We start from the raw sequence: 230,686 nt of genomic DNA, 5'->3' as shown, positions 1-230,686 counted from the left end.
TAAGCTGCCCATGATTGGTATACATAAGCTGCCTGACAAACGAGGCATTAAAATTATTACACCAGATTTTGAAAGTGCTAGAGCATTGGTAGAAGCGGGGGCTGACATCATCGCTATTGACGCAACCAATCAAGGTCGACCAGATGAAAGTGAGCTAGAGCGGCTGATTCAAGAGATCAAAACTAAATTAAAGGTACCCGTTATGGCTGACATTTCTAATGTAGAGGAGGCTGTTCGTGCCGAACGGTTTGGAGCAGACCTTGTGGGTACAACCATGTCTGGTTACACTTCCTATACAGAGAAGACAGAAGGACCTAATTTAGCATTAATTGAAAACTTGAAACGAACGGTTCGAGTTCCAGTTGTTGGAGAAGGCCGATTTTCACAGCCTCATGAAGTGAAAGAAGCCTTGAATCAAGGTGCACATTGTATAGTGATAGGAACAGCAATAACAGCACCATGGGAAATAGCAGCTAGGTTTGTGCGTGCGATCCAATAATGTTGGAGATGATTCTTGATGATGTTTCTTGGTATAGATGGAGGGCAAACCTCAACAAAAGTCTGCTTTTTTGATCTCAATACCCGTGAAATTGTTATTGAAAAGGGTCTCCCCATCGACCATATGTTAACAACAGACGGACAAGAAATTGCTAGAAAAGGAATACAAGAATCTATTCAATCCTTGCTAGATAAATTGAACCGTGACGTTCACGTAGACGTAGCTGTAATAAGCATTAGCGGCTTGCGAGTAGAACATACGGAGCTGATCAAAAGTTGGGTTTCTGCCTGTATGGAGGTTCGTTCATTTATTATAGTAGGCGATGTAATTGCGAATATAAGCGGTGCTTCTGCTGGTGAAAATGACGGCATTCTCGTCATTGCAGGAGGGGGGAGTATTGCCTATTACGCTCATAACGCAATTGATTATACAGCTGGTGGATTTGGACATATTCTCGGAGATGAAGGAAGCGCTTACAGGATTGGTCTTGATGCTCTCCAAGCCGGTATACGCTGCTGGGAAAATAGAGGAGCGTTCACGGTATTGTATCAACAACTATTAGACCATTTTGAGCGAAGTAATTATTGGGATATAAAAACGATGCTGCATGGGGATCAAATCAAACGTAATGATATTGCCAATTTGGCAGTTATCGTGAACGAGGCTGCAACACAAGGAGATACGGTATCGCAGCATATTCTGCATAAGGCAGGTGTGGATCTCGGTGAGCTAGCTATTTCGGTCATAGAAAGTTTAGAACGAGCTAATATCTCGAGTGTGAGTAAGATTTATCCAACCGGTGGGGTATTTAGTTCTGAAGCTTGGGTAATTCCAGCTTTTGAACAAACGATTCATAAGAGATTTCCTGCGTATAGGATCACCAAGCCGGTTTTTTCACCGCTATTGGGTACGTTGATCATAGCAGCAGAAAGTGTAGGGATGAAACAAAAATTACTAGATAAATTGGAGGAATGACATGACTATCGGCGCAAATTTAGTCATCGATACGATTCTAGACATCGTTCAAACATTTAGAAGCACACAGATGGAGCCCCTGCAGAAAGCCTCTAAGCTTCTTAGTAAAAGCTTGTTGGATGGCGGCGTGATCCATGTATTTGGTGCAGGCCATTCACGTACCTTTGGTATGGAAATGTGCGGTCGTGCAGGCGGTTTGGTGCCTTTAAATCTAATAGGGCTTGAAGATATCTCACGAATCGATAATCGAATAGGAATTAACCTTGTAGATTTAGAACGGGAACCGAAAACGGCACATGATTTATTGGATTTGCATGATGTTAGAAAAGAAGATTCGATTATCATCGTCTCTAATTCAGGGCGTAACGGTGCTCCCAATGAGCTCGCTATAGAAAGTAAGCGAAGAGGTCTCTCCGTAATAGCGGTCACTTCATTATTGCATTCCACTCATTCGGATAGTCGTCATCCAAGCGGTAAAAAACTGTTTGAATTAGCCGACATTGTTATTGATAACTGCTGCCCTTATGGAGATGTTCTTCTCGAGATTCCTGGAATTAGCGAAAAAACAGGTTCTGCTTCCACGGTAGTTGGGATTTTTATCGCCCAAGCGCTTACTGTCGAGATTATAGCTGAATATGTACAAGAAGAAATTATACCGCCAGTGTATATCAGTGCAAACGTTGATGGCGGGGATGAGCACAACCGCAAGCTGCAACAAAAGTATGAGCACCGCAATATTACCTACTAAGAATATGGAGGGCTAAGTCCATGAATGTATTCACTGGTAAAGAATTGAAATGGGGATCTCTTACGCTTGTTGGTTTGATGGCTACTACACTGCTTGCAGGATGTAGCTCGAAAGTCGAACCTACCAAAGAAGTTGCTTCTACACAAGCACCGGTGGCAACAGCAGCAGCAACCGCAACCCCAGAAGTAAAGAAAGATCCAGTTAAAATCGTGTTCTGGCATTATTTAACGGATCGCAAGGATATATTGACAGAGATGTCGAAGGAGTTCACGGCTCAAACCGGTATTCAGGTCGATATCCAATTGTTTGGTGGAGACGGTTTTAAAGAGAAAACCATTGCAGCTGCTCAAACGAATTCATTACCTGATATTTTAACATTGGCTGGTGGACCTGGTGATCTGGCTAAATTTATCGAAACGAAAAGCGTCATGGAGTTAGGTAAAGAATCAACGGACATAGTAGGTAAATTTCCAGAAAATATTCTTAAAACGTATTCCTATAAAGAAGGTAATACGTATAAAGTGAAAGATTTTGGTACATATGCACTTCCGATGGATACGAATAATATGCAGTTTATGTACAATAAAGACTTATTTGCTAAAGCTGGAATCACCGCACCTCCAAAAACATGGACTGAATTCTTAGCCGCTGTAGATAAGCTGAATGCGCAAGGTATCGCACCATTTGCCACCGGACTTGGATCATGGGTGGGTACATCCATGACAGAGCCATTTATGTATGCGCTGCTTGGTGAAGAAAAATTAAAAGCAACAAAGCAAGGATTAGAGCCAATGGTCGGCTCCGCTTGGGAAAAAGTACTTGGCATCTATGCCGATTTAGCCAAGCATAAAGCGTTTGCACCTGGTATTTCGACCATGGATCTGCCAAAAGCAGAGCAATTGTTTGCTAATGGTCAAGTTGCGATGATATTTGATGGATCATGGGCTATCGGTGCTTTCAATCAAACCAATGCTGCATTCAAAAATTATGATGCTTTCTTGCCACCTAAACTAGATGGCGCTGTAGGTGACATTAAAATTCCTGGTGGTGTCGGAGTACCTCTCGTGGTAAGCCAAGGAACGAAACACAAAGAAGAAACCTTGAAATTCATGAAGTTTCTATTGGCCAAAGAGCAGCAGCAGAAGTATTCAGCAAGCAGCTTCAATCTGCCTGCTAACAAAGAAGCTACAGCTGCAGGCGGTAATCTTCCTGATGCATTAGTCCACTTTGCACAAGGAATGACAAGTGTCTATGATTCGCCGATTGGTTTTCTAGGCGATACGGAGACTGTCATGCAGAAAGGGATTCAGCTAATTGTATTAGGGCAATCAACACCGGAGAAAGTTGTGAAGCAAATGGAAGATGCAACGAAAAAAGGTAAGGCAGCAGTTAAATAAATAGGATTGTATGCAAGGCTTAAGGGAATCGACTTAAGCCTTGCCTATTTATAAAGTAAATGGATGCTCACGAAAAGGAGGGTACCATGCACCATGCGTAATCCAATCACAAACAACAGAGCAATGACGAAATGGGCGAACCTTTTTTACGTGGCTCCTGCGGTTGCTTTGTTTTTATTATTCTCATTATTTCCGCTGTTTCGGACCTTTCAGTATAGCTTTACCGATGCAAATGGTGTCAATCCCAACGTAAATTATATTGGATTTACGAATTACATTAACGCAATCACAGATCCTGTGTGGTGGCATGCGATTGGTAATGGGTTGTTTTTTGCAGGGATGGCGCTTGTCTTCATGAATTCAATTGCTTTGCTCTTATCCGTAGCTGTTCATTCTGGCATACGAGGCAATAAGATCTATCGCGTACTTTTTTATATCCCGCCTATCTTGTCAGGCATTGTTGTGGGTTATGTATGGAAATGGATTTATGAACCGACAGGGCTTCTGAATAGTCTATTAACTTCTATTGGTCTGGAAAGCTGGACGCATAGCTGGATTGCAGAAACCGGAACAGCGCTTACCGCAGTATCGGTCACTTCCATGTGGCAGGGGGTCGGCGGTTCGTTTATCTTATTTTTAGCTGGATTACAGGGTGTGCCCAAGGATTTGTATGAGGCAGCAGATTTAGATGGTGCAAGCAGATTACAGAAGCTGATACATATTACCATCCCTTCATTAAGAAGGGTGTATACGATGGTTAATATCCTAACTATTCTTGGAGCGATGGAAATTTTCAACCAAGTCTTTGCCATGACATTAGGAGGTCCGGGCTATACAACGGAAGTGCCCGCTATTCGAATTTATAGAGAAGCTTTTAAAAACTCCAATTTTGGCTTGGCCAGCGCATTTTCAGTCATATTTGGAGCTATGCTTTTTATTATTTCATACATCCAGCTCAAGCTATCGCAAAGAAAAGAATAATCGATGAGGATCGGAGTGAATGCAATGGAAATCAGAGCTGCGCAAACGAATAAACAAAGCGTGGGAGCGAAAATGATCATCCACCTTTTACTATTGGTCTGGTCGGTTATTTCTTTATTTCCGATCATCTGGATGTTATCAACGTCATTAAAAGAAAAGAATGAAATCTATACGAATGCAAGCCTTATTCCTCGTAATGCCTTTAACTTTAAAAATTATATTGAAGCTTGGAATTATGGCGGGTTTAAACTCTATGTTCTAAACAGCTTGTTTTATACAACGGTTGTCGTTGTTGGTGTAGTTCTAATTGCTTCGCTTGCAGCCTATGCGATATCCAGATTGGAAATGGTAGGAAAAAAGCCGATTTATTTCGTTTTTATGGGGACTATGATGATTCCTGTTCCAGGAGCCTTTATTTCCTTATTTATTGTCGTTAGTAACCTAGGACTTGCGAATACGCGATTGGGATATATGTTGCCTTTAATAGCGATAAGTTTACCGATCTCGATTTTTATTCTCAAATCCTTCTTTGATGAATTGCCCAAAGAAATTGAAGAATCGGCCATTATCGATGGGGCTAGAAGCTTTCAAATTTATTATAAAATTATGATCCCACTTGCCCGGCCGGCCATTGCAACCATTGTCATCCTGAATATGCTTTCCGTCTGGAATGAGTTTTTACTTGCGTTGGTTATGTTCTCTAACAATAAATTAATGCCTATTCAAATGGGGTTATCGGTGTTCGTGGGGCAATATACCACACAATATGAGCTGCTTATGGCGGCAATGTCCATTATGGTCATACCCGTTATTCTGGTCTATGTATTGATGCAAAAGCAGTTTATTCAAGGGATTACATCAGGTGCAATCAAAGGATAAATAAGGTAAATTATCGAAGATGAGGGGGGATTTTTTATGAGAAAAGTCATACTTCTGTTTGCGCTCGCCTTTTTTGGGGTTGTGGGATGGTCGGCTGTTTGTGAGGCTGAGGTCAATTATTCAGAAATCATAGAGATTGAATCAAATTGGATTGCTTCCTTACAGGAGCCTTCTGGAGCGATTGTCATGACTCGGGATAAAACATTCCAGTATCAAGGCGTGGAATCCTACAAGGTGGAACCGTACTTTGCTAATTTGTCAGTTATCGGAATGCTGGATCATGCAACGGATGCTAATTTAAAGGTCAGTCAAAAATGGATCGAGTGGTATTTCAATCATTTGAATTCACCGGATTATAATGGGCTGAACGGTACGATTTATGTGTATTACGTTGATAAAGCTACAAGAAAACAATATACAAGCTCAAACTACTATGATTCTACGGATTCTTATGCGGGTACTTTCCTTACGTTATTGGAGAAATATATGCGTGAAGGCGGAGATAAAAAAGTTCTGACATCGAACAAAGCAAAAATTAAACAAATTGCAGATGCCATGCTGGCAACGATGGATCTGAATGGGCTAACGCTGGCAAAGCCGGACTATGCAATTAAATATTTGATGGATAACTCTGAAGTCTATGAAGGGCTGCGAAGTGCGGCATGGCTTACGAGACATATATTAAATGATGAGACTTTGGCACAAGCTTATGAAGCTAAGCAACTTGCTAACTTCAATGGAGTGGGGACACTCTGGGATCGTGTTGCGAACAATTATAAGGCTTACGAGGGTGCAGGTACGACAAATTGGAATATTTTTTATCCAGATGCTACGGCGCAAATGTTTCCGATATGGAATGGCATTCTCTCTCCGTCAAACCAAAGAGCCTTAGATATTTATGCCGGATTAAATCAATATCACCCTGGTTGGCCGTATTTGATTAAATCGGATGATTTCCCTTGGAGTATCCTTGCTTACACAGCCGCATTAATGGGAGATAAGGATAGAGTTGATACGTTCTTGCAGAAGATTAAAACCGACTATATCGATCAAAATCACAAGTGGGTTTGGTATAACATGGAGGCTGGATTTACAATTCGAGCTGCGAAGACGATGCGGGATCAAACGAATCTGGCAATAAACAAACCCGTAAGTGATTCAGGGAATCTCAAGAAATTCTCACCTTCCCCTGTGAATGATGTTAATTTAACGACAAGCTGGAAGGGATCTAAGAAACCGGACGCTCTGATCATAGATTTAGGGAGTACTCAATTAATTAACCATGTGGCATTGAATTGGGGGTCAACTTTTGCAGATCAATACAAGATCTTGGTTTCATTGAATACCAATGCATTCTCTACTGTGTATGAAACGGCTGACGGAAATGGGAAGACAGATGATATTCGCTTTGCAGATGTGCAGGCGAGATATGTAAAAATTGAATTGGCCCATTCTGAAGACAAAACTGCGCTGAATGAAGTGGAAATTTATCATGAGATCTACCATGCGCCGCCTAATCCCAAACTTAATTTAGCCTTGAACAAAACGGCGACAGCATCATCTGACATTGAAAACGCATCTAAGTCTATTGATGGAAATGCTGCAACAAGATGGTCAAGCAACGCAGCCGACAATGAATGGTATAAGCTTGATCTCGGAGAAATCAAGGCCGTCAATAAAGTTACCATAGATTGGGAAGCAGCCTATGACAAGGCATATACCATAGAAACATCCACAGATAATGTAAATTTCAGCGTGGCTTATACAACGACAGCGGGAGATGGCGGTACGGACGTGCTTCGATTTGCCACAAGAGAGGCTAGGTATATTCGGGTGGTCTGTACGACTCGAGCCACACCTTATGGCAGCTCATTTTGGGAGCTTGGCGTTTACAACGATACGTCCAATCCATCTGAACTCACCAATTTGGCTTTGATGAAGAATACAACAGCGTCAACGCAAGCGGAATTCAGCAACTGGTCTGTAGATGGGAATTTAAGCAGTCGTTGGGCTAGTGATCCTCTGGATCATCAATGGTATCAAATCGATCTAGGTTCTGTCCAAAGCATGAATCAAGTAAAGATTGATTGGGAGGCAGCGTATGCTTCTGCCTATAGCATTGAAGTGTCAAAGGATGGGGTCACCTATACAACTGTGTACTCGACAGTGGCAGGGACGGGCGGATCCAATCTCATTGTTTTTCCTCTAGTCGATGCGAGATATGTGCGAATTGTATGCACAACGCGTGCAACTCCTTATGGCAGTTCGTTTTGGGAGGCGAGTGTATATAAGGATGTATCCAATCTGTTTATGTCACCTAATTTAGCCTTGAATAAATCAGCTACTGCTTCAACAAACTCTGAAATTGCCTATCGATCCATTGATGGAGATCCGAATAGCCGATGGGGAAGCGACGCTCTGGACGATCAGTGGTACACAATTGATTTAGGTTCCGAGCAAACGATGAATCGGGTTACGTTAGACTGGGAAGTAGCTTACGCTTCCGGTTATGCGATTCAAGTATCGGCAGATGATGTGAATTACAGCACTGTTTATTCAACAACTACAGGTGATGGTGGCATTGACACAGTCACGTTCGATACAACTCACGCAAGATATGTGAAAATATTATGTACGACACGCGGAACACCTTGGGGAAGTTCTTTCTGGGAGATTGGCGTCTTTAACGATAATTAATAGTTTGCAATAATCATGAATTAAGGGAGAGTGTTCTTTGATGTTTAAAAAGACAATCGCTTTTTTAATGGTATTGCTTCTTAGTGTTAGTGCATCTTCCATTTCCTTCGCTCAAGTAGATTATTCAGGTATGATTGAAAGTGAATCCAATTGGATAGCTGGTTTGCAGCAACCTTCGGGAGCTATTGTCGTTTCCAAAACAAATACGTTTCCTTGGCCGCTGCCATCTGGGCCCGCTAGCTATAAAATAGAGCCTTATTTTGCCAACTTAGCTGTAATCGGTATGCTGGAAAACCCTTCAGCCGCAAATATCCTGGTAGCGAAAAACTGGATTAATTGGTATTTTAACCATCTGAACCAACCAGATTATAACGGAATCAATGGTTCGATCTATGTCTATTATGCAAATGCGAGTACAGGTGTTGAAACTTCCTCAGGAGGATATGATTCTACAGATTCTTACGGGACTACTTTTGCAACTTTGTTGAAGAAATATGTTGAGGTAAGCGGAGATAGTACATTACTTATTAACAATAAAGCTAAGATTGAGATGGCAGTGGATGGATCTATAGCGACTTTCCAAGCCGATGGATTGACCTATTCAAAGCCCGACTATCAAATTAAGTTTTTAATGGATAATGTCGAGGTGAATGAAGGATTAGCTAGTATGGCATGGCTGGAAAATAACGTGTTAGGGGATCTGGCGAAAGGAACTTACTATTCTGGGAAGAAAAGTTCAAATACGACCGGAATCGAATCCTTATGGAATACGGGAAATAATAATTATAACAGTTCAGCGGGTCAGCCTTCGAACTGGGGTGTGTTCTATGCAGATGCAACAGCGCAGGTTTTTCCGATTTGGACGGGAGTTATTCTACCAACCAGTGCACGAGCGATCAGTCTATATGGGAGCTTGAACAGTAATTACCCAGGCTGGCCAAATCTAAGTACACCTGATGCATTTCCATGGGCTATCTTGGCTTATTCAGGAAGTTTGATGTCAGACTCCACACGGGTTAATACCTTTCTTAACAGTATCAGGGATTCCTATATTACGACTGGTCATCAGTGGCCTTACTACAACATGGAAGCTGGATTTTCCATTCGGGCTGCCAAAAAAATCAGAGATAAAGATAACTTAGCGCTCTCACAAACAATCACAGCTTCTTCGAGCTCAGGCACTGCGCCCAATGCCAATAACGGAAATTTAAATGATAGCTGGACAGGAGCTACCACGAATAATGAATGGATTCAAGCTAATCTTGGAACAAGCAAGGCGATGAATCGAATGGTGATCAAATGGGGGAATACCTATGCAACGCAGTATAAGATCCAAGTTTCGGACGACGGAACCACGTACACGGATGCTTATACGGAAACAGCGGGCAATGGCGGAACAGATGACATCTCGTTTACAGCTGTGACAAAAAAATATGTGAAGTTGTTATTCACTGCAAAAAGTGCAGCAAGTGGTGTAAATATGAAAGAGTTTGAACTATACAATGCAGCAGCCGAAGCACCTATCAATCTAGCATTAAATCGAACAGCAACCGCCTCCAGCTTTCCAGCAGATGTGCAGAAGTCTGTGGATGGCAACTTAAGTACACGTTGGGGTAGTGCATCCTTGAACAATGAATGGTATCAAATTGATCTCGGAGCTGCAAAGACCATTGATAAGGTTGTTGTCAATTGGGAGGCTGCTTACGACACGGCATATACCATTCAAACCTCAACGGATAATGTCAATTTCACATCCCAGTTTACAACAACTGCCGGTGATGGTGGTATTGACACCATAACATTTTCCCCTACGACTGCTAGATACGTGAAGATCCTGCTAACGACTCGAGCAACACCATATGGAAGCTCCTTCTGGGAATTTGAAGTTTACAACACGGGGGGTGGTACACCACCACCAACACCACTTGTAGATAATCTTACGGATTGGTCCAGTTCATTTTCTCATAGTGCGAACATGATATTAGACTCTACGAGTCCAGAGTATTTTGAAGGCGATACTTCACGAGCTTCTCGGAATACAACAGGCACAGGAACGATTGTTTATAACAAAACGGGTCTAACATCGTTCAGTGCAAAAATTTATGAGTTTGGTGCAGATTTGACCAAGGTGAAGTTTTATTCTTCTCCGGATGCCACGACATGGACGTTGATCAGCTCGACGCACGATACGTTGGTTGCCACTCAAAGTAATTGGTATAGAACGAATTTCACGAATACTGGAACGATTCCTGTCGGTACGAATTATTTAAAGGTTGAGTTAACAAGTACATTTGCTCCGTATGATACAGAGCTTTCACAGATTACGATCAATTAAGGGTATTATTGTACCTACCGATTATTGATGATATTATTTTTCTTATGCATATTTATACAAAAATAAATGTGTGCACAATTTGCTATTCTAAAGAATTCTGGAACAATCCATCATTTTCGCCGTTGAGTACTTCAAATTCTATCGAATTATGAAACAAAATAAACGGAGCGCCGCGGGTTTGCGGGCTCCGTTTTCTAATTAATTATGGAATATCACATCTCTTCTTCTTCTTCTTCTTCTTTTTTTCTTTTTATTATTATTATTTTTAGATAAATCCTCAAAAATGTTGAGAAATCTATATTTATGAACTAACATACAGGAAGTGTTCGGAAATAAAGGGAAGTAACGGTGGAAGCCCTTTACAATTGTTCAGTGCCATAGTTTATTCTAGTAAGGCTAATCTACTTCTTAGGAGTTGACTGACGGATCATGATTAAGAAAGAAATCGCACATATTCGCAAGCAATTTAAATTGGATCACGAAATGCTTACTATTTCCGAGATTTTAAATGTGTATATCATGAAGCAAAGCAACGAGATCTACCATTACGAGCGTCAACCGTTCGTCCTATTGGACAGGGAGAAGCAGGAATTATATATGGCCAATTTCAAAAAACTGTTGACCGGCGAATTAGATCAGAAGATGTTCGAGTTAAAGTTTCAGGAGGAAGCGGAGCAACCTACACAGGTGCTTCTCCATCAAGGTTTGGTGACGGGTGATTCGGAAGAATGGCAAGATCTGATGCTCTTGTTAGTGGAGAAAATGTTGGTAGATACTAACTACGAACAGGATACGGTGATTACTTTCGTCCGCGGACAATATTCCCGACCAACCAAGGCGAGGAACGAAGAAGCCGAGGTGAGCGAGAAGGATGAAATGTTCGCGAATCTGTTCATTTTGTGCAGCGTGAATTCCACGGAACAACAGCGGAAAACGCTCATGTTTGATTATGTTGAGAGGGAATTTAAGTATAATGTCTTCGTAGATCCGATCATCAAATTGAACTTACCGGAGCAAGGTTTTTTCTATCCTAGCGTGACGGACAACTATTCTAACATGAATCGCATTTTGTATTGCGCGGGGAAAGCGAATGAACCGAATCTGCATTTCATCGAGCAAGTCTTAAATGCCGAGAAGACCGTGACGGCGCTGGAAGAGAGAGCCATTTTTGATGACATCGTGAAGGAAGTGGCAGGCGAACAACTTGATGCCGCTACGATCGCACATGTGTACGAGGAAATTCATCGGATCATCGAGTCCAACGAGGAGGAAGAGCCCCCGAAGCTGGATTATAAAGATGTGGAACGTATGCTGACGGTGAGCGGCGTGGAGGACGTGACGAAGGAAAAGGTGGAACGAGCGTTCCAAACAGTCATCGACGACAAAAACTATGAAATTAAAGCGAGCAGCGTCATTCCGAAGTTCACTTCGAAATCGATTAAGATTGATACAAAAGTAGCCACGATTTCGGTCAGTCCGCAAGATTTAAAGTTCGTGAGACAGGTGAATTATCATGGAAAACGATGTATCTTGATCGAGGTTGACGAAGACGTCATTATCGAAGGATTTACGCTCAGTACGGAGACGTTGTAGCGTATAGTTTTATTCGTTTGGAATTCATGTATATTTATGCATGCCCGGTTAAAAAGTCAACATATTTTTTCTATCGAATTCTGCAACAAACACTCATTTTAGCCGATGGCTAGTTTAGAATCTAATCAATTCTGAAACAACAAAAACGGAGCCACGCGGGTTTGCGGGCTCCGTTTTCTAATTAATTATGGAATATCATACTCTCTTCTTTTTTTCTTTTTTTGAGCGTAAATTTTAGAATTGTTCCATAATTCCTTAGACGAGTTGTTACAGAAATCCTTAGAAAATAATTTTCGAATTAAGGATAAAAAGATCAGCTTTTTTTATTTATTACAGTAGTACTAATATAGCTTCATAAACCTGATAATTAATATTATTATTAAGCTATATTTTTAATTGAATACATTTGCTTTTACTAACGGCAGGATCGAAAAGAATGAGGTGCATGTAATGCTCAAAACCATTATCGTCGATGATGAAAAGCTTGTTCGAAAAGGAATCATTTCTATTTTTCCATGGGAGCAATATGAAATTGAAATTATAGGCGAAGCGGGGAACGGAGAACTCGCTCTTGAAATGCTGCAGGAACATGCAGTAGATCTTATTTTTGTTGATTTGACAATGCCTATTATGGGTGGTCTTGAATTGATGAAAAAGGTTGGAGAGCGTTTTCCCGATACTTGGATGGTTGTGCTTACCTGCCATCAGGACTTTACCTATATTCAGGAAGCCCTGCGACTTGGTGCCATTGATTATATAATCAAGACACAGCTTGACGATGAAAAGATTGAAGATGCTCTCGAACGAATTACCAGCCGAATCATCAAGGAAAAGTATAGTCGAATTCCCTCGCAAAGCAGCGTAAGTAATGAAAATGAAATTTGCGGTCATGTGCTCGTTGGCGAGGACAAATCCGAACAGTTCCCTTTAGAATGTATAGAACCTGAATTGGTAAACAAGATAGACAACGGTATGTGGTTCATCACTTCCATGAAACATGGCGACGCATTCGTTCAAGCCCAATCTTGTATATCTTGGCAAAATAAATCGATCTGGCTAGATGTTGAGGGAAGAAATCCGCAATCGATTCCATTTTTTTATGATCGACTTCGAGTGATAGTGCCATTAATTCAATTTTATCATTTCGAGCCCGGCCAAAAGATAGGAAAGCTTTCTTTGAACACGATAAATGAGTTTCGTTTGAATTCTGATGAAGAGTTGCGGTTGGTGGAAGATCAGTGGTTCGATATGCGCTGGATTAATGACGATGAACATTTTGACGCTGTGCTCAATAAAATGGTACAAGCTATGTACGAGCCAAATAGAGTACAGAACTTGATGAATAGATTAATGACCCCTTGGCTTGAAATCGTGCAGAACGAACCGTTTCAAAAGCACTTACAAACCAACAATCAATTTATACTTTGGACGGTTTGGGTAGATTGGTTGAAAGAGACTAGAACAGCCATCCGGAATGAAATGAAGCGACATTCGTATGGGGCGGAAATCGTTGTTAACCTGGTGAAAGCGATTCGCCATATCCAAGCTACAGACGACTACTCCTTTAGCCGGGATGAATTGGCAGCCAAGTATTTAATGAGTGGGAGCTACTTCAGTCAAATCTTTAAAGAAACGGTGAGGAAGCCCTATGGAGAATATTTGAAAGAAATACGACTGCGCAAAGCTGTCGATTATTTACTCGAAACGAATCTCCCTATTTATCAAATCGCCGATCAAACCGGTTTTCAGGATGAAAAATATTTCAGTAAAGTATTTCGTCATCAATATGGGATCAATCCAAACGATTATCGTAAACAACGGATCTCAATAAGTGAGGAAAAAGCATGAATCGATTTAGCCTCCTTACGCCTACCTATACCTTAAAATCACGTATGATCATCATCTTATTGTTAAGTACATTGATTCCCTTATTACTATTAGGTGCAGTTTCCGTTGTCTCCTTTAAAAAAAGTACCAACAAAAAAATCGAATCGGGTTTGTTTAATGTGTTGAAGCTGACAAGCTCTAGCCTGCAAAGCACGCTCAACAATATGGATTACGCTTCGTTACAGCTTACGAATGAAGGCAGCGTGGGGCAAAAGTTATTAACTTATTTGTCGATGGACAGCAGTTATCAAAAATTAGAGCTTAGTCAGGCCATACAAAGTAATCTGAACCTGGTAAACTTTACAAACCCTGATCTCGGTGTAATTTTGTACCGCTTGTCCAAAGAGAACGAAATTCCGTTTCAAAATTTGGTGATTCGCCCTGATGCTGATTTCTCGAATCTTCCTTTACTAGCGAAGTGGAAGGGCGGTGTTTTTTCAGGACCGCATCGCACACTTTATCGATATGGGGATAACCAGGTTTTTTCGTTGCTGAGGCCGGTCTATAATCCGAACAATTTTGATGAATCGAATCAAGCCTACATTTATATCGAGACGAATCTGAAATTGTTCGAGAATATTTTGAACAAGCAGCAGTATGGAATGCCCGCATCCAATGTTCTGATCAATGATGAAGGCATAATTGTTTACAGCGATGCAGCGGAATCCTTTAAACCCGGAATGCGTATTGAAGTTGAACAATCAACAGGTACGTTTAAGACCGTCAAAGCTAATACATATATTTTCGGACAACGTAATGAACAAGGCTGGAGTCTGCTCGCGGTCATCAATAAAAAGGATTATGAGAATGAGTTCTATGCATGGCTTGTAAGATTCGCTTTAATCGTGTGCACAAGTTTGTTATTCAGCTTAATGTTTGCTTACCTATTATGGGGTATGGTGTATCGTCCTTTAAAGAGAGTGGGCAAGCAAATCGACCTGCTGGCGGATGAGCGATTCGATTCTACAGTTGCTTATACGAACATCGCTGAATTTGATGCGCTGACGCGCAAATCATTTCAAATGAGAAATCGAATCCAAGAATTGATCACCGACGTTGAACACCGTGAAACGAATAAGCGTAAGCTGGAGGTTGAAAAACTGCTCTACCAGATTAATCCCCATTTCATTCACAATACACTGAATACGATTCAATGGCTGGCCAAAATGAACGGACAAACCGAAATCGACCGGCTTGTTTCCGTTTTCACCCGTGTACTTAATTACAACCTTGGGAAAAAGGGGGAAATCGTGCCGCTCAAGGTTGAACTTGAGGCCTTACAAGACTATGTAACTTTACAGAGGATTCGTTATGATTATGATTTTCAAGTTTTATCTGAGATTGATGAAGGATTGCAGGAAATCGAAATTCCACGATTTATTCTTCAACCCATTGTGGAGAATGCGATTTATCATGGTCTTCATGATGAAAACGGAAAGATCACAGTCAGCATCCGAAGGAACGACGAACATACCATGCACGTTGAGGTTAAGGATAATGGGAGAGGAATGACCACAGAAGAAATTTCAAGAGTGATTATGGAAGAAAAAAATCCATTAAAGGAATCAGGATTAGGCATCGGACTCGACTATGTCAAACGGATGATGCAAACGTATTACGGTGATCATAGTAGTTTTACTATTGAAAGCTCAAAAGGACATGGTACTGTTGTAACATTAACCATGCCACTACGAAAGCCAAAGTATGAAAATGGTCAGAACGAGTAAGAAAACGGTCTAAACGATTCCAGTGTTTTATTGAAAAGACGAATTTCCTCCTGAGAACACCGCAATTCTCTCACGGATCATTTCCGCTTACTGCTATGCTTAAGCTGTAGTTCAGATTTATTCAGGGGGGGCAAAAGTAAATGTCAAAGAGAAGGTCCGTATTAGTCTTGGCTTCATTAATGTTAATTGTTAGCGCTTGCAGCGAGACGAAGAGTGAGGTTGCGCCTTCTAGTTCAGCAGCGCCTAGCAAAGCTTCGACCGCGCCTAGTGGAGCTTCAGCAGGTCCATACGTCAAGTACGATCAGCCTGTTACCCTCAATCTCGCTAAAGCATATGTCACCAAAGATTTAAAGCTTCCTAATGGCGATACAGTAGGAAACAATGAGTATCTTCGTTACGTGGAGAAGAAACTTAATGTTAAGGTGAACTTAGCTTGGCAAGTAGAGACCCCAGAAGCCTATGATCAAAAGATAGGCGTGTCGATCGCAGGCCGTGATTTACCGGACGCATTTCTCGTAAACGAGTCGCAATTGAAGCAGCTTGTAGCGGCCAACCTCATTGAAGATCTTACAAATGTTTATAAAGACAATGCGAATGATTATATCAAAGGGCTATATAAATCCTATGATAACCGCGTTCTGGGACGGGCAACGTTTAATGGAAAGCTAATGGCGCTTCCTAATACTCAGATCGGCCAGCAATTTAACATAACCTGGATCCGCCAAGATTGGTTAGACAAATATGGATTGAAGGCGCCTCAATCGCTCGACGATTTGGTAAATATCGCGAAAACGTTCATTGATAAGAATGCAAGTGGTAAAGGGACAATTGGCTTTACAGGTATTCCGACGCTTGCGGGCTGGAATGCGACACACGGCTTCGACCCAATTTTTGGTGCGATGAATGCTTACAAGGGTCAATGGCTCAAGGATGCTTCCGGCAAGGTCGTATACAGCTCAACATTGCCTGAGATGAAAACGGCGTTAGGCAAGCTGCATGATCTTTATGCTCAGGGCATTATTGACAAGGAATTTGCACTGCGTAAAGATCCGAACGAACTAGTGGCCAACAACAAGGTAGGCATTGTTTTTGGTCCATGGTGGAGCCCGTATTGGCCGCTGCCGGATTCCTTGAAGAATGATCCCTCGGCGGAATGGAAGCCTTTCCTTGCACCGTTTGATGCTAAAGGTAAATTTAACACCCCGGATCAAGATCCAACCAGCAGTTTCCTTGTTGTACGCAAAGGATATGCGCATCCGGAAGCGGTTGTTAGGACGCTGAACGTGGAGTACGACGGAATTAGACAATTCGATCCGGGAGCGAAGGACATTTACAAGGATGTGCAGGGAGTCGGCGCTATGTGGGGATTGTGGCCGTTTACATTGCAAGTCGGTCCTGAAGATACGGTGTACCAATACGCTGCGGATATTACAAAGGCTATAGATTCCAAAAATCCGTCTTCTTTAAATGCGGAATTGAAATCTATGTATGACGATGTGATGAAAAATAAGGAAAACCCCAAAAAGGACCTAAATGTATGGAGTAATGCAATTGCAAGGACAGATGGCTCCATTTTGATGGGCTCCGATAAAATCAACATGGTCCGGAACGTATTTTTCGGAAAAACAAAATCCATGGATCAGAAGTGGGCGACTTTGTTAAAGCTTGAAAATGAAACCTTCCTAAAGATTATTATGGGTGAAGCACCGCTGGATAGCTTTGATTCTTTCGTCTCTCAATGGAACAGTATCGGCGGTAAGGATATCATTAATGAAGTTACACAAGAAATGAACCGCTAATACATGAAAGTCAGGGGAGCGCCAGCCTGCAGCTTGGCGCTTCTCCTATATTCAGAATCGATTGGAGGTTTGGGTATGAGGTCGAGCAAATGGCTCATCACCTATCACTTAATGCTGCTGCCGGGAATGGTCTTCCTCATCCTGTTCAGCCTGATCCCAATGTTTGGGGCTGTCATTGCGTTCCAAAATTTTATTCCAGGCATTCCGATATTCAAGCAAGAGTGGATCGGCCTCGATAATTTCAAGTTCATGCTTCAGATCCCGGACAGCCGAATTGTATTTCTAAACACCATTATTATAGCTTCCATGAAAATAATAGCAGGGCTCATTGTGCCAGTCACCTTCGCGCTGATCTTAAATGAGGTGCGAACTCGATGGTTTAAGCGATGGGTGCAAACGGTGGTATATTTGCCGCATTTTATTTCTTGGGTCATTTTGTCGGGGATTTTGACCACCATGCTTTCCTTGGACGGGATTATTAATCGTATATTTAGTCTGTTTGGTATGGATCCTATTCTTTTTTTGGCCAGCAACAGTTGGTTTCGTTACATTATCGTCGGGAGTGACGTTTGGAAGGAATTTGGCTTCAGCGCTATTGTGTATTTGGCGGCACTAGCGGGAATTAACCCCGCCTTGTATGAAGCGGCGGAAATCGATGGTGCCGGTAGGTTAAGCAAGCTTAGACACATAACGCTTCCTGGTATTATGTCAACGATCATTTTGTTATCTACGCTAAGCTTAGGAAATATCTTAAATGCTGGCTTCGACCAAGTGTTTAACTTATATAATCCGCTAGTGTACAGCTCCGGTGACATTATCGATACCTACGTTTACCGGGTGGGGCTCGTTAATTTCCAGTATGGCTTGGCGACTTCCGTCGGTTTATTGAAATCAGTCGTTGCCATCTTGTTGATCGCACTATCCTATAAGCTGGCGAGCAAATTTGCCAATTATCGAATCTTTTAGGAGGGCGGGGGAGGAAATTTATGGTTCAGTCTAAAACGTGGCTTAGCCGAAGCGCGGATTTAAGTAATTATTTGATATTGATACTCATTTTTTGTATGTCATTATTTCCACTTTGGTATACACTGGCGCTCTCCTTTAGCGATAAATCCGCTGCGAATGCGGGAATCGTGTCCGTATGGCCGGTAGGATTCAATTTGTCTTCTTATCAGATCATCTTGCAAGATCATAAATTTTTTCAAGCTTTTCTTGTGTCAGTGAAGCGAGTTGCGATCGGCGGAGCGATCAACTTTTTATTAACGGTCCTGATGGCGTATCCATTGTCAAAAGAATCGAATAGGTTTCCCGGGCGAAACATGTATATGTGGTTCCTGGTGTTTTGTATGCTTTTTTCAGGCGGACTCATCCCTCTTTATATAACCGTAGCAGAGCTGCATCTGCTGAATTCCATTTGGGCGCTAGTATTACCCGGGGCCGTTCCGATTTTTAACGTCATTCTGATCATGAATTTTTTCAGGAATTTGCCTAAAGAGCTTTCAGAGGCAGCCGTTGTAGATGGAGCAGGACCCATTAATACGCTCTTACGAATTTTTATTCCGATATCGCTTCCTGCCTTGGCAACAGTGACACTTTTCAGCATTGTCGGACACTGGAACTCCTTTTTTGACGGATTGATTTTTATGAATAAGCCGGAAAACTATCCGCTTCAGACGTATATTCAGCAGTTAGTGGTACGGATCGATCCGCAATTGCTAAGCACTTTAACCACCGAGGAATTAATAAAATTATTTAAAGCTTCGGATAAAACGCTCAATTCCGCCAAGCTTATTGTGACGATGCTCCCTTTGTTGGTGATCTATCCATTTTTGCAAAAATATTTTATTCACGGGATCGTGCTCGGTTCTGTAAAAGAATGAAGGAAGGTCAAATTTATGACTACCGTTAAAAAAGTACACGTTATTTTCAAAACGCATTTGGATATCGGGTTTACCGATCTTGCGGCTAATGTCGTTGACAAGTACATGAGTATGTTTATTCCGCAAGCCTTATCATTGTCTGAACAAATGGCACGAGAAGACGGACGGTCGAAATTTATTTGGACAGTTGGGTCTTGGTTGATCGAGGAATATATGCAATCCGCATCGGAAGAGCAGCGGATCCATATGGAGAATGCAATCAGCAGAGGAGAAATTGCCTGGCACGGTCTTCCTTTTACGACCCATACGGAATTGATGGATAAAACACTGCTTGAATATGGCCTGTCGATCTCCAGGAAGTTGGATCAACGATTTGGGAAAAAGACCATTGCCGCGAAAATGACGGATGTCCCTGGACATACGATCGGCATCGTGCCTATATTGGCAAGTTACGGAATTCGTTATTTGCATGTGGGAGTAAATCCTTCCAGCAAGCCTCCGTGCGTCCCGCAAGCGTTTGTTTGGAAGGCAAGCGACGGCTCCGAGCTGATCGTGAACTATGCCGGTGATTATGGTCAAGCTCTGGAAGTGGAGGGACTTGAGGATGTGCTCTATTTTGCCCACACAGGTGATAATAGCGGTCCTTCATCCATAGAAGAAATAGAGAGGCTGTACAGCCGATTGCAAACGGAATACCCAGGTGCGGAAATTGCCGCGTCAACACTGGATGCATTCGCCGAAAAGCTGCTGGCATGCAAGCATGTGCTTCCGGTCGTCAGTGAGGAAATCGGTGATTCGTGGATCCATGGCACGGCTTCCGATCCGCTTAAAGTGGCACGCTATCGGGAACTGCTTAGATTAAGGGATAAATGGGTGGGTTTGGGTTCACTAGATCCAAATGGCGAAAGTTACGGCAAGTTTTGCAATCGTCTCATGTTAATTCCTGAGCATACTTGGGGGTTGGACGAGAAAACCTATTTGGCGGATTACGTAAATTACTCTGCAGCGGACTTTTCGGCGGCAAGATCGAAGGATCAAATTAGGAATGAAGCGATTCAAGGTCCGTATGATGCGTTTAATCAAATTGGGCGAAGGGAGCGCAGCTATCGTCACTTTGAAAGCTCGTGGGAGGAGCAGCGCGCATATCTGGATCAGGCGGTGTCAGCGCTTAGTTCGGAGTTGCAAATCGAAGCAAAGAAAGTGTTAGACAGCCTGAACCCTGTACGTTCGTATCATTCGAATGACGCCGAAACCATTGCAAATCTTGAAATGAACCGATGCTATACTTTGGGAAAATTCCGCGTTAGCTTCGCTTCCGATGGTTCGATCGATCAACTGATTGATATAAATGGGAAAGAATGGGCAAATGATGAAAATAGGTTGGCTATCTACCGATATGAAACGTTTGGTAAAGAAAACTACGACCGCTATTTTAAGGAATATACGATAAACATGAAACAGCATTATTATTGGGCAATTCCCGATCACGGCAAGCCCGGTATTGAATATGCAGAGCCTGTTCCAGAACATAAGCAGTACTGTCCGATTCTAAGAAGCCTTCAATTGGAAAGGCAAGCGGACGCCGACAAAGTTTGGGCTCAATTGGTGATGCCTTCCGATGCTTGCAAGCATTATGGGGCACCACATCAGCTGGAGATCGTATACACGTTCCATCATAACGATTTTAACATCGATGTCGAGTTGAACTGGATGGATAAACCGGCATGCCGTTTGCCGGAAGCAAGCTGGTTCTCGTTTGTCCCTTGCGTTGATAGTACGAACATCTGGACGATGGATAAACTGGGTACACGGATTTCGCCGTTATCGGTAGTAAAGAGCGGCAACCGGAATATGCATGCTGTGAATACAGGACTTTATTATGAGGGCGCGGATGGGAGCCTCATAATCGAGACGTTGGATGCTCCTATCGTATGTCCAGGTGAAAGAAGATTGCTTCAATTCAACAATACGTTCGCTCCTCTTGAAGGTGGATTTCATTTTAATTTGCATAACAACGTATGGGGAACCAATTTTCGCATGTGGTTCGAGGAAGATATGAAATACCGCTTCCGATTACGGTTCAAGTCTCGCTAATGAAGAGCTAACATGCAACAAGCCGACTTGTTACCGTGGCTCCAAAAGAAAACAGTATCACAATCCCTAAGGTTGTGATACTGTTTTCGCTCTTTACTACTTTTGAATGCAGCCTAAACTGGCGCCTTTGGCAAAAAATCGCATGATGTTTTTTTCAACCGTTGGATCCGGTATTAATGCCGGTGCTTGGTGCGGTTTAATTCGCGCATCAAGCACAACATTATCGCAAGCCCAATGCTTATTCACATAAAAACTGTTCACGCCATATATATCATGGGAAGGATTGCTACGTGTGAATGTAGCCCAAACAAAGTTGTTAATGGTCTCACTCATAAAATGGCTGTCATCGCATACGATGATCAATGGACAAGCAGGTAGTGGGCCCTTTGCTCCAATAGCCTCGCATAAATCTTTCATCTCAACATGTGTATCGCCGTAACTTTTAAATTCAGAAAGTTGAATCGCGACGATTCCCGGCATTACCAAACGCGCATGTTGGACCCCCGGTATTTCATTGAAAACGCCAGGAACCTCTAGGCATAAATCCCTTTTTTTATCTCCAACTGCTGCGAATACAACCTTACTGCCGCTATTCAAACCTGTACCAGAGTAATCTAGGGTATCGATAGTCGTATTGGTATAAAAATGAAGGTCCCGATGAAGGTCTATTCGAGCCAAAATGTAAGTTAAGAAATGCTCTACATCATGAGAATCCAAAGGCTGGCTATCTTCTGCTGTGATGAATAAATACTTAGCTAAGCTAACTTGTCCCGTCCCTAAAATTCGATTAGCTATCGTGAGTAGCTCTGCCGGCTGCTTGACTTGTTGATAGGGCGTGTAACGTTCGCTGCCAATCGCAAAGAGCAAGGGGTGTACGCCCGCAGCATCTACGGCATGAACTTCTTTAACACCTGGAATTTCTTGCTTGATTGCATCGCCTGTGAGTTCATGAATTAATGCCCCGAACGCCGTATCCTCTTGAGGGGGCCTGCCCACGACAGTAAATGGAAAGATCGCATTCTTCTTGGCATATACTTTGTGGACTCTCATGAGAGGAAAAGGATGCGTAAGGCTGTAGTAGCCCAAATGATCGCCGAAAGGGCCCTCCGGCTTGGTTTCACCAGGATATATTTCTCCTGTGATAACAAAATCAGCATCATGACTAATACAATGGCCATCAATATAGCTGTAGCGGAAGCGGCGCCCTGAGAGCAAGCCCGCAAAGGTAATCTCACTCATGCCTTCCGGCAAGGGCATAACCGCTGATAACGTATGCGCCGGAGGCCCGCCAATAAAACAGCTTACTTTTAAAGGGGCTCCTTGCTTAGTTGCCTTTGCCTGGTGGACTCCGATGCCGCGATGAATCTGATAATGCAAGCCGACCTCTTTATTTAATTCATACTCGTTCCCGCTCAGTTGAATCCGATACATCCCCAGATTGGAATTCATAATTCCTGGTTTCTCCGGATCTTCCGAATACACTTGAGGCAGGGTGACGAATGCACCGCCATCCTCTGGCCAGTGCTTGATGAGTGGGAGGTCAGCAATGCTGATTTCCTCAAAAGCAGCCGGCAGACCACCGGTTATTTTGATCGGCAGTGCTTTCCAGGCAGCAAGCCCCGTACCGATATGTTTAAGTGGGCTTTTCATTGCCTTCATGGGATCACTTCGCAAAGAGATTACGTTTTTCACGCTATCCCAAGTATCTCGAAATATAAATTTGCTGCGCTCTACTGTACCGAAAAGGTTGGATACCGCCCGAAACTTCGAACCTTTAACATTCTCGAATAATAAGGCCCGGCCACCGGCTTCATGAACTTTCATATGAATGGCTGCCATTTCAAGCTCAGGATCAACTTCTTCATGAATGCGAACCAAATGTCCGTTCTTTTCTAAATCAACTAAGCATTCTTCTAAATTTCGATAGATCATTATTTTGCTCCAATCGGATAGCTATTCCCCAAAAGGTCTATGTAATATTGTCATTCTACAACAATTGCCAAAAATAAAAAACTCCTCACATCGATGGCATCCTTTTTTTCTGTAAAATTTCCTCAATGGAATAGAAAAAGCACACCAATTGTAGTAGGCGTGCTCACTATTGGTAATAAATTTAATTACTTACTGAGTAGGATTTAACTCAAGCTTAAAGGACCAGAACCGAAATAGAGAATCATTAATGATGCACCCATAAGAGAAAGGTTCTTAAAAAAATGAACTGACTGAATTTGTTTTTGATCATTTGGCAATCCCCAAAAACGGTGGACGATAAAAGTTGTCGGTATTAGAAAAATAATGAGAAGAATTGCACCGATTTTTGAATAAAAGCCAAGTGCAACACTCAAACCGCCAACAAGAGCAAAGAGACTCATAGCAGCAGCTGACAATTGGGGAAAAGGAGCTTTGGTTTTCTTCGCCATCTCTACTGTGTGAGTAAAACCTTTAATATGATTAAATCCTGCAGATATAAAAATAATTGAAAATAATATTCTTCCAATTAAAATTACAAAATCCATAACTATCATCCTTTCGTGTTTCCCTCATGTTTAGTTTATTACAGCAGTTTCTATCGCTTCCTTCATAATAAATCTAACTCCTGTTGCATATGGAACAGTAGTTGTATAAATTAGATTATAGACATTACTTCACCGCCACTCAACCAACATAATCTTAATATTGTTGTATAAGCCACATTTTATCTAAACTGTCTAAAAATTTTTTCTGGAATGGAGTTATCTTTGATGGAGGGCAATAAAGACCTACGTATAATTCGAACAAGGAAATTCATTGTTGATTCCTTTTTACAACTTTTGATGAAAAAGGGTTTCAACAGTATCAAAATCAGTGATATTACATCACAAGCTATGATTAATCGGGCAACCTTTTATCACCATTTCGTTGATAAATATGATTTGCTTGAAAAAGTGGTTAAAGAAGAATTATTGGTGAATGTTCTTCAGGAAATTTCAAATAATGAAGAGTTTAATGAAGAAATGCTTAAAAGTGTATTTTTATCCATAACTAAATTTCACTTGAGTTTATCTGAACGCTGTCAGCGGAGTTACGATGATATGAGTGTGAATGTAGAAGCCATAATAAAAAAAGAACTTGAACATATTATTTATCAATTACTGTTAAAAAAGGATCAGGGTGAAGATAACGAAAAGCTAAGAATTGTCGCAACCATGCTAAGTTGGATGATTTACGCAGCTGCAGTTGATTGGAAGCAGAACAGCAGTAAATCACCAGAGGATTATTTTGATTATGCAATCTTGTCTATTAGGCAATTATTAGGGAATGGAACAGCTTATCATTCGAATGCAAATGAAAAAAAAGGGCAGTTTGCTTAATGCAGCTGCCCTTTTTTAATACTATCTCCGAAGTCTGCTTCGTTACAGCACCGTGCATAGTCATTCCATTTGCTGGAAACAATAGGGTTACACGTTACTTGAAGGGGCAGGATTCATGGGCAATTTCGTTCAGGAAATGAAATCCACATTCGCCGAGCATGATGATTTTTTCATTCACGAAGAGCAATTTGATCATACGGTACTTTTTCTTATAGGATTTAATTCGCTCATCAATTTTTCCAAGTCCAATTTATACGTTCGGCAAATGGCGCAATTGTCTGATTCCGTTGATGAACTATTTACGAACCTCAGTGATCAGCTTGATGTTGATGCTAAACAAATCATAAAGGCCGTTCTAGAAGGCAAATTAGTCATCTTAACAGGAGACGATCAACGTAACGCCATTGTGGAACCCGTCCCCCAGAATCTGAGGAGAAGCATTGATGAGCCCAAAAATGAAAGCCCTGTTCAAGGTCCTTTGGACGCCTTTGGTGAGGATATCGATATTAACATAGGGCTGATCCGAATGAGACTGGGCACTGAGCGTCTGATCCATAGCTCATATCAAGTCGGAGAGCTGCCAAAGCGAAGAATATCCATGCTTTATCTTAAAGGAAAAGCTCCGGATGATCTTATTGAAAAAATAGACCAGAAGTTGAAACAAGCTCACTCAGATATTGAAACGATAAATGACCTGAATAATCTTTTTGGTGCCCACAAATTTGTACCTGTCAATCATTTCTCCATAACTGAACTTCCGGTGCAAGTCGTCTATTCGTTAAAACGGAACAGAGTCGTTCTCTTTTTGGACAATACTCCCTACGCCTTTGTTCTTCCGCATCTGTTCTGGGATATGTTGTCCACTGCAAACGATCGCAATTTCCATGTCAGTTTCACATATATGATTCGAACCCTCAGGGGATTGGGGATATTGTGCAATCTCATCCTTCCCGCTTTTTATGTTGCCATAACGTCAGTCAATCCTGAAATATTAAAAATAGACCTCCTCTTGTTTGTCGCAGAAAGCAGAGAAGGCATTCCGCTAACACCCTTATTTGAAACCCTTGCTATGGTCATATTAGTTGATTTAGTGACTGAAGCGATTATCAGACTCCCCAAAACCGTAGGACCGACCGTTACGATGGTTGGAGGAGTCATACTTGGCCAAGGGGTAGTTGAAGCGAAATTAGTCAGTAGTTTATTGGTCATTGTCATCACCGCAATGTTGATTTCAGGTTCAGCAATCGTTGGAGTTCAAAACGCGTTGTACATTCGTACGTTAAAATACTTTATTTTAATTACGGCATCCGTTTTCGGCATACTGGGTATATGTACCGGATTATTATTTGTATGCATAATTCTGGCAAGTTTAAAGACATGCGATATTCCGTATATGGCATTTCGGATAACGGAAAAGGGGGATGCCAAGTGAACCATAGGGTACAACTTGCATTATTGGTTTGTGTCGCGAGCGGGGGCTTCGTTTATTTGCTGTATCCCAATCTCGTATATTCGTCGACGGAAGGCGGTCATTGGGTAGTGATTCTTTGTGCAGGATTGCTGCAAATGGTTTTTATGCTGATCTACAAAAAAGGATTGGATTATTTTCCGAAAAAGGATCTTATTGATATATTTAGGCAAATGGGAAAGTGGGTTGCATTCATCATTCTTGTCCCTTATGCATTCATTCTGACATCGATGGTTGGATTCGCTCTTCGCGCCCATAGCGAAGAAATCATTGCGATTTTTTTGAATCGAACACCTTACTGGGCGGTATTGGCCCTGTTTGTTTTTATATCCGCTTTTGCAGCAATAAAAGGCTTGGAAACGATTCTGCGTGCTTCTGTAATTGTTTTCATCATCACTAGTTTATTGATCATGTTAAACACTTTTACTGTGATGGTAAACTTTGATTTTCACAACGCTTCGCCAGTTTGGCCTTCATCTCTCCGTTTCTTATGGAACACAAAGTTTTACTATTATCTTACGGGATTTTCACCGTTATTATTTTTAGGATTCGTGCCTTCCGAAAACAATATGAAATACGGCCACCTGTTCGGGGTATGGACCTATGTGACGCTCTTCATACTAGTATCTGTGTATGTTCCGCTTTTCATATTTGGACAAGAGACGATTATCACGCTTCGTTATAAGTTAGAAGAGGCGGCGGATACCGTTGACTTGAGATGGTTTATATTCAGCCGGCAAACGATGTTCATTGGTATTTCATTAATTGCGTTCACGATCTTTTTGAATGCCCTTACGCTATGGCAGGCCGGACAACTCATGCAGAAAACGTTCAATTGGCAAAGAACCAAACGTTCTTATTGGATCATCGCTTTCTCTCTAATCGCATTTCTTATGGGAGTATATGTCCCCAACCTGGACTTGGTTATAAAATTTATAGAGATGAATGCAGGTGTTCACGCTTTGTTAACCATAATCATTCCATTGACCATTTTAATCTATGGCATCTCTAGTCGAAGAAGGATGGCAGGTTATGAAAAGCAATAATCGTTTCAAACTTTTCATTGTACTTACGTCTTTAATCTTTCTTTGCGGTTGTTGGGATATTAAAGAAATCAATCTGCGTACCCCTCCTTTGCTCCTTGGCATAGCCAAGGGAAACGATGATGAATACAGAGTGACACTGTATGTTCCCGTAACGCAAAGAGGCAAAACAGAATCAAGAATTGTAACGGAAAAAGGCAATTCCATTTCCAATATTCTTCGACAAATGCGGACAAACTCTGATGATGCCCTTGATTACTCACAAGTACAATTACTTGTCATCCAAAACAACTTGGCAAAGAACGAAGAGGAATTTGGTAAACTTGTTCGACTTTCAATGGAGATGGAGCAACTGCCTTCCAAATCGTTGGTTGCCATTACAGATGACGATATTGAGAAAATGTTGTCGAATATTAAGAAAGTAGCGGGTGTTCATGCAACCTCTATCAATGACTTTTTTTATAAAGGGGAGTGGGCACCGGAGGTTTCGAGTACGCGCATTTGGGAATTGTATCGGGGTTTGAATTCCTATACGAATGATACAAACGTTCCGATCGTCTCTTCCGGCAAAGATACAGTATTACGCTTCGAGGGTGCCGCTATTTTGAAAAAAGGGAAAATAGTGGAGCGGATCAATCCGGAGGAAACTCTATTGGTGAATTTGTTTCATCACCGCAAAGCAATAGGCGAGATTAAGAGCCTGGGCTCTGCCGACATAATCGTAAAAAACAGCTCATTGCACATCAAGTCGTCAATGAAAAAGGATGAACCGTTGGTGTCATGCGATTTGAAATTAATAATACAAGTTAGGGAAAGAAAAGAGGGCGTGACGGATAAACAGATCCAAGAACAACTCGAAAAGCTGATCGAAAAGCAGTTTAATAAGATGTTTGAAAAAGCCCAAGAAAACAAATCAGATATTCTTGGGTTTGGCCAACATTTCCGCAATCGGATTCCATATCAGGAATTAAAAAACTGGAGAGAAGAATATTACCCAAAGCTAAAAGTGTATTTTCAGGTCCATGTAAGCCATTTGTAATTTTCAAAAGCGCCGCCTTATCATCATGAGAAGCGCCAATGAAACAATTGGTACGACGAAAAACTATCGTTGAAGTGCTGCCGCGAGGCAGCTCTTTATACACTTTTGGGAAGTAATCGACAATGGGAAGATAACGCTATAGCTATTTTTCTGCATCAAAAAAGCTATAAAATAGTTGAAATCGCCATAGTTTTATAAGTATCAATATATTAACATAATTATGTAAGCGCTTTCTTTTCTATACTGAATTAATCTGAATTTGAGGATAGGCATATCTAAAAGGGGGTATTTTATGATACTACTAAAGAGAAAAGCCACAGCCGGTTTACTGATTTTCTTTATGACTTCTATCATAGCCCATCCTCACGCAAGTCGTGCAGCAGATACTGTGATTGCTGTTCAAACCAAGCAGCTCAGTGACAGAATAGTTGACTATCAAATTAATGTGAGCTTGAATACGAACCAGAATTCGATTGAAGGCAATGAAAAGGTAACTTGGATAAACAAGGGCGAACTTGAGGTCTCTGATCTTTTTTTTCACTTATATCCAAATGCATTTAAATCGAAGAACAGCACCTATATGAAAGAACGAGAAATGGAACTCCCTTGGAAGAAGGAAAATCAAGGTCAAATGGATATTATATCCATAAAAGATGAGAGTACGGATGTACTCGTGGAGGATTATCAATTTGTTTCTCCCGATGATGGAAACGAAAAGGATCAAACGGTTCTGAAAGTTCATTTGAATCGTCCTATTTTACCGGGTGATCATATTACGCTGTCGATTGATTTTAAGGTTGAGCTCCCACTGATTCATCGGAGAATGGGACATATGGATAATTTTTATATGGCGGGGCAATGGTTTCCCAAACTTGCGGTGTATGAGCCCAGAGGGATGAGAGGAAATAGCATAGAAGGATGGAACGCTCATCAATATCATTGGACCTCTGAATTCTATGCTGATTTTGGTGCTTACGATGTGAAGATTGTTGTCCCCGACAATTATGTAGTCGCTGCTACCTCAACGAGCCAACCGGAAATAGCTGCCTTAAAAAACAAGAAGAAAGAATACCATTTCATTGCTAATGATGTACATGATTTTGCATGGGCTGCATCTCCAGACTTGGAGGAAAGTGATCTTGTTCTGGATGTTCCGAATTCTTCCCCCATTACCATTAAACTGTTTACAACTTCTGAAGCTTTGAAAAATAAACATCGCTATTTGTCAGCCGCGAGCAAGGCTCTCCTTAATTATAGTAACTGGTATGGCCCTTATCCTTATCCGTTATTTACTATAGTAGTACCACCATCTAACGCCCCTAGTGCAGGCTCCATGGAGTATCCAACCTTAATAACCGTTAAACAGAGCAGTCAGGATGATCGCAATTATCATCTTGAACATGTAGTCGCACATGAAACAGCCCACCAATATTGGTATGGTATGGTAGCTAACAATGAATTTGAGGAAGCTTGGCTGGATGAAGGGTTTGCTTCGTATTCCGAGAATAAGGTCATGAAGAAAGAGTATGGGATGACACTTCAATATACAATATCTCCGAGTTCTCCCATACATGCCTTGCAGCAATCTTGGAACTTCCGATCTATGAAAGAGTATGAGGATAATGTGTACTTCCGGGGTAAGGAGTTCTTGGATAAGGCTGAACGTAAACTGGGAGAAGCCAAAATGCTTGAGGTGATGAAAGCGTATTTTGATCTATGGAAGTTCAAACATCCGGGAACAGAAAGCTTTCAGCAAACATTAGAAAAGGTAACAGGTGAGAGCTGGGCATTGGCCATCAATCAGGAGTTGGGTGTTAAAATGAAAACGATTTCGCAGTCGGTATTTTTCACATATTTACTTAAAATAATGATCTTTTTAAAATGGTGATATATAAAAGTGCTTAAATCAAAATTGAAGATGTAACGAATCGGAGTAGGCCCATGCATTTGCGCATGGGTCTACTCGATTTTGGGGAATATGATTTTTCACTCACATGCTTTGAATGAGTCCTCTTCTTGAGGGCTTATTTATTTAGCGTATAATAGAGAAAAGTGCAAAATCCATGTATCGGAAGGGAACTTCATGGCAGTCAAATCAGATTACAAAAAGATGAGCCGTATTTTAAATGAAACCGCAGTTGAGTTGCGCGGAGAAGATTTAAGTTTTAAGGTGCAATATTGGGGGGCTATGCCGGAACACTTTGATAACCCATTACATCGACATTCCTTTTTTGAGGTTTGTTATGTTCTGGCAGGAGAGGGAAGCTATTTGGAGTCTGATGAAGAATATCCACTCAGTCCGGGAACATTATTCTGTTCAAGACCTGGTAAATGGCATCAAATAAAAAGCGAGGCAGGGATCGAACTCTATTATGTCGCGTTTGAAGTAGATAACTCTCGGTCATCGGAAGAGTCATTAAATCGTTATTTACAAATGATGGATATAAATAAAATTGTTATGCCCATGGCAGACGAAACGGTAGCCGCTCAAACTTGGCGGATGTTGTTCACGCTGTGCATGCAGGATCGTTCGATGACAAAAGAATTGATTCGCAGTTTTGCTTACACGCTACTTGTTTCTTTTTGTAGTGAATTTACAGAGGTTGTCGAAAGCGAAGAGTTGCCGGAACACCAACAAATTTCTTCCTATTATTTACAGCGGGCGAAGCTTTTCATCGAGGACAATTTAGCTTCTTCATTAAGTATTCCTCTGTTGTCAGCCTATCTAAATGTATCAGAGCGACATTTATCACGACTATTTGCCATGAAAGTCGGGCAAACGCTTTCGCATTATGTGCAAGAGAGAAGAGTTAGGAAGTCTATGGAGCTTCTTCTCGAGACGGATTGGACTATAAGCCGTATCGCCCAAGAAACTGGGTTTGAATCGGTACATTATTATACAAGAGTTTTTACCCGTAAAACAGGCGTGGCTCCAGGGAAGTTTCGCAAATCCCAATTGTCAGAAATACCCTTTAGTTAGTTTAGAATGTCCGTCTAGTGCAAAGTTATGTCCTGTTACTTCAAAGACAGTGGGTCCTTGAACCTTTATCATTAAGAAAGCGCTAACACATTGATAAACAAGGAGGCAAAACAGTGTCTAATGCATATACGAAAAGAGATTATTCTCTCACAGGACCAGAAAACAAACGAGCACAGGAAAAAGGCTTAGTAGCAGCTGATTGGTACTCGAGTCCGATTCCGCGTCAGCGTCTTAAAGAGCTCATGAAGCGTAAGGATGGTCCCGCAATCCGTGATACGATCATCATGTTTGCATGGCTCATAGGTACGGGTATGCTTGCCTATTATTCGTGGGGAACATGGTGGGCACTACCGGCTTTTGCTTTATATGGAATTAGTTATGCTTCTACTGCTGACTCAAGATGGCATGAATGCGGTCATGGCACAGCATTCAAGACAGCATGGATGAATGATGCCCTTTATCAAATTGCCTCTTTCATGGACTTAAGACCACCAACCCCTTGGCGTTGGAGTCATGCTCGTCATCACACGGACACTTATATTGTCGGCCGTGATCCGGAAATTGCCATGACGAGACCCCCTGTTTGGCGGATTATTTTTGGAGAAATCGTACATATTTATGGTGGCTCAAGAGATCTAAAAAGTATTATCATGCACTGCTTCGGGAAGTTGACGGATTCCGAAAAAGATTACGTTCCAAAGTCTGAATTCAAAAAAGCGGTTTGGATTTCACGTGTCTGGGTGTTGATCTTACTAGGCTTCATTATCTGGTCCGTTCAGATTGGGAGTATTCTACCGCTCATGTTTGTGGGTCTTCCGACCTTCTATGGCCCGATTCTCCTTTTATTAGTGGGTCTAGCCCAGCATTTAGGTCTGCATGAAGATGTGCTGGATCATCGCTTAAACACACGTACCATTTATTTGAATCCTTTCTTTAGATTCCTCTACTGGAATATGAATTATCACATAGAGCATCACATGTTTCCAATGGTTCCCTATCACGCATTACCTGCCTTGCACAAAGAATTGATGTTTGATTATCCAACACCAAGTCCTAGCCTATGGGCAGCTCTCAAAGAAGTTATTTCAGCACTCATTAAACAGAAGAATGATCCGCACTATGTGGTTGATCGCCCTCTGCCTAGTACAGCTAATCCGTATTATTATGGTGTACACGCTGAAAAGGCAGTGCCTTCGCAAGTGAGTAACGAGCCAAAAGCAATGATTAACTAAATCATGAGAGGAAGATGAGAACATGGCAGGAAACAAAGCAGTTGTCTACAGTAAACCCGGTAGCGTTGAGGTACGTAATACGGATTTTCCAGAATTGGTACTTCGAGATGGTCCAGGTGTCAATCCATTAAACGTAGGACGAAAATGCGAGCATGGTGTCATTCTGAAAGTAGTAACGACGAACATTTGCGGCAGCGATCAGCATATGGTTAGAGGTCGGACAACTGCGCCGTCAGGTCTCATCTTAGGACATGAAATAACGGGCGAAGTCATTGAAGTAGGACGCGATGTTGAATTTATTAAAAAGGGAGATTTGGTCTCCGTTCCCTTCAATATTGCTTGTGGCCGTTGCCGCAGCTGTAAAGAACGGAATACGAATGTATGCTTAAACGTTAATCCGGATCGTCCTGGATCCGCCTATGGTTATGTAGATATGGGTGGCTGGGTCGGGGGACAATCGGAATATGTGATGGTTCCCTACGCGGATTTTCAATTGCTGAAGTTCCCTGACAAAGAGAAAGCCATGGAAAAAATTCTTGATTTAACGATGCTTTCCGACATTTTCCCAACGGGTTATCATGGTGCCGTTAGTGCAGGCGTTCGTCCAGGTTCAACGGTATACGTCGCGGGTGCTGGTCCAGTTGGTCTTGCGGCAGCTCACTCTGCACAGCTGCTTGGTGCAGCGGTTGTTATCGTTGGTGATTTGAATGCAGAGCGACTAGCCCAAGCGAAAAGCTTTGGTTGCGAAACGGTTAATCTTCGTGAAAATAGCGATTTGGCGGGACAAATTGATCAAATTTTGGGTTCACCGGAAGTGGACTCTGCTATTGACTGCGTAGGCTTTGAAGCGCATGGTCATGGTAAAGCTCATGGCGAAGCGCCAGCTACGGTATTGAATTCAATTATGGAAGTTACCCGTGCAGGTGGCAGCTTGGGTATACCAGGTCTTTACGTAACTGGCGATCCAGGTGCTGTGGATGAAGATTCTAAAATTGGTACATTGAAGATTCGCTTCGGTCTTGGATGGGCGAAGTCGCATACCTTCGTAACGGGGCAAACGCCAGTCATGAAATACAATAGAGACTTAATGATGGCGATTCTCAGCGGTAGAGCTCAAATTGCCAAAGCGGTGAATGCTACACTCATTTCATTAGATGCTGCACCGCAAGCGTATCAAGATTTTGACCGCGGAGTTTCCAGGAAATTTGTTATTGATCCACACGGTCTTGTTAAATAAACCTACACTTACTTACTTGGAGGATCGTATGCAGCATTTAGAGGGTTGGGTTGAAGCTTGTGAAGTTGATGATATTGATGAGGAAGATGTCATACGATTCGATCATGGAGATCGCACCTTTGCTATTTATCGGACAGCGAAAAGCAAGTTTTATGCAACCGATGGGTATTGCACCCATGAGAAGTTTCACTTAGCAGAAGGGCTAGTGATGGGCAATACCATCGAGTGTCCCAAGCATAATGGTCGATTTGATTATACAACGGGTGAAGCGAAGCGTACGCCGGTATGCGAAGCTTTAAAGACTTATCCTGTAAAGATTGAAGAAGATAAGATCTTCATCAAGATAGACTGAGGAGAGAATAGAAGATGGCTGATTTAGGAATGGTTATTGTTGGTGCAGGTGAAGCCGGTGCGCGAGCAGCTGTGGAGCTCCGAACGGAAGGTTGGAGTGGGCCGATCACACTAATAGGAAAAGAAAAGCTGGCACCTTATGAACGACCGCCGCTTTCCAAAAGCTCATTGGTGAGTGAAGACGAGCCATCCCCAATGACTATTCTTGACGAAGCTAAGCAATCGCACCACAACATTCAGTTAATTACGGATAGCTCGGTTGTTAAGATTGATCGGGATCGACATTTAACAGAACTTAACAATGGTCAGCAAATAAGATACGAGAGGCTCTTGCTTGCTACAGGGGCTTCTCCTCGAAGTTTGAATATGGAAGGATCCGATACCACGGATTTATTATATCTCCGGACATTTGCAGACTCACTTGTACTCCGTACAAGATTTCAATCAGGAAAGCACATTGCTGTCATTGGGGCTGGCTTTATTGGACTTGAAGTAGCGGCAAGCGCAAGGGAAAAAGGTTGTAAGGTTACTGTTATTGAAGTTGGACCTCGTATTCTGATGCGAGGAGTTCCAGAGGAAATTGCGAACATTGTAGAGGCACGTCATCGTAAAGCAGGTGTCGAGTTTAAACTTGGGGTAGGCATGGAACGCATCGAAAAAAGCCAGGATGGACATTCGATTACGCTGGCCGATGGAACTGTCATCCATTGCGATACGGTTGTCGTAGGAATCGGTGCCATTCCTGAAACATCGTTAGCTGCACAAAGCGGACTTACGATTGAAAATGGCATATGGACGGATGAGAGACTCGCAACGAGTGACTCGGATATTTTTGCGGCAGGTGACTGCTGTTCGTTCCCGCATAGTCTATACGGAGGCAAACGAATTCGTCTTGAAGCTTGGCGTAATGCACAAGATCAGGGAACGCTTGCAGCGCATAACATGCTAGGTGCTTCTAAAGCTTATCTAGATATCCCATGGTTCTGGTCAGATCAATATGATCTTACCTTACAAGTCACTGGATTGCCGGATTGTGGTGTAAAGACCGTGGTCAGAAATTTGAGTGAGTCCGACAAGTTCTTCTTCCATCTGTCAGGCGAGGATCAATTGGTTGCGGCAAGTGCCGTGGGTCTAAACTCGAAAATTGCCAAGGATATTCGTCTTGCGGAAATGCTTATCCACAAACAAGCGGTACTCGATCCTAAAGCCTTAGAAAATCCAGAAGTAAAATTAAAGGGGCTATTGAAATGAGTCGTTGGAACCGAATTAATGATGGAACCCTAAATCCACCTAGACTAGATGTCCAACAAGCGATATGGGCAATGATAGGGCTGGGAGAGAACGGCAAGGAATGGTCATTGGAGCAAAAGTTCGAGAAAATCGCCGAGGCGGGATTTAAGGGTGTTAGTTATTTGATGCCTTCTCCAGAAGATATGGATACCTGGCACCGTTTACTTGACCGATACAATTTGAGTTTTAGTGCGATTGCGTTTCCCACCAAGCCACAAGATTTGATTGATATCATTAAGCAGGCAAAACAATTTGGCAGAGTTCAATATATCAACTCGCAGGTTATGGACTCCTTCGTCATTGATAAAGAAGCGATTCATTTACTTGATGGCTTGTTAAAAGTATCTGAGGAATCTCGGATACCACACTTTATTGAGACACATAGAGGGACTGTCACGCAAGATTTGATCCGTACTGCAGGATATATTGAGGCTCTACCTGAGCTCCGATTGATGATCGATTTATCGCATTATGTCGTTGCTGGTGAAATATTAGGCACAAGTGATAAAGTGGAAAGCTATTTCGATAAGGTTCTAGAACGTTCTGCAGGTATGCATGCTCGTGTCTCCAGTGGGGAACAAGTTCAGGTTGATGTAGGTGTGGATGGCGATCATCCTATGGTAGAGCATTTTACTCGATGGTGGCGTAAAGGGATGGTACATTGGCTTAGGCAAGCGAAACCTGGGGATTTGTTCCCATTTTGCACAGAGCTTGGGCCGCCGAAATATTACGGGATCACTCGCCGAGATGAGCATGGACAAGAACATGAAGTCTCGGATCGCTGGCAGCAAGCGTTACTATTTAAGCGAATTATCGAAGAGCAGTGGAAGAAGGCGCAAGACGAGCGCTGATATTTGTTAGATAGAAGGCTGCCAATCATTCGGCAGCTTCTCAGTATAGTGAATAAGCACATAAATTTCGCCGCGATGCTTTATTACGCGCCTTGTCCAATTCATGTCGGACTAGGCGTGTTTTATGATGTTGTCGTAACGAAACAAGCTCATCTAAAAGGCTTATCAAGAAGTATTTGTTTGCGGTGTAGAGCCGCGGCAGATCGAGATGGGCCGAATCGTACCGTGGAGATGCACTTTAGCCAGAGCGACTGGTTCATCGAAGTAGAAGAGGTAACGACGGTTTCTCATTATGGGGTAGAGAGTAAAAAGGGGTATTATAGTTACTCCGGCGGTTCAGGTTTGCCCGTGAGGCTGCAGATGCAGCCTGTTGGCGGCCTCAGAGGTGCAAGCGAGTGTTACGAAAAAAGCGGGGCATAACGCCCCGCTTTTTCATTTGGTGAAAAGGTCAGAGGAGATCACCCTCTGTTTATTCCGATACTCGGATGGTGTAACACCCGTTAATTTCTTAAACACTTTTGAAAAATGATTCTGATAGTCAAAGCCGACTGCGATGGCAATTTCATTGATCGACTTTTGAGAGTCAATCAACAGTCGCTTGCTTTCGGCTATGCGAATTTCATTCAAATTATCGCAAAAAGACATCCCTGTTTCCATTTTGATCTTATTCGATATATAGGAAGGATGCTTTCCGAATTTATCCGCCACGTCTTTTAATGTGATTTTTTCGAAAAAATGTAAATTCATATAGTGAATGATATCTCTTACTAATGCCGAGTACTGTGGATTTGCAAATTGTTTGACGGCAGCGGTAAATTGTAAAATCATCTCTTTCATGAGCAGTACAATTTCAGCTCTTGTACCAAGGTTCTCCGCTCGTGAGATAAATTTGTAGGCAAGCGTTCTAGCATATTCATTTTCTACGCCGCATTCTATCGCAATTTGGCAAACGATCGCACAGGTGGAAATGAAATGATTTTTGGCGGAACGAAGGACGTCGCCGCTCGCAAGCTCAAATCGTTTGACGCTCTCTTGGAAGCTGGTCAAGGTGTCAAGGTGATTTTGAACGATGAAGACGTCGCCAGTCTGCATTTTTTCTTTTAACCGTTTGTATTCCTCAAGCGTAATATGCAAAGCTTCTTGCTCGTAGTAGAGATTGACCAGAGAAACCTCAGGGCTTACATGGGGCGAAGGTGTATGTGTTATGCTGTACCTTTTTGGAAGCGGAATGCAATGTTCTTCATCTTTGACGAACAGCCAGTAGAATAATCGGCCCAGATATTCGAGCTCTTTTCTGTTTTTGGAAGGGATCAGCTTATCGAATGTACTCTCAGGGGATGCGAGTCCAATAGGCCCTAAAATGAGGATGAGCTTTTCGTTTTCAGTCAGAACCGATAGGGCATGAAACAAACACGAATCAGGTGTCCAAAACGTGAAGTATGGATGATCAACATTAGACATTTCCTCGACCATCTCTTTCATGATGAGCAGTGTCTTGGAAAGCAACTTTTGTCTTTCCGGGTGGATACATGCAAACAGAAGCTGCCCATCGTTATCGACTCCAAGGACATCAATCCCGTGCAAATAATGAAAGCATCTCGCTTTCTCCTCAGCGGATCTCATACGAACCCTCCACAAACTTAACTTTATATCTATAATATTAACATTCGCTCAATTTAAAAATTAATTATGCCAAAATATGTATTTTATTGTGCTTTGGCAAATTAAGGAGCGCCTTGTCCAATTAATGTCGGACTAGGCGTCTTTTATTTCAAAGAAAACTAATTATATTTCTATTTCTATAATCTTAATATTTCATCAATTTCGAAATTTAAATGGAGGTATAATTCACAGCAAATAAGATCTCAATGATCAAGAGGGGAGAAGCGCCTCGACGTTAAAGTAAAAATCTGAACGCGTGGATCGAGAGGAGTTCTTGCTCATATCCGTTAGATACGCAGTAAAGATCGTCGGGACGAAACACTGGGTCGGTATCCTGCCGGATGGCGCGATTGTCGAGCTTATGAAAAACCACAAACGTACATTATGGACGAAAGAATATCGGGGGGCGTAAATCATGATGAAACTTTATACTATCGAGTTTACTGTCGGAGGAGTTGTTCACGGCTTTACCGTGAGAGCTAGAAACAAGATCGAAGCGGTCGCCGCCGGGTTCTCCAAGCTGCGCGGCTGGCGCGAAAAGGACAGGGTCAACGAGATCCGGATCATGGAGGATAACGGAAATCCGGAAGCTACTGCAGAGGATTACAAATTCAATTACAATTAGACCAAAGTAAATTAGAGCAGGAACAAGTCAGGAAGCTAATCACGAAAGAATTCTGCAGGACGTTAATTAATGCGGAGCTGGGTGACGTTATACCTTGATTACCATATTATGAAAGCTATCATTAAATTGAAGAAAGGGCCCGATTATGAATAGTCATTACTTCTGCATACAATGTGAAAAAATACATCTAAAAGAGTTTTCTTCCGTAAAAGAAATTGTTTTCATTTCGGGCTACCATTTTTATAAAAACAATTTGTATAATGCAGGTTTTTGTAATAAACATCAATCCATACCTCTTAGATTAGGTCAAATTTCCAACTCAGAAGGATGTGGAAGTCACAATAAGTAGGCTAATGTACAGTCAAATGGTTATTCACCTACATATCCTGAAGTACGATTGAATTTAGAAAAATATATGCTTTAATAATGGAGCGTGTTTCAGTCATGTTTAGACCGCAAATGGATTTTGAAGGAACCTATAGACAACCACCACAATCTCCCCCGCCGGCAAGTGTTCCGCCAAAACCTGATGTTTCTTATGCCATTGATTGTATATTTGAATACACCTATTTTTGGCTAAGAAATGGAGAACAATTTTGGTTTTATCCGATTTATGTAGGGCATGAGGGAGTCGCAGGTTACAGATGGAGTGGAGCATTTTGGTATTTTTACGGAATCGATTCGAGATTCATTGATGCCGTTGCGTGTCCTCCGATTCCTACGCTTTACTGAACAAAGTTCCATTCTTTTCAAAGAAGCCGGGAGAGACCTGATCAAGGTGATTCTCCCGGCTTCTTTCCCTTACCCCAAAATCTCAACCTTTGCGTCGGAGATGTTTAATAGGAATAGGACCCTCTCGGCATTGGCATGCAAATAAAGGCATACCATCCGAACATATGGAAGTCTTTAAATTGGCGCAAAGACTATCCGCAAATGTCGATCGTTCCGCATTTCGACGTGCAGATCCTGAACGCGGATGCCGAATAACTTAGAGGGGGATTTCTTAGCGCCCGCCGTAAGAAAAATTGCATCGAAGATTAACTGATGTAGAAGCTGGGCCTGATGGTCCAGCTTTTTTGTATAATGAGAGTTTTGTGGAAATATTCGGCGGGTTACGTCAATTATGAAGGAGAGCTGCTAAGTCAGCTCTATTTTTCTATATGTGCTAACGATTTGTATATCGTCAAACCTAACGAAATGGTGATGATCTAATCATTTATCCATTGCGTGGAGAATAGGTGTCGTCTATGTTTGGTTACATGGCGGACGAATCAAGCAAAGTCATTTCCTATTCGGGAACTTTGCGATTAGCCTTATACCTGTTCTATCCGGGGCCTCGGTACAGGCGGACTAATAAAACAATATAAGGAGGGCGATTGCCTCATGAAGCAGACGGCATCAGTCAACATAACACATGAAGCGCGTCCCGGTACAAGCGGACAGAGAAGCTTTTTACGTGATTGTTGGCGTCATAAGTATTTGTACTTAATGGTGCTGCCAGGTTTTTTGATTGTGCTTGTATTTGCATATTTTCCAATGTATGGCGTGCTGATCGCATTCAAAGATTACAACGTGGCCAAAGGCATATGGGGAAGCGAGTGGGTCGGATTCAAATATTTCAAAGAATTTCTGAGCAATCCGATGGCGCTGCGAACCATCAAAAATACGCTATTGCTCGGGATTTACGGACTCGTATTCGGGTTTCCGGCACCGATCATCCTAGCGCTGTTGTTAAATGAAATTAGGGTGTTGGCTTTTAGAAAATTCTTGCAAACGGTTTCATACATCCCGCATTTCATCTCCACCGTTATCATCATCGGGATGATTAAGGAGTTTACGTCACTTGATGGCTTGTTTAATTCGATTACCGGGTTGTTTGGCATGGAGCCGATCAACTTTCTGACAGAGCCTTCTTATTTCCGGACGCTGTTCGTCGGTTCCGGCATTTGGCAGGGAATTGGCTGGGGGACGATTCTATACTTGGCTGCGCTCAGCAATGCCGATCCGACCTTGTACGATGTTGCATCGATCGACGGAGCGAACCGCTGGCAGAAGATTAAACACATTTCCATTCCGGTCATTATGCCGACGACAATTATTTTATTCATTTTGTCCGTAGGCAGCATCCTAGGCACCGATTTCATGAAGGTGTTGCTCATGTACAACCCCAGCACATACGAAAAAGCCGACGTCATCGGCACGTATGTTTACCGGATAGGTTTGGAAGGGGGACGTTTCGAGTACGCCGCTGCCGTTGGATTGATGCTTTCCGTGGTGTCGTTCTTGTTTGTCCTGACGACGAATCGCATGTCCCGTATATATTCGGAAACTAGCTTATGGTAGGGAGGTGAGACGTGTGCATTACAAACAAAAGTTTGGCTTGTTTGACGCAGCTAATTACAGTTTTATGATGCTGCTTGTGGTGGTTACGGTTTATCCGCTGCTCAATGTTATTGCGATTTCGTTCAGCAACGCGGATTTTATTTCGCTAGGGCAAGTTTCGTGGTACCCGAAAGGGTTCAATGTCAAAGGGTATGAGATCATTTTCGACAACCCGATGCTCTATATCAGTTACAAAAATACGGTGCTGTACGCTGTAATAGGCACTATATTGACGCTTTTCTTGACGTCGATGATGGCTTACCCGCTCACGGTTTCCGATTTTCGATTGAAAAAGGCCCTGACCATTTTTCTAGCCGTTACGATGTTTTTCAGCGGCGGGATGATCCCGACTTATTTGATCATGAAAGAGCTGCACTTGCTCAATACGTTCTGGGTCATGGTTGTTCCCGGCTGTATCAGCGCGTATAACGTCATCATTTTTCGAACGTTTTTTCAAAATATCCCGTCCGAGCTTCGAGAGTCTGCTTATATGGACGGTGCGACGGATTTGACCGTGCTTTTCCGCATCTATTTACCACTTTCCAAGGCGCTGCTCGCTACCTTCGCGCTATTTACAATCGTCGCACATTGGAATGAATGGTTTAATGCACTTATTTATTTGAAAGATGAGAACAAGTATCCTTTGCAAATGTTTTTGCGCAGCATCATTTTTACCCAACAAGAAGGACAGAGCGGGCATGTCAGGGATATGATTCAGAACCGTCAAATCAACCCGAAAAATATTCAGATGGCGGCGATCGTTGTTACAATGGCCCCGATTCTGTGCATGTATCCGTTCGTGCAAAAATATTTCATAAAGGGCGTTATGCTCGGCTCGATCAAAGGGTAACTGGTGGTCTTACAGGCATTTTTACGATCTCACGATCGTGAAAAGCCTTAAGTTATAGATCAATTTTCATCCAATCAAAGGGGGAAGACATGTGAAAAAATCAATGACAATGTTAGTATCGACAATCCTTGTAGTGACTTCTGTTTTGACTGGTTGTGTAAGCGATTCTGGTAAAGAGGGAACGACACCGTCACCTTCAACAAGCGATTCTGGCGGCAAGGCCGTCACTGATGCAAAGGAACTGAAGCTGAAGGTCGTTATCCCGCATTTTGGCGGTGATCCGACGGGGACGCTCGTGCAGCAGGAGTATGAGAAGGAAATCGAGAAGTACCTAGGAGCCAAAGCGACAATTGAGTGGACGCGTATTCCTTGGGGCGAGTACAAAGAGAAGACACAAGTGATGCTCACAAGCGGCGACATTCCGGATATCATGCTTGTTCGCAGTCAGGATAACATCATTAAATATGGCGAGCAGGGCTTGTTCTTGGATCTCTCCAAGTACATGGACAAAATGCCCAATTATAAGCAATTCATCACAGCGACGGACAATAACGAGCAATATTTGATGAACAAAAACAAGCAACTGTTTGCGTTCTACGATGGCTTCTCGAATCCGTCGAATATCGAGCCCAGTCAATACGCAGCGGCATATCGCCTTGATATTTTCGAGAAAAACAATATCAAGGTTCCGACTACGCTGGACGAAATGTACGATGCAGCCAAAAAGTTGAAAGCGCTCTACCCAGACTCCTATCCGGTTGCGCAAAGCGAACAATATTTAGGTTACGACGGCATTTTGAATGCGAATCATACGAACGGTGGTATTTACTGGAACGGCAAACAGTACGTATACGGACCGACGGAAGAAGCTTATAAGGAGGCATTGATTTTCCTGAATAAGCTGTATACGGAGAAGCTGCTCGATCCGGCATTCTGGTCGGATGAGATGGATCAGGCGAAACCGAAGGCGTCGACCGGCAAATCGTTTATTTACCCGCTCATCTGGTCCGGTTATGTGGCCGATTTGAATGCCAATAAAGAAGCCGGTGTAAAATGGGCTCTTTCAATGAACGCCGATAACTCGAAATACGGGAAATCATGGAAATACGGAAGCGACCCGAAAGGGAAAGGGCTGAATAATGGCTATGGCCTCGTTATTTCGGCAAAAGCCAAAAACCCGGAGCAGCTTGTGAAGCTTGTTGATTATCAATACAACGACAAAATGATCGATCTCTTAATGTGGGGTATTGAAGGCAAATCATACGAATTGAAGGATGGAAAGAAACAGTACTTGCCGGCATTGAAAAGCTCAGCAGACTTCGTAGGCGAACTGGCGAAAATGGGCGTATCAGCATCGATGCGCACGCGTCCAGGCATCGTGTTTACGCCACAGGAGCGGATTGCCGTTTATACCTCGGTTCCGGATGTGCTCTTCTATAACAACGGCAAAGCGCAGATGGAAAACTATTATATGGCGTCTGACAAATATGGCGGCAGAGAATCAATCGCTCCGATGGACCGCGAACCGAAGATCCTGCTGACGAAGGATGATAACGACCGCATCGCCAATACGATGACGCCAGTCACAACGTATGTCAATGAATCAGCCGTTAAATTCATTAAGGGCGAGACGAGCTTCGCTGACTGGGACAAATTCCAGGCGACGATCAAGAAAATGGGCGACTACGAGTCGATTCTGAAGCTGAAGAACGAAAAGGTCAAAAAATAATCGAAAGCTAAAGCAGGTCAACCTCCTTCCTCGCGTGAGAACGCTGGGAAGGAGTTGTCTGCATATTCGGGGAGGTAAATAGGATGAGCCAGCATGATTTGATCTTCAATCAGCCGATTGAAAGATGGGACGAGGCGCTGCCGTTAGGCAATGGATTGACGGGATGCCTGCTGTGGGGAAACGGGGAGCCGCTTCGATTCAGCTTGGACCGTGGGGATTTGTGGGATTTGCGACTGGCGCCGGAAGTGATGGACGCCGGGTTCACCTATGCGGAAATGATCGCATGCGTGCGACGTGGCGACCAGGAAGGGCTGCTCAGTCGCTTCGACAGCATCTATGAGAAATATCCGTACCCGACAAAGCTCCCGGCCGGTCGGCTGGAGCTGCGTTTCGGGAAGCCGGCGGATCGCGTGTTGAGCCGTCTCTCAATCCGTGAGGCATGCGCGCATGTTGTAATGGCTTTTGGTGATCGTACCGTTCACGTGGAAAGCTACCTGCATGCAGTGAACGGCCTCGGCTATATTAAAATTGGAGGCGCTCCTTTCGAGAATGAACGGCTGGACATCGTACCACCGGATTACGCAGGTACGCTGCTGGATGATACTGCAAATCCCGTTTTCCATACGAGTCTAACCCGGCTCGGCTATCCGGCCGCCACGGTGCACGAGGAAGGAGATGTACGCTGGTTTTATCAGCGGACATGCCAAGAACTCGAGTATGCCATCGTCGTCGCTGAACGACAAGCGGCAAGTGGCGAATGGGAAGCGGTCTATACGATCGCTGCTAACCATGACGGCGAGCAGTGGCTCGAGGATGCCAAACAGAAGGTTACCAATGCGCTGGATGCTGGATTTAACGTTGCATTCCTTGAACATTGCACCTGGTGGAAACGCTATTGGGGTAAGAGCAGGATCGCTTTGCCGGACGCGGAAGCGGAGAAGATGTGGTACTTGAACAATTACCTGTTCGCATCCTGCTCGCGCAAAGGTTCTCCACCGATGCCGCTGCAAGGGGTGTGGACGGCGGACGAAGGCCTGCTCCCCCCATGGAAAGGTGACTACCATCACGACTTGAATACGCAGCTCAGCTACTGGCACTATTTGAAAGCGAATCACCTGGAAGAAGGGGAAAGCTTCCTTGACTTCTTGTGGGATTTGCGGCCGGAGGCGAAGCGGTTCGCGCAAAGCTTCTTCGATGCTCCGGGTATCAATCTTCCATCTGTTATGACGCTCGCCGGCGGTGCGATGGGCGGATGGCCGATGTATAGTTTGAGCATAACGAACCACATTTGGGTGTGTCAGGCGTTCGACCATTACTGGCTGTATACGGGCGACGGCGATTTCTTGCGCGACAAAGCGTATGTGTACTTCAAGGAAACGGCGGACTGCGTGCAGCGCTGGCTGACGCTGGGAGAAGACGGTAAGCTGCGGCTGCCGGTATCGAGCTCGCCGGAGATTCACGACAATTCGCTCAAAGCATGGCTGGAGCCGATCAGCAACTACGACTTGGCGCTTCTTATTTATTTGTTCAGGCGTTTGCGCGATATGGCAGAAAGACTCGCTTACCCCGCAGAGGTAGAAAGATGGGCTGATGTGCTTGGCAAGCTCCCGGAGCTTGCCGTGAACGAGCGTAATGTGCTGATGGTCAATCCGGAAGAGTGCCTCATGGAAAGCCACCGGCATATGTCTCATATGATGGCCATTTATCCGTTGCAGCTGCTTGACCGACGTGGTTCTGAGCGGGATCGCAAGATTACCGATGCGACGATCGCTAACTTGGAGGTACTCGGCAAGGGCCAATGGGTCGGCTATTCGTTCGCTTGGGCGGCCGCCATGTACGCGCAGCAGGGCAACGGCGAAGCGGCGATTTATCATCTGCAGCAAATGTGGCACTACACGTGCTCACCGAACGGGTTTCATCTGAATGGCGATTATAAAAAAGCAGGCGTCTGCATGTTTCATTACCGACCGTTTACGCTCGAAGGCAACTTTGCCGCTATTTGTGCGCTCCAGGAAATGCTGCTGCATACGGATAGCGAGACGATCCGAGCGTTTCCGGCGATTCCCCATGAATGGGCGGCAAAGGACGTCGAGTTCCACGATTTTCGCGGGGAAATGGGCGTACTCGTCTCGGCGCGATTAAGTGCGAACCGGCTCGATTATATTGAACTGCATGCCGAACGCGACGGTTTCTTCCGTGTGCAGAACGATTTCGCGAGCGAAAGAGTACAAATTCGGATCCGCGAAAAGACGGAGGAGCGCGTTTGCGGAATGAAAGACATTTTGACAATCTCTATGCAAGCAGGGGAGACCTGCATGCTTACCGTGGTGTAAGATTTACTTCATGATGCGGGGCAATGTCGGCAAGTCTGAACATGACTTGCCGACATGCCTGCACTAATACAGCTTGACAATTCGAAATGGAATTAACTAACTTTTGGAAGATCATGTATTCATGTTATAATCGTTTCACCGAGAATATTGAATGCGCTTCCAAATTTTCGCGCTTTCATGTTTTCAGGACAGTTTTCGTTTCAGGAGGGAACATACATGAGACGACTGATAAAATCATTTCCGCGCAAGGGTACACCAGGTATGAATAAAAGGACGCTGATCACGATTTTTCTTCGTTTTTTCGTTCTGACCGTGCTGCTCATGGTATCGTCAATCATGATTGCAACTTATTCGAATTATAGGATGATCGACGATGCAAAGGAAGCGAACCACAATTATTTGCGTGTCGTTTCTTCTTCACTTGACAGCTTGTTCAACAAAATCAAAGACAAGGGGTACAGTATCTCTTCCGATTCCAACTACCTCAATTTGATATCGATGACCGACAAATCACAAAAAAATTACGCCTCTTCAACCTATGCCTTAAGCAGCAAGCTGTACGATCTTTACATAAGCGACGACACAGTGGACGATGCCTTCATTTATTTTCAAAACATTGATACGGTTTTGGCCGGATCCGGCTCCTACGAAACTGCTTTTTACCTTAACCAATATTACCGCTACAAGGGTTATTCACAGCCATTTTGGAACGACGAAATCGATAAGGGGATCGTGTCGACAATATTTCCCGCGACAGACGTTTACAGACAGACAGACGTGTCGGCCGAGAAAAAGTACAAAACAATCGTCCCGCTAGTCCTCAATATCGAAAGCATTGCTCATGCGCGAAGCTATATGATCGTTAATATAGATGAACTAAAAATTTATCAGATGATCGATAACATGAATATTACGAAGAAGGGCGACATCTACCTCGTCGATACGCTCCATAACCGACTAATCAGCGCGACCAATCGTAAAATGCTAGACGGAACGTTCAGCCTCGAGGAGCTTAGTTTGAATGTGAAAGATGTTAAAACCGATTCAGAAGCATCGATTGACGGAGACAACTATATGCTGTCGTTTCAGCCGTCGTCTTGGAACAATATCGGCTTCCTGATCGTAACACCGGAGAAAATGCTGACGGGTCCGATCAATAAGTTCCTTTACATGACGATCGGCCTTATCGCCTTGTTCATGTTGATAGGGACGATCGTTTCAGTAGTCTTCACGTTCGGTATTTACTCGCCACTCGCGGAGATGGTCAATTATGTGAAACGTTTCGCGAAGGCGCCTTGCGAGAACGGCAAGTCAGAATACGACTATATTAAAGAAAATATAACGACACTGCAGCAGTTTCAACAGGAAAGTCTGCCTTCGTTGTTGCAAATCTTTCTGTACCGCGCATTGAACCAGCAACTCAATCAGGAAGATATCGAAAGGCTTCAGCAAAAATACGATTTCTTCCGCGACGGGGGTTGCTTCGCGCTGGCTGTCGTCAGGGTAGGCTTCGCAGGAGAAAGCGAATTAGCGGTCGAAGAGTATAAACGATTGCTTGTCACCTTAAACAAGCCAGTACTTGATATGTCTGAGAACGAAAGCGTAATTTTTCTGCAGGAACAGGATGCTTGCGACTTGGATGCGTTGGTCGTGAAGCTTGAGGCGGTTTTAACGCAATATCAAGAGGATTATGGAGTCGAAGTAAGCCTGGCAGTCGGCGTTAGTCCGATTTTCGTGCAATTGGATCAAACGTGGAAAACGTACAAGGATGCGTGTACGATCCTCGATATGCGCAGCGTGAGCAGCGGTGGGATCGTCTTTGGGGAGGCGGACAGTAACCCGATAGGGACTGGCACTCTAATTACGGCTGACAAAAAGGAGACGCTGCGCAAATATTTGGAGAACGGCCATGTAGAGGGTGCCGCTCATTTATTGGATCAGCTCTTCGAAGGGGCAAAGAAGCAGCATATATCGTTTAAGTTATTCCGGCAATTGGTGAGCGACCTACTCTATTTTGCCGTGGAAACTGTGTATTCGCGTCGTATCGATGAAGAGTCAATCTTTAGCATGCCCGCCGGTGAACTGATCGCACGCGTGAATACGATGCAAAGTCCGCTGCCGATTGAAGCGCTCTGCCGCAACGTGTACGGAAAAGTGACAGTGCACGTGCAGACACTGCAACAGTCGTCACAGGCGCTGTCCGGGATGCTCGACTATATCGCTGCAAATCTAGCGGAAGTGAATTTGACGACAATCGCTGATCGTTTCGACCTAAATGCGAACTACGTTTCACAATATTTCAAGAAACATAAAGGCGTTACGTTTACCGATTACATTAACGGGCTGCGCATTGAAAAAGCAAAGGAGCTGCTGCTCGGTTCCGATTGCACGGCGAATGACATTGGAAAGCAGATCGGATTTAATAACGCGAACGCTTTTATCCGTATGTTCAAGAAGCTGGAAGGCACGACGCCGAACGAATATCGCAAGGGTGTCAAAGCGGGTAACGGCTGCGAGGCTGTAGGGGGGATAGGTCTTGCTGAATAAGAAGAAAAGAATGATGATCGTCATCTTCTCCATATGCGCGGCGATGGTCCTTTCTTCGACCTACGTTATATTCGGAAAGCGGGCAACGAGTACGACTTTCGAATCTCCAATTGTCATCAAAGCAGTCGTACCCTCATTCGATCGAGAACGGGATACGCTGATTGACCGCGAATTCGAACGACGAGTCCATATTAAGTTTGATTGGATTCAGTTTCCAGTTGCCGAGTATATGAAGCGGGTTAAGCAGTTGCTCACGACTTCAGGAGAAAAACCCGATATTTTCGTCATTAACAAAGAAATGGTTCAGCGGTTCGGTCCTCAGGGGCTGCTGCTCGATCTTCGTCCCTATTTGAATCAAATGCCGAATTTACAAGGCTGGATAAACAAATATCCACAAATCTACGACAGCATCGTCTCTGAGGATGACAAGCTATACGGTATCGACGGTCTAAATACGTATGGGCAAATGCCCATCGGCTATTTGCTGCGTGAAGACATTTTTTACCGGAATGGCATGCTGCTGCCCAAAACATTCGACGAGCTTTATGATTCGCTGAAACAACTTAAGCAAATTTATCCCGACTCAAAGCCGATTTCAAATCGTTGGGGGCCGGATCACTTGCTCGATAACTTTTTCATGGCATATCATACGCAAAGCGGCATTTATTTCAATAACGATGAAATGATGTTTAAGTTCGGGCCGATTGAGCCCAATTTCAAGAAAGCGGTCGAATTGGCTCACAAATTTTATGAAGCCAAATTGATCGATCCCGATTTTACAACCGATTCTGAAGCTCAATTTTTTGAAAACATTACGAAGGGCAAGACCTTCGCTTTATTCGGCGAATATTTTACAGAAATGGACGGGTGGATAGAGAAAGGGAAAAAACAGGATCCGTTATTTAGCTTGAAAGCTGTACAGCCACCCATCACTGAGAACGGTCTGCAGGCACTTCTACCGGTACAATATGCAAACTCGCAAGGAGATTGGGTGATCGCCATCAATGCGCATTCCAACCATATTGATGAACTCATTCGCCTGCTCGATTATCAATATTCCGATGAGATGATGGAGCTAACGAATTGGGGAATTGAAGGAGAGACGTTTAAATGGGTGAACGGGGAGCGTAAATATGCCGTAAAGCTGAAGACGAAGCTGAATTCGACGGGGACGGTAACCCCTGAACTGCTAGGCGTGGACGGACGTACGGGCATCTGGCCGCCTTATGACCAAGATGCGGAGTATGCGAGAAAGTGGGGGGCAGTCGGGCTTGAAGGGCAGCGCATGTATAACGATAACGCGAGTCGAATCGGGTTTTTCTCAGGACCGGCCGTCTCGTTCAATCAGGACGAAATGGTTGAGATAACGAAAGTCATGACTCCGCTCAATAAGTTTCGGACTGAGAAGTTGATTAAATTCGTGACCGGAGAGCTTACGATGGATACGGATTGGAATTATTTTCAGGAAGAATTAGAAAAGCTGGGGGTCAGTCGGGTGCTTGACTTATACCGTGCAAAGTATACCAAGCTGCCAGATGATCGGAAAAAGCTGAATACGGTGATTAAGTAATCGGATCCTGCATGAAATCAGGATTATGGTTTAACCACGTGTTATCGGCCGCATCAAACAGTTGAGAAGCAGTTGGTACAGGAAACTCCTGGATCGGCTGCTTTTTGTTTTTGTCATGTCACTATATAACTGTTGTCATAAACTGTACAGTTATGTTATGGTGTAACAAAAAACAGATAAGAGTTCCGGATATGGAATGAAGATTAGGAGAACCTCATACGATGACCAACAAGAACAATCAGTCTGCCGTTCGACTAGCGCTGCTGCTCGGTTTATTTTCGACACTCGGGCCTTTTACAATCGATATGTATTTACCTGCATTTCCTCAGATTGTAGTACAATTCGGTACGACAGCTTCCCTCGTCCAGCTCAGCCTAACCGCCTGCTTACTCGGACTGGGTATCGGCCAAGTGGTCATGGGTTCGCTCAGCGACGTCTATGGCAGGCGCAAGCCGCTGCTAATTTCCATGGCTCTATTTGTTGTGGCATCCATAGCTTGTGCGATCGCGCCGAGTATATGGCTTCTGATCTTTTCACGGCTCGTGCAGGGGTTTGTTGCGTCGGCGGGTATTGTTATTTCCCGGGCAATCGCACGCGATATGTTTAGCGGTCACGAGCTTACCAAATTTTTCTCGCTTCTCTTGCTAGTCGGAAACTTAGGTCCGCTTGTGGCGCCAGTGACGGGAAGCGGTGTTCTAGCGATCACGAGCTGGATCGGCGTCTTTATTGCTTTGGCACTACTAGGAACCTTCCTCCTTGCTATGACAAAATGGAGACTCCAAGAGACGCTGCCTGTCGAGCGCCGCAGTCCTAGCAATTTTGCTCAGCAACTGCGAAATTATGGATCGCTCTTGCGAGACCGCTCATTTGTGGGCTATATGTTCGCGCAAGGGATCATGATTGCGGGGGTCTTCGCTTACGTTTCCGGAACACCTTTTATTTATCAAAATATTTACGGGGTTTCCCCAACGGTATTTGCATTGTTGTTCGGCTCGAACGGCATCACCTTGATCATCGGCTCGCAATTGGTTGGTCGGATGTCTCACCGTGTTTCGGAGCACACCTTCATGCTGTTCGGTCTATTGCTTGCTGGCGCAGCCAGCATCGCCGTCTTAATGGTGGCTATTTTCCACGGGCCGTTGTACGCACTCGTTATTCCGCTCGTTTTCTTTGTAGCGGCCATCGGTATTACATCCACGGCAGCTTTTCCTCTTGCGATGGAGACCCAGGGGCACAGAGCGGGCAGTGCGGCTGCGCTGATGGGCGTCATTCCCTTTTTGCTCGGTGCGGTCGTTTCTCCGCTAGTCGGCATTGCCGGGGAAGACACGGCTGTTCCGCTGGGTGTCATTATTTTAACCACTAGCGCCGCAGCGATGCTGTCTTACTTCCTTTTAGTGAAAAAAGGTTTGAAAGAGGCGGCTTGACGAAAACCAAAACAAAAGGCTGCTTTTATCCAGACAATATTCCTTATCCAGGATCAAATTAGCTGTTAAATTAAAAAAAGCAAACTCCATAAGGAGTTTGCTTTTTTTAATCTAAAACAACTTGCCAACGAGATTCCAATACATCAAATATGGGGTGAAAAGAAGACCTGTAATCGTTGTAACCGCATATCCAGTTTTTACCCCACCGTTGATTGTTTCATTCTTGAGTAAGTTTACCCACATGAGAGCTGCATTTATATCCTAGCTTCTCTTCAGGTATAAGGTACATCCAAGTTCGAAATCCGTCAACGGTTCCGCCGTGCATGACAGCCCGATTGCTGCCGCGGAATGTCTTCCCATAGTCCGAAACCGATGCGGAAAACGGTATTCTTCGGATAGTACTCCCACCCTTTGATGTAAATTCATAATACCTATGTTAAGAAAAGTCACTATTCTAGATAAAAGGAAGAAGTGAATTTACATACACGAATGTAGAAATACTAGGGGACAAAAAAAGAAACGCTTACATTATAATGAATGCATACCATGAAAGATAAAAAACAGGCCTGTTGATTATCATCCTCTTGGATAAGAATACTAGATTTATAAATCTTGCACAATTGCTGTTCCATTGCAAGTAAAAGAGAGAAAACGTGGAAACGGAAGGAGAGAGGCCATGAATTCGTCAGCCGAGACAGTTCGACTGGCTACATCAGCTACAATGAAAACGAAGAGATTCAAAAAAAATGTGTTCATGGAAAATATATCGCTTAGTTTGTTAACCTTACCAGCTGTACTTGTTCTGTTCGTGTTTAACTATCTCCCTATGGGTGGATTAATTCTTGCTTTTAAGGATTTCAGATATAATTTGGGGATTCTCGGAAGCGAATGGATCGGACTCAAAAACTTTGATTTTTTCTTAAATTCATTGGATGCCTGGCGCATTACAAGAAACACGCTTGCTTATGGCTTCACTTTTATCATTCTGGGGATTTTATTTGCAGTTGTCATTTCGCTGATGTTGTTCGAAGTAAAGAACAAGAGCGCGATCAAGTTATTTCAGACTGCGATGACGATTCCCCGATTTCTTTCATGGATTATCGTTTCGTATATTACTTATATTTTTTTAAGCCCGACGCAAGGTGTTTTGAATCAGATGTTAGAGTTTGTCGGGATGGAGCCGGTGATGTGGTTCAATGAGATAAAGGCTTGGCCGATTATTCTGGTGGTGTGCAACTTATGGAAGCACATTGGGCTGGATTGCCTTATGTATTATGCAGTTCTCGTTGGGATTGATTCGGAGCAGTATGAAGCGGCTAAAATTGATGGTGCCAACCGCGTCCAGCAGGCTTTCTATATCTCACTTCCGGCTTTATGGCCATTGATAATCACACTAAGCATTTTGCAGCTTGCTAACATTTTCAGAGGGGATTTCGGATTGTTTTACCAGATTCCTAGAGATGTCGGACTTTTATATCCAGCCACCGACATTATCGATACGTATGTGTTTCGTGGACTTCGCGGGGGCGATTTGGGAGCTGCAACTGCTGTCGGCTTCTTCCAATCGGTTGTTGGACTCATAACGGTCGTGATTGCTAACTTCGTAGTCAAGAGGGTTTCGCCTCAGAATAGTCTCTATTAATCTAGTATAGAAAGGAGGCGAGAGAGATGCAGAGCACCCTTAAGGCAAGGAGAGTCAAGACAAGTTGGGTTGACATTCTGATCTATGCTTTTTTCACTCTATTTGCAGTCTTCGTATTCATAGTCCCTCTACTTTTTGTCGTATCCGTTTCGTTTACTAATGAGGACTCATTGATTAGAGACGGATTTAGCTTAATACCGAAGACATTCGATCTTACTGCCTACAAATATGTGTTTTCGAATCCAGGTTCTGTGAGTGACGCTTATATGGTTACTGCTTTTCAATCGTTATTGGGAACGTTTATTGGCGTTCTATTCATGGCCATGTGTGCTTATAGTTTGTCCCGGGGATACTTCAAGTTGCGTAAGCAGTTAAACTATTATCTGGTTTTTACGTTGATTTTTAGTGGGGGATTGATTCCGACCTATATTCTGAACACAAAGTACCTGCATCTTGGCGACACGATATGGATTTATATTTTTCAACCGTGGCTTGTGAATGCGTTCTTCATTTTCATTATCCGGTCTTTCTATCAGGGACTTCCTAAATCTCTTGTGGAGTCCGCTAAGGTAGATGGGGCTGGGGAAATACGCGTCTTGTTTCAAATTATCTTGCCGCTTTCCAAGCCAGTGCTCGCTACGATTGCGCTACTGACGCTGCTGGAACGCTGGAACAACTGGTATACGACTTTCTTGTACATTAATGACACCAAATTGTATACGCTTCAATTTTTGCTGCAAAAGATTTTAATGGATGCACAAGCCATTCAAGGGATGATGGAAAACGCGCCACCCGGCATGCCGTACGCCAAACTTCCAACCGATAGCTTAAGGTATGCGATGTGTGTGGTTGCCGCCGGGCCTATGCTCTTCGTGTTTCCATTCTTTCAGAAATATTTTACGCGTGGCTTGACCGTTGGAGCTGTTAAAGGATAGTTTTTGCAAAAGTTTATATGACAGTCTACAAATAACCTAATGAGGTGGATTCCGAATGAAAAAGAGGCAAACAATGGCTGGTGCTTTAGTTGCACTAAGCTTGGTAACTGTGGTAGGAATGACGGCATGCCAATCCAAGAGTGCACAAACGACAGACAGTTCTAAAGGATCTTCTGCACCCACTGCATCAAAGGATGTAAATCTGAAGGTCTTATACTCGGGCAATGGGCAGCAGGCAGATACCCAGAAGGTGATTGATGCCTTCAATAAACAGCTTGCTGTTGCGCTCCCGAATACAACCGCCAACATCAACATTGTGGGTCAAGAGCAATATGAGGAAAAGCTTCGCCTTCTCATTGCGGCTGGAGAGACTGTCGATGTGGCAGATCTGAGCAATGGCTCAGGCTCGGCTAAAAATGATCTGACTGTAGAAGCAAAAAAAGGCAGTATTATGCCGCTAGATGAGCTGCTTAATAAAGCGCCAAAGCTCAAGTCATTTATCCCGGAAATGATTTGGGAGAGAGCCAAGGTGGACGGTAAAATCTATGCCGTACCTCATTATGGAACGATTACGGATAAATTCGTCGGACTCAAGATGCAAAAAGAATTGGCAGACAAGTACCTAGATATTCCGAAGCTAAAGGCAACACTTGAAAATGACAATGGTCCAGTTAAAAAAGAAACATATGACATATTAAGTGATTATTTAAAAAAACTCAAAGATAATAACCAGATCCGTAGAGGTGTCAGTATAGAAACGATGGCATGGCTGCCGCAGAGGGCTTACTATGCGTTATACAACTGGTCTTTCGTAGCCAACAAAGAGGATAAAGGCGTTAAAATTCTCAATTACTTTGAACAGCCTGAGGTCAAGATGATGTACGATGTTCATGCCGACTGGTATCAAAAGGGATATATCGAGAAAGACATTTTGAGCATGCAGAACCGCAGACAGTATGAGAAAAAGCTCGATGGCAACGTGTTAGCGATGACAACGCAATATGTTAAAAATCCTGCGTACCCGGAAATCGATCAAGATAAGTTGGATACTATCGCTTACGGTTACCCGGTTTCAACCATAGCTTGGGCAAAAGATTTCTTTGTAGCTCCTGCAAACAATATTATTGGATTCGTCATTCCATCCACTAGCAAAAATCCGGAACGTGCCATTCAATATCTGGAGGCAGTCAATACACAATATGACCTTTATGAGACATTGGCTTACGGTATTGAAGGTGAGCACTTCACAAGATCAGAGAATGGTACGCCGGTTCCAATTATTAAAGATGCTGCGCAAGCCAAATATCAAATGCCTGGGCAAAATATAGGAACAAATTTTTCACCTACGGACAAAGTTAAAGATCCGTTTAAAGCTTATATCCGCGATTTCATGAATCCGAAAGCACTTCCAAACCCTCTAGGCAATTTTAAATTAAACATCGAGCCGATTAAGACGGAATTAACACAGTTTGATGCGGTAAGAAAAGAATACGAGTTGGCTCTTTACAGCGGAGCAGTTTCGAATCATGAAGATTTATATAAACAAATGATCGAGAAGATGAAAAAAGCAGGCTCGGATAAAATTATTGCTGAAATTCAGAACCAGGTTAATGCCTATATGAAGGCAAATCCAGCTAAATAAACACACACCAAGTGTGATGGTCGAATTAAATTAGGAGTAGTGAATATGGATCTCAAGATGTAAGATCGCTCCTATCAATTATGCCTGGATAAAATCATGAACTATATGCTTAAAATCGTGTCCGAACTGAGCCGGGACGCAGCGTGAAGGTGAGTGGTGGGCGTGGGCATATCCGCGTCCGCTTTCTTTCCCGTTGAAGGATCCTTTGGGAATCCCAATATTCTTAGGTTATTCGACCAATGAATTAACGCGTTAATATAATGGAGGCGCACAAAGTGAAATCGATTTTAATGGAAAATAAAGCGTATATTCTAGGCACATGGGATCGAATAGCTGCTAAAATCTCCAAGACCTCTAAACGCATCCAAGATGGTTTCCCGTACACGACCATTAATGGTGTGTATGACGATTGGCATTCTGAGCTTGGCTGGTGGACGAATTCGTTCTGGGCCGGGATTCTATGGCAGCTGTACAAAGGTACGAACATCGAAACCTATAAGGTATATGCACAAAGCATTGAACCAAAGATGGAAGCAGTCTTACATAGTTATGATGAATTGCATCACGATGTTGGCTTTATGTGGCTGTTAACCAGTGTGCTAAATCATGAGATCACAGGGGATAATGGAGCAAGACAGCGGGCAATGCTGGCTGCAAATGTGTTATCTGCCCGATACAATTTAGCTGGTGGCTATATCCGCGCATGGAACGGCATTGAAAATGAAGGCTTGGCGATCATCGATTGTATGATGAATATCCCTTTGCTTTTCTGGGCAAGTGAACAAAGCAAGGATGATCGATTCAAGCATATTGGCATCCAGCATGCGGACAAGACGTTGAAGGATTTCATACGGGAAGACGGATCTGTTAATCATATTGTTAGTTACGATAAAACTACAGGTGAAGTTATTGAAAAACCAATGGGTCAAGGCTATGAAATCGGCTCTTCATGGTCAAGAGGCCAGAGCTGGGCTATTTATGGCTTCGCTCAAACGTATAACTGGACGGGGAAAGCGGAGTATCTGCATGCAGCGAAACGGATTGCACATTATGTGTTAGCGTGCTTACCGCTCACAGGTTATGTACCACCGTGCGATTACAGACAGCCAGCTGATGCCACACTTCTCGATAGCAGCGCAGGTGCACTTACCGCTTGCGGCTTAATAGAAATTGCTAAAGCTGTGCCAGATGCAGAGAAAGACCTGTATATCCAATCTGCTCTCTTTATACTAAAGGCGCTTGACGAGAAATGTGCCATATGGGATTTTTCGGATGAATGCATCCTGACAAACGCGACAGGAGCTTTTCATACAGGGAATAACCAATTCACAAATGTTCAAAACGGCGCTTTGATTTACGGAGACTATTATTACATCGAGGCAATAGCAAAATTGAAAGAGTTATTATAAGGTATGGCCAATTATGAATAATGATGGTCCCAATCAGTGTGAAATGGGAGGTAATTAAACGTGACAGCGAATACAAAGGATACCGTTGAAGTTTATCAGGACAGGAAAAAGCGTACCGAATGGTTTATGGATGTACGGTTTGGCATGTTCATCCACTGGGGGATCTATGCAATTCCTGCCAGAGGGGAATGGGTACGATCATTTGAAAAAATTAGCGTGGAAGACTACCAGCCGTTTTTTGAAGAATTCAATCCAACCAACTATAATCCCAAGGAATGGGCCAAAGCTGCAAAAGCAGCCGGCATGAAATATGCCGTAATGACGGCTAAGCATCATGACGGTTTCTGCCTGTTTGACAGCAAGTTAACGGATTATAAGGCGACCAATACGCCTGCAGGACGCGATTTGATCAAGGAATATGTGGAAGCATTCAGGGCGGAAGGCCTGAAGGTAGGCTTGTATTATTCGTTGGTAGACTGGCATCACGAAGATTTCCCTGCCTATGGCGACCGCTGGCATCCGATGAACAACAACGAGGCGTTTAAAAATAAAAAGCATGATTTCCCAAGATATCTGGACTATCTTCATGGACAGGTTAAGGAATTGATGAGCAATTATGGCAAAATTGATCTCTTGTTTTTCGATTTCAGCTACGACGACATGCAAGGGGAGAAATGGGGAGCTACTGAGCTTGTTCGTATGGTTCGGTCATTACAGCCCCATATTATCATTAATAATAGGCTTTTAGATCAGCATTCAACCCTATATCGAACGATAGAATCAAGAAATCCGGAAGAATACGCCGGCGATTTGGCGACTCCGGAGCAGATCCTACCTGCCGGAGGCATGCAGAATGCAGATGGTCTTGATTTACCCTGGGAAGCCTGTATTACATTGAATAACAATTGGGGCTATTATGCTAAGGACTTCAACTACAAGACAGCTGAAACAGTAATACGAGGTCTTGTGGAGTCCACCAGCAAGGGTGGCAATCTCTTAATCAATGTGGGTCCCAATGCACTAGGGGAAATTCCTGAGGAGTCGCTGGCCATCCTTAACGAAGTTGGAAAATGGCTGAAGAAGAATGGAGAGAGCATCTATTCGTGCGGGATCTCACGACAGCCTAAACCAGAATGGGGACGTTTCACGCAGAATGGCAACATGCTTTATGCCCATATTCATGAGAAGGGGTTGGGGCCAACAATCCTTCAAGGTCTGAAAGGAACAATTAAAAAAGTCAGACTGCTTAACAATGGCGCAGAAATGAAATTGTATCTGCCTTTGCATCATGAAGCATTCCCCAATGATGCGTTTATTCATTTTGATACAGCTGAACTCCCCGATAAAATAAACACCGTCCTTGCCATTGAACTGCTAGAGGCATAGATTTGGATAATCGAAGGATTTTATCATTTAAATATGCTCATCCTACCGGGGTTAATTTAGGCAGATCTTTGATAGAAAGGGATCACTAAACGACAGAAGGAGTATTAGATCATGAACAATTTTAACGATGCAGCAGATTACGGATTCTTTCCTGAAGCGACGGGGATCGAGAATGCCCGAGCTTTACAAAAGGCTCTTGATGCAGGTGGAACGATCATGGTATCCCGTCCGGGAACCTATAAGCTTGCTAGGACCGTCTATATCGGAAGCTTTACATCATTGATCTTCGGCAATCAAGTATTCGTACAGAAGGAGGACGAGGAGGGGCCATTTTCTCACGTTCTGTTGAACAAGGGAGCACTGAGCAAAACCTATGATGCGAACATCTTGGTTGAAAACCTCCATATTATTGTCAATGGAATGGATATCCGCAAGTTTGATGAAGTGTTTGGTCTGCATGGCCAGCTCGCATTTTTCTATGTAAAAGACTTGAAAATTGAACGCTTTCGCTGTATGGATTTAGGGAAATGGCAGTACGGTATTCACATCTGCACCTTCGAGGATATCATCATCCAGGATGTAATTATTAAGGGAGATAAGGACGGTATTCATCTCGGAAGGGGCAAACGGTTTCACATTAGCAATGGCGTATTTGAAACCTATGACGATGCCATAGGACTTAATGCCCACGATTATGACGTTGGCAACCCGGAGCTGGGGTGGATCGAAGAGGGGCTCGTTGAAAACTGTTATGATCTTCCCCGTAACAAAGAAAATACCGATTCAGTGGGTTATTTTTGTCGCATTCTTGCTGGAGCTTGGAAGGACTGGCAGACTGGGATGGAAGTGCAAAAGTCGGATACGGTAGTATCGGGTGGGCGTCTGTATCGGGTTAAGGCTGATCCGGACTCCAAGGTCTACGTTTCACTTTCGCAGCCTCTTCATGAAAGCGGCACTCGGGTCATCGATGGTATTCATTGGACCATGGTTCAAACAGATGTTACCTACACCGCTGGAGTCCGGAATGTGACGTTCCGGAATATTTTCTTAAACAAAGCAAGAACCAGTTTTTCCGTGCATTTTGACATTGGCCGATACAGCCGCTCTTATTATCCGGGAGCTGAAATACCCCGTCAGGAGCATATCGTTTTCGATAATATCCGAGTGCTGCATGATAAGGCGGAGCCCTTAATCTCGATCAATACGCCACTGGATGTGGTGACTATTGCCAATTCCAGTATAAGGGCAAACGGCATTATATTCCACGGGGACAAGGCTATGCCGGATTATTTTACAACCAGGATCAATATGTTCGGCTGTGTTTTTAATGGGAAGGGCACCAAGTTTTTGGTAGAAAACCTTGTGGAAAACAAAAAAATTATATTGAAAATGGCAGCCAGTATGGTCATGGACGACTCCTTCTGTGTTAAGCTATTTCCGGGGCAGGGAATCATTGAGGCGGATTGTGATCTGAAAATCAAATAAAAAAAGTCCCTTGCTTGCCGCTTGAAGCGGAAGTAAGGGACTTTTCTCTACTTTTACAATTATACGCAACTTCCTGATCTCAAAAGACAGAAAAGCGATTAAGCTGTCAACGGAATACGGACTTCCACTATAGTTCCAGTGTTACGATCATGTGAAATAGAGATCCCGAATGGAATGCCAAATATGAGTTTAATGCGTTGGTTGACATTTTGCATGCCGATATGCTCTCCAAGCAGGGCCTGTTCGCTATTCATCCTTTGATTGATGGCTTCAGCCTGTTCCGGCAGCACGCCAATTCCGTTGTCTATGAACTGCAGACACACTTGGTGGCTATTTGAATCCACCCAACCCTTTATGAGAATCTGCCCTTTTGTTTTTTTTGGCTTAATGCCATGATAGATGGCATTTTCAATGAGCGGTTGGAAGGTGAGCTTTACAATTTTGCAGTTCAAGAGAGCAGGGTCAATATCCCAGACGACCTGAAACAAGTTTCCGTAGCGGTATTCCATGATTCTCAGATACAGCTTGGCATGATCGGTTTCGGTGGAAATCGGGACCAGGCGATTCTCCATGTCTAAACTAAGATTGAACAGATGCGACAGGTCGGTAATCATGGAGGAGACTTCGTTCTTACCGCCGGATAGTTCAATTGCTCCCCACTTGATCGCATCTAGCGTATTACTGAGGAAATGAGGATTAATTTGTGCTTGAAGCGCTGCGGCTTGAGCATTGTTCAAAAGGATTAGCCTCTTCTGCAGCTCTTCTTCCATGACCCTTTTGGCTTGGACATTTTGCTGGATCGTGCCTTTGATATAATCCAACTCGTTCGGATATTTAATGGATGGAGAAAGGAGAGCGCCCTGCGGCTCCATGGGGTTGTCCAAAACAGACATAATCGTCTTTACAGGCTGAAAGGAACGGATGGAGATGAGAAAAGAGAAAACAATTCCAAAAACAATGGTGATGACAATAAAAAATAACAATAAATATCGTATTTCATCTAGTTTTTCAGCATAATTGCTGAGTGGGAAGGCCGCAACGTATTTCCAATCTCCATTGACCGAATTGACCGTAGATACGATGTATTTATCTCTATCAATCATCTTGGTGGTTGAAACGCCTTCAGGTTGCTGAAGAATACCTTGCAGAAGAGGGGATTGCTCCGCATTTTGAAGAAGCAATTGAGGGTCTCGACTGAATACAACGGTTCCTTTACCGTCAAGGATAAAGGTGTTTTGGGACAACGCGTTGCCTGTATTTCCGATTACTTTGCCAAGCGCCTCTACATCAATGTTTACAATGACAGCACCTTTTTTGTCCGTTCCAAAAAAGGTGTAAGGCTTAATAATCGAAATAAAAGGATAGCCGTAATCGCTGATCCGAGGCACAATCTCCCCTGTATGGTTCTGCAATCCTTGGTAAATGTTATACCAGGATTTATCGGGAATGCTGTTAAGTGAGCCATTATAAATATTCGAGATGAGATAATCCTTGCTATCCGAGTAGATATAAATCGAGTGAATATAATTATAAATTCCTGTAAAAGTTTTGATATCCGAAGACAGCTTGTCCGAAATGAGATTTACGTTCATTTGATTTTGACTTGTCAGCATGAACGATTCGGTTTCGGACTTTAGAGAAATGTAGGCGCCAACAAGCTTGGTTTCAGAGAAGATCGTGTCAATGACATCTCGAATCCGGTATAAAGATCCGGTGTTCACATCGCCCACGCCGTCTTCGACAAATCGGGCGGATGAGTTATATACAACCCCACAAATGATGGATAGAGGCAAAATAAATAGTAGAAAAGTGATGATTAAATTTTTGATAAAGAGACTATTAGATCTGTAGTTACGGATGTAATACCAAAGACTTTTCTTGGTTTTAGTCACTTGGTTCACTCACTTTCATGAGGTATCTTAAATAATCTCTCGGTGAATACCCGGTGTATTGTTTAAACAGCCTGGCAAAATACTTATCGCTTTTATAACCGACCATAAGGCTAATTTCATATATTTTATATTTGTTCTCGATTAATAGCTGAATCGCTTTGGTCATTCGGATTTTCGTCATATACTCGATGAAATTTTCGCCTGTTTGCTGCTTGAAAAAGCGGCTGAAATAAACAGGGTTTAAATAAATTTGCTCTGCCACTTCATTTAAGGAAATGTCATGGTAATAATGCTTTTCGATGTAATCCTTCACTTTCTTAATCATCGTATCGGAAGATTTCTCTGTTATGCCTATCTCATCTGGATACATATCTAAGGGGTTTTCTTCAGTAGGATGCGTCACCGCATCAGAAATGGACTGATTAAAGAAGCTTAGTTCGTACAAGCTGTCTCGAAGGCATTCTATTTGCGTGGAAAGCTTTATATCAAAGAATTTTTCAATACTTTCACACACTTCGTTCATCTGGCTGTGGATGGCAATTTCGAAGCTTACTTTGGCCTGATCCTTGGTTGCTATCGCGATTACATTCAAATTCGAACTGGGTGAAGGGGATGCGATCGCATATAGCACGTCCTCTGACTTTTCTTGGAAGATATTACGTAATGCAAGGTGCAGTTGTTCATTCCCATAGGTTGATTTCTCGGAGGAAACGTATCCTGATACGTTGAATTTTACGGAAATGATGGCGCACCAAACTTGGGTAGGATCAATGTCTAAACCGATGAGCCGGACCTTTTTGTCCATGTCAAGTTTAGAAGTAATCGCCCCCCTCGCAAGATCGATAAAAAACTGCTCGCTTAAAATGGGAAGAAGCTGTTCCACGCGTTCTCGACCTTGCTGCAGTTCAACGTTTCTTTGTCGTTCCAAATTCAGTTTTCTTTTTAGCTCTGTGAATACACGTCCAATTTCGTCTATATCCGTAGGCTTGAGTAGGTAATGCTCGACACCGTATTCAATCGCTTTTTTGGCGTATTCAAATTCCTTAAATCCGCTAATTATGACTACAGCACATTCTGGAACATGCTCATGCACATATTTGGCTACCTCCAGACCCGAGACCTCCGTCATTTGGATATCCGTTAGAATCGCATCCACCTTATGCATGCCCAAGTAGTCCAGGATACCTCGGCCATCTTCAAAGGCTCCAACAACTTCGAAGCCTAAGTCTGACCAGTTAATGAAATGGCATAAGCCTCTTCTTAATCTCTCTTCATCATCTGCGATTAATAGTCTATACAAGATAATCCCACCCTTTCATGTAAATTCATAATACCTATGTTAAGAAAAGTCACTATTCTGGATCAAAGGAGAAGTGAATTTACATACACGAATGTAGAAATACTAGGGGACAAAAAAAGAAGCGCTTACATTATAATGGTTGCATACCCATGAAAGATAAAAAACAGGCCTGTTGATTATCAACCTCTTGGATAAGAATACTCGATTTATAAATCTTGCGCAATTGTGGAAACGTTTATTGGTATTCAATGTATTTTTTTATACGATTACAAATTATGTAAATTTTAGTTAAATATTTTTTTGAAGGGAAAGGAGTGTCAAAATGATAAAGATTAAGAGAACAACGAAATGGATCAACACTGGCTTAAGTGTACTGCTTTTTCTCAGCCTATTTTTGACGATAATTCCTGCTAAGGTGCTGGCGGCCGACGAATATGATACGCTCCGATTGAAGTGGTTCGATTTATTGACCGGGAACTCTGCTTACAGTACGCCTGTTACGGATACGTATATTGCCAATACAATTCAAGGCATCACCAATACTGTGTCATACAGTAAAGTTTTACAGCCTTCGGCAGATACTTATGTCGGAGACGGTCCAAACGGTGAGACGAATTATGGAAGCGACACTTCGTTGATCGTCAAGGATAGTACATCTACCGGGAATAGTAGAAAAACGTATCTCAAATTTGACCTCTCTACTGTTACGGCATCAAGCGTAGTCAAATTGAGATTATATGGAAGTAACATTCAGGATACGACGAGTGTTGCAGTAAAGGTGCTAGGAACCACGGACGACTGGACGGAATCGGGGATTACCTGGAATAACGCACCAGCCGCCAGTACTTCTGTCTTATCGTCAGTTTATGTCAACAACATGGCCGGTTATTATGAATTTGAAGTAACCGGTTTTGTTGGAAATGAGAGATCAAGTGACGCCTTAGCTTCGTTCATAGTAGTAACCGATGAAAAAGAAGACAAGGCGATTTCTTTCAACAGTAATGAAAACACCTCCTTTAAACCGCAATTGGTCGTGTCGGGGTACTGGGATGTTATGAATACAGCTTCGAACAGGACCTATTTATGGAGTGATACAGTGGCAAACTGTTCGCCAGACAGTGATTACAGTCGTTTGAAAAAAATGGCGCTAGCTTATGCCACAAAAGGCTCTGCCCTCTATCAAAACGTGGCGTTAAAGACGGACATTATCAACGGTTTGGACTGGCTATATATGAATAAATATAACGAGAATACGGCGATTCCTGGCGGATGTAACGTGTGGGATTATAGAACCGGAATTCCTCTTAATCTAAACGATACCCTCGTTCTGATGTATGATCAAGTAACGGCAACGCAATTGAGCAATTACCTGAAAGTGATCCACCATTTTAAATTCATTTTTAGCACAGTTACTTTGGGAGCGAACCGAGCGGATTCAGTTATCATTTACACAATTGAAGGCTTGCTTGGCAAGAACAATGCCCTAATCGCCTCGGCACGAGACGCGCTCAGCCAGATTTTTCTCTATGTCACCACTGGAGACGGATTTTATGAGGACGGTTCTTTCATTCAACATACTACTGTGGCGTATTCGGGAAGCTACGGCCTTGTTCTATTAGACGATATGGCTAGAATATTGTATCTATTGAATGGTTCAACATGGACAGTCACCGATCCCAATGTCAATAACGTATACAAATGGGTGACGGACGCTTATCAACCTCTGATCTATAAAGGCGCCATGATGGACATGGTACGAGGGAGGGCAATTTCGAGACAAGGATTTAGTGATCATTCAATTGGCAGATCGGCCATCCAGTCGATTATCCTCTTATCCCATGTAGCGCCAGCGGATAAGGCCGCATTATTCAAGAGTATGGCCAAAGCGTGGATTCAGGCAGACACCGCTACGAACTATATTACGGGTTCCATTTTCACTATTTCGTTTATGAAGACATTTATGAGCGATTCAGCCGTCACACCGCTCGGTGAACTGGTCCAGAATAAAGTGTTTGCGGGGATGGATCGAGTCGTTCATTTGCGCCCCGGTTTTGGCTTCGGCATTAGTATGTCTTCAAAAAGGATATCTAACTTTGAGTCTTTTAACGGCGAAAATCTCAAGGGAGGCAATACCGGCAACGGCATGACTTATTTGTATAATGGAGATCTGACACAATTCAGTAACAACTATTGGCCGACGGTAAGCTCGCTTCGCCTCCCGGGCACTACTGCGGATGGCTCGCAAGGAGGTTTGCAAAATTATCTAAGTCCGAAAACGTGGGCCGGCGGATCATCTGTGAACGGCTTGTACGGATCGGCCGGCATGGAGTTTGATCTGGATGTCAGCACGCTGACTGGCAAGAAATCGTGGTTCATGTTCGACAATGAAATCGTTGCTTTAGGGGCGGGCATTACGGCTAATGATAGTCGGAATGTAGAAACGATCGTGGAAAACCGTCAGTTGAACGATAGCGGAGACAATGCATTGACAGTGGGCGGGCTCGCGAAATCGAACCAACTAGGTTGGACGGAAGCAATGAGTAGTGTGAGTTGGGCGCATTTGGCCGGCACTACTACGAATTCGGATATCGGCTACTACTTCCCGGGCAAGGCGACCGTATCCGGTCTGCGTGAAGCGAGAACCGGGTCATGGAAAGATATCAACTCAGGCTCGACGAATCCGGTTCCGATTACAAGGAATTATTTGAGCTTGGCGTTGAATCATGGTGTAAACCCAACAAACGCGTCTTATTCCTACGTCATGCTGCCGAATAAAAGTGCCGCAGATATGGCCACTTATGCCAGCAGTCCGGGTATCACTATCCTTGAAAATGGAGTGAATGCGCAGGCGGTGAATGACACGACACTGAACGCTGTGGGAGCCAACTTCTGGAATGATATCACCAAGAGCGTGTACGTAGACGGTTCGAGCTTTATTACAAGCGACAAAAAAGCATCCGTAACAACATTACAATCGTCAAGCGCGATCGATGTAGGGGTTTCCGACCCTACGCAGGCTAATACGGGAACGATTAATCTGGAGATCAATCGGAGCGCAACAGACGTGATCACGATGGATACGGGTATCACCGTCACACAGCTGAGTCCGACGATCAAGATGACGGTGAATGCGAACGGATCGGTGGGCAAAACTTTCAATGCGAAATTCAATTTGGGAGCTGCGGTGCTGCCTGCTGCACCCGTATTAAACAGTGCGACACGGGAGAACGGACAGGCGACGTTGAACTGGTCTGATTATAGTAATGCAACGGGCTTTAAGATCAAGTATGGCACGACGTCAGGAAGCTACACCAACACGATAAACGTTCCATTTGTTAGTAACAGCTACACGATCTCGGGATTGACCAATGGCGTCGCTTACTACTTTGTGGTTTCGGCCTACAGCGCTGCCGGGAACAGCGATTATTCAAACGGAAAATCGGTAAAGCCTGGTCCTGTAGATTTTACGCTTCAAGCCGAAAGTTACAACAGTATGAGCGGTGTAACTAAAAGTGGAAACGTCATAGGGAGCACTGATAATGGAGATTGGATAGCTTACAATAATGTTGACTTTGGAACAGGATACAGCACCTTTACCGCTAATCTCGGTGTGTCGACGACCAATACTAGCAAGACTGTGGAAATACATCTCGACAGCCTGACAGGTCCACTTGTGGGGACGCTTACCCCACAAGGTACGGGTGCCTATAGCACATATGTGCCGCAAACGATCTCGCTGACAGGTGCTAGTGGTGTTCATAACTTGTATATCGTATTTAAAGGTGGATATGGAGTAGGCAACTTTGACTGGTTCAAGTTTAGCAATGATTATACACCACCAGCAGATGCAACCTTAGCAGCAGATATTACAGCGCCGACCAACAGCAACGTCACCGTAACGATCAGCTATCCAACAGATGCAGTGGTGAAAGAATACAAAGTTGGCGCAAGCGGCACATGGACAGCGTATACAACCCCTGTTGTCCTTTCAGCAAATAACACCGTTTATGCAAGAGGAACGGATGCAGCGGGCAACGTATCCAATGTAACTCGTATTGTTGTAAATAATTTATTTTTAAAGATCCAATCCGAAGCTTACAACAATATGAGCGGTATAAGCAATGGCGGTACCGTGATCGGAAGTTGTGACAACGGCGATTGGGTAGCTTATCAGCAGATAAATCTGGGGAGCGGCTACAATTTGTTTACCGCAAATGTCGGAGTAACTGCAACCAATGCAGGCAAGACTGCGGAAATCAGGCTCGACAGCCCGACAGGCATGCTGTTAGGAACGCTTACCATACAAAATACGGGAGGATATTCCACATTCACACAGCAAACAAGCACATTGACTGGCGCAAGCGGAGTTCATGACGTTTATATCGTTTTTAAAGGCGGATATGGGGTTGGTAACTTCGACTGGTTCAAGTTTAGCAATTAATATGGCAATATGAGGTACGGGAAGAAGGAAATTACCTTCGTTTCGCGTGACATTACCCTTTCGGAAGATTCCGATAGATAGTTTCAGTATGCTCCTGTCCGGTTGTAATTCTCAGACGTTTATTGTATAGTGTAGAGAATTAATTCAATAAGCGTGACCTGGAGGAGCCTGTCATTTACGGGCTCCTTCTGTCGTTTTCTGAAGAGCCTGTACTCATGCAAGCTCTTTTTTTTTCATACAATTAACCCAGGAACAAAATATGAAAAAACGGGAGATAAAGTCATTAGTATGAGCAATTTTATGATTTTAGCTTGAGAAGGACTAAAGTTAAATCCCAAACATCGAGGCTGCCGCGTGCAGAAATAATGGAGGTTGTATGAAAACGGTTCAATCCAAATTGTTGATTATGTTTATAGTAGTAACTTTACTGCCGGTAATTACAATGGGGACGAACGCTTATCGCATATCCGTTAACGCTGCGAAGCAGAATGCCGGACAAGCGATGCAGGCAGCCCTCGAACAAATAGGTAAGAACCTTGACTTTCAACAACGGATGTACCTAAAATATTTGGATTTTTTAGTCAATTCGACAGATCTCAAAACGATTTTTTTTAATAGCGATTTTAATCGTACGACGGTTCAGACCTGGGATGTTTACCGAAACCTTGACATCATCATGAACGGACTGTTTCTACGTGAAGAGTCTGTCGCAGCAGTCGCTTTATATAAAAATAATCAGTTGGTATACAGCTTCAAGGGAGTTCAAAGAAATTATCTCCAGGATCTTGGTCATTCTAAAATGTACGAATCCGTGATGGCTCATAAAGGCAGTGTTCAGTTGCATACGATGCAGATGATCAATAAGTATTCTGGAGTAAAGGAAAACTACTACATATTCGGAAGAAGACTATACGACAATATAGAACGTCATGAGGAAGCAGCTTATCTCGCAGGCGTATTCTTATTTGTTCCAGAAAAGTTTTTTTCGGATATTTTTCGAAAGGGAAATGAACAAGGAGAGGATACAGTTATGATCAGCAACCTAGGAGGACAAATTCTTTCCCATTCGGATAGTGAGAGGATTGGAAGTCACCTAAATGTTGAGGGAGTAACGGAATTGCCTGAGAATAAGATGAATGGAAGCTATCCCTCGGTAGTGAATGGAAAACAGGTGATGATTGGGTATTACCGTCTTCCACAATGGGACATGCAGGTCATTCAGATCATTCCCCAAGAGGCGTTTATAGGAAAGATTCGTTCCATAGCTAATTCGACTGTGATTCTCAGTGTCCTATTATTTCTTATTTTACTATTCTTATCTTGGTTTATCGCACGTAAACTCTCAAGACCAGTACGAAAGCTGATAGTGGCGATGAGGCAGATGCAGAATGGGAATTTTGATATCCAGATCGAGCCAAACTTTGATTATGAATTTAATATTCTGGCAAGTTCTTTTAATGATATGGCCGTTCGGTTGAAGGAATCCGTTGCACGGCTTATCGATGAGGAGAAACGGAGGGGGGAAATTGAGCTGCATATGCTTCAGTACCAAATCAATCCTCATTTTGTGAATAATACAATTGGCTCTATTCGATTATTTGCCCTTACGCAAGGAGCCCATCAAGTAGCCGAGGTGCTTCATGTGTTAGCCAGGTTGTTTCAGAGGACACTTGGAAGCTCGAGACATCTGATTCGCGTAAGATCGGAATTAGCCAACATTAAAGATTACATTCGGATTCATAAGATGCAATATATGGGCGAGATGGGATTCGAGGTCGAGATAAATAACGAGGTAATGGATGTATTTATGCCGAATCTACTCTTGCAGCCCTTAGTAGAAAATGCGCTTTTTCACGGTTTAAATTCGGCCCCAGCAGATCCTGTCTTGTCCATAAAGGCAAGGAAGGAGGGGGAGGAGTTGGTCATATCTGTTTGTGACAACGGAGTGGGAATGAGTAAAGAAAGGATCCAAGAAATTATGTCAGGGGAGGATCGACTGCCAGACCGTTTAAACAAAATCGGGGTCCAGAACGTCGACAAACGCTTGAAATTGTATTACGGCCACCAGTATGGGGTAACGTTGATCAGTGTCCCAGGTAAGGGTACGGAGGCCTTGGTTCGATTGCCCTGCATATATAAGGAGGGAGGGTCATCCCTTGAAAAAAGTCATTATAGCGGACGATAATCGGATGGTGGTGAAGTCAGTCTCACAGCTTATTCCGTGGGAGCAATATGGTTATGTGGTCACGGCCAAAGTTTTTGATGGGGGGCAAGCACTGGAGGCGGTAAAAATTAACGGTGCCGATCTGCTAGTGACCGATATCAAAATGCCCTTCATGGACGGTCTTGAACTCATTCGACAAGTAAGGCAGCTGGGCTGTGATGCCAAAGCGGTTGTACTGAGCTCTTATAATGATTTTGAACTGGTTCGGGAGGCCATGCGACTGGGTGCCTCGGAATATATATTAAAGACGGAGCTGGATCCTAACTCATTTATAGCCTTGTTGGACACACTCGCAAGGCAATTAGATACAGAGCGCAAGGAACTAGAGCAGCTTGTGAAGCTGGAGGGGTTCTCGGAAGCGGATTTGAACCGCTTGAAGGATGCGGACAATGAGCTGTTCCGAAATCGGAGACACATCAGAGAGCAGCTTCTTCGCGGATTCTGTATCGGTTATGTAACGGAGGAGCAGTTTCTGTCACAGAGGAAAGATTACTTAAATATTCGTTATGACCAAGGGCGCCATGCCATGCTATACGTGGCGGCAGATAATTTTCATAAACTGCTTGAACTAAAATGGAATGGAAATGAGCAGCTGTTAGCTTTTGCGGCTACCAATGTGATGGAAGAAATATTGGAGAATGGATGGGAAGCAGACCTTTTCTACAACGGATCCGGAACGTTCGTTATTCTGCTTAACATAGTGAATGTAAAGAGCGACCCAGATAGATCAAGTTGGGTCCAGTTGTTTTCAAGACTTTCGTCCTCACTAGAAAATTATTTCCGACTTCGGATCTCAGGCGGCCTCAGTATGGAGAAACCGGGAGTAGACTCAATTCCGAAGTTATATTTACAAGCGATGGAGGCATGTCAATTCCGTTTTATTCGGGGAAAAGGCAAGTTATTTTTTGATGCGGATATTCAAAAAAACGGGGCAGGGCAAAATGATGCTGCTCCCTTTAATAGTTACGAAAGAGTGGAACTCCTGCGCAATGTGTTGGCAGCGTTCCATCCTCAGCTTCTATTGAAAACGCCCGAATCTTTATTTGTACATCCTGATCATGTGACTCCGGAAAACTTTCGCGATATGCTACGACTTTATGAAAAATACACCTTTTGTCTGACGGATTTCGTTGAAAAATACGGGATGAGAAATGTATGCGATGACCTGATTCAAAGTTTTAACGAGTATATTTACGATCAAGAAGCCATTCCGGATTTGAATCGCCGACTGCAAGAGATTCTGGAACGAATCGCAGAGGAGATGGCAACCGGGAACAGTCAGGTCAGGCAGCTAATCAAGTATGTACAAGGACATTTCAAAGATGAGGTCACCTTACAGTCTGCTGCAGAGCATCTCGGTATAACCAGCGCTTACTTAGGTAGACTCGTACAAAAGGAACTGGGTGTGAACTACTCTGAATACTTGAATCAATACAGGATTGAGCGAGCCAAGGTACTGCTGACGGAAGGATTGTTAAAAATTTACGAGATCGCTGAAGCGGTTGGCTACGGAAGCACCGAGCATTTTAGCCGTATGTTCAAAAAGGTAACGGGTATCAGTCCCAAAGAATTCTCAACGGGAAGAACAAGATAGCTCAAAATGAGACCCCATATGGGGTCTTATTTTGTTACGTCACCTAAAAAATGATGCGGACAGGTATGATTTGATCATGAAATGTACAATACGATCATTCTCATATAAGTGTATTGATTGTTAAAATAGGGGGACAAAGCTAAGGAGGAACCGCTGATGAACCAACAGTTTGCACAGGTAAATAAGCAGTCCGTGGTTGTGCCTAAGACGAAGCTAGCCCAAACATTTATCCAGCTTGCCAGGCAAAAATACCTGTTTGTGCTCCTGCTACCAGGATTGATTTATTTTATTGTTTTTAAATACATCCCTATGTACGGAGTAGTGTTAGCCTTTAAGGAATTCAATCCGATGGAGGGGATCCTAGGAAGCCCGTGGGCAGGCATGAAATATTTCAATCGGATTTTTCAATCAGATGCCGTCATGCACGTGCTCTACAATACGCTAAGGCTCAGTTTATTAAATCTGTTTTTCGCTTTTCCTGCGCCTATCGTGTTTGCATTAATGTTAAATGAAGTGGTGCATAAGAAAGCAAAACGGATTTTTCAGACCATCTCGTATTTACCCCATTTCTTATCCTGGGTCGTAATTTCTGGATTGATTTTTCAATTATTATCGCCCAGCTATGGTCTTTATGGACTGATTAGTAAGCTATTGAATTGGAAAACAGAGGTTCTGCTCACCCAACCTGGTCCTTTTCTTACCATTGTAGTGGCTTCAAATATTTGGAAAGAGTTTGGATATGGAAGCGTTATTTACCTGGCAGCTATTGCAGGGATAAGCGGAGAACTTTACGAGGCTGCCAAAATGGACGGGGCTGGTCGATTCAAGCAAATGCTACATATCACCTTGCCTAGCTTGCTTCCCGTAATCAGCATCCTGTTTATATTGCAGCTTGGGCATGTGCTTGATGGAGGATTTGATCAAATAATGAACTTATACAATCCTATAGTTTATGGCGTGGCGGATATTATCGATACTTATGTATATCGCATTGGGCTTGCTGATTTTCAATATAGCTTCGGGACGGCAGTAGGACTCTGTAAGGGGGTCGTTGCCATGATTCTTGTTGTATTAAGTAACTGTTTTGTACGTAAATTCACTAACCACTCGATTTGGTAGAAAGGAGCAATCGATGAGAATACGAAAGAACAAATCGGAGACGATCTTCGATTTCATGAATATCACGATTCTTTTGGTCTTGTCACTTACAATTCTTTATCCCTTCTGGCAGCAAGTAGTACTGTCCTTTAGCCAACCGGCAGAAGCGCAGCTCATCAATTTGCATCTCTATACGCTGCATCCAACTCTTGACGCCTACAAACGAATATTTTCCGGGGATACAATTTTCAAGGCTTACTATTGGACGACCTATCGCACCATCGTAGGAACGCTGCTCACGGTGCTCGTGACCTCGATGATGGCTTATCCGCTTGCAAAGACATACTTTTTGGGGCGCAAATTTTGGATGTGGATCGTGGTTTTCACGATGTTTTTCGGGGGAGGTTTGGTACCGACTTACCTTTTGGTTAAAAACCTCCACCTTACGAATACTGTATGGGCTCTTATCCTGCCTGGTCTTGTAAGCGCTTGGAATATCATCATATTACGAAATTTTTACTATTCTATTCCGGATGAGTTGGAGGAGAGCGCGCGCATGGATGGAGCCAATGATCTATTCATTTTCTTTCGGATCATTATTCCACTTTCCGCTCCTGTCATTGCGACAGTTACATTATGGACGATGGTTGGCCATTGGAACGCATGGTTTGATGCTCTTATTTATATAACGAACAACAAAATCAAAGTGTTGCAAATTGTATTACGTGAAGTGCTTAGCGATGCCAATCAGATGTCAGGGATGAATCCTCTGCTTGCTGCTAATGTTGCCGAACTGCAAGGTCAGCAGTATACGCCCGAATCGATTAAAGCGGCAATCCTTATGGTCGTCATCTTGCCGATCGTATGCGTCTATCCATTCTTGCAAAAATATTTTGTCAAAGGGATCATGGTTGGTGCCGTCAAAGGCTGAATCCTGTGCAAGTTTAAGCAGTATGTAAGGGCAGAGCCTTTATATAATAATATCAATAGAGGAGGGTAACACAATGAATAGAAAAAAAGTAGTATCAGCTACAATGGCAACGATAATCACGATGGGGATGTTAGCAGGCTGCGGCTCAACAGCATCTACTCCTAAGACTGAAGAAACAAATAAGCCAGCGGATAAGAAAAAGTATACGATTAAAATCCTTTCCACTCGCGTCCAACCGAATCCAGATTCGGAGACCATGAAGACAATATCACAAAAGCTGGGACAAGATTTGGAGGTTACGGCAGTCCCTGATTCCAACTACACAGATAAGTTGAATCTTTACTATGCCTCGAACGACTTGCCGGATGTTTTCCAGGTCACATCAGAAGAAATCCGGAAGAACGGGACAGCGAAATTTACGGAAGATGATCTGAAAAAATACATGCCACTTTCTTATGAGGCTGCGATCAGACAATATAAAGAATTTGGTATTGATAAACAGAAAGTCTTGGATCGTTTATCAGTCGACGGAAAATTAGCATCTTTCTCAATAGGGAATAAAGAGTTGACTTACCCCTATGGCCTTGTCGTCCGTCAGGACTTGTTGGATGAGTTTGGGTTACAACTGCCTAAAACTCTTAATGACTGGGAAGTGTTCCTTAAAGCATATAAACAAAAATATCCTAGCAAATATCCCATTACAGCTCGAGGCAAAGACTTGATCCGACAATCATTCTATGGTTTCATCGCTGCTTTCGGAACATCCTACGATACGTGGCAATTAAGGGACAATAAGCTGGTATATGGACCCTATATGCCAGAAATGCGCGATGCGCTTGAACTTCTATCACGTTGGTACAAGGAAGGTTATATTAATCCTGAATGGATTACCATGGATATAGCTGCACTTAATAATGAATGGATTAACGGGAATACAGTTTCCTTCCAATTCACAAATCTTAGTACCGTTATAAAAGCGCCTTATGTCCCAGGATCCATGTTCGATCAATTAGCAGCAAAGAATCCAAAGGCCAATTTTCAATGGGCTCCATATCCTACTTGGAAGGCTGGTATTAAGCCTGCACTTAACACTTACGAACTTATTCTCGGTTCAGGCGTCAGCTTTAGCAAAAAGCTTGAGAAGGATCCGGACAAATTGCATGCCGCAATGGAAGTCGTTGACAAATTGTTTAGTGATAAAGAACTCTACATGCTTAGAACCTTCGGAGTACAAGGAAAAACGTATGATATCGTGGATGGAGTGCCTACCATCAAGAAAGAGTTGAATAATGCTGACGGTAATGTGAAGGAAGGCTTTAACTGGTTCACCGCTGCAGCGCCTGGTGTAAATTGGGATTTAGCGAAAGGAACAAAGAGACAGGAATACTTGGATAATCTAAAGAAATATGCCGAGGATTCCACCGGTTATTATTCTCAAGCAAACACAGAATGGGCAATTAGTCGAGTGAATGGCCCTCTTACTTCCCCATCGGGAGAGGATTTGGTTGTTAAAGGAAAGACTAAGTATGAGGAGTGGAATCGGATGTTTGCTGAAGTGATAATTGGCACCAAAACGCTTGCAGATTTTGATAAATTTATCGAACAATGGAAGAAAGAATGGGGCAATGAAGCAACAGAGTCAGCCAATCGTCTTTACTTGAAGCAGTGGCAGAAGTAGTGAAGTGAATAGCAGGCTCTACTTAGATAGAGCCTGCTATTTTTAAAAATGACTAACTGAAAGGATGAAAGAGATATGAATCTATTTATGGATGCAGCTGACTTTGGATTCTCGCCTCAATCGACAGGGATCGATAACGCCAAAGCTCTTCAAAAAGCCCTGGATGCGTGCGGAACGATCACGGTAAGTCGTCCGGGTACTTACAAGCTGGCACGGACCGTTTACATTGGAAGCAATACGACTTTGATTATGGGAAATAATGTTTTTGTGCAAAAGGAAGATGAGGAGGGCCCATACTCGCATGTCATCTTGAACAAAGGGGCACTAACCAAAACATACGACGAGCACATCACGATTGAGAATCTTCATATTGTTGTGAATGGGATGGATATTCGAAAGTTTGATGACGTCTTTGGCTTACATGGGCAACTTGCTCTATTCTACGTTAAAGATGTGAGAATTGAAGGTTTTCGCTGCTTGGACTTAGGTAAAATGCAGTATGGCATACAGATATGTTCATTTGAAGACATCATTATCCATGATGTCGTGATCAAAGGTGACAAGGACGGGGTCCATCTCGGAAGGGGCAAACGTTTTCATATTTGTAATGGAATCTTTGAAACCTATGACGATGCCGTTGCGCTAAATTCACATGATTACGACGTCGGCAACCCGGAACTCGGCTGGATTGAGGATGGTGTTGTAGAGAATTGCCATGACTTGTTTCGAAATAAGGAAAATAATGAATCAGTGGGCTTTTTTTGCCGAATCCTAGCTGGGGCTTGGAAGGACTGGGAGGCGGGAATGGTTGTACAAAAATCGGATACGGTGGTTTCGAATGGCCGTATATACCGTGTCAGAGCAGAAGCTGATAATAAGACTTACGTATCGAATACACAACCAATTCATGAGAGTGGCTCTATGGTCTTAGACGATATCAATTGGACCATGGTTCAAGATGAAGTTACCTACACCGCAGGGGTTCGAAATGTGACGTTCAGGAGTATTTTCTTACATAAAGCGAGAACGGGCTTTTCTGTACATTTTGATAATGACAAATATAGTCGTTCGTATTATCCTGGAGCCCCAGTCCCTCACCAGGAGCAACTGGTATTCGATAATATTCGTGTGCTGCATGATCATAAGTTTCCTTTTGCTTCGATCAATACACCGGTTGATGTGTTAACCATTACAAATTCCAGCTTTAAAAATAATAGTTTCTCGTTCAGTGGAAACAAGGCCATGACGGATTATTATAAAACCAGGATCAACTTGGTCGGATGCGTTTTTAACCAGAAAGGTCTAATGGATTTGATTGTAAACAGTGTGGAAAATAAAGAAATACAATTATATACGACCGCCAGCGTGTTAGTGAATGACACTTTCACTGCCAATCTGATCCCGGGTCCAGGTAGGATTCACGTTAACTCCGATCTAAGGGGATTAGAGTAAGGTATAATTTTTTGATTTGTAGGAGGATTTTAATATGAGTTTAATTATTCCAATTCCATCTCAACATGTACGCCGCTTCGAGCGACTTGGCTTCGGGATGTTTATCCACTGGGGGCTTTACTCACAGCTTGGGCAAGGGGAATGGGCAATGCACCTTAATCGTATCCCTAAGGAAGAGTATCTTAAGCTGCAGGATACTTTCTCTGTGGAGGAGTTTGATGCAAGAGCGATTGCCAAACTTGCCCGGAAGGCGGGGATGAAATACATTACGTTGACCACACGGCACCACGATGGCTTCTCTCTGTATGATACGAGAGGGCTTAGCGATTACGATGCACCCCATAGTGCAGCGAAGCGCGACCTGATTGCGGAATTTGTGGATGGCTGTCGGGCAGAAGGGATTTTACCGTTCTTTTATCATACGACTTTGGATTGGTACCAAGATTCGTTTATTGGGGATTTCGACACTTATCTGAATTATTTACAGCAGTCGATCGAGGTATTGTGCAAATATTATGGGGAAATTGGCGGCTTCTGGTTTGATGGGAACTGGAGCCGGAAGGGAGAGGACTGGAAGGAGGATGCACTCTATGGGATGATACGACGTTATCAGCCGAATGCGATGATCATTAATAATTCAGGCTTATTCAATCAAGGTGAGATTGGACACCCCGAGCTAGATAGCGTTACTTTCGAGCAAGAATGCCCGACACCGCTCAACCGGATAGGTATGAGCAAGTACTTAACAGTCGAGATGTGTCAAACGATCAACGGACACTGGGGCTATGGCCGCTCCGACTTCAATGTTAAATCTCCCAAGGAGATCATCGAGACGCTATGCGTTAGTCGGAAGGTGGGGGCGAACTATCTGCTTAATATTGGACTCACCGGTAGTGGAGCCTTACCTAAGCTTCAGGCTGCGATTCTAGAAACCATTGGCGAATGGGTCGATGTATTCGGAGAGGCAATATACAATGGAATACCCTGCGATATTTCTGGGAGCGGGGATGATTTTGCGCTAGAGACCGCAGACAAACGTATGTTCCTATTTATATATCATCTGAAGATAGAGGGGCATGCAAATGTTTCGATAGGCAATATCGGATCGGGACCGAGAGTATTTCAAGGGTTGAAGCAACCGATTCGGTCGATCGTCTGGCTTGACAACTGCGAAGAGCTCTCATTTGTGCAAAATTTGGAAAAAGGTGTGCTTTGCTTGCAAGCGACGGGTTATCCCTACGGGGTGGATTATGTGGTGAGAGTGGCGGAGGTTCTTTACTGAAAAGAATAAGGCATTTGAAATCTTGAAATCGAGAGGTGGTTCAATGATGACACTCAAACAAAATCTAATGAGGATCAGTATTGTTGTTCTCATGACGATGCTTTCAGGTCTTTTCATGCCAAATATTACAAGGGAAGCGTAACACGATAGACGGAGATATCGCGGAGTTGCTTGTTTACAATACCGCCTTATTGGATTCCGATAGGCAACGTTTAGAAGCATACTTGAACACTAAATATGCTTTCTAGAATGAATTGAAGAATATAAGAATGAGGGTATTCAATGTCAAACTCGCGTTTGAGCATTTGGGACAACAAGCCGATTACCGCGGCCAGCTAGAAGTACCTAGAAACTGAAAGAACAGAGACAGATAATATCAAACAAAAACCATCGTCAAAACTGAGGATGGTTTTTGTTTGCTTTAAGGGGGTGCTCGGGAATGGGATCAAGTTCTTGTCATATATGAAACCAAGTACTTTTTAATGATATACATACTTATAAGCCCCAAAGCTACTCCTATTCATTCTCTGCAGTTGTTATTTGGAATCAATTAAGCCCTACCATATTTTTTCGCAAATTGGTACACCGAATCGGCAAATGTTTTTTTCTGTACTTTGAGATAAGCAACAAGGGCCTCTCTGTCTTGAATCGACACATTCCAATCCCCAGGAATCTCCAGAATTACTTCTTCAATAAGGGTTTCCGGTACAGCAAGGATCTGTTCAATATATGAAGAGAGTATCGATGGATTTTCAAGCATGCCCACAGTCCAAATATGAACGATAGAATCCTTTTTAAACTTATCGTGCTTTTGTAATGTTGAGTTGTTCCATTTATATCCTCCCGGAAAACATTTTCCGTGATCGATCATATGAATATCATATTTGCCTTCCGGCAGCCGCTCCAAAAGAATGTTGCTTTTTGTACGGTCAGAGTTATGCACCCAATGGTCGAATACGAAAATTCCGGCTAGTACCTGGTTATTTTTGATATCCATTTTAGTCGGATGAGGAGGTTCCTTCGAGAGGCCTCTGCAATTGTCTATAAATAGGCTTGCAAATTGTGTGCCTGGATTGTATTTGGATGATAACTTTTTTGGTATATATTGTATCTGCTGCTCTGTCATATTCACTATTTTAAATGGCACCACAGGCAAAGAAAGGTGTTGCCCTAATCTGGCGATCACGAATTCGTTTACCAGTTCCCTTGTTCCGTGGAAATTGTTTTTACATTTTACCGCATAACGATTTCCATCATTAAATGACAGCAAATGTGCGGCTTTTCCAGACAGCGTCTCCAAATATTTTATCGGTTCTAATGATGTCATCGCTCCGCAGCCCTTCTTTCGCTTCTTTGATAGAATCTAACATTACAATATTCAAAAATAATTTAAGAGTATGGACAAAAGGGATATTATTTTCAAACTTGCCGTTATTGAAGCGCGGTGAACCTTATGATAAATGAGAGGTGCAAACGAAATAGGAGCAGATTGCCTAAGCATCTGCTCCATACTTTAACGACTATTGTTAAATTAGTGATTTATTAATAGTTTTTCGAAAGATGGTTAGATATCGAGTTTACGGGTACCGATCCATTTCACCTTTTCGGGATCGCGATGTGAAAAGAACAGGCTCTGTTTCGTATCTAACGTAGTAATCGACTCCATATCCTCTTGGCTTAATTCAAAATCAAAGATGTCGAAGTTTTCGATAATTCTTTCTTTACGAACAGACTTTGGAATCACAACGACTTCTCTTTGTGTCAACCAACGTAAAACCACTTGAGCAACTGATTTATTAACCTTTTCAGCTATGGATACCAATAGCTCATTCTGGAACAAGTTATTTTTCCCTTCAGCAAAAGGCGCCCAGGATTCGATCTGAACATTATTCTCTTTCATGAATTTTGCATTTTCGATTTGTTGGTTAAATGGGTGAGTTTCAACCTGGTTTACCGCAGGAACTACTTCATTATGAATGATCAAATCGATCAGACGATCCTCATGGAAGTTACTAACGCCAATTGCACGGACCTTTCCTTCACGATGCAATTCCTCCATAGCACGCCAAGAACCATGCACATCGCCGAATGGCTGATGAATTAAATACAAATCCAAATAATCCAATTGCAATCTTTCCAGTGATTTTTCAAATGCTTTTTTTGTGCGCTCATAACCAGTATCCTGAACCCAAAGTTTCGTAGTAATAAATAATTCTTCTCTTTTCACGCCACTCCGTTGGATCGCTTTGCCAACAGCTACTTCATTTAGATATGAGGCAGCTGTATCAATCAGCCGATAGCCTGCCATAATAGCGTCATAAACGCTTTGTTCACATTCACCTTGATCTGCAATCTGAAATACACCAAAACCGAGTATAGGCATCTCAACACCATTGTTCAAAATTACTTTTTGCATATAAGATCCTCCAGTTTTTTAAAATTATCTGTAAATCGGTTTGAACTTATTCATTACATCCATAAGGTCCATTCTGTCGCGTTCTTGTCGTTTCTTATGTTAAACCGCACCAACTACGGGATGGGGAACATACGGCTCTTCCAATGAAGCAATTTCTTCAAGTGTTAACGTAATCGATAGAGCACCTACGGCTTCTTCGAGCTGAGACACTTTCGTAGCACCGATAATAGGAGCAGAGATAGGTTCTTTCTGAAGCAACCAAGCAAGCGCGATATGAATTCGGGGAACGCCATGTTTTTCTGCGATTGCTGCAACACGCTCCACAACCAATCGATCCGTATTTGCTGTCGCATCGTATTTATTTTTTTGCATTTGATCGGTTTCGGAACGAAGCGTTGTTTCCGACCAATCACGTGTCAGTCTTCCTGATGCAAGTGGGCTATACGGAATCACACCGATTTTTTCTACCTTGCACAGCGGCAGCATCTCTCTTTCCTCTTCACGGTAGATGAGGTTTAAATGATTCTGCATCGATACAAACCGGGTCCATCCATTTTTCTCGGCTACATGTAGCGCTTTAAGAAACTGCCATGCATACATAGCAGAAGCACCAATATATCTTGCCTTACCAGCCTTCACAACATCATGCAACGCTTCCATCGTTTCTTCAATGGGAGTAGTGTAATCCCAGCGATGGATTTGATAAAGGTCAACATAATCGGTTCCTAATCTCTTAAGGCTCTTATCAATCTCACTCATGATTGCCTTCCGGGAAAGTCCTGCGCCATTTGGACCTTGATGCATACGTCCATGCACTTTTGTCGCAAGGACGATTTCATCCCGATTGGCATAATCCTTTAGGGCCCGTCCAATAATCTCCTCACTGGTTCCGTCTGCATACACATTCGCCGTATCGAAAAAATTGATACCTAATTCAAGGGCTTTTTTTATAATAGGACGACTGCGCTCCTCATCAAGTATCCATGGATGATGCCACCGCTCTGCTACACCAAAGCTCATACAACCTAGACAAAGACGAGATACGTCCAAACCAGTATTTCCAAGTTTCACATATTCCATTTGTCGATACGCTCCTTCGTTCCCTTTTGTTTATGGGTATAGCCTTATTATGCAACAGATGAAAAAGCGACCGTTAACCCATTCATGCCAAATGATTGCCTAATCCTCTCGCTACACTTATGTAACTGACGAATATGGAATATAATCGAATTATAAGGGATGACGGAAAAAGGAGGATCTTATGTCTGAAATAATAACTAAGCAGCAGAATGAACTTGCCAAACTAATTGAGAGGCATTCAGTACAGGACGGTGTTCACGCAACTGCCATTCCGACTTTATTTTTCATACGTCGCTCTAAATTGACCGGACCAAGTTATGGAGTGTACAAGCCTTCCTTATGCATTGTGGTTCAAGGTGCGAAGGCGGTATGGCTGGCGCAGGAGCGCTTCAAGTACGATCCTGCAGATTACCTTATTGCATCAGTTGACTTGCCGGTTACTGCCCAAGTCACTGAAGCTTCTTCCGACATTCCGTATTTGGGTTTTAGACTAGAATTTACGGCGAGTGAAATCTTAGAGGTTTTAAGTGATTCTGACATTCGAATCACTCCGAAAGGAAATGCTGAGCGAGCTATGTTTGTCGGTCAGATGGAGTTAGCTATAATGGATTCAATATTCAGATTAGCTTGTTTGCTAGACAATCCAAAAGACATTCCGTTCCTTGCTCCTATTTACACAAAGGAAATTCTATACAGGCTTCTGCATGGGCAGTATGGAGCTGCGCTGGCGCAAATCGCAATGGAAGGAAGCGGCACCTATGGAATCAGGGAGGCTATCGAACAAATTAGCAATAACTATGGAAAGCCTTTGCGCATTGAAGAGCTTGCAGAAATAGCCAGTATGAGTATTTCTTCGTTTCACAGACACTTCAAAGAGGTAACTGCTATGAGCCCTATTCAGTTTCAAAAACAACTGCGATTGCAGGAAGCACGTCGCCTATTATTAACCGAATCAGCAGATGCCGCTGATGTGGCATTTCGAGTAGGCTATGAAAGCCCTTCACAATTCAGCCGCGAATATTCTCGTATGTTTGGCTTTCCACCTAGACAAGATATAAAGCGCCTAAGAGTATAGAACGGTTTAAAATAAACATGAAACCAGTTAAGGGAGATACTCAAATGAATATTCAAGATTAGCAGAACGAAAATTTAATGTAAAAAAAACCATTGTTTATACATAAACAACGGTTAAAGTATTTATTTATATATTTATTTATTTGTTCTAGTAGTCATATGCGCCCTTTCGATTTGGAATCGTCTCTACGAGATCTGTCTTCCTTTAATAAGGGACTTCATATCTTTGTTGGAGTTGGCAAGTAGAGGAAGCATCTTCACACTACTAATCATGGTAGAAAGGCACTGGTGGCAAGTTGGGACGTACTCAAATGCAAAATTGTCCCGAATCCAACCCTTACAATCTTCTTTCTTGCAAGCCCAGATTTTAGTGTTTTCCTGAGGGAGATCCTCTAACGATTTTCTTCGAAAATACATAGTTAACTCCTCCTTAGATTAAAAAAACTGCCCTTAACACATGTTAAGGACAGTTTGCAGTATATTACAGTTTTACAACATTCTCGGCTTGAGGTCCGCGGTTACCTTGAGCTACATTAAATTCAACACGTTGTCCTTCGTCCAGCGATTTGAAACCATCGCCTTGAATCGCGGAGAAATGGACGAATACGTCATTTCCGCCCTCCACTTCGATAAAGCCAAAGCCTTTCTCTGCGTTAAACCATTTTACTGTGCCTGTTTCCATAATAAATTACCTCCAAATATTTATTTAACATGTTTTTTTAAACAAAAAAATCACATATTGAAAAAGGTACCATTACACAAATGATCACCTTTTCAATATGTGAATTTATGTTAAATCTGTTTATAACATCATTTTATCACACAAAAGTCTGCAAAGCAATTTATTGTAGGTTCTGCAATAGATTAAGCACTGAAAAGCGAGGAATGAAACCTTATGACTCAGGAAGAAGTGTTAAAAGGCGGCAATGTAAATCACATAGTCCGTATGGCGAACACGGTTCGCCGCCCTATAGGTTATTGGAGTGCGAGTGTTCATGAACTGTTCAAACATTTGGAAAAACAAGGATTTGAGGGAGCGCCAAGATTTCTTGGAATCGATGACTCTGGTCGTGAAATATTGACATTTATTTCTGGACAAGTTGCAGGAAACGATTATCCAAAACTTGAACCGTACATGTGGTCGGACGAAACGCTTGTGGGTTTAGCACGTCTCTTGCGTCATTTCCATGATGCGACTAAAGCGTTCTCTCCCAATATGGAGAACAGATGGCAGCTTAGCTATCCCGACGATGCCGAGCACAAAGTAATCTGTCATAATGACGCAGCGTTGTATAATGTTGTCTTTCAAAATGGGGAACCTGTGGCGCTGATTGATTTTGACATGGCAGGACCAGGTCCGCGTATGTGGGACATTGCGTACACCCTTTACACATCGGTTCCACTTGCGAGTTTTGCACCTGACCATTCTTCTGGAACAACGGTAGCATACCAATCTGACATACACGCTGCAGAGCGCCGTCGGCGAATTCATTTGTTTTTTGAATCTTATGGAATTCCCGTCTCTACTAATCTGCGACAGTGGATTATTCAAAGGTTGATAGTACTGTGTGATACGTTGAGAAATGGTGCCAGCGACGGGAATCCAGCTTTTCAAAAAATGGTTGATGAGGGTCATTTGGCGCACTATGAGAGTGAGATTCGGTTTGTAACAGATCATTTCGAAGATTGGATATAGAAATTACGTTTATTCAGCGCATGACAATCATCTTAAAAGTAAAAGGCCCATGCAATTGCGCATGGGCCTCTTTAGTCTCTTTATTTCACAGTTTTGTTATAAGCACCGATTTTCTCCGTGATGCTTTTTGCTGCGCTGTCAAGCGCCTCTTTTGGAGCCTTCTTGCCTGTTAAAGCTTCTTCGATTGCTGTTTCGACGATTTGACGAGCTTCTGGGAATACGCCCATAACGGCACCTTGGGTTGCCGTGTTTGCTTTTGTTTTGTGTAATTGATCAATGGCCGTTTGGAATTGCGGGTATTTCGCAAGGTTATCTTTCAAAATTTGTTCATCATAAGCTTTCTTTGTAATTGGGAAGTAGCCTGTATTCACGTTCCACCAAGCTTGTGTTTGAGGCGTAGTTAGAAATTTAATGAATTCCCATGCGCCTTGTTGCTCGGCTTCCGACTTGTTATTCAAGATATAAAGACTCGCGCCTCCAACAACAACGCCGCCTTCTTTGGCATCGGCTGGCTTCGGTAGTGAGCTAGTTCCAACTTGGAATTTGCCTTCAGCACCAGTTACAATCCCGCGAAGTGAAGCTGTGGAATCCAACGTCATGGCGATTTGGCCAGCTAAGAAAGCTTTTTTCGTATCATCTGTTTTACGACCGAGGTTTGCAGATGTTTTGTTGTCGACCATCTCTTTCCACCAAGTCAGCGTTTTGACGCCAGCTTCATTGTTGACCATGGATTCTGTTGCAGCAGTGGTGCGACCATTACCGTTATTGAGGTATTCTACACCTTGGTTAGCAAAGAATTGCTCCATAAACCAGCCGTAAATGGCAAAGGAAGAGCCGGATTTCCCATCTTTACTAAGCGCCCCAGCAGCTTTTGTAATTTCTTCATAGGTTGTCGGTGGTTTCTCAGGATCAAGACCTGCTGCTTTGAACATATCTTTGTTGTAATAAAGGATAGGGTTAGAGGTGTTGAAAGGCATGGAATTCAGTTTGCCTTCGACTTTGTAATAATTCAGAATGTTCTCTTCGAGCTGGGAAAGATCGAATTTATCGGCATCGACATACTTTTGGACGGGAGTAATGGCTTTGGAATCGATCATGAAACGGGAGCCAATTTCGTAAACTTGAATGAGGGAGGGGCCGCTCTTGGTATCCATAGATGCTTTCATTTTGTTGATGCTTTCATCATAAGTACCTTGGAAAACAGCCTCAACCTGTACATTTTTCTGAGAGGCATTGAAATCTGCGACTAATTTATCGACGGCTTTGCCAAGTTCGCCACTCATCGAGTGCCACCAGATCACTTTAACGGGCTCAGTTGGTTTTTTTACATCGGATGCAGTGGTGCTTGCGGTAGGCTTACTTTCTGTCGTACTGTCTGATGTCGTTGTTTCAGCTTTGCCGCATGCACTAGTTAATAGCACCATAATTGCAGTCATAGCAAGGATGGAGCTTTTCGTTTTCAATGTTTTCATATACTTCGTTTCTCTCCCTTATCTCTTTTCTAAAATATATGGAAATCTATTTCAGCTATTAGGCTGAATAGCGTACCCATCAATGACGGGGCTAACCTTTCACGGCGCCGGCGGTAAGTCCGCGAACGAGCTGTTTTAATCCGAGGACAAGCAGTAAAAGGGAAGGAAGTAAGATAATCGTTACCCCTGCCAGTACCAAATTCCAAACGGTTAATTCTTCGAATTGCAGCATCGCGATGCCGATTTGCACGGTTCGCATGGCTTCGCTGTTCGTAATGAGCAGAGGCCATAGATACATGTTCCATGCATTTAAGAAGGCATAAACGGCTAGAGTTGCAAGTGCTGGGCGTCCGAGTGGAAGCACAATTCGGAGGAACATGCGAAAGTGTCCGCAGCCATCGATTCGTGCCGCTTCGAAAAGCTCTTTCGGCAGCTGCAAGAAGAATTGACGTAGGAGGAAGGTTCCGAAGGCTGTTGCCAGGAATGGAACGGTTAGGCCCTGCATGCTATCAAGCCAGTCCCACTTTTTGACCGTCAAATAGTTGGGAATAATGGTGACCTCCCATGGAATCATCATCGTAGCCATGAAAAGCGCGAAGATGAATGCTTTACCCTTAAAGCGAATATTGGTGAAGGCATAGGCTGCCATGCTCGAAGTAATAAGCTGTCCCACCATAATAACAAGAGATACAATCAGACTATTGGTTACAAATTTGGCGATAGGCACAAGCTTGAAGACGGCGATTATACTGCCTATATAGAAGCTGCTAGGCAAGAAGCGGGGCGGATATGCCGATGCTTCCTCAGGTGTCATCAATGCGGAAGAGAACGTATAGAAGATGGGATACAGTACAATGGCCGCGCAAACGATCAATAGGATGTAAACGAATGAATTTTGCCAACGAGAGGTCATTGATAGTGCACCTTCCTTTCAAAAACTTTAAATTGAATGACAGTGAAAATAAGGATAATGGCGAAAAGGACAAGTGCTTGAGCGCTTCCTGTTCCGAACCGGAAGTTGATAAAGGCATCCTGATACAAGGAGTATACGAGTACATCTGTTGAGTTTACTGGACCACCTTTGGTCAGGATATGAATTTGTCCGAAGGACTGAAAAGCACCGATAATCGACACAATCGTTACGAAGAACACAGTCGGTGAAAGTAATGGCAGAACGATTTGAACAAAGGTTCGAATGGGACCAGATCCATCTATTTTGGCACTATCGTAGATTTCATCTGGAATACCTTGTAAGCCGCTTAGCAGAACAATGTAGGTAAAGCCGAGATTCATCCAGACAGTCATCATGGACACGGAAAGCAGCGCCCATCTAGGGTCTGTCAACCAAGCTACAGGCTCTAAGCCAACTAGGTGCAGCAAGTAATTCAACATCCCAACACTCGGGTGAAACAGCATCATCCAGATCACAGCGGAGGTTCCTACGGACAGAACGACAGGCAGTGAGAAGATGAATTGGAAGATGCGCATTCCTTTGAGCTGATTGTGTGTAAAAGCGGCGAGCATCAGCGCGATTGCGATAACTGTAGGAACGGTTAAAAGTGTAAAAAGGCCAGTCACACCTAAACTCTGATAAAATCGTTCTGAGGTGAAAATCGCCGTGAAATTATCGAAACCAACGAAGGAAGCAACTCTGCCTCGCGGATCGGTTTCGTGCAAACTCAGATAAAGGGTCTGAATCAAGGGATAAAATAAAAAGATAGCAAACAGCAACAGTGAAGGGAGTAGAAAGACATACCCTAAGATCGTCTCCATCCAAGTATGTCTGAGCATTGCCTTGCGTGGCTGCTCAACCTTGGTATTCGTTTTTGTTTTTCTTGCTTGAGGTAATTTTCTTTCTATGACATTCATGCCAAGCTCCTCCATGACCATTATTGGACAAGTACTCTGCTTATTAGATTAACGTTCGTTTATTTGACCGATGTTAAATTCAGGTGAAGAATTTGTATATATTTCTTGTTCTTTACAAAATAGATAGATTTGCAGACTGGGCAAAATCGGGTCAATTCTTCTATAATTTGTGGATACTTTGCTATTGATCAACTTAGGAGAGTGAACCATGAACACACAGAAACCGATTGTGATTGGTCATCGTGGAGCAGCTGGTGAAGCACCAGAAAATACACTGGCTTCTTTCGCATTAGCGCTAGAACAAGGGGCTGACGGTATTGAACTTGATGTCCAAATAACGAGAGATGGTGAAATTGTCGTCTGTCATGATCTTACGTTGGATCGGACGACGAATGGCTCCGGGTTTATTGGTGAGAAAAACTGGGAAGATTTGAAGTCCCTAGATGCTGGTTCTTGGTTTTCAGAAGCTTTCACGGGAGAGCGAATCCCATTGTTGAGTCAAGTATTCGAGCTTATACCTCTAGGACACCTCATCAATGTGGAAATAAAGCACGCTTACGAGGGGAGAATGGAGCAGGCTCTTTTGGCATTTTTGCACGACATCGACAGATGGGAAGATACCGTGATTTCATCCTTCGATCACAAAGTGATTCACAGGATCAAGCAAGCGCAGCCTAAAGCGAAAGTAGGGTTGCTGTATGCAGCCAACTTAATGGATCACGCGGCCTATGCGAGGCAATTGGGGGTAGACGTGTATTCTTTGCATCCGTATCACCACTGTATTGGACAAGAGGATGTGATAGCCGCCGTTGCTGCGGGGTTGCTCATTTATCCTTATACGGCCAATGATGCTGCGGATTATAGAAGATTAATTGCAGTTGGTGTTTCGGGGATTATTACCGATTATCCGGCACGATTGCGGAATCTGCTCGTATAACTTGGTCAGAAGTGGACATGAAAGAACCAGTAAACTGAGTTTACTGGTTTTTTCGTGTCCTAAGAATTTGATTTTCGGTACGTTTAACAACAACAATATGTTAAATATCATGATTTATTTATTGCAAAACGATAAATTCTGTGATAAATTCAAATCAAAATTATATGATAAGTGAGGGACTTTTTATGGAACGTGGAACAACACTCTTTTTAAAGATAGTTGTCATTCTTATGGGGATACCAGTGCTTGCTTTATGCATATTTGCCGTGCCTGAGATCGCGGATTATGCAGTAGAATTATATCCAGATCATACGTATTTGAAATATCTTTTTATTATCGATCTTTATGCAACGGCGATACCTTTTTATTTTGCTCTGTATCAAGCGTTTAAACTTTTAAAGTATATTGACCAGAATAAAGCTTTCTCGGATTTATCTGTAGAAGCTTTAAAGAAAATTAAGTACTGTGCAATCACGATTAGCAGCTTGTATGTGTTGGGGATGCCACTTTTTTATCTCCTTGCGGAGAGAGACGATGCCCCAGGTGTCATAGTAATCGGAATGGTCATGATTTTTGCTTCCATGGTGATTGCTGTTTTTGCTGCTGTTCTCCAAAAGCTTTTAAAAGAGGCTATTGATATAAAATCTGAAAATGATTTGACGGTCTGAGGTGAATAACATGGCGATAATTATCAATATTGATGTGATGTTAGCGAAAAGAAAAATGAGCGTAACAGAACTTGCAGAGAAGGTTGGAATAACTATGGCTAACCTTTCTATATTGAAAAATGGCAAGGCAAAAGCAATTCGATTATCAACTTTAGAGGCGATTTGTAAGGCTTTAGATTGTCAGCCTGGAGATATTTTAGAATACCGAGAGGAAAATAGGACTGAATAGGGGAGGAATAACCATGGACATGAACAATTTGATTATTGACAATATCGCTAATCCCCAAGAGCTGGAGAGAATGTTTAGAGAAGAACCCGAAGCATTTAAAAAGTCATTTTCCTACGCCTGGGAACAAAACCCTGATTCGCAGGTTCTTGCCGTGTGGTATCAAAGGTTGCATTTCAGGGAAAAGGTACAAACTGAGAAAGCTTCCTTGTTTCAGAAAGATTTCATCACCATGGGCATCTTAGCCATTCTAGCCGGGATCATTACTAGAATCCTTTTTCATTTTGTTGGAAATGAAGCTATAGCCCCAATTAATATTGTGTTTGGTATACTTCCCTTAATTGCTATCTATTTTGTAACCAATAATGTCCCGAATAAAAAGGTTCTTTACACCCTTGCATCGTCATTCCTAATCTCCGGGTTATTTCTGAATCTGTTGCCACTAGAGCTGACAGATAGTGTTATCCTAGCTTATATACATCTTCCCATATTCTTATGGGTCGTAGTAGGGCTTGCATTTACAGGAAATGACTATAGCAGAGGCAGCACAAGATTAGCTTATCTTAAATTTAATGGCGAACTTGCCATACTCTATGCCAGCATGGCAATTAGCGGAATGCTGCTAACAGGTCTAACCATGCAATTATTTAAATTTGTAGGTATGGATATATCTGAATTCTATTTTGAAAATGTCGTTATATTTGGTGCTGCCGCGCTCGCTCTTGTGGCTACATACCTCGTATCTAGGAACCTAAAGCTTGCTAAAAATATTGCCCCCTATATAGCCAAAATTTTTAGTCCGCTTGTACTGATAACCTTGTTGGTCTATCTAATAACGGTTATTGTGGTCGGGAAAAATCCATTCTTGGACCGAGATTTTCTCTTGTCTTTCAATGGAATACTCCTTTGTGTATTGGCCGTAACCATATTCTCCATTACTGAAAGCGGCAAAGACGAGAAGAAGAACATTTCGGATTATATCAATTTCGCCCTCATTATCCTTGCTCTGATCATTGACAGTGTGGCTTTATCCGCCATCGTGTTCAGGCTTTCTTCTTATGGGATATCGCCCAACAGACTCGCAGTACTAGGCGTAAACATACTAATCTGGTCCAATCTCATTTGGATTATGCTCTCCTATATGCACTTTCTACAAAACAAAACAGGACCATCAACCATCCAAGATGCCGTTACGAAGTATTTGCCGGTCTACGGGATTTGGGCAGCTTTCGTTACATTTACTTTTCCTTTATTTTTTAATTAGAAGCCTTCAAGAAATAAACACAATTTTTTACTAATGGATAACGAGAAGTTCAACAATAAATAAATGGCTGCCGACGGATGAACAGATCAACCGAGGGCAGCCTTTGCTCACCTGATGGTTTCCTCACTGCTCACCAACACTTTTTTCTCCCATGCTCTACTTCTCCAACGGAATAATAACAGAATCCCTCTCAACCCTTCGTCCATGATGAACACGCCCCACATACCTACCAACCCGTACCCCATATGCACGCCTATCCAATATGTTAGGGGGACACACAGCCCCAAAATGACGCTCACACCAATTAGGAGAATAAATCGCGCGTCACCCGCAGCTCGAAGAGCTTCTCCGATAACAATGTTCAAACACCGTACTGGCTCTAGAAGGAAACCAAACGTCAGTAAAAAAGCCCCTAATGTAATGATTTCGGCATTATCCGTAAACATACCGATCAACTGTTTTCTGAACAAAACGGTCAAAGTGACCGCGGCAAGTGAAAGCAATAAACTAAGTATCAAACTGCGAAACAACTGCTTGTAAGCCTCTTCCTTTTCACCTGCACCTACCAGTCGACCAATGATGATTTGAGTCCCCCGTCCCAAGGAAATTGCCAGTACCATGATGAATGTCATTATATTTTGTGTATAAATCCTGGTGGAAAGCATCTCAGCGCCTAGCTGTGTGATAAAATATGTCGTTATCAGTTGACTTACAGAATATACGAGCGAGCTCCCGGCTGTGGGAATACCGATAGTCAATATTTTTTTCAGATCTGCAAATCTCGCTTTGTAAAAGTCGCTGATGGATAAGTTCAATCGAACGATTTTTGTTAAAATCAAGACATAGACAACCAGTCCGAGTAATTGGCTGAATACTACCGATATGGCGACACCTGGAACACCGAGTTTTGGAAAGCCGTAAGGACCGAAAATAAATAAAATACTGCCGGTCAAATTTACGAGATTGATTCCCAAGCTGACCGTCATTGTATATCTTGTATAACCATGCATCTGCGTTATGGCCGCAATGGTCAGATTAACTGCTTGAAGAAATAAGCAGCTGCCAACGATAGTTAGGTATATGCGCGCCTGCTCCAGTGTCCCTGGTTCCAAGCCGAAGGGCTGAAGCAGCTGTTTGCTGAAACAAACGATACACAGGCTTATCAAGAAGCCGAATATACAATTAAGCGAGATTGCGCCAGCGGCAAACTTTTTGACATCTCTTATTTTATTCGCACCTAAATATTGAGAAATGACGATGGCTGAACCCGTCGAAATCACCTGGAGCAGCAAGAATAAAAAAATAATGAGCTGATTGCTAACGCCAACCGCTGCAACGGCTTCATCCGACACATGACTCACCATGAACGTATCAGAAGTTCGCATAACCACTTGAAGTGACGATTCAATAAATAAAGGCCATGTAATGGCAAACAAACTTAGTTTCTTAGGACTCGTCATTGGGAAAGAACTCCTTCGATACTACTCGATAGTGATCACCTCTTTATCATGGGGTATGGTGAAACCGTTTTCTTTGCAAAATTTGGGCAAATGATTGCTTATATTGACTCCAATTGTTTGAGTATTACAAGAGTTACTTGATAAGAAGGTAATTGTTAATTAATAGCGAATACTTTTGCACAGTATTTTATGGAGGAGTTAACATGAATATATCATGATAACGGACTCGGGCCAGCAGCTCAACAATTTGATTACGGGGGCACAATCGCTGGCTATATTGGAAACGTTTTCAAGTAGTTTAAAAAACTAATTACGAGATGAGCTGATAAGATGACCAAGATTTCCGAGATAGAAATAATAGATAATTTTCCTCTGGGCATTCTTCGTTCAATAAAGGCTGAATCATTGATTAAGGCTCCCCCTGTATGGAATGTCATTGCAGGTGGACAAAGCGCGATCGAACTGTATTTTAGCTATGGGCCTTCCTTTGTCCTGCAAAAGACAAATGATTGGTACGTATTGCCTTTGGAAGAAGGAATTGCAGATCTGGAGGGGAATTCCATCGCTTGGGTTTTACCTGAAGATCCAAACTCTCTAGATGCCTCATGGCTGATTAAAGCAGATGGAACGATTCGGATCACGGCCCTTGATAAACAGGGGATTTTGGTACATATTGTATCTGAAAATTGTCAGTTGATTCCCTATGAAAGCAGGCCTCATTCCGACTGTTTTGGCGACCGATACACATTTGATTTTGAGCATGGCGAAGCGCTTGGAAAGACATTGGCGGCCTTTTATTGGGGGACCATACTTCCTTCCGTAGTAGAACGAACGAGAGCTGCTGCCTATCCAGAGTCTAATGGCTTCGTTCTGAGCACCTTGATGAAGCATGCATACGCGGGTACTTACCCTGACGTGGATCACGAATTTCAAATAAAAGGGAGAATGGCTTGGGGCAATCAACTTGATGCGGCTGTTATTCGTCGGATGATGGAGCTTCAGCTCAAACTGATGAAAGAAGATCCCGAAAGGTTGTGGAGAAATCCATGTGCTGTTCAACCCGACGGAACAAGGGAGTATCATGTGCGGCGTAGCTCAATGGATGGCAAAACGAATGCTAACATGTTCCTCATAACTGGAAACGTCGAGATCTTGGAGTCGGCATGGCTCTATATAAGTATAACGAAGGATAAAGAATGGCTCAGTGCCCATATCGAAGAACTTGAAGGTGCAGCAAGTGGAATCGAAGACTATATTGACCGTCATGGCCGTCTCTGGTCGGATGTATATTACGAGGATCAAGTAATGAAAGATGGGCGGGAATCGTTAGCAACTGCGCTTGCTGCCTATTCGATACAGTTACTTGGAAGATTAGAGCAATATTTACAACGTGAAGACAAGGCAGAGTTTTACAATCAAATAGCCAAACAGTTGTCTGAAGTTATGGTTGAGCCCTTGCCTAACGGATATTGGGATCCGCATAATCGCCGTTTTGTCGATTGGGTTGATCGAAGCGGTGTTGTACACGATCATATACATTTATTGGCTAATATATTGCCGGTTATTTTCGGATATTCGACCCAGGAACAAGAAGAAGCTGTCATGGCATTAATAAATGCTAAGCTTAATGAGTTCCAGCGGTTTCCAAGCTTTGTTGCAGCTGAAATCGAGCAATATACCTTGTCTGAACTAGGAGATGGCGGTCCTTATGACTTATGCGCAGCAGGTCGCTATTGGTGCTGGGATGCGGCGTACTGGTCTTGGAGAAAAGATGGCGACATGTTGACCCGACAATTGCAGCAGGTTATGGAACAGGCTGGTAAAGATGGCTATATCATGGGAGAACGCTATGATATGAACCATGTCTATTATATCGACGACAAGAATTGGCACGGAGCAGGCCATTACTACGAATATCCATGTGTATTTTCTTGGGTATTGCTTCATGAATATGTAGGCATACGTTTCTCCTTGGAGGCCGATTTGAGGATAGAGCCTAAGTTGCAAACGTATGGACGCGTTGAACTGCAGCAGTCGCTTTTTCAACTGGCCTACGAGTACACGTCTGACGGGTTTACCTTGACTAATAGATCGAAGTCGAAGCGAATATTCGAGGTTGATCTTTCCGCGCTTTATCCTAACTTTACATGCAGGACGATAGAATTTGCTGCCGGGGAACAGATCTATTTTCCACGTTAACTGCAGAAAATGATAGGTTTTTATAGTAAATTTGAGACTACAATATGATAAAATTTATATAAATTTATTAAACAAGACGATTCATGCTTTGGTGTTTTAATGACTAAATAAAGATAATAACAGAAAGTAGGGGGAGGTTCATGATCTCTAGAAGACAGTTTGTCAAAAGATTACTTGCAGCCGCGGTTGCCTTAACCGGTGGCGGGGCTCTGCTTAAGCAAATCTTGAAAAGTCGGGAGACGAACGGGCCTGTAGTTGTGGCTGCGGGACAGGAAGAAATCCCCCTAGAATCCGTACAACCGGCTACTGTCGCCTCTGAAGGCAAGCGACTATTGCTATCCTTTTTCCTTCTTAGCGATGTGCATATTTCCGACAATGGAACCTCTACGATTACTGATAAGCTTCATTCAGCGTTGAAAGATATTAGTCGCTTCGAGTCGCCGGTAGATACGATTGTTTTCGGAGGGGATATCACGGATGTAGGCCGCGAGGTGGATTACAAGCTTTTTCGAAAAGTATTAGACAAGTACAAATTACCGCCAATTTACGCGAATATGGGCAATCACGACTTTTACGACATTTGGATCAACAGTAAGGGGGAATGGTCCGCTGAGACAGTGCCCAACGGGAAAACGGATGCGATGTCCCGTGAACGCTTCATGAAGTTTTTCGGTTACAAGGATAAGCCCTACAAGGATGTCTGGATCAATGATGTTCATCTGATTATGATGTCCCAAGAGGCATACGTGCAGGAGAATCCTGAGGTAGGGGAGGGCGCATGGTATTCGGATGAGCAGCTTGCCTGGCTTGAGAATAGGATGAAATCCCATGTTGATGGAAAGCCTGCTTTCGTCTTCATCCATCAGCCGCTGCCGGCGCCGGATATGGACGGGAAACCGCCACAGTTGCTCAGGGCGAAGGAGTTTCGGGCAATTTTGGCGCCATATAAGAATGTTTTTGTGCTGTCCGGGCACACCCATCGTAACTTTGCAACGGAGAGTCACTATAATACACAGAACTCATTTCACTGGTTCAATAACGCCTCTGTCGGCAAAACACGCAGTAGCGACAATCCAAATGTAGCTCAAGGCATGTACGTTCAGGTCTACAACAACGAAGTGGTGGTTCGTGGCCGAGAGTTTTCCGATCAGACATGGATTGAACCCGCAACGTACACTGTTCCTATCATTTGACGCTTAGTCTTATGCCAAGCAAATGCAGCCCCTAACAAATAGGGGCTGCATTTTTTGTTGTTCTCGATCGAAGATTTCCAAGGTTTTTACATAATTTAGAAACAGGATGAACATAACTATAGGTAATGTTTTCATTGCTTAACGTGGGGGTATTTGCGCTTATGTCAAAAGAGTACCAAGATAAAGGGCTGGAGAACGACACGATAAGCAGCATTCTGACATCCTCATTGGAAGAAAACGAAGCTGTATTAAAGAACACGTTTCAATCTTGCTCAGACGTGATGTTCCGCTCTTTTCAAATCTGTGGTCAAAAGAACGCTCTTCTCTTATATATAGATGGGTTAATTGAAGAAAAACAGTTGGACGAAACCGTGCTAAAATCACTTATGTCAGGTAGCTCATCAGAGACATTGGACGATAGGCATGACATTCTTTCTTATCTGCAAAATCAATTAATTGCCATCAGCCAAGTGAAAAGAGCAGCGAATATTCCAAGTATTGTTCAACATGTATTAAAGGGCTCTATTGTCATTTTGATAGCGGGTCAAACGGAAGCGCTCGTTCTCAACATTCCAGGTGGGAATACAAGAGCCGTCGAGCAGTCTTCTGCGGAAGCCACGGTTCGAGGTCCTCGCGATTCGTTCACCGAAAGCATTCGGACCAATACAAGTTTAATCCGTAGAAGAATACGTTCTGCACGGCTGAAAATCGAGTCGATAACCGTAGGGGAACTAACCCAAACAGAAGTGGCGATCGCCTATATTGAAGATATTGCTAGCGCTGAAGTCATTCAAGAAATCAAGTCCAGAATTCAGAACATTCAGATCGATGGCGTGCTGGAATCCGGGTATATTGAACAATTTATCGAAGAACGCACGTATTCTCCCTTTCCTCAGTATCTCGTTACAGAACGACCGGATTATGTCGTATCCGCATTATTGGAAGGACGAGTTGCGGTATTGACCGACGGCTCCCCATTCATCATCAGTGGTCCAATGTCTTTCTGGGGATTTCTTCAGGCGGGAGAGGATTATTACGATCGTGTTCTGTTTGCGAATTTGATTCGTTTTATACGGCTAATTTTAACCTTGATTGCTCTGGTCTTACCCTCCGTATATGTTGCTTTAACCACGTTCCATCAGCAAATGATTCCGACAAAACTGATATTAAGCATTTCCTCCGCCAGGGAAGGTATTCCATTTCCTGCAATCGTAGAAGCGCTGATTATGGAAAGCACATTCGAGGGTTTACGTGAAGCCGGAGTTCGTTTGCCTAAGCAAATTGGTCAAGCTGTCAGTATCGTGGGCGGCCTTGTCGTTGGTCAAGCAGCCGTGCTAGCCGGTATTGTTTCTGCCCCAATGGTTATTGTGGTGTCATTAACGGGAATTGCATCGTTTGTCATCCCTCGGTATAATTTTTCGTTTGCATTTCGGATTCTGAGGTTCCCTATGATGCTGCTTGCTGGGATGTTTGGACTTTATGGCATTACGGTAGGACTGCTTTGCATATTAATCCACCTTGCAGGCCTCAAGTCGCTCGGCGTGCCCTATTTATTTCCAATGGCACCGGTTAGCTTTCAAGGTCTCAAGGATACTATTTTTCGGGCGCCTTTATGGACCATGTATTTTCGTCCTGGACAGGAAGGGAAGCGACAAACCCGCATACCGAAAGGACAGAAACCGTAATGTGCAGAGGAGAAAACAGGCCCTACAAGAAAGCGCGGACGTTCCTTTTGCTTATGTTGGTTCCCCTTTTGAGCGGTTGTTGGGATAGGGTGGAAATGAATGACCTTGCCCTTTTCATGGCATCTGGGCTGGATATAACCGAAGATGGCCGTATATTTGTTTCTATTCAAGTACCTATCCCTACCCCCCATACAGAGGGGAGTACGTTAGGAACACTTAACAAAACGTATTACGTAATATCCGCCACGGGGACAAATATTTATGATGTAGAGAGAAAGTGTCAACAACTTCTTTCGCGAAAATTTTTTAAAGGACATCGCCGGGTTGTCTTCATCGGAGAAAGATTCGCCAAAAAGGGAATAAAGGAAGTTTTGGATTACTATTCCAGGGATCCGGCGACCCGACTTCGGACTTACCTTGTTGTGGCCAAAGGTAAACAGGCCGTAGAACTGATGAGAATGGATCATCCTTATGAACGTATACCGTCAGAGGAGGTTCGAGAATTGGAGCGTAACGGAGTCGGTACGGCGGTTACGTTCCGGGACTTTTTGATGAACCAGGAACGAGACGGAATCGTACCTGTATTGGGAGCAGTAGAGATTCAGAAACCTCAGACTTTGGTTGAAAAAGAAGATGAAAAATCGAAGCTAAATGTATTTCATCTCTCCTCGACAGCGGTAATGAAAGATTACAAATTGGCGGGATACTTGAATGATATAGAAACGAGAAGCCTCAGGTGGATTAAAGGTGAATTAAAGCATGAATATCTGGCCGAAAGGATTTCGGAGGCCGGAGGGAGTGTCGGCGTTGTTTTGAAGAAAACGGATAGAAAAATAAAAACGGTTATCAAAGACGGTAAAGCAACTATTCATATCGAGCTGCGTGGTGATGGCTTGCTTAATGAAAGTAATGTAGAGCTGGATATCAGTCGTCCGGAAAACGTAGCAATAATTGAACAAGGACTTAATAAACTGCTTACGGAGCAAACGCTTAACAGCATAAAGAAAGCGCAAACGGAATTGAAATCTGACATATTCGGGTTCGGACTGTTGGTGCATCAATATCAATTTGGGACATGGAAAACGGTGAGAGATGATTGGGATATGATTTTTTCTCATGCAGTCGTTTCCGTAGATACTCAAATCCACCTGCGAAGAGCCGGTATGATTAATTCTTCTTTAGAAAACAAAGGAGTTCACACCGAATGACGAATATAGCGATGTACTCGTTCTTCGTTGCCTTTCTCTTCTGGTTACAACTGAAGGTAATGAAAAAGACGGCGCAAATGAAGGAATATGTGACTGTAGGGCTCATTTTAACAATCTCCACCGTTGTCGGTTTGTGTATGACGATGGGAGTTCAAATCATGAGCCCTTCAATGATTTTGCAAAAATGGCTCTCGATTTTATTGAAATGACGATGACGGATCGGAGAAGGGACTCGTAGATGAAAAGCTCTGGACTAAACATCCTTATCTCCAATACTGAGCTTTGGGCTCTCATGTTCATATTTATCGTAGCAAGCTCGATGTCGTTGCCCATCGGTTACACCACAGGGCATGATTCTTGGATATCCGCCGTCATCGGCAGCCTTGCCGGGCTCTGTATTGCTTGGGTGTATGCGACACTATGCAGAAGATTCCCGCAAAAGTCGGTAATCGGAATTGCGCAGACCCTACTTGGCACCTGGATAGGGAAAACGATCGGGATTTTGTATGCAGGGTACGGCTTCCAGCTAGGGGCTTACGTCTTGCGCAATTTTGAAGATCTTACAGGAGCCGTATTATTGCCACGAACCCCGAGCGTTGTGATTAGTTTGATCATGATCTCAATGGCCGCTTGGGCCGCTTATCAAGGGATTGAAGTTATTTGTAGATGCGCGCTTCTATTAATCATTATTGTGGTATTGCAATCCGTTATATTCATCGTGTTATCGATACAGGATATGAATCCAGGCAATCTGTTTCCTGTGTTAGAAACAGGTTGGCGTCCCGTGTTCAACGGAGCCGCGCAAGTCGCAACATTTCCTTTGGGCGAGTCGGTGCTATTTGTAATGATCATTCCTTTCGTTAATAGCGTCGAAAAAGTAAAAAAGACGGTCCTCTCCGTAATCGGATTGTCCGGCTTATGGTTGATCACATCCCATATCGTGAATATCCTGGTCATGGGCGAACTCGCGAGTAAACAAGTTTTTCCCTCTTATATGTCCGCAATGTACATCTCTGTAGGGGATTTTTTCGAACGCATTGAGCCGATCGTGTTTACCGTTTGGGTATTTGGTGAATTCATGAAGCTGACCGTTTGTCTATTTACTGCCTCTTTAGCTCTAGCGCAGACGATAGGGACCCGAAATCACAAGATTTACATCGTGCCACTTGGGTTGGCGCTGTTCGAGCTGTCTCTGTTTCTACATCCAAATCAGCTGGACGTAATCCATTTTCAGCAGCAAATTTGGCCATGGGTTTCAGTGCCTTTCCAGCTTGTTATTCCTCTGGTCTTGCTGCTTTGCTCTCAAATAAAACGAAAAAATTTCCAACAATAAAGAAGTAGCGAAGCGGGGAGATATGTCTAAATATGATTAGTTCTCGGCTCTAGGTTTAGCAGGATCGCAATCAGGGCGTGGCACGCCTACGGCAGCTTGAGAGAGTTTAATCAAATAATAGCACTCTTCCCGATACATATGATCGGTTATTAGCACGCTCAATGTGCTCAATAATTCTTTTCCGGCTGTAAGCTCTTGTATTTCGGAAAGAAATTTCATGAAGATGAGCATTTCGGTATTAGCTTCTTGATTAAATCGGCGCAAAGCTGGGAAATCCGTCAATGAAGTACGCATGTAACCCGCAAGTTCGATCGCTTTGAGATAAAGGGACTGAAAGTTGCCTTCGAATTCCCCGCTCTCATTTTTCAAATTTTTCTCTACCATATCAAATTCCCCTGACAATATGGCCGCGTGGCCGGCTGCATCTCGAAGCCATAGTAAATGCTGGTGAACCGCCGGCCCTGCTGGAGGCAGTTGGCCGCTGGTTAGTGCCGCAAAAACGCGCATCCCTTCGTCAAGCTCATCGACCATATGATTCAAAAATGTCGGGGCTAAGCCGAAGACAATATTCCCCGTTAAAGACCGTTGCAGCAAATGAAGTTTAAAGGCACGCAATTGTGAGGTCCAAGGAGTAACAGCATGGAGTAAGGCAGCGATGCCTCTGCTATCGAGATTCATCCTCGCTGAATCCAACATGCTATCAAAGGCTTGAATGAACTGCTGTGCTCTGGATATTTCTACATCCTCGCCTGAAGCCAGCGAATCCCGGATAAACCTTGCATGGTCGCCGAATACCTGCAGCCAAAATCGGAGCTCAAAGAGAGCTCCGTCCTCAAAGCCCATTTTCGTCATGTTCCATAACTCCTTTTTAAGAAGGCATATTATCCCTGTATTACACTATGTGAACGCCGGCTTGTCAGATGCCTGGAATCAGGTGAATTACGCGTTCTAACAAAAGAAGCCTTGTTGGGGTAATTCCCCCACAGGGCTTCTTTGACGAGTTGAAAGACTTCCTTGCCCATCCCGAGCAGGAAGTCTTTCAACTCGTCTCGACATGCTTGTTCCTCGCATTCTTTTAGGGGAATCAACTTTCGATTGAACCTTGTGCCATGGAGTCGTCGGTTTTGGCAGCTTTTTGGCGTGCACGGAACCGTCGGACCTTCATTAAGTTGCCGCAAACATTATCGGCGCAAAACCTTTTGGTACGGTTCCGGGTTTCGTCGTAGTAAACCGCACGGCAATCCGGATTATCGCAAATGCGCAAGCGAGAGGGGTCGCCTTCCGCGAGTAGGTGACCGAAGGAAGCGACTATCTCCGCTTTGATTCGGGACCAGCCAGCTTGTAAGTAAGTGGATTCCAAGCGAAAAACTGAATCCGATTCCGCGAGGCGTAGAATCATTGGTCCGTCGGACAGCGCTTGGTTCAGCCCTTCTAGGTCGACGGGGTCCGTGGACTCACTCACCGTCAATTTTTGGACGATACGCAGCATGTGCCCCCTCAACCGTTTCAGTTGATCCAATTCATCCGCGGACGTAGCGCCTGGATAGGGAAGGTTGTGAATGGCTAGCAATTGTTCCAACCATTCCGGCTTGTCCAGACGGTCCTCGGAATGACCGCTGCCTCTCCAGTCGTGATAGTCGCTTTTCAAAAAATCGTCCCATAACATCGCATCGCAACTCCCTTGTTTCATGTGGAATGTTTCTATTGTAACACCCAAATAAGAACTTAGCTAGTGTCTAGGTGGTTGCGCGTAACCGATACAACCGAGGCAGTGACCACCTGAAAGCCTGGGAGTAAGGGAACATATTTATTGGTGTAACAAACAAAATATTTTTAGATGGTTACTTGATAAATAAAATTCTTCGTGATATAGTACATTCCGTAACTGGTTAAACGAAATTTAGTTGTTACAAAACGAACTCTAGAATCGTATGTACTGCGTCTAACTATTTTACTGGGAACAACAAAATACAAAATCAAACACTAAAAAGGAGAATGAAAAATGACACAAACAACTATCAACAAGAATGCTATTAGACCGTTTCAAGTGAATATTACTGAAGAGGAACTAACTGATTTACGCAATCGTATTAACGCTACAAGATGGCCTGAGAAGGAAACTGTCTCGGATCAATCGCAAGGCGTGCCACTAGCAACGATCCAAGAACTCGCACGTTATTGGGCAAATGAGTACGACTGGCGCAAAATTGAGACGAAAATGAACGCTGTGCCGCAATTCCTTACTGAAATCGACGGGCTGGACATTCACTTCATTCACGTTCGTTCGAAGCATGAGAATGCGATGCCGATCATTATTACACACGGATGGCCGGGTTCGATTATCGAGCAAATGAAGCTTATCGAACCGCTTACTAACCCTACGGAGCATGGCGGAAGCGCAGCGGATGCTTTCCATGTCGTTATTCCATCGATGCCTGGCTATGGTTTTTCGGGTAAGCCGACCACGACTGGTTGGGATCCTAAACGCATTGCGAGTGCTTATGGTGAGCTTATGACTCGTCTCGGCTATGAGAAGTATGTTGCGCAAGGCGGAGACTGGGGTGCGGTCGTTGTTGACATGATGGGGGTTCAGGAACCTAAGGGATTAATCGCCATTCACACCAACATGGCTGGCGTGATTCCAGCCGACGTTGATGCGGCCATTTGGTCCGGTAACCCAATGCCATCCGGCCTATCTGACGAAGAGAAGAAAACATACGAGCAAGTCATCGAAAATAAATTCTATTACGCCTTTATCATGGGAACGCGCCCGCAGACGCTGACCGGACTGGCGGATTCACCTGTCGGTTTAGCAGCCTTTATGATTGACCACGACTGGAAGAGCCTTGCCCTGATCGTCAGATCATTTGACGGTGTTAAAGAAGGCTTAACGCGCGACGACATTCTGGATAACATCTCGCTCTTCTGGTTTACGAACACGGCGCTTTCTGCGGCTCGTCTCTACGCAGAGAACGGTAAAGCTGGAATCTCCTTCTTCGGTGTCAAAGGTGTGAAAATTCCAGTTGCCGTTAGCGTATTCCCAGATGAGCTCTATGAAGCTCCGAAGAGCTGGACAGAGAAGGCATACCCGAATCTAATTCACTTCAACAGACTTCCAAAAGGCGGACACTTTGCGGCCTGGGAACAACCAGAGCTTCTTACAACTGAACTCCGCGTCGCATTCAAGTCGCTACGATAAATGGAACCAGAAGAGATTGAACTCATGGAAGCACGTTTATCTAAATTAATCAAAGAGTACCCAGGGATTACAGAAGAAATGAAAGCTATGTTCTATATGGCCTATACACGCGGCTTTAGTGACGCATGGTGGAATGCTAAACATTAAATAATAAAGAGGGGCTTGCTTCGTAGCAGCCTCTTTTTATTATTACTAGGATGGTTAAGAACGATTCTGAGTTCGTATTATTTTATTAATGTATTAATAGGACATTGCGTTATGGTAAAAACTAAATTGCGGATATGTATATTCTTAGAAGTAGAGACCTTGGAAGTTGAATGAATATGGGAGTTATATACGATGCTGAAAGTAATTGAAAGCGTATGGAGAAATCCATTTTCATTGAGATGGCTTTTCGGGCTGAAGCTCGTTTTTGATTTAGTCTTGGCAGGGGCGTTTTATTATGAACACTCGCTTGCGATCTTTAGGACACTAAGCATTGTTGTACTCTCCTTGACGGTTTTTCTTTTCGTTAATCTATTTTACTCCAGCATAAAAAAACAATGGATTTTGCACCTGCTGATCATCGATTTCTTGGTATCTGCCTCATATGGCTATGTTTATATCGGAGGCAATTTCCCTAATGATTTATTTAACGGAATTACGGCTTTAGCGATCTTCATGTTTGCAAAGAATACCCGAGTGCTCATCATCTCTTGTATATTGTTACTTTTGCTCTATGTGATTACAATGGGCAGCATTGATTGGCATATGTATCAACGGTTTGATGAAACAAGCTATTATATTTCCTGTTCGTTTATTGTGTTCGCTTGTATTGTGAGTATTTTGATTAAATTTCATCAAAAAGCACGTATGGACACAATACAACTATATGCACAATTGATGCATTCCCATGAACGGCTGCAAGAGTATGTAAGCAAGACAGAGGAGTGGGCAGCCGCGAGGGAAAGAGTGAGAATTGCACGGGATATTCATGATACGGTTGGCCATAAACTGACGGCATTGTTGGTTCAAATGCAAGTCGCACGCAAATTAAGTAAGTTGGATACTTTACGTAGTGAGCAAGCATACTTGGAAGGTGAGGATTTAATTAGGTCTGCTTTACAAGAGGTGCGTTTTTCCGTAAGGGCTATACGAGACGAGCCTATTACATCAACATCTTTAAATGAAAACCTTAAAAGCTTAGCAGAAGAGTTTACCAAATTTGCCAAGGTGCATACCATTTTTGAAGTCGAAGGTATCCCCATTGCCCTTCCTGGAGATCTTCAATTAACGGCTTATCGAATTGTACAGGAGTCCCTTACCAATGCTCAGAAGCATGGTCATGCGACCAAAGCTCTTATTTTGTTAAACTATGCCCAAACCGTATTATCTCTTAGTATACGTAATGATGGAGAGTTGCCTGCTAAACTTAAAATGGGGTTTGGATTGAAAAATTTACAAGAAAGGGTGAAGGAGTGGAACGGAGAAGTACATTTTAAGATGAATCAGAAGACAGGCTTTGCAGTTGAAATTAAATTTCCATATTCTAAGAAGGAAATGGAGCGACAAAATTGAAAATCCTGATTGTCGACGATCAGCGATTGATGAGAGACGGACTTGCGACCATCATCGGTCTGGAGCCGGGGATGGAAGTAGTTGGAACAGCCGAGGATGGGAGAGATGCTTTTGCTAAAGTAGTCGAATGGGAACCAGATGTCGTTTTAATGGATATACGAATGCCGGGAATGGATGGCATTGAAGGATCAGAATTGATCCTTAAGCACTTTCCAAGGACGAAGGTATTGATTCTAACAACATTCGATGATGCAGAACTCATCTTGAAAGTGTTGGAGAAAGGCGTTCATGGATATTTATTGAAGGATATGCCGTCCGAGGCGATTATTAGTGCTATTCAATCCGTGTACTGTGGAGGAACGGTGTTTCAACACGATATCACGAGGATGCTTCTCAAAGAATATAAAAAATTGTCAGATATGAACCTGGGTCAGGAACACCCATTAAGTAAAAATGAGCCGGATGAGCTGAGACAATTAACGGAACGAGAGAAAGAAGTACTCGCATTACTGGGACAAGGTCTCAATAATAAAGAAATTGCTGGCTTGCTGTCTCTTACAGAGGGTACTGTGAAAAATCACGTTTCCAATCTGATAGCGAAGTTGGGGTTACGTGACAGGACGCAAGCAGCTGTATTTTCCGTACGTCATCTTATTTGAATGTGGGGCATGACTTTTGGCACGGAATCATGAAATTTATCATGGTTTACGATCAAATGTTTGGCCTCTTTTTTATGCATTTCATGACTTTTCACAGATTTGATTTCATTTTATCCATGTTAAACTAAGAGTATAAGTAAGAGCTTTTCGTTGCAGGCCTATTCCTATTTATTAACATCCGATGAAATAAACCGTTGTTTTCAAACGGTTTATTTTTTTCTTGAAAAGTTATCCGAGTGAGGCAAGATGGCAAGATGCAAAAGACGCATGAGTGGGAAGTGAGAGTATGAAATTAGTTGAAAAAGGGAGAGATTGCATGAAAAAGGGCTGGTTTGAACTGGAAAAACATAAGCATGATAATTGTTATTGCGGTGAATGCTCTAAAATGTGGGTAATTCATATTTATTCGTATCAAATTGAAAATGAAGATGAAGATTATTCGTCACCAGATGTAACCTTGATCTTGAATACGGCAAAAGAGAACGGCAACGGTTATTACTTGATGGAATTTTCTATTTCATATATAGGCCGCGCCGTTATGTTTGATGAAGCAACTGCGCTGGTCAAAAGATTAGATGAGATTAGTAGCAAAAGTGATTCAGTTAGTTTGACCGAGCATTTGGAAGTCTGCTACGAGTTTTTTGATGTGGAAAACCCAAACAAAAGTCAATCCAATTCCACTCTAAATCAAATGGTTTGGAAATAGCAGTATAAAGACATCTAAGCAGTGAGCTAATGTCGACATGGTTGCAGCCCCTTTAAGTAGAAACTCAGAAAAATCCTTATCATACCATAAGGAATGGGTTCAACTTGGAGGGGATTTTTATTTGTTACGCTCACTTTTGTAACATTTAAAATATTAATAGATAGTTACTTGCAATATTATTTTGTTCGTGGTAAAGTGTGTATTGTAACTAATAAACTAAATATAGTAGGTTACATATATAAGGAGGAGATCATATGAATCAAGTGAAAACATTGCTTAATGGATGTGATTGCAGCTTCGACAAGAGGACCGAATACCTGTCTCTGGTGGAACAGAGTGTGTAAGGTGTCTTTACTGTCTTCAACGCGACGTTGGTTATCATTTGTAATTAGCGGAGGAGTTGTGGGAAATGAATATAAAGAAATATAAACAAATAATAATTGTGTTTCTTCTCATTATTTTATTGGTTGGATCTTTTACTGAAATTAATTGTTTTTTGAACTACTAAGAGTAAGTGAGGGGATTCTCCATCCCGCATAGATCATAGAGGAGTATGGGGAAATGAAATTTAAAAAAAGTACATTAGTTGTGTTACTAATTGCTCTAATAGTCTTTATTGTTTATCCCTTTTATAGTTATTTTCATAAAAAAGAAGAAATGTTAAAGGCGCAAGAGGTTTTAACGATAGGTGACGAAAATTCGAGCATGCCTTACGAAACCGCTATATTTGCTGGTGGTTGCTTCTGGCCTATGGAAGAGATTTTCGAAAATCTTGACGGTGTCTTACAAGTTGAAAGTGGTTATACAGGAGGACATAAGGAAAATCCCACCTATGCGGAAGTGAGTTCTGAAACTACAGGACATCTCGAATCGGTGAAAGTTCGTTATAACCCGAATCAGATTACAAAGCCGAGGATGAACACCAGGATTATTACAAGAAAAATTCAATCTTCTACAAGATGAGTGAACAAGGATCTAATCGAGATAAGTAGCTTTTATCCATAATTAATTACAATGGAGGGGTTATTGAATGAGAGATGAATTCGCATTTCGTATATTTAACAAACACGTGAATCAATTGATTAATGTATTCAATCAATGTCCGCCGGAGAAACGCAGAGTCATTCCAGAAGGATTTAAAAACAACATCCATTGGCATCTAGGGCACGTTCTTTTCATTACAGAATTCGATGTACTCGGTCTTTCCGGGCAACCTATGGGCCTTCCGGAAAACTATAAAGCCTTTTTCGCTTACGGTTCGAAACCTGCGAAATGGAAAGAAGAACCGCCTGAGTGGGATGTATTAATGGCCAAGCTGATCGAACTCCGAAATTATGTCAATGAGACTTTGAAGGATAGATTAGATGAACCCGTGAAAGAGAACTCCTTGCAAGCCCAAAATATCGGAGAACTCATCTACTCGACTACGTTGCATTTGTTCTATCACCAAGGAATTGTTTACGGCATGATGAAATCGCTGAAATCGATAGCTGCCGAGGTTCAAAGCGAGGTTAAAGATGTTTTGACGACGGGTAATGAAAACACTGATAGTTCGTCCGATACTGCTATTTTTGCGGGTGGCTGCTTCTGGCACATGGAAGATACTTTCCAGAAGCTTGACGGCGTCTATAGTGTGTATTCCGGCTATACGGGTGGAAATAAAAAAAATCCGACCTATAACGAAGTCGTTTCTCATACTACGGACCATCTCGAATCGGTCGAAGTACATTATAATCCGAATGTGATTACGTATGATGAGTTGCTCCGAGTTTTCTGGCGAAACGTAGATCCTACGGATACGGGCAGTCAATCGGCCATCTTTTTCACAAGTAATGAACAACAAGAGTTGGCAGAAGCATCCCGAAAGCAATTGGAAGCATCCAAAGGGTTCAATAAACCGGTTGTAACGAAGGTCGCTGCTGCAAACACGTTTTACAAAGCCGAGGACGAACATCAGGACTTTTACGAAAAAGCCCGCTCAACTAAAAGGTACAGGTTGAGTGAGTTCTTCTCCGGCCGCGGATTTAATTTTGAACACTATTTGGGGGAGTGATGGAGAAATGAAAACTAGCTCAAATCAAGGATTTAATAGAGATTTTAACAAAGAAGATAAGTTGAAGACGTTGACTAAACTCCAGTATAACGTAACGCAGCATGGCATGGACGAGCAGCCGTTTGGTAACGAATATTGGGATAACGAGGAAGAGGGGATTTACGTAGATATCGTTTCCGGTGAGCCTTTGTTTAGCTCGAAGGACAAATTCGATGCGTGTACTGGCTGGCCTAGTTTCACAAAGCCACTGGAATCAAACAGCGTAGTGCTTAAACGCAAAGATTTTTTGGGGACCGAAGTTAGAAGCCAGAATGCGGATTCCTTCCTAGGCGACGTGTTCAAGGACGGACCTGGACCAACGGGTTTACGATTCTGCGTGAATTCGGCAGCTATGGAATTCATTCCGAAAGCGGATCTTGAAAAAAGAGGATATGGCGCTTATGCCGCGCAATTCAATAATGAATAAGATATTATCGATTCCTTGAAACAATGTCAGAGCTTAAATGAATAAAGGCGACTTAGCATTCAATCCTGAATGAAAAGTCGCCTTTATTTTTCGCATGCACTTCCGAATAGGCTGATTCATATGATATTTAATCAGGTGGGCTAATGACTCGGAAGGCAGGGATTAGTATGGTTGCTTCAAATTTTAACTTCGCCGCGCCGACGGCACAATTTTCGAGTGACATGAGCAACAATCTTTTTTTCAAGAAAGACGCTCGAAATTATATTAATGTGCTTAATATTAATCAGTTGAACACGCTGGGGAATGTTTCGTTGCTGGATGTTTATCTAACCGCGGGCAGTGTCATCGAACCGCATTATCATCAAAATTGCTCGGAGCTTATTTATTGCATCTCAGGTGCTGGATTCGTATCCATCGTGAACCCCTATACGAAAAAATTAATGCATTTCTCGGTAAAGCCGGGCCTAGTGGTTAACGTGCCTCAAGGCTGGTGGCATTATGACGGTGCAACCGAGGATAATACGCACTTCTTGGCTGTTTTCGATGCGCCTGTCGCGGATATTATTTTAGGATCCGACATCCTAAGATTGACGCCAAGTAATGTGTTAGCCTATTCCTACTGTCTGAACGAAGCTCAAGTGCAGAAGGCGTTGGCACCGCTTCACGATTCCGTTATCATCGGGCCGCCTTCAGACTGCAAGCCTGCTCAGGTTGGTGGTGCACGAACGGACTCGGCCGCCAATTACTACGGCATGAATGCCGCGGGTTATGTTCAGCGCCCATCGTACACTGCCAGCTCCCCCCAGCATTCGCAGACGATTGGGAACGGATGGGAGCATAGATAACGAATGAAGTACTTGATTATTTTCTAATGGGCAAGTCCGCTATTTCAGTTGTTTTTGTTGCAATCCCCAAGAAGCTTATGCAGCATGATCTTTTGTTCGTCAAAAGGTTGTGCCTATTTGCTTTCTATGTCGCTGGGTAAATTTGCACAAGGTTGGGTATTTAACTAGTGATTTACAAAGATAGTTAATTATCGTTATGTTTCTGAAAATAATCGTGTAGAGATCTCTTTGATTTCATTCCTATAATGGACATGAATGTAATTACATTGTACAAGGAGAGATTTTATGCGAGTAAGGATTACGAAATGGGTAGCTTTATTCATGCTTTTGTTATTGACGGTCCCTCCCAACGCGGGTATTGGCATTCAAACTGCTTATGCGGAAAGTCAAACCTACGAAGCAGAAGCCACGGTTAATATTTTAAGCGGTAACGCCTCAGTTGCCGAATGCACCGTATGCTCGGGAGGAAAGAAGGTAGGCGGTCTCTATCAAGGAAGCTCGCTGCAATTCAACGGCATTACCGTGAACGAAGCTGGAAGCTACAAAGTGTCGGCATCTTACATATCCGGCGATCCTCGTTCGGTGAACATCCGTGTAAATGGAGGTAGTGCGGAAAACTTCGATTTTCCCAAAACGGCTGACTGGAACACAGTTGGCACTTTTGATGTCACGCTTCAACTAAATGCGGGTACGAATACAATCGTGTTTGACGATGGAAATTGGTATTCGCCGGACATTGATAAAATCGTAATCGCTTCCACTGTAACCCAAAATCCTGGAGGAGGTGGTGGAGGCGGAACACAACCGGCATTCGCACAATATTACGAGGCTGAGTCTGCTGTTAATATACTTACTGGCAAAGCATCGGTGTCCAATTGCGGGAAGTGTTCAGGAGGCCAGAAAGTCGGGAATTTGTATCAAGGAAGTTCGTTGCAATTCAATCAAATCCAAGTGAATGCTCCTGGTATCTACTCAGTGAAACTGTACTATATTTCCGGTGATCCCAGGTCTGTTCAAATTAGTGCAAACGGAGGGGCGTCTGAGCTGTATGATCTGCCGAAAACGACGGATTGGAATACGATCGGCACGTTTGACGTCGATCTTAATTTAAAGGTGGGCAGCAACACGATCATCTTGTCTGACGGCGATTCTTACTCCCCTGATATCGATAAGATCGCGGTTTCGCCTAAAATCGTAACCTATGAAGCAGAAGCTTCCGCTAACACACTTGCTGGCAAAGCAAGCATTTCGAATTGCAGCAGCTGTTCTGAAGGCAAAAAAGTCGGCAATTTATATCAAGGCAGCTCCTTGAAATTTAATGGCGTTGAAGTGGGTTCAACGGGGAATTATCAAGTAACGGTTTCTTATATATCCGGCGATCCTCGTTCCGTACAAGTCAGTGCTAACGGTGGAGCTTCTGAGACATATGATTTTCCGAAAACACCTGACTGGAATACGGTGAAAACGTACGTTATTCCTTTAGATTTAGTGGCTGGCAGCAACACGATCCAGTTTGCTGACGGCAACGGTTACTCCCCGGATTTGGATAAAATCGTAGTCGGTCCGAAGATTGAACCGAATCCTGGCGAAGATGATAACGTCGGCAGCAACCTTGGCGATCCCGGCGAGTCGAAACAGTATGGTTCCATCACCGTTACGCATTATACATATGGTGCGACATTTTCGAACGGTGAAACTACCATTACGTACCATACGGATAGCGGACTGGCAGATTATTCATGGAAGGATGCCAAAATTGTAAAAGGCGTATACGGCAGCTTACAATTGGGCGAACTTGTCACCAGTAAGAGTTATACCCATCATACCTTAACGGATGCTGCGGTCGTCCCGGTTCATGACGGTTTCGGTACGGGGCTTCGTTTTACCGTCATCAACGAGTCTCCTGGTAAACCTACGCTTCATCAAATCTATACCGTGTATGAAGGAAAGAGCTTCTTTCTGACTCAGTTAAAAGCGGTAAACACTTCAGCCATGACGACGAATACCATAGCTCCTGTTGTTGTGAACAATAGTGGCGGTGTGGATATTGGAAGCTATGCGGATAACAGAGCGCTATTTGTCCCATTTGATAATGATAATTGGATTCGGTATAAGGCACAATCCATCAACACTTCGAATACGGGGTATGAAGTAACAGCTATTTACGATAACGCGAATCGGAATGGTCTCGTGATCGGGTCTGTCACTCACGATACGTGGAAGACGGGTATTAGCTGGAACGGGTTTAATAATAAATTGAATAACCTCACGGTGTATGGCGGAGCATCTTCCAACGTGACGCACGACGCTGAGCCTCACGGAAGCGTTTCTGGTAATGAAATAACATCACCAACCGTGTTTGTCGGATATTTTGCAGATTATCGTGAAGGTCTCGAGGAATATGGACGTGCGAACGCTGTATTCACTCCGCCTTTAAGCTTCCACGGCTCTATTGCCCAAGAAGTTCCGGTAGGCTGGAACAGTTGGGGGGCCTACGGCAGTAATCTAACCTATCAAGATGTAATAGATACGTCGAATTACTTCAAGACTCACCTTCAAAATAATAATTTTAACAACAAAGGCGCACTCTACATTAACTTGGACTCCTATTGGGACAATTTATCGGATAGTCAGCTGCAAAGTGCGGTGACAACAATTCGCCATAATGGTCAGCAAGCCGGTATTTATTGGGGACCCTTCGTCTACTGGGGCACGAATATGAGTCAGACGGTTGAGGGTACGAACAATCAATATACGTACGGCGACATCGTATTGAGGGATAGCACGGGGAAGATCTTGCCTACGCTGGACGGTGCTTATGCGCTTGATCCGACTCATCCAGGTACGAAGGCACGAATGAATTATTATTTAGGCAAATTTAAAGCTTTAGGTTTCACTTATATCAAATTGGATTTCTTAACGCACGGTTCTTTGGAAGGGAAGCATGCGGATCCTACTGTGACCACGGGTATTCAAGCTTATAATCAAGGGATGGCGTACGTGAATCATGTCATTGACGGCAGCATGTTTATAAGTGAATCGATTGCGCCGTTATTCCCTAGCCAATATGCACACAGCCGTCGAATCTCATGCGATGCATATGGCAAAATAAGTGAAACAGAATATGAGCTGAATTCGCTTACCTATGGTTGGTGGCAGAATGGTACGATTTACCCGTACACCGACCCAGATCATATGTCGTTGTCGAGGGCAAGTTCCATGGACGAGGCGCGCAGTAGAGTGAATTCCGCCGTTATTTCGGGCACCGTTTTCTTGAATTCTGATGATGTTCATAATGAGACCGCACAAGCCTATATGAACGAATTATTGACAAACAAGGAAATCAACCGAGTTGCTTTGCTAGGTAAAGCTTTCCAAGCGGTCGAAGGGAATACCGGAGCAAATGCTGCCGATACTTTCGTACTAAATAACAATGGAATTTATTATGTGGCGGTCTTCAATTACAACGGAGCTTCCTCTTCGACGAAGTCCATCGATTTGGCCCGTGCGGGATTGAATGGCATCAGTGACTATCTACGAACGGATCTATGGACAGGAGCCGAGGATAAGGTAAGCGGTAAGCTGAACGTAACGCTGAAGCCCGCCGAGTCTAAACTATTTAAGCTTCAGCTAGATACTGTACCTCCTACGACTAACATCATCTTGGATGGGATCAGCGGTTCCGGCACTTTTACCAACAAAGACATCAACATGACCTTCAACGCAGCAGATCAATCGGGAGGCACAGGCATTCTGATGACTGAATACCAGGTGAACGGCGGAAATTGGGTAACTGTTAACGGACCTGTAACGCTATCCGTGGAAGGCGTTTACAGCATTCATTATCGTTCGAAGGATCTATACGGCAATGTGGAGGAACCCAAGCAAGTGACGGTAGGCATCGATCGCACAGCACCCGTTGTCCGAATAAACGGTCCATTAACAATTTGGCAGACAGATCCGTTGAACCTGTCGGTTCAGATCACGGATGCATTAAGCGGCGTAAGCAATAGCAGCCTACAACTGGATAAGAAAATCACGGGCAATCCAATTCAAGCTGCCCCTGCATCTTTAGCTGTTGGAAACCATGTGATCGAGATAACCGGGACAGATCTGGCCGGAAATGTGACGGCGAATACGTATACGCTGCAGGTACAGATAGATACCAATCATTTCATGGATCTCATCAACATCGGTGTTGCGAATGGTTCGATCACCATTTCAGACAAAGGCAAGGAGCTGCTTGCCAAAGTGGAAGCGATTGTGCGCAGCCATAATAAAGAAGCGAATGTCCTGCAATTAAAAGCGCTGCGAATCTTTGTGCAAGTTTTAACTGTCGGCAAGAAGATCACCAAAGAGTTCTCTGACATTCTCATTGCCGACATCGATTACTTCATCCAAAATGCCAGTAAATAGCCATAAGGAAAAGGGGCTCTTTCAAGAGCCCCTTGTTTCACATTTTCAATTATGCTTGAGAACTAATACCGTGCAGCGGAATACGAATTTGCGCCTTCGTTCCGATGCCGAACTTACTATAAAGTATAACACCGTATTCGTCGCCAAATGCTAATTTGATCCGCTGGTCAACATTGGTAATCCCATATCCCGAGACGTTATCGGTTTTATTCAGAGCACGTTCCAGCGTTTCAGTCCGCATGCCCATCCCGTCGTCAATCACTTCCAGATAAATATCGCGATCATCCTTGTACACTTTTATGATGATATTAATTCCCACTTCATCATCCCAAATGGCATGATTGATGGCGTTTTCGACAAATGGCTGCAACCCCAGCTTGACCGTCTGATAAACAAGTACAGAATCGTCAATCACATAGTGGAGTCGAAGAAGTCCCTCGAACCTGCGCTGCTGGATGGCAATGTAATATTGAGTGAGTTTGATTTCTTCACTGATGGGCAATATCATTTTTCCTTTATTTAAGGAAATTCGGTAAAACTTGGCGAGGTGTGAGACCATTTCATTAATTGTGTTATTTCCATGCTTAACAGATAATGCAGAGATAGACGCCAGCGTGTTATATAAAAAATGCGGATTGATTTGGGCTTGCAGCATTTTCATTTCCGCTTCTTTCTTCGAAATTTCCTTCTTGTAGACCTCATTGATCAATTCTTTCAGACGACCTATCATTTTTTGAAATGCAAATGATAACTGACCAATTTCGTCATGCCCCATAAAAGTCATGTTGACATTGAAATCTTCCCGTTCTACCCGCCGGATGACTTGAAGCAGGGATTCAATCCGTTTGGTGAAGAAGCGTGCGGTAATATAAATTAAAACAACGGAGATCGCTATACTGCTTAAAGCCATGATTAGAATTCGCTTAGAGGCGATTTGAGCGTTCGTAATAAAGCTCTTGTATGGGATGACGGAAATTGTTTTCCAGCCGTTCTTGATCGTGTTGTAAACGACGAGTGATTTCTCGCCGTTGTACATGCTATCGATGCTTCCTGAGTTGTTCTCCCCGAAAGTAGCGGGGATCAATGTGCTGATATTTTGGTTCAGAAGCGCTTTGTTGCGGTTAGATAAGATATTGCCGTTCTCGTTAACGATATAAATATCCTTTTGTTTATCTTCCTTCTCCATGAGCCGATAAATGTCGGCTTCGGCAATATCGAACGTAAGTATACCGTAAGGAAAGTTAAGGCTGTTGTTATTGAGCAAACGCGCCAGCGTGAAAACAGGCTCAGTGGCATCTGTAGTTGGGGAAACGCTGTATGTCACATTACCGTGAGAGTTGGCGATAGACGCGTACCAATTGGTAGCTTTTGCTGCCGCATCAATTCGCTTAATATACACGCTATCCGCAGGAAATGTTGTATTGCTTATGTAGATGGATACCGCCCGAATATCGGGATTCGTCGCCAATACATTTTTCATCACATTATTGAAGTAAATATAGGAATCCAAGTACTCTGTTTCGTTTTCGGTGTAATCTTTGATCAATAGCAGACGTAGTGTATTATCCAAATAAATGGATGCTGATATTTTCGAATAGGAATCAAGCTTCGTTTCCAAGTTTGTGTTAATTTGATCGGTTGTTGCAATCATATTGGAGTAGATTTGCGTTGTTAACTCCTGTTTGGTGGTGTCATAGGAATATTTGACGAAAAATAATAACGGTAAGATCGAAACGATGCAAAAGACGGCGAATGATTTGCGGTGCAAACTGAGATTAAGAAACGTTCTGGCTGCAAACCGGAGTGGCAATGGCAATTGTCTTTGTTTCATAAAAGTTTCTTCCTGTATTCATTGGGGGTCGTTCCTTTGAATTTCTGAAATACTGAGCAAAAATAAGAGACGTTTTCGTATCCAACGGATGCAGCAATCTCATGGATTTTTTTGGATTTATCTTTTAGCAGTTCAGTAGCATGATGAATCCGTACACGTGTCAAATATTCCAATATCGTTTCTCCTGTTTTTTCCTTAAATAAGGTTCGTACGTAATTAGGTGAAAGATACACTTGTTTAGCGATATCCTCGATGGTTAACTGTCTGCTGTAGCTGCGGTCGATGAGACTAGCGAGTTGATGAACGATATGGAGATTCTTGTCCTTGTCCTTTTCCTTCATGAGGGAGAGGATGGAAAGGCAGACATCCAGGATGTGATCTTCGATTTCATTTATGGTTGAATAATTGGCTATTCGCTTCCAATCGTCGACATACATTGAATTGATGGAGTCACCACCGATTAAATTGGTAAAATGCTGCTCTATGGCCATAATTAGGCGCAACGAGCTTGAGCATACTAGATCCCGGTCGACCCTCGAGGTGCGCATTTCGTCAAAGAAGTCTTGAATCACGGTGATGCCTGCAGATTCCTGTAAGTGGGAAATGGCATGACAAAGTGATGCAATTGCCGGTTCAGGGTTCACCTCTTTGTACACTGGCTCGACAGCTTGATCGGCCTTTGTACATGATCCCAAGCCGAAATAAAATTTGCTTTCATTCGCGCGTTTAGCGCCTGCAGTTAATTCGTATAGGCTATCCAAGCCCATACTAACGTTGGATACACCGATTGAAATGATAGCGTTGTTTCTCTCGTTTACATACCGAATTAGTAGATCCGATACATGGCAAAGCTCTAACGACGCTGTATCAAGCTTGTGACAAAGAAGTACGAAGGTTCCTTCTTTGATTGGACAGAGAAAGGAACGAGGTATTTCCGCCTGCGCGAAATTGCGGATAAGTGTCACGAGTTCTGCACCATAATTGCTAGCAGGGTCAACCGTCATATATAAAATTTGAAAAAAACCGTTCGATGGTATCTGGGATGGCAGCAATAACAGCTTCTCGATCCATTGTGATCTAATCATGGGACTGCTTTCCAGGAGCAGTTCCCTCAGATATGATTCCTTTAGTACTTCCGAAGTTTGGGAGGAGATCCGGAATTCCTCGCACTTCTGTTTGACTTTCTCCATTAAATGCTGGAGCTCTCCCATGTCGAGAGGCTTCAACAAATAACCGATTGCTTCCACGGACAGAGCTGCTTTAATATAGTGAAACTCATCGTGACCACTCAGGAATACGATCTGGACATTGCGATTGATCTGTTTGGCCCGCCTGCTGAATTCCAGCCCATCCATAATTGGCATACGGACGTCCGTTAATATGATATCAGGTCGAAGTTCCTCCATGCGTTGAAGCGCTTCTCTGCCGTTCTTCGCCGTTCCAGCGACACGAATGCCCATGTCTCCCCAACGAACGTAATCGGCCAGCATCTCGAGCTCTATTTTCTCATCGTCTACAAGCAATATGCTGTACATTGAAAGCGTTACCACCTTTCTGAACGCTTAATCTTACCAAATGTATTGTAAAACGTATAGCTCAAATAAACAATGACCTCGCAAAAGGATCGTTCATTTGGAATATGTTTCTGAAGAAACTTGTATAGAATTTCCTTTTGCTCATTCCTATAATGAGAATATACAAAATGATTATGGTTGTGACGGAGTGGCACAAGCCGCCGCAGCCTGGAAAAGGCAGGTTATTCATATGGAAGTGCGACTTAAAAGGATGAAGGGGCAAAAATATTTATACCTAATGATCCTGCCCGCCTTCATCTCTACCATCTTATTTTCATATGGTCCGATGTTCGGCTTGTACATGGCGTTCATCAACTACTCGCCTGGCGGAGGTTCTTTTTTTCACCAGTTCTTTACGAGCAAGTTTGTTGGCTTCGAGTGGTTTCGGTACTTCTTCACAAGCGGTGATTTTTATATCATCATGCGCAATACATTAGCGCAAAGCTTCTTATCGCTGTTGGTTGGATTTCCAGCACCAATTCTGTTGGCCCTTATGATCAATGAGGTGAAGACCGGCGTATTCAGAAAATTGGTACAAACGGTATCTTATTTACCTCATTTTATATCTTGGGTTATTGCTGCAAACATCATCATAACGCTGCTATCTTCGCAAGGTCTAATCAACAAGTTATTGATGCTAATGAACATTACGGAACAACCGGTGCAATTTTTCCAAAATGGCCATTATTTCTGGGGGATCATTGCCGTATCCAATATGTGGAAAGATATGGGGTTTAACGCAATCATGTATTTGGCTGCAATATCCGCTATCAATCCCGAACAATATGAAGCAGCTAGAGTTGATGGTGCCAACCGCATACGCCAAATGTTTCATGTCACACTTCCGTCTTTACGCCCCACGATCGTCATTCTGGCTATTTTATCCATAGGAGGTATTTTGAACGCGGGGTTCGATCAGCAGTATTTGTTGCAAAACAACACGATATTGAAATACTCAGACGTTATCGATACCTACACGTACCGATACGGACTCCAGAATGGTATGTTCTCTTATGGTGCTGCGGTTGGGTTGTTCAAATCGGTCATTGCTTTCATCCTGGTAATCAGTGTCAACACGTTTTCCAAGCGAATGAATCAACAATCTTTGTTCTAATAAGAAATAGATAGGAAATGGTGGGTCTGAATGAGAACAAAATCGAGTGGCGATATCGTTTTCACCTGGTTCGTTTATGCGTTCCTCTTTCTGGTGTTTATTGCAACGTTCTACCCTTTCTGGAACATTCTAGTCCTGTCTCTTAACAGTGCTGAGGATACGATCCGGGGCGGTGTTTATTTCTGGCCGAGGGTGTTTTCCATAACAAGCTATGTGCAGATTTTAGGCGATCAGGAGATTATTAATGGGGTCAAAGTGACGCTAGCACGCACACTGATCGGCACACCTCTCGCTGTTCTGGTAATCAGTCTACTTTCATATCCGCTCAGCAAGCGTGATTTGGTCGGTGGGAAGTTCATCACACTTTTCTTCATATTCACGATGTACTTTGGCGGAGGCTTAATCCCATACTATATGATTTTAAAGAGTTTGCACCTTATTGATACATTCTGGGTGTACATAGCGCCAGGTCTTATGAATGTGTTTTTTATGATACTGGTACGCACATTTATTCAGCAGCTTCCTGGGGAATTAGATGAATCTGCGAAAATGGACGGTGCAAACGATCTGCAAATATTCGTCAAGATCGTATTGCCCTTGACGACTCCGGTGCTTGCTACGATCGGATTGTTTACGGCGATCGGTCATTGGAATTCTTGGTTCGATTCCTATGTATTCACCTACAAGCCTGAACTGAAGACGCTACAGGCTGTTCTCGTTAAAATTTTGAATCAATATCAGACATCTTCTATGGTGTCGGATGCGCAGCAGATGGCGGACTCGGCGAAACGCCTCGCCGTATCGTCAGATTCGATCCGTATGGCTGCAACGATCGTGGCGACGGTGCCTATTGTCATCGTTTATCCATTCTTGCAAAAATATTTTGTCAAAGGCATGACCGTGGGAGCAGTTAAAGCCTAATCCAGCTTGCTCATTCTTGAAAGGCGGTGGTTGGGAGCCCAATCCATAGTGGATAGGACGATACCCTAGAAATCAAAGTAATCAGATGTTGTTTCCAATACAATTAGTCAAGGGGGATTTTATACCATGTTCAAATCCAGGAAATCGTTCAATGTGCTGCTTTCAACGGTCCTTATGGGTTCCGTTATCGCCGGTTGCTCTACGAAGGAAGATACGGCCTCTACAAGCGTTAAGCCAGCTGCTACAACCGATAACAAAGCAAACGACACGACACCGATAAAAATGACGTTCTTTGATAAAAATACGGGCGATGCTTTCACGAACGATGTTGCGAAGGAAATTACGAAACGGACGGGTGTTACGATCGAAATTCAGCAGCCAACGGGCAATCCTTCCGAAAAGCTGAATCTGATGCTCGCCAGCAGCGATCTGCCGGATCTTGTGCTAATGGACCGCGGAGATATCGTTAGTAAGTACATCGCCGCAGGGGCGATTATTCCGCTGGATGATCTAATTGCGAAATATGGTCCCAACGTGCAGAAAATGTATGGGGAAACCTTGAAAAAGACGCGGTTTACCGACGGGAAAAACTACTATCTTTCTAACTGGTACGGCCCGGAGAATGAGCCCGTATTCGGCATAAATATGCGCAAGGATTGGCTTAAACAGATTGCTCCGGACAAAGCTGAAGGCGGAAAGCCGTTCACGGCAGATGAATTCGAGACGCTGCTGAAAGATTTTAAAACAAAGCTCGGCAAAGTGGACGGTAAAGACGTATTCCCGATGAGCTTCAACGGTGAAAACATGGGCGCTGTGCTCGGAACGTTTAAAGGCATGTGGGGGATGAAAACATACTACGAAGATAATGGAACACTGAAGTACGATGTGAAGGATCCGAAATATAAGGACATGCTGTTGTACTTGAATAAGCTGTACCGCCAAGGATTGATTGATCCGGAATGGCCAGTCAACAAGAAGCAAACGTGGGAGCAAAAAATTTCTAACGGACTTGTATTTGCATCACCAGGCGCTTATTGGGATTTCGGTACGCCTAACGGCGTGCTTAAGAAAGCAGGCGGACCTGAAAATCAGCTTTATCCGTATAAACTTGTAGGACCTGGCGTTGACCCGGCAAAAACGACATTAGGACCCAAAAGCTCGCTCGGTTGGGATGCGATAGCGATCACAAAAACGAATAAAAACCCAGAAAGAACGATGAAACTCATTGACTTCCTTGCTAGCGAAGAAGGCCAGTACCTTCTCATGTGGGGAATAGAGGGTGTGCACTGGGATAAGAAGGACGGCAAGCATACGCCGCGTCCGGAAGTTCTTCAAGGCTTTAAAGATGATTGGGATAACTTCGCGAAGAAAACAGGTATTCGCAAATGGACTTGGTTCGTGAAGAACGGTAAAGGCTCCGACGGTACGCCGTATGATTTGCCGGGACGTTACCAACGTAACGAGATCGACCAGATGGCACTGAAGAACTTGTCCGATACGGTGTGGGAAACAGCGGCTTATGATAATCTCGGCCCTGCCGGTGGCACCCCGGATGCGCTCGTCAGCCAGAAGATTTCAGATATCATGAGCCAGACAATTACGAAAGTGATCATCTCTAAGACCGATACGGATGCAGCCGCTTTGTTCGATAAAATGCTTGCCGATATGAAGGCGGCAGGTGACGAGAAGGTTGAGAAAATCATGAGCGACAACTACAAGAAACGCATGGATCTTTGGAAGTAAGAGAGGATGCAGATCAGGAAGCCGAGGCACTGTTCCGGCTTCCTTCTTCATTTAAATAGGCGTGAAGGAGCGGATAATGATGATTTCCAGTACGATTATCTTTCAAGAGTTGAACGGGCAAGTGGTTGTAGAAAATGGGTTGTGCCGAATTATTGTGGATTTGGCAAGCGGATTAACCGAATATGAATGGGATTCAGGGAGCCGCTTAAGCAGCGCTTACAGTGCAGTGCGGATTGAAGGCAAATACTTTGCTTCGACCGAATATTCAGAGCACAAACTGGCCGTTAGCGGCAATCATATGATCCATGATGATTTCGGCACAGGTCTCCGCTTCTCTGTGATTCATTCAGCTGAGTCGCTTCCGGTTATGACGCAAACGTTCTGGCTCTATGAAAAAGTGCCATATTTTTTCGTTCAAGTCGAGCTGGAGGGTGAATTGGAAGCTTTGGAGACGAACTATATTTCTCCATTGACGGTGAATCCAGCTACGGGATCATCAGCGATGTCTTTGGACGTAGAGGTAAAGGAATTACGTGCGCTGCTGGTGCCTTTCGATAACGACAAGTGGGTGCGTTACGAATCAATCGCTATGCCGAATCAGCTGGAAAGCTACGAGGTAACAGCTATATTTGAACCTGTATCGAGAAAAGGGTTAGTTGTTGGTTCTGTTACACATGATACTTGGAAAACCGGTCTGAAAGTGGTTGGATCTGAAGGAGCTGCTATCCACCATCTGGAGGTATATGGTGGAGCAGTAGGAGAATATACACGCGATACCATGCCTCACGGTACACTGATCGGCAAAACAGTTGCTTCACCGCGCATCTTTGTGGGCATGTTTGATGATTACAGAACCGGACTGGAGGAATACGGGAAGGCAAATGCAGTTATAGTCCCGCCTCTTCAATGGGACCACGGTGTTCCGTTCGGATGGAATAGCTGGTCGGCGGCTGGGGGCGAACTCGACTACGAGCTTTACACCCATACGTCGGACTTCTTAAAGAGCTTGCACGATGGCGGGTTTCATCATCAGGGGACGGTCTATATAAACTTTGATTCATTCTGGACGAACTTATCGCAGGAGCAGCTCGAAGACGCCGTGCGTCACGTTCGTGACAATGGACAAAAACCCGGCATTTATTGGACACCTTTTGCTTTCTGGGGGAACGATTTCGATCGGGTTGTGGAAGGCACCGATGGCAAGTATACGTACCGAGATCTTCTGCTGCGCGATGAACAGGGGCAAATTTTACCCGAGTTGGACGGCGGACTTGCGATTGATTCTACCCACCCTGGCAATCTAATGCGGACGGAGTGGCATCTTGAACGTTTTGTCAGGTGGGGCTTCGAGTACATTAAACTCGACTTCCTTGGACACGGTGCTTTGGAAGGCATGCACTTCGATAAAGAAGTACGTACAGGACTTCAAGCCTACAACCTTGGCATGGATTTGATCAAGACTAGGCTTGATCCCATGGTTATTGGGCGTCCCTTCTTTATAAATTTGTCCATCGCGCCGATGTTTCCACATCAATACGCGCATAGCAGGCGCATTTCATGTGATGCTTTCGGTACACTGAAGGATACGGAGTATATGTTGAATTCACTCACATATGGTTGGTGGATGAATGGGACCCTATTTCCTTTCAATGATCCTGACCATACCGTACTATATAAGAGCTTCAACCAAGAACCTACGATGGCACAGGAAGGTAGGAGTCGTCTGAACGCTTCCCTCATTGCCGGGACAGTTCTTCTCATGGGGGATGATTTCCGTAATGAGGAAGCAAGAACTAGGGCAGAGGACTGGTTGAGCCGACCGGAGCTACTAAAAATTGCAGGGACAGGAAAAAGTTTTGTTCCGGTTGAGGGAAATACAGATGCTGCTTCCGACAATGTGTTTTTCAAAATGGCAGATAACGACTGTTTTATAGCCGTGTTTAACTTTAATAAAGATGAAACGGTTGAGAAACATATATCCATTGAGCGTTTGGGTCTGCCCAAAAATGCGACGTATTGGCTGCATGATCTTTGGGAGGAAACCGCATTTCAGTCAACAGGAGATTTAAGCGTTCGCTTGGAACCGGCAGAGTCGAAGATTTTTAAGTTGAATCTATAGAGGAAAGAGCTGCATGCGCAGCTCTTTTTTAACTTAAGGCTATTTTTCGCTTTTGCTATTATTGGGACAATAATCTTTTATAAGTGGAAAGGGTTCCGAAGTGCAAACCTTCATGGTACAGGTTATAACGGAGCGCTTGCTCTGGAGTTACTAGAGCAAGTCCCGTGGACGTATTAAGCGCAGCTACATCTTCGTTCAAGCGGTCCATTGGATACTGCTCGCGAATTCTATCCAGCTGTTCTGTCAGCAGGGTTTTCAATTCTGGCAATGTCGGATTAGGTAGCGAAGCAGGGAACGTGTCCAAGGGCGACTTACCGGAAACGAACCGATCAGTAAACCCTTCTGGCAGATGCAACGGGATATTTTTCAGCTGCGATAGCGCCAAGAACTCCGTAACGACATAGATGTGACCAAGGTGCCACCGGATATTATTGCGGAAACCAGCGGGAATGCGATCCGCGAGTTCCTCAGTTAGGCCTTCGAATGCTTTCAGTGTTTCTGTTCTAATATTGATCAATTCTTCGAAAATAGTTGTTTTCATCTGTATCGCTCCTCGATTGTTTATGATTTATATGTTTCTCTTTTTCTAATTCATTACCAGGCTTTTCTTTGAAAAGAGGCGTTACGCCTTGTCGTTCTGAACGCTTCTACCTTCATAGAACATGCGATCGGGGATTTCTGCTTTCTCTTTGGCCGTCAAATCAACCGCGCTTAATTTAAAGATAGCGGTTTTACTCCCTAGCGGGGAAATGTACCGCTCCAAATGAGTCCGCCCCAGCGGTTTATCATAATAGCCTGGCACATATTTATCCAGCATGACCTGCATGGCGGCCGTGGCTTCATCTAAATCGTGTACACGTTCCAAGTTACCTTCGATGATAACACTCATAAAGGCGGTATCCGTTTTAGCGGGTATCGGGCTCGTGATGGTTCCGTAATTTTCACTGATGGTGAAACAGGCTCGAGGGTTTTGCTCGATATAAGTGATTTTTCTTCCTTCTTCTGCCCCATGAAAATAAATGGCGTTGTTCAGAAAAGAGAAATTGAGTGGAATGACATAAGGGACATCTTCTGAAGATAAGCCGAGAAATCCAATTTGGGCTTGTTCAAGAAAGCGCTGGATTTTGTCTTCATCCGTCGAGCTGCGTTTCACATTGCGAAGTGGAAACATCGTATTCATCGCCTTTCAATTAGTGGAGTTTGGTAAATGACGAATCAATTGATCGTTTCCAAATACTCTCGGATTTGTGCAGGGGTCTTTGCAAATTTACTGTGCAGATGCGCTAATTTCTCCCCATTCTTAAATACCAGCAAGCTAGGAATTCCTCTGACGTCATATTTTTCGGTAAGCTCTTCGAATTGCTCGGAATCCACCGCATAGAATTGCTTATCCGAATGTTCGTTAATAATGTCACCGATAAATCGCTCTAAATTTTTACAATCATGACACCAAGTGGCATCGAATTTCATAATCGTGTAGCCTTCACCGTTGATTTTCTCTTGAAATTGCTGTTGTGTTTGAATACGTTCCATGTTTATCGATCCCTTCTCCATATATTGTGAATTAATGGTTTTCGTTATGCTCCAAAAATTTCTCGACATCGATAGCTGCCATTGCACCGCTGCCCGCCGCCGTAATCGCCTGACGATATTTGTTGTCCTGGACATCTCCGCATGCAAAAACGCCAGGGATGCTTGTTTCGGAAGTGTCTGAATGTAACTATTAATTTACGTTACGATGGTTACGGATCATACTATAACATGAACAATCACGGTTGGCAAGTAACTAGATAAATTAATTTTGGTTGTTACAACGGAGGTGCCCCACATAAAAGAAAAGGAGTTGAGGCACGATAATAGGGGACAAGTATATTCCTCGTAAATAATAAAAATGCGAAAAGGGTATCCTCCTTAACCGATAACTAGTGCGAGCACTGTAATGGGATAAGTTCTAGGCTACCCTTTTTATTTTGAATGATGTTTTGATAAGAAACTTATTTTCCTGCGTAAAAAATTAAATAGTTCTCCACATTTGCCCGAATATAATTGCTATCATGTTTACCTGCACTATGGTGATATTCGGATTGGATACCACGTTGCGTGAGCAGTTGATAGAGCATCTCGGTACCTTCATAAAATTTATTATCATCTTGATCACCACAATCCAGATAGACCTGAAGTTGTTGTAGATCGGCAGTTTTGGCGATGATTAGCGGATCTCTTTCTTTTCTAATCTCATCAGTCGGGTAAAGAAAGCTTTTCAAGTCTCCGACTTTCGAAAAATCATCAAGCCAGACAGCCGGCATATGTCCACCTACCTTACTAAATAAATCTGGATGGCGAAATGCGCTGTGCAAACTTATGAATCCCCCCATGGACTGACCACCGATATAACGTCCTTCACGGTTTGAAATTGTACTCAAATGAGAGTCCACATATTGAATAACTTCCTGGGTGATGTAATCCTCATACTGACCACCGATTCCTACTTTGGGCGTGTTAAGGCCATATCCGTTATCAGCCTGAGGGGCAACAATAATGATAGGATTAATTTTTCCAGAAGCAATGAGTTCATCTGCTTTTTTCTCGATTCCAATCCCAGGCATCCAGCTGGTCTCATTGCCATTGAAGCCGTGATATAGATATAAAACAGGGTACTTCTTTTTGCCATCGTAGCCTTTAGGCAGGTACAAACTTAGAATCATGTCTTTACCTAAAGCTGCACTTTGCAACGTGATGCGTTTCAACTGTGAGGCTTGTGGCATGTCAGCAGGGTTGTTCTTCCACTCAGGTTTTACGGAGACAGGAGGGGAATACTTGCTTTCCCCTAAAGCATTGGCTGCTGCAACTTGATAATAGTAGGTTTTTCCATCAATCAGATTGGAGTCTTTATATGTAGTTGTTGATACAAAGTTATTTATGGTTTCAAATCCGCTTTCAGGCATAGTGCTGCGTTGTATCACGTATTTTTCGGCAGCTTTGGCTGGTGTCCATGAGAGATTAGCCTCTGTGTCTCCTGCCACTACTTTTAATTGCTCAGGAGTGGAAGGAATCTCCTTAACTAATGCAGACTTTTCATTCTTGCCAAAGATTGAGGTTTCCGAGATGCTGTTCCAGCCGTTTCCTGTCGAGTTACCATGTCCGAGAATACGTACATAGCGGGCTTCTGTTTCTGGAAATTCGAATGTTTCCAGTTCACTAGATGTCCCAGAGCTTTTCCCAGAGATCATTTTACGGAAAGTTTGGTTATCATCAGATAGTTCGATATCGAAGGATGAACTGCGTGTGTTTCCTTGATAGAATGCAATTTGTAAGGATGAAACAGCACTTTTTATGCCCAAGTCATACAGGATCCATTGACCATCTCCATTGGCTGACCAGCGAGAGTCGAAGCGATGATCGACCGTATTTTCAGGTACATTGCCGTCATTTCCACTCGCCGTAATAGCAGCGACTTTCAACTCTACCGCTTTATTGGCTTGATTAACGGATACGCTTGATGAAGATGAATTGCTTGAACAACCTGATGCTGTCAGCAAACAACTGAGAGATAAGACGAGTAATAGATGAGATAAATACATGTTTGAAAAGACACCCCTTATGAGTTGAATGGATTTAAAACGCCATCTCGTTACTCATTCTATCATTGGAAAATTTTTCTTAATTGTATATTTTTGGGTGTGTATTGTGTTTTAAATATGCGAATGGATTAATTGGTCTAATTCAGGGGGAGAATATATAGAAAATATTGTAACGAACTGGTAGTAATGGTGCAGAGTATGATTGATAAAGTAAACCTAATTGAGGGAATTCAATGAAGAAGATGTGGGTTTTAGTATTCGTGATATCAGTGCTTTTGTGTGTCAGCATGACAATCAAATCGTACGGAAATAATGTCAAAGAAAAGCTTTTGGAGGATAATGTCAACGGCTACAGATTAACTTATCCTGATTCCATGGTAGTAGAACGTTCATTGCAGCCCATTCGAACCGTGTTGTATGATCCTAACACCAAGATCGAAATTTATTATGATAACTTTCAAGGCACGATAGCGGATTCGTGTATTTACATGAGCTATTCCAATCAAAAAGTGATTGAGGATACTTATAATATGGTGGAGAAAGACGAAACCAAGATACTAAACGGGATGAAAACCCATGTTCTCAAGTGGCATCGTGATAAACTTACTAAAATTCCAGATGACAAAAATTATTATGTATCCATTGAGATTGCCAAAAACAACGTAGAGGTATACACACTACTGATCAAATCCAGATTGCCGATTCAAAATGAGTTAGAATGGATCAATGGTTTTAAGATCATGGATAAAACAGAGACCGTTACACTGGAAACTCATTTTAAGGAGTTGCCGTTACTAAGAAACAAAGAAACATTGAAGGCCTACAATCACTATTTCAAAAACGACCTACTCAGATGGGGGATTTTTCAGCCTGACGCGCCTGATAAGTTCACGAACCTCAAGAAAAAAGAAGATTATTTACATTACACGTTTGATGTCCTTGTACGTTATCAATCCATCACCCAAGAACTCCCGAAACAAGCATTAATGAATGCATGGCATAATGACCGTTTGGTGGAATTGACATTGCAAACCATCGGTAGCGAACACAAAGCCAATTTCACATATGACATATTAAACGGAAAATACGATGCCTATTTTCGACAATACGCAAAAGATTTAAAAGGGTTTGGTCATCCTGTATTGTTTCGGCTAAACAATGAAATGAATGGGGACTGGGTTGGGTATTCAGCTTATTTCGCTTCGAAAGACACTGATTTATATAAAGCGGTCTGGAAATACGTGTACAAAGTATTCAACGAAAACGGGGTCGACAATGTGATCTGGGTGTGGAATCCAAATCATGAATCGAAGCCAGATTTTGCTTGGAATCACGAGTTAATGTATTATCCTGGTGATGAATATGTGGATGTGGTAGGTTTAACAGCCTATAATACAGGGGATTATTACAAAGCGGCAGGCGAAAAGTGGAGTACGTTTCAAGAACTGTACGACCTTCCATACAAACGATATGTACAATGGTTTGATAAGCCATTGATGATTACAGAATTTGCTTCAAGTTCGATCGGAGGCGACAAGGCGGCATGGATTGAAGACATGTTTCGTATGATCCCCATGTATCCGAAAATTAAAGTCGCGATCTGGTGGAATGACATAGATTGGGATGGGGAAAAACCTGCCCGGATTTATGAAATTGATGATAACAAGTCAGTCATGAATTCCTTTCGAAGTGGATTAAAGTCTTTGCAGAGCAGAGAATAAGAGTATTTGTTAACTCGGCTAACGGTGAATGATAGGAGCTTGCCTCGCGTAAGCTCTTTTCTGTTTGTTCATGTAACGGTCAGATTTGCATAGGTGAATTAAATGAATGATTCCGATTTATTAAGGAAGGGAATTATCCACTACTAGCGAATTACCTTGTGAGAAAGGCATTAGGATGTCGCTAGAAAGGAATGAATCTTTATGTCAAAAATACAAGCTGTATTTTTAGATCGTGACGGAACTATCGGCGGTACAGGACATTTTATTCATCCCAAAGAGTTTTCTTTATACGAAGGTGTTCAAGAATCAATAAACGATTTAAAAGCATCGGGAATCAAGGTATATGCTTTTACAAATCAGCACCGAATCTCCCGAGGACAGGCAAGTATTGATGACTTTCGAACTCAATTTAAAGAATATGGGTTTGATGATTCGTTCATTTGTCCCCATTGTAGTAATGATCAATGTGTTTGTAAAAAACCAAATCCTGGGATGTTACTTGAGGCAGCAGAAAAATATGGGCTTGATTTGAAGCAGTGTGCAGTGATAGGGGATGTCGGTGATACGGATATGTTAGCAGCGCATGCGGTTGGGGCAAAGAAAATATTAGTTAGAACTGGCTGGGGAGAAGCATCACTTAAGGACTATCGAATCAAATGGAAAGAAACTGAACCAGAATATATTGCAGAAAATATGAATGATGCGGTGAAATGGATTTTGCAAAATCACTCGTGAAAAATTACGACGAGAAACGATAGTTGAACATTTAAAGGGCTGCCGCGGGGCAGCCCTTCAAATGTTCACTAATCACCTTTTAGAAACCAAACCTTTGTGATTAGATCATCCTTTATTTCATACATTGCAACTGCTTCTAGAATGGCACCTTCTAATCTTCCAGTTATTTCTTCATGGTCGATTACATATTTTCCATGAAATATTCTTTTATCAACAGTTGCTATCATATTAGGGTATGTTTCGAACAATTTTTGATAGCGCTCTCTCATGGCCTCTTGACCTTCCATGGTAAGTGTATTAGGAAATTCGAATATTTTAACATCTTCACTATAACATCCCATAAATAATGCAATATTTTTATCGTTATACGCTTGTAATTGTCTTTGTACAACAGACTCACTCATATTACTTTCCTCCATAAATAAAGATATTGTTTTTAGTTAGTATATTAATTATTACAATATTATACTAACTGAGAACCATTAAGTAATTGTTACATAATTGAAATCTTATTTTCATGTGTTATTAATCTTTCAAGCCTATAATAAAGATCGACCCCCTTTTAAATATAAACTTAGACCCTCAGCCCGTTGCTGTGGGTCTCTTTTTTTCATTTGACTACAGGGCAGGATAGTTTAATTACATCACGAATACAAAAATAAAAATATTTTGCAATGGTCGAAAACAGCCAAGTAGGATACGTAGTAGAATGAACTTGACCAAAGTAAGGAGGAACCATTAGATGACAATAACAATTCCCGAGTGGCAAATTCCGAAGCCAAAGAAATCAGTATTAGAGTGGCTGCTTGAGGGAGACCCTGCGATCCGCTGGCAGGTAATGCGTGACCTAACCAATGATCCAGATGACCGTGTTGCCGCGGAGCGATCACGGATTGCCTCAGAAGGTTGGGGTGCCCGGATCCTCGGCTTGCAATCTTCGGAGGGCAACTGGGGCGGGGACGCGGACGCTCGGAACTGGCTATGCACGAGCTACACCTTGTTGCTTTTGAAGGACCTAGGCTTGGATCCATCGGGAGAGGAAGCACGCAGATCGATCGGCCTCGTGCGTGACCACATCACCTGGCCGCAGCAAATGGGCGGCCAGCCCTACTTCGACGGCGAGACTGAGCCCTGTGTCAATGGTTGGATTCTTGGAGTGGGTGCCTACTTCGGAGAGGCAAGCTATCGGTTAGTCGACCGACTCCTCGGTGAGCAGCTTGAGGACGGAGGCTGGAATTGCGACGCCCCTCAAAGTCGACGATCCTCTTTCCACAGCACCATCTGCATCCTGGAAGGACTATTAGAGTACGAAAAGGCTAAGGGTAGATCTGCTGCGGTAACGGACGCCCGCGTCCGGGCACAAGAGTACCTTTTGGAGCGTCGCATGTTGAGGTCCCTATCATCAGGCGAGGTGATCGATCCCAATTGGACGCGTTTCTCGTTCCCGACCACGTGGCATTACGACGTACTGCGGGGTCTTGATTACTTACGCAGTGCGGGTGTCAAACCCGATGAACGGGTCACCGAGGCCGTCGGACTAGTGGCGAAGAAACAAGACCACAATGGGAAATGGCCGCTCGAGAACTCTCACCCCGATCGAGTTCACTTCGACATGGAAGATGTGGAAGGCGAGCCAAGCCGCTGGAACACTCTCCGCGCCTTACGTGTGCTGGATTGGTATTCAACACGACACTAACGTATCCGATGGAAGAGGATTGGCAACTGTTGGCGCGTTAAGTGCCACTAGCTAAATTAGCGACAGTCTAAGACTTTATTTTCTAGTCTCTGGCTGTCGCTGTTTCGATTTCGAGGGCTGAAAGCCACTGCACCAATTGTTAAAGCATCTTGCAGTCATGTTTTTTATTTTTTGCAATTTTGTTCAGTAACTGGCATTGAGTGGCATCTACTCTTATGGAAGACCTAAATATCTAGGAGGGCCGGCATGGGCGCTGATCATGGCAAACAATTGGAGATTGAAGAGCGATCGTCGGTACATACACAGGCACTTCGTGACCGTGATCTTGCGGAACGGGCAAAGCACGGGGATACTGAAGCATTTGGTGAGTTAATTCAGATGCACAGGGGGCGGGCCCGGCAGTGGGCGGAACATATGACCGGTGACCCACATTTGGCAGATGATGTTGTTCAAGAAGCGCTAATTCGAGCATTTCTCCATGTGGGGACGTTGGCGGATACGAGCCGTTTCTTGCCTTGGCTGCATCGGATCGTACAAAACCAGGCTAAGATGCGTCTACGACGCGGAGGCCCGTTTCGGCGTGAGCGACCGATTGGGGGATGGGATGAACAGGATAGGGTCGGCGGCGGAAACGTGGATTGGGAGAATCTCGAATCGATCTTGTATCACTTGACCAGAACAACTTCTATGGCAGCGGATAAAGAAAACAATCCAGAGGAATTAGTAGTACGAAAAGAACTGTATGAGACGATCCACATTCTGCTTCATTGCTTAAACCGTAAAGAGCGAGGGATGTTTGAAGCGCATTTCTTCCGGCAATTGTCCCCTGATGAAATCGCGGCAATGTATCATACAACGACAGGATCTGTACATACGTATCTCCATCGTTCCAGGCGTAAGCTCCGCCAAGCCCATGTTCGTGTAATGTTAGGCCTTCCGCCAGAGAAAGGAGGAGCCGAAATGATGCATGCAAGGAAAATCCAATTGACGGAATGGCCGGTGACATCGACTGTCCTAATGACGTTCATCGATCGTATAGGACACATGTTAGCTACGATGGGTGACCATAGGACCATGTCCGAGTTAATGGGAGTGTCGGGATTTGCTTTTCGTTTTAAAATCTCTGACAAGACCACATATGCCGACGGAATTTATATCTTTGACTGGCGCCATATTCTGAGTACATTCATGGAAGATTTGGGCTATAAAGTCAGTATTCTTTGTGGCCAATTGTCGCAAGCAGCTATACCTCTGTTGGCAGCTGCGGAACGTTTTCCAGTAGTATTGCCAATTGAAGAGGCGATCCTGCCGTTCATCCGTAAGTATGTGGATACAGGGAAGCCAGTGTTGTATTTTGATACTTTGGCAACGTCGCCATATGTTCATGAATGGACTTTAATCTATGGATACGACGACAACAAGCGGGAAGTGTATGTGACAGACATCATGCGACCGGAAGGAAAAACCTTGTCATACGAGGACTTAGCGGAAAACCCCCTGCGATTTCTTGCAGGGATCGATGAAAAGATTGAGGTGAAGAAAGAGTCGGAAGTAGAAAGGGCGCTTAGACAGATTCAGTTTGCAGTTCGGTATGCTCGTACGGGATGTGATTATTTGCCGAAGACCGTATATTTATCATATACCTCAGGCCTTTCTGCCTTTGACCGCTGGGTTGGGCACTTGAGCAACCCCTCCGTTCTTCCTAATCGTTATGGTATGGGTCAATTATCTGCTGTGTATATGGAAGCCAAACAATATGCGGCTAAATTCTTGAGGACCGTCCCTTTAACAGGAGAAGCCATGAGGTTGGTATTGCTCGCTTCGGAAGCATATATGCAAGGCGCCAAACAACTTGAGATGGTGAGTAGTAAGTTGCCTTTTATACGCAATTCAACTTTACTATCACCAGAGACTAGAAACGAGTGCATAGCACTATTGCAAAAAGCTAGAGAGTTTGAAACGGCTGCAATTGGCTATTTGGAAAATGCATTAAGTACATGGGATCGGGAGGAAATATAAATGAGTAAAATACAAATACGGTATTTAACACAATTCGAACATGTAAATCACTTAATGATGGCAAAGGAATCTTTCGAAGCATCTCATCCGGATGTAGAGATCGTTATCGAACAAGCGGCTGATAATTTTGAATCCATGCGTGTATTTCAAACAGAAGCGCCAGACATCATGGATTCAGGTGGTTGGTGGCTGTTTAATCAAAAAGGGGTCTTTATAGATTTATTACCATTCGTGCGTGAGACCCCGGGGCTTGAAGCCGACCTGAACTCAGGAATCATGCGGGTGGCAACAAAGGATGGCACATTGCCGGGACTTCCTGTCGATGTGGCGGTTCCACTCATCCTGTATAAAAAAGCAATGTTAGATGCGGCAGGTATTACTTATCCGACAGATGATTGGACATGGGACGACATGATTGCCATGGCGAACAAGTTGACCTTACGCAATGAATCAGGCGTTGCAACACAGTTCGGTTTTGGAATCGGACCGGATATCGAGGATTACGAGCCGTTCATCATGAGGAATGGTGGAAGTTATTTAGTACCGGACGGTTCTACTTCAAGGGGAACTGTCGATAGCGAGGCAACGGTCGAGGCGTTTCAGAAGATTATCGACATGTACCGCGAACATAAAATCACGAGAAAACCAGGGGAACCGTCGGAAGCAGGAGAGTTGCATCAACGTTTTGCCCTAGTATTTGGATATACTTGGTTTGCAGGCGGGTTAGAAAGAGCCGGTATAGGAGAGCAATATGGGGTTGTTGGACTCCCTCGTATGCCTGGCGGAGTTGAGGCAAACATGATTTACATGGGTGCGAGTGGTGTTACTACGAAGTCGAAGCAACCCGAGATTGCATGGGCTTTTCTTAAACACTACATCTTGGAGCGGATGGAAAACTTTCAGCAGCCTCGGACTTTACCGATTACTAGGTCGCTGTCCGAAAAAAGCGGTATGAACCGACATAGGTTTTGGTCGCGATATTTGAAAGAATTGGATTCAGTGCAAGTTAGCGGCTTCTATATCAACGAAAAATGGAACACATCCCGCCAATTAATCAACGTTGACATTAACAAAATGATTAATGATGGAGCGGACGTCAGGCATATGTTAAAGTCGTGGACGCGGTTTTCATAGAACATCAGCTATTTTCATTCCTCACCTTCCCCTTTTATGAGAAGTGTGTTGTTCATTGATATTTAACGGGGGAGCTTCGTACTTGATCAAAAATGATAGTCGAGGTCTGCTTTCTGTAGGATTTGGTATATTAACATTAATTTTAGTGATAATTACATTCCCTTTCTAATAAATGAAATACCCATTTTGCCTACACAACATCAAGTCAACCAGAGTGTTTAGTAGACGAATATAGGGAACTCTTATTATATGATTCCAAAAGACCAGAGAATGCACTAATGATTGAGGGACTTCTCTGAACGACATCATTTTTATTTGTGGAGGGAACAGAATGGAAGTTTTTACAGAATTTTTAGCGCACATTGATAACCTGCAACATCGGGAACGAACGGAAGAAGTGTTGACTTGGGTAACTAATAAATTCCCAAGTTTAGTGCCAAAAATTGCATGGAATCAGCCGATGTTTTCCGATCATGGCACATTTATTATTGGCTTTAGCGTAGCCAAACAACATTTGGCTGTTGCCCCTGAAAAGGCAGGGATTACTCACTTTTCTGATGACATTGTGCAGGCTGGTTATGATCACACCAAGGAGTTGGTACGTATCAAGTGGAATAGCCCGGTTGATTTCTCATTACTTGCGAAAATGATCGAGTTTAATATGTTGGATAAGGCAGATTGTTCAACTTTTTGGCGGAAGTAGAAAAAATAGGAAATGATTCTTCAATCAGAATCAAGAGCCCACCCCTTATAACAGCATTGGTTTAACGTCCAATGACTGCAATAAGGGGTGGGTTTCTTTGGCTAATATTCTAAATATTTAATTTGTAATAAAATTTAATTTCAAAAATAAATATCCAAAAATATAAACAGTGCCACGCCGCTGCACGTAGTTTAACGGTTGTGAGCGCTTTATTTGTTTTGTATACTAAGCAATACTAGGTATTTCCCCATATTGTGGATTTCAGGCAGTGATTAGAAATTAACCTGACTATCCCAAACAAAGCGAGGCTAAGTTATGACAATATTCAAAATTCCGGTTTTTCAACCGAAGCCGCATTCGTTGAAATACCGACTAATCCTTATCCTTTTTATTAGCTCTCTTGCGCCGTTAATTCTTATTGGAAGCATTTCTTATTTCTCCATGTATGCCATTTTACAAAATAAAGCTGAGGGCGGAGTCTTAAGCAATTTGCATCAAGTAAGGTTATTGCTTGAAGATACACTCGGCCAGTTAAATCACACTTCGCAGCAGCTCGCCTTTGATGGAAGGGTTGGCAAAAACCTTGAGAGCTATTTGGCAGCGGATATCTATGAGAAGAAAAGATTGAACGACGAGATCAGAAGCGAGTTAGGCTTGATTCATTTTACGAATCCGACCCTTGGATTGATGTTTTATTATTTTGAAAATGATAATCAAGTATTGTTTGAGAATTTTAGCGTGAGTGACAATTATAACCTTAAGCAGCTTCCTATACTTATTAAATTCGATAAACTTACCTATATGGGACCGCATCTTTCTCTAAATCCGATTGACGGCAATCAGGTTCTATCGATCCTGCGTAAAGTCGAACTGCCGGATCGTGATGATGTTTATGTCTATATTGAAACTAATTTTAAATTGGCCGAAAGTATCCTCAAAGACAACGATCAATTCGGTGGCAACTTGGTTCATCTCATCGTCGATAATCATGGCAAAATTGTATATAGTGAGAATTCCACTGATTTTCCAGTAGGGATGGTATATGTCGACAACAATTCGAATAAAGACATTTCGGGCAAATATAGAATGTTCGAGGAATCAAGCAATCAAACTTGGAAAGTTATGGCTGCTGTCCCGAATTCCGTATACAACCTCGAAGTCTATAGGTGGATGAAACAGTTTGTCTTTTTTGCCATTTTAACGCTTATAGCAAGTTTCTTCATTGCTTGGCTCATTTGGCGAACAGTATATCGTCCGCTCAAACTACTAAGTACGGATATTCGCAATGTAAAAAGTAACAACGAGGTTTTCCCAAGAAGACAATCTCAGATCTCAGAGTTTGCTGTCATTTACAAAGAGTTTGCAGAAATGAGAAGTCGAATTTTCGAATTAATCAGCGAGGTGGAGCAGAAGGAACAGAGTAAAGCGTTTCTCGAAGTCGAGAAACTAATGACTCAAATCAATCCTCACTTCATTCACAATACGCTTGATACGATTCGCTGGCTGGCTCGTGCGAATGGACAGAAAGATATTGATCGTTTGGTGTCCACCTTGAACAAAGTGCTCTATTATAATCTCGGTAAAGGCGGACCAGCCAAAATAAAGGATGAAATAGACGCTTTAAAAAACTATGTTGAGCTGCAAGGCATCCGATATAACTTTCATTTTGATGTGAAGATTCAGGCGGATTCCAAGTCACTTGAACTACCCGTTCCCAGGTTTATTCTTCAGCCTCTTGTTGAAAATGCGTTATACCATGGCTTAGGAGACAATGGCGTTATCGAAGTCAGAGTGATAGAAGATGGCGAGTCACATGTCATCATTGAGGTGAAAGACAATGGAGACGGGATGACAGAGGACGAAATTGAACAATTGATGAGCGAAAATACGCTTGAGAAAAAGAAGGTAGGCATGGGGATTGGGCTGCAATATGTATACCGAATGGTGAAGTTCCAATTTGGATCAGCCGCAAGCTTCCATATTGAAAGCACAATTGGCTCAGGGACGACGATCGTACTTCGTCTTCCGATAGGAGGTGTTCGCTGATGATAAAAGTTATGGTTGTGGACGATGATCACTTGGTACGCAAAGGTTTCATCATGATGATGCCTTGGCACGAGCATGATTTAGAGGTCGTAGGTGAAGCTGGTAACGGTAAAAAAGCGTTGGAGTTTTTGGAGAATAATCAAGTGGACTTGCTTATTACCGATTTAGCGATGCCTGTTATGTCAGGTATTGATTTAATGAGGTGTGTGAAAGAAAAGTATAGGGATATTAGCATGGTCGTATTGACGTTTCATCAGGATTTTGAACTCATTCAGGAAGCGCTTCGTCTAGGGGCACTGGATTACATTACGAAGATCGAGCTTGAACATGAGCAAATGGACGAGGTATTAAGAAGAATTGTAGCTAAAATGAAGGATCAGAATATACGATCAAGGGACACGAAAGTGCAGATCCAAGGCAGTACAACTTTTGCCGAGGAGGACAAGGGGCTTTATTCTCCTGAAGTGAATGAAAGTATTTGGAGGGCAGTAGAAATCATTCATGCTGAGTTTCAAAATGATCTTTTATTGCCGGATATCGCCAAAAGGGTGAACATGAGTCGCAGCTATTTCAGTCGCTGTTTTCGGGATATTGCCGGGAAAACGTTTAACGAATATATCCGTGAAGTGCGGGTGAATCATGCGAAATCCATGCTTAGTCAGACAGGGAAATCGATTGGTTGGATCGCCACGCAAGCAGGATATCCGAATGAAAAATATTTTAGCAAAGTATTCCGGGAGTTGACGGGGATGCTGCCTGGTGAGTTTCGCAAGAGCCAGGGTTGAGTGCCAATCTTAACTGGCTAAAACATAACCAAATAGGACAAGGTCTCAAATCGTCTCCTACAAAGTGCACTTTTGTCTACTGAGCGTTCCCAGAATGCCGATTATGAGACGATTTGCTCCGAAACATAAGACATTAATTGACCCGAAAGCCTTTCATTTTATTTAAGATGTAAATGTAAGGTATTTAAAGAGGAGGGGCATTATGAAAAATAAAAAGGCTCTAATTTCCATGATGGCAATCGCAGTTCTGATGACAGCTTGTTCAAGCAACACCGGAGGGACTGGCAAGGATGGCGGCGGTCAAACGGCAGCAGATTCAAACGCTAAAGTAGACCCTTTCAAAATGCCGAATCCGATTGAAGTTACAACTTTCAAAAGTTTAAGCCCTGGGGCGAAGTTGCCGGCTGGTGATACCGTTGAAAGTAACCAGTACATGAAATATATCTCACAAAAAACCAATATCAACTTTAAAATTTTATGGTATGCGGCTCCTCAGGATTATGATCAAAAGATGAAACTGGCGATCGCGAGTAACGATTTACCGGATGTGATGCTAGTAAACGAGCAAACCTTCCTGTCGCTAGCTGAAGCTGGTCAAATTGAGGATTTGACTAAAGTTTATGATAAATATGCTTCCCCATTAACAAAGGAATTGTACGCATCAACGAACAACAAAGCGCTTGAGAAAGCAACCTACAAAGGCAAATTGATGGGTATCCCGAATATTAGCGTACAGGCCGATGCTGCAAGTATGGTGTGGTTACGCAAGGACTGGTTGGATAAATTAGGAATGCAGCCGCCGAAGTCGATTGACGATGTTACTGCGATCGCGAAAGCTTTTATAGAGAAAGATCCAGACGGCAATGGGAAAGCGGATACAATTGGAATCGCCGGTTACGAAAATGCATTGGCTGTTAACGGGAAAGCGCAACGGGGCGACTTCAAGGGTATTTTCCAAGCGTTCGGTGCGTATCCGTCCGGTGGGGTACAAGGTGTTTCGAACTGGATCAAGGATAGCTCCGGTAAGGTCGTTTATGCTTCGTTAACTCCTGAAACGAAACAAGCGCTAAGCAAACTGCGTGATATGTACGCGGCAGGTGTAATTGATAAGGAATTTGCGCTGCGCAAAGATCCGAACGAGAATATCGTTTCTGGTAAAGCAGGGATGTTCTTCGGACCATGGTGGTCAGGTGGTTTGGCTTCCGATGCGATGAAGCTCAATCCAAAGGTTGATTTCGTACCGTATTTAATCCCTGATGCTAAAGGCAAAGTGAACACAATGATGGTGCCGGTAAGCACACAATTTGTCGTTGTGAAGAAAGGTATGAAAAACCCTGAAGCGGCGATGGTTTACGCGAATACGTTTATCAATGCTCAGCGTAAAGTAGATCCAGACGCTTTGAAATTAGACTTCACAGTTAGCGCAGAATACTGGCCGATCGGAAATGCGACCTACGACTTTGCGGATGCTGTTGAAAGGAAGTCCGATACATTGCAAAAAGCTATGAGCGGACAAATCAAGCCCGATGATCTTAATCCAGAAATGAAAGAGCTGTTCGCGAAGGCAACTCGTGACAAAGCCAATCCTAAAGCAGATTTGAAAGATTGGTCTGGCTATTTTGGATACACCGTACCAGCAGATTTGCTGAAACAGAACATGAATAAGGTGTACAGCGAATTTACAGCAAACACCAAAACGATGGAAAGAAAATGGGCTAATTTGCAAAAGTTGGAGAAAGAAACGTTCTTCGGAATCGTAATGGGCGAGAAGCCGCTTGATGCGTTTGATAAGTTCGTTACCGATTGGAAAGCACAAGGCGGCGACGAAATCACGAAAGAAGTAACAGATGAACTAAGTAAATCTAAAAAATAATAAATGGAAAGAGCGCACCCCCTGACCTATTGGTAGTGCGCTCTTTCTACAATCAAATTGTATAAGCTGGAACCAGAGGTGTATCACTTATGAACATTAAATCATTTTACAAGCACTACCATTTGATGCTCCTGCCGGGTATTGTGCTTCTTATTATTTTTCAACTCATACCGATGTTCGGTATCGCAATTGCATTCCAAGATTTCAAAATTGGTTTAGGAATCTGGCACTCCCCTTGGATTGGGTTTGAAAATTTTACTTACATGTTTCAAATGGAAGACAGTAAAACGATTTTCTTTAATACGGTATTTATTGCTGTATGTAAAATAATCGCGCATCTGATCATTCCACTTACATTTGCTATTTTGCTCAATGAGGTCAGATTCAGCATCTTCAAAAGATGGGTGCAGACGGTTGTGTACCTGCCTCATTTTATTTCTTGGGTCATATTGGCGGGCGTTGTGATGGATATGTTGTCGTTAGACGGCATCATTAACAGTGCATTGAAAATGTTTGGTTTCGAACCGATCATGTTTTTGGCAAAAAACAGTTGGTTTCCTACGATTGTGGTTAGCTCTGATATTTGGAAGGAATTTGGATTTGCTGCCATCATCTATTTAGCTGCATTAGCTGGCATTAATCCTTCCCTCTATGAAGCGGCTGAAATAGACGGCGCTAATCGATTGAAGCAGTTATGGTATGTCACATTGCCGAGCTTGGTTCCGACAGTTGTCTTATTGGCTACCCTGAGCATAGGTAATATCCTGAACGCAGGATTTGATCAAATTTTTAACTTGTATAATCCGCTTGTCTACCAATCAGGCGATATTATCGATACGTATGTATACAGGGTCGGTCTAGTACAGGCGCAATATGGCTTAGCTACAGCCGTCGGTCTGTTGAAATCGATGATCGGATTCATACTGATTATTATTTCTTACAAAGTTGCCTATAAATACGCAAATTACAGAATTTTCTAATGAAGCAGGTGAATACCAGTGGTACGAAATAAAACGATATCGGCTCAAGTAACTGAAACAGTTCTCATCTTGGTCATGCTAGTTATCTCATTCATGTCGCTTGGACCTGTTGTACACGTGTTCTCCGTCTCGTTTAGCGACAACGCGGCAGCGGCAGGAGGATTAGTAAAGTTTTGGCCTGTAGGCTTCACATTGGCATCGTATCGAAAAATTCTGGAAGAACCTCATTTTTTCAATGCGTTTCTCGTCTCAGTCAAACGGGTATTACTAGGTGGCGGAATCAACTTCGTGTTGACTGTTATGATGGCGTATCCATTATCGAGAAGCAGCAAGGAATTTCCTCACCGGACCGTATATATGTGGTTCATGCTCTTCACAATGCTGTTCAGCGGCGGGATTATCCCATTATATTTGACGGTAAAGTCATTAGGGATGTTCAATACCATCTGGGCTCTTGTGCTGCCGGGTGCTGTGCCGGTTTTTAACGTTATTTTGTTAATGAACTTCTTCCGAAACTTGCCGAAAGAGCTGAGCGAAGCGGGGTACATGGACGGTGCGGGGCCTTGGTATATGATGATCAAAGTATATCTACCGCTTTCGTTGCCAGCAATGGCGACAGTTACTTTATTCAGCATTGTCGGGCATTGGAATGCGTTCTTTGACGGCATGATCTTTATGCGCAGTGCGGAATATTATCCGCTGCAAACGTATATTCAGCAGCTAGTCGTAAGTCAGAACACAATGTTAGAGCTTGATTCATCGAAGCTTGAGTTACTAATGAAAGTATCGGATAAAACACTCAATGCTGCGAAGATCGTCGTGTCCATGGTGCCGATTCTGATTATTTATCCGTTCCTGCAAAAGTACTTTATCCATGGCATCATGCTTGGTTCTGTCAAAGAATAATCAATCAAGAGGTGAAATTCGGTGGAGTGGAAGGTCATGACATTCAATTTGCGGTACAACGAGCCGAAGGATGGGGCCAATGCATGGCCCTTTCGCGTAAAGCGTGTTTCTCAAAATATCCACGAGCACGATCCCATTCTTTTTGGCACACAGGAAGGTTATCATGACATGCTAACCGAGCTTCACGAAGAGTTGCCAGCGTACAATTGGATTGGTATCGGTCGGTTTGGCGAGCATGTGGATGAGCATAATGCAATTTTCTATAAGCGTGATCAACTGGAAGTTCTGGAAGAGGGACATTTCTGGCTATCTGATACACCGGAAGTTGCCGCATCGATATGTTGGGATAGCATGTTCCCTCGAATGTGTACTTGGGTTCGATTCAAGCACATGAAAAGTCACAAAGAATTTCTCGTGTATAATACTCATCTTGATCATCACAGCCAAGAAGCGAGAGAAAATGGCATTAAAGTCATTTGGCATTATATCCGCTCACATAAATCCGAGCATGCATTACCCGTCATTCTATTAGGAGACATGAATAGTCATCCAAACAATCCAACGATCCGCTATTTAACCGGGGAGTCGGAGGGAGAAGGTCCAAATGGTTGGCTAAAAGATGCTTATAACGCTTTAGAAGGAACCGTAGGTCGAACTGCGCACGACTTCAATGGCGGAGCAGACGAGGCGCCAATTGATTATATTTTCGTATCACCTGAGGTAGATCTGTTGGAAACGATCGTCGATCGAACGCAGATCTCAGGGGGCTACCCTTCAGATCATTATCCGATCATTGCATCTGTGCGCTTATCCTAAATACGGAGCATATCAAGGAGAACAATTGATGAAACATGAGGAAAGAAAACGTTCAGTAATGACAATTACGCGTAACATTGCCCATTCGGAGCAAAGCGCTTATATCGAAGTACCTTTTGAAATGCCTGAACATGTTGAAGAGCTGGCGGTATCGTATACGATTGAATCGCACAGCGAACAGAGGGCTATCATCGACTTGGGCTTGAGGGACACGGACAGAGTGAGAGGCTGGAGCGGTGGCGCGCGCAAAGCCTTTTGTGTTGGACTGGATAAAGCGACGCCTGGCTATATGGCGGGCGACTTAACGCCAGGCGACTGGGCGGTATTGCATAACGCCTACAAGGTGCCGAGCGAAGGTTGTTCGGTTCACGTTACCATCGAATTTCTGTTTAAGACTCCTCGCTGGCTGAAGGGTGATCTGCACACACATAGCGTGAACAGTGATGGCACGTTTACGTTAGAAGAAAACGCGGCAATTATGGAGGAGCTCGGCTGTGATTTTATTGCCATGACCGATCACAATACAGTCAGCCAAAACCTGACTTATCCGCGAAATACCAATGTCCTTATGATACCTGGAATGGAGTTTACAACGAACTTCGGACATAGTAATTTCTTAGGTATCACAGATCCAATTCTTGATTTTCGAGTGAAAGATCAGGAAGATGTCAACGCCAAGATTGCAGAAGCGCGTGCAAATGGCGCCAAAATCGTCATCAATCATCCGCACTGCGAATTTTGCCCATGGGAATGGGATTTCAATGTTGATCACGATTGGGTAGAAGTGTGGAATGGTCCCTTTGCTGAGCGTAATGCTCGGGCGCTGAACTGGTGGCATAGTCAGCTCGTCTCCGGCAGAAGACTTGTTGCCGTTGGCGGAAGCGATACGCATCGTCCGGATCCGTTTGTGAGACATGCTATGCCTTGTACATGGGTGTACGCTGCTGAGAAAACCGTAGACGGCATTTTGCATGCCATTGGCCTTGGGCATGTGCTGATTACATATGCGCCGGAAGGACCTTTTGTACAGTTGAATTGTGGTACTTATATGATGGGAGACGTTGTTCCAGCAGGAGAGTCAAGCAGAGAGGTTACTTTCCATGCTCGGGATCTGTTGGTCGGAGATACGGTAAAACTAATCAGTAATGTTGGTTTGGAAATGGAAGTCGAAGTGTCCTCTGCTGGAGAACTTGTCATCCCAATTGATGCACAGGGGACAACGTTTGTACGCGCCGAAATTTGGCGGCATTTCAAAGAGGTTAATATGACGCTATTGGCTGCGTTAACGAATCCGATTTATTTTGACAAATCATCATTCCAAGCCTTTTGAAGTGCATACACTTCGAATCCGTTAGGACGTATAGGAGGATATATAGGTGAAGGTTCGATATGGCATTTCCGCCATTAATTGGGTTAATGAAGACATCAAGGAGTATGGAAACCACTATACGGCCGAGCAAGTGCTTACGGAAATGGCAAGTCTCGGATTCGAAGGAACGGAATTTTGCCGTAAATTTCCACGAGATGTTGAAGCGCTCAAACAGTTATTAGCCGGTAAAAATATGGTTCTCACTTCGCAGTGGAGATCCGTTCATTTCAGTGATCCGTCTCGACATGAGGAAGAAATGGATGCATTTCGCGCCCATGCTGACTTTCTGAAAGCCATGGGTTGTCGGCACGTTGTAACTTGTGAATCCAGTAGTAAGTTCGAGGATTTAAGCAATAACAGGGTCCGTGTCGAACCGCTGACAGATGCACAGTGGGGACATATGGTAGAAGGTTTACATAAAGCCGGGCAGTACTGTAAAGATATTGGCATGAAGCTTGTGTACCATTTTCATGGAGAAACCGTGGTTGAGACGGGCGAAGAAATTGCTCGTTTGATGGAAATGACGGACCCTGAGTTGGTTCATATGTTGTACGATACTGGTCACGCCTATTATGGTGGCAGCGATCCGTTATATATTTTACAAACACACTTTGACCGGATTGCTTATATCCATTTGAAAGACGTTCGGGAAACTGCGTTGGAAGAGCATCTCAGAGACGGCTTCCGTTTCCGTGAAGGTGTTCGAAGAGGCGTGTTTACAGTCCCTGGAGATGGTTGTATTGACTTTAAAGCTATTTTTGAAGAGTTGAATAGACGCAACTACGAAGGCTGGATCATTATTGAAGCTGAACAGAATCCAGACATTGCGAATCCTGTTCAGTATGCTGAGCAAGCATGTGAATACTTGAAAACAATAACAACATAACTCGGTACATTATGCCCCTGGTGCTTCCTGCATCCAGGGGCACGTGTATACCTATTTCAAGAGGAAATCACGATCCTAAACGGATGAAGGAGCACACACCTATGAAACATTTATCCATTCCCGGCTTTTCGTCTACATGTTCTCAAATGATTCTGGGTTCTGATTACTTTCAGCCTACGATCCAACATCAAGTCGACACCTTACTCGATGCCTATGTTGAGGCTGGTGGCAACACGGTGGATACGGCACATGGCTACAGGGCGGGAGAAAGTGAGAAAGCCATCGGCAATTGGATGAAGTCACGTGGCAATCGTGAAAGGATGCATATCCTGACGAAGGGGGCGCATCATGATGCGAACGGTCCACGCGTGAATGCCCAAGCGATTACAAGTGACCTGACAGAAAGTTTGCAGAGGTTACAAACTGATTATGTGGATTTCTACGCTCTGCATCGCGACGATCCCGAAGTATCCGTTGAACCGATCATTGATATCCTGAATGAGCATATTACTTCTGGGAAAATCCGCGCGATCGGCGCCTCTAACTGGACGCATCATCGGATCCAAAAGGCCAACGATTATGCTGAGCAAAGCGGACTGATTGGTTTCTCCTTCAGCAGCACGAATTTAAGCTTAGCCAAGCCAAACATGCCCAGGTGGCCAGGTTGTGTTTCGGCCGATGAAGGGACTTGCGCTTGGCACGAGCAAACGGGAACCCCGCTCTTCTCTTGGTCATCTTTAGCCGCCGGCTTTTTGACAGGGCGCTTTTCACCAGATCGTCTCGATAACGAAGAAATGGTCCGAGTCTACTACAATGAGTTGAATTGGCAACGGCTAGATCGAGCCAAACGACTGGCGGAGGACAAAGGCGTAACATTAGCGCAGATTTCATTAGCTTATGTGAACAATCAATCATTTCCGACCTGTGCGATTGTAGCTGCCCATTCATTAGAGGAGCTGCACGCGAATCGCGCAGCAGCGGATCTTGTGCTAACGGCACAGGAAGTGCGCTGGCTTGAACGTGGTGGTGAACTGTGAAGATACTCCTATCGGCAGAAGGCATTGTAACTCCAAGCTGCTCGAAAAGCCATATTACCTATACATTGCATCTTCACACGAATGTGGATGAATTGTATGTTGATTTTGCCTATGATCCTAAAACACTGGCAGATGAAGAGAAAGCGAAAGAACTGATTGATCAAGGGCTTCAGAGCTACATGCTGCCGGAACACTTGGAGGCAAGTCAGCTCAATTGGAGATCGTACTTGCCTTTGCAGAATTTACTTACGCTTTCTTTCGACGACGAGAATGGATTTCGCGGGGCTGGCCATCGGCATGATCCAGTCCAACGATTGAAAATTCATCGGGAAGATGCGTCGCCAGGATTAATTCCTGGACCAATTCCTCGAGGGCAGCTGCGTGTGACCATAAGTCTGCACTGTGTTGTATCGGAGCAAGTTCGTTACCGCTTGCGTATCGAGGAAGGAGGACAACCCTCATGACCCGCTGGTTACCCTACGAATTGCATACGCATACATTTCATAGTGATGGTAAGCAATCACTTCTCGAACTCGCAGAGGCTGCTAAATCACTTGGATTTGCCGGCTTCGCATTAACGGACCACAATACAATGACGGGTCTTGCTGACAGAGAGCAAGTTCAGGAGCTAATCGGTATTGACATTATACAAGGGCTTGAATGGACAACATTTTTTGGCCATATGGTTACATTGGGAATTCGTGACTATGTAGATTGGCGGAATTTAAGCCCCTTTCATATTTCCCGGGGAATTAATGGCGTTCATAATCAAGGTGGCGTAGTTGGAATTGCTCATCCGTTCCGTGTTGGCAGCCCGATGTGTACGGGTTGTTTTTGGGAGTTTGAGATTTCCGATTGGAGTGAAGTTGACTATATGGAGGTTTGGTCAGGCTTATTTCCTTCAATCCAACGGAATAATATTCGAGCTTTCGCTGTATGGACCGATCTTCTTAATCGCGGGTTCCAGATCTCGGCTACAAGCGGAAGGGATTGGCATGTCAAAGACCCAGTGAAGGATCCTGTTTGCGCAACGTTTCTTCAGATGAACGAGGAAGAGGGGGCAGAATCTGGTGTCTTAAACGCATTGCGCAATGGGGCAATATGCGTCTCCATGGGTCCGCTTCCGCTGCTATACATACGTGGAGCGGAAGGAAAGTTTCTTGCTGGAATCGGTGAAACCGTGTGTAGAGACATGATTTCTACAAAACGATTCGAGATCGTGCTCGGGGTTGACTTTACCGTGAGGGATCGTAAATGGGAGTCGATCGACCCCCCTATAACGATACGCTTGAACAGCAATAAAGGTGAAATTGCGGTGTGTGAACTGTCTAGCGTGGAACAGGAAATAGCAATTTCAGCTGATTTAGAAGGCGTCATTTGGATTCGGGCCGAAATGTACGGGACGTTTCATCGTGTCCATACGATGATCGGATTTACGAATCCTATTTATATAAAATGAATGAGGGAAGAAGGGGAAGCAATGAATGCTGTTTCCAGTGTTTGGCATATTTCTCACTTAGACCTAATGATCCGGCTGTTAGCCGCAACTGTACTGGGTGGACTCATTGGACTGGAGCGGGAATGGAGTAATCATGCTGCCGGATTTCGTACACATATTCTCGTATGTTTAGGCTCCACAACGATCATGCTGCTTTCCATCTACGGATTCTCAGAATTTGTTAATGAAGCGAATGTGCGGGCTGATCCGGCTAGACTTGCGGCGCAAGTAATCAGCGGTATCGGTTTTCTTGGAGCCGGAGCCATTATACGGAACGGTTCTGTTATCAGTGGTCTGACAACGGCGGCCTCTGTGTGGGTGGTTGCTGCTGTGGGGCTTTGCGTTGGAGCAGGTTTCTTTTTCGTAGCAGTGCTGTGTACCTTCATGGTTTTAGTCAGTTTGCTGCTATTAAATAAGTGGGAAAAACACTTGCTAAGAAACCGTCGTGTTCATGAGATTACCGTTAAGGTACTGGATCATCCAGGTGTACTCGGCAGAATTGCATCCATTTTAGGCGAACATGGCATTCAAATTATGAAGATGAAAATCATACCTGATACGGAAGAATCAGGAAACAGTCATGCGAAGCCAGTTATGCAGCTCTGTTTCACGATGAAGGCTCCAGAGCAAGGCAATCTGTTAGCCGCATTAGATGAAATTCATCGTTCAGAATATGTTTTGTCAGCTGATTCTCCGTGGTTGGACGGATTTCAAATCAAGCGACCGATAAATACGGTGAGTTCGCATTAACGCAACATATTTGGCAGATTCGAAGGCAAGGGTCCAGTAAAGTACTGGGCTCTTGCCTTTTTGCTTGGACACGTACACCCAAAAAGAATCGAAAAAATGTCTAATGAATCATGAATTATGTCATTACATCCTCAAAATGAAAGCGTTAGCATGAATGTATGGATCATGGAGAGGGGGGATCGCAGGCTTGAAGAAGTAGGGCTTTAACATTGGCTCGATTTGAATGCTTCAATACTTTAGCTAAGGAGGAATAATCAATGAACAACCCATTTTCAAAATGGCTAACAAGGCTTACGCTTCTCTCTGTTATTCTTTCGGTATTACTTCCTACAAGCTCGGCTCTCGCTGCAACTTCCAACTTCTACAATGTGCTTGTGCAAAATGGTGCAGATGTCTCAGTCTACAAAGACACGAATAGTTACTACTCCACGTATACAACTGGCAGTGAAGTGAAAGTCTGGAAAAGCAATTATTTGACCAATATGGATGCTGGTACAGTGATTACAGCGTGGTCAGGTTGTTGCGACGTATGGGCACCTGAAATCACGAAGATTAACAACGTTTGGTATATTTATTTTGCCCGTGATAATGCTGCAGGAGATAATAACAGTCATAGGATGTACGTTATTTCCAATTCAAGCGCGGATCCAACCACGGGTACTTGGAGTGCTCCGACCAAGTTAACTGCGATTGGCAACGATGATTGGGCAATCGATGGAACGGTTCTGAACAACAATGGAGCGCTATATTTCATCTGGTCCGGCTGGAACAGCGCGAATCAAAATACAGATCAGAATCTGTATATCGCTTCGATGAGCAGTCCGACCCAGATCAATTCGACTCGTACACAAATTGCTTGGCCGCAATACAGCTGGGAAACGAATGCTACTCCGCACGTTAATGAAGGGCCGGAAGTTATTATTCGTAATGGGGTAATTAACGTGGTCTTCTCAGCTAGCGGCAGCTGGCTGGATTCCTATTGTCTAGGCTTAACGACATCAAGCACTTCAAGTAATCTGCTCTTGGAAAGTTCATGGACGAAACGAACAAGCCCTGTTTTCCAGAGCGGCAATGGTCTATATGGACCAGGTCACCATAGCTTTACGAAATCCAAAAACGGGACTGAAGATTGGCTTGTCTATCATACAGCTAGACAACCAGGTGCGGGTTGGAACAGAGAAATTCGTGCTCAGAAATTCACCTGGAATGCGGATAATACGCCGAACTTCGGAAGCCCAGCGGCACCGAATACGCCGATCGCTTTACCTGCTGGGGAACCCGCTCGTGATCGTTATGAGGCGGAGTCGGCTACCTTAGGCGGACTTGCTTCGGTTGCCTATCATTCCTCCGCATCGAATGGCGCCAAAGTAGGACATATTGATAACAGCAGCAGTTATGTTCAATTCAACGTAACTGTTGGAACTTCCGGATATTATACAGTACTGGCAAGAACCGATAATGGCACTTCAGGCGGATATGGGGTCTGGGCTAACTTTAAGCTTTCCGTCAACGGAGGAGCGGGCAGTAATTTTAGTATCGCGAATTCGGGGTGGGACCACTGGACGAATGCCTCGGCAAAAGTATATTTGAATGCCGGTTCGAATACCATTCGTTTCACCCGTGATACGAATTATGCAGAGATCGATTCGATTGATATTATGCCTTGGTAGGGAATTCATTTCACAAGCAACAACTGGGCTTTAAGCCATCTTGACAGCATACGAACCAGCATGTGAGAATAAGATTAGGTAAGGTTAGGCAAAAACATAATAACGATAAAGTGAGTGATCGCGATGATGGATCGGCTGGAGCTTGATACCGGACAATCGCATACAACCCTCTTTTTTAAAAAAGGGACCGTATGGAAGTTAACAACTTCCGTACGGTCCCTTTCTTTTGGTAAAGCGAGAAAGGAAAGGAGTCTGTGTTGACATGGCGATGGTATATAAACAGCAGGAAAGTAACCTAGAAGCGACTCCGGTTTTATTAGACGGGGAGCAATTGATACCTGAGTTAGTAGCGGCGGTTGTTTATGACAATGTGCCGGTAGAACTAGATGAACAGGCACTTAGGCGTGTGGTCGAGTGCCGCAAAATGGTGGAAGAACTGGTCGCTGCAGGCAAAGTAGTCTACGGGGTCACGACAGGGTTCGGAAAATTCAGCGACGTGTCTATTTCACCGCAAGACGCTGTACAGCTGCAGGTTAACCTGATCCGCAGCCATGCCTGCGCCGTCGGCAGACCGCTTCCGGAACCGACGGTTCGTGCTTTGATGCTGCTGCGCGCAAACGCGCTGGCCAAAGGACATTCGGGCATCCGCTCGGAAACGCTGCAGCTATTGATCGACTGCATAAACCGTGGCGTACACCCGGTCGTGCCGGAGCAAGGCTCGCTTGGCGCTAGCGGAGACTTGGCTCCGCTGTCTCATTTGGCACTGGTGCTGATGGGCGAAGGTGAGGCATTTTACCATGGCGAACGCCTTTCAGGCGAGAGAGCGCTTGCAAATGCAGGTCTCAAACCGATTAGCTTGCAGGCGAAAGAGGGGCTAGCACTGATTAACGGCACTCAGGTTATGACGTCCATCGGTACGCTGGCGCTAATAAAATCACAACGACTTGCGAAAATCGCCGATGTGATCGCATCCCTGACGGTTGAATGCTTGCGCGGCATTCCGGATGCTTTTGCGGAAGAGGTGCAGCAGGTACGCCCTTATCCTGAACAAATCGGCGTAGCGAAAAATCTGTGCAACCTGCTGAAAGGCAGTAAGTTGACGACACGCCAAGGCGAGCTTCGCGTACAGGACGCTTACTCGCTGCGCTGTCTGCCACAAGTACATGGTGCGACACGCCAAGTTCTTGCCTATGTGCAGGATAAGATCGCCATTGAAATGAACTCGGCGACCGACAATCCGTTGTTATTCGTGGATAAAGGTCTCGTCATCTCCGGCGGTAATTTCCATGGGCAGCCGATCGCATTCGCCATGGATTTCCTGAAAATCGGCATGAGTGAGCTCGCAAACATTTCGGAACGTCGTACTGAACGGCTGGTCAATCCAGCGCTATCCGGGGGACTGCCTGCTTTTTTGAGCCATAACCCAGGGGTGGGTTCCGGCATGATGATCACGCAATATGTAAGTGCATCTATCGTTTCGGAAAATAAAGTACTCGCCCATCCGTCAAGCGTGGACTCGATACCGTCTTCGGCGAATCAAGAGGACCATGTGTCTATGGGAACAACAGCAGCGCGTCATGCAGCGCAGGTGATCGACAATGTGTCCAAGGTGTTAGCGATCGAGTTGATTTGTGCAGCTGAAGCTGCCGAATTTGTGGGATCTGAGGGGCTTGCTCCGGCGACTCGGGTGCTGTTCGACAAGCTGCGGGCGCTCGTTCCTCCTGTTGTGGAGGACCGCTCTACTTCCCGTGATATCGAGAACGTGGCGACAGCTTTGCTAGAAGGCGAGTGGCTGCAAGCGGTTGAGGCTGTAGCAGGAGAGCTATTTTGACCACTGGTGAATGTTACCACGTATGGAGTTACTCGGGAAAATCGACTAATTCGTGTGCAGTAAGGGTGGACGGCAAGGAGTTACTCGAAAAAATCGACTAATTCGTGTGCGGTAAGGGTGAATGGCAAGGAGTTACTCGAAAAAATCGACTAATTCGTATGCAGTAAGGGTGAATGGCAAGGAGTTACTCGAAAAAATCGACTAATTCGTGTGCAGTAAGGGTGAATGGCAAGGAGTTACTCGAAAAAATCGACTAATTCGTATGCAGTAAGGGTGAATGGCAAGGAGTTACTCGAAAAAATCGACTAATTCGTGTGCGGTAAGGGTGAACAGCAAGGAGTTGCTCGAAAAAATCGACGAATTCGTGTGCGGTAGGGTGAGTGGCAAGAGTTACTCGAAAAAATCGACTAATTCGTGTGCGGTATGGGTGAATGGCAAGGAGTTACTCGAAAAAATCGACTAATTTGTGTGCGGTAAGGATGAATGGCAAGGAGTTACTCGAAAAAATCGATTAATTCGTGTGCGGTAAGGGTGAACGGCAAGGAGTTACTCGAAAAAATCGACGAATTCGTGTGCGGTAAGGGTGAATGGCAAGAGTTACTCGAAAAAATCGACTAATTCGTGTGCGGTAAGGGTGAATGGTAAGGAGCTACTCGAAAAAATCGACTAATTCGTATGCAGTAAGGGTGAATGGCAAGGAGTTGCTCGAAATAATTATTTTTTCAGGAGGAACCATCCGATGACAAATAAAAACTCGACTGAATCCAAACGAGAAATTCGCTCCCCTCGTGGTACAGAACTGTCCTGCAAAGGCTGGGTACAGGAGGCTGCCATGCGCATGCTGATGAACAATCTTGACCCGGAAGTCGCAGAACGACCGGAAGATCTCGTCGTCTACGGCGGTATTGGCAAAGCAGCGCGTAACTGGCCTTCCTACGATGCCATCATCCGCGAATTGCAGCGCCTGGAAAGCAATGAAACGCTGCTGATCCAATCCGGCAAGCCGGTTGGCGTGTTCAAAACCCATGAACGTGCACCGCGTGTGCTGCTCTCTAACTCTGTTCTTGTGCCGAAATGGGCGAATTGGGAGCATTTCCGCGAGCTGGAGCAAAAAGGGCTGATGATGTATGGACAAATGACCGCAGGCAGCTGGATTTACATCGGGACGCAAGGCATTCTACAAGGTACGTATGAAACCTTTGCCGAAGCGGCCCGCCAACATACAGGCGGTTCGCTCAAAGGTACGTTGACGTTGACCGCGGGCCTTGGCGGCATGGGTGGCGCACAGCCGTTAGCGGTCACCATGAATGAGGGCGTCGTCATTGCAGTCGAGGTTGACCGAACTCGCATTGAGCGCCGAATTCAAACTCGTTACTGTGATGTGCTTGCTGAAACGCTGGATGAAGCGCTGCTGCTGGCAGGTAAGGCTATGGAAGAGAATAAGGCGCTAGCCATCGGTCTACTGGGCAACGCAGCGGAAATATACCCGGAATTCGTGCGACGCGGCATCAAGCCGCATTTCGTTACTGACCAAACGTCGGCTCATGACCCGCTGATTGGCTATATCCCGATTGGCTTTACGTTGGAAGAAGCAGCCGCACTTCGTGAGAAGGATCCTGAGCAATACATGAAGCTTTCGAAAAGCAGCATAGCGACCCATGTGCAAGCGATGCTCGACCTGCAGCAACGGGGCTCAGTCGTGTTCGATTATGGCAACAATATTCGTCAAGTCGCCTTCGACCAAGGCGTCACAAACGCTTTTGATTTTCCAGGCTTCGTTCCAGCCTATATCCGTCCGCTTTTTTGTGAAGGCAAAGGACCTTTCCGCTGGGTAGCTCTCTCCGGCGATCCGGAAGACATTCGCAAAACAGATGAACTTGTAATGAAGCTGTTCCCGGAAAATGATCACCTGCGTCGCTGGATTACGATGGCGAGTGAGCGTGTCGCATTCCAAGGTCTCCCAGCACGTATTTGCTGGCTCGGCTATGGTGAGCGCGAAAGATTCGGTCTCGCATTGAACGAAATGGTGAGAAATGGCGAGTTGAAAGCACCGATTGTCATCGGTCGCGATCATTTGGATTGTGGCTCCGTGGCGTCGCCAAATCGTGAAACGGAAGCGATGAAAGACGGTTCCGATGCCGTTGGCGACTGGGCGATCTTGAATGCGCTGATCAATACATCAGCAGGCGCATCTTGGGTTGCTATCCATCATGGCGGTGGCGTAGGCATGGGCTACTCGCTGCACGCAGGGATGGTTGTCGTTGCGGATGGGACGGATGAGGCAGATGAGCGCCTCCGCAGTGTGCTGACCTCTGATCCCGGCATGGGTGTTATCCGCCATGTGGATGCGGGCTACGACGAGGCGATTGAAACAGCTGAAAAGCACGGCATTCGCATCCCAATGCGTGAGCAGGGACAGTGAAGGAGGAATGAGGAGATGGAACGGATTGATTTGCTTGTGATAGGGATTGGCCGTTTGGTTACCCCTTCAGGAAATGCTCCGCGCAGTGGTCAAGAAATGAAGGATGTTCTTGTGATAAAGAATGCAGCGATAGCTATCCGTGAGGGGAAAATCGCTTGGTTTGGTTCAGTCCAAGATGTGCGTAGCCTTCTGACGGACAGCGGATTCGTCAAGATCATCGACGTCGGCGGACGTATGGTCACACCAGGGCTGGTCGATCCGCACACCCATCTCGTCCATGGCGGTTCCCGTGAACATGAGCTGGCGCTGAAGCGGTCAGGTGTCCCATATTTGGACATATTGGCGCAAGGCGGTGGCATTCTTAGCACGGTGCAAAGTACAAGGGCAGCCAGTGAACAGGAGCTATATGATAAGGCGCGTCGAAGCCTGAACGAGATGATGATGAATGGTGTCACGACTGTTGAGGCGAAAAGCGGCTACGGCCTCGCCTTGGAAGATGAACTGAAGCAATTGCGTGTGGCGAAACGATTGAATGATACCCACCCGCTCGATATTGTATCTACGTTTATGGGGGCACATGCAGTGCCGTTAGAATATAAAGGGCGCTCCGAGGAATATGTAGATCTCATCGTCCATGAGATGCTTCCCAAGGTGGCAGAAGAGGGGCTTGCGGAATTTTGCGATGTGTTTTGTGAAAAGGGTGTTTTTTCTGTCGAGCAGTCACGCCGTATTCTAATTGAAGCCAAGCGCAGCGGTCTAATCCCGAAAATACACGCAGACGAAATAGAACCGCTTGGCGGAGCGGAACTGGCAGGAGAAATCGGTGCGATTTCTGCAGAACATTTGCTGGCAGCGACCGATAAAGGCTTGGCTGCAATGGCCGAACACGGTGTGATTCCAGTGCTCTTACCGGGCACTTCGTTCAACCTCGGCCTGGCCAAACATGCGCGTGCACGCGACATGATCGACACCTATGAACTGCCGGTGGCCCTTTCAACGGACTATAACCCGGGCTCCTGTCCGACCGAGTCGATCCAGCTTGTCATGATGCTGGCGTCTCTGAACTTGAAGATGACGCCGGAGGAGATTCTGACCGCATGCACAATCAATGCGGCGAATGCGCTGGGACGAGGAAATGATATCGGTTCGATCGCAGTGGGGAAGCGTGCGGATTTAACGATATTTGATGCACCGAATCTCGCATATTTGCCTTATCATTTCGGTATTAACCATACCTTTGGTGTCATCAAAAACGGAAACGTGATCGTATGGAATCGTACCATCGTGACTAGAGAGTCAAGTAAGGAGGGGGCTGCGCTATGAGCCACGAGAATCCATTTCTCAAACCGCCTGATCAAGCTGCGTTCAGAGATCATATGGAAACCAAGGTTGCTCAGTGGATCCACCAGTGGGACGGTCAAGAGCAATTGCTTGCAGGGATCATCGGCATCCCGTTGTCTAAGCCGTCGATCTCGCATTCAGGTGCTTCGACAACGCCGGCGGCGGTTCGTGCAGCGTTCAAGTCATTTACTACATACTCGATGGAGTATGGTGTTGACCTGCAAGACTTAGCCGTTCGTGACCTCGGCGATATCCAAATGCATGTGACTGACATCGCGGAATGTCATCGCCGCATCGAGGAAAGTTTGCGCGCGCTATATAACGATCAACCGTGCTTGATCCCGATCATCTTTGGCGGCGATCATTCGACGAGCTGCCCGTCAGTCAAAGCTTTCGTTGACCGTCATCCTGGTCAAAAAGTGGGTATTATTCATTTTGATGCCCACCATGATGTGCGCAATTTCGAAGACGGAGGCGTCACCAACGGTACGCCGTTCCGCGGTATCCTCGAATCAGGTGTGGTTCAGGGACATCACATCGTACAAATCGGTATTCGTGGCTTCATGAATTCGAAGCCTTATCATGACTATGTGAAGAGTAAAGGCGTACATGTCTATACGTCGCGTGATGTACGGCGGATGGGCATGGATTCGGTGCTCGACCAGGCGATTCATCTTGCGGGTAATGGCACGGACGCGCTGTATGTGAGTTTTGACGTTGACGTTATCGATCAGGCCTATGCACCGGGTTGCCCGGCGATCGGTACCGGCGGGATGAATCCGTGGGATGCGCTGGATGCCCTCTACCGTCTCGGTTCACTGCCGCAGGTGCAAGGGCTGGACTTCGTCTGCATCGATCCGACCGTCGATGTGCGTAACGTGACCTCGCGTCTAGCGGTACAGTTCATGCTAAGCTTCTTGGCTGGGCTCGCTGCGCGCTCAAAAATAATTTTATAGTGAATAAAATTGATTATCCGCGTGAAAGAAACGCCGCTCGCTCCTTTTTGTTGGAGCTGGCGGCGTTATTGTGACGTCTTGAAGTTAGTCGATCATTCTTTAGCGATTTTGATTGATGGCGATTTTGCTGGAGACGCATCATTTTCTAGAAGGAACCACAGGCTATGTCGAGTTGACGGACAATGCCAATGGTACCTATGTGAACGTTTTTGGAAAAAACAACTAGTAATTGCATAAATTTCATGTGAACTACAAACAATTGAATACAATTGGAAATTCGTTTGATTAAAGAGGAGGATCTATTGTGTTAGATTGGGTCGAAATTATGTTGCGTACGTTATTATCGGTGGTTGTACTTTTCCTTATGACCAAGCTGTTGGGGAAAAGACAAGTTACGCAACTTTCCTTCTTCGAATACATAACAGGCATTTCTATTGGTAACCTTGCGGCCTACATCTCGTTGGATACGGATTCGGTCTGGTATCTAGGTTTGGTCTCCATAGGTGTTTGGGTAGCATGTACACTGGGAATTGAATTTTTGCAGTTAAAAAGCAAGAAAGCGCGAGATTTCATCGATAGTAAAGGAACTGTGCTGATTAAAGAAGGAAAAGTGTTGGAAGATAATTTAAAGAAGGAACGTCTCACCACGGATGAACTCATGGAGCAATTGCGTAAAAGATCGGTATTTAGAGTAGCCGATGTTGAATTTGCAATCATGGAACCAAGCGGCGAAGTGAATGTGCTCTTAACGCGAGATAATCTACCATTAACAGCAAAGCATTTGGGCATCAGTGTAGCACCCGAGAAGGAGCCTCAATCCGTGATCATGGATGGCGAAATTATGGATGAAGCATTAGCCACTATCGGTTTGAGTCGGGGATGGTTGAAAACAGAGTTGGATAAATTGGGTGTAACGATTGAAAATGTATTCCTTGGTCAAGTGGATTCTTACGGCCAATTATTTGTTGATTTGTTTGATGACAAGATCACAGTACCTGTGCCACAGGAAAAAGCAACGCTATTTGCAACGTTAAAACAATGCGAAGGCGATTTAATGTTGTATGGACTGTCCACGAATAATAAAAAGGCGAAAGAGATGTACGAGCACTGCTCGAAACAAATGGAGGATATCATAGCACAATTGAAACCTATACTTAAGCATTGATTAAACTAAAATACATGCAGCTACTCAGCGCGCACCCAGATAGAAAGGGTGTGCGCTGTTTTATTTTGGCTGACGATTGACGACTATATGCAGCTTCTGGTTAGTATATATAAGCTGCTTCACTTTGTGGGGTGCAGTAAAGATTGAAACTTCGGTCACGGTACAATATATCCAACAAATTTATTATATAATATTAGAAGAAAGAAGGGGTGTCTATGAATACGTGCGCATGGCTTCGGCGAATTTGTTGCGAAAGCGTTTACGGAGAAGGATCCGGATGGCAACGGGAAAAAAAGATACGTTCGGTATCACAGGCGCCGTTCAAATATTACGTTCCACAGGAGTCTATGGTGCCACTAAAAGAGCTCTATAGGCAAGATACAGAGAAAAAGGGGGAGATCATAAATCATGAGTGGAGAAAACAATAAACTAGAAATTCATGGGGATGTATTAGTTGCCGGAGGCGGTATTTCCGGGGTAGTAGCTGCATTGGCGGCTGCTCGCAATGGTGCCAAAGTGATTCTATGTCAGGATCGGTCCGTGCTGGGAGGCAATGCCTCTTCAGAGATTCGGATGCATATCGTCGGGGCGGCTCACTCCAAGCGGGGAACGGTATTAGAGACGGAAGCAAGAGAGGGCGGCATCCTTGAAGAAATCCTTCTTGAATGTGCAGTACGCAATCCACAGCGAAGCGCATCCATGTTAGATCTCCTTTTATATGAAAAGTGCAGAGCGGAAGCGAATCTAACGCTGATGTTGAATACGGCGATTATTGGCGTGAGAATGGATGGAGACCGGATCATCTCAGCGCTGGCAACAAGGGAAAGCACGGAGCATGGCTTCGAGATATTCGCGGATATCTTCATGGATTGTACGGGAGATGGTCGCCTCGGGAAAGAAGCGGGAGCCTTATTTACGACAGGCAGGGAATCTTCGCAGCAATTTGGGGAGTCATTTGCAGGGGAGGAATCCGATACATATCGTCTCGGTTCTTCGCTTTTGTTCACTGCTCGAAATATGGGTAAACCGATGAAATTTATTCCGCCTGTTTGGGCGAAGCACTATTCAGAAGAGGATTTGAAATACCGTAGTCATACTTCGTGGGAATATGGGTATTGGTGGGTGGAATTTGGCGGATTATTGGATACGATCTCTGATAACGAAATGATTCGCGATGAGCTGCTCGCCATCATGATGGGTGTCTGGGATCACATCAAAAATAGCGGATACCATCCCGAGTCGGAGAATTGGGCACTTGATTGGTTCGGCTTCGTGCCTGGTAAACGGGAGTCTCGTCGCTTTATTGGCAAACATATGCTGACACAAGGTGATTTGGAACATGCCGTCCATTTCGAGGATGTCATCGCATATGGAGGCTGGCCAATGGATACACATCCGCCACAGGGGATAGATGCCAAAGAGATTGATCCCTGCCATCAACCGCATACAAATCATGTATATGGCATTCCGTTAAGAGCATTGATTAGTGACAATGTAGCGAATCTGATGTTTGCCGGACGCAATATTTCAGCTACGCATATCGCCTTCTCAAGCACCAGGGTCATGGCAACCTGCGGTGTGATGGGGCAAGGTGCTGGTACATTTGCGGCACTGGCGATTAAAGAAGGTCTTCCGCTTGATGTAGCGTATCAAAACCAAGAATTAATTCGGAAAACGCAACAGCAGCTTATTAAACAGGATGCATTCCTTCCTGGTATTCCTACGAGTGACAATTTGGCAAGCCAAGCTGTTGTTCGAGCTTCATCTGAGCAACCAGAGGGGCAAGCTTCGAATATTATAGACGGATACACCCGTTCCATGCATGGAACGAACGGCGTCAGACTGGATTTGGTCCTTCCCGGTACACACAGATGGATGTCACTGCCTGAAGACCGGGGGCCTTGGATTGAGCTGGAATGGGAAACTCCCGTATCCATTAACGAAATAACAATCGTGCTGGACACAGGCATGCACCGGAGACTGACATTGACCCAGGAGGATAATTTGCACAAAAAGAACGAATGGGGGCCGCAGTCGGAAACCTTGAAGGATTTCCGTATGATTGCGTATATGGCGAATACAGAAGATTCTCGTCAAGTGATGGACATTAAGGATAACTACCAACGCCAGGTTACAAGCCATGTTCAATTGAATCAAGTAAGGAAACTCCGCGTTGAGGTTCTAAGCACGAATGGATTGGATCATGCGCGAATTTTTGAAATTCGATGTTATTGAACGTGAAGGCAATGTAGAGGAATGTTCAGTTGAGCAAATGAAAACGTAAGCCGCTTTTGCCGGACTGGGACAGTTTTTTCTGATCTGTAGTGATGGTTTTCATCACTACAGATCAGAAAGTCGGCTGTACTGCTGCTGTAGTGATGTTTTTCAACGTTACAGAGCTTGAAATCGGGCTGGGATAGTTTTTTCTGATCTGTAGTTATGTTTTTCATCACTACAGAACGTAAAATCGGCTGTTCTGCTGCTATAGTGATGTTTTTCAATGTTACAGAACTTGAAATCGGACTGGGACAGTTTTAATGATCTGTAGTGATGTTTTTCATCACTACAGCGAGAGGCCGTCCCGTAAGTTCAATAACCTTGTGGACGGCCTCCTTCCCATACTTGAAATAGCTTTTCATGAGGAGGATGGCTGTATTGGCTGGTTTACGATGGGGCATGATTATTTGAATTCCGATGCTGCGCAGCTCTATAGAAAAATGGCGGGGAAGGAAATCACGGAGAAAAGCGGTCAAACGACCGTCAGCGACACGGAGCTTTTGGATTTTTTCAACGAGCCTGCAGTTTTGTTCTATGACCTGATTGTGAGTGGTCAGCACACTGCTTAAGTGATTTTGTTGGTTAAAGTAAATCTGACGGAAACTGGCATTATGAAGTAAATAACAGCCGAAGACTCCTATTTAGGGTTTTCGGCCCTTTTCTAATTGAGATAAACCGCTTATAGTAAACTATACAGAATCTTTTACTTCATGAACGGCAATCTTCATGTGAGATCAGAAAACGATGATGTCTTTCGAATTATTTGTAAACGCTATCATCGGGAGAGTGATGGGATGAAATTTCGCGGGATTTGCCTTGTAGTAGCGCTATGTATGTGGCTAACGGCTTGTCAGTCTCAGAACGCAGCGAATATACTCAAGAAGCAACCAACAGAACAAACACTGTCATGGATTCATCATTTTGATGAGGAAGGCGCTCGTAAATGGCTTGAGATCGGTACACAGTTATTTACTGATCAGCATCCATCGTATTCGTTCGCCATTACAGGTGTCGATGGAGGCAACTACTTGAGCTTGCTGCGTACCTTGGCAGTATCCAACCAAATGCCAGATATGTATATGATTGATAATTTGGATACGGCGCAGGATTTTATTCGGACAGGCTACGCGATGGATTTAAGCAATCAGCCTTTCTTAGCTGGCATCGATGCGCGTTACCTGAATGGTGTGAAGTCATCTGATGGGCGAGTATGGGCGCTGCCGATCGATGTGAATGGTGCTGGTGTCATTTACAATAAAGAGGCATTTGCTAAAGCGAATATTAAGGAACCTCCCAAGACGTGGAAACAATTTATAGATGCCTGTGAAGCTCTGCAAAAAGTGGGGATCACACCTATCGCCGCCGGATATAAGGATTCTTGGACGATTAGCTGGGATATCGCGGCGGATTTATTGGCGAATCAACATGCATTAAATCGCTCTTGGTTTGCGGATATTGAAGCAGGCAAAACTTCCTTTGCGGAAGACCAGATTCATTTCAAAGATATTTTGCAACGGTATGCTGAACGGTTGAATTATGTCAATCAACGGCCATTTGATACAGATTGGAACCAAGCCCAAACGCTCCTTGCGGAAGGAAAAGCTGGGATGATTATCAATGGGACTTGGACGATTGATGGGGTGAAATCCAAAAATCCATCAAGCAATCTGGGGTTGTTCGCATTTCCTTATTCGACTGACCCGAACAAGGCTATCTTCGGATTGAAATCGACAGGAGGCATTGTTGTCAATCCCAAATCACCTCATAAGGAAGCGGCCTTACAAACGTTGGCGCTGTTTGCTACACAACAAATGGGCGACATTTTCCAGACCAAAAAGAAAGCATTATCTGTCATTAAAGGCTTGCCGAAAGACTTCGATCCTACCTATATCGACTTAGACACAACGTATATTCAAACGGGTAAAACGTACGATTGGTCGAGTCTGTCTGTCGATTTCGTCAATCAAGATTTGCAGAAGATATACATCAATGCGATTACGAAATTCGTCATAGACCGAGCACATAATGTGGAACAATGTGTGCAAGAGTTGGATCAAGCGTTTAATCAAATTCGTAGACTCTCCAAATGAGAAGTGGTAAGGAGTAGGGATGAATGATTGGAATTCAGTCGGTATCAAATCGCATCAAAGATTTTCGAATTCGTACGAAGCTATTTCTTTCCAATATGATTCTCATTTTATTTATCTCCACAACCATCGGCGGGGCTGCGATCTATGCTTCAACCCAGTTCATTGAGGCCAATACCAAGGATCTCTCCATGCAAGTGATTGACCAGGTCTCGGATAATATTGAAAGTAAAGCGAAGGAAGCCTTCACGTCCTCCGTGTATGTCCTCAGTGATACGAGCATTCGGCAAATTGTGGCTGAACAAGGGGAACAAGTAACGAGTGATAGTTATCCTGCTTTCCGAAGTCGCATGGCATTTCTGCTAGCACAATATGGAAACAGCAATCCATATTTGAATGCCATTATGATTCAAACGAGCAAAGGCCAATTGTATTGGTGGGAGAATAAAAAAGGATTGGATCATACACTAAATCACGAAGCTGTTTCTTCCATGACGGTAAGTGGGAAGGACTATCTGCAAACGCATCATCTTACGATGGGATGGTCACCTTCTTTTCGAAATCAAAAAGAAGTGTTTCTCGTTCGAGATTTCATTGATGTGAACCAAATCGATCGCAGCTTAGGTACGATAATATTCAGTATTGATGCTAGCTATTTTCTGTCTCTTGGCAGTGGGAGTTCCATCATTAAGCAGAATAATGTCGCGATTCTTAACCCATTAAATGAATTGCTAGTAGGCGGGGGCACCCCTGAAACAGACAAGCTCATCCGGAAAAGCATTAACAATGAACTGTCTGTACAGGATGAGGCCATGGCCACCGTGGAATTTGCAGGCGCAGATAGCCATTTATTCGTACAAGAACGAACACCAACCTTGGGATGGCGAGTACTTTGTTTTATTCCGATGTCTGTTTTGTTGTCAGGTACACAAGTATTAGTTTTCGTTATTATCCTTGTTTCATTATTAGCTGTATTGATCTCAACGGGCATTGCTGCCATCCTGTCCAATTCATCTACGCGGAATATCAAAATTCTGGAGCAGACCATGCGACGTGTAGAAGATGGCAATTTTGACGTGAGAATAACCCCATTAGGGAAAGATGAAATCGGCAGTTTATCGACCCGGTTTAATTTCATGCTTGCTCGGATCAATGAGCTCATTAATACCGTGTACAAGGAGCAAATCGCCAAGCAGCAAGCGGAATTCACCGTGTTAAGAAGCCAGATTAATCCTCATTTTCTCTATAACACACTTGGCACAGTGAAATGGTATGCTCGGATGAACAAACAACCGGAGATTGAAAGAATGGTAAGCTCGGTCATTGACTTATTGAAATCCTCCGTGCGGCGCGTTAGTGAATATCATAGCTTAGCCCAAGAAATCACGCAGTTGAAGAACTATGTGTTTATCCAGAAAATAGGCTATGGAGATGCTTTTCAAATCACGTATGACGTGGATGAGCAGTGGATGACGAGTGAGGTGCCCTATTTTATCCTGCAGCCTATGGTTGAGAATGCGATTCTTCACGGGATCGAAATGTCCAAAGGGCTTGGCTGCATTCAGGTAAGCGCGCACGTTGATGAGCAAATTTTAACACTGATCGTCGAAGATAATGGCAAAGGTATGGATACAACAGCAGCCTCGAATCTTGTGAAAATTGCCTCACAGAAAGAATCAGTCCCTGGTGTGACAGGGATTGGGATCCACAATGTACATGAACGCATTCAGCTTTATTATGGGCAGCAATATGGGCTGAGCTACGAGAGTGCGATAGGTGTGGGCACCAAAGCAATTGTGCGTATTCCCTATAAAATAAATCGACAAAGGGGGGCTGAACATGCTGAAAGCCATGATCGTTGAGGATAATGCGATCTACCGATACGCGATTAAATCGATTATTCGATGGGAAGATTACGGCTTCCAAATTGTGAGCGAAGCATTGAACGGTGTGCATGCCCTCGATTTATTACAGCAGCAGCATGTTGATTTGATTCTGACAGATATTTCGATGCCTGAGATGAATGGGATTGAGTTGATCCAGAAGGTGAAGCTTAACGATGATTCGATCAAGATCGTAGCGCTTAGCTCCTTCGATGATTTCCGCTTCGTTAAGGAAGCTTTAAAGCTAGGTGCTGAGGATTACTTGCTTAAGCATGACTTGGAGCCTGAATCCTTGCAGCAATTGCTTCATCAAATGAATAAGAAAATTGAAGCGGATCAACATCTGAAGAGACAAGCGATTATTCGAGACGCGAATCTACAGGAAATGTGGCATTTACTAGGACGTAAACTCCTATTCGGGGAATTGAAGTCAGTGGATGAGATGGAGGAGCAGGTAAAGGCGATTCGATTTCCGATTTCCCATGGGCCAACAGCCGTACTCCTCATCGAAGGTGAGTGCAACTTGAGTGGCGATTCCACCTTATTCTCACAACTAGGTGCTAACCCCGTATTCGTTCCCATTTCAGATCATAGATCCGTGGTCATGACGTATATGCCACATGAAAAAAGTGAACGAGCATGTAATGAAGAATTGCTGCGACAAGCAGCTTTGCTCATGATGAAAAGGAATGATAATACGGCCATGACCGTTGGCCTCAGTTCAATCGGGTATGGATTAAAGGATTGGCCGATGTTGTATAAGCAAGCAGAAGCTGCCCTTGAACGATCGATTTATGAAGGGACAGGTCAAGTCTATGCGTACTCCTGTAGGAAACCCACAGAAATAGTGGGTACAACGATTTCGATGAAAGCCTTATCGACTGCGATTCAAAGCGGACAATTCTCAGAAGTAGATAAGCAAATGGAGATCTTCTTTGACCTTCTGTTGGAAAGACAGCCCCCTTTAGCGGAATTAAAAGCCTATTTCCATGAGTTGACCATCCTAGCGAAAGCAACGGCAATCGGAAGAGGTACATTTTCGCCTAGTGCGGAGGTAACTTTTCGACAATTGAATCGTGTACTTGAAACCTTCCCATCCTTTCACCAATTGAAACAACTATTCCGGGATTGGACGAAAGAAATGATGTGTGAATCGAAGGGGCATGGAACATTTCGGAAGGAAATTCAAACAGCCATTGCCTATATTGAAGAGCATTATGCAGAGGATATAACTGTAGCCATGCTGGCAGAAAACCTTCATCTTAGCTCTAACTATCTTTCCAATTTGTTTAAAAGTGAGACAGGGCTAAGATTCGTAGAATATTTGAATCGCTGTAGAATTCGCAAGGCGAAATTGTTGCTCCAGGATGCTTCGGTAAAGGTTTATGAAGTAGCTGAAAAAACGGGCTTTCAAGAAACCTCCTATTTCTGTAAAGTGTTTAAAGAGCTTGAAGGAAAAACAGTCAAAGAGTTTCGATGTGAGTCTTAAATATATAGTAAATATCTCGTTAATTCTGTGATTTCTATAAGAAATCAGTAAAATATAGAAGGCATGGGGCTGTGAATTCAGTTATAATTCACAGCTTTTTGCTATGCATGGAAGTCAGAAACATCGGAGTTTTCTTATATATTTAGAAGTTTTCTTCAATGAAAGCGCTTTATATATCTTCTATACTGACCTTAGGGACAACAATCACACATATCTGGCGAATGAAACGGGTTTCATAATGCCTGTTAGAGAGATGAACTGAGGGGGTTAACCATTGCAGCGATCCATTAGCCAAGATCAGATCATTCAATTATCGCCCGAAGCGATGCGAATAGATGGCAAATCAGCAATCATTCTCTGTGCTTCTTTATTTTACTTTCGACTCCCTCGCGCAGTATGGAAAGAGCGATTACGTAAAGTAAAGGCCTTTGGTTATAACGCAATTGATGTGTATTTTCCTTGGAATCATCATGAGATCGAAGAAGGGGATTGGGATTTCAGCGGAGAGAAAGATGTCGCTTATTTTCTTCAGGAGGCTTCGGAAGCTGGCTTATGGGTCATTGCAAGACCAGGACCCTATATTTGCTCAGAGTGGGATGGGGGCGCACTGCCTGCTTATTTATTCGTCAAAGAAAATCTGCGACTGAGGGATAATGATCCCCTGTTCTTGCAGCATGTGGCTAGATGGTATGCACAGATTCTGCCCATTCTTCAGAAATATGAACATGGGCAGGGCGGATCTATTATCGCTGTGCAATTGGAGAATGAGCTTGATTTCTACCCTTGCTCGGATCCCAAAGGATACATATCAGCATTGAGAGAGATGGCCATTCAGCATGCAATCCAAGTACCCTTGATCGCGTGTGCGGGTCAAGGCGGTTTGTTTCAGGCAACCGGGAATGCTGATGGAGTTGTGCCAACCTGTAATTTTTATCCGAATGACCGTGATCCGGTCTTTGAAGAGAAAGTTCTCTGTTATAGAGAAGAATTATTTCGTAGGGGCTATCCCTTACTGGTAACCGAGACGAATCGTTCTCACTTTCTTCTCCGAAGACTGTTATCAGCAGGAGCGAAGCTGCTTGGTCCTTATTTGCAAGCTTCAGGAACGAATTTCGGCTTTACGAATGCTGCAAATAATTGGGGAAGCCCTTTATCGTTTCTCACATCAGATTACGATTTCCACGGCATGATTACGCCTGAAGGGCACATCCGTGAAGAAGCGTACGAAGGCAGATTGCTGCATCAAGTGATTCAAACCTATGGGTCATCTTTGGCAGAAGCATCGCCAACTGAAGGAGTAACGAGTCGACTAACTTTAAAACAAGGTGGAGAGCTCTTATTTCTATTGAATGTCTCGGCAGTAGATAGGGATATTCACTTCACCTTCGAAGAGAAATCGGTTCCTCACTATACCTCACTTGCAGCCGTTTCAGGTCAATGCCCTATTTTGCCAATGAACATACCCTTACGAACATGGGGGATAGCAGGTGGCGGCCAACTCGATTATGCAACAGCAGAGCTCATGCATGTGAAGCAGCTTGCGAATGCGCAGCGCACTCTCCTCGTTTTTCATACGGAGGGAGTAGGGGAAATGCGTTTCTCCTTCGAGTCGGAGATTGACATACAGAACGCAACGATGAAGGTTCATGACCCTCTTCGTGAGCATCAAATTACCTTATCCTTTCAAGCTGCGGAAAACGATGCTAGAGCCTATATTCAGCTAGCCGATGGGCAAATGCTCGAAATCGTCGGTATTAGTCGCGCTCGTGCATTGCTGTTGGAAGGTGTCGATGAAGAAGGCAAGCTGCAAATTGGAACGCCAGTGGTGCGAAACACAGAATGCCAAGTCATGGCCTCGACATGGATGCAAAGCAGCGTTGACCCGCTCATTGCTCTTGCAAGCGATGACAAATCCACCAAAGATCGCGCCGATTATTTAGAAAAGCAAGGGATCTATCGCGGGTTTGCTTGGTATCAAGCGCAATTGCCGCTGCAGCAAGATTATCAAGGCTTTATTGTACAGCGTGCTAGTGATGTGATCTCTCTCTATTCGGGAGAAGCCTATATAGGTACAGTAACGCCTGGCGGAACAAGCTGCATGCTGCCTATCCCTCAGGATATTCACGTTAGTACTGAACTCACGGCTCGCGCGGAAATTTGGGGTCATACGAATTTCCACGATACGACGCTTCCTGGACTACATTTGAACAGTCTGAAGGGACTTACCGGCATAGTTGGCGTCACTTCTGAGAGGGATTTAATCCAGAACTGGCGTTGCAAGCTCATGAAATCCACGGATGACAAGGACGATTACGCTGCCACAGATTTGGATGATGGGCAGTGGCCCATTGTGAGCATTGGAGGCTGGTTGTCTGCGGAGCAGCCTGCGCACCATTGCTATCGCAAGCAGGTGAGGCTGACGGATAAAGCCGATTCGTTCATCCTGCATACGCCGGGTAATTTCACGCAAGCTTATGCTTATGTCAATGGACATTCACTTGGTCAAGTGAATCCACATGATCCTTTTCTCGATCTGACGCCTTATGTAAAGGCAGGCGAAAACGCGGTAATCACGCTATTTTTGGATAAAACGTATGTCTCTTTGAACGGTCAAATCACGCTGTACGAAGGAACGTCCGCGAAGAAGTGGACTGTTGCGGGTTGCCAGGAACAAGGCTTATTGCAACATGCGCAGATGTCGCGCGCAGACGCGCAACCTGTCAGAGATGCGATAAAGATGAAGCCTGGGGCAGTCTCATGGCTCTACAGCAAGCTTCAAGATTGTAATGAGGAATTAGGCTGGCGTGTTTATGCCAAAGGCCGTGATATGAAGCTGACGGTGTTCTTCAATGGTCATTTGGTGGGGAGATTATGGACCCAAGGCGGTGCAAATAGGCCGGTTTTCCGCGGTGGCAGCGATGAATCATTTTATTTACCCGGGGCTTGGTTTCATGAGCAGGAAGCAGGGAATGACCTTGTTATTATGCTGGAAGCGGTAGCTTTGGATGCGGATGCGGTATTGGAGCCGTTGCGTTTCCTACCCGTATCCGCGAATTAATTGGAGGAGGCGTGCGCATGAAAACCGCCAACACAACACAAGCGGTAAATGATGTACCATTGGTTCTCACAAAGCGTGCGACACCGTTGCGTAGATTTTGGACACACCGCACTTTATTGCTCATGTGTGTGCCCGCCATCCTATTTTTCTTAGTGATGTCGTATTTGCCAATGCCTGGCCTATATCTTGCCTTCATCAACTATAACTACTCGGCGGGGATCTTCGGCAGTCAGTTCGTTGGGTTTGACAATTTCAAATTTCTGGTAACCTCAGGCGCGCTCTGGAAGCTAACATCAAATACTATTGCGTATAATCTGGCTTTCATCCTATTTGGGAATATCCTGCAGATCGGCATTGCGATATTACTTAATGAGCTTCGTAAAAAGTGGTTCAAGAAAGTCACACAATCCATGATGTTCCTGCCTTTTTTCATCTCATTCGTGCTTGTCGGCCTCATTGCCTATAACATTCTCAGCTACGATTATGGTATGTTGAACGGCATTCTCAAATCAATCGGCTGGGATCCCGTGAAGACATACTCTAACCCGACGATTTGGCCTTTGATCATTGTCATCACGTATTTGTGGCACTCCACCGGCTATGGCTCGATTGTCTATTTCGCCGCCATTATGGGGCTAGACTCCGAAATCGTGGAAGCCGCAGAAATTGATGGCGCCAACGCTATGCAGCGGATTCGCTTCATTATAATGCCTTGGCTGAAGCCGACGTTCATCATCTTATTGCTGTTCTCCTTAGGCGGCATCCTTCGCGGGAATTTCGGATTGTTCTACAACTTAGTTGGCGCCAATAACACAGCACTCTTCGAATCGACAGATATTATTGAAACGTTCGTGTTCCGATCCTTAATGAACAACTTCAATTTCTCATTAGGAAGCGCAGTCAGTTTATATCAGTCCGTATTTGGCTTCTTCATCGTCATCACAGCGAATTGGCTTGTTAAGAAAGCTTCGCCCGAAAACACATTGTTCTAATAGAAATAGCATTCATCTAACTTGTTCGTTTAGGAGGGACACCCAGTGGAGCGAGTCATCGCACGTCAGAGGGGAAGAGATTTCTCATCCGTTGCCATACGACTATTCGGCTACATCTTTATAGGGTTTTTCGCGCTATGCTGCCTAGTGCCGTTTCTACTCGTCCTTGGAACCTCATTCACTTCGGAGAAATCGATTACCTTGCATGGTTATAATTTATGGCCAAGAGAATTCAGTACGTTTGCTTATAAAATCGTGTTCGAGAATCCTGGCATGATTATTGGCTCCTATGGGGTGACGATGGGGATCACGATCGTTGGCACAATCATCGGACTATTCATTGTCGCCATGACGGGATATTCCTTGCAGCGCCCAGACTTTCCTTATCGGAATCGGATCTCCTTTTTCATCTACTTTACTACTTTGTTCCAAGGCGGGGTCGTCCCCTACTACTTAATCATGACCCAATGGCTGCACCTCAAGGATAATTATTTAGCGGTTCTGCTGCCAGGACTCATGAGCCCATTTCTCATTATTATGATGAAAAGCTTCGTCACATCGATCCCTCATGCGATAACAGAGTCCGCCAAAATGGACGGAGCAGGTGATTTCAGAATTTTTACAAGGCTTATCTTGCCTATGACGACACCAGCTTTGGCCACAATCGGCTTATTCATTGCGCTCGGGTATTGGAATGAATGGTACAATGCCATGCTCTTCCTTTCACCAGATTTGAAATATAGGCCCTTGCAATTATTTCTCTATAATGTGGTTACCAGTGCGGACTTTATCAAAAATTCGTCGGTTTCCTCCAACGTTCAACCCCGAGATATGCCGATGGAGTCTATGAAAATGGCGACAGCCGTTGTAGCAACCGGCCCCGTCATTCTGTTCTTCCCGATGATTCAGAAATATTTTATCCAAGGTATTACCGTTGGTGCTGTTAAAGGCTGACGTCAAGCCATAGACCAAATTATTGATGGGGAGGCAATTCCATGTTAAAGACAAAGAAGAAAGTGCTTAGTGTCGCACTCGCAGCAACGCTCGCAGTAAGTTTGACAGCCTGTACGAGTTCAAGCAGTACGGATCCCAATTCGACAGCGGCTGCAACGGCAGCAGGTGGCAAAATCGATACTTCTGAGTTCCAAACGATTTCATATGTCATGTTGGGCGACAAGCCGAAAAATGGCCAGTTTGAGAAAGTGATGGAAAAGCTGAACGCCCTTCTGAAACAAAAGGCCAATGCCAAGCTGGAAATAAAATGGGTGGAATGGGCCGATTGGCAAACAAAATACAATTTATTACTCGCATCCGGGGAGCCTGTTGATTTAATTACAGTGGCAACAGACTGGTTGGATACGTGGCAAAATGCGCAAAAGGGCGCTTTCCAACCCTTAGATAAGCTTCTGCCAACCTATGCACCGATCACGTGGAAGGAAGTACCGGCAGAGAACTGGGCAGAGACGAAATACAAGAATCAGATCATGCTAATTCCAGAAGATCACTATACACAATGGGTGAATCACGGCTTCCAATATCGTGGTGATTGGGCGAAGGAATTCGGGATAACGTCGCCAATCACGGACTGGAAGACTTTAGAGAAATACTTGCAAGGTGTCAAGGATAAGAAGCCAGGTGTAGTTCCTTGGGATACGAATGGTACGTCATCAGACCATGTCGGCGGATATATCAATTCCTACACGGACGCGATTGAGCTCCCAATAAATACAGGTATGTTCGCATTAATCTACGGCAAATCCTATGCGGATAAGTATAAAGCGTATAGCCCTTTCCTCGATGATACGTTCGTGAATTTTGCCAAAATGATGAAAGACTGGGGTGATAAGGGCTTCTGGCGCGAGGATGTCATGAACTACAAAGGCGACAACCGTTCGTTGCTCGAAGCGGGGAAAACGTCCGTGGATCAGCATCATACGCAAACCTATCTCGGCGAGCGCATCAAAATGGATAAGCTGCAGCCAGGCTCAGATCTGCAATTCTTCCCATTCTCGGCGACCAAAAATAACCTCGTCTCGATGTCGATTACCCATGGTGGAACATCGCTTGGTGCGAAAAGTAAGCATCCAGAGCGCGCGTTAATGGTCTATGATCTTATTCGTCAAGACCCTGAAATCTATCGTCTGATGAATTATGGTCTTGAAGGCGTGCAGTATGTCGTGAAAGATGGAAAACGCTTCCGTCCTGACGGGTATGATGTTCAAAGAGATGAATTCTACTCTAACTTCTGGGGTGGTCGCATCGATAAGAACGAAATCCCTAATGGAGAAGATTGGGCTGGGAAAGGCGCTTTGTTTGCTTCTTATGATAAGATCAAGAAGGCATATCCTTACGGCCGATTTGTTTTCGACAAATCCAACGTCACGAATGAGTTAACGGCAATTACACAAGTAGTCGGACAAAAGGGACCTGCGATCGTTCACGGAAAAGCGGGTGACCCTGTGAAAGCGGTAGAAGATTTCAGAGCGAGTTTGAAAGCTGCCGGTTTTGACAAGGTAATGGCGGAAGTACAAAAGCAATTGGACGAATTCAAAAAAATGGTAGAAAGCACGAAATAAGTGATGTATCCTATCGAAGGTCTGTTTCAGAACAGGCCTTCGATCTTTCGCTTTTCATTTTGACGTAACGGAGAGTGAGCTCCTGGAAACCATTACAGTCTACGATATTGCTAGGGAAGCGAACGTTTCCGTCGCGACGGTTTCCCGCGTTCTCAATGATACTGCACCCGTTCGGGCCTCGACCAGGCAGAAGATTATGGCCATCATCGAAAAACATAAGTTTCAGCCCAACGCTTTAGCACGCAGCCTTGTGAATAAGAAGACCGGAATGATAGGCGTGTTGTTTCCAGATAGCAGCAACATGTTTTTCCCAGAGGTGTTCGGAGGGGCGGAGAGAGCTGCGCAAAAGTTGGGATACACCCTTTTTCTATGCAATACCTTCAGCGATTGCGGCAGAGAATCCGAATATTTAAATTTACTCTGTGAAAGGCAGGTGGATGGTCTTATTATCATGGGCGGCCGTATTAATGCACGTCATTGCCCGGAGGCCCTAGTGCAGGAAGTGGTGGATATTCAGAAGAAAATTCCCGTCGTGTTCATTAATGGCACCCTGCCAGGGCATCCGTGTCATCGTGTGAAAACGGACGAATTCATGGGCACACAGCTGATTGTTCAGCATTTGATTGATCGTGGACATCGTCGGATTGGTTTCTTAGGAGGAAACGGGCAAACGACAACTACGATGGAGAAGCTGCAAGCTTGCCGGCGTACACTTGAGGCGAATCATCTCCCTTTTCGCAAGGAGTGGGTACGCTTAGGGGATTTCTCTATGTCCTGCGGGGTTAGACTCATGAATGCCATTCTTGAGCTGCCGAAACGTCCCACGGCTATTTGTTGCATAAACGATTATGTGGCCATTGGTGCAATGAAAGTGGCTATTTCCCGGGGAATGAGGATCCCGGAGGATATTGCGATTGCAGGATTTGATGATACCCAATTAGCATCGGCGATGAATCCAGAGCTAACGACAGTCTCGCAGCATAGTGAACAACTGGGTAAGCAGGCGATCTCGATTTTATCCAAATTGATTCAGAAAGAAAAGGTGAAGAAGCTGACGGTTCTGACGCCTGAGCTACTGATTAGGCAGAGTACATAATGAGAAGGAAGGATCGCGGGTTGAACTAATAAGACTTCTGTTGTATAGTTATAAGAATTAATTGAATAAGTATGACCTGGAGGAGCCTGTCATTGACGGGCTCTTTCTGTCGTTTTCTAAGAAGAGCCTGTGAATAGGCAGTTACTTTTGTCATATGCTACCAAAATAATGGGGGTAAAAGGGGGCACACATGGAATTTCTTCTATATTTAGTACTAATCATATTATCAACGAAAGTCGCGGGTGATTTGTCTGTTCGAATCGGGCAGCCTGCTGTGCTGGGAAAGCTAATTGCGGGTATTATTTTGGGACCTGCTCTCTTAGGGTGGATACATCCTAATGCATTTATTACGTACTTTTCAGAAATTGGCGTACTGTTACTTATGTTTATTGCAGGATTAGAAACGGATTTAGATAAATTACTTGGAAATTGGAAGTCAGCCTTTGCGGTAGCCGTTGGCGGCATTATTCTACCTTTTATTGGCGGATACACCATTTCGGTTGCACTTGGGCTTTCGAATACGCAGTCGTTATTCATAGGGTTACTGCTCTGTGCGACTTCGGTCAGTATTTCTGTCCAAACGTTAAAAGAAATGAACCAACTAGACTCCAAGGAGGGTACGACCATTCTGGGAGCCGCTGTGGTCGATGATGTCATTGTAGTTATTCTACTCGCTGTCATGATGAGCTTTCTTGGCACAGTGGGTGATACCTCAATCGGATTGCTAATCATGAAAAAGGTGTTATTCCTAGTTGCGATCATTCTTGCTGGATGGTTTGTTGTTCCAATTGCGATGAAAATCTTAGCACCACTGCATATAAGCCAAGCTGTCATGAGCGCTGCACTTATTATCTGTTTCTCATTTGCCTATTTTGCTGAAATGATGGGTGTTGCTGGAATCATTGGTGCCTTCGCAGGCGGGATTGCCGTATCACAAACCAAGTATAAGCATGTTGTTGAAACGAAGGTTGAACCCATCGCCTACACCCTGTTTGTTCCAGTTTTTTTTGTGAGTATTGGATTAAACATTACGTTCGCTGGTCTTGGTCATAACATTGGGTTCATTTTACTAGTTTCGCTAATTGCAGTTGTGACAAAAATGCTTGGGGGAGGGATCGGAGCTCGCATAACTGGGTTTAATCACCGATCTTCGCTAGCAATCGGCTCTGGTATGGTCTCGAGAGGTGAGGTGGCCTTAATTATTGCCGCGGCGGGATTAGAATCTGGGCTATTATTAGAGGAATATTTTACATCGATTGTTATGGTGGTCATTCTCACTACCTTGATCACGCCGCCTATGTTGAAGCTATTTTTCCCGAAATCAAATTGACGTATCGAACATTGTAAAAAAGGTCAGTCGAAGTAAATTCGGCTGACCTTTTTTATTATTTATTCTTGTTGCTGCAGCTTTTTTCTATATTTCATTGGCGTGGTACCTACTAGCTTCTTAAAAGCCTGACAGAAATACGGGAAATTGTTCATCCCCACCTCTATGCTGATCTGCTCAATCCCTTTGTTGCTAAGCGTTAATAAATGACAGGCTTGTCTGATTCGCCTCGCAAGAATATATTCGATCAATGTCGAACCAGTCTCTTGTTTAAAGACACGAGACACATAATATTTCGATATATGCAGTTGGTCCGCTAAGGAATCAAGTGAAATTTCCTCGGAATAATGTGCCTCCAGCCAATTCATGATCTTTTCTGAATAACGAAGCTGTCTCTGCGGAATTAAGCCATTCTCAACGGGATCTCCAAATCCATTTGCATAGAGAAATTGGAACATCTGGAGGAGAAATAAAGCGAAATTCTGCTGTTTTTCATGGTCCTGGTAGTTTGTAAACATCGTATGATGATGCTGAAATAAGGGATGGATAAAGCTCATCTGATCAATATGTTGGAGAACCTGCTCCTCAACTTCGTTTTTCCACAAATGCTGAAAATAAGTATGCAAGTGTGGGAATGATGCGAAATAGTGTTCAAATATAGAGGGCTCTAGAGAGATAATCGATCGCTCAAAAGGTGCATTTGGTTTAACGTCAACTTGTATATGATGCAGTTGATATGGCTGCAGGTAGAGAAATGTGCCTGACTGAATGGGGTACACTTTACGATTAACCACTATCTGTCCAGTACCTTGATGAACATATAGAAATTCCATACCCTGATGACAATGGTAGTATCCTTTATAATTATCTGTCGTTATCTTGCGATAGCTGAACCGATAGGGGATTTCATGTAAATCCACGTCTTCATAGAATTTCATAGTGTCCATGCCTCCTGCTGATCCGATAAGATCAGTGTAACATGGCTGAATAAAACATGACAAGAAAACAACAATTTCAAACAAGGGATTGTAATTTCGAATTTATAGAAGGCAATATAATGGAATAATAAAGTTTATTTTAGATACTTTAATTGCTTTTAGTGTCTTTTGGATGTGGAGTTATGCAATTTTCTTGACATATCTTTAATTTGACTCCCTATTCATGACTAACCGTGTTTCGTAAGATTAAAGCAAACGAAGCTTTTGGAGGAAAAGGATATGCGTTATAAGGTAGATAAAGGTGTCATTCATTCCGCCGAAGGATTGCCGCACGCTCCACGATGGTTTTCCGATGGCAGGTTGGCCGTCCAATATGATGAAGAAGGCATTTCGCAAATAGACTTTTTTAATCCAGAAGCGACGAACAATGCCCGGACGGTTTACATAAGGAAGGTTTTTGACGGGATTCGTTTTTTAGTGAATACAGGTTCGTCTATATTGAAACCGAAGTATCAGAATGTTTCTCTGTATCCATTCGGCTATAAGGCAGAATGGCAGGAATCGAGTGTTCACATTGAGCATGCGCTTTATACGGTCGATGAAGCCATTATCATGAAATTTAAAGTGCGTGCCAGTCAAGAACCAACCGTTCGGATCCGACTGACCACTTATGAAGTGAATGGCTTGATGGGCTGCGATCCTGTCGATTGGCGGTATTTGAATCGGAAGTATGATCGAACTTGGAGCCCGTGGACATTACAACCGGATGTAAACATGCTTCAAGGGAAGTTAGTAGATCGTCCAACGAATACAAATGCGGGACATCACTACACGAATAACGAGTCCCTTGTTGAGGAGCCATCTGATCAAGAGATACCCCTATATTTTCACATCGGATCGAATGTGAGCATCCATCAACCAAGGAAGCACATCTTGGAAACGATTGATTTGAAAGAAGGAGACGAAGTTGTTTTCGTAATGACCTTCAACCCAGACATGGTAAAAGGTCAGGAGGAATGTCGACGGTTATGCAACCAAGCCAAAGATTCAATTGCACAGCAGCTTGTGCGTTATTACGATGTAGCTTCCCGTATGCCGGTACTCAAAAGTCCATACCCGCAGCTCAATGATTTCTTTGCGCTTGCGCCCATGTACCATGAATCGCTCAAGGCTCCTGCTCATCCTGGAGCGATAAGAGCGAAGAGCACGTACTATTGGGTCTGGGGTTGGGACGGCATGACGTCCAACCAGGCGACCAATTACTGGGGGGATTCAGCCTTTTTGAAGGATATGCTTGCTTTCTATGAGGATACTGCACATCCGGAGAAGGGGATTGGCCTGTTTTTTAATTATGATATGACGTTAGCAAGCATTAGCTCTCCCCCATCTCAAGGCATGTACATTTGCTTATTGCAGTATTATTTTACGGATTCGGGTGATGAGGCGACGGTAAGGAAGCATTATGCATTTGCTAAAAAAGTATTCAGTTTGATCGCAAATCTGGAATCAGGTGAAACGGGATTTGGCAAGGGAACCTCCATGTTTCCTGATTATCCGAATTATATGAAGCAGACGGGTAACGACCTGAGCAGCTTCAACAACACCATATTTTATTGTGCGGTGCGATCGATGGAATACCTTGCTGATCTCGTGGGTGATACGGAAACGCGTGAGTATGCCGAGTCCATGTTCAGGAAGATGGAACAGCATTTTCTTCCCTTATTCTATGATGATGAGAAAGGGTTCGTTGTCTCATCGGTTGATGCAACCACGCATGAGAAGCGCAATTGCTTTAATTCGAATTCGATTAAATGGGAGAATGGGTACTGCCGCGATTTGATCGATCCGATGCTGGATGCCAACCTGCCATTTTTCGAGAACAATATTGTCAGCAAGGCTGGATTGAGAGAAATTCCAGTGTGGGACGATGCCTATGATCGCGACGGCAATCAATTACACTGCTGGTGGCCGGTTACCGGCGAATATTATATGCAGCTGATCAGTCATCATAACCGTAAAGATCTGATGGAGCAATGGATCGGATGGGTGAGTTATTGGACGGGTAAGCTGTTATGCCCAGAAGGAATCTCTTGTTATATTGACACGGATGAGCCGGAACTGGATCGCTGGAATTGTCTCTCAGGCACTTGGCAGGGCTATTCCATGAGAGGTTGGTACCAAGCCGCCATTCATGGAATCGTAGGCATTGAATCTGAAGCTGGTGGACTTATCTTGAAGCCTCGATCCGGCGAGGAATTAGTCCTGCAAGGATTGCATTATCGTGGACAACTATATGACGTTCAGCTGCTTGGTGAAGGATCCTATATTGATACAGTTGAAGTGCATGGCGCGGTCTACCTAGGAACATGCAAGCTTCCAACGGAGGTATTTCAGGAAAGTGGTGCTATTCGTGTTCATCGTACTTCTTCTAGAAGAAGCCCTCTTCAATTAGAATCAGCCAATGGGCTAGAATTGTCCGAGTATGCCTATCTTGCTGACCAAATCAGCGCCAAAGTCAAAGGATACGGGACGTGCCGTATTCGAATCTTCGCGGAAGTTGCGCCTGTCTGCACGATCGATGGACAACCTGTTCATGTTAAATATGAGTCAGGCCGAAAAGCCGCGCTTGTCGAGGTAAAGCTGCCGGATCATGGCTATCATGAATTGAAGATATGGCTTGAGCAGTAAAACAAGGCTAAGGAGAGTAATAAATGGCTAAGAAACCAAGTCTGCTACGATATGATTTATTTGGGGGAAACGTTGAGACGGAGCTTACTCGAATGTCTTTCGATGTTTCCATAGACGGTTGTGCAAAATAACAACATTTCGCTGTCATCCAGCAAAACTAAAAGCTGACCCTGTGATTTATAATAGTGGTATATCTAAGATAGAAAATAAGGATGTGAATATAGTGGAGTATACCACTTTTGGCAAATCAGGAATTCGTGTTTCAAAGCTAGGTCTTGGGGGCGCTCCGCTTGGCGGGGATTACGGTCCGGTCACAGATGAGCAAGTTACAGAGGTGATCGATCGAGCCTTGGAACTCGGGATCAACTTTATCGATACAGCACCGTTATATGGAAGAGGAGAAAGTGAACGGCGAATTGGGTTGGCACTTAAAGGGAAAAGGGATAAAGTATTCCTTGCTACCAAAGCTGTTATGCGCGGTGTGCCCTATACGTACGAAAATACAATCCTTTCCGTAGAGGATAGTCTTAAGCGGCTAGGTACGGATTATGTGGATCTCATTCAAATGCACGAGCTTACCGAGTCGAACTCGGAAATTGGAATGAACGAAACGATCCCCGCTTTTCTCAAACTGAAGGAGCAGGGAAAGGTTCGCGCCATTGGGGTCAATGCCTTCGATCCTACTTTGTTGCTGCCCTTTATCCGGTCAGGACATATCGATTCGATACAGACTTTCTGTCGTTATATGCTTATCGATTATACGGCCATGGATGAGTTGCTGCCAACGGCCAAAGAGAATGGCGTATCTGTCATTAATGGAAGCGTTCTTGGAATGGGACTTCTTGCTGAGGCTCCAGCGCCATTTATGAAGCAGGATTCGCCGATGTTTACAGAAGCGCAGCGACGAATCCAAGAGATAGCTTTCCTTCGTAAGTCGGAGCCAAAAGGGTTGATTGAGCCTGCCATGCGGTTTAGCCTAGCTAGCCCAGACATTACAGTGACCTTAACCGGAACGACTTCGTTACGCTCGCTAGGCCTTAATGCCAGCTATTGCGATGGCGTAGGCTTACCGCAAGATGAATTGAATCGGTTGCTTTCTCTATTTCCAGGTCAGCCATTAATGTAGAGGGGGATGTTGAACAATGTCTAAAGTAGAAGCAAGTGTTGGAGCGGATGCTGCGAATGCACCGTGGGTAGAGGAGCTTTGGCAACAAATTATCGGCAAAGTGGGACGAATGAACGAGACCATTGGCGCTGATTTCCCATATATCTCATATAACGGAAAATATAATAGTGAAGAAGCCGATTGGTGGACGAATGGGTTCTGGCCAGGTCTGCTGTGGTTAGTTTATCGCGAATCCAAGGCAGACCAGCTCAAAGATACAGCAAATCAGATCGAAGCCTTGATGGATCCAGTGCTTACCGATTTTTATCCGCTGCATCATGACGTAGGATTTATGTGGAGCTTATCTTCCGTAGCTCAATACAAGCTGCTTGGATGTGAAATTTCGAAGCGACGTGCCATGACGGCCGCGAGTCATCTAGTTGGGCGTTTCAATGTGAAGGGACAGTTCATTCGTGCTTGGAATCAACCGGAGCGGGTTGGTTGGGCTATTATTGACTGCATGATGAATCTGCCGCTGCTCTATTGGGCAAGTGAGGAGTCGGGCGACCCGCGCTTCAAACACGTAGCGGCGCTTCATGCGGACACGACTTTGCGTGAATTTCTTCGTCCGGATGGATCTTCACACCATATTGTGTGCTTCGATCCTGAGACGGGTGAGAGACAAGAAGCGCTAGGTGGACAAGGCTATTCACCGGATTCAGCATGGGCGCGCGGTACCGCGTGGGCGTTATACGGGATGGCCCTTAGTGCTCGCTATACAAGAGATCAACGCTATATCGATGCAGCCAAACGCGCCGCGCATTTCTTCCTGGCAAGTGTTCCAGAAGATGGTTTACCGCCATGGGATTTCCGAGCTCCTTGGGAAGAAGATATGGCTATGGACTCAAGCGCAACAGCCTGTGCAGCAAGCGGGATGCTGGAATTGAGCTTGTTAGTCCCTGAGAATGAGTCTGAGCTCTATCGCAGTGCGGCGGAGAAACTGATTTTCAAATTAAATGAAAAATATACGACTTGGAATGACCCGAACGAGGCAGCGATTCTTCGGATGGGTACGGCCAATCGACCTAAGAAAACGCATGTGAACGTACCAATGATCTATGGGGACTATTTCTTCGTAGAAGCCGTTTGTAAGCTGCGCGGCGTGCAAGATACATTCTGGTAGGGGGAAGCAACAAATGACACGAACAGACAAATCCAATCCTATAGAGGGTGCCATCTACGCACAGGACTCGTGGACAGCGCCAGCTTGGGCGCTTACGGAGCGGAAGTTAATTGATACACTGAACGAGGCCGCGGTGGAATATGTACGTCGCTATACGCGTGAGGACGGAACGATCGTTTGGCGTGAGGACTGGCCAGGGATGGACGGATCGGATGATCCCTACGAAGCGTTCATGAATTTATCCTTGCTTTACGCACTCGGGGGCAATGAAGAGATTCTGCGCCTGTCCCGGCTTATGTTTGATGCGATTACTTGGCAATGGACCGAATATGGCCAAATTCATAATGAATTTGATGGGTACTATGACTGGATGCATCACGGCGAGGGTTCCTTATATTTCTATTTCCTAGGCTTGTCCGATCCTCATTTGCTGAAAAATCGTCAGCGTGCAGTAAAGTTTGCCGAGCTTTATACAGGTAGAAATCCGGAAGTGCCTAACTATGATGCAGAACGCAAGCTCATGCGCTCACCAATTACAGGCAGCAAGGGACCGCGCTTCCAGATGACGGAAGAGGACTGGGTAACGCATCGAGGTGTGCTGGATGATTATTTGGCACCGTTCGAGGACATTCCTGGTGTAGACTTCGCAAGCGGGAAGTGCAAGTGGTCGGATGATAACATTTACCGTGATATTATTAGCAGAATGAACGAGCGGAAAGCCAAGGGAGATGTCCCGCTGAATTTGAACGCTACTGGCTTGATCACGAATGCGTTTATGTACACGGGCGATGAATCGTACCGGCAGTGGGTGTTAGACTACTTGTCTGCTTGGGAAGAGCGTACACTTCGTAACGGCGGTTTAATTCCAGACAACGTCGGATTAAACGATATCATTGGGGAGTACAACGAAGGCAAATGGTGGGGTGGTTATTACGGCTACCGTTGGCCGCACGGTTTCATGTCCATCATCGAACCACTAACCAATGCAGGTATGAATGCTGTGCTCCTGTCTGGTGATCGGAGTAAGTTAGATTTGGCACGTTCGCAATTGGACCGAAATTGGGAGCTAGGTAAAGAAATTAATGGAAAATGGCATGTTCCGAATAAGCATTTTGATGCTGGCTGGACAGACTATCGTATCCAGGTTCCAACCTACCCAATTTACTTATGGACGATATCGATGGCAGAGGAAGATGCAGCACGCGTTGACCGAATTCCATATGAAGACCATTTCCGATTGATCGACATGCCTACCATTTCTGGCAGAAACGCGGTAACCCGCAAGGAAACAAAGCATTATATTGCGAATACAGTACCTTGGTACTTATATATGAGAGGGCAATTCCCAGACTACCCAGAGCGTATTTTACAGCAAAATCTGGAGCTAATCGCGATTCAATTGGAGAAGCTTCGCTCTCCTGAAGGGGATCCGACCAGCTGGGATTGGGATCATCCTTACAGTATTCATGAGTGGCAGGAATTTTCTCCTGTTTACTTCGAAGGCTTACTGCAAATGATGCTAGGCGCACCTATGCACATTTCGCACGGTGGCTTACAGCATGCGAGAGTTCGTTATTTCGATGCTGACCGCAAACGATGCGGCCTTCCAGAGGACATCGGTGCTTTGGTTGAAGCGCTAGGAGACGAGTTTGTCACCTTAACGCTTGTGAACCTTTCGGCGTTCCAAGAACGTTCATTGATCGTGCAAGCCGGAAGCTTCGGTGAGCATCAGTTTACCTATGTGGAGAGCTTTAATCAAAGCGGACAGCAAATTGGTGAGGGAGAGCTCGATGGGAAATGGTTACCCGTTACTCTTGCTCCTGGGGCAGGAATTCAACTCAAGCTGCACATGAAACGCTACGTGAATCAACCGACTTATGAGACGCCGTGGAGTGCTGAAGTGGAAAGTGCGTCTGCGAAACTTATCCGAGGCCGTAACCTAGACTAGCGAGTATGAATGAGGAGAATGTAAGTTATGACATCTAATCGTCAATTATCGACTAGAGAGGATAACCATGCCTATCTCGATAGCCATGTCCACTTCTGGAAGCTGGAGCGTGGCGATTATCATTGGCTTAAGCCCAGTAATCCGGTTCTATATCAGAATTATTTGCCATCGGATCTGTTAGGTCTTGAGGCTGCTGATGCGGCACGTGGATTTATCGCGGTGCAGGCGGCACCGACAGTAGCGGAGACGGAATATCTGCTTGAGCTCGCAGGTAGTGATATGCGAATCCTTGGTGTCGTAGGTTGGTTGGATCCATTAGCAGATTCATTCACGGACGACTATCGACGTTTACGTAACAACCCGCGATTCGTTGGGATCAGGTTGGATCGTTCCGTCTTCGTGCCGAACACAGAGCAAGTATCCGAACGTTTGATAGCGCATCTGCGTCTATTGGAAGAAGATGGTTTTCCCATCGACCTGCTGATCGGACCGGAAAATGTGCCAACTGTCACTGAATGCTTAAAGTCCGTACCTAACTTAAAGGCTGTTATTAACCATTTAGGTGGACCACCTATTCGCACTGGTGAAATAGAGATTTGGTCTGCAAACATAGACGAGCTCTCCACATTCCCGAATGTGTACTGCAAATGGTCAGGGATGATTACACCGGCTGAGGGTATGAATCCTCAAAGGTTAGCACCCTATATTCGTCACACTGCGGAACGATTTGGCCCCAAACGCCTTATGTTCGGAAGTGACTGGCCGGTTGCTTTAATGGCGGGTACGTATCACGATGTTGTTCAATTATTCGAGCAGCTGCTGCCTGAACAGTGGAACGATGAGGAGCGTGCAAGCATACGCATGCACAATGCGAAAGCATTCTATTTTGGGATTGAGGATAGCGAAGCATGATACAAAGACTCCTCTACTACTCGCAACTTCGCAATGGGATGGGAAGCAAATTCCAGCAAATCGTCAAAGAAGATGCTAACTTATTGCGAGAGGAATGGGCAGCGTTAGGGCTATCGAATGTCTCCGTATTCTCTTGCGATCTGTACGTTTGTGTATACGCCGAGGTATCCGGTGGTTCGAGTATTCCAGCTTGGGATTGGCCAGTGCCATTCGACCGATACCTAGAGAAGTGGCCAACTGAACCTGATCATCATTCGAATGAGAAGCTGCACAGGCTTGCAATCCCCATGATGGATGTATTTCATGACGGGGTGCCGGAAGACCCGGATTCCTGGCGCGGCAGTCTTCCTGTCGAGGAACGAATAGGTTCAATCGCTAGATTGAAACCAGAAATGGTATCAAGCTATATCTTTTATCATTATCAAAAGCAGGAAGAGTCCCCGGACAGTTTTAATTCAACGTATATGATCGGCTCTTTTGGCCGCTTATTATTTTCCTATCATGAGTCACCTTCTAGGGTTAGCTCTATCAAACGTCAAGGTTTACTGACAACAGAGAATTCTCCGAACAACTGGCACGAGGTCATGTACCCTCATTTCGAGCCGTGGGATGAAGCTACTGAAGGGAAGCAACTGTGGCGTAAAATGGAGCGGTTAATGTAACAACAGCCGGTAATGAGTCTAACGACTCATTACCGGCTGTTGCCATTTCAACGACTTACTCGATCTCGTCAACGTCTATATGCTCCGGAATAACAATGAATACCGCGGTGCCCTTGTGTAGATTTCTGCTAAGGAATACTCCGTATTCCTCACCAAATATTAATTTAATACGTTGGTTTAAGTTTTTTAACCCAATATGCTTTTCTTCCAAATTAACCCCGCTTGCCATGCTTTGTTGAAGCTTTTTCAGCTGAGCGTCAGGTATCCCTTTGCCATTATCGGAAACGGTGATCACAATGCCATCCGACGTACGCAGCCCCGTAATAATAATCTGACCTGGGCTTCTAGTTGGAATAATGCCGTGCTGGAAAGCATTTTCCAATAACGGTTGAATGGAAATCTTTAAGATGTGGCAAGTCAGAATACTTTCTTGGATTTGCCATACGACATCGAATTTATTCGGATACCTGGCCTGCATGATCTCCACATATTGTTTGGCATGCTGCACTTCATCCTGGATTTCGGTTAAAGGATTGTCTGTGTCCAGGCTGCGGCGCAACAGATCGGAGAGCGATGTTACCATATGAGACACGGGATTATGTCCTTTCGTTAACTCGATCGCCAAATATTTAATGGTTTCCAAGGTGTTGTATAAGAAATGTGGTGTCGTCTGATTCTGTAAGGCGATCGTTTGCGCTTTACGTAAGGAGTGCATACGCAGCTGCAGCTCTTGTTCTAAGCCTTTCTTTGCATCAAGGGTTCGGAAGATTGAATTGGTTATCGTTCTTACCTCATTCCATTTACTTTTCTCGGTTGATGCCATCAAGGGTTCCAACTTCTCCTGGTCTTCAATCATAGACATAATTTGATTAACTGGTGAAAATGTCTTGATGGAGATCACTAACGAAACAATCAAGACAATCATTGTGCCAATGCCAAAAAACACATACAAAAAGGCACGGAGATCTTTCATTTTTTGTTCGTAATTTTTTAGCGGTAACAGTGAGATATAGGTTAGCCCTTCTTCCCCTGAGGGAAGCACGGAGAGAATATATTTTTGTCCATGAATGGATTTAATGGAAGAATGAGGCCCACGAATATCGCTAAGGACATCTGCCGCTTTCAGAAGATCAACGCTATGGATATTGGCCATGAACTCATTACGATTCTGGCTGTACAAGACGACATCTCCATCGACGATATACGTGTTTTCGAATTGTTCCGACGTTTGATTTAAAAATTTAGAAAGCTCTTCGATATCAATATTAGCAGTCACCGCACCAATCTTGGTTTCATAGAGGTAGGCAGGCCGTGTAAATGAGATGTAGAACGGATAAATATCATTCCGTTTGCGAAGATCACGGTAGGACGAGTTTTTTTCTATTTTTTGATACACATTATCGGTCCAGGTCTTGTCATCAAACTCTAATTGGGATGAGTCTAGTCGATTGGAAAGCACGTAATGATTTCGCTCCGAGAACACGTACAAGGAATCAATATACTTAAAGGAACGAGTGTACATGGAGATTTTATCATGAATGGATTTCATATTGGCCATAAGATTGTTATTGGTGATATCTGTTAACATGAAGGCTGAAACATCATCTTGATAGATCATCTCCAAAGACACGTGGTCCATTTGTTTGAAGATATTATCGATACTATCCTTCACACGGTAAAGGGAGTTCATGTTAACTCCACTTACTTCCGTCTCTATGGCCTTATTCATCTGAAGATACATAACGACGCTTAACCCAGTGAATGGAACGATAACCAGCAGGAAAATAAGGATTAAGCTCTTGATAAAGAGACTCTGAAACTTGTACATCCGGACGGCTTGAATTAAATTACGGTTTGTTTTCATGATCTGCACCTTTGGAAAGCAGGCTTTGTTGACGAATATAATCTTTAGGACTAACACCAGTCGTTTGTTTGAACAAGCGGGCAAAGTATTTACTATTGAGATAGCCTACTTTTTCCGTTATCTCATGAATTTTATACTGGCGGGATTCCAATAATTCAATCGCTTTCTGAATGCGCAATTGGGTTAAATAATCAATATAATTGATGCCTAAGGCTTGTTTGAAAATTCGACTAAAGTAAATGTGATTTAAGAATACGTGATTAGCAACCTCTTCCAGTGACAAGTCTCGATGATAGTTATCTAGGATATACTTCTGCGCGGCGTCGACGATCAGCTTTGCATTGGTCTCTTTGGAAGTCACATTGAGAACCATGAGATCGCTAATGTATTGCTTGGCCCACTTGCGGATCTCCTCCAGATCATTGATCTCAATGACAGCATGATAATTGTGAGAGGTCTCATGAGGTATCTTTCCAATCAATCCCCGATCAGAATAATTGCGAAATACCATGGCAAAACAGTCCATCATCAAACGGTGAACAAAAGAGACAGGCAAATCGCGAAACTCGTCAAGGAAGCGATCAAGTAAACTCATCGTTTCCTCCGTTTGGCCGTCTGTTACATTCGCAATGAATATCTTGTACTTCTCAAGCAGCTTCTCATATTCCATCGGCTCCAGTCGATCTTTACCTCGGGTCTCTTCATAAACCAGCTTCAAGGGTACACTAAACCGAGCCAACTCAATAAGGTTATTGAATGTCGCTGTCAGGTGATATTGAATTACGATATCAAAGTTATGTTGAATTTGGTGAATAATGCCATCAAGCTCCACGATTAACTGCTCGCGAAGCTCGTCTTGGCTTATTGAATGGGTTGGAAAGGCAATTAATTTCAGACCATGATAATCATTGAAAACAGCTTTATATAGGAAATTGGCATTCTCAGCATGAAAAATACTTTTTAATGAATAGGTTAGTTTTTCTGGTTTTATGGAAAGCTTCTCTGGTTCATACAGCTTCAATTCAAATAATGCGCAAGGGCAATGGGCAGGATCTAATGAAAGGGATAACAAGTTAATTCGTTTATGAAGCTCATCCTTGTTCCTTAATGCTCCCATAACTAGATCAGTATAAAATTGCTCTTTCAATAAAGGAAGAAGTTCATGGAAGCGAACAGTTTGCTGGTGTTGATTCATATGAGTACTCTTCTGTTTATCTAACTTTTGCTTCAAGCCCTGGAAAACATCCGTTATTTCATCGTATTTCGTCGGCTTTAACAAATAATTCTCTACATTATAAGTAATGGCTTGTTGCGCATATTCGAAATCTTTATATCCGCTAATGATAATGACACGAATGTGGGGGAAATGCTCGTAAATATGCTTGGCCAACATGAGTCCATTGATCTCGGCCATTCGAATATCGGATAAAACGATGTCAACCTCATGAGTTTGTAAGTATTCTATAGCCTCTTTACCGTCCTCGAAATCAGCAACGATTTGAAATCCTAGTGATTCCCAATCTAGGAAATGCTTAAGTCCCCTGCGCACAATCTCTTCGTCGTCAACTAAAACAAGCTTATACATGGAATTTCCTCCTCTCGATGTTCTCAGCTCATTATAGCTCAGATTTACATGGTTATAGGAGCCATTCTTAAGTGGGAAAGCGCAATTAGTTGAAAAAAGTGACTTTAATTGCTTTTAGTGCCCTCCCATTTGTCGAATTACGCAACATAGTAACCGTTTCTTTAATTTGGCTCCCTATTCAATTATACCCCTATTTCGTAAAATTAAGTTACGAGGAGGGGGAAGCAATATGAGAGATACAATAGCAAACAGCATACAGGAGAAGCCAATAAAGATCTCTAAGTCCTTGAGGGGCAATTCATTTAAAAGATTAGTTAAAGAGAATATAGCATTATTCGCCTTAGCTTTACCGGCCATACTATATTTCATCGTCTTTCACTACGTTCCAATGTTCGGTGTCGTTCTAGCATTTAAGGACTATAAATATAGTGATGGCATCTTCGGGAGTGCTTGGAGCGGGTTTGAGAATTTCAAATATTTCTTCACATCCATGGATGCTTGGCGAATTACCAGAAATACAGTAGGGTATGGTGCAGTATTTATCGTGTTGGGTAATATAGCAGCCGTCACAGTTGCACTACTACTGTTTGAAATTCGTGGGAAATTCGCATTGAAATACTATCAAACGACGATTATTATGCCACGCTTTTTATCATGGGTTCTTGTGGGGTATATGACATATGCGTTATTCAATCCGTCACTAGGTTATTTTAATCAAATGCTCACATTCTTCGGATTCGAATCCATAGACGTTTATTCCAATTCCAAGTATTGGCCTTATATTCTCGTCACAGTCGAAATCTGGAAGCATGTTGGATTAAGCTCCATCATTTATTATGCAGCACTAATGAGTATTGATCCGGAGTTATTCGAAGCCGCGAAAATCGATGGTGCAGGAAGATTGAGACAAATAAGAACGATTTCACTTCCTTCGCTTACACCGGTTTTAACCATTATCGTTATTTTGGCTATCGGTAATATTTTCAGAGGGGATTTCGGATTGTTTTATCAGATCCCAAGAGATATTGGCGTGCTGTATCCAACAACCGATGTCATTGATACATATGTATATCGGGGATTACGAGTAGGGAACTTTGGAATATCGGCTGCTGTTGGTTTGTTCCAATCTGTAGTTGGACTAATCTTGGTCATTATCAGTAACTGGGTTGTTACCAAATTAAAACCAGAAAACGCATTATTTTAACGTCGTTACATCAAGATAAGAAGGAGGCGAAAGAATGTCTAAGTCATTCTCTGCCAATATCGGCAATCGGTTGATTCATCTGTTTATGATTTTGTTCAGTTTAGCGTTTGTCATTCCCTTTATTCTTGTTATCGCGGTCTCTTTTTCAAACGAAGACATGATAATGAAGTATGGCTACAAGATCATTCCGATGCAGTGGGATCTTACAGCCTATAAACTGATATTCGGGAAGCCTGAACAAATTCTGTATTCGTACCTAACAACTTCCGTACAAGCAGTTAGTGGCATGATTCTAGGATTAATCGTGATGTCCTCATGTGCTTATGCGCTCTCACGAAGTAACTTTAAGTTTCGTAGACCGATTGTCCTGTTTATTTTCTTCACCATGCTGTTTGGTGGTGGGTTGATTCCAAGTTATATTCTCATCACGCAATATCTTCATATCAATAATACGATTTGGGTTTATATTCTCCCAACTTTGGCTAATGCATTCTATATCATCATGTTACGCACATTTTTTCAAGGTTTACCGGATGCTTTAGTTGAATCGGCCAAAATGGACGGTGCTAGTGAACTTCGCGTCTATTGGCAAATTATTCTCCCACTGTCTAAGCCCGTCCTTGCAACCATTGGATTGTTCGTGCTTCTGGACAGGTGGAATGATTGGTTTACATCCTTGATTTATATCCGTAATGAGAAACTGTATACATTGCAATTTCTGTTGCAGCGAATCTTACTGGAAATAGACTTCCTTAAAAATCAGATGACGTATAATTTGCCTGCTGATGTGGAAGTCAATTTATATAAGCTGCCATCTGAAACCCTTCGGTTCGCTATGGCGATTGTTGCAGCAGGACCTCTGTTGATGGTGTTTCCATTTTTCCAGAAATATTTCGCAAAAGGACTTACGGTTGGAGCAGTAAAAGGCTAGTTACCTGTTTATACCAAGTATGAAACGATAGCTTCGTTTCATACTTGTATAATATAATTTTGAGCAGAATATAAGGGGGATAACACGTTGAAATCTTTTAAAAGTTTGTTCAGTAAGACAATTGTTCTTAGTATGGCTACAGCTCTAATCATATCTGGTTGCGGTAAAACCGATACAACCAAACCAGCAGCAAGTGCAGATGCAACGTCAACTGCAGCTACAAAAGAAGCAGCAAAACCAGTAACACTTAAGATGGTAACGATGGGTGCAGGTAAGCAAGCTGATTCTCAAGAGGTTTGGGATGCATTTAACAAACAATTGGAAACGCTATTACCAAATACAAAAGTAGAATTTGAAGCTGTTCGTCAAACAGAATTCGCTGATAAATGGAAGTTGATGGCAGCGTCATCAGAGCCGATTGACATTGCATGGACTGGATTTGTGTTAGATTATGCAGGCGAAGTCAACAAAGGATCTTACATCGAGTTGGATGCATTGCTTGAAAAATATGGTCAAGATATCAAGAAAGAGATTCCAGGTTGGGTTTTAGATCGTGCTCGTGTGAATGGTAAATTGTATGCGATTCCAAACTATCAGCAAGCAGTAGATAACCGTGTAACGATGCGTGTACCGAAAGAGTTTGTTGATAAAGGATATATCGATCCTAAGGCAGCACAAGACACTTTCTACAAGAATGGCCCGATTTCGAAGGAGTCCTTTGGTGTTATTGAAAGCTACCTAGAGAAATTGAAAGCGAACAACCAATTACGCAAAGGGTTTAGCCCGAACGTACTTATGGCTATGATGAATCACAATATCCTAACACCTAACTTTGTTTTGACTGGTGATCTTAAAGATCCGAAGAGCTTAAAAGTAGTCAATCAGTACGAAACACCAAAAGAGCAGTTGTTTGTCAAAACAATGGCTGATTGGTATTCAAAAGGATACATCCGTAAAGAAATTTTGAGCTTACCAAATCAACGTCAAGATGAAGGCAAACCAGATGGAAACATTGCTTGGTTCCATACTTTAGTTGGCGACACTGAAGCTATCTCGAAAGCAGAAAGTACTGCAAAAGGCTTCCCGATTCAATTAATTCCAATGGAAGAAAAGTATGTTATTTCAGGGTTGTCTGACTCTACTAACTATGCAATTTCCAGAACATCCAAAAATCCAGAGCGTGCTATGCAGCTTCTAAATCTATTGGATAGCAAAAAAGGTAAAGACTTGTATAACCTTCTTGTTTATGGTATCGAAGGCAAACATTACAAGAAAATTTCCGAAAATAAAATTGAAACAATTGGTTACTCAGGTCAAGGAACTGCAGACTCTAAGTATGGTCAATTTAGATACGCTATGGGTAACACTGCTAATACTTGGGAAACTCAAGCTGATCCAGAGAATTTCTTGAAAATTTGGCAAGATGCTAATGCCGCTGCAACTGTGTCTCCATTACTTGGTTATAAACCAAATGTTGATGCAATTAAAACAGAGCTAGCACAAATTGCTGCAGTTGTGAAAGAGTATGCAGGTACTACAGCAGCAATGGTTCTTGAATCAGGAGCACTTGGCGCTGACACAGACAAAAAATATGCTGAATTCATCGATAAAATGAAAAAAGCAGGTTCAGACAAAGTAGTAGCTGAACTACAAAAACAAGTTGATGAATACTTGAAAACTAAGAAGTAATTCGTAGTAAAGACATTCTATAGAAGGGAGTCATTGCTTGCTGTTAGAGCAAGTAATGACTTCTTTTTATATGTCTATTAATCGGTGGTTAATTATTTCAATACGCGATGACAGCGCTTACATAATTCGATTCGGAGGTAATGAGAATGCTTCAAGCAAGTGCAACTAAGACTCGCAAATGGATGGCCCTGGTATTAGCGTTGCTAATGATTTGCACGCCAATTTTATCGATTCCGTCTAAAACATTTGCAGCGGCAGCAACAAGCTACTACGTTGATGGTACAAACGGAAACGACGCTAACGATGGTTCTTTAGCAGCACCTTTTCAGACCATCCAAAAAGCCGCTTCTGTGGCTACTAGCGGCGACACAGTCGAGATTAAGGCTGGTGTTTACCGTGAAACTGTTACACCTGTAAGTGACAATGTAACATTTAAGAATTACAACGGTGAAAAAGTTATCATGTCCGGCGGCGACGTGGTGACAGGTTGGACAGAAACCGCAGATGCTGGTATTTTTGAGGCTAATGTGTCTTGGAATTTTGATAGCGGTAACGGCAACATTGCATTTTTTACGGATTCGACTGGTAACCCTGTATCCATGAGCCCAGCAAGATTTCCATATATAAAAGACAGTGAACTCTTAATCAAGTCAAAGTATGGAAAATTTGTAAATGCTTCAAATGCAGATGTTGACCCATCGGGTACTGTGAATGCAGATGGACAATTTTTAACGTATGACAACGAGTATGTTCGTGGATTTACTGGCATGACAGCGAATGCTTGGACAGGTGCACTCGTTTATGCATCGTCAAACAATGGATTCTCTGCACAGACTGGTGAAGTTATTAGCAATACGGCCAATCAAATCAACTTTAAGTGGCCGCTATCTGGATACACACCAAAATCATTTGGTGTGGCAAGTGGTATGTATCTTTCTAACAGCTATCAAGCTCTTAAGCTTATTGCTGGCGCGGCTACAAAACCATCGAACGCAGCAGTGTGGTATAAAGATGTTGCTGCCGGTAAGTTGTATGTGTACTTAACAGATGCTTCCGCTACGGTTATTAACCCAAGTGGCGGTCAAGTTGAGTTCAAAAACAGAGAGAATGTTTTTAACTTAGAGGGGCTTTCAAATATTACCATTCAAGGTATTAACATTCGTTCTGCTGGAGTGAACTTTAAAAACTCTCATGACAACACATTCAAAGGTGCTGTTATCGAAAAAGTAGATTCCTATAACAAACTTTTTACAATGAGTGTGCTTACAGATGGCCTTACCAAATCGTTTGAGTTAGATGGCTATAACAACACGGTGCGTGATTGTGAAATCAAAGACATGTATGGTTACGGCATCAAAATGTTGGGGCATGACAACAAGGTAATCAACAACAACATTCACGATGTTGACCTTTTTGGTTATTATCAAGATGGTGTAGGTATCTATGGCTACAATCAGCTGGTTAGCCACAACGAAATCTATAACGTGGGTCGTGCAGCTATTGGCGGTAAGTTCCAAAGCTCCGTCATTCAGTACAACAAAATGCATGATACGATGAAGATTTCTTACGATGGCGGTATCATTTACCTTGTAAACCATGACTTTGACCGTTCAGAAATTCACCATAATATTCTTTATGATGTGCCTAACTCGGCAAACGTAGAGGGTATCTATCCTGATAACGTGTCTGGAAACTTAAAAGTCTATGACAACATTGTCTACAACACTAAAGTTGCTATGCTTTTTAATACGCCTAATGAGCGTATGATTATTGTAAACAATACAATTCACAACTCAAAAGACAATAGTTTAAGCTCCTGGGGCGACCCTGCTGACCAACTTGAAACTTTTGGAACTGTAATCAGTGGCAACATCTTTGGTGGCGCATTTGCCTCCCAAACGGCAGGTGGAGCAGTTGAGCAGTATAATACTACGGGTACGAATGCTGTTATTGGCGCAATTTTTGTAGACCCAGCCAATGGCGATTTCAGACTGAAAACACCAGAGCAGTATCGAAGCATAGAAATTCCAGGTGTAACAGATGGACACACGACTGGTTTTGCTGTACAAGGCGCAGTTCAGCCAGGAGCAGTGTGGACTGCTGGCTATGATATGGCGAATGCTTCGAACATTAACCCAACTTTCCAGTTGAAGAATTTACCTTATCAACAGTTGCTAAAGAACGGCGGTTTTGTGGACGGATTGGCTAATTGGACTACCGTAGGTTCTCCATCTATCATTACACATAACGCATGGGATTTTAGAAACGGTGGACAAAAAGCCCAAGGTATGCTTATCAAAGATGGCTACACAGGTGCAGTCCTAAAAAATAACGAACAGATTTCCCAAACAGTTACTGTAAAGCCAAACACCACGTACACTGCCTCGCTTTGGGGTAAGGTAATGGGTGAACGTAGATACTATACAGATGCAATTCCAGTCACACCAGCAACCGCTCCTGCTTCTTTTAGTTTCCGTAATTCAGAAGGCGCATTTATTGCAGGTTCATCTGTTACACTAAAATTCCCAGGTGTTGAGTTTGCAGCTGGTGTAGACAAAGTAATGTTTGGTACTGCTTCTGAAACCTCTAATGTTGGTAAGATTGAGATGTATAACGGTGACCCAACGGCAGGTGGCGTGTTGATGGCTTCGCAGACACTGGGTAGTAATGTGGGTTGGGGTTATAGGGCCATAAATACGCTGACAAACGTACCTGAAGGCGGTACATCAGCGGATATTTACTTGAAGTTTACAAACACAAACACAGCGACTATGGCACGTACTTGTATGTTTATGGACTTCGTCGTATTTAAACAAACGCCAGTAGCAGCCACGGACTATCTTGAATTGGGCATTACTGGGCTTGCAACGAATCCTACTGCAAAGCAAGCAACGGCTTCAACCTTCGGTGTCGCGGGTGCGACAGCCCGCCCTACACATAGTATTACTTTTACAACTGGAACGAATGATACCAGTTTGACTTACTATGTGAAGAAAAGTGGTACCAACACGTTAAGAGGCTACATTGACGAGTTGGGATTATCAGAGAATTCAGCTTACACCCCTGTCTATCCAGCGGGCAGCACATACTTTAATGGCTTTGAAGATTCATGGCATCCTGCTAACTGGACTTGGGGCTTGGGTACGCCTCTTCTCGATTCAATGATTAAGTCAGAGGGTAACTATAGCTATAAACTAGATGGCTCTGTAGACAAAAATGCAGTCTATAGAGTATTAAGCTCATCTTATGCAAAGGTTGCAACAGTAGATTTCTATGACGACATGGCGGTAGGCAATAAGAGCCTTATTGCACATGTTGACAGCAGTGGTGCAACAAACTTTGATAAGATTGCTAATATGTTTGGCGCAGGTATCCACACTGCAAATTCTGCAACGAACTACTCGATTACACTTGGCACAGGTGTGTGGCAAACGTCAACCGTTCCTCGTACCCCAGGTTGGCACACGCTGACATTTGATTATTCATCCGGTACTGGCGTGGATATATTTATTGATCAAACTTGGGTAGGGAATTCCAACATGGCTTCTTCTTTTAACACCATTGCGTTGGGAGACTTTTTCACAGGGGAAAACAGCACAGGTAACTTTGATAAGGTGAATGTTGTGGATACAACCACTCTCAAAGGACCTTTGGACTTCACTGTACCAAACAACTTAACAGTGGGAACGGCACTAGCGACAGACACCAGTGCTGTAGTGAACTTTGTACCCAAAATCAAAGGCGGAAATAATCCGCAGGTAGCCATGAGCGTGACAAATGCCCTTGGTACAAATCAGCCCTTTGCAACTGGTGGTTCGCTTCCTGTTGGTTTGTCCACTATGACCGTTACGGTAACGGATGGGGCTACAGTCATCACGAAGACATTTTTTGTGAATGTTATCCAGACATACTACTTTGACAACTTCGAGAATGATCCAGTAGACATCTCTGGCGGAAAGGCTAACACAACTAACAGTGCAAATCCTACTTTGATGGGACCTTGGAAGGCGAATACTTCGGGAACTGCTGGAATTATAGCAGCAACACCTGCTACGACTTCCGCATTTAGTTATGATGGCTATAGTAGTTATCGCTCTGCTGGTGCTTCCACAAGTACCAATGGCGGCAACTTAAATGCAATTAATCAAACCAAAGCCGGTTGGGATTTCCGCAACAAGGTTGTTACCGCTTGGTTTTATGAGAGCGATCCTACAGCCACTGGTATTAATCAGGTGTTTCAGATAAAAAGTAGTACTGCTCCTACGAACTCTTGGTTCCTTGGGCAGTATTTAAATGGAGCGCAAGGCTCAACATCAAATTATAGTATGCGTACACCGAATACGAAGATTGGTACTACGTTTAACCAGTTTATTCCGACTACTTCTGTAAGAAAAGCAGGGTGGCATCAATACAAGTTCGACTTTACCACATCAGGTAAAGTAACACTTTATATCGATGGTAAGTCGGAACTCACAGAAACACTGACTACCGAAGTTCCCAATTACATTGCCATAGGTGATTTATGGGAAAATGCAGTGACAAAAGTTGTAACCTCCTACTGGGACAATGTAGCAGTTACTACCACATTAGACACCATGGGTCCTGTGATCACACCATCATCCAACGCGACCACATACTATGCGGATACAAATGGTGTAGCTGTTGACAGTGGTATTACCTTTATAGATTTGGATTCCGCCACTATATCCAATACTGCAAAAGTAATGGTAAGCATCGTGGATGGCTTCAAGAATGCAGAAGATGTATTGCAGCTTACCAATGCTCCTAGCACAATGGGAGATATTGCAGGCAGCTACAATGCAACCGCAGGTATACTTACGCTCTCTTCTGCAAGTGGTGCAACTGCTGCTCAATGGCAGGCTGCTTTGCGAGCTGTGCAGTACAAAAACAATGTAACAACTCCAAGTGTTGGATCTCGTGGCTTGAGTATTGTAGGCTATGATGGAATCAATTTGGGAAATGCGGTTAACAAAATCGTTGGTATTTCATTAAACAAGTTACCTATAGTTTCTGACACAACGATTACAACTTCTGCAAACACAGTAGTTAACCTTACTGCTGCAAACTTTGGCTTCAGTGATCCAGATAGTGACGCCTTGGTTAATGTCAAGATTCTGACGTTGCCAGCCCACGGTACACTTAAGTTAAGCGGAACAGCTGTAGTGGCAGATCAAGTGGTTCTCGCAAGCAATTTTGCCAACTTGACTTATACACCAGCTACAGATTATGTAGGAACAGATGGATTTACATGGAATGGTTTCGATGGAAATCGCTTCGCGAGATCAAGCGCAGCAATTCAAATCAATGTTACAGCTCCTGTAACAGGAATATCTTTGGATATCACAACAACAACTATAACGGTTGGAGGAAGTGATGTTACCTTGACGCCAACAATTTCACCAATAAATGCTACAAATCAAAACGTAACATGGAGTTCAAGCAATCCATCCGTTGCTACAGTGACAAATGGCGTTGTTCATGCAGTTGCTCCTGGAACTGCAATGATTACAGTAACTACAGAAGACGGTGGATACACGGTTACAAGTGAAGTGACAGTAATCGCTCATACGATCACGGCAAGTGCTGGAGATAACGGTTCGATTAGCCCGGACGGCAGCGTTACTGTGAGCGAAGGAACAGACGCAACGTATACGATTACACCAAACAGTGGTTATATGGTCGATACGTTGACCGTAGACGATGCAAGTGTAACATTAACGGGCAATACGTACACATTTACTAACGTAATGAGTGATCATACGATTAATGTTACGTTCAAGCAAGTGCCGGATATCACACCTCCGGATATCGCAACATTGTCAGCTGACGTTACAGCGCCAACTAATAAGGACGTTATCGTAACGATCAACTTTCCATCCGATGCGACGGGTAAGGAGTACAAAATAGGAGATGACGGCGAATGGACGCCGTACGGCGCTCCAGTGGTAGTTTCCGAAAACAGCACGGTTTATGCTAGAGGAACGGATGCTGCGGGCAATGTTTCGAATGAGACGAGCTACACGGTCAGCAATATCGATCACATAGCACCTATTGATGCAACTTTGGCTGTAGATACATCAGACCCGACCAACCAAGGCGTCACTGTAATGATCAGCTACCCGGCAGACGCTTCGTTGATGGAATATAAAGTGGGAGCAAGCAGCGCGTGGACAGTATACACAGGTCCAGTGGTTGTTTCCGACAATGATACCGTGTTTGCAAGAGGAACTGATGCAGTAGGAAATGAATCGAATGTATCCAGCATTACGGTAAGCAACATTTATAAGATAGCTCCTGTAACCACCGCGACGTTAAATCCGGCTTCGCCTAACGGCAAGAACAGCTGGTACACAACGGATGTGATCGTAAACTTATCCGTAAGCGCAAGTGTTTACGGAGGTTCCGTAACAACGGAATACCAAGTGAATGACGGTGAATGGAGTGTTTACACCGGCTCTATTCCATCTTTCGGTGACGGAACATATAAGCTCGGATACCGCAGCAAGGATCAGGCAGGTAATGTAGAACAACTCAAAACGGTCGAATTTAAAGTTGACAAAACAGCCCCAGCGCTTTCCATCCAGCTGGATAAGACGTCGATTTGGCCAGCGAATCATACAATGGTTACGATCAATGCCACGCTGAATTCTAGTGATACTACATCGGGCGTTGAATCCGTGGTATTAACATCCATAACGAGCAATAAACCAGATAGCGGTCAAGGTGACATCCAGGCTAATTTCGGTACAGCGGCCACTTCCTTTAGCTTGCGTGCGGAGAAGTCGCGCATCTATACCATCACGTACACAGCAACTGATAAAGCAGGCAACAAAACGGTTTCTACCGTAACTGTCACAGTGCCGCATGATCAATCTGGTAAAAATTAATAAGTAGTTCGATTGAGGGAAGTGGGATTTGTCTCGTACATCTAAAATTGTTACTTTTGGATAACGTATCCCTGTCCCCCTGGGTTAGGATAGTTGTCATAGGCCTCACCTACGTAAAGTAATTTTATATGCTTACATTCTGATGAAGAGCAAGGGCTGCCTTAAAAGGCAGCCTTACTTTTTATTAAATGTTACATAAATCAAATAATAGAAAGAGGCTATCAAACCATGACAATCAAAAACGTACATGTCATATTCAAAACTCACTTAGATTTAGGATTTACAGATTTGGCCGCGAAGGTAGCCGACAAATATATGAATCAATTCATTCCGGCGGCGTTGAAGCTGGCGGATGAGCTTGACAAAAAGGATGGGAGGCCCTCTTTTATATGGACGACCGGATCCTGGCTCGTGGATCAGTATTTGAGAAAGGCTTCTGAAGTGGAAAAGAAAAAGATGGAAGAGGCGATTGCGAAGGGACATATTGCATGGCACGGCCTTCCTTTTACGACTCATACCGAGCTCATGGATCCGAAATTGTTGGAATTTGGACTTGCCATCTCCGGTCGGTTGGATCGGCAGTATGGCAAGAAGACGATTGCATCCAAACTGACGGATGTTCCTGGGCATACCCTTGCCATGGTGCCTTATTTGGCGCGCGCGGGTATCAGGTATCTGCATATCGGTGTTAATCCTGCATGTACCCGGCCGGAGGTACCGGAAATATTTGTTTGGCGCGCGCGGGACGGGTCGGAAATTATCGTGCAATATGCCAATGATTACGGGCAGGTATTCGAACTGGACGAATTTCACGATGCGCTTGTATTTGCCCATACGGGAGACAACAACGGCCCTTCGACCGCGGAAGAGATTCATGCGGAATACCGGCGGTTGGCGGAGCAATACCCTGGGGCTAGCATTCAGGCATCAACTTTGGATCGTTTTGCAGAGAAGCTTTGGGAACGCAAAGATCGGTTGCCGGTCGTTACGGAGGAAATTGGGGATACGTGGATTTATGGGGTGGCTTCCGATCCAATGAAGGTAGCTCAATATCGCGAGCTGCTCCGTTTACGGGATAAATGGCTGCAGGAAGGACAATTGGATATGCAAAGCGAGGAATATATGCAATTTTCCAGCAGCCTTCTCATGGTGCCGGAGCATACCTGGGGCTTGGACGAGAATAAGTATCTGTGTGACTACCGCAACTACGCGAAATCTGATTTTCGATCGGCCAGGAAAGCCAATCGGGTCGACAGCAGCAGCGTTCCAGATAAATTTCAACACATGGCCAAACAGGGTGATAAAGGTTTTGTGCTCCATCAAGGGGCTACACCGGAGGAGAAGCCAGAACTTCGCAATTACTCTTATTTTGAGAGTTCTTGGGATGAACAGCGGGGTTATGTTCGCGGCGCTATTGCAGCCTTAAAGGGCTTGCGAAAGGCAGAAGCGGAGAAAGCGCTTGAACTATTGGTTACTTCAAGACAGGCGGTGGTCCTCGGAACAATGAAGGAATCGATTGCACCTTATCGTAGCATTCAACTTGGCGGGTTCCAAGTTGTCTTTGATCACGAAGGTTCGATTAGGAAATTAACGGACGCGAAGGGAAAAGTATGGGCAGACGAAGCAAATCGTTTGGGCGTGTATCGATATGAAACCTTCAGTTCGGAGTGCTACAACTCATGGCTTCCGCAATATATGATTAAGTACCCTGAAATGCATACCTGGGCGGAACCGGCTATGGCCAAGCCCGGTATGCAATTGGTTGTCCCGAAAGTGCGGCATGAGCTTTATGCCCCCGAATTAGGTCAGCTTTATCTTGTCCGAAGTGAAACAACGGATCAGATTTGGGCAGAGCTAACGATGCCGGAGGAAGCTGTAAAGGATTATGGAGCTCCTGGAAAGATTGCCATTGAATATACATTTTATAAAGATAAGCCAGTGATTGACGTTACCTTGAACTGGTGGGACAAGGACGCTAATCGATTGCCGGAAGCAAGCTGGTTTTCCTTCGTGCCACTCGTCGATAGTCCAAATCAATGGAAGATGGATAAGTTGGGCGAACATATTTCTCCATTAAATGTCGTAAAGAACGGGAACCGGAACATGCATGGCGTGGGCAGCGGAATTTATTACGATGGGGCGGACGGAAGATTGGTCATAGAGACATTGGATTCCCCTCTGGTTTGTCCGGGGGAAAAACGTTTGCTGCAATTCGATAATACGCTTGCTCCGCTCGAGGGTGGTTTTCATTTTAATCTGCATAACAACGTTTGGGGCACCAATTTTAGGATGTGGTTTGAAGAAGATATGAAATTTCGATTCCGTTTGACAATGCAGTCAAACCGGATGTAAGGTGAACTTTTAGTTCAGTGAGTATGGTAATATCTCCTCATGGTAGACAGTGAAAAAGAGTACATGTTATTATCCGTACTCATCTAAGAACCTGACATTTTGAAAAAGGAGATTATCATAATGGTAAATGACAGTATTCAGATTCCTCTTCTGCCTGGTGAATGTTGGTGGGTGTTGACGGATAGGCACTTAACCTGATTCAAGGTCGCGCCGACGATAAATTCGATCCGCAAGGTATCTCTACTCGTGCCGAAGCAGCTCAGGTCCTATACAATTTATTACTAGCTACACAGTCGCTTTAAAAGATATTAAACCGTCCTGATTTTTCTGAGGACGGTTTTTTCTTAAATAAAAAGTTTTAAAATGTCACTTTAGTTGTTTTTCGTGTCTATATTTTGTCGGAAAAAGCAATTTAGTATTCGGATCTTTAATTTGACTCCCTATTCAGCTAAGCACTTTTTTCGTAAAGTTTAGGTATGGAGTTGGGGAATCAAAGAATCGAAAATTGAGGTGGTGCAAAAGAGACGGTATTTTATTTGTGAAATTTTCCAAAAAAACTTCTTGAAAGCGCATACATTTTTGGTAATTACTCTTATTTGAAATGGTATGGAGGTAATTTTATGTATCAGAGAACTGCGAAAAATACACACACAATTATTGCGCTAATGTTAACATTAATAATGATTAGCGGCCCCATTTTATCGATGCCAGTAAGAACATTAGCATCAACTGCAACAAGCTACTACGTTGATGTTACAAACGGAAACGACTCTAACAATGGTCAGTCCACATTGACAGCTTTTAAGACGATCCAAAAAGCTGCCGATATTGCGGTTTCTGGCGACACAGTCCAAATTATGGCCGGTGTTTACCGTGAAACAGTCACACCTAAAAGAGATGGAGTGACATTTCAGAACTACAATGGTGACAAAGTTACCTTGTCCGGAGGTGATTTGGTCACTGGATGGACGCCCACAGCAGATACTGGTATCTATTCGGCGCCAATGTCTTGGGATTACCAAAACGGTTACGGCAATATTGTCTATTACACGGATGCCAGTGGGAATACTACATCGTTGAGTCCGGCAAGATGGCCTAACATCCCAGACAGCAGGATGTTTGATCAGACAAAGTACGCAAAATATACATCAAATCCTAGTAATCCTTCTACAACAAATGGAGGAGCTAATTTACAATTTAACAGTGTTGCGGTTAGTAGCTCGTACACGGTGCCTACTACAATAACAGATGATTTGAAAGGAGCTTTGCTCGTTTCATCGGTAAATAATGGATACGTGGTGTACACCGGTAAGATTACGGGGAACACCGGAAATACATTACAGGTTGAGTGGCCTTACACCGCTACCGGATACTATCCACAAAGCGGCGATCCAGGATTTGGTTTTTATATCACTAACTCTTATAAGGCATTGATTCATGATGTGGCACATCCGGTAAGTGGCGTACCTACAGCAGTTTGGTACAAGGATGTTACGAACCACAATTTGTATGTATCTGTACCAGGTGGAGTGAATCCAAATACTGGGACCATTGAGGCTAAGAGCAGAGAGAATGTTTTTGACTTATCCGGTCGTACAGGTATTACCATCAGTGGAATTAATGTACGTGCTGGCGGTATCAACTTTGCGAATTCCAGCTCCAATACATTCAAGGGCGCTACCATTGAAATGGTCGATTCCACTAACAAACCTTTTGCTGCTGATACAACTTTGAATGGTTTTGTTTCTGGCTTTACATTGGACGGCGACCACAATACCGTTCGCGATTGTGAAATCAAAAATATGTATGGCTATGGGATCATAGTCAAAGGCCATGATAACAATCTGATTAATAATGATATTCACGATTTTAATCGCTATGGACTTTATGCCGACGGTATAAACGTGAATGGGTTTAATCACCTGATTAGTCATAACAGTGTGTACGACGGAGGACGTGCTGCCATTGGCGGTTACTTCACCAGTTCGATATTCCAATACAATGACATACATCATGTAATGAAGGTTTCCCATGACGGCGGTGTGTTTTACGTCTCAAATAGCGATTTCGGCAACTCAGAGATCCACCACAATACCGTACATGATACTCCTAATGGTGAAGGCATTTATTTCGATAATGTGTCCTTCAATGCCGTGATTTATAACAACATCATTTATAATGTTAGTAGGGCTTTACTATTCAACACCCCCAATGAACGTATGATTTTGTTAAATAATACGGTGTACAATTCAGATAATAGTCTTTACAGCTGGGGTGCTCCCTACGATGGAATAGGCTCTTTCGGAACCACGGTCGTCGGCAATATTTTTGCAGCAGGTGGTTACACCTCTCAGACCCCAGGTGGCGCCTTTGAGCAAATAAATACCATAGGTACTAGTGCAGCTCTTGCTCCTATGTTTGTAAATGCTGCTGGCAACAATTTTGCTTTGCAGAACCCGAACAACTCTCGTAGTATTGCGATACCCGGTGTTACAGACGGATTCACTTCCACTACCCCTGTCATGGGCGCGATCCAGCCCGGAGTGACATGGAAAGCGGGAAGCGACTTAGCCAATGCTGCCAATATCAATCCAACCTTCAAGCTTAATAATATTCCTTACAAGCAATTGCTCGTAAATGGCGGTTTCCCTACTGGTGATATGAGTGGTTGGACTACCACCGGTTCTCCTCAAATCGCAATACAAAACGGATGGGATTTTAGAACCAGCGGTTTGATTAGAAGTGGTTCTTACGGTGTTGTCTTGAACGATGGCGATAAGATTTCCCAGACGGTTACAGGGCTGAAACCAAACACCACTTATAACGTTAGTGTTTGGGGGAAGGTAATGGGACAGCAGGTTGTGGCAAGCACCATGGCTGCAGGAAGTGATCCTGTTACGAATACGAAATACCGTGCAATGAATAGTTACATAATTCCTGGAACGACGACTACACTAAAATTCAATCAAATTAATTTTGGGTCCGCTGCGCTGTACAACTCCGTGTACTTTGGTACTGTCGGTAATTCCAGTACCGGCACAATAAAAATGTATATTGATAGCCCTACTGGTACTCCAGTTGCCACGGATGTAATGAGCGCTGACCCAACTGCACAAAATGGTCAATGGTTCTATAAAAGAAGTATACCGCTTTCTTCGGTAACAGGGACGCATGACGTATATTTGGTATTTTCTAACACCAATTCAGCGACCCCTATCACTTGTTATTTCGGTGACTTTACATTATTTAATTCTATCCCTAATCCTGCTACGGACAGCCTTGTATTGGGAGCTAGCGGATTTGATGACAGTGGTACTCCAAAAACATTAAGTAAAAGTACCATAAACGCTGGCAATAACGTTGTCGGTGCAGGAAGTCGTCCAGACAATTTTTCATTTACAACAGGGCCAAACAGTACCAGTGCTACCATATATGCAACTAAAACAGGTGGCGGTGGATTGAGAGGTTATGTGGATGAGTTTGGTTTGGCAGAGAGTCCAATCCCTGCATATCCGGCACCCTACACTTATAAGGATGGTTTTGAAGATCCGACATGGAACCCGCTCAACTGGGCATGGGGACTTGGTAACCTGACTCAACTGGACGGAACCATTTATAATGAAGGCACACATAGCTTTAAACTGGATGGAAATGCCGACCAGAGTGCAATCTACAAAGCATTTGGGACGTTAAACAAGGTTGCCAGTGTAGATTTCTATGACAACTTGTCTGAGTCCAACAACATCATCGCACATGTGGATAATAGCGGAACAGCAAATTTCTCTACGCTCAGCAAAATGTATGGTATGGGAGTTAATACAGACAATTCATTACAGTATTACTCTTATACGCTTGGGACAGGAGCATGGGCAACATCAGGTGTTCATCGTACAAAAGGCTGGCATACGCTGACGTTCGATTATTCATCTAATACCCATGTGGATATATACATGGATAATACATGGGTAGCGGCTTCCAGCGCCATTACTTCTTTTAATACGATTGCATTGGGAGATTTCTTTGCAAATAGTGTAAAAAGCACAGGTAATTTTGATAATGTTTACATTAAAGATACAACGCCCCTTACACCGCCTGCACAGGGGCCTGCTCAATTGACAATTACAGCACCAAACAACTTGACGATAGGAACTACAACCCTTACAGACACCAGTGCGGTAGTGAATGTTACAGTCTTTGCTCAAAATGGAAGCGGTAATGTTCCGGTGACGATGACTGTATCCAACAAGAACGGTGCAAATCAGCCATTCACATCCGGTAGTGCACTTCCGGTAGGTTTATCTACAGTTACCAGTACAGCAACTGATGCTGGTGTAACAGTTACGAAAAGCTTTTTTGTGAATGTACTTCTGACAGACTACTTTGAGAACTTTGAGAATATTCAAGCGGATACCTCAAGTGGAAAGAATAATGGAAATAGCAGTACGAATCCTACAAAACTCGGTAATTGGACAGCTTCTGTTCCCGGAGCAACTCCTGCAGGTTCCTCAGCGATACCTAACACCAGCACTGCTATTAGCTATGATGGCTACCAAGGTTTTGCATCTGTCGCTGCATCCACAGTTCAATCTAACACGAACATGAATGCGATTATCCAGACTCAAGCCGCGTGGGATTTCCGTAACAAGGTTGTTTCCGCTTGGTTTTATGACAGTAACACTACAGCCACTACTATTAATCAGGTGTTCCAGGTGAAAAATATTGCTGCTCCTTCTAGCTCTTGGTTCCTTGGGGCGTTTAATTTCTCGCCACAAGGCTCACCAACGAAATATAGTATGCGTACACCGAATACAAAGATTAATATTAATGGTACGCTTACGCCTAACCAGTTTCTACCGACTACTTCTGCAAGAACAACAGGGTGGCATCAATACAAGTTTGACTTTACCACAGCTGGTTCGGTGAAATTATATGTTGATGGTAATTTAGCACTTACAGATACACGGTCAACAGAAATTCCCAATTACATTGCCATTGGTGATTTATGGAATAATGCATTGTCAAATACTTTAACAAGCTACTGGGATAATGTAGCGGTAACCAACACAACAGACACCATGCCTCCTGCTATTACATCGTCTGGCAATTCGGGCACATTCTATGCTGGTGGGAACGGTGTAGCCATCGACAGCGGCATCACCTTTAACGATCCAGATTCCGGTATTTCCGGAGCAAAAATGCCTAGAAGTACAAAATTCATGGTAAATATTATCAATGGATTTAAAAGTGGAGAAGATGTATTGGAGTTGACCAATGTCCCTTTAACAATGGGAGATATTGCCGGTAGCTACGATTCAACATCCGGCATTCTTACTCTATCATCAGCAAGTGGTGCGGCTCAAACAGAGTGGCAAGCTGCTTTGCAAGCCGTGCAGTTCAACACAGCTACAAACCCAAACGGCACGTCTCGTGGCTTGAGTATTATAGGCTATGACGGTACCAATTTGGGGAGAGCGGTTACCAAACAAGTTAATATTTCATTAAATCATGCACCGGTGCTTACTGACACATCGGTTGCAGTTCCTAAAAACATGGTAAAAAACTTTGCAACTACTAACTTTGGGTTCACAGATCCGGATAACGATTTCATGGTCAGTGCAAAGATTCTTACTCTGCCAACCAATGGAACCTTGAACTTAAACGGAACACCTGTAGTGGCAAACCAAATTGTCTCAGCTAGCAGTATCTCTCAATTAACATTTACTCCGAATACTGATTTTATAGGAGCAGATTCTTTTACATGGCTGAGTACAGATGGCAACCTTTTTGCGGCAACACCTGCGACAATTACTCTAAATATTGGTACAGAGTATACAATCATAGCAACAGCAGGCAGCAAGGGTGTAATCAGCCCGAACGGCAGTGTTACTGTGATTGAAGGAACAACTAATACGTTCACGATCACACCGGACAGCGGTTATATGATCGACACGTTGAAGGTAGACAGTGCGAATGCAACGGTAACAAACAACACCTACACGTTTGCCAACGTAACGAGCAATCATACGATTGATGTTACGTTCAAGCAAGTACCACCAACGGTTCATACGATCACAGCAAGTGCTGGAATCAACGGTGCAATTAGCCCGAGCGGCAGCGTTACTGTGATTGAAGGAACAGCTAAAACGTTCACGTTCACACCGGACAGCGGTTATATGATCGACTCGTTGATGGTAGACAGTGCAAGCGTTACAGTAACGGAAAATACGTACATGTTTGCCAACGTAACGAGCAATCATACGATTGATGTTACGTTCAAACAAGTACCACCAACGGTTCACACGATCACAGCAAGTGCTGGAATCAACGGTGAAATCAGCCCAAGCGGCAGCGTTACTGTGAATGAAGGAACAAACAAAACGTTCACGATCACACCGGACAGCGGTTATATGATCGACTCGTTAAAGGTAGACAGTGTGGATGCAACTGTAACAAACAACACCTACACGTTCACCAACGTAACAAGCAATCATTCGATCGGTGTTACGTTCAAGCAAGATCCAACACAAGTACCACCAACGGTACACACGATCACAGCGAGTGCTGGAAGCAACGGTGAAATCAGCCCGAGCGGCAGCGTTACTGTGAATGAAGGAGCAAATAAAACGTTCACAATCACACCGGACAGCGGTTATATGATCGACACGTTGAAGGTAGACAATACGGATGCAACTGTAACAAACAACACCTACACGTTCACCAACGTAACAAGCAATCATTCGATCAGTGTTACGTTCAAGCAAGATCCTACACAAGTACCACCAACGGTTCACACGATCACAGCAAATGCTGGAAGCAACGGTGTAATCAGCCCGAGCGGCAGCGTTATTGTGAATGAAGGAACAAATAAAACGTTCACAATCACGCCGGACAGCGGTTATATGATCGACACGTTAAAGGTAGACAGTACGTATGCAACTGTAACAAACAACACCTACACGTTTGCCAACGTAACGAGCAACCATACGATTAATGTTACGTTCAAGCAAGTACCGAAGAATGATCCAATACCTGTTCCAGTACCATTACCAGATACAACACCTAAGGACACTTACATTATTAAACCAAACCAACTAACGAACAGCGAAAACGGCAACACGACTGTCGAGATTCCAGCTAATACTACGGAGATCAAACTTCCGGGTAATACGTCCGATCTGATTCAACGTAACAATTTGGAGATCAAATCAGATGCATTAACCCTTTCTATCCCATCCGAGGTGCTTAAGCAATTAACAGAAACACTTTCTGCGGATGAATTAAAAGGTGGAACAATATCTCTGAAGATGGATCCGTTATCCGATGCTGATGCGAAAGAACTTATCAATAAAAGTAATCAGTCTTCGAAAACAGAAAATAAACTAGTCGGCGATGTATATGAATTCAATTTGTCCATTCAAACAGCTGACGGTAAAACGATCAATCTTTCGAAGTTTGATAAACCGATTACGATTGAACTCAAGATTAATCCTTCGATGAATCCGAAATTCGCAGGTATCTATTATATTGCGAATGACGGGAAACTTGAGTATATCGGCGGCAAAGTAAACAATGGTGTCATCACAGCCGAAATCAAACACTTTAGTAAATATGCAGTTCTTGAAGTTACGAAGGCATTCACTGATGTGCCATCCGGATATTGGGCTTCTAATGTAATCAAAGAACTTGCAGCGAAACAAATCTTGGAAGGTACGAGTACTACTACCTTCGAACCAGGACGCAGCATAACGCGTGCCGAATTCACGACGCTTTTGGTAAGAGCTTTGAAACTAACGGATAAAGGCGAAACATCATTTGCCGATGTGAAATCCGGCGATTGGTATGCCGTCGCGGTATCCATCGCAGTGAAGGCAGGGCTTGTACAAGGTAAGAGTGCGACATTGTTTGATGCAAACGCACAAATTACCCGCGAGGAAATGGTCACCTTGCTTCTCAGAGCATATGAGTTCAAGAATGGTAAAGTATCCAATAAAGCCACTCACACTTTTGCAGACGAAAATCAAGTATCATCATGGGCTACTGAATTTGTGAAAACTGCGGCGTCACTTAACCTGATTCAAGGACGCGAAGCGGACAAATTCGATCCGCAAGGCATCTCTACTCGTGCCGAAGCTGCTCAGGTCCTGTATAACTTATTAGTAGCTACAGAGACGCTTGAATAGTTATTTCGAACTAGCATTACTGTAATTATAAAGAATCATCTAAAACCGTCCTGATTTTCTGAGGACGGTTTTCTTTTTAATTCGAGATAGTTCTACAAAATTTCTTAGTTATATAGCAATAAAAGTTTAAAAATGTCACTATAGTTGTTTTTAGTGTCTTTATTTTGTTGGAAAAAGCAATTTAGTATACGTATCTTTAATTTGACTCCCTATTCATGCACTCCCCTGTTTCGTATTATAAAAGTATTGAGAGGAGTGACATGAGTGTGCTCATGAAGTCGAAAGGGAGGTTAATTGTTAATTAATTGGTAGTTAATATTTGAGTTTTTCTAGTCATCTTGACTTACAAATGATACAACGAGGAGTGATTACTGATGATTGTGAACACAAGTGGATGGAAAAGTCGTGTAATGAAAGTGATGTTGAGTGCATTAATTGTCGCACCACTATCAGTAGCAGCACCTAGCTCGGAAGTTAAGGCAGCAGGTAACACTTTTTATGTAGATAATAATGGAAGCGATTACAGTGATGGAACTTCGCTAAGTACCCCATTTCAAACGATTCAGAAGGCAGCTGAAACTGCGCAAGCAGGAGATACGGTTATTATCAAAGGCGGGACGTATCGTGAGACAGTCACACCTAAAAGTGATGGAGTGACGTTTAAGAACTACAATGGTGACAAAGTTACCTTGTCCGGAGGTGATTTGCTCACTGGATGGACGCCTACAGCAGATGCGGGTATCTATTCGGCGCCAATGTCTTGGGATTACCAAAACGGTTACGGCAATATAGTCTATTACACGGATGCAGCGGGAAATGATACATCGTTGAGTCAAGCTAGATGGCCGAATATTCCTGACAGCCTAATGTTTAACAAAACAAAGTATGCCAAATTTTCATCGACGGGGGCTATTTCCGGTACTATAAGCAACGGGGGAGCTAATCTGCAGATGGACAATGTCGCCCTTGCCGCTGCAAATCCATTGCCTAATAGTACAACAACAGATGCTTGGAAGGATTCCCTGATTGTTGCAACAGCAGCGAATGGGTTCGTCATCTATACCGGAAAGGTTACAGGTAGTAGCAATACTTTGAATTTTGAGTGGCCTTACACAACCGGTTACCTTCCCAAAACCGCATCTCCCGGGTTTGGTCTATACCTCACAAACTCCTATCAGGCACTGCTCTACGATGTGGCAAATCCGATTACTGGCGTTCCTGGCGTACCGGGAGTAGCAGCATGGTATAAGGACGTTGCTAATCAAAAATTGTATGTCGCTGTTCCGGGTGGAGCCGATCCAAATACCGGTAAGATTGAGGCCAAGAAAAGAGAGTTTGCTTTTGACTTAGCCGGTCGTACAGGAATTACCATCAGCGGAATAAATGTACGGGCTGCTGGTGTCAACTTTGCAAACTCCAGCAACAACATGTTCAAGGGTGCTACCATTGAAATGGTGGATTCCTACAACAAGCCTTTTGCTGTTGATACAACGTTGCAGGGATTTGTATCTGGTTTTGTATTGGATGGTGACCACAACACGATTCGTGATTCTGAAGTTAAAAATATGTTTGGCTTTGGAATCATTGTCAAAGGCCACGACAACAATGTGATTAACAATCATATTCACGATTTTAACCGTTATGGACTCTATGCAGACGGTATCAGTGTCAATGGGTACAATCATCTAATTAGCCACAATAGTATACATGCGGGAGGTCGTGCTGCAATTGGCGGCACATTCACTAGCTCAGTTATTGCGTACAACGACATCTATGACGTTATGAAGATTTCCTATGACGGTGGTATTTTTTATGTTGTGAACAGCAATTTTGGCAGTTCAGAAATTCATCACAATACCGTGCATGATAGTCCGGGTGAAGGTATTTATTTTGATAACTTGAGCTTCGATGCTGTGGTTTATAACAACATCGTTTGGAATGTTTCGGTTGGTATGCTCATCAACACACCCAACGAACGGATGATTTTGTTAAATAATACAATATACAACACTAGTTCTCAGTCTTATGGTACGTGGGGCGATAGTGCTGCCGATGGAATCGGTTCTTATGGAAGCGTGCTTATGGGCAATATTCTGGAAAATACTGGGTTTTCATCTCAAGCTTCAGGTGGTGCGTATGAAGCAGGCAATACCCTAGATACAAAAGCCAATCTTCAAGCTATGTTTGTAGACCCAGCCAACAAAAATTTTGCACTGAAAAACCCAGACACGCAACAAAGTGTCGTGATTCCCGGTGTTACCGACGGATTTACTTCCGCTAAACCTGTAAGGGGTGCGGTTCAACCCGGCGTGGCCTGGAAATCGGGACACGATTTTGACAATGCGGCAAACATCAACCCGACTTTCAAGCTAAACAATATTCCTTATAAACAGTTGCTGAAAAATGCTGGTTTTCCTACCGGTGATCTGACTGGTTGGACGACTACGAATACGCCAGAAATCGAAGTACAAAATGGATGGGATTTCAGAGCCAGCGGTTTGGTAAGAGACGGCGTTTATGGTGTTGCCTTGAATGAAGGCGATGGGATTTCTCAAACGGTTACAGGTTTGAAACCAAACACCACCTATAATGTAAGTGTATGGGGTAAGGTACTGGGAAAACACGTTGCAGCATCCACCATGGCTGCTGAAAGTGATCCTGTTACTCCTGTTAAATATCGCTCAATGAATGGTTACATGATTCCGGGAACGAAAACTACGCTGAAATTTACAGGTGTTGATTTCGGGGCGGGCTTGTACGACAAAGTGAATTTTGCTACAGTTGCTGCTTCTGGTACTGGCAAGATTGAGATGTATATTGGTGACCCATTGAACGGTGGTACCCTCGTTGCGACGGATCCTCTTTCCGATGACGCAACATCGGGACAAAAAGGTCAATGGTATTATAGAAATGCCATAGCACTTTCAACAGTAACAGGGACTCAAGACGTTTATTTGGTATTCTCGAATACGAATACATCAGTTCCTCTGAATTGCTATTTTGCTGACTTTACATTGTTTGATTCTACAGTTGACCCAGCTACGGATTACATTGAACTGGGAGCTAGTGGACTTGCCAGTGGTCCAAAGACAAGTAAGATTACTACTACTACCTATACTAAGGGTACAGCAAGCCGTCCTAGCAACTTTTCCTTTACTACAGGACCAAGCGATACCAGTGTGACCATCTATGCCAAAAAAGCAGGTGGTGGCGGATTGACTGGTTATGTGGATGAGTTTGGTTTGGCAGAGAATGCAACTCCTGCTCCTGTTTATGAAACCTTAAATGCATTTGAAGGCTTTGAAAACGGATTGGGTAACTGGGTAGCATCAGGAGGTGCTAAATCCACCTCTACAGCAGATAAGCATTCTGGCAGCAACAGCTATATCGTCAATGAAGATGTTGATAACATCACGCAAACTTTCAATACGAGTTATAACAAAGTGGTTACGATGTGGTTTTATGACAATTTCAATAAGACAAACATGCAAACTGCCGCGTTTGTTGATGATGGAGTAAACAATCGGGCAATTATGGTCAATACCCCGACTTCGACTACGAAATATTCGGTACGACTGGGTGCTGCAATTACCGCAACAACCGTAAACAGAAGCCTAGGCTGGCATGAGTTTAAGTGGGACTATACCTCTGGTACGAAATTGGATATGTATATCGATGGTATACTCATCACACCAACGGCAGGCGTGTCAGGCTTGACTAGTTTCAACAAAATAAGAATAGGAGATTTTTGGACTGGGAATCCTAACACTGTGTACTTTGATGATATCAGTATCAAGGATCCTAATAGCAAGCCAGTTTCCGTAAGCACGGAGCTAACGACTCCGCAAAATAAAGCAATTAGCGGCACGTTGTCCGCGAGCGATGCAAATGGAGACCCACTGACTTACAGTATCGTAAGCAATGGCACGCTAGGAACAACAGTCATTACGGATCCGTCAACTGGAGCGTTTACGTATACGCCAAACCCTGGTGCGATCGGTACAGATACATTTAGTTTCATCGTAAATGATGGTGTTGAAAATTCAAATGTCTCCACAGTGACGATTCGCATAATGGATATTATTTCTCCTGTGACGTCAGATGATGCACAAAGCGGTTGGCATCAAGATGCACAGACGATTCAATTAACAGCAACGGATGAAGGTAGTGGCGTTGCAAAAACCTTCTACAGCCTAAACGGAAGTCCGTTTGCAGAAGGAAATACGGTTCAAATTGACGTAGAGGGCTTGAATGAACTCACGTACTACAGCATTGATGCGGCAGGCAATCAGGAAACTCAGAAATCAACAAGTATCAAAATCGATAGAACCGCACCTGTCATTACAGCAGCAGTCACAGCGGCACAACCTGACGGACAGAACGGATGGTATGTAGATGCGGTGACGGTAAGCCTTACTGCGGAAGATACTTTGTCAGGCGTGGCCAAAATTGAATACAGTGTTGACGGAGGAGCTAACTGGCAAGATTACCAGGCGCCTGTAACCATCAATCAAGACGGCAGTTATATCATCATGTATCGATCGGTTGACAACGCGGGGAACGTGGAAACAGCACGGAACATATCGTTCAATCTGGACGCACATAAGCCTAGCGTTACCATCTCTTCGCCTATTGATGGCAATAGCTACAGCGATTCCGGGGATTTAACGCTACAATTTAACATTTCTGATGAATTATCTGGCGTAAATAACAGTAAGACAACAGTTACGCTAGATGGCCAGACAGTGCAAGCGACAACGATTCCACTTTATACGTTAACGCTAGGCACGCATACAATTACAGTAACATCGAGTGACCTGGCGGGGAATACGCACCAAGAGACGGTGACATTCCAGACCATAACGAATATCGATTCCTTAACAGCATTGGTAACTCGATTCCGTGGTACCAATTGGATCGATAACGGTGGGATTGCCAATAGCTTGACCAAGAAATTGGAAAAAGGAGACTTGAACAGCTTCATCAGTGAAGTGCAGGCACAAAGCGGCAAGCATATTTCAAGTGAAGCAGCAGCTTATTTGCTTCGGGATGCAAATTTTCTAGTAGGTAGTCAAAACTAATTTCTATCAAAGCTAAATATGAATGATGAATAGGGCTATCCCAACATGGGATAGCCCTATTCCCTGTATTTTGATACATTATCTTCCGTTTATAATTACACTTATATACCAATCCTTGAACTATAGCTGAGTTTTAGGTTTGTATACTATAATATGACTATTGACAGAATGGGGGAGAACAGATGAAAGCGTTTGAAAGTCTATTGAGTAAAACGCTTGTTCTTGGTATAGCTACAATAGTCGTGATGACTGGTTGCGGCAAAGAAACTACAAAACAAAACCCGGCAGCAACAGAAGCACCAAAGCCGGTGACACTAAAGTTTGTAACAATGGGTCCAGGAAAACAAGCAGATACACAAGAGGTTTGGGATGAGTTTAACAAACAATTAGCAACTTTACTGCCAAACACAAAGGTAGAGTTTGAAGCCATTATTAATACAGAATTCGCTGGAAAATGGAAGGTAATGGCCGCTTCAGGAGAACCGATTGACATTGCTTGGACAGGATACTTATTAGATTATCCAAGTGAGGTAAACAACGGATCCTATATGGAGTTGGATGCTTTGGTTGATAGATATGCTCCTGATCTCAAGAACGAGATACCCTTTTGGGTAATGGATCGCGCTCGAGTTAATGGAAAGTTATATGCGATCCCAAACTATCAGCAAGCTGTAGATAACCGTCCAACCCTACGTGTACCGAAAGAGTTCATTGATAGAGGTTACATCGATCCGAAGCTAGCACAGGACACTTTTTATAAGTATGGTGCTGTTTCCAAGGAGTCATTTGCTGTTATTGAAGCCTACTTGGAGAAATTGAAGGCTACCAATCAATTGCGCAAAGGGTTTAGCCCAAATGTACTTAGGGTTATGATGAATCACAACATTATCGTGCCCGGCTTTATTTTGACTGGTGATTATAAGGATCCGAAAAGTTTAAAGGTTGTTAATTCTTACGAGACAGCGAAAGAGCAGTTGTTCATCCAAACGATGACGGATTGGTATGCCAAAGGTTACATCCGCAAAGATATATTGAGTTTGCAAAATCAACGTCAAGATGAAGGTAAGCCGGACGGAAACATCGCTTGGTTCCATTCATTGGTTGGAAGCGTTGAAGATGGCTCGAAGAACGATAGTATAAGAGCTGGATTCCCAATTCAGCTAATTCCAATGGAAGAGAAATATGTCATTTCTGCATTATCTGATCCCACTAATTTGGCCATTAGCCGAACATCCCAAAATCCAGAACGCGCTATGCAGCTACTAAATTTATTAAATTCAAATAAGGGGAAAGATTTGTATAACCTTCTTGTTTGGGGAATCGAAGGCAAACATTATAAGAAAGTTTCGGACACACGCATTGAAACAATCGGTTACCGATTCCAAGGTACTGCGGATGCTAAATATGGTGGATGGAAATGGACGCTAGGCAATTCGGCGAATAGTTACGAAACGCAGGCTGACGCAGTGGACTTCACTAAAATCTGGCAGGATATAAATGCGAATGCTATCGTTTCGCCATTACTTGGCTATAAACCCAATCTTGATCCAATTAAAATAGAGCTTGCACAGACGGCGGCAGTTGTTAAAGAGTATGCAGGTACTAGTTCAGCGCTTATCCTAGAATCAGGAGCGATACCTGACGCAGATGCCAAGTATGAAGAATTTATTGAGAAATTGAAAAAAGCAGGTTCAGACAAAATCGTAGCTGAGCTGCAAAAACAAATTGAAGAGTTCTTGAAAATTAGATAGTTAAGTGTCTGATTGGGGCTATCCGAACTTGGGTAGCCCCTAATTAAAATCGTTTCAAAAAAAGACCGGATTGCTTATAGCCTCCGGCTTTTCACTGTGTGCAATAAAACAACAATCCAGTGCAATTTAGCAAAACTTTTATTTGGAGGATTAAAGTACAATTGAGTTATCAGAATGAAAGGTGGTGTATAAGTATCGATTCATAGTTTGTTTCTTTCGTACACTTTTGTACAAGGGTTTCAAAAATAACTAAGGAGGAATGACAATGGCATCCACGTTAGTTCAACATTTTTGGCTCAAAAGGAAAGCGCTTACAAGAAAGGTGGGATTGATTCATTTCATATGTTTGATCATTTGTTCCATGGTAATCGGTTTAGCTCCAATTCAAACCGCTAATGCAGCCGTGCAGTATACGTTCTATGTTTCAACAACAGGCAGCGACACGACAGGTAACGGTTCACTTGGGAGCCCTTGGGCGACCATTGGGAAAGCCCGAGATTATATCCGCACCAACAGTTTGAATGTGAATATGACAGGAGATATTGTTGTAAATGTGGCAGCAGGCGACTATTATGTGTCCAGCACGATTCAATTCACAGAAGCAGATTCTGGTTCGAATGGCTTTAATATCATCTACAAAAATAAAGATGCGATAGGCAGCGCGCACTTCATTGGGGGGCAAGCGATCACCGGTTGGACGCAGCACGCTGGAAACATCTATAAAGCTTTTGTGGGAACCGGTTGGAGATTCGACACGCTTTACGAGAATGGCAATAGGGCAATTAAAGCCCGTTATCCCAATTACACACCAGATGCGAACTATATCACCTCCAAAGTGCCGTATCTAGATAGCGAAGGGGTGACCAATTCCCACACGGTGCTCCAGTATAAAGCTGGCGATTTAAATCCTACCGGCTGGAACCTCACTGACGCTCAAGTATTTATTTGGTCTGGGACTGGAGGAGCTTGGGATTGGTTCACGGATACCGTGCCGATTTCATCCATCAATACCACAACTAGACAAATTACACTAACTCAAGCAACGCGTTATAACATCGATAGCGGTTCTAGGTACTTTGTCCAAGGGGCTCTGGCATTGCTGGATCAAGCAGGGGAATTCTACTTAGATACCACGTCAGGTTATTTATACTATTGGTCAAAAGACGGGTCGATCACCTCGCAAACCATCATCGCGCCTAAAGTAAAGAGCATTATTTCTCTTCAAGGTGCTTCGGAAAGCAGTCGGATTCATCATGTTCAGTTCGATGGTTTAAGCCTGGAAGACACAGATTTTACAAACTGGTACAGACATGCTTGGGTGAACAATGGTGACTCAGGTGAAGGCCATACGTATCCGCAGTATGATCGCCAAATGACAATGACGCAGCATCGAACCGGTATGTTGCTCATGTCAAATGCGGATAACATCAAAGTTACGAATTCCCATTTCAAGAATTCAGGTTATTCAGCGATTTATGCCCTATTTTACAATCAGAATCATACGATTTCCGGCAACTTGATCGAAAACACTGGTCACTCTGGCGTCATTTTTGAAGGTAAATATCCAGGCGAGGGTGACGTGACTAAAAACAACTTAATTACGAATAATGTCATCCATGATGTCGGAGAATTGGTTGGTCATGCATCCGGCGTGTATTTGATGAACAGCGGAAGCAATGAGGTTTCCTATAGCACGATTTATAATTCACCTCGTTATGCGGTTGCTTTTGACGCATATGTGGATATTCCGAAAGCGGCCATCTATAATCACGATAACGTGATGAAAAATTTGCAGATCTCTAACGCAGCTCAAGATAGTGGGGACACGGGATCTATCTATGCCTGGGGGATTAGTACAGTTACCCCGTACTTGTCGAATACGATTCAACAGGTGACCATAGACCATATTTACGCCCATCCTTCTATGAAGGACTACGCGCCAAATGGTATTTTTATGGATAATCAAACGAATGGGCAAATTTTCTCAAACATCAAAGTAACCAATACGCAGAATAGTGCTATTCGCTATAACCAGTCTACTGGTCATACACTTACTAATGTCAGCTGGCTAGGTGGATTTAACGATTCTCTGATGGATTATGCGAATATTGGGATTAAAGCAGACTTCCCTTATCCGGTCACACCGAGCGGTTTGACGGCTTCGTTCACCGGTACGCAAGTCAACTTATCCTGGTCAAGTGTGAAAAATGCCGCGAGTTATGACGTATTGCGTTCAACTGTACAAGGTGGACCTTACAACACGACGGTATGCAGCGCGGTAACTACCACATCCTGTAGTGACACTACAGGTACATTGGGAACGATGTATTATTACGTCGTGAAGTCCCGAACTTCTGCGGGTTTGACCAGTAATAATTCGAATGAAGTCGCTCAGTTATACAATGAGTTAAGCTTTGATGGCTTTGAAAGTGGTTTTGGAAACTGGTCGAATGCCAAAGGAACCGCTTCAACGAGCACTGCCCAAGCTCATACAGGCAGCAATAGTTACATAATTAATGAAGACTTGGACGTAATTGCGCACTCCTTCAGTTTAAGTTATAACAAAATCGTAACCCTCTGGTTCTATGACCTTGCTTCAGACACGAGCATGCAGACCATGGCCAAAGTGGATAATACGATTTGGAGCGATCCTACGTGGAGGGGGCTCGGAGTCAATACCCCTACATCGACCACCAAATATGTGACACGTGTTGGCGGTACGTATACGGCTACTTCCGTAACTCGAACCACCGGTTGGCATCAAATGAAGTGGGACTACACGTCAGGAACCAAAGTGGATATGTATATCGATGGCGTACTTGTGGCATCTCCAACTGGTATAACTAATTTCAATCAGATCTCCATGGGTGACTGGTGGTCAGGCAATACAGGAACGGTTTATTTTGACGATGTGAATGTGCAGTAATTCAATACAAGAAGCGGCCTTCTCGACAAGGAGATAGGCCGCTTCTATTTACTTCTTACTGAGAAATCTCCTTCATATCGCTCACTTTGGACTTAAGTCGATACTCCGTAGGAGTTGTTCCAAATCGTTTCTTAAATAAGGTGAAAAAATGTTTTTTGTTTTCCCAGCCAACTTTTTCGATAATCTCATCTACATTCCATACGGAGTTCTTCAGCATTTCCGATGCTTTAACTAGACGGATTTCAGAGATGTAGTCGGCGATAGATCGTGAAGCATACTCACGGAATAGTTTCCCTAGATAAGCAGAAGTTAACTTAAATTGATCAGCTACCATACTGGAGGATAACGAATTGTCCATATAATGCGTTTCAATGAATCGCATGGCGTTGGAAACGACGATGTCCGATTTTTCGGTGCGATTTTGTTCTATTTTGCCTACAATAGAGCTTACAAGGGCTATAAATTCAGCATTAATTTCATCGAATACTTCAAAGGATTTAATTTTATTATCAAAAGAGACGAAATCTAAACCGAATGAAATGGTTCCATTTTTCTCCATAAGGTTCACCATATTAAAGATGCTTGAGGACAAATAAGATAACGTAAACATGATGATATTGAAACTACAGTCTGTCAATTCCTGAATCAAATGCCAATAGGCTTCTTTGGCTTCTTCTAATTTGGCTTTCTGAATACTGTCTAGAAAATGCTGTACAGAAGCTGTATTGATGTTGAAATCAGACCATTTAGCCGTATTCATAGCATGTTGTGTTAAAAGGCACGCATGTCCGTATTTGATACGATAATGGGAGAGCACCAGCGTCCTTTCATATAAGGCTCGAACATCCATAATCGATGCCACTGGTTCACTGATAAATGCAGATACGCTTATAGCGCAGTATTTGGCATACACATTCTGAATCTCTTGAACCAAACTTTTCAGACTTTCGATCTGAGCTATGGGACGACCTTCGTCCTCGCTGTATACCTCCATATTTAATAAGGTAACAACGTGATCACTTCCCGCATCGATGGATTCGCAATGATAATACGGATGTATGATTTCATTAGCAATATTAAGTAGTGAGTATTTCAATAAGGATTGGTCTTTCGAGCTGTAATTGGCATGAAAGGCTGCGTAATGATCTGTTTTAAACAGGATAAGAGCGATACTGCTTTTTGGATCGAAATGTACATTGTGCTGTTTGAAAAATGCTTCATAATCTACCTCTTTCACGTTTTTACTCAAGAGGAGATCTTTCAAATAATTCTGTTTCAAAGTAAAAAGATTAGTTTTTCGGAAATCCTCCAGAGAGGTCAGCTGATAATGCGTGGTTTGAATGGAATCCGTGATGTATTCGAATTCATTATTATGCTCCTGGTTCGGGACCTGCGTTTTATTCAAACGTCCAATCGTTTTTCTAAGATTTCGCACGGGATTATATAAATTTTTTGAGAGTAAAAAGCCTGTAATGAGACAGATGATGAGCATAACGAGGCCAATTGTAATCGTAATCGCTTTCACTTTGTTTACGGTTCCAGCAATATATTTGTAAGGGGTGATATTTACCAGAATCCAAGGCGATGTCTCGTATGAAATGTAGGTTATGATAGAGGACGTGCCTCTAAAGTCAGCTTTGAAAACACCGGATTTATTAGGTGATGCTAATAATTGAGAAATTGAAGGTTCATCTGACAAGCTGCTTAAGAATAAGTCTTTTTCTTGATCTGAATTCGCAATGACTTTCCCATTATGATCGATGATCAAGATATTATTACCGTTTAAAGAATCACTTTCTTGATAGGAAGCCAGGGTATTAAATATCCATTTCATTCTGACATTAATGACAAGCGCATTCTTCAACTGTTTATCAGAAAAGTATTCGGGCAATATGTAGGAAAAAACATTTTCGACCTGCATGGGATCCATTTCTGAAACTGGAATTTTTCTGGGAATAGGTGTGAGAGTCAGTAAACTCTTCGGATCTTTAAACAATTGAACCAATTCCTTATCGAAGTACTGATCTTTCCTAATGACCGGATTCGGTCCCATTGTGTAGTACGTGTTCGTTCTTCCATTATAAACATTAGCAGAATAAATGAAGGGCGCACTTCCCAATGAGGTGTCAATGGTATTCATGCTGTTATGCACATCAAGAATGGGAATGTCTTCGCCATACATTAATTTCGTTGTATTTGGGTTACTAAAAATGGAGGTTGCATACGTTTTCACATAACTATTGATTTGCAGCGCATTCTGATAAATCTGGTTCATCAATTTCTCATTCGATGAATTAATTAACCGAATACTGTAGTTGGTAAAGTTGAAATGAAGGAACAATAAGAGTGCGAGCATGATCAAAGTAAGTAAGAAGGTGATTTTGGTAAACATGCTGTAGAAATATAACTGACCCGTATAAAAAAAACGCTTCTTCATGCGACACTTCCTTTACAAAACAAGCTTGTTGTCTATCGTTTATTATAGATGAAAGGCACCCAATTTGGAATTGATTTAGCCGAGATTGAACTCATTCACATAATTTAAACCCAGTATTTAAACCGATTCTTTGTTTTTGTGCCTATCCTACCCGAAACTTTATCTGTTACGATAAATGCCAGAAGGAGGTTTGGAATCATGCAGCTTAGACAAATATGGAAAGACTTTATCAAAAACAAAGTATTACTGGCTTTAACTTTACCACTCGTGATATATGTAACTATTTTCAGTTATGTGCCTATGTTTGGAGCCATGGTCGCTTTCAAAAGGTACCAGTTCAACAAAGGCATTTTAGGTAGTGAATGGGTGGGTTTAAGTAATTTCAAGTTTTTATTTGGGTCCCCAGATCTCTGGCGAATTGTACGTAACACGTTGGGTTACAATTCAGCGTTTATTGTTCTTAATTTGCTAGGATCCGTGTTTGTAGCCTTGCTTTTATATGAAATAACAAGTAAGAAGCTGCTCAAAACGTACCAGTCGATCATGTTCTATCCACATTTCTTATCCTGGGTAGTGGTTGCCTACATGGCCTACTCTTTTCTGAATCCAAGATCGGGGATGTTAAATCAATGGTTAGCTGATCTCGGTTTAGGAACAATAGATTGGTACAATAAGTCGGGACCCTGGATCTACATCATGCCAATAGCTAATATGTGGAAAGAGATAGGGATAGGCGCCATCATCTATTATGCGGGGCTCTTAGGCGTTGACCCTACCTATTATGAGGCGGCCAAAATGGATGGAGCGAGCAAGTGGCAAATTCTTACCAAAGTCTCTGTACCTTTTCTGTATCCACTAATGACGATTCTCACTATATTAGCGATTGGACATATCTTTACTGCTGATTTCGGCTTGTTCTACCAGCTTCCAATGAATTCGCCAACCGTTTACAGTTCGACGGATGTTATCGATACTTATATTTTCAGAGCGTTAACGGATTCAGGCAATGTTGGCATGTCTAGCGCAGCTGGACTGACGAAATCGGTTCTAGGTTTACTGCTTGTTCTCGGCACCAATGCGTTGGCGCGTAGAATAAATTCAGACAATTCGTTATTTTAGAGAAAAGGGGGAGGAGAGGGAATGACCCGTTCCATGAGATACCAGCTTTCCATGCTGCCGATTCATCTGTTTTTCATAGGTATTTCCGCATTGTTTATAATCCCGCTTTGGGCAATTGTGTCTATCTCACTGTCCAATGAAGTGGATCTCTCGACATTTGGTTACAGCTTGATTCCGATAAAGATTGATTTTGGCGCTTACCGTTATATATTGGATCATCCTATGACCATTCTTAACGCATATAAGGTTACGATACTCATGGCTTCCATAGGTACCTTTGCATCTGTGGTAATGATCTCCATGTGCGCTTATGCTTTGTCGAGGTCAGATTTTAAATATAGTAGGTTCATTACTTTCTACTTGTTCTTTACGACGTTATTCAGTGGGGGAATTGTTCCTTACTATATTCTGATGACGAAAGTTTTCCATGTTCAAAATACGTATTGGGCATTAATTCTCCCATTATTAGGGAACATCTGGAACATGTTTTTGATGCGAACTTTCTTCAAGGCGCTGCCCGACTCCTTAGTCGAGTCTGCTAAAATCGATGGCGCAAGCGAGGTGAGAATTTACCTAACAATTATTGTTCCACTTTCAACACCAGTCTTAGCAACAGTAGGGTTACTAACAATACTTGTCTATTGGAATTCTTGGTTCAGCTCGCTTCTATTTATTAACAAACAATCCATGTATCCACTCCAATATTTACTACAGGTGATGTTGAGTAACATCCAAGAAATTTTGAAAAATATGCAAGATGGCGGGATTGTGGATACGGCAACGTTAAGTCAACTACCGTCAGAATCAGCCAGAATGGCCATGTGTATACTAGCCATAGCACCGATGCTTTTCGTTTTTCCTTTCTTTCAGAAGTACTTCGCCAAAGGATTGACTGTAGGCGCGGTCAAAGGTTAGCCCTAAGTACGAATTAAGACTAGAATTCCAAATTCTAGTTTTAAAATAAACATATAAACATGGAGGGTTCTAAATGGAAAGTAAGATTCGTAAGATGAGTGTGGTTTTGACTTCAATTATGACAGTATCATTTCTATTCGCAGGTTGTTCAACAAAGACGGAGACTCCGAGTAGTACCAGTTCTGCTAGCACAACAGTGACCGCAAAGCCTGAAGAATTAAAGCCTGTAAAGCTTGTTTGGTACATTAGAAGTGCTGAGCCTAAAAACGTGGCTCCTGTTATGCAAAAAGCAAATGAAATTATAAGTGACAAAATTAAAGCAACGGTTGAATTTAAATTTATCCCTCCAGCAGATTACGACAAAAAGATGCAGCTAGTTATGTCTTCAGGAGAAGAATATGACATCGCTTTCACAGCAAGTTGGGTCAATAACTATTTGAATAACGTCAGTAAAGGCGCTTATATTGCGGTAGACGATTTGCTAGTGAAATACCCAGATTTGACTAAGATGTTTAAAAAGGAAATGTGGGATGCCATTAAGGTGGGTGGCAAAGCTTATGGCGTTCCGAATAATCAAATTATGGGGGATCAGCCAGGCATGTGGTTGAAGAAGGATCTTGTAGATAAGTATAAGATCGATTTGACCAAAATAAAATCGTTGAGTGATCTAACCCCAGTCTTCCAGACGATTAAAGATGGAGAACCAGGCATATCTGCTGTTAGAGACGGTAACGGAATTAATATTGCTTACGCTGACAAACTTGAATCCTTAGTTGCTGATACATTTGTTATAGATACCAAGACATGGAAAGTATATAACCAATATGAGCAGATGACTCCGCAATTTAAGCTTATGAGAGAATGGTACCAAAAAGGCTTCTTCCCTCAAGACGTTGCTACACTTAAGGATGAGTTATCCTTAATCAAAGCAGGCAAAGTATACAGTCGATACGCTCGTCAAAAACCAGGAGGTGATGCTGAATCCAAGACTACCTATGGTTTTGATGTTGCATCTCTTGTAACTGGACCATCTATTATTAGTAAATCTGCAGTAACGAGTACATTGAACGCAATAAGCACGACATCCAAAAACCCGGATCGTGCGATGATGTTGATCAACCTGATCGATACGAATAAAGAGCTGTTCAACTTGCTTAAATTTGGAATTGAAGGGCAAGACTATACCAAGGTTTCTGCTAACCGTATCGAACCTAAAGCAGGTGCTTACGCTTTACCTGGCTGGTTATTCGGTAACGAATTCAATAGCTTTGTCGTACCTGGACAGGCGGATGATGTATGGGAACAAACCAAGAAATTGAATGATTCTTCTGTCATTGACCCTGCGATTAGCTTCAATTTTGACCGTAAAAATGTTGAAAATGAAATCGCTCAATTGACTGCTATCACAACCGAATTTAAGCCTATTCTTATAAACGGACTTGATGATACGGACAAAATGATGAAACTTTACATCGATAAACGAAAAGCGGCAGGTCAGGATAAAGTGCTGGCAGAGATTCAAAAGCAAGTTGACGAATGGAGAAAGACTCAGAAATAAGTTCTGACTTTAGTATAGTGGGGGATCCAGCTTTCTGTGGTCCCCCTTTACTTGTTAGGAAGAAGGGATGACGCGAATGCTACAGCAATTAACTTTTCGGCAGCTAAAGAATGCTTTGGAGGAAACACAGCATCTACCACGTTCTCTTTATGCAGAAGCGAAATCTTCTGAGAATTGGCGACGAATTAGGGAAGATGTGAACTATTCGGAATTCTGGCATTCATTGGAGAAGCAAGCGGCACATTTACTTGAAAACCCCGTGCGAGCACCGTTGTTTTCGGAATTCACTTTGTTTGGTGATTCGGGAGACAGGGCCATATTTCAGTCACAGCGAGATCAGTTGTATGCAGGAATCCATGCGTTCAGCATGCTTGCGATGACGGAAGATAAGCAGGATTGGAAGACAGGACTAGAGAACGCTATTTGGAACGTATGTAACGAATATACGTGGGTTTTGCCCGCACATGTTGGACTTTACAATAATGATTATCCGAACGGGACCTGGGATCAACCTCTTTTGCCACGTGAAACTGTAGATCTTTTGTCAGGAATGACCGCATTCACCTTAGCGGAAACTGTTCATTTGTTGAAAGAAAGATTGCATCCTTGGGTGGTTCAGCGGGTAAAAGAAGAGATAGATAGACGCATATTTCAAGTGTATTTCCATGATCCGACCCCGCAAAATTGGGAATTAAAAACAAACAATTGGCCGGCAGTTTGCTCAGCAAGCATTGGGGCAACGGCTATCTATATGATCGAAGACAGTGAGAAGTTGGCAGGAATGCTATGGCGTGTAATTGGGGTCTTGAGGAATTACTTCTCAGGCTTTGACGAGCAAGGTGCGACACCGGAAGGACCTGCTTATTGGCAATATGGATTCTCACATTTTGTTTATTTTGCGGAATTGTTGAAAGAACGAACACAGGGGCGAATTTCACTTCTCACAGATGCGAAGGTCGATCCTATTTCTCAATTTCCGCAATTTTGCATGTTAACTGGGGGGAAAGTCGTTAATTTCTCCGATTCGGCTGATCAAGTAACGTTGAATCCTGGACTTATTCAACGACTACGTCAGTATGTGCCAACTCTGCAGCTGCCGACCGATAAGTACCGAATGAGCCCAGTTCCCGGCTATTGGGTAGATGCAACAAGAGTAATGCTTTGGTCATTAAACATGGAATCGTTCATTGCTGTGAATGAGGAAGAGATAGTTCAGGAGCAGGTTTTTGCCGGTAATCAATGGGTGATCTCGAAAGTAAGGGATTCAAGCGGAGGAATAGCCGCTTTTGCTGCCAAAGGCGGGCATAATGAAGAGCCTCACAACCATAATGATCTAGGGCATTTTATTTTACATGTCGATGGTCAGAACATATTGGCAGATCTGGGGCTAGGGGTCTATACCAAACAATATTTCCAACCCGGCTATCGGTACGAGATGATCAACGCAGGCTCACATGGACATTCCGTTCCGATTGTGGACGGCTGTAGACAAGGGTTTGGGAAATCGTATAGGTCTGAGATTCTTCACAGCCAAATTTCAGAAGATAATCTGCGAGTCGTTATGGATTTGACGAAAGCCTACGATTGCGATTTCTTGGATCGTCTAACCCGTGAATTTGTATGGGAGCGTCCGTTACATGAAGTCCCACAGCTGGTTATTACAGATAGCGTTGTTTTTAATAAAACACCAGAGACGTTTCAAGAGGTTTTCATAAGCTCGGTGGTGCCTCAGAAGATAGGTTCCGGACGTTTACAGATGAATACCGTGACGATGAGCTACAAGCCAGAAATGTGGGAAATGGAAATCGAGCACATTGTAGTGGACTCTCATTACAAATTAGGAACGTCATTCTACCGAATTTTGTTGAATCGCACAAAGGTGGAACAGGAGATGATTTCTGAGTTTCGTTTTGAAATTAAGGAGAGAAAGTAATCACTTCGGCGTTACAGGTAAGCCCGTGTTTTAAGAACGGGCTTCCTTTCGCATATATTGCAATATTTTATTGAAAGGGAGGTAGCAGTTAAGGATAGGCAACGCAGCTCAGATTTCAGAAGATTATGATTGTGTCTCGACGAATTGGAACACACAAAATGATCAAAGTGGAGCGTGTGCGAATGAATGCAAACAGAAGTGGATGGAAGAATGGTTTATTAAAATGTATGCTGAGTGCTCTTATCATCGCCCCCTTATCAGTTGCAGCACCTAACACAGAAGTACATGCCGCAGGAACCAACTATTACGTAGCTACAAATGGAAGCGATTCCAACGATGGAACATCGTTAAGTACCCCTTTCCTAACCATTCAAAAGGCTGCGCTCACGGCGCAAGCTGGGGATACGGTCAATGTGAGGGGAGGAACGTATCGTGAAACAGTTACTCCGGCGAATTCGGGGACATTGGGAAACAAGATTACGTACCAGAACTATTCAGGTGAAACTGTTATCGTAAGTGGGAATGACGTGGTATCGGGTTGGACGTTGGATAGTGGGAATATTTATAAAGCTCCAATGAGTTGGACCTTAGGAGCAGGCAACCAAGTGTTTGCGAATGGTGCTATGATGGAAGAGGCACGTTGGCCTAATCAGACAGGTACCTTGCTGCAGCCTACCCGAGCAACGGCACAATCCGGATCGGATTTGACGCATATCGTAGATACGAATCTTCCTGGAGCCACAGGTTTCTGGAACGGGGCCACACTTTGGACGACAAGCGGAAGTGCTTGGATTGCCATGACTTCAACGATCACTGCTTATGATGCTACAACGAAGAAACTAACTTTTGGTGCTTTAAAGTCAACAGGGTCCGCTTATGTCCCAGCATCAGGTAATAAATATTATTTATCAGGAATCAAGGGTGCCTTAGATGTGGAGAAGGAGTGGTGGTATGATTCTGCGAACTCCATGCTCTACTTATGGGCCCCAGGTGGAGGAAGCCCGTCAAGCCAAACCGTGGAAGCCAAAAAAAGAATGACTGCCTTCGATTTATCCGGTAAAGGCTATGTGGATATAATAGGTATTCAAACGGTAGCATCGACGATTCAAATGAATAGTTCGACTAATAATTGTTTGCTGCAAGGCATCGTAAGCAAATATATTTCCCATAATAAGCTCAATACGTTAGCAAATGAGCAAACGAATCTTGGTATTATTTTAGACGGAACCAATAATGTCATCAGAGACAGCGAGCTTGCCTATAGCTCAGGTAGTTTAGTAACAGTAAAGGGCAACTCGAATAACGTGATAAATAACTATATTCATGATGGAGGGTATGTTCCGGATTGGGAAGGGATTGTTAACCTTAAAGGGGCTAATAGCTTGATTAGCCATAATACGGTGAGTGATGCAGGAAGGGTAACCATCTACTTCTACGCCGGAATGAGCGCAAATGACATTCAATATAATAACGTATACAATGCAGGATGGCTAACAAATGACCTTGGCATGCTTTATGGACCGAATACGGATGGAGGAAACACGGAGATTCATCACAATTGGGTGCACGATGCCAAATCGGCAAGTTTAGGCATGGGCATTTATCTAGATAATTATACGAACAATTTCGTCATTCATCATAACGTGACTTGGAATAACGCTGGATTGCAGCTGAACATACCTTCCGAATATAACCTCGTCTACAATAATACCTCATGGACGAATGCGGGCACGATTCAAGCTTGGGGCAATATTTTTACAACGGATATGTACGGGGATCGTATCTTTAACAATATTGTTAAAGGTTATGATGCCGAAGTATCATCGTATACAACCTACGGCAGCAACCTGACGACCACGCCGGGATTTGTGAATGAAGCAGCTCGTGATTATCAGTTGCTTTCGACTTCTGCAGCCAAAGATGCAGGAATCATCATACCTGGCATTACAGATGGCTATGTGGGCAGTGCGCCAGATATTGGCTCTTATGAGTATGGCGGCACGAATTGGACGGCTGGTCATAATTTCACGACTCCGCCTAGTCCAACATATTCGACGCCAAGTACACCTACTATGAATAGGGTAGTGAACGCAGGATTTGAGCTAGGGAATTTATCGGGTTGGTCCACAACGGATGCCGGCAATGCTGTTGCTTACAATGAGAATCACTGGGGAATGGCTGCCAATGCCGGACATTCTCGTTCTCAACTCTATGGGGTAAAGTTAAGCGGCGGTGTTGACGGTGTTGAACAGACGATTACAGGCTTGCAACCGAATACGAGTTATGTCGCAGGTGGCTGGCTGAGAACGCCGGCTGGTGAAACTGTCGCATTAGGTGTCAAAAACTACGGCGGTTCCGATTTGTCGACCCCATCTTCTAGTTCCACCTGGACCTTTGTTAAGGTCAATTTCACGACAGGTGCAGCGAATACGAGTGCTACGATTTATTTCAAGAAGACGTCTGGCACGGGAGAAGCTTATGCTGATGATGCAGGACTTATTCTAGATTCAACGGTTTACCAATCCATATACGCTTTTGATGGTTTTGAGAGTGGACTGGGTAATTGGGCTGTAGGGGCTGGAACTGCTTCGACAAGTACAGCTATTAAGCATTCTGGCAGCAACAGTTTTATTGTTAATGAAGATAGGGATTACATTAACCAAAATTTCAACGCAAGTTACAACAAAGTGGTTACGATGTGGTTCTATGACAATGCGAGTGCGACAAACATGCAAGTAGCAGGCTTTGTCGATGACGGTATAACGAATCGGGCAATCATGGTCAATACCCCGACTTCGACAACTAAATATGCGATACGGCTAGGCGGTCCAATTTCTGCAACAACCGTAACCAGAACCACAGGCTGGCATGAGTTCAAGTGGGATTACACCTCAGGCACGAAAGTAGATATGTACATTGACGGTACACTTGTTTCATCGCCAACCGGTGTGACTAACTTCAAACGGATCACGATTGGAGATTTGTGGTCTGGTAATACGAACACTTCGTATTTTGATGATGTGAATATCCAGTAGTTCATTAGAAGAAGCGGCCTTCTCGAATATGAGAGAGGCCGCTTCTTATTCAAGGGGGAAACCATCTTTGTTCAGTAGCGTAAGGGAATTCACACTAAAAGTTATTTGAAGAGAAGATGTTTAAATAAGTTACTTTAATTGTTTTTGGTATCTTTGATTTGCCAGGACAAGCAATATAATATTCAAATCTTTAATTTGACTCCCTATTCATGCACGCCTCAATTACATAAAATTAAAGCTAACAGATGAAACCGCTTCTTCCGTAATTGGGTGCACTTCACAATGCTTCCATTTATCATGGAGCGGTATTCTTTTTTTTCAAAGGAGGCTCTTGCAATGAGACTCGTCCCCAAATTTCGCAGTAGTTACTTCATCCGCCTAGTGCTGTCTTATAGTATTCTTGCTGTTTTATTAATCGCGGCAATTGGTGGATACTTGTTCTCACAAGCAAATGATCTGATGCTAAACGAACTGACGAAGGAGAGCCGTTCGAGGCTGGCCATTGCACAGGATTTTTTGGAGAAAAGCGTACTGCCCCGATATGTTGAAGGAATGACGACAAAATATTTTACTGGTGTACAGCCGGATTATAAGGAAACTTTATATAATCTGTTAAATACCGAATGGGAAAAAAATATAACGGAGATCATCTCGTTGACGAAACAAATCTCATATATTCAAGTCGCAAATGAGGGGATTTCGAATTTATCTGTTTATGTTCAAGAAGGTGACTTTGCTTTTGATCGAAGCTACTTTTACCCAGGACGAGAGCAATCACCGGATCGTGATTTATTAGCTAGTATCAAAACGATTCCCAGAAATAAATGGTTTATGCGTACAAATGCAGGAAATAACAAAGTACTTACGTACTTAATCTCTTTGCCTATTGGTTTTCCAGAGGATAAAGCAAAGGGCTATATGTACATAGATGTGGAAGTGGATTATTTAGCGAAATTGTTTACACAAGTAATGAATTCACCATACGAACAGCTTTATCTGTTCGATACGGAGCAGCAACCCATCTTACATACTGACAAATATAATGAAAAGGACTTAGAGTCAGTCTTGGAAATTTTGAAATCTTCCTCTGACAATACTGCGATGAAGGTGGTACAAGCGTCACAGGGACGTCAAATTATTGCAACTTTTAAAGGAAGCACTGTGGAATCCTTTCAATATGCCATTATCCGTCCTCTGGATTCATTTGTTTTATCCGGTAAGCTATTTCAAAAGCAGATTGTGGTAAGTTGCCTTTTCATCTTGCTGTTAGGTTTATTGATTACTTATTTATTATCCCGAAGGTTTTATTTTCCATTAAAATCCATTCTGCTAACCATAAGGGGATTACAACCTTCTCATTCTAATCAATCATCGGCCTCAGATAATGAATATAAAATAATAAATCGTACGATTCATTATTTGGATGCAAAGATAAGCAGTATGGAAACAAGAGTCAAAAAAAGTCAGCTGAATGACTTGCTTATTGGCAATTTCTTCGAGGAAAGCACCATAGATCGGATTCCAACTCAATGCCAATATTTGACCGTTGCCTTGCATGTAATTAGTGCAAACAGTGAATCGTTCTGTCAAGCTATAGAGTTCAAGAATCAGAGTCCAACAATTAGATATGATATAGCACCCATGAATAAGAATCAGGTTGCCATATTGTTTTACTTAAGCATGAATGTGGAGAGGTCAGATGAAGTAATTCGAACGCAACTTGAAAATTTTCGTGAGAAAGTCCAGTATGGGTTCGCCGCATCTATGGGGCCTGCCGTTCACAACATTGAAGATATACAGACATCGTATAGAGAAGCCGTTCATAATCTTCGCTATACATACCTGTATGGACCGCAAATCATTCTTTCTTATTCAGAGATATACGAACTAAGCAGCGATCCAATCGCGATATCTTATGAGCCATTAAAGAATTCAATACGAGCTGGGAGTATAGAAGAAAGTAAGAAAGTTTTACAAGATCTAGAAGCACTTTGTAAATCAAAAGTTAGGATTGAAGTCGTTGAATTATCACAAATGCAGTTATTAACCACATTGTCTGAAATCGTTATCGAACTTAATTTGCATCATATTATCTCGATTTCGGATCTGTTTCGAGTAGAAAAAGCGAACACTTTTCAAGAAATGATGACATGGATTAGAAATTTAGTTATCCAAATAACCGAATATATTGAAGCTGGGAAAACCAAAGGTCACTCTGATCTTGTTAACAGAATCAAGCTGTACATCGA

159 protein-coding genes and 2 pseudogenes (2 of these 161 running past the window's edge) are annotated in these 230,686 nt (G+C 43.6%); 133 read left to right on the top strand and 28 right to left on the bottom strand.

Annotated elements, in window-relative coordinates:
- The 15 genes from AC58QC_RS01370 to AC58QC_RS01300 form a co-directional block, all read left to right on the top strand.
- On the top strand, window positions 1–499 hold the 3' portion of the coding sequence (locus AC58QC_RS01370) for an N-acetylmannosamine-6-phosphate 2-epimerase (RefSeq protein ID WP_497413417.1). Its footprint begins 170 nt before the window's first position; the window shows 499 of its 669 coding nt (coding positions 171–669); its start codon lies beyond the left edge, outside the window; the stop codon is at window positions 497–499.
- An 18-nt stretch (window positions 500–517) separates the two neighbouring features.
- A complete protein-coding gene (locus tag AC58QC_RS01365) occupies window positions 518–1,474 on the top strand; it encodes a BadF/BadG/BcrA/BcrD ATPase family protein (protein ID WP_497414050.1) in 957 nt (318 codons plus the stop codon).
- A gap of 1 nt (window position 1,475) precedes the next feature.
- The gene (locus tag AC58QC_RS01360) at window positions 1,476–2,222 is read left to right on the top strand and encodes a sugar isomerase domain-containing protein (RefSeq protein ID WP_497413416.1); all 747 of its coding nucleotides are present in this window, start codon (window positions 1,476–1,478) and stop codon (window positions 2,220–2,222) included.
- 20 nt (window positions 2,223–2,242) lie between these two features.
- Window positions 2,243–3,619 (top strand): ABC transporter substrate-binding protein, encoded by a 1,377-nt coding sequence (locus AC58QC_RS01355; RefSeq protein WP_497413415.1) that lies wholly within the window; start codon window positions 2,243–2,245, stop codon window positions 3,617–3,619.
- A 93-nt stretch (window positions 3,620–3,712) separates the two neighbouring features.
- The gene (locus AC58QC_RS01350) at window positions 3,713–4,600 is read left to right on the top strand and encodes a carbohydrate ABC transporter permease (protein ID WP_497413414.1); all 888 of its coding nucleotides are present in this window, start codon (window positions 3,713–3,715) and stop codon (window positions 4,598–4,600) included.
- Between the two features lie 24 nt (window positions 4,601–4,624).
- Window positions 4,625–5,479 (top strand): carbohydrate ABC transporter permease, encoded by an 855-nt coding sequence (locus AC58QC_RS01345; protein ID WP_497413413.1) that lies wholly within the window; start codon window positions 4,625–4,627, stop codon window positions 5,477–5,479.
- A 36-nt stretch (window positions 5,480–5,515) separates the two neighbouring features.
- The gene (locus AC58QC_RS01340; RefSeq protein WP_497413412.1) at window positions 5,516–8,176 is read left to right on the top strand and encodes a discoidin domain-containing protein; all 2,661 of its coding nucleotides are present in this window, start codon (window positions 5,516–5,518) and stop codon (window positions 8,174–8,176) included.
- Between the two features lie 40 nt (window positions 8,177–8,216).
- Complete coding sequence (locus AC58QC_RS01335; protein WP_497413411.1) at window positions 8,217–10,511, top strand: discoidin domain-containing protein; 2,295 nt, start codon at window positions 8,217–8,219, stop codon at window positions 10,509–10,511.
- A gap of 429 nt (window positions 10,512–10,940) precedes the next feature.
- Window positions 10,941–12,104 (top strand): DUF4317 domain-containing protein, encoded by a 1,164-nt coding sequence (locus AC58QC_RS01330; RefSeq protein WP_497413410.1) that lies wholly within the window; start codon window positions 10,941–10,943, stop codon window positions 12,102–12,104.
- 450 nt (window positions 12,105–12,554) lie between these two features.
- Entirely contained in the window at window positions 12,555–13,952 is a 1,398-nt protein-coding gene (locus tag AC58QC_RS01325) for a response regulator transcription factor (RefSeq protein WP_497413409.1), read from the top strand.
- Entirely contained in the window at window positions 13,949–15,718 is a 1,770-nt protein-coding gene (locus AC58QC_RS01320; RefSeq protein WP_497413408.1) for a sensor histidine kinase, read from the top strand. Before AC58QC_RS01325 ends, AC58QC_RS01320 begins: the two co-directional genes overlap by 4 nt.
- 140 nt (window positions 15,719–15,858) lie before the next feature.
- Window positions 15,859–17,517 carry a type 2 periplasmic-binding domain-containing protein gene (locus AC58QC_RS01315; RefSeq protein WP_497413407.1) on the top strand — a complete coding sequence of 553 codons (1,659 nt, stop codon included), beginning with the start codon at window positions 15,859–15,861 and terminating at the stop codon, window positions 17,515–17,517.
- A gap of 75 nt (window positions 17,518–17,592) precedes the next feature.
- The gene (locus AC58QC_RS01310) at window positions 17,593–18,483 is read left to right on the top strand and encodes an ABC transporter permease (protein WP_497413406.1); all 891 of its coding nucleotides are present in this window, start codon (window positions 17,593–17,595) and stop codon (window positions 18,481–18,483) included.
- Between the two features lie 20 nt (window positions 18,484–18,503).
- On the top strand, window positions 18,504–19,397 hold the full coding sequence (locus tag AC58QC_RS01305) for a carbohydrate ABC transporter permease (RefSeq protein WP_497413405.1): 894 nt from the start codon (window positions 18,504–18,506) through the stop codon (window positions 19,395–19,397).
- A 15-nt stretch (window positions 19,398–19,412) separates the two neighbouring features.
- On the top strand, window positions 19,413–21,491 hold the full coding sequence (locus AC58QC_RS01300) for a DUF5054 domain-containing protein (protein WP_497413404.1): 2,079 nt from the start codon (window positions 19,413–19,415) through the stop codon (window positions 21,489–21,491).
- 96 nt (window positions 21,492–21,587) lie between these two features.
- On the opposite strand, the gene AC58QC_RS01295 is transcribed toward AC58QC_RS01300, so the two are convergent.
- Window positions 21,588–23,423, bottom strand: coding sequence for a UbiD family decarboxylase (locus tag AC58QC_RS01295; RefSeq protein WP_497413403.1), 1,836 nt, complete (start codon window positions 23,421–23,423; stop codon window positions 21,588–21,590).
- Window positions 23,424–23,626: 203 nt separating this feature from the next.
- Window positions 23,627–24,007, bottom strand: coding sequence for a DoxX family protein (locus AC58QC_RS01290; RefSeq protein WP_497413402.1), 381 nt, complete (start codon window positions 24,005–24,007; stop codon window positions 23,627–23,629).
- A gap of 225 nt (window positions 24,008–24,232) precedes the next feature.
- On the opposite strand from AC58QC_RS01290, the gene AC58QC_RS01285 reads away from it, so the two are divergent.
- The 12 genes from AC58QC_RS01285 (at window position 24,233) to AC58QC_RS01230 (ending at window position 36,752) form a co-directional block, all read left to right on the top strand.
- The gene (locus AC58QC_RS01285) at window positions 24,233–24,841 is read left to right on the top strand and encodes a TetR/AcrR family transcriptional regulator (protein WP_497413401.1); all 609 of its coding nucleotides are present in this window, start codon (window positions 24,233–24,235) and stop codon (window positions 24,839–24,841) included.
- 115 nt (window positions 24,842–24,956) lie between these two features.
- A complete protein-coding gene (locus AC58QC_RS01280; RefSeq protein ID WP_497413400.1) occupies window positions 24,957–26,273 on the top strand; it encodes a spore germination protein in 1,317 nt (438 codons plus the stop codon).
- Window positions 26,270–27,355: a GerAB/ArcD/ProY family transporter gene (locus AC58QC_RS01275; protein WP_497413399.1), complete on the top strand. Its 1,086-nt coding sequence runs from the start codon at window positions 26,270–26,272 to the stop codon at window positions 27,353–27,355. Before AC58QC_RS01280 ends, AC58QC_RS01275 begins: the two co-directional genes overlap by 4 nt.
- Window positions 27,342–28,391 carry a Ger(x)C family spore germination protein gene (locus tag AC58QC_RS01270; RefSeq protein ID WP_497413398.1) on the top strand — a complete coding sequence of 350 codons (1,050 nt, stop codon included), beginning with the start codon at window positions 27,342–27,344 and terminating at the stop codon, window positions 28,389–28,391. The genes AC58QC_RS01275 and AC58QC_RS01270 overlap by 14 nt, the downstream gene beginning before the upstream one ends.
- A 292-nt stretch (window positions 28,392–28,683) precedes the next feature.
- On the top strand, window positions 28,684–30,279 hold the full coding sequence (locus AC58QC_RS01265; RefSeq protein ID WP_497413397.1) for a M1 family metallopeptidase: 1,596 nt from the start codon (window positions 28,684–28,686) through the stop codon (window positions 30,277–30,279).
- A 195-nt stretch (window positions 30,280–30,474) separates the two neighbouring features.
- The gene (locus AC58QC_RS01260; RefSeq protein ID WP_497413396.1) at window positions 30,475–31,371 is read left to right on the top strand and encodes a helix-turn-helix domain-containing protein; all 897 of its coding nucleotides are present in this window, start codon (window positions 30,475–30,477) and stop codon (window positions 31,369–31,371) included.
- Between the two features lie 113 nt (window positions 31,372–31,484).
- Window positions 31,485–32,603: a fatty acid desaturase family protein gene (locus AC58QC_RS01255; protein WP_497413395.1), complete on the top strand. Its 1,119-nt coding sequence runs from the start codon at window positions 31,485–31,487 to the stop codon at window positions 32,601–32,603.
- Between the two features lie 22 nt (window positions 32,604–32,625).
- Window positions 32,626–33,840, top strand: coding sequence for a formaldehyde dehydrogenase, glutathione-independent (gene fdhA, locus AC58QC_RS01250; RefSeq protein ID WP_497413394.1), 1,215 nt, complete (start codon window positions 32,626–32,628; stop codon window positions 33,838–33,840).
- A gap of 28 nt (window positions 33,841–33,868) precedes the next feature.
- Window positions 33,869–34,192 (top strand): MocE family 2Fe-2S type ferredoxin, encoded by a 324-nt coding sequence (locus AC58QC_RS01245; RefSeq protein ID WP_497413393.1) that lies wholly within the window; start codon window positions 33,869–33,871, stop codon window positions 34,190–34,192.
- A 14-nt stretch (window positions 34,193–34,206) separates the two neighbouring features.
- Window positions 34,207–35,442 carry an NAD(P)/FAD-dependent oxidoreductase gene (locus AC58QC_RS01240; protein WP_497413392.1) on the top strand — a complete coding sequence of 412 codons (1,236 nt, stop codon included), beginning with the start codon at window positions 34,207–34,209 and terminating at the stop codon, window positions 35,440–35,442.
- Window positions 35,439–36,332 (top strand): sugar phosphate isomerase/epimerase family protein, encoded by an 894-nt coding sequence (locus tag AC58QC_RS01235; protein WP_497413391.1) that lies wholly within the window; start codon window positions 35,439–35,441, stop codon window positions 36,330–36,332. Before AC58QC_RS01240 ends, AC58QC_RS01235 begins: the two co-directional genes overlap by 4 nt.
- A 3-nt stretch (window positions 36,333–36,335) precedes the next feature.
- A complete protein-coding gene (locus tag AC58QC_RS01230; RefSeq protein WP_497413390.1) occupies window positions 36,336–36,752 on the top strand; it encodes a hypothetical protein in 417 nt (138 codons plus the stop codon).
- Between the two features lie 12 nt (window positions 36,753–36,764).
- On the opposite strand, the gene AC58QC_RS01225 is transcribed toward AC58QC_RS01230, so the two are convergent.
- Window positions 36,765–37,955, bottom strand: a complete 1,191-nt coding sequence (locus AC58QC_RS01225; RefSeq protein ID WP_497413389.1) for a helix-turn-helix domain-containing protein — start codon at window positions 37,953–37,955, stop codon at window positions 36,765–36,767.
- Between the two features lie 313 nt (window positions 37,956–38,268).
- Between AC58QC_RS01225 and AC58QC_RS01220 the strand changes: the two genes are divergently transcribed.
- From AC58QC_RS01220 to AC58QC_RS01145, 16 genes are all read left to right on the top strand, one after another.
- Window positions 38,269–38,406, top strand: a complete 138-nt coding sequence (locus AC58QC_RS01220; RefSeq protein ID WP_497413388.1) for a hypothetical protein — start codon at window positions 38,269–38,271, stop codon at window positions 38,404–38,406.
- Window positions 38,407–38,412: 6 nt separating this feature from the next.
- The gene (locus AC58QC_RS01215) at window positions 38,413–38,619 is read left to right on the top strand and encodes a hypothetical protein (protein WP_497413387.1); all 207 of its coding nucleotides are present in this window, start codon (window positions 38,413–38,415) and stop codon (window positions 38,617–38,619) included.
- Window positions 38,620–39,480: 861 nt separating this feature from the next.
- On the top strand, window positions 39,481–39,606 hold the full coding sequence (locus AC58QC_RS01210) for a hypothetical protein (RefSeq protein WP_497414049.1): 126 nt from the start codon (window positions 39,481–39,483) through the stop codon (window positions 39,604–39,606).
- A gap of 396 nt (window positions 39,607–40,002) precedes the next feature.
- Window positions 40,003–40,962 carry an ABC transporter permease gene (locus AC58QC_RS01205; protein ID WP_497413386.1) on the top strand — a complete coding sequence of 320 codons (960 nt, stop codon included), beginning with the start codon at window positions 40,003–40,005 and terminating at the stop codon, window positions 40,960–40,962.
- A 13-nt stretch (window positions 40,963–40,975) separates the two neighbouring features.
- Window positions 40,976–41,851 carry a carbohydrate ABC transporter permease gene (locus tag AC58QC_RS01200; protein WP_497413385.1) on the top strand — a complete coding sequence of 292 codons (876 nt, stop codon included), beginning with the start codon at window positions 40,976–40,978 and terminating at the stop codon, window positions 41,849–41,851.
- Window positions 41,852–41,942: 91 nt separating this feature from the next.
- Window positions 41,943–43,580 (top strand): extracellular solute-binding protein, encoded by a 1,638-nt coding sequence (locus AC58QC_RS01195; RefSeq protein WP_497413384.1) that lies wholly within the window; start codon window positions 41,943–41,945, stop codon window positions 43,578–43,580.
- Between the two features lie 83 nt (window positions 43,581–43,663).
- The gene (locus tag AC58QC_RS01190; protein WP_497413383.1) at window positions 43,664–45,913 is read left to right on the top strand and encodes a glycosyl hydrolase family 95 catalytic domain-containing protein; all 2,250 of its coding nucleotides are present in this window, start codon (window positions 43,664–43,666) and stop codon (window positions 45,911–45,913) included.
- 216 nt (window positions 45,914–46,129) lie between these two features.
- Window positions 46,130–48,460: a helix-turn-helix domain-containing protein gene (locus AC58QC_RS01185; RefSeq protein ID WP_497413382.1), complete on the top strand. Its 2,331-nt coding sequence runs from the start codon at window positions 46,130–46,132 to the stop codon at window positions 48,458–48,460.
- Window positions 48,450–50,030, top strand: coding sequence for an extracellular solute-binding protein (locus AC58QC_RS01180; protein ID WP_497413381.1), 1,581 nt, complete (start codon window positions 48,450–48,452; stop codon window positions 50,028–50,030). Before AC58QC_RS01185 ends, AC58QC_RS01180 begins: the two co-directional genes overlap by 11 nt.
- A gap of 221 nt (window positions 50,031–50,251) precedes the next feature.
- Window positions 50,252–51,454 carry a multidrug effflux MFS transporter gene (locus tag AC58QC_RS01175; protein WP_497413380.1) on the top strand — a complete coding sequence of 401 codons (1,203 nt, stop codon included), beginning with the start codon at window positions 50,252–50,254 and terminating at the stop codon, window positions 51,452–51,454.
- Window positions 51,455–52,130: 676 nt separating this feature from the next.
- A complete protein-coding gene (locus AC58QC_RS01170) occupies window positions 52,131–53,096 on the top strand; it encodes an ABC transporter permease (protein ID WP_497413379.1) in 966 nt (321 codons plus the stop codon).
- Window positions 53,097–53,122: 26 nt separating this feature from the next.
- Window positions 53,123–54,031 (top strand): carbohydrate ABC transporter permease, encoded by a 909-nt coding sequence (locus tag AC58QC_RS01165; protein WP_497413378.1) that lies wholly within the window; start codon window positions 53,123–53,125, stop codon window positions 54,029–54,031.
- 55 nt (window positions 54,032–54,086) lie between these two features.
- Window positions 54,087–55,673 carry a DUF3502 domain-containing protein gene (locus AC58QC_RS01160; protein WP_497413377.1) on the top strand — a complete coding sequence of 529 codons (1,587 nt, stop codon included), beginning with the start codon at window positions 54,087–54,089 and terminating at the stop codon, window positions 55,671–55,673.
- A 275-nt stretch (window positions 55,674–55,948) separates the two neighbouring features.
- On the top strand, window positions 55,949–57,082 hold the full coding sequence (locus tag AC58QC_RS01155) for a glycoside hydrolase family 88 protein (RefSeq protein ID WP_497413376.1): 1,134 nt from the start codon (window positions 55,949–55,951) through the stop codon (window positions 57,080–57,082).
- 60 nt (window positions 57,083–57,142) lie between these two features.
- Entirely contained in the window at window positions 57,143–58,468 is a 1,326-nt protein-coding gene (locus tag AC58QC_RS01150; protein WP_497413375.1) for an alpha-L-fucosidase, read from the top strand.
- A 111-nt stretch (window positions 58,469–58,579) separates the two neighbouring features.
- Window positions 58,580–59,953: a glycoside hydrolase family protein gene (locus AC58QC_RS01145; protein WP_497413374.1), complete on the top strand. Its 1,374-nt coding sequence runs from the start codon at window positions 58,580–58,582 to the stop codon at window positions 59,951–59,953.
- Between the two features lie 98 nt (window positions 59,954–60,051).
- Here AC58QC_RS01145 and AC58QC_RS01140 read toward each other — a convergent pair whose 3' ends face one another.
- A complete protein-coding gene (locus AC58QC_RS01140) occupies window positions 60,052–61,845 on the bottom strand; it encodes a sensor histidine kinase (RefSeq protein ID WP_497413373.1) in 1,794 nt (597 codons plus the stop codon).
- Window positions 61,838–63,145 (bottom strand): response regulator transcription factor, encoded by a 1,308-nt coding sequence (locus tag AC58QC_RS01135; RefSeq protein ID WP_497413372.1) that lies wholly within the window; start codon window positions 63,143–63,145, stop codon window positions 61,838–61,840. The genes AC58QC_RS01140 and AC58QC_RS01135 overlap by 8 nt, the downstream gene beginning before the upstream one ends.
- Before the next feature lie 322 nt (window positions 63,146–63,467).
- On the opposite strand from AC58QC_RS01135, the gene AC58QC_RS01130 reads away from it, so the two are divergent.
- The 8 genes from AC58QC_RS01130 (at window position 63,468) to AC58QC_RS01095 (ending at window position 77,845) form a co-directional block, all read left to right on the top strand.
- Window positions 63,468–67,586, top strand: a complete 4,119-nt coding sequence (locus AC58QC_RS01130; RefSeq protein ID WP_497413371.1) for a polysaccharide lyase family 8 super-sandwich domain-containing protein — start codon at window positions 63,468–63,470, stop codon at window positions 67,584–67,586.
- A gap of 376 nt (window positions 67,587–67,962) precedes the next feature.
- On the top strand, window positions 67,963–69,771 hold the full coding sequence (locus AC58QC_RS01125) for a sensor histidine kinase (protein WP_497413370.1): 1,809 nt from the start codon (window positions 67,963–67,965) through the stop codon (window positions 69,769–69,771).
- The gene (locus tag AC58QC_RS01120; protein WP_497413369.1) at window positions 69,743–71,404 is read left to right on the top strand and encodes a helix-turn-helix domain-containing protein; all 1,662 of its coding nucleotides are present in this window, start codon (window positions 69,743–69,745) and stop codon (window positions 71,402–71,404) included. Before AC58QC_RS01125 ends, AC58QC_RS01120 begins: the two co-directional genes overlap by 29 nt.
- Window positions 71,405–71,560: 156 nt before the next feature.
- Window positions 71,561–72,523, top strand: coding sequence for an ABC transporter permease (locus AC58QC_RS01115; RefSeq protein WP_497413368.1), 963 nt, complete (start codon window positions 71,561–71,563; stop codon window positions 72,521–72,523).
- A gap of 13 nt (window positions 72,524–72,536) precedes the next feature.
- Entirely contained in the window at window positions 72,537–73,433 is an 897-nt protein-coding gene (locus AC58QC_RS01110) for a carbohydrate ABC transporter permease (RefSeq protein WP_497413367.1), read from the top strand.
- Between the two features lie 73 nt (window positions 73,434–73,506).
- Window positions 73,507–75,111 (top strand): type 2 periplasmic-binding domain-containing protein, encoded by a 1,605-nt coding sequence (locus AC58QC_RS01105; RefSeq protein WP_497413366.1) that lies wholly within the window; start codon window positions 73,507–73,509, stop codon window positions 75,109–75,111.
- Window positions 75,112–75,186: 75 nt separating this feature from the next.
- A complete protein-coding gene (locus AC58QC_RS01100; RefSeq protein WP_497413365.1) occupies window positions 75,187–76,563 on the top strand; it encodes a glycoside hydrolase family protein in 1,377 nt (458 codons plus the stop codon).
- 34 nt (window positions 76,564–76,597) lie between these two features.
- The gene (locus tag AC58QC_RS01095) at window positions 76,598–77,845 is read left to right on the top strand and encodes an alpha-L-fucosidase (RefSeq protein WP_497413364.1); all 1,248 of its coding nucleotides are present in this window, start codon (window positions 76,598–76,600) and stop codon (window positions 77,843–77,845) included.
- A gap of 550 nt (window positions 77,846–78,395) precedes the next feature.
- On the opposite strand, the gene AC58QC_RS01090 is transcribed toward AC58QC_RS01095, so the two are convergent.
- From AC58QC_RS01090 to AC58QC_RS01080, 3 genes are all read right to left on the bottom strand, one after another.
- Window positions 78,396–79,172, bottom strand: coding sequence for a HipA family kinase (locus AC58QC_RS01090; protein ID WP_497413363.1), 777 nt, complete (start codon window positions 79,170–79,172; stop codon window positions 78,396–78,398).
- A gap of 237 nt (window positions 79,173–79,409) precedes the next feature.
- The gene (locus AC58QC_RS01085) at window positions 79,410–80,261 is read right to left on the bottom strand and encodes an aldo/keto reductase (protein WP_497413362.1); all 852 of its coding nucleotides are present in this window, start codon (window positions 80,259–80,261) and stop codon (window positions 79,410–79,412) included.
- Window positions 80,262–80,360: 99 nt separating this feature from the next.
- Entirely contained in the window at window positions 80,361–81,341 is a 981-nt protein-coding gene (locus tag AC58QC_RS01080; RefSeq protein WP_497413361.1) for an aldo/keto reductase, read from the bottom strand.
- Window positions 81,342–81,522: 181 nt separating this feature from the next.
- Between AC58QC_RS01080 and AC58QC_RS01075 the strand changes: the two genes are divergently transcribed.
- Window positions 81,523–82,416 carry an AraC family transcriptional regulator gene (locus tag AC58QC_RS01075; RefSeq protein WP_497413360.1) on the top strand — a complete coding sequence of 298 codons (894 nt, stop codon included), beginning with the start codon at window positions 81,523–81,525 and terminating at the stop codon, window positions 82,414–82,416.
- Window positions 82,417–82,601: 185 nt separating this feature from the next.
- Here AC58QC_RS01075 and AC58QC_RS01070 read toward each other — a convergent pair whose 3' ends face one another.
- Together AC58QC_RS01070 and AC58QC_RS01065 are read right to left on the bottom strand one after the other, a co-directional pair.
- Window positions 82,602–82,832 (bottom strand): cold-shock protein, encoded by a 231-nt coding sequence (locus tag AC58QC_RS01070; protein ID WP_497413359.1) that lies wholly within the window; start codon window positions 82,830–82,832, stop codon window positions 82,602–82,604.
- 64 nt (window positions 82,833–82,896) lie between these two features.
- Window positions 82,897–83,097 carry a cold-shock protein gene (locus tag AC58QC_RS01065; RefSeq protein WP_028553508.1) on the bottom strand — a complete coding sequence of 67 codons (201 nt, stop codon included), beginning with the start codon at window positions 83,095–83,097 and terminating at the stop codon, window positions 82,897–82,899.
- Between the two features lie 213 nt (window positions 83,098–83,310).
- Between AC58QC_RS01065 and AC58QC_RS01060 the strand changes: the two genes are divergently transcribed.
- Window positions 83,311–84,111: a phosphotransferase gene (locus AC58QC_RS01060; protein ID WP_497413358.1), complete on the top strand. Its 801-nt coding sequence runs from the start codon at window positions 83,311–83,313 to the stop codon at window positions 84,109–84,111.
- Between the two features lie 80 nt (window positions 84,112–84,191).
- Here AC58QC_RS01060 and AC58QC_RS01055 read toward each other — a convergent pair whose 3' ends face one another.
- The 3 genes from AC58QC_RS01055 to AC58QC_RS01045 all read right to left on the bottom strand — a co-directional run bounded on the left by AC58QC_RS01055 (window position 84,192) and on the right by AC58QC_RS01045 (window position 87,374).
- Window positions 84,192–85,583: an ABC transporter substrate-binding protein gene (locus AC58QC_RS01055; RefSeq protein WP_497413357.1), complete on the bottom strand. Its 1,392-nt coding sequence runs from the start codon at window positions 85,581–85,583 to the stop codon at window positions 84,192–84,194.
- 91 nt (window positions 85,584–85,674) lie between these two features.
- The gene (locus tag AC58QC_RS01050) at window positions 85,675–86,496 is read right to left on the bottom strand and encodes a carbohydrate ABC transporter permease (protein WP_497413356.1); all 822 of its coding nucleotides are present in this window, start codon (window positions 86,494–86,496) and stop codon (window positions 85,675–85,677) included.
- The gene (locus tag AC58QC_RS01045; RefSeq protein ID WP_497414048.1) at window positions 86,493–87,374 is read right to left on the bottom strand and encodes a carbohydrate ABC transporter permease; all 882 of its coding nucleotides are present in this window, start codon (window positions 87,372–87,374) and stop codon (window positions 86,493–86,495) included. The genes AC58QC_RS01050 and AC58QC_RS01045 overlap by 4 nt, the downstream gene beginning before the upstream one ends.
- Before the next feature lie 286 nt (window positions 87,375–87,660).
- On the opposite strand from AC58QC_RS01045, the gene AC58QC_RS01040 reads away from it, so the two are divergent.
- From AC58QC_RS01040 to AC58QC_RS01025, 4 genes are all read left to right on the top strand, one after another.
- Window positions 87,661–88,389, top strand: a complete 729-nt coding sequence (locus AC58QC_RS01040; RefSeq protein WP_497413355.1) for a glycerophosphodiester phosphodiesterase — start codon at window positions 87,661–87,663, stop codon at window positions 88,387–88,389.
- A 185-nt stretch (window positions 88,390–88,574) separates the two neighbouring features.
- Window positions 88,575–89,057: a DUF2975 domain-containing protein gene (locus AC58QC_RS01035; protein WP_497413354.1), complete on the top strand. Its 483-nt coding sequence runs from the start codon at window positions 88,575–88,577 to the stop codon at window positions 89,055–89,057.
- A 10-nt stretch (window positions 89,058–89,067) separates the two neighbouring features.
- Window positions 89,068–89,286 (top strand): helix-turn-helix domain-containing protein, encoded by a 219-nt coding sequence (locus AC58QC_RS01030; RefSeq protein WP_497413353.1) that lies wholly within the window; start codon window positions 89,068–89,070, stop codon window positions 89,284–89,286.
- Between the two features lie 13 nt (window positions 89,287–89,299).
- Complete coding sequence (locus AC58QC_RS01025; RefSeq protein ID WP_497413352.1) at window positions 89,300–90,547, top strand: DUF4153 domain-containing protein; 1,248 nt, start codon at window positions 89,300–89,302, stop codon at window positions 90,545–90,547.
- A gap of 107 nt (window positions 90,548–90,654) precedes the next feature.
- Here AC58QC_RS01025 and AC58QC_RS01020 read toward each other — a convergent pair whose 3' ends face one another.
- Entirely contained in the window at window positions 90,655–92,007 is a 1,353-nt protein-coding gene (locus tag AC58QC_RS01020; RefSeq protein WP_497413351.1) for an MATE family efflux transporter, read from the bottom strand.
- Between the two features lie 330 nt (window positions 92,008–92,337).
- On the opposite strand from AC58QC_RS01020, the gene AC58QC_RS01015 reads away from it, so the two are divergent.
- The 6 genes from AC58QC_RS01015 (at window position 92,338) to AC58QC_RS00990 (ending at window position 99,625) form a co-directional block, all read left to right on the top strand.
- The gene (locus tag AC58QC_RS01015) at window positions 92,338–94,206 is read left to right on the top strand and encodes a glucosidase family protein (protein ID WP_497413350.1); all 1,869 of its coding nucleotides are present in this window, start codon (window positions 92,338–92,340) and stop codon (window positions 94,204–94,206) included.
- Window positions 94,207–94,346: 140 nt separating this feature from the next.
- The gene (locus AC58QC_RS01010) at window positions 94,347–95,399 is read left to right on the top strand and encodes a metallophosphoesterase family protein (protein ID WP_497413349.1); all 1,053 of its coding nucleotides are present in this window, start codon (window positions 94,347–94,349) and stop codon (window positions 95,397–95,399) included.
- A gap of 161 nt (window positions 95,400–95,560) precedes the next feature.
- Window positions 95,561–97,084, top strand: a complete 1,524-nt coding sequence (locus tag AC58QC_RS01005) for a spore germination protein (RefSeq protein WP_497413348.1) — start codon at window positions 95,561–95,563, stop codon at window positions 97,082–97,084.
- Window positions 97,012–98,292: a Ger(x)C family spore germination protein gene (locus AC58QC_RS01000; RefSeq protein ID WP_497413347.1), complete on the top strand. Its 1,281-nt coding sequence runs from the start codon at window positions 97,012–97,014 to the stop codon at window positions 98,290–98,292. Before AC58QC_RS01005 ends, AC58QC_RS01000 begins: the two co-directional genes overlap by 73 nt.
- Entirely contained in the window at window positions 98,289–98,501 is a 213-nt protein-coding gene (locus AC58QC_RS00995; RefSeq protein ID WP_497413346.1) for a hypothetical protein, read from the top strand. The genes AC58QC_RS01000 and AC58QC_RS00995 overlap by 4 nt, the downstream gene beginning before the upstream one ends.
- A gap of 29 nt (window positions 98,502–98,530) precedes the next feature.
- Window positions 98,531–99,625 (top strand): GerAB/ArcD/ProY family transporter, encoded by a 1,095-nt coding sequence (locus tag AC58QC_RS00990; protein WP_497413345.1) that lies wholly within the window; start codon window positions 98,531–98,533, stop codon window positions 99,623–99,625.
- 36 nt (window positions 99,626–99,661) lie between these two features.
- Here AC58QC_RS00990 and AC58QC_RS00985 read toward each other — a convergent pair whose 3' ends face one another.
- Both AC58QC_RS00985 and AC58QC_RS00980 read right to left on the bottom strand, forming a co-directional pair.
- Window positions 99,662–100,477, bottom strand: a complete 816-nt coding sequence (locus tag AC58QC_RS00985) for a DUF2935 domain-containing protein (protein WP_497413344.1) — start codon at window positions 100,475–100,477, stop codon at window positions 99,662–99,664.
- Window positions 100,478–100,709: 232 nt separating this feature from the next.
- Complete coding sequence (locus AC58QC_RS00980; protein ID WP_497413343.1) at window positions 100,710–101,291, bottom strand: CGNR zinc finger domain-containing protein; 582 nt, start codon at window positions 101,289–101,291, stop codon at window positions 100,710–100,712.
- Window positions 101,292–101,627: 336 nt separating this feature from the next.
- Between AC58QC_RS00980 and AC58QC_RS00975 the strand changes: the two genes are divergently transcribed.
- From AC58QC_RS00975 to AC58QC_RS00930, 10 genes and pseudogenes are all read left to right on the top strand, one after another.
- Window positions 101,628–102,824: an epoxide hydrolase family protein gene (locus AC58QC_RS00975; protein WP_497413342.1), complete on the top strand. Its 1,197-nt coding sequence runs from the start codon at window positions 101,628–101,630 to the stop codon at window positions 102,822–102,824.
- Window positions 102,825–102,848: 24 nt separating this feature from the next.
- The gene (locus AC58QC_RS00970) at window positions 102,849–102,971 is read left to right on the top strand and encodes a hypothetical protein (RefSeq protein WP_497413341.1); all 123 of its coding nucleotides are present in this window, start codon (window positions 102,849–102,851) and stop codon (window positions 102,969–102,971) included.
- Between the two features lie 192 nt (window positions 102,972–103,163).
- On the top strand, window positions 103,164–104,381 hold the full coding sequence (locus tag AC58QC_RS00965) for a sensor histidine kinase (protein WP_497413340.1): 1,218 nt from the start codon (window positions 103,164–103,166) through the stop codon (window positions 104,379–104,381).
- Window positions 104,378–105,040 carry a response regulator gene (locus tag AC58QC_RS00960; protein ID WP_497413339.1) on the top strand — a complete coding sequence of 221 codons (663 nt, stop codon included), beginning with the start codon at window positions 104,378–104,380 and terminating at the stop codon, window positions 105,038–105,040. Before AC58QC_RS00965 ends, AC58QC_RS00960 begins: the two co-directional genes overlap by 4 nt.
- Window positions 105,041–105,326: 286 nt before the next feature.
- Window positions 105,327–105,746, top strand: a complete 420-nt coding sequence (locus AC58QC_RS00955; protein ID WP_497413338.1) for a hypothetical protein — start codon at window positions 105,327–105,329, stop codon at window positions 105,744–105,746.
- A gap of 705 nt (window positions 105,747–106,451) precedes the next feature.
- Window positions 106,452–106,649: pseudogene (locus tag AC58QC_RS00950) on the top strand (peptide-methionine (S)-S-oxide reductase); the annotation flags it as partial.
- 127 nt (window positions 106,650–106,776) lie between these two features.
- Window positions 106,777–107,799 carry a peptide-methionine (S)-S-oxide reductase MsrA gene (gene msrA / locus AC58QC_RS00945; RefSeq protein ID WP_497413337.1) on the top strand — a complete coding sequence of 341 codons (1,023 nt, stop codon included), beginning with the start codon at window positions 106,777–106,779 and terminating at the stop codon, window positions 107,797–107,799.
- A 7-nt stretch (window positions 107,800–107,806) separates the two neighbouring features.
- On the top strand, window positions 107,807–108,265 hold the full coding sequence (msrB, locus tag AC58QC_RS00940; RefSeq protein WP_497413336.1) for a peptide-methionine (R)-S-oxide reductase MsrB: 459 nt from the start codon (window positions 107,807–107,809) through the stop codon (window positions 108,263–108,265).
- A gap of 143 nt (window positions 108,266–108,408) precedes the next feature.
- Window positions 108,409–109,110, top strand: a complete 702-nt coding sequence (locus AC58QC_RS00935; protein WP_497413335.1) for a cupin domain-containing protein — start codon at window positions 108,409–108,411, stop codon at window positions 109,108–109,110.
- Window positions 109,111–109,395: 285 nt separating this feature from the next.
- Window positions 109,396–113,526 carry an OmpL47-type beta-barrel domain-containing protein gene (locus tag AC58QC_RS00930; RefSeq protein WP_497413334.1) on the top strand — a complete coding sequence of 1,377 codons (4,131 nt, stop codon included), beginning with the start codon at window positions 109,396–109,398 and terminating at the stop codon, window positions 113,524–113,526.
- A gap of 49 nt (window positions 113,527–113,575) precedes the next feature.
- On the opposite strand, the gene AC58QC_RS00925 is transcribed toward AC58QC_RS00930, so the two are convergent.
- Complete coding sequence (locus AC58QC_RS00925) at window positions 113,576–115,357, bottom strand: cache domain-containing sensor histidine kinase (protein WP_497413333.1); 1,782 nt, start codon at window positions 115,355–115,357, stop codon at window positions 113,576–113,578.
- Complete coding sequence (locus tag AC58QC_RS00920; protein WP_497413332.1) at window positions 115,354–116,892, bottom strand: response regulator transcription factor; 1,539 nt, start codon at window positions 116,890–116,892, stop codon at window positions 115,354–115,356. Before AC58QC_RS00920 ends, AC58QC_RS00925 begins: the two co-directional genes overlap by 4 nt.
- Window positions 116,893–117,121: 229 nt before the next feature.
- Here AC58QC_RS00920 and AC58QC_RS00915 point away from each other — a divergent pair, with 229 nt between their 5' ends.
- The 4 genes from AC58QC_RS00915 (at window position 117,122) to AC58QC_RS00900 (ending at window position 122,828) form a co-directional block, all read left to right on the top strand.
- Window positions 117,122–118,045 carry an ABC transporter permease gene (locus tag AC58QC_RS00915; RefSeq protein ID WP_497413331.1) on the top strand — a complete coding sequence of 308 codons (924 nt, stop codon included), beginning with the start codon at window positions 117,122–117,124 and terminating at the stop codon, window positions 118,043–118,045.
- Window positions 118,046–118,075: 30 nt separating this feature from the next.
- Window positions 118,076–118,966, top strand: coding sequence for a carbohydrate ABC transporter permease (locus AC58QC_RS00910; RefSeq protein WP_497413330.1), 891 nt, complete (start codon window positions 118,076–118,078; stop codon window positions 118,964–118,966).
- Window positions 118,967–119,092: 126 nt separating this feature from the next.
- Window positions 119,093–120,709: an extracellular solute-binding protein gene (locus AC58QC_RS00905; RefSeq protein ID WP_497413329.1), complete on the top strand. Its 1,617-nt coding sequence runs from the start codon at window positions 119,093–119,095 to the stop codon at window positions 120,707–120,709.
- Between the two features lie 76 nt (window positions 120,710–120,785).
- On the top strand, window positions 120,786–122,828 hold the full coding sequence (locus AC58QC_RS00900; protein WP_497413328.1) for an alpha-galactosidase: 2,043 nt from the start codon (window positions 120,786–120,788) through the stop codon (window positions 122,826–122,828).
- 58 nt (window positions 122,829–122,886) lie between these two features.
- Here the strand turns inward: AC58QC_RS00900 and AC58QC_RS00895 are convergent, their stop codons facing one another.
- From AC58QC_RS00895 to AC58QC_RS00875, 5 genes and pseudogenes are all read right to left on the bottom strand, one after another.
- Window positions 122,887–123,369 carry a DinB family protein gene (locus AC58QC_RS00895; RefSeq protein ID WP_497413327.1) on the bottom strand — a complete coding sequence of 161 codons (483 nt, stop codon included), beginning with the start codon at window positions 123,367–123,369 and terminating at the stop codon, window positions 122,887–122,889.
- A gap of 81 nt (window positions 123,370–123,450) precedes the next feature.
- Window positions 123,451–123,999 carry a pyridoxamine 5'-phosphate oxidase family protein gene (locus AC58QC_RS00890; protein WP_497413326.1) on the bottom strand — a complete coding sequence of 183 codons (549 nt, stop codon included), beginning with the start codon at window positions 123,997–123,999 and terminating at the stop codon, window positions 123,451–123,453.
- Window positions 124,000–124,043: 44 nt separating this feature from the next.
- Window positions 124,044–124,361 (bottom strand): thioredoxin family protein, encoded by a 318-nt coding sequence (locus tag AC58QC_RS00885; RefSeq protein ID WP_497413325.1) that lies wholly within the window; start codon window positions 124,359–124,361, stop codon window positions 124,044–124,046.
- Window positions 124,362–124,392: 31 nt separating this feature from the next.
- Window positions 124,393–124,536 (bottom strand): annotated as a pseudogene (locus tag AC58QC_RS00880) (thioredoxin-disulfide reductase); the annotation flags it as partial.
- A gap of 286 nt (window positions 124,537–124,822) precedes the next feature.
- A complete protein-coding gene (locus AC58QC_RS00875) occupies window positions 124,823–126,409 on the bottom strand; it encodes an alpha/beta hydrolase-fold protein (protein WP_497413324.1) in 1,587 nt (528 codons plus the stop codon).
- Between the two features lie 233 nt (window positions 126,410–126,642).
- Between AC58QC_RS00875 and AC58QC_RS00870 the strand changes: the two genes are divergently transcribed.
- Both AC58QC_RS00870 and AC58QC_RS00865 read left to right on the top strand, forming a co-directional pair.
- Complete coding sequence (locus AC58QC_RS00870; RefSeq protein WP_497413323.1) at window positions 126,643–128,130, top strand: glycoside hydrolase family 26 protein; 1,488 nt, start codon at window positions 126,643–126,645, stop codon at window positions 128,128–128,130.
- Window positions 128,131–128,331: 201 nt separating this feature from the next.
- Entirely contained in the window at window positions 128,332–128,865 is a 534-nt protein-coding gene (locus AC58QC_RS00865) for an HAD-IIIA family hydrolase (RefSeq protein ID WP_497413322.1), read from the top strand.
- Window positions 128,866–128,933: 68 nt separating this feature from the next.
- On the opposite strand, the gene AC58QC_RS00860 is transcribed toward AC58QC_RS00865, so the two are convergent.
- Window positions 128,934–129,269, bottom strand: a complete 336-nt coding sequence (locus AC58QC_RS00860) for a nuclear transport factor 2 family protein (RefSeq protein ID WP_497413321.1) — start codon at window positions 129,267–129,269, stop codon at window positions 128,934–128,936.
- Window positions 129,270–129,607: 338 nt separating this feature from the next.
- Between AC58QC_RS00860 and AC58QC_RS00855 the strand changes: the two genes are divergently transcribed.
- The 33 genes from AC58QC_RS00855 to AC58QC_RS00695 all read left to right on the top strand — a co-directional run bounded on the left by AC58QC_RS00855 (window position 129,608) and on the right by AC58QC_RS00695 (window position 173,536).
- Complete coding sequence (locus AC58QC_RS00855) at window positions 129,608–130,561, top strand: prenyltransferase/squalene oxidase repeat-containing protein (protein ID WP_497413320.1); 954 nt, start codon at window positions 129,608–129,610, stop codon at window positions 130,559–130,561.
- A gap of 246 nt (window positions 130,562–130,807) precedes the next feature.
- Complete coding sequence (locus AC58QC_RS00850; protein ID WP_497413319.1) at window positions 130,808–132,580, top strand: RNA polymerase sigma factor; 1,773 nt, start codon at window positions 130,808–130,810, stop codon at window positions 132,578–132,580.
- Entirely contained in the window at window positions 132,581–133,714 is a 1,134-nt protein-coding gene (locus AC58QC_RS00845) for an extracellular solute-binding protein (protein ID WP_497413318.1), read from the top strand.
- A 331-nt stretch (window positions 133,715–134,045) separates the two neighbouring features.
- Window positions 134,046–134,417, top strand: a complete 372-nt coding sequence (locus tag AC58QC_RS00840) for an iron chaperone (RefSeq protein ID WP_497413317.1) — start codon at window positions 134,046–134,048, stop codon at window positions 134,415–134,417.
- Between the two features lie 315 nt (window positions 134,418–134,732).
- Window positions 134,733–136,463 carry a sensor histidine kinase gene (locus AC58QC_RS00835; RefSeq protein WP_497413316.1) on the top strand — a complete coding sequence of 577 codons (1,731 nt, stop codon included), beginning with the start codon at window positions 134,733–134,735 and terminating at the stop codon, window positions 136,461–136,463.
- Window positions 136,463–137,248 (top strand): response regulator transcription factor, encoded by a 786-nt coding sequence (locus tag AC58QC_RS00830; RefSeq protein ID WP_497413315.1) that lies wholly within the window; start codon window positions 136,463–136,465, stop codon window positions 137,246–137,248. The genes AC58QC_RS00835 and AC58QC_RS00830 overlap by 1 nt, the downstream gene beginning before the upstream one ends.
- A 202-nt stretch (window positions 137,249–137,450) precedes the next feature.
- On the top strand, window positions 137,451–139,121 hold the full coding sequence (locus tag AC58QC_RS00825) for an extracellular solute-binding protein (protein WP_497413314.1): 1,671 nt from the start codon (window positions 137,451–137,453) through the stop codon (window positions 139,119–139,121).
- An 89-nt stretch (window positions 139,122–139,210) separates the two neighbouring features.
- Window positions 139,211–140,101, top strand: a complete 891-nt coding sequence (locus AC58QC_RS00820; RefSeq protein WP_497413313.1) for an ABC transporter permease — start codon at window positions 139,211–139,213, stop codon at window positions 140,099–140,101.
- Between the two features lie 18 nt (window positions 140,102–140,119).
- A complete protein-coding gene (locus AC58QC_RS00815) occupies window positions 140,120–141,007 on the top strand; it encodes a carbohydrate ABC transporter permease (protein WP_497413312.1) in 888 nt (295 codons plus the stop codon).
- 36 nt (window positions 141,008–141,043) lie between these two features.
- Window positions 141,044–141,823, top strand: coding sequence for an endonuclease/exonuclease/phosphatase family protein (locus tag AC58QC_RS00810; RefSeq protein WP_497413311.1), 780 nt, complete (start codon window positions 141,044–141,046; stop codon window positions 141,821–141,823).
- 28 nt (window positions 141,824–141,851) lie between these two features.
- Window positions 141,852–143,153: a CehA/McbA family metallohydrolase gene (locus tag AC58QC_RS00805; RefSeq protein ID WP_497413310.1), complete on the top strand. Its 1,302-nt coding sequence runs from the start codon at window positions 141,852–141,854 to the stop codon at window positions 143,151–143,153.
- 46 nt (window positions 143,154–143,199) lie between these two features.
- Window positions 143,200–144,078: a myo-inosose-2 dehydratase gene (gene iolE / locus AC58QC_RS00800; RefSeq protein ID WP_497413309.1), complete on the top strand. Its 879-nt coding sequence runs from the start codon at window positions 143,200–143,202 to the stop codon at window positions 144,076–144,078.
- 101 nt (window positions 144,079–144,179) lie between these two features.
- Window positions 144,180–145,115, top strand: coding sequence for an aldo/keto reductase (locus AC58QC_RS00795; protein ID WP_497413308.1), 936 nt, complete (start codon window positions 144,180–144,182; stop codon window positions 145,113–145,115).
- Entirely contained in the window at window positions 145,112–145,579 is a 468-nt protein-coding gene (locus tag AC58QC_RS00790) for a hypothetical protein (protein ID WP_497413307.1), read from the top strand. Before AC58QC_RS00795 ends, AC58QC_RS00790 begins: the two co-directional genes overlap by 4 nt.
- Window positions 145,576–146,574: a CehA/McbA family metallohydrolase gene (locus AC58QC_RS00785; protein ID WP_497413306.1), complete on the top strand. Its 999-nt coding sequence runs from the start codon at window positions 145,576–145,578 to the stop codon at window positions 146,572–146,574. The genes AC58QC_RS00790 and AC58QC_RS00785 overlap by 4 nt, the downstream gene beginning before the upstream one ends.
- 21 nt (window positions 146,575–146,595) lie before the next feature.
- Entirely contained in the window at window positions 146,596–147,363 is a 768-nt protein-coding gene (locus tag AC58QC_RS00780; RefSeq protein ID WP_497413305.1) for an MgtC/SapB family protein, read from the top strand.
- A gap of 257 nt (window positions 147,364–147,620) precedes the next feature.
- A complete protein-coding gene (locus tag AC58QC_RS00775) occupies window positions 147,621–149,033 on the top strand; it encodes a family 43 glycosylhydrolase (RefSeq protein ID WP_497413304.1) in 1,413 nt (470 codons plus the stop codon).
- A gap of 268 nt (window positions 149,034–149,301) precedes the next feature.
- Entirely contained in the window at window positions 149,302–150,864 is a 1,563-nt protein-coding gene (gene hutH / locus AC58QC_RS00770; RefSeq protein WP_497414047.1) for a histidine ammonia-lyase, read from the top strand.
- A 739-nt stretch (window positions 150,865–151,603) separates the two neighbouring features.
- Entirely contained in the window at window positions 151,604–153,286 is a 1,683-nt protein-coding gene (hutU, locus tag AC58QC_RS00765; protein ID WP_497413303.1) for a urocanate hydratase, read from the top strand.
- A gap of 15 nt (window positions 153,287–153,301) precedes the next feature.
- Complete coding sequence (gene hutI, locus AC58QC_RS00760; RefSeq protein ID WP_497413302.1) at window positions 153,302–154,609, top strand: imidazolonepropionase; 1,308 nt, start codon at window positions 153,302–153,304, stop codon at window positions 154,607–154,609.
- Entirely contained in the window at window positions 154,606–155,583 is a 978-nt protein-coding gene (gene hutG, locus AC58QC_RS00755) for a formimidoylglutamase (protein ID WP_497413301.1), read from the top strand. The genes hutI and hutG overlap by 4 nt, the downstream gene beginning before the upstream one ends.
- 304 nt (window positions 155,584–155,887) lie before the next feature.
- Window positions 155,888–156,748, top strand: coding sequence for a DUF421 domain-containing protein (locus AC58QC_RS00750; RefSeq protein ID WP_497413300.1), 861 nt, complete (start codon window positions 155,888–155,890; stop codon window positions 156,746–156,748).
- Window positions 156,749–157,156: 408 nt separating this feature from the next.
- Window positions 157,157–158,983: an FAD-dependent oxidoreductase gene (locus tag AC58QC_RS00745; RefSeq protein WP_497413299.1), complete on the top strand. Its 1,827-nt coding sequence runs from the start codon at window positions 157,157–157,159 to the stop codon at window positions 158,981–158,983.
- A gap of 302 nt (window positions 158,984–159,285) precedes the next feature.
- Window positions 159,286–159,594, top strand: a complete 309-nt coding sequence (locus AC58QC_RS00740) for a hypothetical protein (protein WP_497413298.1) — start codon at window positions 159,286–159,288, stop codon at window positions 159,592–159,594.
- Between the two features lie 225 nt (window positions 159,595–159,819).
- Entirely contained in the window at window positions 159,820–161,115 is a 1,296-nt protein-coding gene (locus AC58QC_RS00735; protein WP_497413297.1) for an ABC transporter substrate-binding protein, read from the top strand.
- 23 nt (window positions 161,116–161,138) lie between these two features.
- Complete coding sequence (locus AC58QC_RS00730) at window positions 161,139–162,974, top strand: sensor histidine kinase (protein WP_497413296.1); 1,836 nt, start codon at window positions 161,139–161,141, stop codon at window positions 162,972–162,974.
- The gene (locus AC58QC_RS00725; protein ID WP_497413295.1) at window positions 162,952–164,484 is read left to right on the top strand and encodes a response regulator; all 1,533 of its coding nucleotides are present in this window, start codon (window positions 162,952–162,954) and stop codon (window positions 164,482–164,484) included. Before AC58QC_RS00730 ends, AC58QC_RS00725 begins: the two co-directional genes overlap by 23 nt.
- 274 nt (window positions 164,485–164,758) lie before the next feature.
- On the top strand, window positions 164,759–167,542 hold the full coding sequence (locus tag AC58QC_RS00720) for a beta-galactosidase (RefSeq protein ID WP_497413294.1): 2,784 nt from the start codon (window positions 164,759–164,761) through the stop codon (window positions 167,540–167,542).
- Between the two features lie 17 nt (window positions 167,543–167,559).
- Window positions 167,560–168,534 carry an ABC transporter permease gene (locus AC58QC_RS00715; protein ID WP_497413293.1) on the top strand — a complete coding sequence of 325 codons (975 nt, stop codon included), beginning with the start codon at window positions 167,560–167,562 and terminating at the stop codon, window positions 168,532–168,534.
- A 57-nt stretch (window positions 168,535–168,591) separates the two neighbouring features.
- On the top strand, window positions 168,592–169,488 hold the full coding sequence (locus AC58QC_RS00710; protein ID WP_497414046.1) for a carbohydrate ABC transporter permease: 897 nt from the start codon (window positions 168,592–168,594) through the stop codon (window positions 169,486–169,488).
- A gap of 41 nt (window positions 169,489–169,529) precedes the next feature.
- Window positions 169,530–171,110, top strand: a complete 1,581-nt coding sequence (locus tag AC58QC_RS00705; protein ID WP_497413292.1) for an ABC transporter substrate-binding protein — start codon at window positions 169,530–169,532, stop codon at window positions 171,108–171,110.
- 82 nt (window positions 171,111–171,192) lie between these two features.
- On the top strand, window positions 171,193–172,206 hold the full coding sequence (locus AC58QC_RS00700; RefSeq protein WP_497414045.1) for a LacI family DNA-binding transcriptional regulator: 1,014 nt from the start codon (window positions 171,193–171,195) through the stop codon (window positions 172,204–172,206).
- A gap of 190 nt (window positions 172,207–172,396) precedes the next feature.
- Window positions 172,397–173,536, top strand: a complete 1,140-nt coding sequence (locus tag AC58QC_RS00695) for a cation:proton antiporter (protein WP_497413291.1) — start codon at window positions 172,397–172,399, stop codon at window positions 173,534–173,536.
- A 59-nt stretch (window positions 173,537–173,595) separates the two neighbouring features.
- Here AC58QC_RS00695 and AC58QC_RS00690 read toward each other — a convergent pair whose 3' ends face one another.
- Complete coding sequence (locus AC58QC_RS00690) at window positions 173,596–174,471, bottom strand: helix-turn-helix domain-containing protein (RefSeq protein ID WP_497413290.1); 876 nt, start codon at window positions 174,469–174,471, stop codon at window positions 173,596–173,598.
- Window positions 174,472–174,750: 279 nt separating this feature from the next.
- Between AC58QC_RS00690 and AC58QC_RS00685 the strand changes: the two genes are divergently transcribed.
- From AC58QC_RS00685 to AC58QC_RS00660, 6 genes are all read left to right on the top strand, one after another.
- Window positions 174,751–177,159, top strand: a complete 2,409-nt coding sequence (locus AC58QC_RS00685; protein WP_497413289.1) for a hypothetical protein — start codon at window positions 174,751–174,753, stop codon at window positions 177,157–177,159.
- Window positions 177,160–177,382: 223 nt separating this feature from the next.
- Window positions 177,383–178,285 (top strand): aldo/keto reductase, encoded by a 903-nt coding sequence (locus tag AC58QC_RS00680; RefSeq protein ID WP_497413288.1) that lies wholly within the window; start codon window positions 177,383–177,385, stop codon window positions 178,283–178,285.
- A 16-nt stretch (window positions 178,286–178,301) separates the two neighbouring features.
- Window positions 178,302–179,447: a glycoside hydrolase family 88 protein gene (locus tag AC58QC_RS00675; protein ID WP_497413287.1), complete on the top strand. Its 1,146-nt coding sequence runs from the start codon at window positions 178,302–178,304 to the stop codon at window positions 179,445–179,447.
- Between the two features lie 13 nt (window positions 179,448–179,460).
- Window positions 179,461–181,395, top strand: coding sequence for a DUF8034 domain-containing protein (locus AC58QC_RS00670; protein WP_497413286.1), 1,935 nt, complete (start codon window positions 179,461–179,463; stop codon window positions 181,393–181,395).
- 27 nt (window positions 181,396–181,422) lie between these two features.
- The gene (locus AC58QC_RS00665) at window positions 181,423–182,307 is read left to right on the top strand and encodes an amidohydrolase family protein (RefSeq protein ID WP_497413285.1); all 885 of its coding nucleotides are present in this window, start codon (window positions 181,423–181,425) and stop codon (window positions 182,305–182,307) included.
- Window positions 182,304–182,969, top strand: coding sequence for a hypothetical protein (locus AC58QC_RS00660; protein WP_497413284.1), 666 nt, complete (start codon window positions 182,304–182,306; stop codon window positions 182,967–182,969). Before AC58QC_RS00665 ends, AC58QC_RS00660 begins: the two co-directional genes overlap by 4 nt.
- A 55-nt stretch (window positions 182,970–183,024) precedes the next feature.
- On the opposite strand, the gene AC58QC_RS00655 is transcribed toward AC58QC_RS00660, so the two are convergent.
- Both AC58QC_RS00655 and AC58QC_RS00650 read right to left on the bottom strand, forming a co-directional pair.
- Complete coding sequence (locus AC58QC_RS00655; protein ID WP_497413283.1) at window positions 183,025–184,833, bottom strand: sensor histidine kinase; 1,809 nt, start codon at window positions 184,831–184,833, stop codon at window positions 183,025–183,027.
- A complete protein-coding gene (locus AC58QC_RS00650) occupies window positions 184,817–186,418 on the bottom strand; it encodes a response regulator transcription factor (RefSeq protein ID WP_497413282.1) in 1,602 nt (533 codons plus the stop codon). Before AC58QC_RS00650 ends, AC58QC_RS00655 begins: the two co-directional genes overlap by 17 nt.
- Window positions 186,419–186,647: 229 nt before the next feature.
- Here AC58QC_RS00650 and AC58QC_RS00645 point away from each other — a divergent pair, with 229 nt between their 5' ends.
- From AC58QC_RS00645 to AC58QC_RS00605, 9 genes are all read left to right on the top strand, one after another.
- Window positions 186,648–187,622: an ABC transporter permease gene (locus AC58QC_RS00645; protein ID WP_497413281.1), complete on the top strand. Its 975-nt coding sequence runs from the start codon at window positions 186,648–186,650 to the stop codon at window positions 187,620–187,622.
- A gap of 34 nt (window positions 187,623–187,656) precedes the next feature.
- A complete protein-coding gene (locus AC58QC_RS00640; protein WP_497413280.1) occupies window positions 187,657–188,553 on the top strand; it encodes a carbohydrate ABC transporter permease in 897 nt (298 codons plus the stop codon).
- An 87-nt stretch (window positions 188,554–188,640) separates the two neighbouring features.
- Window positions 188,641–190,242, top strand: a complete 1,602-nt coding sequence (locus AC58QC_RS00635; RefSeq protein WP_497413279.1) for an ABC transporter substrate-binding protein — start codon at window positions 188,641–188,643, stop codon at window positions 190,240–190,242.
- Window positions 190,243–190,388: 146 nt separating this feature from the next.
- On the top strand, window positions 190,389–197,150 hold the full coding sequence (locus tag AC58QC_RS00630; protein WP_497413278.1) for an OmpL47-type beta-barrel domain-containing protein: 6,762 nt from the start codon (window positions 190,389–190,391) through the stop codon (window positions 197,148–197,150).
- A gap of 228 nt (window positions 197,151–197,378) precedes the next feature.
- Entirely contained in the window at window positions 197,379–199,502 is a 2,124-nt protein-coding gene (locus AC58QC_RS00625) for a DUF5054 domain-containing protein (protein WP_497413277.1), read from the top strand.
- Window positions 199,503–200,122: 620 nt separating this feature from the next.
- Complete coding sequence (locus tag AC58QC_RS00620; RefSeq protein WP_497413276.1) at window positions 200,123–207,682, top strand: InlB B-repeat-containing protein; 7,560 nt, start codon at window positions 200,123–200,125, stop codon at window positions 207,680–207,682.
- A 374-nt stretch (window positions 207,683–208,056) separates the two neighbouring features.
- Complete coding sequence (locus AC58QC_RS00615) at window positions 208,057–212,763, top strand: OmpL47-type beta-barrel domain-containing protein (protein ID WP_497413275.1); 4,707 nt, start codon at window positions 208,057–208,059, stop codon at window positions 212,761–212,763.
- 182 nt (window positions 212,764–212,945) lie between these two features.
- The gene (locus AC58QC_RS00610; protein WP_497413274.1) at window positions 212,946–214,514 is read left to right on the top strand and encodes an ABC transporter substrate-binding protein; all 1,569 of its coding nucleotides are present in this window, start codon (window positions 212,946–212,948) and stop codon (window positions 214,512–214,514) included.
- Window positions 214,515–214,779: 265 nt separating this feature from the next.
- Entirely contained in the window at window positions 214,780–217,440 is a 2,661-nt protein-coding gene (locus AC58QC_RS00605; RefSeq protein ID WP_497413273.1) for a right-handed parallel beta-helix repeat-containing protein, read from the top strand.
- A gap of 55 nt (window positions 217,441–217,495) precedes the next feature.
- Here AC58QC_RS00605 and AC58QC_RS00600 read toward each other — a convergent pair whose 3' ends face one another.
- Window positions 217,496–219,877: an AraC family transcriptional regulator gene (locus AC58QC_RS00600; RefSeq protein WP_497413272.1), complete on the bottom strand. Its 2,382-nt coding sequence runs from the start codon at window positions 219,875–219,877 to the stop codon at window positions 217,496–217,498.
- A gap of 198 nt (window positions 219,878–220,075) precedes the next feature.
- Between AC58QC_RS00600 and AC58QC_RS00595 the strand changes: the two genes are divergently transcribed.
- The 6 genes from AC58QC_RS00595 to AC58QC_RS00570 form a co-directional block, all read left to right on the top strand.
- Window positions 220,076–220,996 carry an ABC transporter permease gene (locus AC58QC_RS00595; protein WP_497413271.1) on the top strand — a complete coding sequence of 307 codons (921 nt, stop codon included), beginning with the start codon at window positions 220,076–220,078 and terminating at the stop codon, window positions 220,994–220,996.
- Window positions 220,997–221,017: 21 nt separating this feature from the next.
- The gene (locus tag AC58QC_RS00590; RefSeq protein ID WP_497413270.1) at window positions 221,018–221,911 is read left to right on the top strand and encodes a carbohydrate ABC transporter permease; all 894 of its coding nucleotides are present in this window, start codon (window positions 221,018–221,020) and stop codon (window positions 221,909–221,911) included.
- 73 nt (window positions 221,912–221,984) lie between these two features.
- Window positions 221,985–223,469, top strand: a complete 1,485-nt coding sequence (locus AC58QC_RS00585) for an ABC transporter substrate-binding protein (protein ID WP_497413269.1) — start codon at window positions 221,985–221,987, stop codon at window positions 223,467–223,469.
- 67 nt (window positions 223,470–223,536) lie between these two features.
- Window positions 223,537–225,402, top strand: a complete 1,866-nt coding sequence (locus AC58QC_RS00580; protein WP_497413268.1) for a heparinase II/III family protein — start codon at window positions 223,537–223,539, stop codon at window positions 225,400–225,402.
- A 182-nt stretch (window positions 225,403–225,584) separates the two neighbouring features.
- Window positions 225,585–228,437: a right-handed parallel beta-helix repeat-containing protein gene (locus tag AC58QC_RS00575; protein ID WP_497413267.1), complete on the top strand. Its 2,853-nt coding sequence runs from the start codon at window positions 225,585–225,587 to the stop codon at window positions 228,435–228,437.
- Window positions 228,438–228,773: 336 nt separating this feature from the next.
- Window positions 228,774–230,686 carry the 5' portion of a helix-turn-helix domain-containing protein gene (locus AC58QC_RS00570; RefSeq protein WP_497413266.1) on the top strand. The gene runs 289 nt beyond the window's last position, so the window shows 1,913 of its 2,202 coding nt (coding positions 1–1,913); it begins with the start codon at window positions 228,774–228,776; its stop codon lies beyond the right edge, outside the window.

It is taken from the genome of Paenibacillus sp. J22P51, assembly GCF_059692215.1.
The sequence above is the reverse complement of the archived record's forward strand: the minus strand, read 5'-3'. Positions and strand labels throughout refer to the sequence as shown.

Coding starts and splice junctions, on each gene's coding strand:
- AC58QC_RS01365 (WP_497414050.1), top strand. CDS start 518: ATGATGTTTCTTGGTATAGATGGAGGGCAAACCTCAACAAAAGTCTGC.
- AC58QC_RS01360 (WP_497413416.1), top strand. CDS start 1,476: ATGACTATCGGCGCAAATTTAGTCATCGATACGATTCTAGACATCGTT.
- AC58QC_RS01355 (WP_497413415.1), top strand. CDS start 2,243: ATGAATGTATTCACTGGTAAAGAATTGAAATGGGGATCTCTTACGCTT.
- AC58QC_RS01350 (WP_497413414.1), top strand. CDS start 3,713: ATGCGTAATCCAATCACAAACAACAGAGCAATGACGAAATGGGCGAAC.
- AC58QC_RS01345 (WP_497413413.1), top strand. CDS start 4,625: ATGGAAATCAGAGCTGCGCAAACGAATAAACAAAGCGTGGGAGCGAAA.
- AC58QC_RS01340 (WP_497413412.1), top strand. CDS start 5,516: ATGAGAAAAGTCATACTTCTGTTTGCGCTCGCCTTTTTTGGGGTTGTG.
- AC58QC_RS01335 (WP_497413411.1), top strand. CDS start 8,217: ATGTTTAAAAAGACAATCGCTTTTTTAATGGTATTGCTTCTTAGTGTT.
- AC58QC_RS01330 (WP_497413410.1), top strand. CDS start 10,941: ATGATTAAGAAAGAAATCGCACATATTCGCAAGCAATTTAAATTGGAT.
- AC58QC_RS01325 (WP_497413409.1), top strand. CDS start 12,555: ATGCTCAAAACCATTATCGTCGATGATGAAAAGCTTGTTCGAAAAGGA.
- AC58QC_RS01320 (WP_497413408.1), top strand. CDS start 13,949: ATGAATCGATTTAGCCTCCTTACGCCTACCTATACCTTAAAATCACGT.
- AC58QC_RS01315 (WP_497413407.1), top strand. CDS start 15,859: ATGTCAAAGAGAAGGTCCGTATTAGTCTTGGCTTCATTAATGTTAATT.
- AC58QC_RS01310 (WP_497413406.1), top strand. CDS start 17,593: ATGAGGTCGAGCAAATGGCTCATCACCTATCACTTAATGCTGCTGCCG.
- AC58QC_RS01305 (WP_497413405.1), top strand. CDS start 18,504: ATGGTTCAGTCTAAAACGTGGCTTAGCCGAAGCGCGGATTTAAGTAAT.
- AC58QC_RS01300 (WP_497413404.1), top strand. CDS start 19,413: ATGACTACCGTTAAAAAAGTACACGTTATTTTCAAAACGCATTTGGAT.
- AC58QC_RS01295 (WP_497413403.1), bottom strand. CDS start 23,423: ATGATCTATCGAAATTTAGAAGAATGCTTAGTTGATTTAGAAAAGAAC.
- AC58QC_RS01290 (WP_497413402.1), bottom strand. CDS start 24,007: ATGGATTTTGTAATTTTAATTGGAAGAATATTATTTTCAATTATTTTT.
- AC58QC_RS01285 (WP_497413401.1), top strand. CDS start 24,233: ATGGAGGGCAATAAAGACCTACGTATAATTCGAACAAGGAAATTCATT.
- AC58QC_RS01280 (WP_497413400.1), top strand. CDS start 24,957: ATGGGCAATTTCGTTCAGGAAATGAAATCCACATTCGCCGAGCATGAT.
- AC58QC_RS01270 (WP_497413398.1), top strand. CDS start 27,342: ATGAAAAGCAATAATCGTTTCAAACTTTTCATTGTACTTACGTCTTTA.
- AC58QC_RS01265 (WP_497413397.1), top strand. CDS start 28,684: ATGATACTACTAAAGAGAAAAGCCACAGCCGGTTTACTGATTTTCTTT.
- AC58QC_RS01260 (WP_497413396.1), top strand. CDS start 30,475: ATGGCAGTCAAATCAGATTACAAAAAGATGAGCCGTATTTTAAATGAA.
- fdhA (WP_497413394.1), top strand. CDS start 32,626: ATGGCAGGAAACAAAGCAGTTGTCTACAGTAAACCCGGTAGCGTTGAG.
- AC58QC_RS01245 (WP_497413393.1), top strand. CDS start 33,869: ATGCAGCATTTAGAGGGTTGGGTTGAAGCTTGTGAAGTTGATGATATT.
- AC58QC_RS01240 (WP_497413392.1), top strand. CDS start 34,207: ATGGCTGATTTAGGAATGGTTATTGTTGGTGCAGGTGAAGCCGGTGCG.
- AC58QC_RS01235 (WP_497413391.1), top strand. CDS start 35,439: ATGAGTCGTTGGAACCGAATTAATGATGGAACCCTAAATCCACCTAGA.
- AC58QC_RS01225 (WP_497413389.1), bottom strand. CDS start 37,955: ATGAGATCCGCTGAGGAGAAAGCGAGATGCTTTCATTATTTGCACGGG.
- AC58QC_RS01215 (WP_497413387.1), top strand. CDS start 38,413: ATGAAACTTTATACTATCGAGTTTACTGTCGGAGGAGTTGTTCACGGC.
- AC58QC_RS01205 (WP_497413386.1), top strand. CDS start 40,003: ATGAAGCAGACGGCATCAGTCAACATAACACATGAAGCGCGTCCCGGT.
- AC58QC_RS01190 (WP_497413383.1), top strand. CDS start 43,664: ATGAGCCAGCATGATTTGATCTTCAATCAGCCGATTGAAAGATGGGAC.
- AC58QC_RS01185 (WP_497413382.1), top strand. CDS start 46,130: ATGAGACGACTGATAAAATCATTTCCGCGCAAGGGTACACCAGGTATG.
- AC58QC_RS01175 (WP_497413380.1), top strand. CDS start 50,252: ATGACCAACAAGAACAATCAGTCTGCCGTTCGACTAGCGCTGCTGCTC.
- AC58QC_RS01170 (WP_497413379.1), top strand. CDS start 52,131: ATGAATTCGTCAGCCGAGACAGTTCGACTGGCTACATCAGCTACAATG.
- AC58QC_RS01165 (WP_497413378.1), top strand. CDS start 53,123: ATGCAGAGCACCCTTAAGGCAAGGAGAGTCAAGACAAGTTGGGTTGAC.
- AC58QC_RS01160 (WP_497413377.1), top strand. CDS start 54,087: ATGAAAAAGAGGCAAACAATGGCTGGTGCTTTAGTTGCACTAAGCTTG.
- AC58QC_RS01145 (WP_497413374.1), top strand. CDS start 58,580: ATGAACAATTTTAACGATGCAGCAGATTACGGATTCTTTCCTGAAGCG.
- AC58QC_RS01130 (WP_497413371.1), top strand. CDS start 63,468: ATGATAAAGATTAAGAGAACAACGAAATGGATCAACACTGGCTTAAGT.
- AC58QC_RS01125 (WP_497413370.1), top strand. CDS start 67,963: ATGAAAACGGTTCAATCCAAATTGTTGATTATGTTTATAGTAGTAACT.
- AC58QC_RS01115 (WP_497413368.1), top strand. CDS start 71,561: ATGAACCAACAGTTTGCACAGGTAAATAAGCAGTCCGTGGTTGTGCCT.
- AC58QC_RS01110 (WP_497413367.1), top strand. CDS start 72,537: ATGAGAATACGAAAGAACAAATCGGAGACGATCTTCGATTTCATGAAT.
- AC58QC_RS01105 (WP_497413366.1), top strand. CDS start 73,507: ATGAATAGAAAAAAAGTAGTATCAGCTACAATGGCAACGATAATCACG.
- AC58QC_RS01100 (WP_497413365.1), top strand. CDS start 75,187: ATGAATCTATTTATGGATGCAGCTGACTTTGGATTCTCGCCTCAATCG.
- AC58QC_RS01095 (WP_497413364.1), top strand. CDS start 76,598: ATGAGTTTAATTATTCCAATTCCATCTCAACATGTACGCCGCTTCGAG.
- AC58QC_RS01090 (WP_497413363.1), bottom strand. CDS start 79,172: ATGACATCATTAGAACCGATAAAATATTTGGAGACGCTGTCTGGAAAA.
- AC58QC_RS01085 (WP_497413362.1), bottom strand. CDS start 80,261: ATGCAAAAAGTAATTTTGAACAATGGTGTTGAGATGCCTATACTCGGT.
- AC58QC_RS01080 (WP_497413361.1), bottom strand. CDS start 81,341: ATGGAATATGTGAAACTTGGAAATACTGGTTTGGACGTATCTCGTCTT.
- AC58QC_RS01075 (WP_497413360.1), top strand. CDS start 81,523: ATGTCTGAAATAATAACTAAGCAGCAGAATGAACTTGCCAAACTAATT.
- AC58QC_RS01070 (WP_497413359.1), bottom strand. CDS start 82,832: ATGTATTTTCGAAGAAAATCGTTAGAGGATCTCCCTCAGGAAAACACT.
- AC58QC_RS01065 (WP_028553508.1), bottom strand. CDS start 83,097: ATGGAAACAGGCACAGTAAAATGGTTTAACGCAGAGAAAGGCTTTGGC.
- AC58QC_RS01060 (WP_497413358.1), top strand. CDS start 83,311: ATGACTCAGGAAGAAGTGTTAAAAGGCGGCAATGTAAATCACATAGTC.
- AC58QC_RS01055 (WP_497413357.1), bottom strand. CDS start 85,583: ATGAAAACATTGAAAACGAAAAGCTCCATCCTTGCTATGACTGCAATT.
- AC58QC_RS01050 (WP_497413356.1), bottom strand. CDS start 86,496: ATGACCTCTCGTTGGCAAAATTCATTCGTTTACATCCTATTGATCGTT.
- AC58QC_RS01045 (WP_497414048.1), bottom strand. CDS start 87,374: ATGCTCAGACATACTTGGATGGAGACGATCTTAGGGTATGTCTTTCTA.
- AC58QC_RS01040 (WP_497413355.1), top strand. CDS start 87,661: ATGAACACACAGAAACCGATTGTGATTGGTCATCGTGGAGCAGCTGGT.
- AC58QC_RS01035 (WP_497413354.1), top strand. CDS start 88,575: ATGGAACGTGGAACAACACTCTTTTTAAAGATAGTTGTCATTCTTATG.
- AC58QC_RS01030 (WP_497413353.1), top strand. CDS start 89,068: ATGGCGATAATTATCAATATTGATGTGATGTTAGCGAAAAGAAAAATG.
- AC58QC_RS01025 (WP_497413352.1), top strand. CDS start 89,300: ATGGACATGAACAATTTGATTATTGACAATATCGCTAATCCCCAAGAG.
- AC58QC_RS01020 (WP_497413351.1), bottom strand. CDS start 92,007: ATGACGAGTCCTAAGAAACTAAGTTTGTTTGCCATTACATGGCCTTTA.
- AC58QC_RS01015 (WP_497413350.1), top strand. CDS start 92,338: ATGACCAAGATTTCCGAGATAGAAATAATAGATAATTTTCCTCTGGGC.
- AC58QC_RS01010 (WP_497413349.1), top strand. CDS start 94,347: ATGATCTCTAGAAGACAGTTTGTCAAAAGATTACTTGCAGCCGCGGTT.
- AC58QC_RS01005 (WP_497413348.1), top strand. CDS start 95,561: ATGTCAAAAGAGTACCAAGATAAAGGGCTGGAGAACGACACGATAAGC.
- AC58QC_RS01000 (WP_497413347.1), top strand. CDS start 97,012: ATGGACCATGTATTTTCGTCCTGGACAGGAAGGGAAGCGACAAACCCG.
- AC58QC_RS00995 (WP_497413346.1), top strand. CDS start 98,289: ATGACGAATATAGCGATGTACTCGTTCTTCGTTGCCTTTCTCTTCTGG.
- AC58QC_RS00990 (WP_497413345.1), top strand. CDS start 98,531: ATGAAAAGCTCTGGACTAAACATCCTTATCTCCAATACTGAGCTTTGG.
- AC58QC_RS00985 (WP_497413344.1), bottom strand. CDS start 100,477: ATGACGAAAATGGGCTTTGAGGACGGAGCTCTCTTTGAGCTCCGATTT.
- AC58QC_RS00980 (WP_497413343.1), bottom strand. CDS start 101,291: ATGTTATGGGACGATTTTTTGAAAAGCGACTATCACGACTGGAGAGGC.
- AC58QC_RS00975 (WP_497413342.1), top strand. CDS start 101,628: ATGACACAAACAACTATCAACAAGAATGCTATTAGACCGTTTCAAGTG.
- AC58QC_RS00970 (WP_497413341.1), top strand. CDS start 102,849: ATGGAAGCACGTTTATCTAAATTAATCAAAGAGTACCCAGGGATTACA.
- AC58QC_RS00965 (WP_497413340.1), top strand. CDS start 103,164: ATGCTGAAAGTAATTGAAAGCGTATGGAGAAATCCATTTTCATTGAGA.
- AC58QC_RS00955 (WP_497413338.1), top strand. CDS start 105,327: ATGAAATTAGTTGAAAAAGGGAGAGATTGCATGAAAAAGGGCTGGTTT.
- msrA (WP_497413337.1), top strand. CDS start 106,777: ATGAGAGATGAATTCGCATTTCGTATATTTAACAAACACGTGAATCAA.
- msrB (WP_497413336.1), top strand. CDS start 107,807: ATGAAAACTAGCTCAAATCAAGGATTTAATAGAGATTTTAACAAAGAA.
- AC58QC_RS00935 (WP_497413335.1), top strand. CDS start 108,409: ATGACTCGGAAGGCAGGGATTAGTATGGTTGCTTCAAATTTTAACTTC.
- AC58QC_RS00930 (WP_497413334.1), top strand. CDS start 109,396: ATGCGAGTAAGGATTACGAAATGGGTAGCTTTATTCATGCTTTTGTTA.
- AC58QC_RS00925 (WP_497413333.1), bottom strand. CDS start 115,357: ATGAAACAAAGACAATTGCCATTGCCACTCCGGTTTGCAGCCAGAACG.
- AC58QC_RS00920 (WP_497413332.1), bottom strand. CDS start 116,892: ATGTACAGCATATTGCTTGTAGACGATGAGAAAATAGAGCTCGAGATG.
- AC58QC_RS00915 (WP_497413331.1), top strand. CDS start 117,122: ATGGAAGTGCGACTTAAAAGGATGAAGGGGCAAAAATATTTATACCTA.
- AC58QC_RS00910 (WP_497413330.1), top strand. CDS start 118,076: ATGAGAACAAAATCGAGTGGCGATATCGTTTTCACCTGGTTCGTTTAT.
- AC58QC_RS00905 (WP_497413329.1), top strand. CDS start 119,093: ATGTTCAAATCCAGGAAATCGTTCAATGTGCTGCTTTCAACGGTCCTT.
- AC58QC_RS00900 (WP_497413328.1), top strand. CDS start 120,786: ATGATGATTTCCAGTACGATTATCTTTCAAGAGTTGAACGGGCAAGTG.
- AC58QC_RS00895 (WP_497413327.1), bottom strand. CDS start 123,369: ATGAAAACAACTATTTTCGAAGAATTGATCAATATTAGAACAGAAACA.
- AC58QC_RS00890 (WP_497413326.1), bottom strand. CDS start 123,999: ATGTTTCCACTTCGCAATGTGAAACGCAGCTCGACGGATGAAGACAAA.
- AC58QC_RS00885 (WP_497413325.1), bottom strand. CDS start 124,361: ATGGAACGTATTCAAACACAACAGCAATTTCAAGAGAAAATCAACGGT.
- AC58QC_RS00875 (WP_497413324.1), bottom strand. CDS start 126,409: ATGTATTTATCTCATCTATTACTCGTCTTATCTCTCAGTTGTTTGCTG.
- AC58QC_RS00870 (WP_497413323.1), top strand. CDS start 126,643: ATGAAGAAGATGTGGGTTTTAGTATTCGTGATATCAGTGCTTTTGTGT.
- AC58QC_RS00865 (WP_497413322.1), top strand. CDS start 128,332: ATGTCAAAAATACAAGCTGTATTTTTAGATCGTGACGGAACTATCGGC.
- AC58QC_RS00860 (WP_497413321.1), bottom strand. CDS start 129,269: ATGAGTGAGTCTGTTGTACAAAGACAATTACAAGCGTATAACGATAAA.
- AC58QC_RS00855 (WP_497413320.1), top strand. CDS start 129,608: ATGACAATAACAATTCCCGAGTGGCAAATTCCGAAGCCAAAGAAATCA.
- AC58QC_RS00850 (WP_497413319.1), top strand. CDS start 130,808: ATGGGCGCTGATCATGGCAAACAATTGGAGATTGAAGAGCGATCGTCG.
- AC58QC_RS00845 (WP_497413318.1), top strand. CDS start 132,581: ATGAGTAAAATACAAATACGGTATTTAACACAATTCGAACATGTAAAT.
- AC58QC_RS00840 (WP_497413317.1), top strand. CDS start 134,046: ATGGAAGTTTTTACAGAATTTTTAGCGCACATTGATAACCTGCAACAT.
- AC58QC_RS00835 (WP_497413316.1), top strand. CDS start 134,733: ATGACAATATTCAAAATTCCGGTTTTTCAACCGAAGCCGCATTCGTTG.
- AC58QC_RS00830 (WP_497413315.1), top strand. CDS start 136,463: ATGATAAAAGTTATGGTTGTGGACGATGATCACTTGGTACGCAAAGGT.
- AC58QC_RS00825 (WP_497413314.1), top strand. CDS start 137,451: ATGAAAAATAAAAAGGCTCTAATTTCCATGATGGCAATCGCAGTTCTG.
- AC58QC_RS00820 (WP_497413313.1), top strand. CDS start 139,211: ATGAACATTAAATCATTTTACAAGCACTACCATTTGATGCTCCTGCCG.
- AC58QC_RS00810 (WP_497413311.1), top strand. CDS start 141,044: ATGACATTCAATTTGCGGTACAACGAGCCGAAGGATGGGGCCAATGCA.
- AC58QC_RS00805 (WP_497413310.1), top strand. CDS start 141,852: ATGAAACATGAGGAAAGAAAACGTTCAGTAATGACAATTACGCGTAAC.
- AC58QC_RS00795 (WP_497413308.1), top strand. CDS start 144,180: ATGAAACATTTATCCATTCCCGGCTTTTCGTCTACATGTTCTCAAATG.
- AC58QC_RS00785 (WP_497413306.1), top strand. CDS start 145,576: ATGACCCGCTGGTTACCCTACGAATTGCATACGCATACATTTCATAGT.
- AC58QC_RS00780 (WP_497413305.1), top strand. CDS start 146,596: ATGAATGCTGTTTCCAGTGTTTGGCATATTTCTCACTTAGACCTAATG.
- AC58QC_RS00775 (WP_497413304.1), top strand. CDS start 147,621: ATGAACAACCCATTTTCAAAATGGCTAACAAGGCTTACGCTTCTCTCT.
- hutH (WP_497414047.1), top strand. CDS start 149,302: ATGGTATATAAACAGCAGGAAAGTAACCTAGAAGCGACTCCGGTTTTA.
- hutU (WP_497413303.1), top strand. CDS start 151,604: ATGACAAATAAAAACTCGACTGAATCCAAACGAGAAATTCGCTCCCCT.
- hutI (WP_497413302.1), top strand. CDS start 153,302: ATGGAACGGATTGATTTGCTTGTGATAGGGATTGGCCGTTTGGTTACC.
- hutG (WP_497413301.1), top strand. CDS start 154,606: ATGAGCCACGAGAATCCATTTCTCAAACCGCCTGATCAAGCTGCGTTC.
- AC58QC_RS00745 (WP_497413299.1), top strand. CDS start 157,157: ATGAGTGGAGAAAACAATAAACTAGAAATTCATGGGGATGTATTAGTT.
- AC58QC_RS00740 (WP_497413298.1), top strand. CDS start 159,286: ATGATCTGTAGTGATGTTTTTCATCACTACAGCGAGAGGCCGTCCCGT.
- AC58QC_RS00735 (WP_497413297.1), top strand. CDS start 159,820: ATGAAATTTCGCGGGATTTGCCTTGTAGTAGCGCTATGTATGTGGCTA.
- AC58QC_RS00730 (WP_497413296.1), top strand. CDS start 161,139: ATGATTGGAATTCAGTCGGTATCAAATCGCATCAAAGATTTTCGAATT.
- AC58QC_RS00725 (WP_497413295.1), top strand. CDS start 162,952: ATGCTGAAAGCCATGATCGTTGAGGATAATGCGATCTACCGATACGCG.
- AC58QC_RS00715 (WP_497413293.1), top strand. CDS start 167,560: ATGAAAACCGCCAACACAACACAAGCGGTAAATGATGTACCATTGGTT.
- AC58QC_RS00705 (WP_497413292.1), top strand. CDS start 169,530: ATGTTAAAGACAAAGAAGAAAGTGCTTAGTGTCGCACTCGCAGCAACG.
- AC58QC_RS00695 (WP_497413291.1), top strand. CDS start 172,397: ATGGAATTTCTTCTATATTTAGTACTAATCATATTATCAACGAAAGTC.
- AC58QC_RS00690 (WP_497413290.1), bottom strand. CDS start 174,471: ATGAAATTCTATGAAGACGTGGATTTACATGAAATCCCCTATCGGTTC.
- AC58QC_RS00685 (WP_497413289.1), top strand. CDS start 174,751: ATGCGTTATAAGGTAGATAAAGGTGTCATTCATTCCGCCGAAGGATTG.
- AC58QC_RS00675 (WP_497413287.1), top strand. CDS start 178,302: ATGTCTAAAGTAGAAGCAAGTGTTGGAGCGGATGCTGCGAATGCACCG.
- AC58QC_RS00670 (WP_497413286.1), top strand. CDS start 179,461: ATGACACGAACAGACAAATCCAATCCTATAGAGGGTGCCATCTACGCA.
- AC58QC_RS00665 (WP_497413285.1), top strand. CDS start 181,423: ATGACATCTAATCGTCAATTATCGACTAGAGAGGATAACCATGCCTAT.
- AC58QC_RS00660 (WP_497413284.1), top strand. CDS start 182,304: ATGATACAAAGACTCCTCTACTACTCGCAACTTCGCAATGGGATGGGA.
- AC58QC_RS00655 (WP_497413283.1), bottom strand. CDS start 184,833: ATGAAAACAAACCGTAATTTAATTCAAGCCGTCCGGATGTACAAGTTT.
- AC58QC_RS00650 (WP_497413282.1), bottom strand. CDS start 186,418: ATGTATAAGCTTGTTTTAGTTGACGACGAAGAGATTGTGCGCAGGGGA.
- AC58QC_RS00645 (WP_497413281.1), top strand. CDS start 186,648: ATGAGAGATACAATAGCAAACAGCATACAGGAGAAGCCAATAAAGATC.
- AC58QC_RS00640 (WP_497413280.1), top strand. CDS start 187,657: ATGTCTAAGTCATTCTCTGCCAATATCGGCAATCGGTTGATTCATCTG.
- AC58QC_RS00630 (WP_497413278.1), top strand. CDS start 190,389: ATGCTTCAAGCAAGTGCAACTAAGACTCGCAAATGGATGGCCCTGGTA.
- AC58QC_RS00625 (WP_497413277.1), top strand. CDS start 197,379: ATGACAATCAAAAACGTACATGTCATATTCAAAACTCACTTAGATTTA.
- AC58QC_RS00620 (WP_497413276.1), top strand. CDS start 200,123: ATGTATCAGAGAACTGCGAAAAATACACACACAATTATTGCGCTAATG.
- AC58QC_RS00615 (WP_497413275.1), top strand. CDS start 208,057: ATGATTGTGAACACAAGTGGATGGAAAAGTCGTGTAATGAAAGTGATG.
- AC58QC_RS00610 (WP_497413274.1), top strand. CDS start 212,946: ATGAAAGCGTTTGAAAGTCTATTGAGTAAAACGCTTGTTCTTGGTATA.
- AC58QC_RS00605 (WP_497413273.1), top strand. CDS start 214,780: ATGGCATCCACGTTAGTTCAACATTTTTGGCTCAAAAGGAAAGCGCTT.
- AC58QC_RS00600 (WP_497413272.1), bottom strand. CDS start 219,877: ATGAAGAAGCGTTTTTTTTATACGGGTCAGTTATATTTCTACAGCATG.
- AC58QC_RS00595 (WP_497413271.1), top strand. CDS start 220,076: ATGCAGCTTAGACAAATATGGAAAGACTTTATCAAAAACAAAGTATTA.
- AC58QC_RS00590 (WP_497413270.1), top strand. CDS start 221,018: ATGACCCGTTCCATGAGATACCAGCTTTCCATGCTGCCGATTCATCTG.
- AC58QC_RS00585 (WP_497413269.1), top strand. CDS start 221,985: ATGGAAAGTAAGATTCGTAAGATGAGTGTGGTTTTGACTTCAATTATG.
- AC58QC_RS00580 (WP_497413268.1), top strand. CDS start 223,537: ATGACGCGAATGCTACAGCAATTAACTTTTCGGCAGCTAAAGAATGCT.
- AC58QC_RS00575 (WP_497413267.1), top strand. CDS start 225,585: ATGAATGCAAACAGAAGTGGATGGAAGAATGGTTTATTAAAATGTATG.